213 protein-coding genes, 2 tRNA genes and 1 riboswitch (2 of these 216 only partly in view) are annotated in these 224,860 nt (G+C 64.9%); of the genes, 103 read left to right on the forward strand and 112 right to left on the reverse strand.

The window, feature by feature from the left end:
• On the reverse strand, nucleotides 1-724 hold the 5' portion of the coding sequence (locus D2N39_RS00750) for an FAD-dependent monooxygenase (RefSeq protein WP_119132905.1). 461 nt of this gene lie to the left of the window's left edge; 724 of the gene's 1,185 nt are visible here — the first part of the coding sequence; its start codon is at nucleotides 722-724; its stop codon lies off the left edge, out of view.
• Nucleotides 725-813: 89 nt separating this feature from the next.
• A complete protein-coding gene (dksA, locus tag D2N39_RS00755) occupies nucleotides 814-1,236 on the reverse strand; it encodes an RNA polymerase-binding protein DksA (protein WP_119132907.1) in 423 nt (140 codons plus the stop codon).
• A gap of 342 nt (nucleotides 1,237-1,578) precedes the next feature.
• Between dksA and D2N39_RS00760 the strand changes: the two genes are divergently transcribed.
• From D2N39_RS00760 to D2N39_RS00790, 8 genes are all read left to right on the forward strand, one after another.
• Nucleotides 1,579-2,100, forward strand: coding sequence for a hypothetical protein (locus D2N39_RS00760; protein ID WP_119132909.1), 522 nt, complete (start codon nucleotides 1,579-1,581; stop codon nucleotides 2,098-2,100).
• 79 nt (nucleotides 2,101-2,179) lie between these two features.
• Nucleotides 2,180-3,019, forward strand: a complete 840-nt coding sequence (locus tag D2N39_RS00765; protein ID WP_119132910.1) for an AAA family ATPase — start codon at nucleotides 2,180-2,182, stop codon at nucleotides 3,017-3,019.
• A gap of 817 nt (nucleotides 3,020-3,836) precedes the next feature.
• The gene (locus tag D2N39_RS00770) at nucleotides 3,837-5,231 is read left to right on the forward strand and encodes a DUF2927 domain-containing protein (RefSeq protein WP_119132911.1); all 1,395 of its coding nucleotides are present in this window, start codon (nucleotides 3,837-3,839) and stop codon (nucleotides 5,229-5,231) included.
• A 63-nt stretch (nucleotides 5,232-5,294) separates the two neighbouring features.
• On the forward strand, nucleotides 5,295-5,459 hold the full coding sequence (locus tag D2N39_RS23055) for a hypothetical protein (protein WP_199725170.1): 165 nt from the start codon (nucleotides 5,295-5,297) through the stop codon (nucleotides 5,457-5,459).
• Between the two features lie 4 nt (nucleotides 5,460-5,463).
• The gene (locus D2N39_RS00775; RefSeq protein WP_119132912.1) at nucleotides 5,464-6,645 is read left to right on the forward strand and encodes a vWA domain-containing protein; all 1,182 of its coding nucleotides are present in this window, start codon (nucleotides 5,464-5,466) and stop codon (nucleotides 6,643-6,645) included.
• Nucleotides 6,642-6,983 carry a hypothetical protein gene (locus D2N39_RS00780; protein ID WP_119132913.1) on the forward strand — a complete coding sequence of 114 codons (342 nt, stop codon included), beginning with the start codon at nucleotides 6,642-6,644 and terminating at the stop codon, nucleotides 6,981-6,983. The genes D2N39_RS00775 and D2N39_RS00780 overlap by 4 nt, the downstream gene beginning before the upstream one ends.
• Nucleotides 6,980-7,594 carry a DedA family protein gene (locus D2N39_RS00785; RefSeq protein WP_119132914.1) on the forward strand — a complete coding sequence of 205 codons (615 nt, stop codon included), beginning with the start codon at nucleotides 6,980-6,982 and terminating at the stop codon, nucleotides 7,592-7,594. Before D2N39_RS00780 ends, D2N39_RS00785 begins: the two co-directional genes overlap by 4 nt.
• A gap of 14 nt (nucleotides 7,595-7,608) precedes the next feature.
• Nucleotides 7,609-8,298 (forward strand): M48 family metallopeptidase, encoded by a 690-nt coding sequence (locus tag D2N39_RS00790; protein ID WP_119132915.1) that lies wholly within the window; start codon nucleotides 7,609-7,611, stop codon nucleotides 8,296-8,298.
• On the opposite strand, the gene D2N39_RS00795 is transcribed toward D2N39_RS00790, so the two are convergent.
• The 3 genes from D2N39_RS00795 to D2N39_RS00805 form a co-directional block, all read right to left on the reverse strand.
• Nucleotides 8,295-8,846 carry an RSP_2648 family PIN domain-containing protein gene (locus D2N39_RS00795; RefSeq protein ID WP_119132916.1) on the reverse strand — a complete coding sequence of 184 codons (552 nt, stop codon included), beginning with the start codon at nucleotides 8,844-8,846 and terminating at the stop codon, nucleotides 8,295-8,297. The genes D2N39_RS00790 and D2N39_RS00795 overlap by 4 nt on opposite strands.
• Nucleotides 8,846-10,039, reverse strand: a complete 1,194-nt coding sequence (locus tag D2N39_RS00800) for an RSP_2647 family RNA methyltransferase (RefSeq protein WP_119132917.1) — start codon at nucleotides 10,037-10,039, stop codon at nucleotides 8,846-8,848. The genes D2N39_RS00795 and D2N39_RS00800 overlap by 1 nt, the downstream gene beginning before the upstream one ends.
• Nucleotides 10,040-10,110: 71 nt before the next feature.
• Nucleotides 10,111-10,779, reverse strand: a complete 669-nt coding sequence (locus D2N39_RS00805; protein ID WP_119132918.1) for a DUF6778 family protein — start codon at nucleotides 10,777-10,779, stop codon at nucleotides 10,111-10,113.
• 270 nt (nucleotides 10,780-11,049) lie between these two features.
• Between D2N39_RS00805 and edd the strand changes: the two genes are divergently transcribed.
• Nucleotides 11,050-12,855 carry a phosphogluconate dehydratase gene (gene edd / locus D2N39_RS00810; RefSeq protein ID WP_119132919.1) on the forward strand — a complete coding sequence of 602 codons (1,806 nt, stop codon included), beginning with the start codon at nucleotides 11,050-11,052 and terminating at the stop codon, nucleotides 12,853-12,855.
• Between the two features lie 107 nt (nucleotides 12,856-12,962).
• Entirely contained in the window at nucleotides 12,963-13,604 is a 642-nt protein-coding gene (gene eda / locus D2N39_RS00815) for a bifunctional 4-hydroxy-2-oxoglutarate aldolase/2-dehydro-3-deoxy-phosphogluconate aldolase (protein WP_119132920.1), read from the forward strand.
• Between the two features lie 3 nt (nucleotides 13,605-13,607).
• Here the strand turns inward: eda and D2N39_RS00820 are convergent, their stop codons facing one another.
• The 4 genes from D2N39_RS00820 to D2N39_RS00835 form a co-directional block, all read right to left on the reverse strand.
• Entirely contained in the window at nucleotides 13,608-13,826 is a 219-nt protein-coding gene (locus D2N39_RS00820) for an RND transporter (protein WP_199725171.1), read from the reverse strand.
• Between the two features lie 110 nt (nucleotides 13,827-13,936).
• Nucleotides 13,937-14,013: transfer RNA gene (locus tag D2N39_RS00825), tRNA-Asp, on the reverse strand.
• 31 nt (nucleotides 14,014-14,044) lie between these two features.
• Nucleotides 14,045-14,121: transfer RNA gene (locus D2N39_RS00830), tRNA-Asp, on the reverse strand.
• 112 nt (nucleotides 14,122-14,233) lie between these two features.
• Nucleotides 14,234-15,172 carry a pirin family protein gene (locus tag D2N39_RS00835; protein ID WP_119132921.1) on the reverse strand — a complete coding sequence of 313 codons (939 nt, stop codon included), beginning with the start codon at nucleotides 15,170-15,172 and terminating at the stop codon, nucleotides 14,234-14,236.
• Between the two features lie 131 nt (nucleotides 15,173-15,303).
• Here D2N39_RS00835 and D2N39_RS00840 point away from each other — a divergent pair, with 131 nt between their 5' ends.
• The 15 genes from D2N39_RS00840 (at nucleotide 15,304) to D2N39_RS00910 (ending at nucleotide 31,656) form a co-directional block, all read left to right on the forward strand.
• A complete protein-coding gene (locus D2N39_RS00840) occupies nucleotides 15,304-15,504 on the forward strand; it encodes a hypothetical protein (protein ID WP_119133305.1) in 201 nt (66 codons plus the stop codon).
• Nucleotides 15,505-15,571: 67 nt separating this feature from the next.
• A complete protein-coding gene (locus D2N39_RS00845) occupies nucleotides 15,572-16,075 on the forward strand; it encodes a DUF4405 domain-containing protein (protein ID WP_119132922.1) in 504 nt (167 codons plus the stop codon).
• A gap of 125 nt (nucleotides 16,076-16,200) precedes the next feature.
• Complete coding sequence (locus D2N39_RS00850) at nucleotides 16,201-17,694, forward strand: 4-hydroxyphenylacetate 3-hydroxylase family protein (protein WP_119132923.1); 1,494 nt, start codon at nucleotides 16,201-16,203, stop codon at nucleotides 17,692-17,694.
• A 44-nt stretch (nucleotides 17,695-17,738) separates the two neighbouring features.
• On the forward strand, nucleotides 17,739-18,872 hold the full coding sequence (locus D2N39_RS00855) for an aromatic ring-hydroxylating oxygenase subunit alpha (protein ID WP_119132924.1): 1,134 nt from the start codon (nucleotides 17,739-17,741) through the stop codon (nucleotides 18,870-18,872).
• 28 nt (nucleotides 18,873-18,900) lie between these two features.
• Nucleotides 18,901-20,169 carry a flavin-containing monooxygenase gene (locus D2N39_RS00860; RefSeq protein WP_119132925.1) on the forward strand — a complete coding sequence of 423 codons (1,269 nt, stop codon included), beginning with the start codon at nucleotides 18,901-18,903 and terminating at the stop codon, nucleotides 20,167-20,169.
• A gap of 14 nt (nucleotides 20,170-20,183) precedes the next feature.
• Nucleotides 20,184-20,600 carry a RidA family protein gene (locus D2N39_RS00865; protein WP_054303431.1) on the forward strand — a complete coding sequence of 139 codons (417 nt, stop codon included), beginning with the start codon at nucleotides 20,184-20,186 and terminating at the stop codon, nucleotides 20,598-20,600.
• Nucleotides 20,601-20,755: 155 nt separating this feature from the next.
• Nucleotides 20,756-21,430: a DUF1028 domain-containing protein gene (locus D2N39_RS00870; RefSeq protein ID WP_119132926.1), complete on the forward strand. Its 675-nt coding sequence runs from the start codon at nucleotides 20,756-20,758 to the stop codon at nucleotides 21,428-21,430.
• A complete protein-coding gene (locus D2N39_RS00875) occupies nucleotides 21,423-22,919 on the forward strand; it encodes an aldehyde dehydrogenase (RefSeq protein WP_233557017.1) in 1,497 nt (498 codons plus the stop codon). The genes D2N39_RS00870 and D2N39_RS00875 overlap by 8 nt, the downstream gene beginning before the upstream one ends.
• A 44-nt stretch (nucleotides 22,920-22,963) precedes the next feature.
• Nucleotides 22,964-23,917: a LysR family transcriptional regulator gene (locus D2N39_RS00880; protein WP_119132927.1), complete on the forward strand. Its 954-nt coding sequence runs from the start codon at nucleotides 22,964-22,966 to the stop codon at nucleotides 23,915-23,917.
• A 188-nt stretch (nucleotides 23,918-24,105) separates the two neighbouring features.
• Nucleotides 24,106-26,187 carry an oxidoreductase gene (locus D2N39_RS00885; protein WP_119132928.1) on the forward strand — a complete coding sequence of 694 codons (2,082 nt, stop codon included), beginning with the start codon at nucleotides 24,106-24,108 and terminating at the stop codon, nucleotides 26,185-26,187.
• A 3-nt stretch (nucleotides 26,188-26,190) separates the two neighbouring features.
• Entirely contained in the window at nucleotides 26,191-27,261 is a 1,071-nt protein-coding gene (locus D2N39_RS00890; RefSeq protein WP_119132929.1) for an ABC transporter ATP-binding protein, read from the forward strand.
• A complete protein-coding gene (locus tag D2N39_RS00895; protein ID WP_119132930.1) occupies nucleotides 27,258-28,136 on the forward strand; it encodes an ABC transporter permease in 879 nt (292 codons plus the stop codon). Before D2N39_RS00890 ends, D2N39_RS00895 begins: the two co-directional genes overlap by 4 nt.
• The gene (locus D2N39_RS00900) at nucleotides 28,129-28,920 is read left to right on the forward strand and encodes an ABC transporter permease (RefSeq protein ID WP_119132931.1); all 792 of its coding nucleotides are present in this window, start codon (nucleotides 28,129-28,131) and stop codon (nucleotides 28,918-28,920) included. Before D2N39_RS00895 ends, D2N39_RS00900 begins: the two co-directional genes overlap by 8 nt.
• A gap of 29 nt (nucleotides 28,921-28,949) precedes the next feature.
• Nucleotides 28,950-29,978 carry an extracellular solute-binding protein gene (locus tag D2N39_RS00905; RefSeq protein ID WP_119132932.1) on the forward strand — a complete coding sequence of 343 codons (1,029 nt, stop codon included), beginning with the start codon at nucleotides 28,950-28,952 and terminating at the stop codon, nucleotides 29,976-29,978.
• A 55-nt stretch (nucleotides 29,979-30,033) separates the two neighbouring features.
• The gene (locus tag D2N39_RS00910) at nucleotides 30,034-31,656 is read left to right on the forward strand and encodes an amidohydrolase (RefSeq protein WP_119132933.1); all 1,623 of its coding nucleotides are present in this window, start codon (nucleotides 30,034-30,036) and stop codon (nucleotides 31,654-31,656) included.
• On the opposite strand, the gene D2N39_RS00915 is transcribed toward D2N39_RS00910, so the two are convergent.
• Nucleotides 31,640-32,383 carry a nitrilase-related carbon-nitrogen hydrolase gene (locus D2N39_RS00915; protein ID WP_119132934.1) on the reverse strand — a complete coding sequence of 248 codons (744 nt, stop codon included), beginning with the start codon at nucleotides 32,381-32,383 and terminating at the stop codon, nucleotides 31,640-31,642. The two genes, D2N39_RS00910 and D2N39_RS00915, sit on opposite strands and share 17 nt — an antisense overlap.
• Complete coding sequence (locus D2N39_RS00920; RefSeq protein WP_119132935.1) at nucleotides 32,380-33,048, reverse strand: NnrU family protein; 669 nt, start codon at nucleotides 33,046-33,048, stop codon at nucleotides 32,380-32,382. Before D2N39_RS00920 ends, D2N39_RS00915 begins: the two co-directional genes overlap by 4 nt.
• Nucleotides 33,049-33,123: 75 nt before the next feature.
• On the opposite strand from D2N39_RS00920, the gene D2N39_RS00925 reads away from it, so the two are divergent.
• Entirely contained in the window at nucleotides 33,124-33,870 is a 747-nt protein-coding gene (locus tag D2N39_RS00925) for a CbiX/SirB N-terminal domain-containing protein (protein WP_119133307.1), read from the forward strand.
• A 45-nt stretch (nucleotides 33,871-33,915) separates the two neighbouring features.
• On the opposite strand, the gene mog is transcribed toward D2N39_RS00925, so the two are convergent.
• From mog to D2N39_RS00965, 8 genes are all read right to left on the reverse strand, one after another.
• Nucleotides 33,916-34,443, reverse strand: a complete 528-nt coding sequence (mog, locus tag D2N39_RS00930) for a molybdopterin adenylyltransferase (protein ID WP_119132936.1) — start codon at nucleotides 34,441-34,443, stop codon at nucleotides 33,916-33,918.
• Nucleotides 34,440-34,940 carry a DUF2478 domain-containing protein gene (locus tag D2N39_RS00935; RefSeq protein ID WP_119132937.1) on the reverse strand — a complete coding sequence of 167 codons (501 nt, stop codon included), beginning with the start codon at nucleotides 34,938-34,940 and terminating at the stop codon, nucleotides 34,440-34,442. The genes mog and D2N39_RS00935 overlap by 4 nt, the downstream gene beginning before the upstream one ends.
• Nucleotides 34,941-35,001: 61 nt before the next feature.
• Nucleotides 35,002-36,051, reverse strand: coding sequence for an ABC transporter ATP-binding protein (locus tag D2N39_RS00940; RefSeq protein ID WP_119132938.1), 1,050 nt, complete (start codon nucleotides 36,049-36,051; stop codon nucleotides 35,002-35,004).
• Entirely contained in the window at nucleotides 36,051-36,842 is a 792-nt protein-coding gene (locus tag D2N39_RS00945) for an ABC transporter permease (protein WP_119132939.1), read from the reverse strand. Before D2N39_RS00945 ends, D2N39_RS00940 begins: the two co-directional genes overlap by 1 nt.
• Nucleotides 36,839-37,714 carry an ABC transporter permease gene (locus tag D2N39_RS00950; RefSeq protein ID WP_119132940.1) on the reverse strand — a complete coding sequence of 292 codons (876 nt, stop codon included), beginning with the start codon at nucleotides 37,712-37,714 and terminating at the stop codon, nucleotides 36,839-36,841. Before D2N39_RS00950 ends, D2N39_RS00945 begins: the two co-directional genes overlap by 4 nt.
• Before the next feature lie 98 nt (nucleotides 37,715-37,812).
• The gene (locus D2N39_RS00955) at nucleotides 37,813-38,919 is read right to left on the reverse strand and encodes an ABC transporter substrate-binding protein (protein ID WP_407645517.1); all 1,107 of its coding nucleotides are present in this window, start codon (nucleotides 38,917-38,919) and stop codon (nucleotides 37,813-37,815) included.
• Between the two features lie 268 nt (nucleotides 38,920-39,187).
• Nucleotides 39,188-40,585 (reverse strand): aspartate aminotransferase family protein, encoded by a 1,398-nt coding sequence (locus D2N39_RS00960; RefSeq protein ID WP_119132942.1) that lies wholly within the window; start codon nucleotides 40,583-40,585, stop codon nucleotides 39,188-39,190.
• Nucleotides 40,586-40,712: 127 nt separating this feature from the next.
• Nucleotides 40,713-40,982: an usg protein gene (locus D2N39_RS00965; RefSeq protein ID WP_054303412.1), complete on the reverse strand. Its 270-nt coding sequence runs from the start codon at nucleotides 40,980-40,982 to the stop codon at nucleotides 40,713-40,715.
• Between the two features lie 232 nt (nucleotides 40,983-41,214).
• Between D2N39_RS00965 and gyrA the strand changes: the two genes are divergently transcribed.
• From gyrA to D2N39_RS00995, 6 genes are all read left to right on the forward strand, one after another.
• On the forward strand, nucleotides 41,215-43,899 hold the full coding sequence (gyrA, locus tag D2N39_RS00970) for a DNA gyrase subunit A (RefSeq protein ID WP_119133308.1): 2,685 nt from the start codon (nucleotides 41,215-41,217) through the stop codon (nucleotides 43,897-43,899).
• 78 nt (nucleotides 43,900-43,977) lie between these two features.
• Nucleotides 43,978-44,328, forward strand: coding sequence for a DUF6614 family protein (locus tag D2N39_RS00975; protein WP_119132943.1), 351 nt, complete (start codon nucleotides 43,978-43,980; stop codon nucleotides 44,326-44,328).
• A 27-nt stretch (nucleotides 44,329-44,355) separates the two neighbouring features.
• Nucleotides 44,356-45,693: a methylenetetrahydrofolate--tRNA-(uracil(54)-C(5))-methyltransferase (FADH(2)-oxidizing) TrmFO gene (gene trmFO / locus D2N39_RS00980; protein WP_119132944.1), complete on the forward strand. Its 1,338-nt coding sequence runs from the start codon at nucleotides 44,356-44,358 to the stop codon at nucleotides 45,691-45,693.
• The gene (gene gluQRS / locus D2N39_RS00985; RefSeq protein ID WP_119132945.1) at nucleotides 45,675-46,520 is read left to right on the forward strand and encodes a tRNA glutamyl-Q(34) synthetase GluQRS; all 846 of its coding nucleotides are present in this window, start codon (nucleotides 45,675-45,677) and stop codon (nucleotides 46,518-46,520) included. The genes trmFO and gluQRS overlap by 19 nt, the downstream gene beginning before the upstream one ends.
• 128 nt (nucleotides 46,521-46,648) lie before the next feature.
• A complete protein-coding gene (locus tag D2N39_RS00990; RefSeq protein ID WP_119132946.1) occupies nucleotides 46,649-47,812 on the forward strand; it encodes an efflux RND transporter periplasmic adaptor subunit in 1,164 nt (387 codons plus the stop codon).
• Nucleotide 47,813: 1 nt separating this feature from the next.
• Nucleotides 47,814-50,918, forward strand: coding sequence for an efflux RND transporter permease subunit (locus tag D2N39_RS00995; protein ID WP_119132947.1), 3,105 nt, complete (start codon nucleotides 47,814-47,816; stop codon nucleotides 50,916-50,918).
• Nucleotides 50,919-50,973: 55 nt separating this feature from the next.
• On the opposite strand, the gene map is transcribed toward D2N39_RS00995, so the two are convergent.
• From map to yajC, 5 genes are read right to left on the reverse strand one after another with little or no spacing between them, the layout of a single operon-like run.
• Nucleotides 50,974-51,723, reverse strand: a complete 750-nt coding sequence (gene map / locus D2N39_RS01000; protein ID WP_119132948.1) for a type I methionyl aminopeptidase — start codon at nucleotides 51,721-51,723, stop codon at nucleotides 50,974-50,976.
• Nucleotides 51,720-52,085 carry an Mth938-like domain-containing protein gene (locus tag D2N39_RS01005; protein ID WP_119132949.1) on the reverse strand — a complete coding sequence of 122 codons (366 nt, stop codon included), beginning with the start codon at nucleotides 52,083-52,085 and terminating at the stop codon, nucleotides 51,720-51,722. The genes map and D2N39_RS01005 overlap by 4 nt, the downstream gene beginning before the upstream one ends.
• Before the next feature lie 10 nt (nucleotides 52,086-52,095).
• Complete coding sequence (gene secF, locus D2N39_RS01010; RefSeq protein ID WP_119132950.1) at nucleotides 52,096-53,076, reverse strand: protein translocase subunit SecF; 981 nt, start codon at nucleotides 53,074-53,076, stop codon at nucleotides 52,096-52,098.
• Nucleotides 53,077-53,088: 12 nt separating this feature from the next.
• Nucleotides 53,089-54,756, reverse strand: coding sequence for a protein translocase subunit SecD (gene secD, locus D2N39_RS01015; RefSeq protein ID WP_119132951.1), 1,668 nt, complete (start codon nucleotides 54,754-54,756; stop codon nucleotides 53,089-53,091).
• Between the two features lie 29 nt (nucleotides 54,757-54,785).
• Complete coding sequence (gene yajC, locus D2N39_RS01020) at nucleotides 54,786-55,115, reverse strand: preprotein translocase subunit YajC (protein ID WP_119132952.1); 330 nt, start codon at nucleotides 55,113-55,115, stop codon at nucleotides 54,786-54,788.
• A gap of 219 nt (nucleotides 55,116-55,334) precedes the next feature.
• On the opposite strand from yajC, the gene serS reads away from it, so the two are divergent.
• A complete protein-coding gene (gene serS, locus D2N39_RS01025; protein ID WP_119132953.1) occupies nucleotides 55,335-56,624 on the forward strand; it encodes a serine--tRNA ligase in 1,290 nt (429 codons plus the stop codon).
• A gap of 88 nt (nucleotides 56,625-56,712) precedes the next feature.
• Here serS and D2N39_RS01030 read toward each other — a convergent pair whose 3' ends face one another.
• From D2N39_RS01030 to D2N39_RS01045, 4 genes are all read right to left on the reverse strand, one after another.
• The gene (locus D2N39_RS01030; protein WP_119132954.1) at nucleotides 56,713-57,318 is read right to left on the reverse strand and encodes a lytic transglycosylase domain-containing protein; all 606 of its coding nucleotides are present in this window, start codon (nucleotides 57,316-57,318) and stop codon (nucleotides 56,713-56,715) included.
• A gap of 92 nt (nucleotides 57,319-57,410) precedes the next feature.
• Nucleotides 57,411-57,956 (reverse strand): helix-turn-helix transcriptional regulator, encoded by a 546-nt coding sequence (locus D2N39_RS01035; protein WP_119132955.1) that lies wholly within the window; start codon nucleotides 57,954-57,956, stop codon nucleotides 57,411-57,413.
• Between the two features lie 21 nt (nucleotides 57,957-57,977).
• The gene (locus D2N39_RS01040; RefSeq protein WP_119132956.1) at nucleotides 57,978-58,505 is read right to left on the reverse strand and encodes a cytochrome b/b6 domain-containing protein; all 528 of its coding nucleotides are present in this window, start codon (nucleotides 58,503-58,505) and stop codon (nucleotides 57,978-57,980) included.
• Between the two features lie 81 nt (nucleotides 58,506-58,586).
• Nucleotides 58,587-58,832, reverse strand: a complete 246-nt coding sequence (locus tag D2N39_RS01045) for a PepSY domain-containing protein (protein ID WP_119132957.1) — start codon at nucleotides 58,830-58,832, stop codon at nucleotides 58,587-58,589.
• 229 nt (nucleotides 58,833-59,061) lie between these two features.
• Between D2N39_RS01045 and ssb the strand changes: the two genes are divergently transcribed.
• The 7 genes from ssb to D2N39_RS01080 all read left to right on the forward strand — a co-directional run bounded on the left by ssb (nucleotide 59,062) and on the right by D2N39_RS01080 (nucleotide 64,432).
• Complete coding sequence (gene ssb, locus D2N39_RS01050) at nucleotides 59,062-59,631, forward strand: single-stranded DNA-binding protein (RefSeq protein WP_119132958.1); 570 nt, start codon at nucleotides 59,062-59,064, stop codon at nucleotides 59,629-59,631.
• Between the two features lie 26 nt (nucleotides 59,632-59,657).
• Entirely contained in the window at nucleotides 59,658-60,599 is a 942-nt protein-coding gene (locus tag D2N39_RS01055) for an acyltransferase family protein (protein WP_119132959.1), read from the forward strand.
• Nucleotides 60,600-60,663: 64 nt separating this feature from the next.
• Complete coding sequence (locus D2N39_RS01060) at nucleotides 60,664-61,026, forward strand: SUF system Fe-S cluster assembly protein (RefSeq protein WP_054303393.1); 363 nt, start codon at nucleotides 60,664-60,666, stop codon at nucleotides 61,024-61,026.
• A gap of 70 nt (nucleotides 61,027-61,096) precedes the next feature.
• Nucleotides 61,097-61,456 (forward strand): HesB/IscA family protein, encoded by a 360-nt coding sequence (locus D2N39_RS01065; protein ID WP_119132960.1) that lies wholly within the window; start codon nucleotides 61,097-61,099, stop codon nucleotides 61,454-61,456.
• A 62-nt stretch (nucleotides 61,457-61,518) separates the two neighbouring features.
• Complete coding sequence (tpiA, locus tag D2N39_RS01070; protein ID WP_119133309.1) at nucleotides 61,519-62,262, forward strand: triose-phosphate isomerase; 744 nt, start codon at nucleotides 61,519-61,521, stop codon at nucleotides 62,260-62,262.
• Nucleotides 62,263-62,340: 78 nt separating this feature from the next.
• A complete protein-coding gene (locus tag D2N39_RS01075; protein ID WP_158589755.1) occupies nucleotides 62,341-63,237 on the forward strand; it encodes a DMT family transporter in 897 nt (298 codons plus the stop codon).
• A gap of 10 nt (nucleotides 63,238-63,247) precedes the next feature.
• On the forward strand, nucleotides 63,248-64,432 hold the full coding sequence (locus D2N39_RS01080; protein ID WP_119132962.1) for a cytochrome P450: 1,185 nt from the start codon (nucleotides 63,248-63,250) through the stop codon (nucleotides 64,430-64,432).
• Nucleotides 64,433-64,493: 61 nt separating this feature from the next.
• Here the strand turns inward: D2N39_RS01080 and D2N39_RS01085 are convergent, their stop codons facing one another.
• Nucleotides 64,494-65,465 (reverse strand): DUF808 domain-containing protein, encoded by a 972-nt coding sequence (locus tag D2N39_RS01085; RefSeq protein ID WP_119132963.1) that lies wholly within the window; start codon nucleotides 65,463-65,465, stop codon nucleotides 64,494-64,496.
• 201 nt (nucleotides 65,466-65,666) lie between these two features.
• On the opposite strand from D2N39_RS01085, the gene gap (D2N39_RS01090) reads away from it, so the two are divergent.
• From gap (D2N39_RS01090) to D2N39_RS23065, 4 genes are all read left to right on the forward strand, one after another.
• On the forward strand, nucleotides 65,667-66,671 hold the full coding sequence (gap, locus tag D2N39_RS01090) for a type I glyceraldehyde-3-phosphate dehydrogenase (RefSeq protein WP_054303387.1): 1,005 nt from the start codon (nucleotides 65,667-65,669) through the stop codon (nucleotides 66,669-66,671).
• A gap of 10 nt (nucleotides 66,672-66,681) precedes the next feature.
• Nucleotides 66,682-66,825, forward strand: a complete 144-nt coding sequence (locus D2N39_RS23060) for a hypothetical protein (RefSeq protein WP_199725174.1) — start codon at nucleotides 66,682-66,684, stop codon at nucleotides 66,823-66,825.
• Nucleotides 66,826-66,939: 114 nt separating this feature from the next.
• The gene (gap, locus tag D2N39_RS01095) at nucleotides 66,940-67,941 is read left to right on the forward strand and encodes a type I glyceraldehyde-3-phosphate dehydrogenase (RefSeq protein WP_119132964.1); all 1,002 of its coding nucleotides are present in this window, start codon (nucleotides 66,940-66,942) and stop codon (nucleotides 67,939-67,941) included.
• Between the two features lie 214 nt (nucleotides 67,942-68,155).
• Nucleotides 68,156-68,323, forward strand: a complete 168-nt coding sequence (locus tag D2N39_RS23065; protein WP_199725175.1) for a hypothetical protein — start codon at nucleotides 68,156-68,158, stop codon at nucleotides 68,321-68,323.
• Nucleotides 68,324-68,337: 14 nt separating this feature from the next.
• Here D2N39_RS23065 and coaD read toward each other — a convergent pair whose 3' ends face one another.
• The 3 genes from coaD to D2N39_RS01110 form a co-directional block, all read right to left on the reverse strand.
• Complete coding sequence (gene coaD, locus D2N39_RS01100; RefSeq protein ID WP_119132965.1) at nucleotides 68,338-68,829, reverse strand: pantetheine-phosphate adenylyltransferase; 492 nt, start codon at nucleotides 68,827-68,829, stop codon at nucleotides 68,338-68,340.
• 85 nt (nucleotides 68,830-68,914) lie between these two features.
• A complete protein-coding gene (locus tag D2N39_RS01105) occupies nucleotides 68,915-69,349 on the reverse strand; it encodes a CBS domain-containing protein (protein WP_119132966.1) in 435 nt (144 codons plus the stop codon).
• A gap of 50 nt (nucleotides 69,350-69,399) precedes the next feature.
• A complete protein-coding gene (locus tag D2N39_RS01110; RefSeq protein ID WP_119132967.1) occupies nucleotides 69,400-70,284 on the reverse strand; it encodes a LysR family transcriptional regulator in 885 nt (294 codons plus the stop codon).
• A gap of 100 nt (nucleotides 70,285-70,384) precedes the next feature.
• On the opposite strand from D2N39_RS01110, the gene D2N39_RS01115 reads away from it, so the two are divergent.
• The 5 genes from D2N39_RS01115 (at nucleotide 70,385) to D2N39_RS01135 (ending at nucleotide 75,434) form a co-directional block, all read left to right on the forward strand.
• A complete protein-coding gene (locus tag D2N39_RS01115) occupies nucleotides 70,385-71,884 on the forward strand; it encodes a CoA-acylating methylmalonate-semialdehyde dehydrogenase (protein WP_119132968.1) in 1,500 nt (499 codons plus the stop codon).
• 186 nt (nucleotides 71,885-72,070) lie between these two features.
• Nucleotides 72,071-73,210, forward strand: coding sequence for an acyl-CoA dehydrogenase family protein (locus D2N39_RS01120; RefSeq protein ID WP_119132969.1), 1,140 nt, complete (start codon nucleotides 72,071-72,073; stop codon nucleotides 73,208-73,210).
• Nucleotides 73,207-74,244 carry an enoyl-CoA hydratase/isomerase family protein gene (locus D2N39_RS01125; RefSeq protein ID WP_119132970.1) on the forward strand — a complete coding sequence of 346 codons (1,038 nt, stop codon included), beginning with the start codon at nucleotides 73,207-73,209 and terminating at the stop codon, nucleotides 74,242-74,244. The genes D2N39_RS01120 and D2N39_RS01125 overlap by 4 nt, the downstream gene beginning before the upstream one ends.
• A gap of 4 nt (nucleotides 74,245-74,248) precedes the next feature.
• Nucleotides 74,249-75,121 (forward strand): 3-hydroxyisobutyrate dehydrogenase, encoded by an 873-nt coding sequence (gene mmsB / locus D2N39_RS01130; RefSeq protein WP_119132971.1) that lies wholly within the window; start codon nucleotides 74,249-74,251, stop codon nucleotides 75,119-75,121.
• A 106-nt stretch (nucleotides 75,122-75,227) separates the two neighbouring features.
• Nucleotides 75,228-75,434 (forward strand): YgaP family membrane protein, encoded by a 207-nt coding sequence (locus D2N39_RS01135; protein WP_119133310.1) that lies wholly within the window; start codon nucleotides 75,228-75,230, stop codon nucleotides 75,432-75,434.
• 16 nt (nucleotides 75,435-75,450) lie between these two features.
• Here D2N39_RS01135 and uvrA read toward each other — a convergent pair whose 3' ends face one another.
• Entirely contained in the window at nucleotides 75,451-78,303 is a 2,853-nt protein-coding gene (uvrA, locus tag D2N39_RS01140) for an excinuclease ABC subunit UvrA (RefSeq protein ID WP_119132972.1), read from the reverse strand.
• Between the two features lie 200 nt (nucleotides 78,304-78,503).
• On the opposite strand from uvrA, the gene D2N39_RS01145 reads away from it, so the two are divergent.
• Nucleotides 78,504-78,872, forward strand: coding sequence for a rhodanese-like domain-containing protein (locus D2N39_RS01145; protein WP_119132973.1), 369 nt, complete (start codon nucleotides 78,504-78,506; stop codon nucleotides 78,870-78,872).
• Here D2N39_RS01145 and D2N39_RS01150 read toward each other — a convergent pair.
• The 6 genes from D2N39_RS01150 to D2N39_RS01175 all read right to left on the reverse strand — a co-directional run bounded on the left by D2N39_RS01150 (nucleotide 78,833) and on the right by D2N39_RS01175 (nucleotide 87,975).
• Nucleotides 78,833-80,038 (reverse strand): MFS transporter, encoded by a 1,206-nt coding sequence (locus D2N39_RS01150; RefSeq protein ID WP_119132974.1) that lies wholly within the window; start codon nucleotides 80,036-80,038, stop codon nucleotides 78,833-78,835. The two genes, D2N39_RS01145 and D2N39_RS01150, sit on opposite strands and share 40 nt — an antisense overlap.
• A gap of 130 nt (nucleotides 80,039-80,168) precedes the next feature.
• Nucleotides 80,169-81,566: a dihydrolipoyl dehydrogenase gene (gene lpdA / locus D2N39_RS01155; RefSeq protein ID WP_119132975.1), complete on the reverse strand. Its 1,398-nt coding sequence runs from the start codon at nucleotides 81,564-81,566 to the stop codon at nucleotides 80,169-80,171.
• 96 nt (nucleotides 81,567-81,662) lie between these two features.
• Entirely contained in the window at nucleotides 81,663-82,232 is a 570-nt protein-coding gene (locus D2N39_RS01160; protein WP_119132976.1) for a DUF924 family protein, read from the reverse strand.
• A 62-nt stretch (nucleotides 82,233-82,294) separates the two neighbouring features.
• Entirely contained in the window at nucleotides 82,295-83,542 is a 1,248-nt protein-coding gene (locus tag D2N39_RS01165) for an MFS transporter (protein WP_119132977.1), read from the reverse strand.
• 90 nt (nucleotides 83,543-83,632) lie between these two features.
• Nucleotides 83,633-84,682 carry a tRNA preQ1(34) S-adenosylmethionine ribosyltransferase-isomerase QueA gene (queA, locus tag D2N39_RS01170; protein ID WP_119132978.1) on the reverse strand — a complete coding sequence of 350 codons (1,050 nt, stop codon included), beginning with the start codon at nucleotides 84,680-84,682 and terminating at the stop codon, nucleotides 83,633-83,635.
• Nucleotides 84,679-87,975, reverse strand: coding sequence for a YhdP family protein (locus D2N39_RS01175; RefSeq protein WP_233557018.1), 3,297 nt, complete (start codon nucleotides 87,973-87,975; stop codon nucleotides 84,679-84,681). The genes queA and D2N39_RS01175 overlap by 4 nt, the downstream gene beginning before the upstream one ends.
• Before the next feature lie 108 nt (nucleotides 87,976-88,083).
• Between D2N39_RS01175 and bcp the strand changes: the two genes are divergently transcribed.
• The 4 genes from bcp (at nucleotide 88,084) to D2N39_RS01195 (ending at nucleotide 91,367) form a co-directional block, all read left to right on the forward strand.
• Nucleotides 88,084-88,548: a thioredoxin-dependent thiol peroxidase gene (gene bcp, locus D2N39_RS01180; protein WP_119133312.1), complete on the forward strand. Its 465-nt coding sequence runs from the start codon at nucleotides 88,084-88,086 to the stop codon at nucleotides 88,546-88,548.
• Nucleotides 88,545-89,366, forward strand: a complete 822-nt coding sequence (locus D2N39_RS01185; RefSeq protein WP_119132979.1) for a ferritin-like domain-containing protein — start codon at nucleotides 88,545-88,547, stop codon at nucleotides 89,364-89,366. The genes bcp and D2N39_RS01185 overlap by 4 nt, the downstream gene beginning before the upstream one ends.
• A gap of 194 nt (nucleotides 89,367-89,560) precedes the next feature.
• Complete coding sequence (locus D2N39_RS01190; protein ID WP_119133313.1) at nucleotides 89,561-90,898, forward strand: M23 family metallopeptidase; 1,338 nt, start codon at nucleotides 89,561-89,563, stop codon at nucleotides 90,896-90,898.
• Nucleotides 90,888-91,367 (forward strand): bactofilin family protein, encoded by a 480-nt coding sequence (locus D2N39_RS01195; protein ID WP_119132980.1) that lies wholly within the window; start codon nucleotides 90,888-90,890, stop codon nucleotides 91,365-91,367. Before D2N39_RS01190 ends, D2N39_RS01195 begins: the two co-directional genes overlap by 11 nt.
• Before the next feature lie 112 nt (nucleotides 91,368-91,479).
• Here D2N39_RS01195 and D2N39_RS01200 read toward each other — a convergent pair whose 3' ends face one another.
• The 5 genes from D2N39_RS01200 to D2N39_RS01220 form a co-directional block, all read right to left on the reverse strand.
• Nucleotides 91,480-92,253 carry a DUF2189 domain-containing protein gene (locus D2N39_RS01200; RefSeq protein WP_119132981.1) on the reverse strand — a complete coding sequence of 258 codons (774 nt, stop codon included), beginning with the start codon at nucleotides 92,251-92,253 and terminating at the stop codon, nucleotides 91,480-91,482.
• A gap of 86 nt (nucleotides 92,254-92,339) precedes the next feature.
• Complete coding sequence (gene prfB / locus D2N39_RS01205; RefSeq protein WP_119132982.1) at nucleotides 92,340-93,467, reverse strand: peptide chain release factor 2; 1,128 nt, start codon at nucleotides 93,465-93,467, stop codon at nucleotides 92,340-92,342.
• Between the two features lie 105 nt (nucleotides 93,468-93,572).
• A complete protein-coding gene (locus D2N39_RS01210) occupies nucleotides 93,573-96,125 on the reverse strand; it encodes a penicillin-binding protein 1A (RefSeq protein WP_119132983.1) in 2,553 nt (850 codons plus the stop codon).
• A gap of 112 nt (nucleotides 96,126-96,237) precedes the next feature.
• Entirely contained in the window at nucleotides 96,238-97,434 is a 1,197-nt protein-coding gene (locus tag D2N39_RS01215) for an N-acetylmuramoyl-L-alanine amidase (protein WP_119133314.1), read from the reverse strand.
• Nucleotides 97,435-97,486: 52 nt separating this feature from the next.
• The gene (locus tag D2N39_RS01220) at nucleotides 97,487-98,632 is read right to left on the reverse strand and encodes a pyridoxal phosphate-dependent aminotransferase (protein WP_119133315.1); all 1,146 of its coding nucleotides are present in this window, start codon (nucleotides 98,630-98,632) and stop codon (nucleotides 97,487-97,489) included.
• Nucleotides 98,633-98,735: 103 nt separating this feature from the next.
• Between D2N39_RS01220 and D2N39_RS01225 the strand changes: the two genes are divergently transcribed.
• Entirely contained in the window at nucleotides 98,736-99,488 is a 753-nt protein-coding gene (locus D2N39_RS01225) for a DsbA family protein (protein ID WP_119132984.1), read from the forward strand.
• A 110-nt stretch (nucleotides 99,489-99,598) separates the two neighbouring features.
• Here D2N39_RS01225 and ispG read toward each other — a convergent pair whose 3' ends face one another.
• The 4 genes from ispG to D2N39_RS01245 all read right to left on the reverse strand — a co-directional run bounded on the left by ispG (nucleotide 99,599) and on the right by D2N39_RS01245 (nucleotide 104,131).
• On the reverse strand, nucleotides 99,599-100,729 hold the full coding sequence (gene ispG / locus D2N39_RS01230) for a flavodoxin-dependent (E)-4-hydroxy-3-methylbut-2-enyl-diphosphate synthase (protein WP_119132985.1): 1,131 nt from the start codon (nucleotides 100,727-100,729) through the stop codon (nucleotides 99,599-99,601).
• Between the two features lie 96 nt (nucleotides 100,730-100,825).
• Nucleotides 100,826-102,073 carry a helix-turn-helix domain-containing protein gene (locus tag D2N39_RS01235; protein ID WP_119132986.1) on the reverse strand — a complete coding sequence of 416 codons (1,248 nt, stop codon included), beginning with the start codon at nucleotides 102,071-102,073 and terminating at the stop codon, nucleotides 100,826-100,828.
• 120 nt (nucleotides 102,074-102,193) lie between these two features.
• The gene (gene hemA, locus D2N39_RS01240) at nucleotides 102,194-103,423 is read right to left on the reverse strand and encodes a 5-aminolevulinate synthase (protein WP_119132987.1); all 1,230 of its coding nucleotides are present in this window, start codon (nucleotides 103,421-103,423) and stop codon (nucleotides 102,194-102,196) included.
• A 141-nt stretch (nucleotides 103,424-103,564) separates the two neighbouring features.
• Nucleotides 103,565-104,131 (reverse strand): DUF4189 domain-containing protein, encoded by a 567-nt coding sequence (locus D2N39_RS01245; protein WP_233557019.1) that lies wholly within the window; start codon nucleotides 104,129-104,131, stop codon nucleotides 103,565-103,567.
• Nucleotides 104,132-104,240: 109 nt separating this feature from the next.
• Between D2N39_RS01245 and D2N39_RS01250 the strand changes: the two genes are divergently transcribed.
• The 8 genes from D2N39_RS01250 to D2N39_RS01285 all read left to right on the forward strand — a co-directional run bounded on the left by D2N39_RS01250 (nucleotide 104,241) and on the right by D2N39_RS01285 (nucleotide 114,336).
• A complete protein-coding gene (locus D2N39_RS01250) occupies nucleotides 104,241-105,611 on the forward strand; it encodes a M20/M25/M40 family metallo-hydrolase (protein WP_119132988.1) in 1,371 nt (456 codons plus the stop codon).
• Nucleotides 105,612-105,664: 53 nt separating this feature from the next.
• Nucleotides 105,665-106,108 carry a GNAT family N-acetyltransferase gene (locus D2N39_RS01255; protein WP_119132989.1) on the forward strand — a complete coding sequence of 148 codons (444 nt, stop codon included), beginning with the start codon at nucleotides 105,665-105,667 and terminating at the stop codon, nucleotides 106,106-106,108.
• 4 nt (nucleotides 106,109-106,112) lie between these two features.
• Nucleotides 106,113-106,988 carry a tRNA (adenosine(37)-N6)-dimethylallyltransferase MiaA gene (miaA, locus tag D2N39_RS01260; RefSeq protein WP_199725176.1) on the forward strand — a complete coding sequence of 292 codons (876 nt, stop codon included), beginning with the start codon at nucleotides 106,113-106,115 and terminating at the stop codon, nucleotides 106,986-106,988.
• A gap of 188 nt (nucleotides 106,989-107,176) precedes the next feature.
• Entirely contained in the window at nucleotides 107,177-107,974 is a 798-nt protein-coding gene (locus D2N39_RS01265; RefSeq protein WP_119132990.1) for an AraC family transcriptional regulator, read from the forward strand.
• 283 nt (nucleotides 107,975-108,257) lie between these two features.
• A complete protein-coding gene (locus D2N39_RS01270) occupies nucleotides 108,258-109,898 on the forward strand; it encodes an ABC transporter substrate-binding protein (protein ID WP_119132991.1) in 1,641 nt (546 codons plus the stop codon).
• A gap of 99 nt (nucleotides 109,899-109,997) precedes the next feature.
• Nucleotides 109,998-111,044, forward strand: coding sequence for an ABC transporter permease (locus D2N39_RS01275; protein WP_119132992.1), 1,047 nt, complete (start codon nucleotides 109,998-110,000; stop codon nucleotides 111,042-111,044).
• A gap of 12 nt (nucleotides 111,045-111,056) precedes the next feature.
• Nucleotides 111,057-112,247 (forward strand): ABC transporter permease, encoded by a 1,191-nt coding sequence (locus D2N39_RS01280; protein ID WP_119132993.1) that lies wholly within the window; start codon nucleotides 111,057-111,059, stop codon nucleotides 112,245-112,247.
• Between the two features lie 4 nt (nucleotides 112,248-112,251).
• Nucleotides 112,252-114,336: an ABC transporter ATP-binding protein gene (locus D2N39_RS01285; RefSeq protein WP_119132994.1), complete on the forward strand. Its 2,085-nt coding sequence runs from the start codon at nucleotides 112,252-112,254 to the stop codon at nucleotides 114,334-114,336.
• Nucleotides 114,337-114,354: 18 nt separating this feature from the next.
• Here D2N39_RS01285 and der read toward each other — a convergent pair whose 3' ends face one another.
• The 3 genes from der to D2N39_RS01300 all read right to left on the reverse strand — a co-directional run bounded on the left by der (nucleotide 114,355) and on the right by D2N39_RS01300 (nucleotide 117,925).
• Entirely contained in the window at nucleotides 114,355-115,824 is a 1,470-nt protein-coding gene (gene der / locus D2N39_RS01290; protein ID WP_119132995.1) for a ribosome biogenesis GTPase Der, read from the reverse strand.
• Nucleotides 115,825-115,896: 72 nt separating this feature from the next.
• Nucleotides 115,897-117,243, reverse strand: coding sequence for an outer membrane protein assembly factor BamB family protein (locus D2N39_RS01295; protein ID WP_233557020.1), 1,347 nt, complete (start codon nucleotides 117,241-117,243; stop codon nucleotides 115,897-115,899).
• 34 nt (nucleotides 117,244-117,277) lie between these two features.
• Complete coding sequence (locus D2N39_RS01300; RefSeq protein ID WP_119132996.1) at nucleotides 117,278-117,925, reverse strand: hypothetical protein; 648 nt, start codon at nucleotides 117,923-117,925, stop codon at nucleotides 117,278-117,280.
• A 200-nt stretch (nucleotides 117,926-118,125) separates the two neighbouring features.
• Here D2N39_RS01300 and D2N39_RS01305 point away from each other — a divergent pair, with 200 nt between their 5' ends.
• Nucleotides 118,126-119,052, forward strand: a complete 927-nt coding sequence (locus D2N39_RS01305) for a calcium-binding protein (protein WP_119132997.1) — start codon at nucleotides 118,126-118,128, stop codon at nucleotides 119,050-119,052.
• A gap of 3 nt (nucleotides 119,053-119,055) precedes the next feature.
• Here the strand turns inward: D2N39_RS01305 and D2N39_RS01310 are convergent, their stop codons facing one another.
• Nucleotides 119,056-120,891, reverse strand: coding sequence for an ABCB family ABC transporter ATP-binding protein/permease (locus D2N39_RS01310; protein ID WP_119132998.1), 1,836 nt, complete (start codon nucleotides 120,889-120,891; stop codon nucleotides 119,056-119,058).
• A 96-nt stretch (nucleotides 120,892-120,987) separates the two neighbouring features.
• Between D2N39_RS01310 and D2N39_RS01315 the strand changes: the two genes are divergently transcribed.
• Nucleotides 120,988-121,392: an ArsR/SmtB family transcription factor gene (locus D2N39_RS01315; protein ID WP_119132999.1), complete on the forward strand. Its 405-nt coding sequence runs from the start codon at nucleotides 120,988-120,990 to the stop codon at nucleotides 121,390-121,392.
• Here D2N39_RS01315 and D2N39_RS23230 read toward each other — a convergent pair.
• The gene (locus tag D2N39_RS23230) at nucleotides 121,352-122,803 is read right to left on the reverse strand and encodes a LysM peptidoglycan-binding domain-containing protein (protein ID WP_233557021.1); all 1,452 of its coding nucleotides are present in this window, start codon (nucleotides 122,801-122,803) and stop codon (nucleotides 121,352-121,354) included. The genes D2N39_RS01315 and D2N39_RS23230 overlap by 41 nt on opposite strands.
• A gap of 99 nt (nucleotides 122,804-122,902) precedes the next feature.
• On the opposite strand from D2N39_RS23230, the gene D2N39_RS01325 reads away from it, so the two are divergent.
• Nucleotides 122,903-123,457: an LOG family protein gene (locus tag D2N39_RS01325; RefSeq protein ID WP_119133000.1), complete on the forward strand. Its 555-nt coding sequence runs from the start codon at nucleotides 122,903-122,905 to the stop codon at nucleotides 123,455-123,457.
• Here the strand turns inward: D2N39_RS01325 and rarD are convergent.
• From rarD to D2N39_RS01365, 8 genes are all read right to left on the reverse strand, one after another.
• Nucleotides 123,394-124,326 (reverse strand): EamA family transporter RarD, encoded by a 933-nt coding sequence (rarD, locus tag D2N39_RS01330; RefSeq protein ID WP_119133001.1) that lies wholly within the window; start codon nucleotides 124,324-124,326, stop codon nucleotides 123,394-123,396. The genes D2N39_RS01325 and rarD overlap by 64 nt on opposite strands.
• A gap of 57 nt (nucleotides 124,327-124,383) precedes the next feature.
• The gene (locus tag D2N39_RS01335; RefSeq protein WP_233557022.1) at nucleotides 124,384-125,112 is read right to left on the reverse strand and encodes an RES family NAD+ phosphorylase; all 729 of its coding nucleotides are present in this window, start codon (nucleotides 125,110-125,112) and stop codon (nucleotides 124,384-124,386) included.
• A complete protein-coding gene (locus D2N39_RS01340) occupies nucleotides 125,082-125,495 on the reverse strand; it encodes an MbcA/ParS/Xre antitoxin family protein (protein ID WP_119133320.1) in 414 nt (137 codons plus the stop codon). The genes D2N39_RS01335 and D2N39_RS01340 overlap by 31 nt, the downstream gene beginning before the upstream one ends.
• Before the next feature lie 57 nt (nucleotides 125,496-125,552).
• Complete coding sequence (locus D2N39_RS01345) at nucleotides 125,553-125,804, reverse strand: hypothetical protein (RefSeq protein ID WP_054301684.1); 252 nt, start codon at nucleotides 125,802-125,804, stop codon at nucleotides 125,553-125,555.
• Nucleotides 125,805-125,943: 139 nt separating this feature from the next.
• On the reverse strand, nucleotides 125,944-126,561 hold the full coding sequence (locus D2N39_RS01350; protein ID WP_119133003.1) for an inner membrane-spanning protein YciB: 618 nt from the start codon (nucleotides 126,559-126,561) through the stop codon (nucleotides 125,944-125,946).
• Complete coding sequence (locus tag D2N39_RS01355; protein ID WP_119133004.1) at nucleotides 126,558-127,457, reverse strand: EamA family transporter; 900 nt, start codon at nucleotides 127,455-127,457, stop codon at nucleotides 126,558-126,560. The genes D2N39_RS01350 and D2N39_RS01355 overlap by 4 nt, the downstream gene beginning before the upstream one ends.
• A gap of 121 nt (nucleotides 127,458-127,578) precedes the next feature.
• Nucleotides 127,579-128,565: a signal recognition particle-docking protein FtsY gene (gene ftsY / locus D2N39_RS01360; RefSeq protein ID WP_119133005.1), complete on the reverse strand. Its 987-nt coding sequence runs from the start codon at nucleotides 128,563-128,565 to the stop codon at nucleotides 127,579-127,581.
• 68 nt (nucleotides 128,566-128,633) lie between these two features.
• Nucleotides 128,634-129,242 (reverse strand): lysoplasmalogenase, encoded by a 609-nt coding sequence (locus D2N39_RS01365; protein ID WP_119133006.1) that lies wholly within the window; start codon nucleotides 129,240-129,242, stop codon nucleotides 128,634-128,636.
• 171 nt (nucleotides 129,243-129,413) lie between these two features.
• On the opposite strand from D2N39_RS01365, the gene D2N39_RS01370 reads away from it, so the two are divergent.
• The 3 genes from D2N39_RS01370 to D2N39_RS01380 all read left to right on the forward strand — a co-directional run bounded on the left by D2N39_RS01370 (nucleotide 129,414) and on the right by D2N39_RS01380 (nucleotide 131,542).
• Nucleotides 129,414-129,857, forward strand: coding sequence for an Lrp/AsnC family transcriptional regulator (locus D2N39_RS01370; protein ID WP_233557023.1), 444 nt, complete (start codon nucleotides 129,414-129,416; stop codon nucleotides 129,855-129,857).
• A 160-nt stretch (nucleotides 129,858-130,017) separates the two neighbouring features.
• A complete protein-coding gene (locus D2N39_RS01375; protein ID WP_119133322.1) occupies nucleotides 130,018-131,076 on the forward strand; it encodes an alkane 1-monooxygenase in 1,059 nt (352 codons plus the stop codon).
• A 133-nt stretch (nucleotides 131,077-131,209) separates the two neighbouring features.
• Complete coding sequence (locus tag D2N39_RS01380; protein WP_233557040.1) at nucleotides 131,210-131,542, forward strand: hypothetical protein; 333 nt, start codon at nucleotides 131,210-131,212, stop codon at nucleotides 131,540-131,542.
• Nucleotides 131,543-131,651: 109 nt separating this feature from the next.
• On the opposite strand, the gene D2N39_RS01385 is transcribed toward D2N39_RS01380, so the two are convergent.
• Both D2N39_RS01385 and xseA read right to left on the reverse strand, forming a co-directional pair.
• Nucleotides 131,652-136,229 (reverse strand): beta strand repeat-containing protein, encoded by a 4,578-nt coding sequence (locus D2N39_RS01385; RefSeq protein ID WP_119133008.1) that lies wholly within the window; start codon nucleotides 136,227-136,229, stop codon nucleotides 131,652-131,654.
• 486 nt (nucleotides 136,230-136,715) lie between these two features.
• Nucleotides 136,716-138,305: an exodeoxyribonuclease VII large subunit gene (gene xseA, locus D2N39_RS01390; protein WP_119133009.1), complete on the reverse strand. Its 1,590-nt coding sequence runs from the start codon at nucleotides 138,303-138,305 to the stop codon at nucleotides 136,716-136,718.
• A gap of 111 nt (nucleotides 138,306-138,416) precedes the next feature.
• A riboswitch (cobalamin riboswitch) is annotated at nucleotides 138,417-138,634 on the forward strand.
• A gap of 36 nt (nucleotides 138,635-138,670) precedes the next feature.
• Here xseA and D2N39_RS01395 point away from each other — a divergent pair.
• Nucleotides 138,671-139,348: an energy-coupling factor ABC transporter permease gene (locus D2N39_RS01395; protein WP_119133010.1), complete on the forward strand. Its 678-nt coding sequence runs from the start codon at nucleotides 138,671-138,673 to the stop codon at nucleotides 139,346-139,348.
• Between the two features lie 51 nt (nucleotides 139,349-139,399).
• Nucleotides 139,400-140,167 (forward strand): precorrin-6A synthase (deacetylating), encoded by a 768-nt coding sequence (cobF, locus tag D2N39_RS01400; RefSeq protein WP_119133011.1) that lies wholly within the window; start codon nucleotides 139,400-139,402, stop codon nucleotides 140,165-140,167.
• Nucleotides 140,168-140,231: 64 nt separating this feature from the next.
• Here the strand turns inward: cobF and D2N39_RS01405 are convergent, their stop codons facing one another.
• The 5 genes from D2N39_RS01405 to D2N39_RS01425 all read right to left on the reverse strand — a co-directional run bounded on the left by D2N39_RS01405 (nucleotide 140,232) and on the right by D2N39_RS01425 (nucleotide 146,200).
• Nucleotides 140,232-140,798: a sarcosine oxidase subunit gamma gene (locus D2N39_RS01405; protein ID WP_119133012.1), complete on the reverse strand. Its 567-nt coding sequence runs from the start codon at nucleotides 140,796-140,798 to the stop codon at nucleotides 140,232-140,234.
• Nucleotides 140,791-143,700: a sarcosine oxidase subunit alpha family protein gene (locus tag D2N39_RS01410; protein ID WP_119133013.1), complete on the reverse strand. Its 2,910-nt coding sequence runs from the start codon at nucleotides 143,698-143,700 to the stop codon at nucleotides 140,791-140,793. Before D2N39_RS01410 ends, D2N39_RS01405 begins: the two co-directional genes overlap by 8 nt.
• Nucleotides 143,697-143,984, reverse strand: coding sequence for a sarcosine oxidase subunit delta (locus D2N39_RS01415; protein WP_054301019.1), 288 nt, complete (start codon nucleotides 143,982-143,984; stop codon nucleotides 143,697-143,699). The genes D2N39_RS01410 and D2N39_RS01415 overlap by 4 nt, the downstream gene beginning before the upstream one ends.
• A gap of 10 nt (nucleotides 143,985-143,994) precedes the next feature.
• On the reverse strand, nucleotides 143,995-145,257 hold the full coding sequence (locus tag D2N39_RS01420) for a sarcosine oxidase subunit beta family protein (RefSeq protein WP_119133323.1): 1,263 nt from the start codon (nucleotides 145,255-145,257) through the stop codon (nucleotides 143,995-143,997).
• Nucleotides 145,258-145,351: 94 nt separating this feature from the next.
• Nucleotides 145,352-146,200, reverse strand: a complete 849-nt coding sequence (locus tag D2N39_RS01425) for a DMT family transporter (protein WP_119133014.1) — start codon at nucleotides 146,198-146,200, stop codon at nucleotides 145,352-145,354.
• A gap of 121 nt (nucleotides 146,201-146,321) precedes the next feature.
• Here D2N39_RS01425 and D2N39_RS01430 point away from each other — a divergent pair, with 121 nt between their 5' ends.
• Nucleotides 146,322-148,688 (forward strand): DUF1989 domain-containing protein, encoded by a 2,367-nt coding sequence (locus D2N39_RS01430; RefSeq protein ID WP_119133015.1) that lies wholly within the window; start codon nucleotides 146,322-146,324, stop codon nucleotides 148,686-148,688.
• A 5-nt stretch (nucleotides 148,689-148,693) separates the two neighbouring features.
• Complete coding sequence (locus tag D2N39_RS01435; protein WP_119133016.1) at nucleotides 148,694-149,083, forward strand: globin domain-containing protein; 390 nt, start codon at nucleotides 148,694-148,696, stop codon at nucleotides 149,081-149,083.
• 117 nt (nucleotides 149,084-149,200) lie between these two features.
• On the opposite strand, the gene D2N39_RS01440 is transcribed toward D2N39_RS01435, so the two are convergent.
• A complete protein-coding gene (locus D2N39_RS01440) occupies nucleotides 149,201-150,208 on the reverse strand; it encodes a GlxA family transcriptional regulator (RefSeq protein ID WP_119133324.1) in 1,008 nt (335 codons plus the stop codon).
• 77 nt (nucleotides 150,209-150,285) lie between these two features.
• On the opposite strand from D2N39_RS01440, the gene D2N39_RS01445 reads away from it, so the two are divergent.
• A complete protein-coding gene (locus D2N39_RS01445; protein ID WP_119133017.1) occupies nucleotides 150,286-150,981 on the forward strand; it encodes a helix-turn-helix domain-containing protein in 696 nt (231 codons plus the stop codon).
• A 7-nt stretch (nucleotides 150,982-150,988) separates the two neighbouring features.
• On the opposite strand, the gene D2N39_RS01450 is transcribed toward D2N39_RS01445, so the two are convergent.
• From D2N39_RS01450 to D2N39_RS01495, 11 genes are all read right to left on the reverse strand, one after another.
• Complete coding sequence (locus D2N39_RS01450; RefSeq protein ID WP_119133018.1) at nucleotides 150,989-152,038, reverse strand: heme-dependent oxidative N-demethylase family protein; 1,050 nt, start codon at nucleotides 152,036-152,038, stop codon at nucleotides 150,989-150,991.
• 9 nt (nucleotides 152,039-152,047) lie between these two features.
• On the reverse strand, nucleotides 152,048-153,013 hold the full coding sequence (locus D2N39_RS01455; protein WP_119133019.1) for a PDR/VanB family oxidoreductase: 966 nt from the start codon (nucleotides 153,011-153,013) through the stop codon (nucleotides 152,048-152,050).
• Nucleotides 153,010-153,618 (reverse strand): dimethylamine monooxygenase subunit DmmA family protein, encoded by a 609-nt coding sequence (locus D2N39_RS01460; RefSeq protein ID WP_054301012.1) that lies wholly within the window; start codon nucleotides 153,616-153,618, stop codon nucleotides 153,010-153,012. Before D2N39_RS01460 ends, D2N39_RS01455 begins: the two co-directional genes overlap by 4 nt.
• Nucleotides 153,619-153,723: 105 nt before the next feature.
• The gene (locus D2N39_RS01465) at nucleotides 153,724-154,863 is read right to left on the reverse strand and encodes an aminomethyltransferase family protein (RefSeq protein ID WP_119133020.1); all 1,140 of its coding nucleotides are present in this window, start codon (nucleotides 154,861-154,863) and stop codon (nucleotides 153,724-153,726) included.
• Nucleotides 154,864-155,048: 185 nt separating this feature from the next.
• Entirely contained in the window at nucleotides 155,049-156,731 is a 1,683-nt protein-coding gene (locus tag D2N39_RS01470; protein ID WP_119133021.1) for an APC family permease, read from the reverse strand.
• A gap of 292 nt (nucleotides 156,732-157,023) precedes the next feature.
• On the reverse strand, nucleotides 157,024-157,329 hold the full coding sequence (locus D2N39_RS01475) for a hypothetical protein (protein WP_119133022.1): 306 nt from the start codon (nucleotides 157,327-157,329) through the stop codon (nucleotides 157,024-157,026).
• Complete coding sequence (locus D2N39_RS01480; RefSeq protein WP_119133023.1) at nucleotides 157,320-157,997, reverse strand: hypothetical protein; 678 nt, start codon at nucleotides 157,995-157,997, stop codon at nucleotides 157,320-157,322. The genes D2N39_RS01475 and D2N39_RS01480 overlap by 10 nt, the downstream gene beginning before the upstream one ends.
• Nucleotides 157,997-159,391, reverse strand: coding sequence for an APC family permease (locus D2N39_RS01485; protein ID WP_119133024.1), 1,395 nt, complete (start codon nucleotides 159,389-159,391; stop codon nucleotides 157,997-157,999). Before D2N39_RS01485 ends, D2N39_RS01480 begins: the two co-directional genes overlap by 1 nt.
• Before the next feature lies 1 nt (nucleotide 159,392).
• Nucleotides 159,393-159,563, reverse strand: coding sequence for a hypothetical protein (locus D2N39_RS23075; RefSeq protein ID WP_199725178.1), 171 nt, complete (start codon nucleotides 159,561-159,563; stop codon nucleotides 159,393-159,395).
• A 3-nt stretch (nucleotides 159,564-159,566) separates the two neighbouring features.
• Nucleotides 159,567-159,944, reverse strand: coding sequence for a hypothetical protein (locus D2N39_RS01490; RefSeq protein ID WP_119133025.1), 378 nt, complete (start codon nucleotides 159,942-159,944; stop codon nucleotides 159,567-159,569).
• A 3-nt stretch (nucleotides 159,945-159,947) separates the two neighbouring features.
• Nucleotides 159,948-160,238: a hypothetical protein gene (locus D2N39_RS01495; RefSeq protein ID WP_233557024.1), complete on the reverse strand. Its 291-nt coding sequence runs from the start codon at nucleotides 160,236-160,238 to the stop codon at nucleotides 159,948-159,950.
• A gap of 300 nt (nucleotides 160,239-160,538) precedes the next feature.
• Between D2N39_RS01495 and D2N39_RS01500 the strand changes: the two genes are divergently transcribed.
• The 4 genes from D2N39_RS01500 to glnT are packed head-to-tail and all read left to right on the forward strand — an operon-like array spanning nucleotide 160,539 to nucleotide 164,802.
• Complete coding sequence (locus D2N39_RS01500) at nucleotides 160,539-161,435, forward strand: class II glutamine amidotransferase (protein WP_119133027.1); 897 nt, start codon at nucleotides 160,539-160,541, stop codon at nucleotides 161,433-161,435.
• A 2-nt stretch (nucleotides 161,436-161,437) separates the two neighbouring features.
• A complete protein-coding gene (locus D2N39_RS01505; protein ID WP_119133028.1) occupies nucleotides 161,438-162,127 on the forward strand; it encodes a GltB/FmdC/FwdC-like GXGXG domain-containing protein in 690 nt (229 codons plus the stop codon).
• 9 nt (nucleotides 162,128-162,136) lie between these two features.
• Nucleotides 162,137-163,465: an FMN-binding glutamate synthase family protein gene (locus D2N39_RS01510; RefSeq protein WP_119133029.1), complete on the forward strand. Its 1,329-nt coding sequence runs from the start codon at nucleotides 162,137-162,139 to the stop codon at nucleotides 163,463-163,465.
• 29 nt (nucleotides 163,466-163,494) lie between these two features.
• Nucleotides 163,495-164,802 carry a type III glutamate--ammonia ligase gene (gene glnT, locus D2N39_RS01515; RefSeq protein WP_119133325.1) on the forward strand — a complete coding sequence of 436 codons (1,308 nt, stop codon included), beginning with the start codon at nucleotides 163,495-163,497 and terminating at the stop codon, nucleotides 164,800-164,802.
• 284 nt (nucleotides 164,803-165,086) lie between these two features.
• Here the strand turns inward: glnT and D2N39_RS01520 are convergent, their stop codons facing one another.
• From D2N39_RS01520 to D2N39_RS01540, 5 genes are all read right to left on the reverse strand, one after another.
• Nucleotides 165,087-166,430 carry an NAD(P)-binding domain-containing protein gene (locus tag D2N39_RS01520; protein ID WP_119133030.1) on the reverse strand — a complete coding sequence of 448 codons (1,344 nt, stop codon included), beginning with the start codon at nucleotides 166,428-166,430 and terminating at the stop codon, nucleotides 165,087-165,089.
• A gap of 300 nt (nucleotides 166,431-166,730) precedes the next feature.
• Complete coding sequence (locus tag D2N39_RS01525) at nucleotides 166,731-167,744, reverse strand: histone deacetylase family protein (protein ID WP_119133031.1); 1,014 nt, start codon at nucleotides 167,742-167,744, stop codon at nucleotides 166,731-166,733.
• The gene (locus tag D2N39_RS01530) at nucleotides 167,741-168,178 is read right to left on the reverse strand and encodes a GNAT family N-acetyltransferase (RefSeq protein WP_108128320.1); all 438 of its coding nucleotides are present in this window, start codon (nucleotides 168,176-168,178) and stop codon (nucleotides 167,741-167,743) included. The genes D2N39_RS01525 and D2N39_RS01530 overlap by 4 nt, the downstream gene beginning before the upstream one ends.
• Nucleotides 168,175-169,092 carry a BKACE family enzyme gene (locus D2N39_RS01535; RefSeq protein ID WP_119133032.1) on the reverse strand — a complete coding sequence of 306 codons (918 nt, stop codon included), beginning with the start codon at nucleotides 169,090-169,092 and terminating at the stop codon, nucleotides 168,175-168,177. Before D2N39_RS01535 ends, D2N39_RS01530 begins: the two co-directional genes overlap by 4 nt.
• On the reverse strand, nucleotides 169,089-170,420 hold the full coding sequence (locus D2N39_RS01540) for an aminotransferase family protein (protein ID WP_119133326.1): 1,332 nt from the start codon (nucleotides 170,418-170,420) through the stop codon (nucleotides 169,089-169,091). The genes D2N39_RS01535 and D2N39_RS01540 overlap by 4 nt, the downstream gene beginning before the upstream one ends.
• Before the next feature lie 97 nt (nucleotides 170,421-170,517).
• Here D2N39_RS01540 and D2N39_RS01545 point away from each other — a divergent pair, with 97 nt between their 5' ends.
• Nucleotides 170,518-171,474, forward strand: a complete 957-nt coding sequence (locus tag D2N39_RS01545) for a LysR family transcriptional regulator (RefSeq protein ID WP_119133327.1) — start codon at nucleotides 170,518-170,520, stop codon at nucleotides 171,472-171,474.
• A 12-nt stretch (nucleotides 171,475-171,486) separates the two neighbouring features.
• Here D2N39_RS01545 and D2N39_RS01550 read toward each other — a convergent pair whose 3' ends face one another.
• From D2N39_RS01550 to D2N39_RS01565, 4 genes are read right to left on the reverse strand one after another with little or no spacing between them, the layout of a single operon-like run.
• The gene (locus D2N39_RS01550) at nucleotides 171,487-172,590 is read right to left on the reverse strand and encodes an NUDIX domain-containing protein (RefSeq protein ID WP_119133033.1); all 1,104 of its coding nucleotides are present in this window, start codon (nucleotides 172,588-172,590) and stop codon (nucleotides 171,487-171,489) included.
• Nucleotides 172,590-173,033: a TrgA family protein gene (locus D2N39_RS01555; RefSeq protein WP_119133034.1), complete on the reverse strand. Its 444-nt coding sequence runs from the start codon at nucleotides 173,031-173,033 to the stop codon at nucleotides 172,590-172,592. The genes D2N39_RS01550 and D2N39_RS01555 overlap by 1 nt, the downstream gene beginning before the upstream one ends.
• Before the next feature lie 21 nt (nucleotides 173,034-173,054).
• Nucleotides 173,055-174,266 (reverse strand): SAM-dependent methyltransferase, encoded by a 1,212-nt coding sequence (locus D2N39_RS01560; RefSeq protein WP_119133035.1) that lies wholly within the window; start codon nucleotides 174,264-174,266, stop codon nucleotides 173,055-173,057.
• Between the two features lie 55 nt (nucleotides 174,267-174,321).
• Nucleotides 174,322-175,734 carry a cryptochrome/photolyase family protein gene (locus D2N39_RS01565; protein WP_119133036.1) on the reverse strand — a complete coding sequence of 471 codons (1,413 nt, stop codon included), beginning with the start codon at nucleotides 175,732-175,734 and terminating at the stop codon, nucleotides 174,322-174,324.
• A 143-nt stretch (nucleotides 175,735-175,877) separates the two neighbouring features.
• On the opposite strand from D2N39_RS01565, the gene hrpB reads away from it, so the two are divergent.
• Nucleotides 175,878-178,331, forward strand: a complete 2,454-nt coding sequence (hrpB, locus tag D2N39_RS01570) for an ATP-dependent helicase HrpB (protein ID WP_119133037.1) — start codon at nucleotides 175,878-175,880, stop codon at nucleotides 178,329-178,331.
• Nucleotides 178,332-178,334: 3 nt separating this feature from the next.
• On the opposite strand, the gene D2N39_RS01575 is transcribed toward hrpB, so the two are convergent.
• From D2N39_RS01575 to D2N39_RS01595, 5 genes are all read right to left on the reverse strand, one after another.
• Entirely contained in the window at nucleotides 178,335-179,606 is a 1,272-nt protein-coding gene (locus D2N39_RS01575; protein WP_119133038.1) for a Hint domain-containing protein, read from the reverse strand.
• 190 nt (nucleotides 179,607-179,796) lie between these two features.
• On the reverse strand, nucleotides 179,797-180,723 hold the full coding sequence (gene argF / locus D2N39_RS01580) for an ornithine carbamoyltransferase (RefSeq protein WP_119133039.1): 927 nt from the start codon (nucleotides 180,721-180,723) through the stop codon (nucleotides 179,797-179,799).
• Nucleotides 180,724-180,766: 43 nt separating this feature from the next.
• Complete coding sequence (locus tag D2N39_RS01585; RefSeq protein WP_119133040.1) at nucleotides 180,767-181,303, reverse strand: GNAT family N-acetyltransferase; 537 nt, start codon at nucleotides 181,301-181,303, stop codon at nucleotides 180,767-180,769.
• Entirely contained in the window at nucleotides 181,266-182,447 is a 1,182-nt protein-coding gene (locus D2N39_RS01590; RefSeq protein WP_119133041.1) for an aspartate aminotransferase family protein, read from the reverse strand. Before D2N39_RS01590 ends, D2N39_RS01585 begins: the two co-directional genes overlap by 38 nt.
• A 254-nt stretch (nucleotides 182,448-182,701) precedes the next feature.
• Entirely contained in the window at nucleotides 182,702-182,941 is a 240-nt protein-coding gene (locus tag D2N39_RS01595) for a hypothetical protein (protein WP_119133042.1), read from the reverse strand.
• Nucleotides 182,942-183,135: 194 nt separating this feature from the next.
• Here D2N39_RS01595 and D2N39_RS01600 point away from each other — a divergent pair, with 194 nt between their 5' ends.
• The 5 genes from D2N39_RS01600 to D2N39_RS01620 all read left to right on the forward strand — a co-directional run bounded on the left by D2N39_RS01600 (nucleotide 183,136) and on the right by D2N39_RS01620 (nucleotide 186,450).
• The gene (locus tag D2N39_RS01600; protein WP_119133043.1) at nucleotides 183,136-183,867 is read left to right on the forward strand and encodes a M48 family metallopeptidase; all 732 of its coding nucleotides are present in this window, start codon (nucleotides 183,136-183,138) and stop codon (nucleotides 183,865-183,867) included.
• A gap of 113 nt (nucleotides 183,868-183,980) precedes the next feature.
• On the forward strand, nucleotides 183,981-185,249 hold the full coding sequence (locus tag D2N39_RS01605) for a DUF2254 domain-containing protein (RefSeq protein ID WP_158589756.1): 1,269 nt from the start codon (nucleotides 183,981-183,983) through the stop codon (nucleotides 185,247-185,249).
• Between the two features lie 86 nt (nucleotides 185,250-185,335).
• Entirely contained in the window at nucleotides 185,336-185,587 is a 252-nt protein-coding gene (locus D2N39_RS01610) for a DUF6455 family protein (RefSeq protein ID WP_119133045.1), read from the forward strand.
• Between the two features lie 52 nt (nucleotides 185,588-185,639).
• The gene (locus D2N39_RS01615) at nucleotides 185,640-186,011 is read left to right on the forward strand and encodes a YigZ family protein (RefSeq protein ID WP_119133046.1); all 372 of its coding nucleotides are present in this window, start codon (nucleotides 185,640-185,642) and stop codon (nucleotides 186,009-186,011) included.
• A gap of 76 nt (nucleotides 186,012-186,087) precedes the next feature.
• Entirely contained in the window at nucleotides 186,088-186,450 is a 363-nt protein-coding gene (locus tag D2N39_RS01620) for a diacylglycerol kinase (protein WP_119133047.1), read from the forward strand.
• 5 nt (nucleotides 186,451-186,455) lie between these two features.
• Here D2N39_RS01620 and D2N39_RS01625 read toward each other — a convergent pair whose 3' ends face one another.
• Complete coding sequence (locus D2N39_RS01625) at nucleotides 186,456-186,698, reverse strand: CDGSH iron-sulfur domain-containing protein (protein WP_119133048.1); 243 nt, start codon at nucleotides 186,696-186,698, stop codon at nucleotides 186,456-186,458.
• Between the two features lie 125 nt (nucleotides 186,699-186,823).
• Here D2N39_RS01625 and D2N39_RS01630 point away from each other — a divergent pair, with 125 nt between their 5' ends.
• A complete protein-coding gene (locus tag D2N39_RS01630; protein WP_119133049.1) occupies nucleotides 186,824-187,108 on the forward strand; it encodes a hypothetical protein in 285 nt (94 codons plus the stop codon).
• 6 nt (nucleotides 187,109-187,114) lie between these two features.
• On the opposite strand, the gene D2N39_RS22645 is transcribed toward D2N39_RS01630, so the two are convergent.
• Together D2N39_RS22645 and rimO are read right to left on the reverse strand one after the other, a co-directional pair.
• Nucleotides 187,115-187,906, reverse strand: a complete 792-nt coding sequence (locus D2N39_RS22645; protein WP_147373422.1) for a hypothetical protein — start codon at nucleotides 187,904-187,906, stop codon at nucleotides 187,115-187,117.
• Nucleotides 187,903-189,291: a 30S ribosomal protein S12 methylthiotransferase RimO gene (rimO, locus tag D2N39_RS01635; protein ID WP_199725179.1), complete on the reverse strand. Its 1,389-nt coding sequence runs from the start codon at nucleotides 189,289-189,291 to the stop codon at nucleotides 187,903-187,905. Before rimO ends, D2N39_RS22645 begins: the two co-directional genes overlap by 4 nt.
• A 123-nt stretch (nucleotides 189,292-189,414) precedes the next feature.
• Here rimO and D2N39_RS01640 point away from each other — a divergent pair, with 123 nt between their 5' ends.
• Complete coding sequence (locus tag D2N39_RS01640; RefSeq protein WP_119133051.1) at nucleotides 189,415-191,358, forward strand: AsmA family protein; 1,944 nt, start codon at nucleotides 189,415-189,417, stop codon at nucleotides 191,356-191,358.
• 13 nt (nucleotides 191,359-191,371) lie between these two features.
• Here the strand turns inward: D2N39_RS01640 and D2N39_RS01645 are convergent, their stop codons facing one another.
• Complete coding sequence (locus D2N39_RS01645; RefSeq protein WP_119133052.1) at nucleotides 191,372-191,848, reverse strand: D-galactarate dehydratase; 477 nt, start codon at nucleotides 191,846-191,848, stop codon at nucleotides 191,372-191,374.
• A 121-nt stretch (nucleotides 191,849-191,969) separates the two neighbouring features.
• On the opposite strand from D2N39_RS01645, the gene moaA reads away from it, so the two are divergent.
• Nucleotides 191,970-192,974, forward strand: coding sequence for a GTP 3',8-cyclase MoaA (moaA, locus tag D2N39_RS01650; RefSeq protein ID WP_119133053.1), 1,005 nt, complete (start codon nucleotides 191,970-191,972; stop codon nucleotides 192,972-192,974).
• Complete coding sequence (locus tag D2N39_RS01655) at nucleotides 192,967-193,737, forward strand: HPP family protein (RefSeq protein ID WP_119133054.1); 771 nt, start codon at nucleotides 192,967-192,969, stop codon at nucleotides 193,735-193,737. The genes moaA and D2N39_RS01655 overlap by 8 nt, the downstream gene beginning before the upstream one ends.
• Here D2N39_RS01655 and D2N39_RS01660 read toward each other — a convergent pair.
• Nucleotides 193,694-194,038 carry a hypothetical protein gene (locus D2N39_RS01660; protein ID WP_119133055.1) on the reverse strand — a complete coding sequence of 115 codons (345 nt, stop codon included), beginning with the start codon at nucleotides 194,036-194,038 and terminating at the stop codon, nucleotides 193,694-193,696. The two genes, D2N39_RS01655 and D2N39_RS01660, sit on opposite strands and share 44 nt — an antisense overlap.
• 91 nt (nucleotides 194,039-194,129) lie before the next feature.
• Between D2N39_RS01660 and D2N39_RS01665 the strand changes: the two genes are divergently transcribed.
• Nucleotides 194,130-194,858, forward strand: a complete 729-nt coding sequence (locus D2N39_RS01665) for a Crp/Fnr family transcriptional regulator (protein ID WP_233557025.1) — start codon at nucleotides 194,130-194,132, stop codon at nucleotides 194,856-194,858.
• 3 nt (nucleotides 194,859-194,861) lie between these two features.
• Here the strand turns inward: D2N39_RS01665 and D2N39_RS01670 are convergent, their stop codons facing one another.
• The 3 genes from D2N39_RS01670 to argE all read right to left on the reverse strand — a co-directional run bounded on the left by D2N39_RS01670 (nucleotide 194,862) and on the right by argE (nucleotide 198,627).
• Complete coding sequence (locus D2N39_RS01670) at nucleotides 194,862-196,028, reverse strand: M20 aminoacylase family protein (protein ID WP_119133056.1); 1,167 nt, start codon at nucleotides 196,026-196,028, stop codon at nucleotides 194,862-194,864.
• 92 nt (nucleotides 196,029-196,120) lie between these two features.
• Nucleotides 196,121-197,464 (reverse strand): NAD(P)/FAD-dependent oxidoreductase, encoded by a 1,344-nt coding sequence (locus tag D2N39_RS01675; protein WP_199725187.1) that lies wholly within the window; start codon nucleotides 197,462-197,464, stop codon nucleotides 196,121-196,123.
• Complete coding sequence (gene argE, locus D2N39_RS01680; protein WP_119133329.1) at nucleotides 197,464-198,627, reverse strand: acetylornithine deacetylase; 1,164 nt, start codon at nucleotides 198,625-198,627, stop codon at nucleotides 197,464-197,466. The genes D2N39_RS01675 and argE overlap by 1 nt, the downstream gene beginning before the upstream one ends.
• Nucleotides 198,628-198,844: 217 nt before the next feature.
• Between argE and D2N39_RS01685 the strand changes: the two genes are divergently transcribed.
• The 5 genes from D2N39_RS01685 (at nucleotide 198,845) to D2N39_RS01705 (ending at nucleotide 204,657) form a co-directional block, all read left to right on the forward strand.
• Nucleotides 198,845-199,879 (forward strand): ABC transporter ATP-binding protein, encoded by a 1,035-nt coding sequence (locus D2N39_RS01685; protein ID WP_119133058.1) that lies wholly within the window; start codon nucleotides 198,845-198,847, stop codon nucleotides 199,877-199,879.
• Entirely contained in the window at nucleotides 199,872-200,930 is a 1,059-nt protein-coding gene (locus D2N39_RS01690; RefSeq protein WP_119133059.1) for an ABC transporter ATP-binding protein, read from the forward strand. The genes D2N39_RS01685 and D2N39_RS01690 overlap by 8 nt, the downstream gene beginning before the upstream one ends.
• A gap of 3 nt (nucleotides 200,931-200,933) precedes the next feature.
• Nucleotides 200,934-202,640 carry a peptide ABC transporter substrate-binding protein gene (locus D2N39_RS01695; protein ID WP_119133060.1) on the forward strand — a complete coding sequence of 569 codons (1,707 nt, stop codon included), beginning with the start codon at nucleotides 200,934-200,936 and terminating at the stop codon, nucleotides 202,638-202,640.
• Between the two features lie 96 nt (nucleotides 202,641-202,736).
• The gene (locus D2N39_RS01700) at nucleotides 202,737-203,744 is read left to right on the forward strand and encodes an ABC transporter permease (RefSeq protein ID WP_119133061.1); all 1,008 of its coding nucleotides are present in this window, start codon (nucleotides 202,737-202,739) and stop codon (nucleotides 203,742-203,744) included.
• Nucleotides 203,737-204,657, forward strand: coding sequence for an ABC transporter permease (locus tag D2N39_RS01705; protein WP_119133062.1), 921 nt, complete (start codon nucleotides 203,737-203,739; stop codon nucleotides 204,655-204,657). Before D2N39_RS01700 ends, D2N39_RS01705 begins: the two co-directional genes overlap by 8 nt.
• A gap of 42 nt (nucleotides 204,658-204,699) precedes the next feature.
• On the opposite strand, the gene D2N39_RS01710 is transcribed toward D2N39_RS01705, so the two are convergent.
• The 4 genes from D2N39_RS01710 to D2N39_RS01725 all read right to left on the reverse strand — a co-directional run bounded on the left by D2N39_RS01710 (nucleotide 204,700) and on the right by D2N39_RS01725 (nucleotide 209,721).
• On the reverse strand, nucleotides 204,700-205,983 hold the full coding sequence (locus tag D2N39_RS01710; protein WP_119133063.1) for a DUF3422 family protein: 1,284 nt from the start codon (nucleotides 205,981-205,983) through the stop codon (nucleotides 204,700-204,702).
• A 145-nt stretch (nucleotides 205,984-206,128) separates the two neighbouring features.
• A complete protein-coding gene (locus D2N39_RS01715; protein ID WP_054301637.1) occupies nucleotides 206,129-207,562 on the reverse strand; it encodes an NAD(P)(+) transhydrogenase (Re/Si-specific) subunit beta in 1,434 nt (477 codons plus the stop codon).
• A 15-nt stretch (nucleotides 207,563-207,577) separates the two neighbouring features.
• Complete coding sequence (locus D2N39_RS01720) at nucleotides 207,578-209,152, reverse strand: Re/Si-specific NAD(P)(+) transhydrogenase subunit alpha (protein WP_119133064.1); 1,575 nt, start codon at nucleotides 209,150-209,152, stop codon at nucleotides 207,578-207,580.
• Nucleotides 209,153-209,277: 125 nt separating this feature from the next.
• Nucleotides 209,278-209,721 carry a methyltransferase family protein gene (locus tag D2N39_RS01725; RefSeq protein WP_233557042.1) on the reverse strand — a complete coding sequence of 148 codons (444 nt, stop codon included), beginning with the start codon at nucleotides 209,719-209,721 and terminating at the stop codon, nucleotides 209,278-209,280.
• A 236-nt stretch (nucleotides 209,722-209,957) separates the two neighbouring features.
• On the opposite strand from D2N39_RS01725, the gene kynU reads away from it, so the two are divergent.
• The 3 genes from kynU to D2N39_RS01740 all read left to right on the forward strand — a co-directional run bounded on the left by kynU (nucleotide 209,958) and on the right by D2N39_RS01740 (nucleotide 213,311).
• On the forward strand, nucleotides 209,958-211,154 hold the full coding sequence (kynU, locus tag D2N39_RS01730) for a kynureninase (protein ID WP_119133330.1): 1,197 nt from the start codon (nucleotides 209,958-209,960) through the stop codon (nucleotides 211,152-211,154).
• A gap of 241 nt (nucleotides 211,155-211,395) precedes the next feature.
• Nucleotides 211,396-212,229, forward strand: coding sequence for a tryptophan 2,3-dioxygenase (gene kynA, locus D2N39_RS01735; protein ID WP_119133331.1), 834 nt, complete (start codon nucleotides 211,396-211,398; stop codon nucleotides 212,227-212,229).
• Nucleotides 212,230-212,327: 98 nt separating this feature from the next.
• A complete protein-coding gene (locus D2N39_RS01740) occupies nucleotides 212,328-213,311 on the forward strand; it encodes a L,D-transpeptidase (protein ID WP_233557026.1) in 984 nt (327 codons plus the stop codon).
• A 95-nt stretch (nucleotides 213,312-213,406) separates the two neighbouring features.
• On the opposite strand, the gene D2N39_RS01745 is transcribed toward D2N39_RS01740, so the two are convergent.
• Nucleotides 213,407-214,189 (reverse strand): gamma-glutamyl-gamma-aminobutyrate hydrolase family protein, encoded by a 783-nt coding sequence (locus D2N39_RS01745; protein WP_119133066.1) that lies wholly within the window; start codon nucleotides 214,187-214,189, stop codon nucleotides 213,407-213,409.
• Between the two features lie 279 nt (nucleotides 214,190-214,468).
• On the opposite strand from D2N39_RS01745, the gene D2N39_RS01750 reads away from it, so the two are divergent.
• Nucleotides 214,469-216,385 carry a calcium-binding protein gene (locus D2N39_RS01750; RefSeq protein ID WP_158589757.1) on the forward strand — a complete coding sequence of 639 codons (1,917 nt, stop codon included), beginning with the start codon at nucleotides 214,469-214,471 and terminating at the stop codon, nucleotides 216,383-216,385.
• 7 nt (nucleotides 216,386-216,392) lie between these two features.
• On the opposite strand, the gene D2N39_RS01755 is transcribed toward D2N39_RS01750, so the two are convergent.
• The gene (locus tag D2N39_RS01755; protein ID WP_119133068.1) at nucleotides 216,393-216,821 is read right to left on the reverse strand and encodes a GNAT family N-acetyltransferase; all 429 of its coding nucleotides are present in this window, start codon (nucleotides 216,819-216,821) and stop codon (nucleotides 216,393-216,395) included.
• Complete coding sequence (locus D2N39_RS01760; protein WP_119133069.1) at nucleotides 216,818-218,029, reverse strand: pyridoxal-phosphate-dependent aminotransferase family protein; 1,212 nt, start codon at nucleotides 218,027-218,029, stop codon at nucleotides 216,818-216,820. The genes D2N39_RS01755 and D2N39_RS01760 overlap by 4 nt, the downstream gene beginning before the upstream one ends.
• Before the next feature lie 123 nt (nucleotides 218,030-218,152).
• Here D2N39_RS01760 and D2N39_RS01765 point away from each other — a divergent pair, with 123 nt between their 5' ends.
• The 3 genes from D2N39_RS01765 (at nucleotide 218,153) to D2N39_RS01775 (ending at nucleotide 221,253) form a co-directional block, all read left to right on the forward strand.
• Entirely contained in the window at nucleotides 218,153-219,907 is a 1,755-nt protein-coding gene (locus tag D2N39_RS01765) for an ABC transporter ATP-binding protein (RefSeq protein ID WP_119133070.1), read from the forward strand.
• Nucleotides 219,908-219,910: 3 nt separating this feature from the next.
• On the forward strand, nucleotides 219,911-220,648 hold the full coding sequence (ygfZ, locus tag D2N39_RS01770; protein ID WP_119133071.1) for a CAF17-like 4Fe-4S cluster assembly/insertion protein YgfZ: 738 nt from the start codon (nucleotides 219,911-219,913) through the stop codon (nucleotides 220,646-220,648).
• Nucleotides 220,649-220,929: 281 nt separating this feature from the next.
• Nucleotides 220,930-221,253, forward strand: coding sequence for a DUF6280 family protein (locus D2N39_RS01775; protein ID WP_054300712.1), 324 nt, complete (start codon nucleotides 220,930-220,932; stop codon nucleotides 221,251-221,253).
• A 71-nt stretch (nucleotides 221,254-221,324) separates the two neighbouring features.
• Here D2N39_RS01775 and D2N39_RS01780 read toward each other — a convergent pair whose 3' ends face one another.
• The 3 genes from D2N39_RS01780 to D2N39_RS01790 form a co-directional block, all read right to left on the reverse strand.
• Nucleotides 221,325-222,107: a hypothetical protein gene (locus tag D2N39_RS01780; protein ID WP_147373426.1), complete on the reverse strand. Its 783-nt coding sequence runs from the start codon at nucleotides 222,105-222,107 to the stop codon at nucleotides 221,325-221,327.
• Nucleotides 222,108-222,217: 110 nt separating this feature from the next.
• Nucleotides 222,218-223,633: a TolC family outer membrane protein gene (locus D2N39_RS01785; protein WP_119133333.1), complete on the reverse strand. Its 1,416-nt coding sequence runs from the start codon at nucleotides 223,631-223,633 to the stop codon at nucleotides 222,218-222,220.
• Nucleotides 223,634-223,680: 47 nt separating this feature from the next.
• Entirely contained in the window at nucleotides 223,681-224,334 is a 654-nt protein-coding gene (locus D2N39_RS01790) for a protein-L-isoaspartate O-methyltransferase family protein (protein WP_119133073.1), read from the reverse strand.
• A gap of 170 nt (nucleotides 224,335-224,504) precedes the next feature.
• Here D2N39_RS01790 and arsC point away from each other — a divergent pair, with 170 nt between their 5' ends.
• Nucleotides 224,505-224,860 carry the 5' portion of an arsenate reductase (glutaredoxin) gene (arsC, locus tag D2N39_RS01795; protein ID WP_119133074.1) on the forward strand. Its footprint extends 4 nt past the window's final position, so 356 of the gene's 360 nt are visible here — the first part of the coding sequence; it begins with the start codon at nucleotides 224,505-224,507; the stop codon falls past the right edge of the window.

Raw genomic sequence — 224,860 nt, forward strand, 5'->3', positions numbered from 1 at the left:
GCGGGTCGTCGCGCAGGTTCCAGCCCTCATCGACCCAGCGGTTGCGTTCCTCCACCGCCACGATATTGCGCATTTGCCCCCCGCGCAGCGGATAGCTGACCACATGGCGGCCCGCCCCCATATGCACCTCAGCCACCGGCGCAATATCGGCAGTTTCGGGAATCACCGCACGCCATGCCACCTGACGGGTGAAGAACGGCGCCACCGCCCCGTTCAGCGCCGCGCGCAACCGCGAATGCAGCCCGTCCGCCCCGATCAGGATGGCGGGCCGCAACTCGGCCCCCTGCGCCGTCACAAGGCGCGGCGCATCGCCTGACAGGTCCACCGTCTCGATCTTCTGCAACAGACGGATCTGCACCCCGGCGGCGCGCGCCGCCTCGGCCAGAAGACCGATCAGATCGGCGCGGTGCATCAGATGCCATGACAGGCCCGGCCGCAGCTTCGCCAGATCCATCCGCAGCACGGTGCCCCCGGCATAGCCGTCACGCAGTTCCACCGCCTGTGCCTGCGGCCCGGCAACGGCCAGCGCCTCGGCCAGACCCAGCGCCCGCAGCACAGCGGCCCCGTTCGGGGTAATCTGCAACCCCGCGCCCACCTCGCGGATCGCCTCGGCCTGTTCCAGCACGGTGACCGCGGCCCCGCGCCGTGCCAGCGCAACCGCCAGCGCCAGCCCCGCGACACCCGCGCCCAGAACCGTGATCTCGGTGCCGTTCAGCCGTCCCATCCATCCCCCGAACATGCAAAAGCCGGGCGCAGCAGCCCGGCCTCACAGTGACCTTCCGTCACCGCCGCCGCAAGCGGCAGCATGTGCGTTCAGTCGTCGCGGTGCACCTTTTCACGGCGCTCGTGCTTTTCCTGAGCTTCCAGCGTCATGGTGGCGATCGGACGCGCATCCAGCCGTTTCAGGCTGATCGGCTCGCCCGTCATCTCGCAATAGCCGTATTCGCCATTGTCGATCCGGCGCAGCGCGGCGTCGATCTTGGAAATCAGCTTGCGCTGCCGGTCACGGGTCCGAAGTTCCAGCGCACGGTCGGTTTCCTCGCTGGCGCGGTCGGCCAGATCGGGCACATTGCGCGCGCTTTCCGTCAGGTTGTCCAGCGTCTCGGCACTCTGGTCCAGAAGCTCCTGTTTCCACACCAGCAGCTTGCGGCGGAAATATTCCAACTGCCGTTCATTCATGAACGGCTCGTCCTCCGCGGGGCGGTAATCGTCGGGGAGAAACATCTCTGCCTTCATCGCAGCACTCCACTTGGGCGATCTGCGCCGGATTCGGCCGACCAAGGCCGGGAGGCGCGTCGTGTGCGCCCTCGTAACGGAAGCGTCAGGGATTGTCACTAGCCGTTGCGCCGATTTGCTGACCTGTGCTGCACCCTTGTTAACGATTATGCCCACGTCTGGGGCAGCCCCGGCCGGAACCTGGCCCCTGCCCCGCCAGAAACACAAGAAATATGCAAGGAAGCGGCAAGATCTTCTGTCTGTTGTATCCCTCTGTGCTAAGCATCGGGCGTAGCGTATCGGGCAAGCCCGCAAGCATTTTCTCCGGGCCTTGCGAAACATCCTTCCCGCACTGGATCAGACATGACGACCAAACCGTTTTTCGCGCTCGCCGCCCTCGCCTTGCTGTCTGCACCCGCCCTTGCCGAAACTCCTGATTATTCCGCCGCAGGCGGCAAGGTCTACGCCTCGGTCCGGGGCTGGACTGTGGTGCAAAGCGACCGCTACGGATGTTCGGCCTATCCCGAGGCCATGCCCATCGTGTTCAACACCCCGCCCGCAGGCGGCTGGCAACTGATCTTCCCCTACAGCGCCTCGGGTGGCGAGGGCACGTTCGCGGGCTCCATCGACATCGACAAATCCAGCTTCACCGAAGATTACTACGGCGACGGCGCGTGGATGTATGCGTCCTTCCCGCTGAACATGCGCAAGGCAGTGGCCGCCGGGAACCGCATCTATGCCAATATCGGCCCGGCGGTCTGGGATGTCGATCTGGACGGGGCCACCGCTGCCATGCTGAAGGTCGAGGAATGCTGGCAGAACCTGACCGGCTGGTCCGCCGCCACCTCCGGCCGCGCCGGAACCTTCGCCCTGTCAGGCGACTGATCTGCCGCCCCTGCCCTTGCCCTTGCCGGTCCGACGGCTTACCCCTCGGTCCGGTATCCGCTTTACGAAGGACAGTCCCATGCGTTTCGACGGCACCGCCGATTATGTCGCGCCCCCCGATCTGGTCGTCGCGGTCAATGCGGCGGTGGCGCTGCAACGCCCGCTGCTTGTGAAGGGCGAACCCGGCACCGGCAAGACCGAACTGGCGCGGCAGGTGGCCACTGCGCTGGGCCTGCCCTTCATGGAATGGAACATCAAATCCACCACCAAGGCGCAGCAGGGGCTTTACGAATACGATGCCGTCTCGCGCCTGCGCGACAGCCAGTTGGGCGACGCGCGCGTCCATGACGTGAAGAACTACATCCGCAAGGGCAAGCTCTGGCAGGCGTTCGAGGCCGAGGGTCGCGTGGTGCTGCTGATCGACGAGATCGACAAGGCCGACATCGAATTTCCGAATGACCTGCTGCAAGAGCTCGACCGGATGGAGTTCCACGTCTACGAGACCGGAGAGACGATCCGCGCGCAGCATCGTCCGGTGGTCATCATCACCTCGAACAATGAAAAGGAACTGCCCGACGCCTTTCTGCGCCGCTGTTTCTTCCACTACATCCGCTTCCCCGAAATCGACACGCTGCGCGCCATCGTCAACGTGCATTTCCCCGGCATCAAGGAAGCGCTGCTGACCACGGCCTTGACGCAGTTTTACGAAATCCGCGAAACGCCGGGGCTGAAGAAGAAACCTTCCACCTCGGAAGTGCTGGACTGGCTGAAGCTCCTGCTGGCCGAGGATCTGGCCCCCGAGGATCTGAAGCGTGACGGCCGCAGCCTGCTGCCACGCCTGCATGGCGCGCTTCTGAAGAACGAGCAGGATGTGCACCTGTTCGAGCGACTCGCCTTTATGGCGAGGGGGCGGGGCTGATCCCTGCCGCAAATGCGAGGCATGTGGATACTGTCAACAATGCCTCGCAAGCCTTTGGCACCAAGTCAGAATCAGCGCCACAGAATCGCCGCCTATGCCTTGGTTTCGCCACAATTGAGCCCAATTGACCTCACATCTGCCGCAATTTCAGAAATAATTCGAAATATTCCGTGATAATGCTATCGCAAATCTGGACTGCCGATTGTTTCCAACCGCGATGGATTGTGGCGCGCCCTATGGCACCTCTGCCGCCGCATTTCCCGAGATTGACATAAATCGGCCGCGGTGCAGACACTCTGATCACGTTCTCTGACTGCAATGAAGAACGTGACAACCACAAGCACAGGTCGAGCGGAGAGATGACCCCTGCAAAGTGCAGCTCGCTGCGCCAGTCTATGGCGTATGCGCAAAACCCCGGTTCCGCTGCTGCGGCGGCACCGGGCGGCTGTGCCAAGACAGCGTCATTCCCTTCGCCGGGCACCTGTGACCGCCCGCCTCTGGCCCTGCCGGTCAGGACGCGGGTTTCGTTCCGGTCGGGGGACCGGGGCGATGCCGGACGGTCGGGCAGGAAGGCGGCGGGGGCCGCCATCCTGAACGGCAAGACGGCAAAGGGGGCCAGTGCCCTGCGATCCATCCTGTTTCGGGGGAGACAGGACGCAGGCACAGGCTTCCGGGGGACGGGTCTGGCGGGCGATGCGGGGGCATCGTCGTTAGGTCAGGCACGGCCCTGCACAACCGGGGCCATGATCCGGCGCATCTGTCTGCTCCGCCGGATCGCGGTCTCATACAACCACCGCATTCACGGGGCTGCCAACCCATGCGTTTCTCCGCCGTTATCGCGCTTGCCGCACTGACTGCCTGTGCCCAGACACCCGACTCCGGCCAGCGCGCCGAGGTGTCGATGAACCGTCTGGTCGATCAGACGGGCACCGCCTCCGCAAGCGCGGTGAACCTGTTCTCGGGCCAGCCCTCGCTGCGCGTCGGCCGATCGAATGCGGAACTCGCGCAGGATTTCCTCGATCTTGAATTCCGCATGGAAAGCGGACGCGCCCTGCCCGTTCTGACCCGGTTCGAGGGCGGACCGATCACCGTGTCGCTATCGGGCCAGGTGCCTGCCTCGGCCGAGGCTGACCTTGCACGCCTGATCGGCCGTTTCCGCAACGAAGCCGGGCTGGATGTGCGCCGCGCCTCGGGCCCGGCCAATATCAACGTGATTTTCGTGCCGCGCCGCACAATCAGTGCGACCTACAGCAACGTCGCCTGTTTCGTGGCGCCCCGCGTCGCCTCGTGGGAGGAATACAAGGCCGCACGCGGCACCGGCACGCTGGACTGGACCACGTTGCGCCAGCGCGAACGGCTGGCCATCTTCGCCCCCGCAGATTCCACCCCTCAGGAGGTGCGCGATTGTCTGCACGAGGAAATCGCGCAGGCGATGGGCCCGCTGAATGACCTGTATCAACTGCCCGACAGCGTGTTCAACGACGACAATTTCCACACCGTGCTGACCGGCTTCGACATGCTGATGCTGCGCGTTCACTATTCGCCCGAGCTGCGCAGCGGCATGACGCGCGATCAGGTGGCGGCGGTGCTGCCCGGCATTCTGGCGCGGCTGAACCCGACCGGCGCCACAGGCCGCACCCATCAGGGCGGCCAGACGCCCCACGCCTGGATCCGCGCGATGGAGGCCGCGCTGGGGCCGCGCGGCAGCGCCGCCAGCCGCAAGGCCGCCGCGCAACAGGCGCTGGCCATCGCCCATGCGCAGGGCTGGCAGGCCAGCCGGCTGGCGTTTTCCTGGTTCGCCGTGGGGCGGCTGAATGTCAGCGACGATCCGGTTGCCGCCGCCAATGCCTTCGCCAATGCCGAACGCATCTATCGCCGCCTGCCCGGCGCCCAGATTCAGGCCGCGCATGTGGATATGCAGCTTGCCGCGCTGGCGCTGAGCCAAGCCCGCCCCGATCAGGCCGTGGCCTTTGCGGACCGCGCGATGCCTGTCGCGCGTCAGGCCCAGAATGCCTCGCTGCTGGCGACGCTCATGCTGGTGAAGGCGCAGGCGCTTGAGGCGCAGGGCAATGTCGCCGCAGCGCGGGCGCTTCGGCTCGACAGTCAGGGCTGGTCGCGCTATGGCTTCGGCTCGGATGCGGCGACGAAGGCCCGGATGCGTGACATCGCATCGCTGGTGCCCTCGAAACTGCGCCAGTTGTTCAAGGGGTAAGGGGCCTGCCCCCTGCCCGTCCGGCGCGGCCCCGCCGCCCGGCAGCAGGAGAGAGGCTGAGCCATGATCGTCATCACCGCCGCGATTTTCGGGGCGCTTCTGGGGGCCGGACGTGCCCGCGCCCATGGCGGGCGGCTGGCCGACATGCTGCAATGGGGCGGCAGCTTTGCCATCCTGTTTGCGCTGATTGGCATGATCGTCACCATCGTCATCGAAAGGTCGATCTGAGCCGATGTTCCTGCCCTTCTTCGAAACCCTTCGCCGCACCGGCGTTCCGGTCTCGCTGCGCGAGTATCTGGGGTTTCTGGAAGGCATGGCTGCCGGGCTGGCCACCTATGATGCCGAGGCGTTCTATTACCTCGCCCGCACCGCCATGGTGAAGGACGAACGTCATCTGGATCGTTTCGACCGCGCCTTTGCCGAAAGTTTCAAAGGGCTGGACGCCATCACAGCCGATCAGGTGCTGGAGGCGATCGACCTGCCGCGTGACTGGCTGGCGAAGCTGGCCGAGAAGCACCTGACGGCCGAGGAAAAGGCCCAGATCGAAGCCTTGGGTGGCTTCGACAAGCTGATGGAAACGCTGAAGAAGCGGCTGGAGGAACAGAAGGGCCGTCATCAGGGTGGCAACAAATGGGTTGGCACCGCCGGCACCTCGCCTTTCGGGGCCTATGGCTACAACCCCGAAGGCGTGCGCATCGGGCAGGATCAAAGCCGCCACCAGCGCGCGGTGAAGGTCTGGGACAAGCGCGAGTTCCGCAATCTGGACGACAAGGTGGAACTGGGCACCCGCAACATCAAGGTCGCGCTGCGCCGTCTGCGCCGCTGGGCGCGCGACGGTGCGGCGGATGAACTGGATCTGGACGGCACCATTCGCGCCACCGCCGATCACGGCTATCTGGACGTGCAGACCCGGCCCGAACGGCGCAATGCGGTGAAGGTGCTGCTGTTTCTGGATGTCGGCGGCAGCATGGACCCCTATATCCGCGTGCTGGACGAATTGTTCAGCGCCGCCAAGGCAGAATTCAAGCATCTGCGACATTTCTACTTCCACAACTGCCTGTATGAGGGCGTGTGGACCGATAACATCCGCCGCTGGAACGAACAGACCCCGACATGGGAGGTGCTGCGCACCTATGGCGCCGATTACAAGGCGATCTTCGTGGGCGATGCCTCGATGTCGCCTTACGAGATCCTGCATCCCGGCGGCGCCAATGAACACTGGAATCCCGAGGCGGGTCAGGTCTGGCTGGAACGCGCCTGCGCGCAATGGCCGAACCATCTGTGGATCAACCCGGTCCGCGAGGAACACTGGGGCTATACCCAATCCATCCGGCTTATTCAGGGCATCTTCGCCAATCGCATGGTGCCGATGACGCTGGAGGGCATCTCGCGCGGGATCAAGGAACTGCGATGATCCTTCTTGCCCGCCGCCACCCGAAGCTGTTCGCGGCCTTCGTGCTGGCGCTGGTGCTGGCGCTGTTCTTCTCCGGGCGGATCGTGGTGCGGGCGGTCTACTGGTCACAGCACCGGGAAGAAGCCGTGGCAGCGTGGATGACGGTGGGCTACGTCGCGCGCAGCTGGCGGCTTGACCCGCGCGCCATTGATGCCGAGGCGGGGTTGCCGCCGCCGCAGGGGCATCCGCTGACGCTGGAACAGATCGCGGCGGACCGTGGCGTGCCGGTGGCAGAGGTCATCGCCGAGGTCGAGGCCGCCATTGCGACCCTTCGTGCCACGGCGCCGCAAAAGCCATGACCGACTGGCTGCTGGCACTTGTGCCCACATGGGGGCTCTGGCTGATCGGGCTTTGCACCTATGCCTCCTGCCTTGCCCTGCCCATTCCGGCCTCGGTGGTGATGCTGGCCGCCGGCGGGTTTGCTGCTTCAGGTGATCTGGTGCTGTGGCAGGTGATCGGCGCGGCGCTGGCCGGGGCCACGGCGGGTGACCAGACCGGCTATCTGGCAGGCCGCACCGGCGGGGTCGCGCTGGTGGAAAGGCTGGGCCACGACGGAACCCGTGCCGCCATCCTGACCCGCGCCCGTGTGCTGATGCAGCGGCGTGGCGGTATCGCGGTCTTTCTGTCGCGCTGGCTGTTTTCGCCGCTGGGGCCCTATGTCAACGTGATCGCGGGCGCCATGCGGCAGGGTTGGGCCGCCTTCACCCTGTGGGGTGTGGCGGGCGAGGCCGTCTGGTGCGGGCTTTACGTCCTGATGGGCCGCGCCTTCGCGGGCAACCTTGCGGCAGCCTCCGATCTGCTGGGGTCTGTGCTGGGTCTGGTCGCCAGCGGTGCGGCGGTGCTGGGACTGGGCTGGTGGCTGCTGATGCTGGCCCGGCGAGAGCGGGATTTGCCCCGCGCTCCTGACTGACCCATATCATCCCCATGTTGAAACTCGCCCCCGTTCTTCTGGCCCTTGCCTATGCGCTGCTGATGTATCGCTTTTCGGTCTGGCGCAGCGCGAAAGAGCTTGATGCCCGCTCGCATCCGCTGCGCGATGCCGGGCTGGAGCCGTTGATGCAGCGCATGGCCAAGGCGCTGGACCTGCCGCGCATCGCCGTGCATGTCTATGATGTTGCGCCGGTCAACGGCCTCGCGGCGGCAGACGGGCGTATCTTCCTCACCTCGGGGTTCATGCAGAAATACCGCGCGGGTTCGGTGACGGCAGAGGAACTCGCCAGCGTCATCGCGCATGAACTGGGCCATGTCGCGCTGGGCCATACCCGCCGACGGATGATCGACTTCACCGGCGCCAATGCGGTTTTCGTGATGCTGACCGCGCTGCTGTCTCGCTTCATCCCGGTCATCGGCATCTGGATTGCCAACCTGATTTCAACCGCCCTGATGGCCCGACTGTCACGGCGCGACGAGTTCGAGGCCGACGCCTATGCCTCTGCCCTGCTGGTCAAGGCCGGGATCGGCACCGCGCCGCAGAAATCTCTGTTCCGCAAACTCGCGGGCCTGACCGGGGACCGCCACAACGCCCTGCCCGCATGGCTGCTCAGCCATCCGGCCACCGAGGAACGCATCCATGCGATCGAAACCAACGAGGCGCGCTGGAAGGTAAACGGCTAGACGCCCTCGGCACCGAAAGCCTTGGCGAAGCGGTTCAGCTTCACCCGTTTCAGCAGCGCCTTCAGCGACACTGGCTGACCGGCGCGGCGTTCGGCCTCGGCATGAATTTTGGCGATGACCGCGCCCACCTCGGCCGGGCTGCGCGACCAGAGTTCCCAGACGAATCCGTCAGGGTCGCGGCGTTCGATCCCCTCGGCCGCCAGAACGTGACGCGGGAAATCGCTGGCGTTGAAGGTGAGGATGGCGTCGGCGCCAGAGGAAATCGCCACCGCCAGCACATGCAGGTCGTTTTCATCGGGCAGCACCAGCCGCGCCTCGATATTGGGCTGGGCACGCTGCATGGCGCGGGGGAAGGCCGTGCGCATCAGCAGCCCCTCGGCGCGCGCCTCGGCCTGCGCATCGGCGCCAAGACGGATCACCGCCCGCGCCCATTCTTCAAGGATGCGTTCGGACCAGACGGGTTCGTAAAGCCCGCGCGCCGCCATTCCCAGCAGGATGTCGCGCAACACGCTGGGAAACAGCACGCAGGCGTCCAGAACGACCCGCATCAATCCAGCCGGAAGAACACGGCCTTCAGATAGCCGCTTTCGGCAAGCTGCGGCAGCAGCGGGTGGTCCGGCCCGGCAAAGCCGGTATGGATCACCTGCGCCCGCCGCCCGCCGCGCCCGATGCCGCGCGCGCTGGCATTGCGGAAGGCGGTCAGATCGGCGGCATGGGAACAGGAACACAGCACCAGATAGCCCCCCGGCGCCACCAGCGGCGCGGCCAGACGCGCGATGCGTTCATAGGCGCGCAGGCCCGCCTCCAGCGCGGGCTTGGCGGGTGCAAAGGCGGGCGGGTCGCAGATCACCAGATCGAATTGCGCGCCCTCACGGCCAAGCGTTTCCAGAACGTCGAAGGCATCGCCCTGCCGGGTGCTGAAGCGGTCGGCGACGCCCGTCGCCTTTGCACCCTCTGCGGCCAGCGCCAGCGCGGGCGCACTGGCATCCACCGCCAGCGCGCTTTCGGCGCCGCCCGCCAGTGCCGCCAGCGCGAAGCCCCCGACATGGGTGAACACATCCAGAACTCGCGCGCCCTTGGCCAGACGCGCGGCAAAGGCATGGTTCGGCCGCTGGTCGAAGAACAGGCCGGTCTTCTGCCCGCCCAGCACATCGGCCATATAGGTGGCACCGTTCATCCGCACCGGCACCGGCGCATCGATCCCGCCTGAAAGCACCGCCGTCTCCTCGGCCAGCCCCTCCAGCCCGCGGGCGCGGCCGGTGCCGTTCTTGATGATCGTTCCCACCCCGGTCACGGCGCGCAACGCGGCGGCCAGCACGTCCAGATGCGCCTCCGCCCAGGCGGCATTGGGCTGGATCACCGCCACATCGCCGAAACGGTCGATCACCACACCGGGCAGCCCGTCGGCCTCGGCATGGACCAGCCGGTAGAAAGGCGCGTCGAACAGCCGTTCGCGCATGTCAAGCGCGCAGCGCAGACGGGTGGCAAACCAGGCCTCGTCGATCACCGCCTCGGGGTCGCGGTCCAGCATCCGGGCGATGATCTTCGATTTCACATTGACAGTGACCAGCCCCAGCGCCCGCCGCTCACCATCTTCCAGCACCGCCAAAGTGCCGGGCTCCAGCGCTTGGGTGCGCCGGTCGGTCACCAGTTCGTCGGCATAGACCCAAGGAAAGCCATGGCGGATCGCCCGCGCCTCGGCCTTGGGTTTCAGTCTTACGGTGCGGCGGGTCTCGGTCATCGGCTCACATGCGAAAAAGGGGGGCAATGCCCCCCCTCTAGCCTGTCGTGGCCCATAACGAAAGCCCGGCGTCAGTAAAGGGCGCCCACCGTCCCGGTTGCCAGCGCCCCGTTACGCGAGGTCGGCGTGGTGCTTTCCGGCATCGGAAGCGAAAGTTCCTGACGGATGACTTCGGCCAGATGCTCGACGATGACCACCTTCATGGTGCGCCCCATGGCCTCTTCGCCGATGGCGCGTGTTCCCCCCGACCCTTTGACATCGGCCCAGATCTTGCGCGGCTTCTCGATCACCGCGCCGGTCGCCGCATCCCGCACCGACAGGATGAAATGCACCGAATGCACCCCGCCCACGGTATAGCGGGTCTTTTCGGTCAGCGAATGGAAGCGCGTCAGCTCCACATCCAGCATCACCTTCGGGCCGTTGTTCATTGCGGCCGTGCCTCTGGCAAAGCCTTCCTCGAGGATGGCCTGAACCTGATTATAGCGATCGCCCAGCGGGTCGCCACGCCACACGATGTCCGCAATCGGGTAGAACATGTTGGCTTCCGACACTGCAAGGTCGCGCGGCACCGATACCCGGATGCCCTGCACGTCATATTTCGGCACCATCACCACCGGGTTCTTCGAGGCCACCGTCACGGCCCCCGGCGCTGACCCATTGCGCGAGACCATCCCCCCGCCGCAGGCCGACAGCCCGAAAACAAGCCCCAAGGCCATCACGATCCGAATCGCAGATTTCATTTCCAACCTCCGGCTTCTCCGGTTGCGCGTTCCTGATCCTTTTCGCGCCGGATCGCGGCGGAAATGCGTTGAACTCGGCGCATTGTTGCGGAAACGTCATGGAATTACTGTGCCAAGACACCGATACGGGCGATTGACGCGGGGGCAGTGACAGTCCAGACTTTTGGCCCATCCCTGTGTATCGCCCGTCTGTGGGTCTTTCGGGGATCATGGGTTGTTAGCGCTAACAAAATCTGCTACATCACCGGCACCGCAAGAACGGAGCCCGCCATGACGCTGAACGCCACCATCGCCCGCGTGACCGACCGGATCCGCGCCCGGTCCGAGGGGCCGCGCGGCGACTACCTTGACCGCATGCGCGCCGCTGCCAGCGCTGGCCCCGCCCGCGCGCATCTGACCTGCGGCAATCAGGCCCATGCCTATGCGGCGATGGAAACCGACAAGGCGACACTGGCCGCCGGTCGCCAGCCCAATCTGGGCATCGTCACCGCCTATAATGACATGCTTTCTGCCCATCAGCCCTACGAGGATTTCCCGAAGCTGATCCGCGAGGAAGCCCGCCGCAACGGCGCCACCGCGCAGGTCGCGGGCGGTGTGCCCGCCATGTGCGACGGCGTGACCCAGGGCCAGCCGGGCATGGAGTTGTCACTGTTTTCCCGCGACGTGATCGCACTGGCCTCGGGTGTGGCGCTTAGCCACAACACCTTTGATGCGGCGCTGTTTCTGGGCGTCTGCGACAAGATCGTGCCGGGCCTCATCATCGGCGCCGCCACCTTCTCGCATATCCCCGCGGTCTTTGTGCCCGCCGGCCCGATGACCAGCGGCCTGCCGAATGACGAAAAGGCCAAGGTGCGCCAGCAATTTGCCACCGGCGAAGTGGGGCGCGACAAGCTGATGGAGGCCGAGATGGCCTCCTATCACGGGCCTGGCACCTGCACCTTCTACGGCACCGCCAATACCAACCAGATGCTGATGGAGTTCATGGGCCTTCACCTGCCCGGCAGTTCCTTTGTCAACCCCGGCACGCCGCTGCGCGCGGCCCTCACCCGCGCCGCCGTGGCGCGTGCGACGCAGATCACCGCGCAGGGCAACGACTACCGCCCGGTCGGCGAGATCCTCGACGAACGCGCCTTCGTCAACGGGCTGGTCGGGCTGATGGCGACCGGCGGCTCGACCAATCTCGTGCTGCACCTGCCCGCCATGGCCCGCGCCGCCGGCATCCACCTCGATCTGGAAGATTTCGACGACATCTCCAACGTGGTGCCGCTGATGGCCAAGGTCTATCCGAACGGCCTTGCCGATGTGAACCATTTCCACGCCGCCGGGGGCCTTGGCTACATGATCGGCCAATTGCTCGACGCGGGGCTGCTGCACCCGGATGCCCGCACCATCATGGGCGACGGGATGCAGCCATACCGGACCGAGCCGCGCCTTGCGGGCGAAACCCTTGAATGGGTGCCTGCCGCCGCTGAGACGCTGAACGACCGCATCCTGCGCCCCGCAACGGCCCCCTTCGCCGCCACCGGCGGGCTGAAGCAACTCAGCGGCAATCTCGGTCGCGGGGTCATCAAGGTCTCGGCCGTCGCGCCCGAGCGCCATGTGATCGAGGCCCCCGCCCGCATCTTCCACGATCAGGAGGCGGTGAAGGCCGCCTTCAAGGCGGGCGAGTTCATCTCGGACACCGTCGTCGTCGTCCGCTTTCAGGGCCCGCGCGCCAACGGCATGCCGGAACTGCATTCGCTGACCCCCACGCTTTCGGTGCTTCAGGAACGCGGACTGAAAGTGGCGCTGGTCACCGATGGCCGGATGTCCGGCGCCTCGGGCAAGGTGCCCGCCGCCATCCATGTCAGCCCCGAAGCCGCCACCGGCGGCCCGCTGGCAAAGCTGCGTGATGGCGACATCGTGCGGCTGGACGCCACCGCCGGCACGCTGACCGTTCTGGCCGAGGATTTCGACAGCCGCACGCCGGTCACCGCCGACCTTTCCGCCAACAGCCACGGCATCGGCCGCGATCTGTTCGAGGCGTTCCGCCGCAATGTCGGCAACGCCACCGAAGGCGCCGCCGTCGTCGTCTGATCCTGCCCCGGCGGGGCATGGGCGCAAGATACCCCTTTATCTTGGCCCAAATATCCCCGCCGGAGGCATCCGCCCCATCCACCTGCCCCAACGCCCGGAACATCGCCATGACCCCCGCCGAAGCCTCTGCCCGCGCCGCCGAAATCTGCCGCCTTGCCCCGGTCATCCCGGTTCTGGTGATCGAGGAGGTCGCCCATGCCGCCCCGCTCGCTCGCGCGCTGGTCAAGGGCGGGCTGCCGGTGCTGGAGGTGACGCTGCGCACCCCGGCGGCGCTGGAGGTCATCCGCGCCATGGCGGAGGTCGAGGGCGGCGTGGTGGGGGCGGGCACCCTGCTGACGCCCGCCGATGTGAAAGCGGCCAAGGTCGCCGGCGCGACCTTCGGCGTCTCGCCCGGCGCCACTGACCGGCTGCTTGACGCCTGCGAGGACCACGACCTGCCGCTGCTCGCCGGGGCCGCCACCTGTTCCGAGGTCATGGCGCTGATGGAGCGCGGCTATACGGTGCAGAAATTCTTCCCGGCCGAGGCAAATGGCGGCGCTGCCGCGCTTGCCGCCATCGGTGCCCCGCTGCCGCAGGTAAGCTTCTGCCCGACCGGCGGCATCACGCTGGCCAAAGCTGCAGATTACCTGAAGCTGAAGACCGTGCTTTGCGTCGGCGGTAGTTGGGTTGCGCCCAAGGCAATGATGCAGGCGGGCGACTGGGCCGGGATCGAGGCGCTGGCCGCCGAGGCCGCCGCCCTGCCGCGCTGAGGCTTACTTCAGCGCCATCCGCAGCAGTTTCGCGCCCAGCAGGATGAAGGGCGCGGCATGCAGCAGCAGGTCGAAGATGTCGATCGGCTTCAGCAGCGTGCCCGAGGCCAGCATCTTCAGCTTTTCCCAAAGATGCGGCTCGGGCACGAAAGGCGCGAGCCCCAGCGTCAGCGCGGCGAGGATCAGCAGGTTCAACGGCATCTGGTCGAGAAGGTTCAGCATCTTCGGCCTCATTCATATTCACCCCCATGAATACGAAAACCGGCAGCGATGCAAGCCACAACGAAAAACCCGCCGGGCAGATGCCTCAGGCGGGTTGCTTTCGTGTGAAGTGGCGCGGTTGACGGGGCTCGAACCCGCGACCCCCGGCGTGACAGGCCGGTACTCTAACCGACTGAGCTACAACCGCGCGATCACACATCCGGGGCGCTGGCGGGCGGTGGCGCGGTTGACGGGGCTCGAACCCGCGACCCCCGGCGTGACAGGCCGGTACTCTAACCGACTGAGCTACAACCGCATTGCCGCCCGGGCCAGCGCCCGGATGTGGGGGTGTATTACGGGGCCACGCCGCCGCCGTCAAGCGCCCCAGATGCGATTTTTTCACATTCTCGCATCTTCCTGAAATCCGGTCACTTTTCCGGTGCCGGGATGAACTCGGCATCGTCGCCCGGCGGCAGGCGGAAGCGGCCATGCGCCCAGTCCCCCGCGCGCCAGGCCTCTTTCGCGGCCTCGATCCGTTCCTTGCTTGAGGCCACGAAATTCCACCAGATATGGCGCGATCCTTCCATGGTGGCGCCCCCCAGAACGATCAGCCGCGCACCGGAATCCCCGGCCTTCACGGCGATCCGGTCACCGGGGCGGAAGACCAGCATGCGCCCCGCCTCGAAGCTTTGCCCGGCCACCGTCACCTCCCCCGTCAGCACATAGACGCCACGATCCTCGTGATCGTCAGGCAGCGGCAGTATGGCGCCCGGCGCCAGCGTCGCATCGGCATAAAGCGTCTCGGATGCCAGCGGCACCGGCGCCCGTTCACCCCAGCCATGGCCGAGGATCAGCCGCAGATGCTTGCCCTCGCCCTCCAGCTCCGGCAGGTCACCCTTGGGCGTGTGATGGAAGGCAGCGGGATCGTCCTCATGCGCGACCGGCAGCGCCATCCAGCTTTGCAGCCCCAGCATGGCATGCGGCTTCTCGCGCAACTCGCCATCGGTGCGTTCGGAATGGGTGATCCCGATACCGGCGGTCATCAGGTTCACCGCGCCCGGTTCGATCCAGCGGTCGGTGCCAAGGCTGTCACGGTGATGCAGCTTGCCCTTCAGCAGATAGGTCACCGTCGCCAGCCCGATATGCGGATGCGGGCGCACGTCGATGCCCTGCCCGGTCAGAAACTCGGCCGGGCCCATCTGGTCGAAGAAGATGAAGGGGCCAACCATCTGGCGCTGTACGGCCGGAAGGGCGCGGCGCACTTCGAAACCGCCAAGGTCACGGGCGCGGGCAACGACAACGGTTTCAATGGCATCGACGGCATCGCCAACGGGGATGTCGGGGTCCAGTGCGGGGTTCCAGCTCATCTTGTCCTCCTGTGTGTTGAAGGAAAGATAGGCCAGATTTCGTGACCGTGCATCTGCCGGGATCGCCGAAGTCCTGTGCAAGGCTGCCCATGGGCTTGACCCCGGCCTGCGATTGGTCGAGATCACCCGCCATGAAGGCAGAACTTTCCGAAGACGGGCAAAGCTTCACACTGACGCGCGGCGCGTGGTCGAACAGCTATCCGCTGGCCGATCTGCCAAAATGGATGGCCTTCTATCGCAAGCAACCGCTGGACTTTCCGAAATCGGGCGATTCCTATGCCGCCTCGATTGCCGCGCTGGAGGCATTGGCCGCCCGGCTGGACCAAGGCTGATCCGCGACGGAAACCCGGCGGCGCGGCGTATCAGGGGAACTGACCCTGATGCACCGGAAGCCTCCTCATGAAATCCATGTTTCTTCGCTATGCGACCCCGTTCACCACCGGGCTGTTCCTCGTCTCGCTCGTCTCGGGGGTGGCCTTGTTCTTTCATATCGGCCCGATGGCCTTTCACGGCATGCATGAATGGCTCAGCATGGTGCTGATCCTGCCCTTCGTGCTGCATGTCTGGCGGAACTGGCGGCCGATGACAGCCTATTTCCGCCATGTTCCGATGATGGTGGCGCTGGCGGCATCGGTTCTGGCGGGGGCGGTGTTCTTCCTGCCGTCTGGCGGCACCGGCCAGGGCGGGCGTCCGCCGCAATTCGCAGTGGCGAACCGCCTTCTGGCGGCCACCCCCGCCCAAGTCGCCCCCGCGCTGGGCCTGAGCGAAACCGCGCTGCGTGAAAGCCTGACGTCGGCGGGCTTTGCGGTGCCGACCGGGGCTGAAAGCCTGCACGATCTGGCCACCGCCGCCGGACAGCAGGACAGCGCCATTCTGGCGGTTCTGGCCAGCACGGCGAACTGACCGCGCGCCGGGCCTTTCCGGGTCGGGCATCTTAGGAAAATCCTAAGCCAAGCTGAAAAACAGTTTGCTTTCGCCTGACCCGGCTCTGCGGCACTCTGGTTGCAATTCCAGAGGAACCCGCAGCCATGATCCGCACCGGCACAGAATACCGCGAGTCGATCCGTGACGGGCGTGAGGTTTACGTGAATGGCGAACGCGTGGCAGATGTCGGCAGCCACCCCGCCTTTCGCCCGCTGGTCGAGATGCGGGCCCGGATGCACGATATGGCGCATGACCCGGCCAGCCGCAAGGTGATGACCGTTACCCGCAACGGCGAGACGCAGGCCCTGTTGAACGCCCTGCCCTTCACACAGGCCGATTGGTGGGCCAAGCGCCGCGCCACCGATGCCGTGCTGGACATGGCAGGCGGCATCGTCACGCGGATCGGGGATGAAACCGTGGGCGAGATGTGGTCGCTGCACGATTGCGCAGACGCGCTGGCGGAACTGGACCCGCAATTCGCCCCGAACATCCGCAGGCATGTCGAACGGGTTCTGACCTGCGACCTGTTCCACGTCTCTGGCAATGCCGGGCCTACCCCGGACGGATCGGACATGGCGCTGCATGTGGTGCGCGAAACCGATGCCGGCGTGGTGGTGCGCGGTGCCAAGTATGAAACCGCCGCAGCCTATGCCAATCAGGCTTTCATCAAGCCGACCTTGAGCGGCTGGGGTGAGGCGGCACAATCCGACAGCGCCATCGGCTTCATCTGCGACATGGCTGCCCCCGGTCTGAAATTCCTGTGCCGCGACAGCTTTGCCCGCCCCGCAAGCGCCGAGGATTTCCCGCTATCCAGCCGGTGTGACGAGGTGGATACGCTTCTGATCTTCGATGATGTGCTGGTGCCCTGGGAAAATGTGATTTTCCACCGCCAGGCCCGCGCGGCCATGCAGGTCCGCGCGACACTGCACCGCTATTCCGCCTTCGCCTTCATGCAGCGCAGCCTGCGCATGGCCGACATGCTGATCGGCGTGGCCCTTCTGGCTGTGCGGCAGCGCGGGTTCGACCGTCAGCAGACCGTGCAGGAGAAGTTGACGCGGCTCGCGCTTTACCGCGAATCCATCCACGCCCATCTGACCGCAGCCATTGCCCTTGCCGAACGCTCGCCCGCCGGGCTGATGATGCCGAACCAGAGCCTGCTTTACGCAGGCCGGATGCATGCCACCGGGCAATTGCCCGCGATGATGCAGCACACGCGTGAACTTTGTGGCGCCCAGATTGCGCTGATGCCGGAGACCGCGGCCTTTCAGGCGCCCGACACCGCACCCTGGCTGGAACGCTGCTATGCGGATGACGACTGGACTGCCGAGGACCGTCGCCGCCTGATGGCCTTCGCGCGCGACCTTCTGAATTCGGACTACGCGGGCCACCGTCTTACCTTCCAGCTTTTCGCCGAAGGCCCGCCCTATGCGCAGCTTGCCACCGTCTATCGCAACTTCGACTGGGAAGGGCCGATGACGCTGGTGAAAGACTGCGCCGGGCTTTCCGACCGGGCGGCAGGCGCCGACAGGCTGGTGCCGGGCGACTCGGCCGTATCGAAATGGTTTGCCACCGAAACCCCGCGCGGCCCCGCGCATTGAAAGCCCGTGCATCGCAAGCCCATGCATCGAAAGAAGGACCGCAGATGAACCACCACGCGCCGCTCAGCCCCGCCGCCGAACTTCATGCCAATGTCTCGGTCCCGTTCGAACGCGCTTTCGCCATGCCGAAATCGGTTTATACCTCGCCCGAGTTTCTGGCGCTGGAACAAAGCCATGTCTTCGCGCAGGACTGGCTTTGCGCCGGTCGCGCCGAAAGCCTGCCCGATCCGGGCGATTATCTGACCATGGAAATCGCGGGCGAGCCGGTCGTGGTGCTGCGCGACCGTGACGGCGCCATCCGCGCCATGTCGAACGTCTGCCGTCACCGTATGTCCACCCTGCTGCAAGGGCGCGGCAAGGTGCGGGCCATCACCTGCCCCTACCATGCCTGGACCTACAACCTTGACGGCAGCTTGCGCGGCGCACCGGCGATGACGCTGAACGAAGGTTTCTGCAAAGAGGCGCTGGGCCTGCCCGCCATCCGCTGCGCGGTCTGGCAGGGCTGGATCATGGTCACGCTCAACCCCGAGGCCCCCGCCCCGGCCGAGGCATTGGCCGAAGTAACCGATCTTATCGCCCCCTTCGACATGACCGGCTACCGCGAGACCTTCCGCGAGAGTTTCCGCTGGGCGACCAACTGGAAGGTGCTGGCCGAGAATTTCATGGAAAGCTACCACCTGCCGATGTGCCACGCGGGCACCATTGGCGGCGCGTCGAAGCTGGAGGAAATGGTCTGCCCGACCGGCGGCGCGGGGTTCAACTACCACTGGATTCTGAAGAATGATTCCGTGCCGCTGGCACTGGCGCATCCGTCGAACACCACGCTGGAAGGCGATGACCGGCGCAAGACCTGGCTGCTGGCGATCTATCCCTCGCTGCTGATCACGCTGACGCCGGGCTATTTCTGGTATCTCTCGCTCACCCCCGACGGGCCGGGCCATGTGCAGGTGCTGTTCGGCGGCGGCATGTCGGAAGACTGGCTGGCCGACCCGGCCGCGGAGGCGCATCTGGCCTCGGTGCGGGCGCTGCTCGACGATGTGAATGTCGAGGACAAGGGCTGCACCGAGAAGGTCTATCGCGGGCTTTGTTCCGGCCTCGCGCAGCCCGGCCCGCTCAGCCATCTGGAGCGGCCAAATTTCGAATTCGCCCAATACCTTGCCCGCCGCATCCCGGCCTGAGGCATTCCGGACAACAAGGAAGAACCCCATGTCAGTCGAAAGAACCGAGGCGCTGGTGGTCGGCGCCGGACAGGCCGGCATCGCCGCCAGCGAACACCTGACCCGCGCGGGCATCCCGCATCTGGTGCTGGAAAAGGATCGCGTCGCCGAACGCTGGCGCAGTTGCCGCTGGGATTCGCTGGTGGCGAACGGCCCGGCCTGGCACGACCGCTTTCCGGGGCTGGAATTCGCGGGCGACCCCGATGCCTTTGTCGGCAAGGAAGGGGTGGCTGATTACCTTGCGGCTTACGCCCGCAAATATGACGCCCCGATCCGTTGCGGGGTCGAGGTGAAGGGCGCGACCCGACTGCCCGACCGCGCAGGTTTCCGCGTCGAAACCTCGCAAGGCGTGATCGAGACAACCTATCTGATCTCGGCCACCGGCGCGTTCCAGACCCCGGTCATTCCGCCGCTGGTGCCGGAAAGCGCAGGGATCACCCAGATCCATTCCAACAGCTACCGCAACCCCGCGCAATTGCCCGAGGGCGGCGTGCTGGTGGTGGGCGCCGGATCGTCCGGCGTGCAGATCGCGGACGAACTTCTGGCCTCGGGCCGCAAGGTCTGGCTCTCGGTCGGGCCGCATGACCGCCCTCCCCGCGCCTATCGCGGCCGCGATTTCGTCTGGTGGCTGGGCGTGCTGAACAAATGGGACGCCGACGCGCCGGAAGGCGCCGAACATACCACCATCGCCGTCAGCGGTGCCCATGGCGGCGCGACGGTCGATTTCCGCAAGCTCGCCGCGCGGGGCATGGTGCTGCTGGGCCGGACCGAAAGCTTCGAAGGCGGCAAGCTGCACTTCGCCGGTGACCTCGGCACCAATATCCGCCGGGGCGACGCCAATTACCTGTCGCTGCTGGACGAGGCCGATGCCTGGATCACCCGCAACGGCCTGTCCCTGCCCGAGGAACCGCAGGCGCGCGAGATCGGGCCCGACCCCGACTGCATGACGCAGCCGATCCACACGCTTGACCTGAAGGCTGCTGGCATCACCACGATCCTCTGGGCCACCGGCTTCAGCAATGATTTTGGCTGGCTTCAGGTCGATGCGCTGGATGACAAGGGCCGCCCCCGCCACCAGCGCGGCGTGTCGTCGGAACCCGGCGTCTACTTCCTCGGCCTACCCTATCAGTCGCGGCGCGGATCCTCCTTCATCTGGGGCGTCTGGCACGATGCGAAATTCGTGGCCGACCATATCGCCAAGCAACGCAGCTACCTTGCCTATCGCGCGCCCGGCGAAACCGCCGCCGCCGCAGAATGACCCGGAGAGACCCAATGGCCCATACCCGCTACCGCAAGTTCAACACCCGCGACACCTACCCCGAGCAGCGCCTCGACAATGACCTCTGTCAGGCGGTCGCCACCCGTGGCGGCACGACGCTCTGGATGCGCGGCCAATGCCCGCAGGATCTGGACACCGCGCAGAACATCGCCTCGCATGATCCGGTGGAACAGACCCACAAGGTCATGCAGAACATCCGCCAACTGGTCGAGGAAGCCGGCGGAAAGATGGAACATGTGGTGAAACTGGTGGTCTACCTCACCGATGTGCGCCACCGCGAGGCGGTCTACCGGACCATGGGCGAATATATCAAGGGTGTGCACCCGGTCTGCACCGGCCTGACCGTAGTGGCGCTCGCCCGCCCCGACTGGCTGGTGGAAATCGACGCCACCGCCGTCATCCCTGATTGATCCCACAGGACCGGGGGTTTCACACCCCCGGACCCCCGTGGGATATTTCTGGACAGAAAATGAGCCTGGAAAGCGCCCTTGCCATTTTCTGTCCGAAAATATCCTCGGGGGTCCGGGGGCAGACAGCCCCCGGCGTTTTCCGAAAGAGACCCGGCATGACCTTTTCCCTTGTTGCCCGCTGCGCGAAGACCGGCCAGTTCGGCATGGTGATCTCCTCCTCCTCCCCCGCCGTGGCGGCGCGCTGTGCGCATGTGCGGGCGGGCGTGGGCGTAGTGGCGAGCCAGAATGTCACCGATCCCACGCTGGGGCCGCTGGTGCTGGAGGCGCTGGCCTCGGGCCTTGGCGCGGAAGCGGCGCTTGCGAGGGTGACGACGGCGCGCGCGCATATTGACTATCGGCAATTGCTGGTCGTCGATGGCAGCGGTGCAACCGCGATCCATTCCGGGCAGCAGGTGCTGGGCATCTGGGCCGAAGCGCGGGGGCAGGATTGTGCCTCGGGCGGCAATCTGCTGGCAAATGATGGCGTGCCCGCTGCCATGGTGGCGGGGTTCGAGACGGCCACCGGCCATCTGGGTGACCGCCTGATCGCCGCCCTACGCGCCGGACTTGCGGCAGGTGGCGAGGCTGGCCCGGTGCATTCGGCGGGGCTGAAGATCGCCGACCGGCTGGACTGGCCGCTGGCCGATCTGCGCTGCGACTGGACGGAAACCTGCCCCATCGAGGCGGTAGCCGCCGCATGGGAGGTCTATAAACCGCAGATGGCCGCCTATGTGCAGCGCGCCGAAGATCCGACACAGGCGCCTTCCTACGGAGTTCCCGGCGATGAATGACATCTCGCAATTCACCCGTGCCGACTGGCAGGCGCGCGCCGCCGTGCTGCGCTTCCGCAACCAGATCTGGCTCGACGGGCGCGCCGTGCCCGCCGCCTCGGGCGCGCGGTTCGAAAGCGTCAACCCGGCCACCGGCGCCGTGCTGACCGATGTGGCGCGCGGTGGAGCCGAGGACATCGACCGCGCCGTCGCCTCGGCCCGCCGCGCCTTCGAGGATGGCCGCTGGAGCCGCAAGACCCCGGCTGAGCGCAAGGAGGTGCTGTTGCGTCTTGCTGCGCTGATCCGCGAGAATGTGCCGGAACTAGCGCTGCTGGACAGTCTGGACATGGGCAAGCTGGTGAAGGATGCCGCGACCATTGACGCCCCTGGCTCGGCGCATTTTTTCCAGTGGCATGCCGAGGCGATCGACAAGCTTTATGACGAGATCGCCCCGACCGGCGGTCGCGATCTGGCCATGGTGCGGCGGGTGCCGCTGGGGGTGGTCGGCGCGGTGGTGCCGTGGAACTTCCCGCTGGATATGGCGACGTGGAAGCTGGCGCCGGCACTGGCCACCGGCAATTCCGTCGTGCTGAAACCGGCTGAACAATCACCGCTGTCGGCGCTGCGCTTGGCCGAGCTGGCCGCCGAGGCCGGTCTGCCCGATGGCGTTCTGAACGTGGTGCCGGGCTTTGGCGAGGATGCCGGGCAGGCACTGGGTCGTCACGCGGATGTGGATTGCCTCGTCTTCACCGGCTCGACCGCCGTGGGCAAGCTGTTCCTGCGCTATGCCGGTGAATCGAACATGAAACAGGTCTGGCTGGAAACCGGCGGCAAGAGCCCGAATCTGATCTTCCCCGACGCCGATCTGGAGGCCGCCGCCGATATGGCCGCCTTTGGCATATTCTTCAATCAGGGTGAGGTCTGTTCGGCGAACAGCCGGATGCTGGTGCATGCCTCGATTGCCGAGGAAATGATCGAACGCATGGCCGCCCGCGCCGCGCAGGCGCAGCCGGGCGACCCGCTGGACCCGGCCTCGGCCATGGGGCCGCTGGTGGACCGCAAACATGCCGATACGGTGATGGGGTTCATCGCCAGCGGCAAACAGGCCGGGCGGCTGGTCTGTGGCGGCGAGCGGATCGCGCGCAACGGCTCCGATGCCTATGTGCAGCCCACCATCTTCACCGATCTGCGCCCCGATGCTCGCGTGGTGCGGGAGGAGATCTTTGGCCCGGTGCTGACCATCCAGACCTTCAAGACCGAGGACGAGGCGCTGACCATGGCCAATAACTCGCCCTATGCGCTTGCCGCCTCGGTCTGGACCCGCGATCTGGGGCGGGCGCTGTCGGTCTCGGACCGGCTGAATGCGGGGACGGTTTCGGTCAACACGGTCGATGCGCTGAGCGCGATGACCCCGTTCGGCGGCATGAAGCAATCGGGTTTCGGGCGTGACCTGTCGATCCACAGTTTCGACAAATATTCCGCGCTCAAGACGACTTGGATCAAATACTGATCCGGGTTAGGCTGTCCCTAATCTGAACGCGGCTGAGGTAAGCCATGCCCTTGCGATTCACCCTGCGGCAGTTGGAATACCTCGTCGCCGTGGGCGAATGCGGCTCGATTGCGCTGGCGTCGGAACGGGTGAATGTGTCTTCGCCCTCAATATCCGCAGCGATTTCGCAGCTGGAGCAGGAATTCGGCCTGCCGCTGTTCGTGCGGCGCCATGCACAAGGGCTGTCACTGACGCAGGGCGGCAAGCAGTTCGTGGAACAGGCGAAAGTGGTCCTGGCACAGGCGGCGCGGCTGAACGATCTGGCCAACAGCATCACCGGCAAGGTGCGCGGGCCGCTGAACGTGGGATGTCTGCTGACCTTCGCGCAGGTGGTTCTGCCGCAGCTTCGGCGCAGCTTCGTCGATGCCTGGCCCGAGGTCGATTTCCACCAGTTCGAGCGCAACCAGTCGGAAATCTTCGACGGGTTGCGCAATGCGACGCTGGATCTGGCGCTCAGCTATGATCTGAACATCCCCGCCGATCTGGAATTCGTGCCGCTGGCGACGCTGCCCCCTTACGCTGTCTTGCCCGATACGCATGAGCTTGCGCACCTGGCCGCAGTCTCGCCCGCCGAACTGGCGGATTATCCGATGGTGCTGCTCGACCTGCCGCTGAGCGCCGAATATTTCCTGTCCTTCTTCACCGAAATTGGCGTGCGGCCGCAGATTGCTGAACGCACCCGCGACATGGCGGTGATGCAGAGCCTTGTCGGTCAGGGCTTTGGCTATTCCATCGCCAATATCCGGCCCTGGTCGGACAACAGCCCCGACGGGCGGCGGCTGCGCTATGTGCCGCTGACCGGGCCGGTCCGGCCGATGCGGCTGGGGCTGGTTCTGTCAGAAGGGGCCAGCGCCTCGCAGACGGTGCGCGCTTTCGTCGATCATTGCCGCGCCAATGTCAACGCGGAACGCGCCGCCGGGCTGCGGCTGCGGCTGGACGGGCCACAGCGCGATTTCTAGGCTTCCCCGGTTGCACAAGGCCACGCCACTTCGCCCAAAGCGAAGGCACGGCCGCCTTGCGTTAGCCGTAGCCTAATTCCAGCTTCCGAAGGCGATTATTTACCCGAAGCCCCCTGCCGGGTTCTGCTGGGGCAACCCCGCGTCCTATCGACGCCCTTTCTCGCCCTTCCAAGACGGAGCCCGGAGCCTTGCGCGATCCCCGCTACGACATCCTGTTTCAGCCCATGGCCATTGGCCCGCTGACCGCGAAGAACCGTTTCTATCAGGTGCCGCATTGCAATGGCGGCGGCTATCGTGACCCTTCCGCCGCCGCTGCGATGCGCGGCATCAAGGCCGAAGGCGGCTGGGGCGTGATCTTCACCGAACAGACCGAGATGCACCAGACCTCGGAAATCACGCCCTTCATCGAGCTGCGGCTGTGGGAGGACAAGGATATTCCCGGCCTGCGCAAGATGTCGGAGGCGATGAAGACCCATGGCGCGCTGGCGGGCATCCAACTGGCCTATTCGGGCATCAACGGGCCGAACTTCTATACCAAGGAAGTGCCGCTGGCGCCGACCGCCCTGCCGATCCGCACCTTCACCAATGATCCGGTGCAGGCGCGAGCGATGGACAAAAGCGACATCCGCAACCTGCGCCGCTGGTTCGTGAACGCGGCGAAACGCTCGAAACTGGCGGGGTTTGACCTGATCTGCCTTTACGGCGCGCATGGGTTTGGCATCTTCCAGCATTTCCTCAGCCGCGCCACCAACCAGCGGTCGGACGAGTATGGCGGCAGTCTGGAAAACCGCTCGCGCTTTGCGCGCGAGGTGGTGGCGGATATGCGCGATGCCGTGGGCGATACGATGGCGCTGACGATGCGGGTCAGCCTTGACGAAAGCATCGGCGATCTGGGCTTTTCCAATGCCGAGGTGCGAGAGTTCATCGAGATGAACGCCGATCTGCCCGATCTGTGGGATCTGGCGCAGGGGACGTGGGAAGATTGCTCCGGTCCCTCGCGCTTCAAGGAGGAGGCGGCGCAAGAGGTGCTGGTGAAGGGCATCCGCGAACTTTCCTCGAAACCCGTGGTGGGCGTGGGCCGCTTCACCTCGCCCGATGTGATGGCGCGGATGATCCGGCAGGGCACGCTGGATTTCATCGGCTGCGCGCGACCGTCGATCGCCGATCCCTTCCTGCCGAAGAAGGTGGAGGAAGGCCGGATTGAGGATATCCGCGAATGTATCGGCTGCAATATCTGCATCACCGGCGACATGACGATGAGCATCAGCCGCTGCACCCAGAACCCCACCTTCATGGAAGAATGGCGCAAGGGCTGGCACCCGGAAAAGATCGCCGCACGGGGTGAAAGCGAGAATGTGCTGGTGATCGGTTCCGGCCCCGCCGGGCTGGAGGCGGCGCGGGCGCTCAGCTTGCGCGGCTATGACGTGGCGCTGGCCGAGGCCGGCGATGCGTTCGGCGGTCGTGTGGCGCGCGAACGCTTGCTGCCCGGCCTGTCGGCTTGGGGGCGGGTGATGGATTACCGGCTCTATCAGATCGGCCAACGGCCGAATGTGCAGATGTATCCGGGATCGGAACTCGGCGTGGAGGAGGTGCTGGACTTCGGTTTCCAGAACATCTGCGTGGCGACCGGCAGCCAGTGGCGCGCCGATGGCGTGGCGCGGCAGCATGTGGTGCCGATGCCGGGCTTGGGCGCCCTGCCCAGCTTCACGCCGGACGACCTGATGGCGGGGCGGATGCCCAAGGGTCGCGTCGTGGTCTATGATGACGATCATTATTACATGGGCGGCGTGCTGGCCGAGCTTTGCGCCAAGGCTGGCTGCGCCGTGACGCTGGTCACCCCCGCCGCCTTCGTGTCCGACTGGACGCGCAACACGCTGGAACAGGGCGCCATTCACCGCCGTCTGGTGGAGGCCGGGGTGCAGATCGTGCTCAACACCGGCGTCACCGCATTGCGTGCCGACGGGGTGGAGGCCAACTGCGCCTATACCGATGCCCGCCGGGTGATCGAGGCCGATGCGGTGGTGCTGGTCGCCTCGCGCGCCTCGAACGATGCGCTTTACCACGGGCTGAAGGCGCGGCAGGCCGATTGGGCCGATGCCGGCATCCGCAGCGTGCAGATCATCGGCGACGCCGCCGCCCCCGGTCCGATCGCCTGGGCGACCTATGCCGGGCACCGCTATGCCCGCGAACTCGATACCGGCGTCTGGGGCGAGGACTGGGGCGATACGCTGTCCTTCCGGCGCGAGATCACCGAACTGGCGGCGGATTGAGCCATGGAACGCAAGAAAGCCATCGAGGTTCAGAACGTCGCCAAATCCTTCGGCAGCTTTCAGGCGCTGAAGGGGGTCAGCTTCGACATCTACGATAACGAATTCTTCACCATGCTGGGGCCGTCGGGCTGCGGCAAGACTACGCTGCTGCGGATGATTGCCGGGTTTGAAAGCCCGACCTCCGGCACCATCCGCCTGCATGGCCGCGACATCCTTGACCAGCCGCCGCACAAGCGTCGGGTCAATACGGTGTTCCAAAGCTATGCGCTGTTCCCGCATATGACGCTGGAGGCCAATATCGCCTTCGCGCTGGAAAATCTGGGCTGGGAAAATGCGCGCATCCGCGACCGCGTGGCGCAGATGCTGGACCTCGTGCATATGACGCCGTTCGCCCGCCGCCGCCCGGCGCAGCTTTCGGGCGGGCAGCGGCAGCGCATCGCGCTGGCCCGGGCGCTGGCGTCCGAACCCGAGGTGCTGCTGCTGGACGAGCCGCTTTCCGCGCTGGACCTGAAACTCCGGCAGGCGATGCGAGACGAGTTGCGCGCCTTGCAACGCGCCACCGGCATCACCTTCATCTTCGTGACCCATGATCAGGAAGAGGCGCTGGACATGTCCGACCGCATCTGCGTGCTGGGCGCGGGCGAGGTGCAGCAGATCGGCGCCCCGAACGAGATCTACGAAGACCCCGAAAACCGCTTTGTCGCGGATTTCATCGGCGAGACGAATTTCCTGCCCGCCGAGGTGGTTTCGGTCGAAGGCGACCGGGCGACGGTGACAACCCCGCTGGGGCCGGTCACCACCTGGCACAAGGGCGCGGTGGCGGGGGCGCCGGCCATGCTGTCACTCCGCCCCGAAAAGATCGGGATGGAGGATCAGGCCCCGGGCGAGGCGCTGCATGGCACCATCACCGGGCGCAATTACATGGGCGGCTATACCCATTACACCGTCACGGTGAACGGCACCGAATTGCGGGTGTCGAAACGCAATGCGGTGTCGCATGGTGCGAGCCTTGCCGTCGGTGCCCCGGTGCAACTGGCATTCCGCCCCGACAGCGCGCGGGTGCTTGCACGATGAGCTGGCGCGATTTCCGCATCTGGGGCCTTGCCCCCGCATGGGTCATCATGGCGCTGACGCTGGTCTTGCCCATCGGCATCGTGGTGCTGGTCAGCCTTTCCATCCGCGGCGCCTATGGCGGGTTTGACTGGGGCCTGTCCTTCGACAGCTATGCGAAGATCCTGTTCGAGGAGGATTGGGACGGCAACCTTGCCTTCACCCCGCAATACCTTGCCATCATCGGGCGCACGCTGTGGCTTGCCGGGCTGACGACGCTGATCTGCGCGGTGCTTGCCCTGCCCGCCGCCTATGTCATCGCGCAGGCCCCGGCGCGCTGGAAGGCGGTGCTGGTCTATCTGGTCACGCTGCCCTTCTGGGTGTCGATGATCGTGCGGGTCTATGCCTGGATCATCATTCTGGGCAATGACGGGGTGATCGAGAAAACCCTGCGCGGGCTTGGCCTTGTCACCGATATGGACAGCCTTCTGTTCACCAATGGCGCCATGCTCACGGGGTTGGTCTACAGCTACATCCCGCTGATGATCCTGCCGGTTTTCGCCAGTATCGAGAAGCTGGACCCCGCCTTGATCGAGGCGAGCCATGATCTTTACGGCTCGCGCTGGGTCACCGCGCGGCGGGTGATCCTGCCCCTGACCCTGCCGGGGCTGATGGCCGGCGCGGTGCTGGTCTTCGTGCCCTGCCTTGGCGCGGTGCTGGAGCCGATCCTTCTGGGTGGCGGCAAGACCATGATGATGGGCAATCTGATCCAGACCCAGTTCGGCGGCGGGCGAAACTGGCCCTTCGGCGCGGCGATTGCCGTCACACTCATGGTGCTGGTGATGGTGTTCCTGATGCTGAACGCGCTGCGCGCGCGGCGGGAGGTGGGCCATGCGTGACGTGCGGCGCTATCCCGGCGCGCGGATCTTCACCGCGCTGTTCTTCGTCTGGCTTTATCTGCCGATCCTTGTGGTCATCGCCTACAGCTTCAACGAAAACCGCCTCGCCTCGGTCTGGACCGGGTTTTCCTGGCGCTGGTATGAAAGCGCGCTGCAAAACCGGGCACTGCTGGATGCGGTGAAAATCTCGCTGACCGTGGCCAGCATCGCCACGGCCATTGCGACCACGGTCGCCCTGATGGCGGCGCTGGTGCTGGTGCGGGGGCGCGACGTGAAACTGCGGCGCCTGTCGGAGACCGTGGTGAACCTGCCCCTGCTGCTGCCGGAAATCGTGCTGGCGGTGGCGGTGCTGATCCTGTTCTCGCAGATCGGGTTGCAGAACGGCCTTCTGAAACTGGTGATCGCGCATTCGGCCTTCTGCATCCCCTTTGCCTTCCTGCCGATCCGTGCCCGCCTGCAAGGGATGGAGGCCGATTTCGAGGAAGCCGCACAAGATCTTTACGCCTCGCCCTGGGTCACGTTCCGCCGTGTCACCCTGCCCTTGATCGCGCCGGGGGTCTTTGCCGGGGCGATGCTGGCCTTCGTGATCTCGATGGATGATTTCATCACCTCGAACCTGCTCAACTCCGGCGGCTCGACCACGCTGCCGGTCTATATCTTCGGCCTGATCAAGCAGGGCACCACGCCCGAACTGAACGCGATTTCCACGCTGATCGTGCTGGGCTCGCTGATCCTTGCCACCACCGCGCTTGTTCTGACCTTCCGCAACCCCGACCGGGCATGAAGACCCGACCATCCTGACAGGAGAGACATATGACCAGAACCACCCGCCTTCTTGGCCTGACCGCCGCGCTTGCCACCCTGCCGCTGGCCGCCATGGCCGAGGGAGAGCTGCATATCTACGCATGGTCCGACAGCATCGCCCCCGATCTGGTGGCGAAGTTCGAGGCCGAGACCGGCATCAAGGTCACCATGGACGGCTTCAACGCCAACGAAGACCTGCTGACCAAGTTGCAGGCCGGGGCCTCGGGCTATGATCTGGTGACGCCCTCGCAGCATTTCGTGCGGATCATGATCGACCAAGGACTGCTCGAGGACATCGACGCCCATGATCTTGCCGCCTATCAGGCGGTGGACGAAAAGTGGCGCGGCCAGTGGTGGGACGAGACCAACGAATATTCCATCCCGCTGGCCTATGGCACCGCTGGCTTCACCGTGAACCGCGATCAATACAAGAGGCCGGTGGATAGCTGGTCGGTGTTCTTCGAGCCGACGGAAGACCTGAAGGGCAAGATCGCGCAGCTTTCCTACCCTGACGAGATCGTGGGCGCCGCGCAGCTTTACCTTGGCGTGCCCTTCTGTTCCGAGGACTCGGCCGAAATGAAGCGCGTCTATGACCTGCTGGCCGCACAGAAACCCTTTGTCGCCGCCTATACCAGCGACAATATCGAAAACCGCATCGGCGGCGGTGAAGTGGCGATGCACTTCTGGTGGGACGGCAACTCGATGAAGACCCGCCTGAACGACAAGGCCCCCATCGAATATGCCATGCCGAAAGAGGGGCTGGTCGGCTGGCTTGACAGTTTCGTGGTGCCCAAGGGGGCTGCGAATGTCGAAAATGCCAAGAAGTTCATCGACTTCATGTCCACGGTGGAGAATGCGACGGCGCAGTATAACTACTACGGCCATTCCGCCCCGGTGAAGATCGACACCGCCACCGCGACCTATACGCCGGAAAACGCGCCGGAACTGTTCCCGACGGTGAAGGTGGAATTTTCACGCGCCTGCTCGCCCGCCGCGCAGGATCTGGTGACGAAGGTCTGGACCCAGCTTCTGCAATGATCCCCCTCGCCCGGCGGCGCGCTGCCGCCGGGCCTTTTTCCGGCCGGAGACCGCCATGGACCTCGTGATCCGCAATGCCCGCAGTTTTCCCGATGGTGCCGCCGTGGCACTGGCGGTGCAGGACGGCCTGATCGCCTGGATCGGGCCGGACGGCGAGGCGCCCGCCACTACGCAGATCATCGACGCGGGCGGCGCCACGCTGCTGCCGGCCTTCACCGAAAGCCATGTGCACCTGTTTCTGGGCGGCACCGCGCTGGGGCAATTGAACCTCGCCGCCATCGGTGACACCGCCAGCTTCCGGTCAGCCTTGCGCCACTTCGCGGACAGCCTGTCGCCGGGCGCGTTCCTTTGCGGCTATGCCGCGAATTACGAAATGCTCGGCCCCGGCACCCGGCCCGACCGGCATGCACTGGATGCGGCGGTGGCCGATCGGCCAGTGTTCATCACCTCCACCGACTATCACGCGGCTTGGGCCAATACGGCGGCGCTGCAACTGGCAGGTATCCTGCACGGTGCCGAAACCCCGCCGGGAGCGGAGGTGGTGATGGGGCCAGATGGCCTTGCCACCGGCGAATTGCGCGAAGGCGCGGCGATGGAGCTGATCCGCCGTCTGACGCCGACCGGCGGGCGCGACAGCACCGCCATGATCGGGCAAGAACCGCCCGGCACACCCGATGCCGCGATGCGCGCCCGCGACAAGGCCACCATCCTGCGCGCCTGCCATGAACTCGCCCGCCACGGCATCACCAACGCGGTGAACATGGATGGCAACCTTTATCAGGCCGGGTTGTTCACAGAACTGGCAGAGGAATTGCCGATCCGGGTCAAGCTGCCGATGAACCTGACCGAGGATCAGGACGATGCGCGCGTGGCCGCCCTGATCACGCAGGCGCAGGCAGCGCCGGTCGGGCGGCTGGAATTCGGCATGATCAAGATGTTCATGGATGGCGTTTATGACACATGGACTGCGCATGTCGTCGGCGGCTACCCGGACGACCCCGCCAATGACGGGCCGCGACTGATTTCCGCCCCCGCCTTCGCGCGGCTGTGCACGATGGCCGATGCGGCGGGATTGCAGATCGCGGTGCATGCCGTGGGTGATGGCGCGGTGCGCGCGGTGCTGGACGGCTACGAGGCCGCCCGCACCGCCAATGGCCCACGCGACAGCCGCCACCGCATCGAACATATCGACACCATCACCGAGGCGGACCTGCCGCGCCTGCGCACCCTTGGCGTCATGGCCTCGATGCAGCCGGTGCATCCACCGGGCAGCGCGGGCCTGCCGCTGGAGCCGACGATTTCCATCATGGGCCGCGCCCGTTGGCCCACCGCCTTCCCTTGGGCGCGGATCGCGTCGCAGGGCACGCCGCTGGCCTTCGGCACCGACTGGCCGGTCTCGCCGCTCGACCCGCTCTATTGCCTGCATTGCGCGCTGTCCCGCCGCCCCTGGGCCGCGGATATGCCCGACCAGCGGCTTGATCTCGCGGCTGCCCTTGCCGCCTATAGCGCTGGCGGCGCCTATGGCATGTTCGCCGAAGCCCGGCGCGGTGCGCTGCGCCCCGGCATGCAGGCGGATGTGATCCTCGTCGCGGGCGATCTGACGGCGCTGGCGGACTGTGCCGATGCCGCCCGTGTGACGCTGACCCTGCGCGAGGGCGAAATCATCTGGCAGGCGTGAAATCCACGCCTTGCGTCGAGGCCCGTGCGGGATCGCGTGCGGGCAGATCGGCGATCAGCAGCGCCTCGGTTGTGCCCGCCCGCGCCACCACCTCACCCTGCGGCCCCGCGATGACCGAGCCGCCGGCATAGGCCAGATCGCCCTCCGCGCCGCAATAATTGGCGTAAAGGATCGACAGCCCGTGATTGGCCGCCATGGCGGGCACCGTCACCTCGGCCACATGAGTGAAGGGCAGCATATTGGCGGTGGGCACGCAGATCACCTCGACCCCGCGTGCGGCCAGCGCCGCGACATGCGGGGCGAATTCGACGTCATAGCAGATGAGCAGCGCCGCCCGCACCCCGTGCAGATCGAACAGCACATATTCGGCACCCGGCGCGAACAGCCGCTTCTCGCGCGGGCCGTAAAGCTGGATCTTGCGATAGCGCGCCTCCTCGCCCGCCGGGCCAATGACGCTCGCGCTGTTCCACAAACGCCCACCGTCCCGCTCGGCCCAGCCGGTCACCAGCCGACAGCCGGGCGGTGCCATGGCCACCAGACGCGCCAGCCAGTCGGCATCGGCCAAAGCGCCCGGATCGGCACAGTTGTAGCCGGGCAGAAACAATTCCGGCACTACCAGAACACCCGCACCAGCCGCCTCTGCCGCCACCCATATGGATGCAAGCCGCGCAAAGCCCCTCTCCACCGCGCCCGCAACCGGCAGCGCCTGCCAGAGCGCAACCCTCATGGCAGCGGGCTCACGCCGATGACAGGTTCATGCAGATGCCAGAGCGCGGCCCAGATCACGACCGCCAGCAAGACCCGCCACCACGCAGGCCGCCAGCCACGCCAGTTCCCCGCGAAAGGCATATTGGACGTGCCCGTAGTCAGCGCCTGCCAGCGCGCAGCGCCCCACAGCCGCCGGTTCCTTCCATCAATCGCCCGCATCCCCAGCGCGGCGAAAACTGCGAACAAGCCAAAGAGGATGACATGCGCCAGATCACCATTGGCCACCAGATGCGCGCCGGACCACAGCAGAAGCGCCCAAAGCAGCGGATGCCGGACCAGCCCTGCAACTCCGGGCCGCGCGGGGTCAAACCCCTCTGCCCGCCCGCCAAAGCTCAGCGGATTGGGGGCACCGGCGGCAAGACAGGCCAGCAAGACCACAACCGGCATCACCAGATTGACCAGCCAGCGCATCCATGTCGCCTGATCCCAAAGCGGCACGAAAGGCGCCCGGCCAGCCGCAAAAATGACCCATGCCAACAGCAGCAGGGACAACAGCCCATAGGCCGCCCCATAGCCCGCCCTGCCCAGCCGCGCCACCAGCGCACCCCGCAATGCGGGGCGCGAGGGCACCATATGGCTGACCATGAAGGCCACCATCGCCAGGATGAATTCCGTCCAGCCCATCGCTCACCTCCAGCTTCAGGCTTACGCGCTCTGCGCGCGCTGGACAATCGCCGCGCGGCGCCTATGTTCTGCCCCATGCCCGACGCCCTTCTGATCGCCCATGGCTCCCCCGCCGACCCGGAACCGCAGGAACTCGCCCTTCAGGCGCTGGCCGCGCGGGTTCGGATGTGGTGCCCAGGCTGGCGCATCCACGGCACCACGCTGGCCCTGCCCGGCGCGTTGGAACGGGCTGTCGCCACCCTGCCCGAGGCGGTCATCTTCCCCTTTTTCATGGCCGAGGGCTGGTTCACCTGCAAACAACTGCCCAAACGGCTGGCCGAGGCCGGGATGCCAGCCCCCCGGCAACTTGCCGCTTTCGGCCATCTGCCGGACATGCCCGCCCTCGCGCGCCACCTCGCCCTGACCGCTGCCCGCAACCACGGCCTGCCCGATACCGCAACCCTGCTTCTCGCTGCCCATGGCAGTCAGGTCTCCCGCGCCTCCGCCACCCGGACCGAGGAAATCGCCGCGACCCTGCGCGCCACCACTCCGTTCCGCGTTGTCACCGGCTATGTCGAGGAAACCCCTTTCCTGCACGATGCCGCCCGGATTGACGGCCCTGCCCTGTGCCTGCCGCTGTTCGCCACCCGTGCGGGCCATGTCGCACAGGATGTGCCCGACGCGCTTGCCGCCGCCGGGTTTACCGGCCCGCTGCTCCCCGCCATCGGCGAAGCACCCGAGGCCGCCCGGCTCATCGCCACCGCGCTACAGGATTACCTGTCCGAAAATATCCCTGCCCGAGACACCCGCGCCGGTCCGGTGCAGCCGGCCGGCGCGACATAGCTTTGCGCGGCCCGCACGGGCCGTGCTCCGCCTGAAAAGCGCCGGTCACTTCGCGGGGCGAAAGGCCTTGCAGACATCGGGATCGGTCTCGATCCATCCTGCGCCCATCAGGTCAAGGCAATAGGGCACCGCCGGAAAGACCGCATCCAGACAGGTGGCGATGGCCGAGGGTTTGCCCGGCAGCGTGATGATCAGCGTCTTGCCCCGCGTCCCCGCGCCCTGCCGCGACAGGATGGCCGTCGGCACCTCGCGCAAGGACACCGCACGCATCAACTCGCCAAATCCGGGAAAAATGCGCTCCACCACATCTTCCATCGCCTCGGGCGTCAGGTCGCGCGGGCTGGGGCCGGTGCCGCCCGTGGCGAGGATCAGGTCCGCCCCGCCCTCATCGGCCCAGCGTCGGAAGGCGCTGGCCACCACATCGCGGCCGTCGGGCACGATCTCGCGGATGATCTCCACCTCCGAAATCACCGCCCGCTGTAGCCATGCCTCGATGGCCGGGCCCCCTCGATCCTCGTATTCCCCGCGCGAGGCGCGGTCGGAAACCGTCAGAACCGCAATCCGGGCCGTCATGCCGCACCCTCCGTCAGAACCTGTGACAGCCAGCCCGCCACCGCCTCGGGCGCCACGGGTTCGGCCCGATCGCCTGCAAATTCGTGGAACGCCGCCATATTGCCCCGATTAACCCCGATGAGCACCGGCAGACCGTCCGCCACGGCATCGGCGACCATCTGGCGAAAGCCACGACCCTCGGATTCATGCTTGCCGAACTTGTTGATGATCAGCAGCCGCGCGCCCTGCATCCGGCCCGCAACCTCGGCCACCGCGGTTTCCAGCGCGCCCGCGTCCAGCCGACAGCCCGAAGACCCCGCGCCAAGCTTCTGGCTGATGCGGATGACCGGCCCATCGGGCAGCACCTGCACATCCATCTCGCAATCGGCGCCGCAATCGACATTGTGCTGAACCGCGCCCGCCACAGCGACGCCCCCCGCCAGCAGCCCGCGCGCGAGATCAGCCAGCAGCCTGTCGGTCGCCCCGCGTTCTTCCAGCGTCACATATCCGATGCGCATTCCGCCACCCTTCCGTTGCTTCGCAAGGAATGCCTGCGCATGCGCATCAGCGCAAGGCGGTTCAGCCGCCCAGCACGATCAGATCGCGCGAGGACAGACTCAGCTCCACCACCGCGCCCGGTGCTGGCGGAGGCTGATCGGCACGGTTGAACGTGTCCAGCGCCACCTGCATGCCCGCGACATCGGCGCCAATACGGATAACCGATCCAAGGAAATGCACATCGCGCACCGTGGCGGGCAGGACGACATCATTGCCTTCACGGCGACCCAGATACAGCGCCTCGGGCCGTGCGGCCAGATCGACGCTGCCCCCCGAAACCGGCGCGGGCAGCGTGACCGGCACACCCGCCAGCCGCACACGACCGGCGGCGCCATCCTCGACAGTGGCGGTAAAGGCATTGAGCTGCCCGACAAAATTCGCCACGAACCGGGTGGTTGGCCGGTTGTAGATCTCGAACGGCGGGCCGACCTGATCGGCGATGCCGCCGTTCATCACCACGATGCGGTCAGAGATCGACAGCGCCTCTTCCTGATCATGGGTCACGAAGATCGTGGTGATTCCCAGTTCGCGCTGGATCTCGCGGATCTCGTTGCGCAAGGAGACGCGCACCTTGGCATCCAGCGCCGACAGAGGCTCGTCCAGCAGCAGCACCTCGGGTTTCGGCGCCAAAGCACGGGCCAGCGCGACGCGCTGCTGCTGGCCGCCGGAAAGCTGGAACGGATAGCGGCCACCCAGATCGGGAAGTCCGATCAGGCGCAGCATCTCGGTCACCCGCGCCGCGATCTCGTCGCGCCCCTTGCCCTTGATCTTCAGCCCGAAGCCCACATTCTCGGCCACGGTCATGTTGGGAAACAGCGCATAGGCCTGAAACACCATGCCGATATTGCGCTGGTTCGGCCGCTTGCCCACCACATCGGTGCCCCCGATACGGATCGCCCCCGAGGACGGCGTTTCAAACCCCGCCACCATGCGCAGCACTGTCGTCTTGCCGCAGCCCGAGGGACCGAGAAGCGAGATGAACTCGCCCTGCCCGACATCGAGGTTGAAATCCTTCACCACGCGGTTGGAGCCGAAGGATTTTTCCAGATGCGAAAGTTCGAGGAAGGCCATCAGCGCGCTACCTTGCTGTGCTTTGAGAAACGGGTGACAAGCTGGATCAGGCCCATGCAGGCCCAGGTGATGCCAAAGGCGATCACCGCCAGCGCGAAGGGCTCGTAAGGCTTGTTGGCGCCGATCCGTTGCAGATAGGGCCCGAAGGCCGGGCGGTCGAGCAGCGCCGCAAGGGTGAATTCGCCGATCACGATGGCGAAGGTCAGGAAGGCCCCCGACAGCACCGCCGGAATGACATTGGGCAGGATTACCCGGCCAAGGATGGTGACCCAGCCGGCGCCAAGGCTCTGCGCCGCTTCGGTCAGCGTTGCCACGTCGATGGTGCGCAGGCCGGTATCGACGGCGCGATACATATAGGGCAGCGCAAGGATCGTATAGCCGAAAGCCAGCAACAGGTTGGTGCCCATGATGCTGCCCGTCATCGGCAGCCAGCTGGAAGTATTGTAAAGCCGGATATAGCCGAAGACGATCACAATGGCCGGAATGACCAGCGGCATCAGCGTGATGAATTCGACATAGGGCCGTGCCCAGGGCATCTTCAGCCGCACCCAGAAAGCGGTTGGCACCACGATCAGGATGCCCAGCACGATGGTAACCAGCGCCATCATCACCGAATAGCCGAAGGTCGCCTGAAACTCCGGGTCGGCGATAACCTTGGCATAGGCATCAAGGCTGTAGACCCCGCGCCGCGCCTTGAGGCTGAATTCCGTCAGACCCAGCAGCGGCAGGGCAAAATAGGTCAGGCCGAAGATCAGGACGATCCAGCCGGTGAGGCGGCCCCAGAGGCTCATTTCATCCACCTTTCGGCGCGAATGCGCAGCCAGATGTAAACGATATTGGCGATGGCGGTGACCACGATCATGCCGAAGGCCATGGCATAGCCGAGATTCGGATTGCCCAGCACATCGCCCCGGATCTGCGCGAACAACTGGATCGGCACGATGTTCAGCGCCGAGCCGGTCAGTGCGATGGCGGTCGCCACGGCCCCGAAAGCATTGGCGAACAGCAGCGCGAAAGTGCCCAGCAGCGACGGGAACAGGATCGGAAAGGCCACCATGCGCCAGTATTGCGCGGTGGTGGCACCCAGAACCTCGGCCGCCTCTTTCCATTCACGCCGCAAACCTTCCAGCGCCGGGGTGATGATCAGGATCATCAAGGGGATCTGGAAAAACAGATAGGTGACCGTCAGGCCCCAGAAGCTGAGGATCGAGAAACCGAGGTCACGTTGCAGCACGATGCCGAAATTGTTGCGCAGAAACAGGGTGACAAGACCGACCGGCCCGAAGGTCGCCAGAAAGGCAAAGGCCAGCGGCACGCCCGCGAAGTTGGAGGCCACGCCCGAGAAGGTCATCAACGGCGCCTTGATCGTCTTGGGCACCGCGCCAAAGACCACCGCCGCCGCCATGCCGAACCCGATCAGACACCCCAGCGCCGAGGAGGCGACGGAGATCTTGATGGAAATCCAGTAGCTTGACGGGATGGTGCCGGTGTTCAGATCGCGCAGGTTTTGCAGCGTGAAACCGCCATCGCGGTCCTGAAAGGCGCCGATCACGATATACATGGTCGGCAAGACCAGAAACAGCGTGACAAAGATGACGAAGGGCAGCAGCCCCAGCCATGTCAACGGCAGGCGCCGCCGGGGCGCGGTGGATGCGGTGCTCATGCGGCGCGGGTCTCCGGCTGTGCGGGTTGGCGGCCTTGCGGACATCAGAAAGGGAAACCCGGCCTGCGCGTGGCAGGCCGGGCCGGAGGCGTCAGACCTTACTGGACGTTGGCGCCGACAACGGCATCCCAGCCGCCGGTCACGGCGGTCTTGTTGGCATTCACCTCGTCCAGCGTCGGGAAGTAGGCCGCCTCATAGGCCGCGGCCGGGGGCAGCTTGGCCATGGCGTCGGCATCCAGCTTGCCCGCAGCCGACATCGCGTTGAAGCGCGCCGGGTGGCAGTAGCCCTTCAGCCAGAGGTTCTGGCCTTCATCCGAATACAGGTATTCCATCCACAGCTTCGCGGCATTCGGATGCGGCGCATAGGCCGAGATGCCCTGCACATAGACACCGGCCAGAACGCCCGACTTCGGCACGACCACCTCGACCGGCGGGTTGCCGGCAAGCTCGTCTGCCCAGGCCAGGGCGTTATAGTCCCAGGCCACGACGATCGGCGTCGCGCCCTGCGCGATGGTGCCCGCCTTGCCGATGACCGGAACGAAGTTGCCCGCCTTGTTCAGCTCGGCGAAGTAGTCCAGCCCGGCCTTGCCCGCGGCCTCGCCCGCGGCGGCGCCGGTCGAAAGGCCAGCCGCCAGAACGCCCAGGATCGCCTGGTTCGAGGCACGCGGGTCGCCCGCCAGCGCCACCTGGCCGGCATAATCCGGCTTCAGCAGGTCAGACCAGTCGGACGGGGTTTCCGACACCAGATCCTTGTTCACGATGAAGGACATCACGCCGTAATAGTCGCCATACCAATGGCCTTCCGGGTCCTTGATGCTGTCCGGGATGTCATCCCAGGTCGAAACCTTGTAGGGCATCAGCAGCCCTTCTTCCTTCATCGACGGGCCATAGGCCAGACCCACATCGACAACGTCGGGCGCCTGCGGGCCCTTGTTGTCCTTGTTGGCCTTCACGGCTTCCACCTCGTCAGCCGAACCCGCGTCGGGGTTCAGTTCGTTCACCTGGATTTCCGGGTATTTGGCCTTGAAGCCTGCGATCACGTCGCCATAGCCACACCAGCTGTGCGGCAGGGCGATGGTGGTCAGCATGCCTTCGGCCTTGGCCGCGGCTTCCAGATCGGCCATCGCATCGGCCGAGACCAGGCCCGTGGATGCCATCAGCATCCCCACGGTCACGGCGGCGGTGAGTTTCATCTGCATTCGGATCACTCCCTTGGGGCGCGCATCGGCCCATTGCGTCTCAGTCGCGTCTTATTCTTGGCATGTGACAGTTTTGTTTCACCGCCCTGCCAGACGATCTAAGCGCGGAAGAAAGTCTCGCGCAATGAATCTGTTACGATCTTGTTACTTTTTCTTCACAGGGTGCGCGCGTGAACGATCATTTTCAGGGCCATATGCGCAAAAAAGCGAAAAGGGCGCCCCGAGGGGCGCCCTTTGTCATCTTCGTTTCACGGCGTTCAGGGCCGAATCGCCCTCAGGCTTCGGTAAACAGCCCCTCGGCCTTCACCTCGGCATAGGCTGCGTCCAGCGACTTTGTGGCGCGGTCGATCAGCACGTCGATTTCCTCGGTCGTGATGACCAGCGGCGGCGAGATGATCATGCGGTCATAAACATGGCGCATGATCAGGTTGTTGCGGAAGCAATGTTCGCGCGTGCGGAAACCGATGGTGCCGGGTTTGGCCGCGAACTTCGCCCGCGTGGCCTTGTTCGGCGTCAGCTGGAGCGAGCCCATAAGGCCGACAAGACTGGTCTGCCCCACCATCGGGTGATCGCCCAGCTTGTGCCATTTCTCGGCCAGATAGGGATGCGCCACGTCGCGCACATGGTCGATGATGCCGTCCTCTTCGATGATGCGCAGGTTTTCCAGCGCCACGGCCGAAGCGACGGGGTGCCCGGAATAGGTATAGCCGTGGTTGAAATCGTCATCGGCATTGCCGATCACATGCGCCACCTCGTCACAGACGATGGAGCCACCGATGGGCTGATAGCCCGAGGACAGGCCCTTGGCGATGGTGATGATATGCGGCTTGATCCCGAAGGTTTCGCAGGCGAACCAGTTGCCGGTGCGGCCAAAGCCGGTGATGACCTCGTCCACGATCAGAAGGATGCCGTATTTATCGCAGATGCGCTGGATTTCCGGCCAGTAGGTCGAGGGCGGCACGATGACGCCGCCGGCACCCTGGATCGGCTCGCCGATGAAGGCCGCCACCTTGTCGGCGCCGACTTCGAGGATCTTCTCCTCCAGTTCGCGGGCGCGCAGCAGGCCGAATTCCTCGGGCGTCATCTCGCCGCCCTCAGCCCACCAATGCGGCTGGCCGATATGTTCGATCCCGTCGATCTTGCCACCCGCCGCATGGATATAGGGCATACCGCCCAGGCTGCCGCCGCCCATGGTGGAGCCGTGATAGCCATTCTTGCGCGCGATGATCACCCGACGCTCGGGCTGGCCCTTGATGTCCCAGTAGCGGCGCACAAGGCGGATATTGGTGTCGTTGGCCTCGGACCCCGAAGAGGCGAAGAACACATGGTTCAGGTCGCCCGGCGCCAGTTCCGCCAGCTTCGCGGCCAGCGCGATGGCGGGCACATGGGTCGTCATGAAGAAAGTGTTGTAATAGCTCAACTCACGCATCTGGCGCGCGGCGGCATCGGCCAGTTCACCCCGGCCGTAGCCCACGTTCACGCACCACAGCCCGGCCATGCCGTCAATGATGCGGCTGCCCTCGCTGTCAGTCAGCCAGACGCCCTGCCCCGAGGTGATGACGCGCACGCCCTTCTTGGCCAGCGCCCCGTCCGAGGTGAAGGGATGCATGTGATGCGCCGCGTCCAGCGCCTGAAGCTCTGCCGTCGGCAGGTGGTTGGTGATCTTGTTCATTCTCGGCCTCGTCGTCAGAAGTGCGGAACCCGGATGCGGATTCGACGGATTGCCCCCACCTTACGGGCTTCGTGTGACAGGCGCAAGAATTTGATCAAATTAAACCTGCGGTCAGTGCAGCCGGATTTCAGTGCAGCCGGAATTCGCCGACCATGTTGCGCCACTCCCCCGGCCCGATCAGCTTGCGATGGGTAAAGCGAACGGAATGCAGCGGCCCCTCGATCTGTTCCTGCCAGAATTCGACAAAGCGAAAGAGGCGCGGGTAGTCGGGCGCCAGATCGTAGTCCTGCCAGATGAAGCTGTTCAGCACATGGCGGAAATCAGGCATCCGGTAATAGAATTCCGCGGTCGTCAGGCCATAGCCCTTCAGCATCAGTTCCGTCTCTTGATGGTCCATATCATGCCTCCACGTTTCTTCTTGTGGAATCATCCTGCCAAATCCGGGTTATTTTTCAATAAAAACAGTTTGTTGTCAGGCACCCCGCCCGGCTGCCAGATCGCGGCCAGATGCGCGGTTGCACCCCATATCTGCGATGGTCTATAGTGCCGCCAACTAGATCCGGGGCCTTGAAACCCCAAGTCAGAAGAAGGCGCCCCGCGTGTCCGATCAGCCGGAAGATATTGAAAACATGGAAGAACCGCCGCGTGGCACCTATGATGGCCCGCAGGTTTCCATCGAGAAAGAGATGAAGACGGCCTATCTCGATTACGCGATGAGCGTGATCGTGAGCCGTGCCATCCCCGATCTGCGCGACGGCCTGAAACCTGTGCATCGGCGCATTCTTTACGCGATGCACGAAACCGGCAACACGCATGACAAGCCCTATCGCAAGTCGGCGCGTCCGGTGGGCGACGTGATGGGGAAATATCACCCGCATGGCGATGGCGCGATCTATGACGCGCTGGTGCGGATGGCGCAGCCCTTCAGCATGTCGCTGAAATTGCTGGACGGTCAGGGTAACTTCGGCTCGATGGACGGCGATAACGCCGCCGCCATGCGCTATACCGAAGTGCGGATGGACAAGCCCGCCGCCTTCCTGCTGGCCGACATCGACAAGGATACGGTCGATTTTCAGGACAACTACGACGGCAAGGACAGAGAGCCGACCGTCCTTCCCGCCCGTTTTCCCAATATGCTGGTCAATGGCGCGGGCGGCATTGCCGTCGGCATGGCGACCAATATCCCGCCGCATAACCTTGGCGAGGTGATCGACGGCTGCCTTGCCATGATCGAGAACCCCGACCTTTCGACCGAGCGGCTGATGGAGCTGATCCCCGGCCCCGATTTCCCGACCGGCGGCCAGATCCTTGGCCGGGGCGGCATCCGCAAGGCTTACCTTGAGGGGCGTGGCTCGGTCATCATGCGGGCCAAGACGCGCGTGGAGGAAATCCGCAAGGACCGCTGGGCCATCGTCGTCGATGAGATCCCCTATCAGGTGAACAAGGCCACGATGATCGAAAAGATCGCCGAGCTTGTGCGCGAGAAACGGGTGGAGGGCATCGCCAATATCGCCGACGAATCCGACCGGATCGGCGTGCGTGTGGTGATCGAGCTGAAACGCGACGCGACGCCGGATGTGGTGCTGAACCAGCTGTTCCGCTTCTCGCCGCTGCAAGGCTCGTTCGGCTGCAACATGCTGGCGCTGAACGGCGGGCGTCCCGAAACGCTGGCGCTGCGGGATTTCATCAGCCATTTCCTGACCTTCCGCGAGGAAGTTGTTGCGCGCCGCACCGCTTATGAACTCCGCAAGGCGCGCGAACGCAGCCATATCCTCTGCGGTCTGGCAGTGGCCGTGTCCAACGTGGACGAGGTGGTCGCCACCATCCGGTCGTCGGCCGATCCGGCCGAGGCACGCGAGCGGCTGATGACGCGGCGCTGGCCCGCGCATGATATCGCGGCCTATATCCGGCTGATCGACGATCCGACCCACAAGATGAACGACGATGGCACCTATAACCTGTCGGAAACGCAGGCCCGCGCCATCCTCGACCTGCGCCTGCAACGCCTGACGGCGATGGGCGTCAAGGAAATCACCGACGAGCTGGAAGAGCTGGCCGCCAAGATCAAGGACTACCTTGATATCCTGTCGTCGCGCGACCGCATCATGGGCATCATCTCGGCCGAACTGACCGAGGTGAAAGACCTGTTCGCCATCCCCCGCCGCACCGAGATCATCGACTGGGCTGGCGACATGGATGACGAGGATCTGATCGAGCGCGAGGATATGGTCGTCACCATCACCTCGGGCGGCTATATCAAGCGCACGCCGCTGGCCGAATTCCGCAGCCAGAACCGGGGCGGCAAGGGTCTGGCCTCGATGCAGACCAAGGAAGATGATGTGGTGACCACGCTGTTCGTGGCCAACACCCATACGCATCTTCTGTTCTTCACGACCGACGGCATGGTCTACAAGCTGAAATGCTGGCGCCTGCCGCTTGCGGGGCGCACCGCGCGCGGCAAGGCCATCGTCAACATCCTGCCGATCGAAACCGGCATTTCCATCGCCGCGCTGATGCCGGTGGATGTGCCCGAGGCCGAATGGGACAGCCTGCAAATCGTCTTCGCCACCTCGGATGGGGATGTGCGGCAGAATGACCTCAGCGATTTCACCAATGTAAAGCGTAATGGCAAGATCGCCATGAACCTGCCCGAAGGCGTGTCGCTGGTGAATGCCGCGATTGCCGACGAAAATGACGATGTGATGCTGGTCACTTCGGGCGGGCGGGCGATCCGCTTCTCGACGACCGATATCCGGGTGTTCAAGTCGCGCGGCTCGACTGGCGTGCGCGGCATCCGTCTGGCCGAGGGCGACCGCGTGGTGTCGATGTCGATCATCCGCCATTTCGAGGCCGAACCGGCCGAACGCGCGGCCTATCTGAAACAGCGCCGCCTGATGGCGGGCACGGTAGAGGACGAGGTCGAGGCAGATGATGAGGAAGCCGTGGCCGAAGGGCAGCTTTCACCCGAACGCTATGCCGAAATGTCGGCGGCCGAGGATCTGATTCTGACCGTGACGGCCAAGGGTCTGGGCAAGCTGTCCTCCAGCCATGATTACCCCGTTCGCGGACGCGGCGGCATGGGCGTCACCGCCTTTGAAAAAACCATGCGCGGCGGGCAACTGGTGGCATCTTTCCCGGTCGATCCGTCGGATCAGATCATGCTGGCGACCTCCACCGGGCAGTCGATCCGGGTGCCGGTGGACCAGATCAGCTTCCGCTCGCGTTCTGCCGGGGGGGTGAAGGTGTTCAACACCGGCGGTGATGAAGAGGTGGTTTCGGTCGCCCGCGTGGCCGAAACCGGCGAGGAAGAGTGACAAAGGCCGGGGCAGCGCCCCGGCCTTAACCGTTTCGCAAGGCGACTCGGGGTCTGATGCGTCGAAAGGGAGACGCGGATGAACCTTTATCACTGCATGATCGAACTGAAGTCCGAGGCGCGGGCGCTGGCCTTCGCTGCGGCGGTGGATGGCTGGATGGCCTATCTGAAATCGGCGGGGCTGGTGCTGGACTGGCGGCTGATGCGTCGGAAACTGGGGCTGGCCTCAGGGCGGCACACCGATTTCCTGCTGGAAATTGCCCTGCCCGACATGGCCGCGCTGGATGCGGCCTTCACGCTGTTGGCCAATGCCGACGAGCAGGCGACCCGACGCTATGACCAGATGCACCAGATGATTGCCGAGGTGCAGGTGGGGCTATATCGCCCCTACCCTGATCCCGCGCAGCGGGAGCGCATTGCCTTGATCTGATCCGCGCATGGGTCTATCTGCGGGTCCATGCGCGAGACAATTCATATCATCGGCGGCGGAATGGCCGGATCGGAAGCGGCATGGCAGGCGGCTCAGGCCGGTGTGCCGGTGGTGCTGCACGAAATGCGGCCCGAAGTCGGCACCTTCGCCCATCGCACCGGCAGCTTTGCCGAAATGGTCTGTTCCAATTCCTTCCGCTCGGATGATGACGAGCGGAATGCCGTGGGCCTGCTGCATTGGGAAATGGGCGCCGCGAACGGGCTGATCATGGAAACCGCACGGGCGCATCGCCTGCCTGCGGGTGGCGCGCTGGCGGTGGACCGCGATCCCTTTGCCGAAGCGGTGACTGCGCGGCTGAAGGCGCATCCGCTGATTTCGGTGGAGTATGGCGAGATCACCGAACTTCCACGCGAGGGCCACTGGATCGTGGCAACCGGGCCGCTGACCTCCGGCGCGCTGGCGCAAAGCATCCGGGCGGAAACCGGGGCCGAAAGCCTCGCCTTCTTCGACGCCATCGCCCCCATCGTCTATGCCGAAAGCATCGACATGTCGGTGGCCTGGCGGCAAAGCCGCTATGACAAGGGCGAGACCGAGGAAGAGCGCACCGCCTATATCAACTGCCCGATGACCAAGCCGCAATATGAGGCGTTCATCGACGCGCTGCTGGCCGCCGACAAGACCGAGTTCCACGAAGGCGAGACGGCGGGTTACTTCGACGGCTGCCTGCCGATCGAGGTGATGGCGGAACGCGGGCGCGAAACCCTGCGCCACGGACCGATGAAGCCGGTCGGCCTGACCAATGCGCACAGGCCCGAGGAAAAGGCCTATGCGGTGGTGCAACTGCGCCGCGACAACCAGCTGGGGACGCTCTATAATATCGTGGGCTTCCAGACCAAGATGAAATACGGCGCGCAAACCGCTGTTTTCAAGATGATTCCGGGGCTGGAGAATGCGAGCTTCGCCCGCTTGGGCGGCATCCATCGAAACACCTTCATCAACTCGCCCCGTTTGCTGGACAATCAGATGCGCCTGCGCTCGCGCCCGAATGTCCGCTTTGCGGGTCAGGTGACAGGGGTGGAGGGCTATGTGGAAAGCGCCGCCATGGGCCTGCTTGCGGGCCGCATGGCCGCGGCGGAAATCAGGGGCGAGACCCTGCAGCCGCCACCGCCCGAAACCGCGATGGGCGCGCTGATCACCCATATCACCGGCGGAGCGGAGGCAAAGACCTTCCAGCCGATGAACGTGAATTTCGGGCTGTTCCCGCCGATTGACGCCAAGGGCGGGCGCCGGGGCCGGAAGGACCGCTACAAGGCCTATACCGACCGCGCCAAGGATGCCTTCGCGCAATGGCTGGCGGCGCAGTAACCCGTTTCGCCCCCTCGCCCACCGGGCCGCTGCATCTGGGCCATGCCTATGCGGCGATCGTCGCGCATGACATGGCGCGCGATCTGGGCGGGCGCTTCCTCCTCCGGATCGAGGACATCGACCGCGCCCGCTGCCGCCCGGAATGGGAGGCGCAGATTTACGATGATCTGCACTGGCTGGGCCTGGGCTGGGAACAGCCGGTGATGCGGCAATCCAACCGCCTGCCAGCCTATGCCGCCGCGCTCGACACCCTTGCCACGCGCGGATTGACCTATGCCTGCATCTGCACGCGTGGCGATATCCGTGCCGCGCTTTCCGCACCGCAGGAAGGCACGCCGATGATCGGGCCGGACGGGCCGGTCTATCCCGGCACCTGCCGCCATGCCGGGCATGAGCGCCGGGAGGCCGCCATCCGGCTGGACATGGCGCGTGCCATGGCTGCGGTCGGGCCGCTGGAGTTTATCGAAACCGGCCCCACCCATTCCGGCCAACACCGGATCGACGCGGCGCAGATGATTGCCGGTGTTGGCGACATCGTGCTGGCGCGGCGTGACATGGGCACCTCCTATCATCTGTCGGTGGTGCTGGATGACGCGGCAGAGGGTGTGACGCATGTGACGCGGGGCGAGGATTTGTTCGAGGCGACCGCCATCCATGTGCTGCTGCAACGCCTGCTGGACTTGCCGACGCCGCTTTACCACCATCACCGGCTGATCCGCGATGCCGCAGGCAAGCGGCTGGCCAAACGCGACGATGCGCGCGCGTTAGCGAAATACCGGGCCGAGGGCGTCACGCCGCAAGAAATTCGCGCCCTGATCGGATTGTGACGACGGAAAGTTCGGCGCCGCGCGTATCATCCGGCGGAACCGCATATGCATGGTTGCCGGAGGATGTCGCCAGACCTAGCTTCTGCGGGCGCCCATCCCCTGCGACCCCAGAAGAACAGGATCTACAGATGATTGCATCCCGCACAGCCAGCCTTGTTGCGCTGGCCGTCGCCCTGATGACAGGCATGGCCGGGGCACAGACCCCGCCCTCGGGAGCCGCGCGCGGGCCGACCAAAGTGGGCGTCATCGAGATGCAGCTACAGCCCGTGCGGCGCAGTTCCACCGTGCCCGGACGCGCGGTGGCCTTCGAGCAGGCCAATATCCGGCCCCGCGTGGGCGGTATCGTGACCGAAATCCTGTATACGCCGGGTGCCGAACTGGCCCCCGGCACCCCGATGTTCCGGCTGGACCGGACGCAATACGAGGCTGCGGTGGAAACCGCACGGGCTGCATTGGCGCGGGCACAGGCCACCCTGCCGGTTGCCGTCGCCACGCTGGAGCGGGCGCGCGCACTGGAGGGTTCGGGCAGCACCCGCGCGACGGTCGAAAGCGCCGAAGCCGCCGCCGCCTCGGCCCGCGCCGATGTGCAAAGCGCCGAAGCCGCGCTGAACGTGGCAGAGACCGAGTTGTCCTGGACCGTGGTCACCAGCCCGATCGAAGGCATCGCGGGCGTTCCCGAGGTTTCGGTCGGCGATCTGGTCACGGCGGGGCAAGGCGATGCGCTGGCGACCGTGACCCGGCTGGATCCGATCTATGTAGATATGTTCGAACCTTCGGCGCGTATTCTGTCGATTCAGGACCAGATCGCGCGGGGCGAGTTGAAGCCCGACGAAACGCTGGAGGTGAAGCTGACGCTGGAAAACGGCCAGACCCATGCCAGCGGCGGCACACTGGTCGCGCCCTCGGTCACGGTCTCGCCCACCACCGGCACGCAGGACATCCGTTTCCGCTTCGACAACCCCGATCACCGCATCCTGCCCGGCATGTTCCTGCGCGGCGAAGTGGTTCTGGGCACGGTCGAGGCATTTCTGGTGCCGCAGCGTGCCACGACACTGGGCCGTGACGGCACGCTGTCAGCCTGGGTTGCCACCGCCGAAGGCAAGGCCGAACAGCGCCGGTTCGAGGCGCGTGGCACGCATGAAAACGCGTGGATCGTGACCTCGGGCCTCACAGCGGGAGACCGGTTGATCATCGACGGGCTGAACGGGCTGCGCGATGGCGCGGCGGTGGAGCCGGTGCCGGTGACCATCGACGCCATGGGTGTCGTGCAGGATGTGAAGGCGGCGAACTGAAATGGCGGGCTTTTTCATCGACCGGCCGGTCTTTGCCTGGGTTCTGGCCATCATCACCATGCTGGCGGGCGCCTGGGGGCTGACCACCCTGCCCGTCTCGCAATATCCCGACATCGCGCCGACCACGATCCGCATTTCCGCAAGCTACCCCGGTGCCTCGGCGGAAACCATTGAAAACTCGGTCACTTCAGTGATGGAAGACGGGCTGACGGGGCTGGATGGCCTGCTTTACATGACCTCGTCCTCTTATGCCTCGGGACGGGCCACGGTCACGCTGACCTTCGGGGATTCAACCGACCCCGACATGGCGCAGATTCAGGTGCAGAACAAGTTGCAGCTGATCCAGAACGGCCTGCCCGAAACCGTGCGCCAGCGCGGCATCAGCGTCACGCGGTCCTCCTCGTCCATCCTGATGGTGGGGGCACTGGTGTCGCGTGACGGTCGCTTCACCTCGTTGCAACTGGGCGATCTGATGGGCCAGATCGTCGAGGATGCGGTCTTGCGGACGGAAGGTGTTGGCTCGATCAACTCTTTCGGATCAGGCTATGCCATGCGCATCTGGCTCGATCCCCTGAAGATGGCGCAGTATCGGGTCACGACCGCTGATGTGACCTCGGCCGTATCGGAACAGAACAGCACTGTCACCGTGGGCAGCCTTGGCAGCCAGCCGGTCGTGCCGGGGCAGCAGTTGAGCGTGGCACTGAACGCGCAGGCGCAGCTTGCCACGGTGGAGGAGTTTGAACGCATCATCCTGCGCACCACCGCCGACGGCTCGACCGTCTTTCTGGGCGATGTCGCGCGGGTAGAGATCGGGCAGGAAAGCTATGGTGCGAGTTCGCGTTACAACGGCATGCCGGCGGCCGGTTTCGGTATCAACCTGGCCACCGGCGCCAATGCGGTGGACACCGCCGAGCGGGTTCGGGAAACCCTGACGCGCGTCAGCGCCGCCCTGCCCGAAGGGGTGGAGGTGGTCTATCCCTACGACACCTCGCCCTTTGTGGAGGCCTCGATCGAAAAGGTCTATCACACGCTGGGCGAGGCGGTGGTGCTGGTGTTCCTTGTCATCCTCGTGTTCCTGCAAAGCTGGCGCGCGACGATCATCCCGACCATCGCCGTGCCGGTCGTGCTGCTGGGCACCTTCGGGATTCTGGCCGCGGCCGGGCTGACGATCAACACGCTCACCATGTTCGCGCTGGTGCTGGCCATCGGCCTCTTGGTCGATGACGCCATCGTGGTGGTGGAAAACGTCGAGCGGGTGATGGAGGAGGAAGGTCTGGAGGCTCGCGAGGCCACGCGCAAATCCATGCACCAGATCACCCCCGCGCTGGTCGGCATTGCGCTGGTGCTGTCGGCGGTGTTCCTGCCGATGGCCTTCATGTCGGGGTCGACCGGGGTGATCTACCGGCAGTTCAGCGTCACCATCATCTCGGCCATGATGCTGTCTCTGGCGGTGGCGCTGATTCTGACCCCGGCGATGTGCGCAAGCCTGTTGCGCCCGCGCCGCCATGGTGACGGGATTGCCCCGGCGCGCTGGTTCAACCGGGGGCTGGACGCCTCGACCAACGGCTATGTGCGGGTGGTGAAACATACCGTGCTGCGCCCCTTCCGCATGGTGATCCTGCTGGGTGCCATCGGCGGCGGCGCGTTCTGGCTGTATCAACACCTGCCCGGCTCGTTCCTGCCGCAGGAAGATCAGGGCGTGTTGATGGCGCAGGTCCGGCTGTCGGAAGGATCGACCACCGCTCAGACACAGGCGGTGCTGGAAGAGGTGGAAAACTGGCTGCTGACCCAACAGGATGGGGTGGTCGCCTCGGCCTATGGCGCGCTTGGCTTTTCGTTCGGCGGCGGCGGGCAGAATACCGCCATGCTGTTCGTGCGGTTGAAGGACTATGACGAACGCGCCGGCGGCGTGACGGCGGCGCAGTTTGCCCAGACCGCGAACCAGCGGTTTGGCGGGCATCGCGCGGGGCGCATCGTGTTCACCCAGCCCCCGGCCATTCAGGGTCTTGGCAATTCCTCGGGCTTCACCATGTATCTGCTGGATCAGGCCGGGAACGGGCAGGCCGCGCTTCAGGATGCTGCCACCGATCTGGTGGACCGCGCGACCGAGGACGGGCGCACCGGCTCGTTCCGGGGGTATGAGCAGACCTTCCGCCCGGCTCTGCGGCTGGACATCGACCAGCAGAAGGCCCGCGCCATGGGGCTGAGCCTCAGCGAGGTGAACAGCATGCTGGCGGTGATCTTCTCGGGGCGCGAGGTCAATGATTTCCCGCTTGGGACCGAGCTGAAGCCGGTGATCGTGCAGGGCGAGCCGGAATGGCGCATGCAGCCCGAGGATATCGACGGCTGGTTCGCCCGCAATTCCAGCGGCGAGATGGTGCCCTTCGCCGCCTTCATGACGCAGCGCTGGGATGAAACCTCGCCCTCGCTGGATCGCTACGGCGGCGCGCGCGCCATCGAGCTGTCGGGCGCACCGACCGAGGGCACCAGCTCCGGTCAGGCGATGGAGGTGGTGGAGCAACTGGTCGCCGACATGCCGGGCGGCTATGGCCTTGCCTGGACGGGGCTGTCCTATCAGGAACGGCTGTCGGGCAATCAGGCCCCCCTGCTGTTCGCCATGTCGGCGCTGGTGGTCTTCCTGTGCCTTGCCGCGCTTTACGAAAGCTGGACGGTGCCCTTCGCCGTCATGCTGTCGGTGCCGGTCGGCATTCTGGGGGCGCTGGGGTTTGCACTGCTGTTCGGCCAGTCGAATGACGTCTATTTCAAGGTGGGGTTGCTCACGACCATCGGCCTTGCAGCGCGCAACGCCATCCTGATCGTCGAATTCGCGCAAAGCCTGACAGAGCGTGGCTATACCCTTGTCGAAGCGGCCGCCATGGCCGCGAAACAACGGTTGCGCCCGATCCTGATGACCACCTTCGCCTTCATGCTGGGGGTGTTGCCGCTTGCCATTGCGACCGGCGCCGGGGCCATGGCACAGCGCGCCATCGGCATCGGGGTGCTGGGCGGCATGACCTCTTCTGCGGTCATCGGCATCTTCATGGTGCCCGCCTTCTTCGTAATCGTGCGCCGGATGTTTCCGTCGAAGAAGCCGGTGACGGCCTAAAGAAAACCGCCGCAGGGCTTTCCCCTGCGGCGGTTTTTCTTGGCGAACGGTGCTGTCAGCCCGGCAGCGTCACCACAATCGGCCCGCGATCCGTCGCGACCACAGTATGTTCATATTGCACCACCGGGGCCGAGGGCTCGGCATAGAGCGTCCAGCCATCGTCACCCTCCTCTGCCCAAAGCCCGCCGGTGGACAGGAAGGGCTCCACCGTCAGCACAAGTCCTTTGGAAATGCGCCGTCGGTCACCGCGGGTGGGCCAGGTGGCGATTTCCTCGGGCGCCTCGTGCAGGGCGCGACCGATGCCATGGCTGGCCAGATTGCGGATCAGCGTGTACCCCCGCGCCGAGGCAAAGCGCCCGACCGCCGCGCCGATGCCCGCAAGTGGCTTGCCGCTGCCGACCTGCGCCACACCGATCTCGGTCGCGCGCTTGCCGTCGCGGCAGAGCCGGTCCAGCACGGGCGAGACCTTGCCCAGCCGGAAGGTCGCGCCGGTATCGGCGAAGAAACCATCGCGCGCGGCGGACACGTCGATATTCACCAGATCCCCCAGCGTCAGTTCGCGTGGGCCGGGGATGCCATGGGCAATTTCCTCATTCACGCTGATGCAGGTCGCGCCGGGAAAGCCATAGGTGGACTCGGGCGCCGAAACGGCACCCTCGCGTTCCAGATGGGCGCGGCCGATGGCATCAAGCTCCAGCGTGGTCATTCCGGGCTGCATGGCGCGGGCCATGACCTGAACCGTATCGGCAACGATACGACCGATGCCGCGCAGCGCCTCCAGTTCGTCTTCCTGGGTGATCGTCATTCCGCGCCGCCGACCGGAAGCACCGCGATGGCGATGCGGCGGCCTTCGCTCAGCAGCACGTTGTAGGTGCGGCAGGCGGCGGGCGAGGACATGACCTCGACGCCAAGCCCTGCGGCCTCAAGTTCCGCGCGCAGGGATGCGGGGGCATGGGCGATGTCGGCCCCCATGCCGAGGAAGATCACATCCACCTCGCCCGCCAGCGCCAGCAGCGCGGCGGTATCCTCCAGCCCGCCCCAGGGGCCGGCGTCCCAAGGCGTGATGATGGCCGCGCCTTGCAGGACGCGGCCCCCGATGCGGAAGAAGCCGGGGCCATAGCCCTCGACCGGCTGCGCCTCGCCATAGCTGATCTCGGTCAGGCGCATCCCCACCTCCTCAGGCGTCGATATTGGCGAATTCGTGATCGCCTTTCGCACGCTCTTTCTTCTGCTTCTCGCTGCGGTCCACCCCCAGCATCAGCACGATGTTCTTGGCCACATAAAGCGTCGAATAGGTGCCGATGATGACGCCGAAGAACATGGCGAAGACGAAGCCCCGGATCACGTCGCCGCCGAAGATGATCAGCGCGGCCAGCGCCAGAAGCGTGGTCGTTGCCGTCATCACGGTGCGCGAAAGGGTTTCGTTGGTCGTCAGGTTCATCATGTCGCGCAGCGGCATGGCCTTGTATTTTGCAAGGTTTTCCCGAAGGCGGTCGAAGATGACCACCGTATCGTTGACCGAATAGCCCAAGATGGTCAGCAGCGCCGCCACGATGGTCAGGTCGAACTTGATCTGGAAGATGGCGAAAACCCCGATGGTGACCAGCACGTCATGCACCAGCGCCGCCACCGTCCCCAGCGCGAATTGCCATTCGAACCGCAGCCAGACGTAGAAGGCGATCCCCGCGGAGGCGGCGACCACCGCCATGATGGCCTTCCAGATCAGCTCTTGCGACACTTTCGGGCCTACGGATTCGACCGACGGAAAGGTGATCGCCGCATCAACCTTCTTCAGAGCCTGCTCCACCGCGTCGATGGATTCGGGCGTCACCGCCTCGTCCCCTTCCTGCGGTGCGATGCGCAGCATGGCGACATGCTGGTCCGCGCGGAAGGACGGGTCGAAGACCTGCGTGATCGACACATCCCCCAGCCCAAGGTCAGAGACGGCGGCCCGATAGACCCCCACATCCACCGCATTGGTGCTTTCAGTGCGGATCGTGGTGCCGCCCTTGAAGTCGATACCGAAGTTCAGCCCCATGATGACGACCGCAAGGATCGACACGATGGAGGCGATGATGGACCCCCCGAAGGTGATCCACTGCCAACGGAAAAAGTCGATGTTCGTCTTGGCGGGAACAAGTTTCAGACGGAACGCCATGGCTGCCCCTCCTCAGACGGTGATCGTTTTGGGGTGACGCCACCCCAGATACAGGTTGATGATCGCCCGCGTGACGTAAACGGCGGTGAACATCGAGGTCATGATGCCGATGCCGGTGGTGACGGCGAAGCCGCGCACGGGACCGGAGCCGACGATAAACATGATGACAGCAGTGATGATGCTGGTCAGGTTCGAGTCGACAATGGCCGACAGCGCCTTGCCAAAGCCGATCTCGATGGCCGCGCCCGGTGATTTGCCCTCGCGCAATTCCTCGCGCACGCGCTCATAGATCAGCACGTTGGCATCGACCGCGACGCCCATGGTCAGCACGATCCCCGCGATGCCCGGCAGGGTCAGCGTGGCGCCGATGATCGACAGCACGGCAAAGATCATGGCGATGTTGAAGGCCAGCGCGACAACGGCGAAGGTGCCGAAGATGCCGTAGCTGGCAATCATGTAAAGCGCGACCAGCGCGGCACCGACCAGCGCGGCCTTCTGGCCCGCGTCGATGCTGTCCTGCCCCAGTTCAGGGCCGATGGTGCGTTCTTCAAGGAAGGTCATCTCGGCCGGCAGGGCACCGGCGCGCAGCAGCACGGCCAGTTCGGTGCTTTGTTCCACCGTGAAGCTGCCGGTTATGATACCGCGTCCACCGGGGATGTGGCTCTGGATTACCGGGGCGGAAATCACCTCGTCATCCAGCACGATGGCGAAGGGCTTGCCGATATTGTTGGCGGTATAATCGCCGAACTTGCGCGCGCCGCCGGTGTTGAACTGGAACTCCACCGCGGGACGGCCGTTCTGGTCGAAGGCGGGCTGGGCGTTGGTCAGTTCCTCGCCGGTCACCACGGGGGTCTGTTCGACGATGTAATAGACGCCCTTTTCATCCATCGAGGGCAGAAGCTGATTGCGCGGGCCCGGATTGGCGCCCGCATCCTGCGTCACGCTGACGACCGGATGGAAGGTCAGTTTCGCCGTGGTGCCGATCAGGGATTTCAGTTCTGCCGCCGATCCGATGCCGGGCACCTGAATCAGGATGCGATCCTCGCCCTGACGCTGGATCGTCGGTTCGCGGGTTCCGACCTCGTCCACCCGGCGGCGGATGATCTCAAGACTTTGCTGAATGGTGCGCTGGTCGGTGGCCTGACGTTCGGCCTCTGACAATTGCACCACGATGTCGCTGCCTTCGGCGCTGACATCAATGTCGTTCGAGCCGATGCCCGTGAGGCTGACCACCGGGGTCGCCAGAGCGCGCACCTTTTCCAGTGCGACGGCCATGCCGTCGGGGTTGGAGATGGCGACGCGCAACACCCCGTCCACCGAGGGCTGGCGCCGCACATTGCCGACCTGATCACGCACATCGCGCAGCGCATCGCGCACATCGGGCCACATGGCGTCAATACGGGCGGCGTAGACATCCGCCACCTTCACCTCGGCCAGCAGATGCGCGCCGCCCCGCAGGTCAAGACCCAGCGGCACGACATAAGACGGCAGCCAGTCAGGCCAGAGACTGCGCGCGGCCTCCTGTTCGGGCGTGGCCGTTCCGCCCGCCGTGGCGATCGCGGCAACCGCGTCATTGTGCTTTTCGACCCTGTCATAAAACAGGTTCGGCACCGAAAACGCGATCCCGAGGAGCACGATGCCCCAGATCAGCAGGTTTTTCCACAGCGGGGTATGGGTCATGTCGGCCTTCCGTCCTCAGGTGCCGGGCCTCAGGCGGCCGTGGCGGGCTCGGTCTTGTTCATCACCTGGGCGATGGTCTGGCGCGGGGTCTTGACCACGACACCCTGCGCGATCTCGACATCCAGCATGCCGTCCTCGTGCACCTTCACCACCTTGGCGACGATGCCACCCTGGGTCAGCACCTGATCGCCACGGCGCAGTTGTTCGACCATGGCCTTGTGGTCTTTCATCTTCTTCTGCTGCGGGCGGATCAGCAGGAAATACATGATCCCGAAGATCAGGATCAGCGGCACGAAGCTGGTGAAGGCCGAGGCGGCGCCGGCTCCGGCGGCCTGCGCATAGGCGGGGGTTACGAACATGGGCTTTCGTCCTCTCGTTAGGCATGGGCCGGCGGGCCGGCTCTTTCGGTGGCGCAACCTATCCGCGCCCCGGCTGCAAGGCAAGGCACGCAGGTGCCTGCCCGCGCTGCACATAGGTGTGACCGCACAGGCAGCCAAGGGGCGCACCGCCTTTCCGCTTCACCACGGCGCGGCGATGTTGCATATGGAGGGCATCCATAGTCCTTGGAGATGAGAGAAATGCACGACATCCGCGCCATCCGCGAAAATCCCGCCGCTTTCGATGCCGCCCTGGCACGCCGGGGTCTTTCGCCGCTGTCGTCGGATGTGCTGGCGCTGGACGAGGCGCGGCGCGCGCTGATCCATGCGGCCGAAACCGCGCAGGCGGCGCAGAATGCTGCCTCCAAGCAGGTGGGCGCGGCCAAGGCCAAGGGCGACGATGCGGAATTCGAGCGTCTGCGCGCGCTGGTGGCCGAGAAGAAGGCCGAGATCGCCGCGATGACCGCCGAGGCCGACCAGAAGGATGCCGCGCTGCGCGACATGCTGATGCGCATCCCGAACAGCCCGCTGCCGGAGGTGCCGGAAGGCGCCGACGAGGCCGGCAATGTGGAGCTTCGCCGCTGGGGCACACCCCGCACCTTTGATTTCGCGCCGAAAGAGCATTTCGAGATTGCCGGTGTGAAACCGGGGATGGATTTCGCCACCGCCGCGAAACTGTCGGGCTCGCGCTTCGTGGTGCTGCGGGGCGCGGTGATCCGCGTGCATCGCGCACTGGCGCAACTGATGCTGGACACCCATGTCGGCGAGCACGGCCTGACCGAGACCTGGACCCCGGTTCTGGTCAAGGAAGAGGCGATGTATGGCACCAACCAGCTGCCGAAATTCGCGGAAGACAGCTATCAGACCACGAATGGCTGGTGGCTGGTGCCGACCTCGGAAGTGACGCTGACCAATACGGTGGCGGGCGATATTCTGGACGAGGCTGTCCTGCCGATCCGCATGACCGCCCATACCCAGTGCTTCCGGTCCGAGGCCGGCTCGGCGGGCAAGGACACGACGGGCATGCTGCGCCAGCACCAGTTCGAGAAGGTCGAGATGGTGTCGATCACCACGCCCGAGACCAGCCTTGCCGAGCATGAGCGCATGACCCGCTGCGCCGAGGCTATCCTTGAGAAACTGGACCTGCCCTACCGGACTATCGTGCTGTGCACCGGCGACATGGGCTTTGGCGCGACCAAGACCCATGACCTTGAGGTCTGGCTGCCGGGGCAGAACACCTACCGCGAGATCAGCTCGGTCTCCGTCTGCGGCGATTTTCAGGCGCGGCGGATGAATGCGCGCTATCGCCCCGCGGGCGGCAAGCCCGAATTCGTCCATACGCTGAACGGCTCGGGCCTTGCGGTCGGGCGTTGCCTGATCGCGGTGCTGGAAAACGGCCAGCAGGCCGATGGCTCGGTCGATCTGCCGGAGGCGCTGTGGCCCTATCTGGGCGGCAAGCGGCGCATCGCGGCGAACGGCGATCTGGTGTGATCTGACGAAAGGAGGGGGCTGTCTGCCCCCTCTTGCCTGCGGCAATTCACCCCCGAGGATATTTTCGCCAAGATGAAAACCCGTAGGGTCAGCTGCCGGCGATGACCTTCACGTAATTCTTGGTCTCGGCATAGGGCGGGATGCCGCCATGCTTTTCCACCGCCAGCGGGCCGGCATTATAGGCGGCGAGCGCATGGCGCCAGTTGCCAAATTTTCCATACATCATCGCAAGATAGCGCGCGCCACCCTCAAGGTTCTGATGCGGGTCATTGATATCGACACGCAGCAGGCGCGCGGTATCAGGCATCAGTTGTGCAAGCCCGGTCGCGCCCTTGGGCGAGACGGCATTGGGATTCCAGCCGCTTTCCTGCTGCACCAGCCGCAGGAACATGTCTTCCGGCACGCCATGCTTGCGCGCCATGGCCTTGGCGACCTCAAGATATTCGCCTTTGTAGCGCCCCGAATAGCGCGGCGTGGCGGCCGCGGCAGCATTCTCGATCTTGGGCTTGTTGGGTTTCAGGCGGTCGGAGCCTTCGTATTGCTTGGCCAGACGACCATCCAGAAGCGCCGTTTGCGACTTGAACAGCAGCCCGCGATTCTTGGTGGAGCCGGAAAGTTTCAGACCGTCCGCAAAAGCGGGAGCACAAAGCAGAACCCCCGCGACAAGGGCCAGCGAAACCACTTTCCGACGCATGTGCATACCTTCGGCAACTATTCCGTTGCGCAGGACTATACGAATTTTCGCCTCCGCTGCCAGCGGATTCGCCCGCCGGGGCTTGTGGCGGGTCAGCCCGGCGCAGAGGCGTTCGGCGGGTTCCCGCCATCTGCCCTGCCTTCGACCAGCGGCGCACGCAACAGATCCTCGATCAGGAGCGAGGTCAACTGCCCCCGCCCCGTCACCCCGGCCTTGCGATAGATTGCATTCAGGTGGGTCTTGACCGTCGCCTCGGCCGAGCCGCGAAAGCCCGCGATCTCGGCGATGGAATAGCCCTTGATGGTGAAGGCCGCGATATCCTGTTCGGATGGCGTCAATTTCCAGTCGCGGAAATAATTCTCCATCACTTCGTGCAGGGCACCGGCCGCGACACTCATCTGCCGTTCAAGCTGCGCCTGCCGCCGCAGCAGGCGCAACAGGTAGCGGATTTCAAAGGCGACGCCCAGAACCAGACCAATGGTTGCGCCCAGTTCCGGCATCGTGTGGGCGTCCCGCACGCTGGCCCAGCCTTCGGCCTGAATATCCTCGATCACGTCCGCGATGAAGAAAAGCACACAGATACTCTGGAACAGGATCAGCGCCGTAAGGCCGATCTGGCGCGAGGAAGGCGAAGTCATGGGCAGGCCGGTCCGTTGTCTTCAGTCGTTCGGGAAGTTCTTGTAACCCGTAACCATCGAGGCGGGAAGGTTGATCCGCAACCGGCGGCTTTCCAGCGCCACGGCGGCGATATGGGCGACCACCGAAATCTCGGCCCAGGTCACCGCGATCTCGTGCAGATCCTCGACCCATGCGCGCCCGAAAAACATGAGCGTGGTCTGCATGTAGCCGCTGATCCCGACGATGATCAGCGTAATCAGCAGGTTGTAGATCATCAGCGCGCCCAGCGGCGAATGGCCGTGATGCGGGCGGCGGCGCCAGGCGGCCATTTCAGCGGCCTGATCGAAGGCACCGGAAAGGCTGGGCGGGAAATCGCTGAACCGGGCGTGGCGGCTGCCGATCAGGCCCCAGACAATGCGCGCGGCAACGAGGGCCAGCACGAAATAGCCGATCCAGTGATGCAGATCGCGCTCGGGGTTGGTGAAGAGGGCATTGGCCGCGAATGCCAGCGCCAGCGACCAGTGGAACAGACGCACGAACACGTCCCAGACATAGGCTTTTTCCGTCATGCTTGGCATCCGGTTCTGAGGGGAAAGGTCACGGCCGGTCCGCGCGATGTGGCGAACCGGCCTGAGGGACCGGAGAAGGTCTTATTCGTTGTTCGACTTGACGATGTTCATGTCGGCGTCGAGATACAGTTCGAAAGTTTTGCCATCCTTCACGGCGTAGACTTCGATCATGCCATCTTCCATGTCCACCTTGCGGACCTCGTAGCCCTGCGCGGTCATGGCGGCTGTGGCCTTGTCACGGGTCGCGTCGTCGATCTTGTCGCCCGAGGCGAAAGCCGGAGCGGCAACGGCGAGGAAGGCAGCAGCGAGGAGGGAAAGGGATTTCATCTTGCGTCCTTTCGGGAGCGTTTCGGGGTGCGCCGTGCCATGATGGCAGGGCTGGGGCCGATTTGCCCGGTGATCTGCCGGGTCGCCATCCGCAGCGGGTCGCAGGAACCGGCCCTGCAACCCCGGTTGCAGGCGTTGAAGCCCGCCCCCCGGCCCGCTATAGGAGGAGCAACGGAATATTTACCAATGCGGGCCAGCCTTGCCCGCAGATGAGAATCGGGAGTGGCGCATGGCGGGTTCGGTCAACAAGGTCATCATCGTGGGCAACCTCGGCCGCGATCCCGAGGTGCGCAGCTTCCAGAACGGCGGCAAGGTGGTGAACCTGCGCATCGCCACCTCGGAAACCTGGCGCGACCGGAACTCGGGCGAGCGCAAGGAACGCACCGAATGGCATTCGGTCGCCATTTTCAGCGAGCCGCTGGCCAAGATCGCCGAGCAATATCTGCGCAAGGGCAGCAAGGTCTATATCGAGGGCCAGCTTGAAACCCGCAAATGGCAGGATCAGAGCGGGCAGGATCGCTATACGACCGAAATCGTGCTGCGCCCCTATCGTGGCGAACTGACGCTGCTGGATGGCCGTGGCGAGGGCGGCGGCTCGGGTGGCGGCGGCTATGACGATCAGGGCGGCGGCTATGGCGGCGGCAATGATTACGAAGGCGGCCGGGGCGGTGGCAGTTTCGGCGGCAGCTCGGGTGGCGGTTACAGCGGTGGCCGTTCGGGTGGTGGCGGTAGCCAGCAGGGCGGCTTTGGCGGTGGCGGTGGTGGCCGCAACGATATGGATGACGAAATCCCGTTCTGAGCCACCGGCAAACCTGACCGACCGCCATGCAGCGCCGCCGCACGCTTGACCTGTTGAAGCTGGCGCTGGCCGTCATGGTGGTCGGCATCCACGTCAACCCTTTCGGGATCGACAGCCGCGCGGTGGTGCTGATCACGGGCGACGGTCTGTTTCGGGTCGCCGTGCCCGCCTTTTTTGTCATCAACGGCTATTTCTTCCAGCCGCGCGTGGCTGCCGGGACCGTTGGCCCCTATCTGCGGCGGCTGGTCTGGCTGTATATGGTGTGGATGGCGCTTTACCTGCCGGTCTGGCAAAGCGCCTTCTTCGCCTCGGACTGGCTGACCATCGGCCGGGTCTGGGCGGTGGGGTGGTGGCATTTGTGGTATCTGATCGCCGCCGCGCTGGCCGCTGCCCTTGCGACGCTGGTTGCGCATTGGTCCACCCGCCGCCTGCTGGCACTGGCCGTTCTGGCCTTTACGGCCGGAGCGGCGGTGATGTGGGGCTTTGCCTGGCAGATCTGGCCACCAACGCCCTATTGGGTGGGCAGCCCGGTCTGGCTGCATCGGAACGGGCTGTTCCTCGGCCTGCCCTTCTTCCTGCTGGGTCTGCTGATCCGCCGCCACGACCTGCCTGCCCGGCTGGACCGGCACCCTGTCGGCATTGTCGCCCTGCTGGCCTGCGCCGCGCTGCCGCTGGAATCGCTGGCGCTGGAGGCCATCGCCCCGCAGGGCGTCAGCCATGACAATCTGCTGGGGCTGGCCCTCGCTGCACCTGCGCTGGTGCTCTGGGCGCTGATGGGCCGCAGCACGACCACCCGCGATTATGGCACCATGGCCAATGCGATCTACTTTTTGCACGTGTTCTTCGTGGCCTGGACGATCCGGTTGACCGACCTGCCCTACCCTCTGGTTTTCCTCTGGGCGCTGGCCGGGTCCGCCCTGCTGGGCTGGGGCATGATCCGTAGCGGGCTGGCACGACGGTTGCTGTAACGCCTGCTCTGGACCTTCGCCCGGTAATCCCTATATATTCGGTCAACTAAAGTGCGAGAGACCCATGACCGAGGCTCAGGACCAGATCGAGGGCGCCCCCCTCATCAAACCCTCCACCACCGACCATCCGCTTTACGACAATGTGGTAGAGGCCTGCCGCACCGTCTTTGACCCGGAAATTCCGGTGAACATCTTCGACCTTGGCCTTGTCTATACGGTCGAGATCGGCAGCGCGAACGAGGTGGAGATCGTGATGACCCTCACCGCTCCGGGCTGCCCGGTCGCGGGTGAGATGCCGGGTTGGGTGCAGGACGCTGTGGAGGCCGTGCCGGGCGTGCAATCGGTGCGTGTGCTGATGACCTTCGATCCGCCCTGGGGCATGGAAATGATGTCCGACGAGGCGCGGCTGGAACTGGGGTTCATGTAACCCCCGTGCCGCCCCTTGAGGTGGCAGGTGCAAAAACCTATGTTTGTGCCATAGCATAAGGACCAACCCGATGTTCGGCATCCCCGGCAAGCAAGCCGTGACCCTGACCCCCGCTGCGACGAAGCAGATCCTCCGCCTGATGGAAAAACAGGCGGCGCAGGGTCTGCGGATCGGCGTCAAGAAGGGCGGCTGTGCCGGGATGGAATACACCATGGATTACGTCTCAGAGGTGAATCCGCTGGACGAGGTGATCGAACAGGACGGCGCGCGGGTGCTGATCGCCCCGATGGCGCAGATGTTCCTGTTCGGGACCGAGATCGACTATCAGGTTTCGGCGCTGGAGGCGGGCTTCCGCTTCAACAATCCGAATGTGGTCGAGGCCTGCGGTTGCGGCGAATCCATCAAGTTCCGCGACGCGCCCGCAAGCTGAACCCTTCCCTCAGGCTGACAGGTTTGGCATAACCCTTTCCGAACTTTTCGAAAGGGATGGATATGCGCAGACTGGCCGCCGGAAACTGGAAGATGAACGGCACAGCCGCCGATCTGGCCGAAGTGGCGGCGCTGACAGCCGCACATCCGGCGCCCGGCTGCGAGATGTTGCTCTGCCCCCCCGCAACGCTGATCGACCGTATGGCGCGCGCCGCCCATGGCACTGCGCTGCGCATCGGCGGGCAGGATTGCCACGCCAGAGCCACCGGCGCCCATACCGGCGATGTTTCTGCACCGATGCTGGCCGAGGCCGGGGCGTCATACGTCATCCTTGGCCATTCTGAACGCCGCGCGGATCATGGCGAAACCGATGCTCAGGTCTGCGCCAAGGCCGAAGCCGCATGGGCCAGCGGGCTTGTCGCCGTGGTCTGCGTCGGAGAAACCGAGGCGGAACGCGATGCCGGTCAGGCGCTGGCCGTGGTCGGGCGGCAGGTCGAAGGCTCGGTGCCCGAGGGTGCCACGGCGGAAAATATCGTGATCGCCTATGAGCCGGTCTGGGCCATCGGCACCGGCCGCACCCCCACCCTGCACGAAATCGCCGAGGTCCACCGCTTCCTGCGCGCCGAACTGGTCAGCCGCTTCGGTGCGGCCGCCAAGGGCATCCGTCTGCTTTACGGCGGTTCGGTCAAACCCTCGAACGCGGCCGAAATCTTTGCCACCCCCGAGGTCAATGGCGCGCTGGTCGGCGGCGCGAGCCTCAAGGCCGCCGATTTCGGTGCCATCGTCGCGGCGCTGTCGGCAGCTTGATCCGCAGCGACATCCCCGGTCGCATATGGTCGCGCGGCTGCGCGCGGCCCGCGTCAGTCTGGCGTCATGCGCATCCCGATGACCCCGCTTCTGGCGAACCTTCTCTGCCTCGGCTCCATGCTGGTCTGGGCCATGGGCCTTCCGGCGGCCGAATATCTGATCGGGCCGATCCCGGCGCTGCCGCTGACCGCGCTGCGCATGTCCATCGCGGCGGCGGTGCTGCTGCCGGTCTGGCTGCTGATCGAAGGACCCGCCCGGCTTCGCACAGCGCCCTGGCGCCGGGGGCTGCTGCTCGGCGGGCTCAGCTTCGGGCTCAGCGGCGTGCTGCTGGTCATGGCGCAGGCGGCGACCGATCCGGTGACCGTGGCGGTGATTTCTTCCGCCATGCCGGTCATCGGTATCGCCATCGAATGCGCGGCCGACGGCCGACGCCTGACCCTGCCGCTGACGATTGGCCTTGCGCTATCAGTCGCGGGCGGCGTCGTCAGCCTTGGTGGCGCCCTCGGCGCGGTGGATCTTGGCTTTGGCGCCTTCTGCGCCGCCGCCTCGATCCTCGCCTATACGCTCGGCTCGCGGTTCAGCGTCACCGCCCTGCCGGGGCTGAGCGCCTGGGGCCGCACCACCGTCACCCTGGCGGGCGCGGGGCTTGCCACCGGCATCGGCGCGGGCATCGCCGCGCTTACCGGCGGGCCTGCGGTGCAATGGGCGGCCATCGGCCCGACCGAAATCGCGGCGCTCGCGGTATTTTCCATCTGCGGCATGGCCTTGTGCCAGATTCTATGGATCGCCTCGGTCTCGCATCTTGGCATCGGCCTCGCGGCGCTGCATATGAATGCGGCGCCCTTTTATGTGATGCTGTTCCTCAGCCTGCTGGGACAGCCCTGGAACTGGGTTCAGGCGCTTGGCGCCGCCATCGTTGGCGCGGGCGTGCTGATCGCACAGCACCGCCCCACGCCCACCCGGCAACCCACCTGACGGAACCAGAATGCAAAGCCTGAGCCAGTCGCCCACCGATCCCGATTTCGTGCAGAACCCCTATCCGTTCTACGAACGCGCCCGCGCCGCCGGGCCGTTCTTCCTGTGGCAGGATTACGGGCTGATCTCGACCGGCAATTACGCCGCCGCCAATGCGATCTACCGCGACCGCCGCTTCGGCCGTGAAATCCCGCCCGAGGCACGGCAGCCGAGCCCCGACCGGCTTGCCCCGTTCTACGCGGTCGAAGCGCATTCCATGCTGGAGCTGGAGCCGCCGCGCCACACCCGCCTGCGCAGCCTCGTGCTGCGCGCCTTCACCTCGCGCCGTATCGCCGCGCTGGCGCCGGAAATCACGGCGCTGTGCCACGATCTGATCGACCGCCTGCCCGAAGGCGAGTTCGACCTGCTGGCAGAGTTCGGCCAGCGCCTGCCGGTCATCGTCATCGCCCGCCTGCTGGGCGTGCCCGAAGAAATGGCACCGGACCTGCTGCGCTGGTCCAATGCCATGGTCGGCATGTATCAGGCCGGACGCGACCGCGCGCGCGAGGATGCGGCGGTGGCCGCGACCGAGGATTTCGTAGCCTTCATGCGCCGCTATGTGGAGGACCGCCGCAAGACCCCGCGCGACGATCTGATCACCGCGCTGATCGCGGCCGAGGAAGCAGGCGAGAAACTTTCGACCGACGAGTTGATCACCACCTGCATCCTGCTGCTGAACGCCGGGCACGAGGCCACGGTGCACAGCATCGGCAATGGTGTGAAACTGCTTCTGGAACATAAAACCCCGCGCAGCGCCCTCGCAGCCCAGGCCATCACCGGCACGGTCGAGGAAATCCTGCGCCTCGATCCACCGCTGCATGCCTTCACCCGCTGGGCCTATGAAGAGGTCGAGGTCATGGGCACCCGCATCCCGAAAGGCGCCGAGGTGCAGATCCTGCTTGCCGCCGCCAACCGAGACCCGGCCGCATTCGACACCCCTGCCCGCTTCGACCCGGCCCGCCCGGTGAAGCCGAACCTCAGCTTCGGCGCCGGCATCCATTTCTGCGTCGGCGCCCCGCTCGCGCGGCTGGAATTGCAGGTCGCGCTGCCGATTCTGCTCGACCGCCTGCCCGGCCTGCGCCTCGCCGCACCGCCACGTTACGGCGATGTCTACCATTTCCACGGGCTCGAAGCCCTCCGCGTCACCGCGACCTGAGCCTCTTGCTTCTTGCAAAAATACTCAAATTCCCCGGCGCGGCACCCGCGCCGGCCCAGAGTTAATGCGCCGCCGGCTTGCGCCCGGTCAGCGCCGCCACCACCGGCCCGATAACCCGCGTCACCACCGGAACCAGCAGCAATCCATAAAGCAGCCCCAGCACACCGTCGCAGAAAGCGGTCACCGCCCAGGCAACCAGCCCCGCCGCCATAGGCACGCCCCCGGCGGCCAGTTCGGCAAGATGATGGATGCTGGTGTAGGGCTCGTGCAGGCCCAGCTCATGCAGCCCGTGAATGACGATATTGCCACCGACCCACAGCATCGCCAGCGTGCCGACCGAGGACAGCACCGCCAGAAGCTTCGGCATCCCGCGCACCAGCCCGCGCCCGAGACCCCGGATCGCCCTGCCGCGCGCCGCGCGCGCAAGATGCAAGCCCACATCATCCATCTTCACGATCAGCGCCACCGCGCCATAGACCGCAACCGTGATCAGCACCCCCACCAGCGCCAGCGTGAACGCTTCCATCCATGGTCCACTTTCCGGGATGGCAGCCAGCGAGATGGTCATGATCTCGGCCGAGAGGATGAAATCGGTCTTGATCGCACCCGCGACCTTTTCCTCTTCCAGATGCGCCGGATCGCGGGTGTCGAAATCCCGCTCCACCGCCGCATCGGCATGGGGCGCGAACATGTGCAACACCTTCTCGGCGCCCTCGAAACACAGATAACTGCCGCCCAGCATCAGCAGCGGGGTGATCAGGCCCGGAGCGAAATGGTTCAGCGCCAGCAGCGCGGGAAGCAGGATCAGCAGCTTGTTGCGCACAGATCCCAGCGCGATGCGTCCGATGATCGGCAACTCCCGATCCGCCGAGAAACCATGCACATAGGCAGGCGTCACTGCGGTATCGTCGATCACGACGCCAGCCGCTTTGGCCCCCGCCTTGGCCGCCGCGGCCGCCACATCATCGACCGAAGCCGCCGCGACCTTGGCAATGGCCGCCACATCATCCAGCAGTGCCAGCAAACCACTCATGCCGTTCTCCACTTCGTTACCGGGTCAGACTAACGAAGCTGCATCGCGGCGAAAAGATGCCAATCGCTGCTTCTTGTTAGCGAAAACAGCCGATGTTTGCGCCAACATTATGAAAACATGTCGCTTTTCAGCTTCCCCGACTCCCCCGCTTCCGGTATGGCCTGCCGAAGTTGCGGGGCTGGAAACACGGAGACGCGAGACATGACCATCACCATCGGCATCAATGGCTTTGGCCGCATCGGGCGCTGCACGCTGGCGCATATCGCGGAATCGGCCCGCAACGATGTGCAGGTCGTGGCGATCAACGCCACCGGCCCCATCGAAACCAACGCCCACCTGCTGAAATATGACAGCGTGCATGGCCGCTTCCCCGGCAAGGTCTCGGTCGAGGGCGACACGCTGGATCTGGGCCGTGGCCCGATCCGGGTGATGTCAACCTACAACCCCGACGAGCTGGACTGGGAAGGTATCGACGTCGTGCTGGAATGCACCGGCAAGTTCAATGACCGCGACAAGGCCGCTGTCCACCTTGGTCGTGGCGCCAAGCGCGTGCTGGTCTCGGCTCCCGCCAAGAATGCCGACAAGACCATCGTTTATGGTGTGAACCACCGTTCGCTGCTGTCGGAACATCTGGTCGTTTCCAACGGTTCCTGCACCACCAACTGCCTCGCCCCGCTGGCCAAGGTGCTGAACGATGCGATCGGCATCGAAAGCGGCATCATGACCACGATCCATTCCTACACCGGCGACCAGCCGACGCTGGACCGCCGCCACAAGGATCTGTATCGCGCCCGTGCCGCCGCCATGGCGATGATCCCCACCTCCACCGGCGCGGCCAAGGCCATCGGCGAGGTGCTGCCGGAACTCAAGGGCAAGCTGGACGGCTCGGCCATCCGTGTGCCGACGCCGAATGTCTCGGCCGTCGATCTGACCTTTGTCGCGGGCAAGGACGTGACCGTCGCCGACGTGAACGAGATCGTGCGCGAGGCCGCCGCTGGCCATATGGGTGCGGTTCTGGCCTATGACCCGGAGCCCAAGGTCTCGATCGACTTCAATCACACCAGCCATTCGTCTATCTTCGCCCCTGACCAGACCAAGGTCGTGGGCGGCCGCACCGTCCGTGTGCTGGCCTGGTATGACAATGAATGGGGCTTCTCCTGCCGGATGGCCGATGTGGCCGGTGCGATGGGGCGGCTCCTCCAATAACGGAGGGGTCGTGACCGACCGCATCGCCTTGGTTCTCGGCCTGCTGATCGTGGGTCTTATCGGCCTCGACGTTTTTTTGAACGGCGGGGCCGCTTTGGTTTTTCTGGGCCGCAAGATGCTGACCCTGATGGATTATCTGCGCTTCTGGAAGTGACGGCGCTGCCACGCGCCCGAGTTTTTGGTTGATCTTTGGCCTTTTCTTGCCATGTTAGCGCTACCAAAACCGACCGATTCGTCGGCCGGGTCGCGCATTGGCAAGGAGGCAGCCATGACCGTCAAAGTCGCTATCAACGGATTCGGACGTATCGGGCGCAACGTGCTGCGCGCCATCATCGAATCGGGCCGCACCGATATCGAGGTGGTGGCGATCAATGATCTGGGTCCGGTGGAAACCAACGCGCATCTGCTGCGCTTCGATTCCGTTCATGGCCGCTTCCCGGTCGAAGTCACCACTGGAGACGACTGGATCGACGTCGGCCGCGGCCCGATCCGGGTGACCGCCCTGCGCAATCCGGCGGACCTGCCATGGTCGGATGTCGATGTGGTGATGGAATGCACCGGCATCTTCACCAGCAAGGAAAAATGCCTCGCGCATCTGGAAAACGGCTCGAAGCGCGTGCTGATCTCGGCCCCCGGCGAGGGCGCCGACAAGACCATCGTCTTCGGGGTGAACCACGACACGCTGACGGCGGATGACCTGATCGTCTCCAACGCCTCCTGCACCACCAACTGCCTCAGCCCGGTCGCCAAGGTGCTGAACGATGCCATCGGCATCGAAAAAGGCATGATGACCACGATCCACAGCTATACCGGCGACCAGCCGACGCTGGATACGATGCACAAGGATCTGTATCGCGCCCGCGCCGCCGCGCTGTCGATGATCCCCACCTCCACCGGCGCTGCCAAGGCGGTGGGTCTGGTGCTGCCCGATCTGAAGGGAAAGCTCGACGGTTTTGCCATCCGGGTGCCGACGCCGAACGTCTCAGTCGTGGATCTGAAGTTCCTCGCGAAGCGCGACACCTCGGTGGAAGAGGTGAATGCCGCAATCAAGGCGGCTGCCGATGGCCCGCTGAAGGGCATTCTGGGCTACACGCTGTTCAAGAATGTCTCGTCCGACTTCAACCATGACCCGCATTCCAGCATCTTCCACATGGACCAGACAAAGGTGATGGACGGCCGCTTTGTGTCGATCCTCAGCTGGTATGACAATGAATGGGGCTTCTCGAACCGCATGGCGGATACCGCCGTGGCCATGGGCAAGCTGATCTGAGGTCCGCGCAAGGATTTTCCTGAAATCGTGCAAATTTCTTGCAAGAAATCTGGGGCGCCTTCGGGCGCCCTTCGTCTTTGCCCAGCCATGCAGATGCTGCAACGCGGCATTGCCAGCCACCCACCTTGTTAGCGCTACCTTTCAGGCGCATCTAGGCGGGGTGACAGGCATCCGGCCTGACACATGGACTCCACGAGATGTGGAAGGAAAAGACATGACGAATATCTTCACCCGCCTGAAATCCGCCGCGGAAAAACGCGCGCGTTATATCGAAACCCGCAACGAGATCGCGCGGCTGCCGCAGGATGTGGCGCTGGATCTGGGGTTGTTTCCCGGTGACGCGCATCGCATCGCGCATCAGGCTGTTTACGGCCGGGGCTGAAAAGCCCCTGCCCTTCAGCCATATTTGCGGCGCAAGGCCGCCTGAACATCGGGCGTGACGAATTTCGACACGTCCCCACCCAGCCGGGCGATTTCTTTCACCAGTTTCGAGGCAATGGCCTGCCGACGGGCATCGGCCATCAGGAAGACCGTCTCGATACTGTTGTCCAGCGCCCGGTTCATCCCGACCATCTGGAATTCATATTCGAAATCGGCAACGGCGCGCAGACCGCGCACGATGACCTGCGCCCCCACGTCGCGGGCGCAATTGATCAGCAGGTTTTCGAACGGGTGCACCACGATCTCGCCTCCGCAGGCTTTGGCGATACCGGCGCATTCCGCCTCGACCATGGCGACCCGTTCCTCAAGCGAGAACAGCGGCCCCTTGTCGCGGTTGATGGCCACGCCGATGACCAGCCGGTCCACCAGTTGCATGGCGCGCTGGATGATATCGACATGGCCGAGCGTGATCGGGTCGAACGTGCCGGGATACAGGCCGATGCGCATGGGCTCCCCCCTCATTTGCTGACGCCACGCAACAATATTGCGCGGCGCTTTGCAAGCGCGAATTTGCCGCGGCGCGGCAAGAGGCTCAGAAGCCCTTGATCATCCCTTCCAGCGCATCTTTCTCGGCGGCCAGTTCCATCAGCCGCGATTGCACCACATCGCCGATGGAAATGAGGCCGATCATCTCGTCCCCTTCCATCACCGGCATGTGGCGGAAACGCCCCGCGCTCATCTTCTGCAACACGTCATGGGTGGTTTCATCCCGCGTGCAGGTGACGAGTTTCGTGGTCATCAGCCCGTCCACCGCCTCGGCCAGACAGGTCGGGCCGCGCTTGCCCAGTTCGCGCACGATGTCGCGTTCCGAGACGATGCCCGCCGGGTGCTTGCCGTCTGCCGACACGATCACCGCCCCGATGCGGCGCATCGAAAGAACATGCGCAACCTCGGCGACGCTGGTGCCGGGGGCGACGGTGACAACCCCATCATCCGACTTGGTCTTGAGAATCTGCGCGACATGCATGGCAACCTCCTTGGCTCATGTACAAAGCCTTGCGCCTGCGCAATTTTATGTCAAGAGACAGCTTCCAGGCGTAATACTTCTTTACGAATACCGTCCCCAAGGAGATCGGCAAAGCGGTTGAGTCGCTCTACACGCTGATCGTCGGCGTGACGGATCAGCCAGAACGCACGGGTCAAACGCAGATCCGGCAGGATGCGTTCCAGTTCCGGCGCCGCAGGGCGGGCAAAGTCATGCACCACACCGATTCCGGCGCCATGCCGCAGCCAGTTGAGTTGCACCGAAACCGAATTGGACGCCAGCGGCACTGCATCGAGACCAAGCTGGCTGAGGTAATCCAGTTCCTTGTCGAAGATCATGTCGGGGATATAGCCGACGATCCTGTGGCCGTGCAGCGAATCGGGGCCAGTGATCGGTGGATGCTTCGCAAGGTAATCGCGCGAGGCGGCAAGGCTCAGGCGATAATCGGTCAGCTTCTGCACCGTCAGCCGCCCGGTTTCAGGCCGCGACACCGCGATAGCCATGTCCGCCTCACGTTTCGACAGGTTGAAGACACGCGGCAGGGCGACGATCTGCACCTCCAGCCCCGGATTGGCATCGCAGATCGCGGCCAGAACCTGTGGCAGCAGATAATTGGCGCAACCATCCGGCGCGCCGATGCGGATCTGCCCGGTCAGACCTTGCGTCCCGCGCAATTCCTCGGTCACGCCGGTCACCGCCTGCTCGGCGCGTTCGGCATGGGCGAGGATGCGCGCGCCTTCGTCCGTCAGCGCATATCCCTGCGGGCTTTTCACAAAGAGCCGCGCGCCAAGCGCCTCTTCCAGCCGCGCGATGCGGCGGCCGACTGTCGCCGGATCCAGCCGCAGCGCCCTCCCGGCGCCCGACAGGCTTTCGCTGCGCGCCACCGCCAGAAACAGTTTCAGATCATCCCAGTCCATCGCGCGCCTTTGCAGAAATGCAAAACTGATTTGGAAACTTGCCGCTTTTGCCGTGAAATTTGCAAGCCTATTGTAGCACCAGCAGATCGGGAGGATTCCAATGCAAGAGATCGGACACTGGATCAACGGCAAGATGGTGGCGGGCAAGTCGGGCCGCTTTGCCGAAGTCTACAACCCCGCCACCGGCGAATTGCAGGCGCGCGTCGCGCTGGCCACAGCCGACGAACTGGCCCATGCCATCGCCGAGGCGGAAAAGGCGCAGCCCGCATGGGCCGCCACCAACCCGCAGCGCCGCGCGCGGGTGATGATGAAACTCGGCGACCTGATCAATCAGCACATGGATGAACTGGCCGAGCTGGTCGCCCGTGAACATGGCAAAACCATCCCCGATGCCAAGGGTGATGTGCAGCGCGGGCTTGAGGTGATCGAGGTCTGCATGGGCGCCCCGGCCCTTCTGAAAGGCGAATATACCGACAGCGCCGGTCCGGGAATCGACCTTTATTCGATGCGGCAGCCGCTCGGCGTGGTGGCCGCCATCACCCCCTTCAACTTCCCCGCCATGATCCCGCTGTGGAAGATGGGCCCTGCCCTGTCCTGCGGCAATGCGGTGATCCTGAAGCCGTCGGAGCGCGTGCCCTCCACCTCGCTGCGGCTGGCGCAACTGGCGCAGGAGGCCGGTATCCCTGACGGCGTGCTGCAGGTGGTGAATGGTGACAAGGAAGCCGTGGACGGGCTGATCGACAATCCGACGGTGCAGGCCATCGGCTTTGTCGGATCGACCCCGATCGCGCAATATATCTATGGCCGCGCCGCCACCAACGGCAAGCGCGCCCAGTGCTTCGGCGGCGCCAAGAACCACATGCTGATCATGCCCGACGCCGATCTGGACAAGGCGGCGGATGCGCTGGTCGGCGCGGGCTTCGGCGCGGCGGGCGAACGCTGCATGGCGATCTCGGTCGCGGTGCCGGTGGGCGACGAAACCGCCGACCGGCTGATCGAAAAGCTGGTGCCGCGCATCGAAAAACTGAAGGTCGGTCCCTATACTGCCGGCAATGACGTGGACTTTGGGCCGGTGATCACCCGTCAGGCGCAAGAACGTATCCTTGGCCTGATCGGTTCGGGTGTGGACCAGGGCGCGAAGATCGTGGTCGATGGTCGTGGCCTGAAGATCCAGGGCTACGAGAACGGCTTTTACGTCGGCCCGACCCTGTTCGATAACGTGACCCGCGACATGGACATCTACAAACAGGAGATCTTCGGCCCTGTGCTCTCGACCGTGCGGGCCAAGACCTATGAGGATGCGCTGAACCTTGTGATCGACAACGATTACGGCAATGGCACCGCGATCTTTACCGCCGATGGCGATACCGCGCGCGATTTTGCGAGCCGGGTGAATGTCGGCATGGTCGGCATCAATTTCCCGATCCCGGTGCCGCTGTCCTACTACACCTTCGGCGGCTGGAAGAAATCGGCCTTCGGCGATCTGAACCAGTATGGCCCGGATGCCTTCCGCTTCTACACCAAGACCAAAACGGTGACGGCGCGCTGGTTCTCGGGGATCAAGGAAGGGGCGGCGCTGAACTTCAAGGCGCTGGACTGATTTCGACGACAAGGGAGGGGGGCTGTCTGCCCCCCTCTGCGCCGGACGGCGCATTCACCCCCCGAGGATATTTTCAGACAGAAAATCGGGGCGGGCCGCGCGAGGCCCGGCAAGATCGACCCTTGCAAAACTCTCGCAACAATCCAGAAATAAACATGTGTTCAATTCCAGCGGAGGAGGCTCGGGATGGATTTTGCATTATCCGAGGAACAACAGGCCATTTTCGAAATGGCGCAGGCGTTCGGGCAGGAACAGATTGCCCCCTTCGCACGGGAATGGGAGGTGGCGGGCACCATCCCCCGTGACTTGTGGGCCAAGGTGGCCGAGCTGGGTCTGGGCGGGCTTTACGTCAGCGAGGAGTTTGGCGGCACCGGCCTTGGCCGTCTGGATGCAACGCTGGTCTTCGAGGCGCTGGCGATGGCCTGCCCGGCGGTTTCGGCCTTCCTGTCGATCCACAACATGTGTGGCGGCATGATCGACAAGTTCGGCAGCGCCGAGATGAAGGCGCGTTATCTCCCCGGCCTGTGCAGCATGGAAAAGGTGTTTTCCTACTGTCTGACCGAGCCGGGCTCAGGCTCCGATGCCGCAGCGCTGCGCACGAAAGCGGTGCGTGACGATCAGGGCTGGCGGCTGACCGGCACAAAGGCCTTCATCTCGGGCGGCGGCTATTCCGATGCCTATATCGTGATGGCGCGCAGCGGCGCCGAGGGGCCAAAGGGGATTTCGGCGCTGGTGATCGAGGATGGCGCGGCGGGGCTGAGCTTTGGCGGGCTGGAAGACAAGATGGGCTGGCGCGCGCAGCCGACCCGTCAGGTGCAGATGGATGATTGCGCGGTGCCTGCCGCGAACCTGTTGGGGGAAGAGGGCAAGGGCTTTGCCTATGCCATGGCCGGGCTGGATGGCGGGCGGCTGAACATCGCCGCTTCCGCCCTCGGCGGCGCGCAGGCGGCCTTTGACGCGACGCTGACCTATATGGCCGAGCGGCGGGCCTTCGGAAAGACGCTCGATCAGTTCCAGGCACTGCAATTCCGTCTGGCGGAGCTGGAAGTGAAGCTGCAATCGGCGCGCATCTTCCTGCGTCAGGCGGCGTGGAAGCTGGATACCGGCGCGCCGGATGCCACAAAGTTCTGCGCCATGGCCAAGCTTTACGTCACCGATGCGGCCTTTGATGTGGCGAACCAGTGCCTGCAACTGCATGGCGGCTATGGTTACCTCGCCGATTACGGGGTGGAAAAGATCGTGCGCGACCTCCGGGTGCATCAGATTCTGGAAGGCACCAACGAGATCATGCGCCTGATCATCTCGCGCGCACTGGTTTCGGCATGAGCGACATTTTCCTCCGTAAGGCGGGGCGCGCGGGCCGCGTGACCTTCACCCGCCCGAAGGCGCTGAACGCGCTGAGCTACGAGATGTGCAAGGCGCTGGATGCGGCGCTGGTGTCTTGGGCCGCTGACCCCGATGTGGCGCTGGTGGTCATTGATGCCGAAGGCGAGCGCGCCTTCTGTGCCGGGGGGGATATTGCCGAGCTTTACGCCGAAGGCACGGCGGGCAATGTCGCTTATGGGCAGGCATTCTGGCGCGACGAATACCGGATGAATGCCCGGATCGGCGCCTATCCCAAGCCGGTGGTCACGCTGGTGCAGGGCTTCTGCATGGGCGGCGGTGTGGGTGTAGCCTGTCACGCCAGCCACCGCATCGCCGGCGAAAGCGCACAGATCGCCATGCCGGAATGCGCCATCGGGCTGGTGCCGGATGTCGGAGGCTCGGCGCTGTTGCGACACGGGCCGGGGCGGCTCGGCTGCTATCTGGGGGCAACCGGCACGCGGATGGGGACGGCCGATGCGATATACGCCGGTTTCGCCGATCACTTCGTGCCCGAGGCCGATTGGCCCGCGCTGATCGCGGCGCTGGAACGCTCCGGCGAGATTGCCGTGCTGCCACCCTTCCTGAAAGCGCCCGAGCCGGGCACCCTGCCCGACCTGCAAGCCGACATCGACCGGCATTTTGCCCGCGCCGATCTGGCGGTGATCGAGGCAAGCCTTGCCGCCGAGGATAGCGCCTTCGCCCACGACACGCTGAAGGCACTGCGTCGGGGGGCTCCGCTCGCCGTGGCGACCACGCTGGCGATGCAGCACCGCCTGCCCGCCGATGTGGCCCTGCCCGTGGCGCTGGAGATGGAATATCGCGTCACCCATCGCGCGCAGGAAATGACCGATTTTCTCGAAGGCATCCGCGCCATGGTGATCGACAAGGATCGCAAGCCGCGCTGGCGCCATGGCTCGGGCGCCGAGGTCACGGCGGCCGAAGTCAATGCCCTGCTGGCGCCACTGGGCGCCGAAACCCTGACGTTTACGGAGTGACACCATGAAAATCGGATTCATCGGCCTTGGCAACATGGGCGGCCCGATGGCGGCCAATCTGGTGAAGGCGGGCCATGCGGTCACGGGCTTCGACCTGACCGCGCCCATGCCCGAGGGCGTGAGCAAGGCCGAAACGGCGGCCGAGGCGGCGGTGGGCGCCGAGGTCGTCATCACCATGCTGCCGAATGGCGCCATCCTGCGCAGCGTCGCGGCCGAGGTGATCCCCGCGATGTCGGCGGGTGCGGTGCTGTGCGACTGTTCGACCGTCGATGTGGACAGCGCCCGTGCCGTGGCGGGCGAGGCGCAGGCGGCGGGTCTGGGCGCGCTGGATGCGCCGGTGTCGGGCGGGGTTGGCGGCGCCACCAATGGCACGCTGACCTTCATGGCGGGCGGCGCGGATGCAGACTTTGCCAAGGTGAAGCCGCTTTTTGACATCATGGGCCAGAAGGCCGTGCATTGTGGCGCTTCGGGCGCAGGTCAGGCCGCGAAGATCTGCAACAACATGATCCTCGGCGTAACCATGATCGCCACCTGCGAAGCGTTCGCACTGGCAGACAAGCTGGGCCTCGACCGGCAGAAGATGTTCGATGTGGTTTCCACCTCCTCCGGCTATAGCTGGACCATGAACGCCTATTGCCCGGCGCCGGGTGTTGGCCCGACCTCGCCCGCCGATAATGGCTACAAGCCCGGTTTCGCGGCAGAACTGATGCTGAAAGACCTGAACCTCAGCCAGCAGGCGGCAGTTTCGGCCGATGCCGACACGCCGATGGGTCAGCTTGCAGCCGAGCTTTACCGCCGTTTCGTCGAGGACGAGGCCGGGCGCGGGATGGATTTCTCGGCCATGCTGCCGCGCTTTGAAAAGCGGGGCCGCGCCTGAAATCCACGCGGCGCCCGCGTCAAGGCGCCGCGTGACATTCGCCTCGTTTCATTCCATATTCTGAATATGGCAAATGTTCCCGCTGCGGAACGAAACGGAGGTTCCCATGCCCACCAATGTCGGCGGTATCGACCGCATCCTGCGCATCGTCATCGGAGCGGCGCTGCTGGTCTGGTTCTTCGTGGATCAGGGCAGCGGCTTCTGGCACTGGGCCAAGCTTATCGGCATCGTGCCGCTGCTGACGGGCCTGCTGTCCACCTGCCCGCTTTACTCGATCCTCGGGATGAATACCTGTCCGATGAAACGCGGCTGACCCTTGAGGCGGCGGATCATTCCGCCGCCACCTTTTTCGGCATCAGCATCGGGCCAAGGTAACGGCCCGTATGGCTTTCCGCGACCTGTGCCACATGTTCCGGTGTGCCGGTCGCCACGATCCGCCCGCCGCCATCACCACCCTCGGGGCCAATGTCGATGATCCAGTCGGCGGTCTTGATGACATCAAGGTTATGCTCGATCACCACCACCGTATTGCCTTGTTCGACCAGCTCGTGCAGCACTTCCAGCAGCTTGCGCACATCCTCGAAATGCAGGCCCGTAGTGGGTTCGTCGAGGATATAGAGCGTGCGCCCGGTCGCCCGACGGGACAACTCCTTTGACAGCTTCACCCGCTGCGCCTCGCCGCCTGACAGCGTTGTCGCCTGCTGGCCGACCTTGATATAGCCAAGGCCCACCTGACACAGCGCCTCCATCTTGTCGCGGATCGCCGGAACAGCGCTGAAAAATTCGCGCGCATCTTCGCACGTCATGTCAAGAACGTCGGCGATGCTTTTGCCTTTGAAGCGAATTTCCAACGTCTCGCGGTTATAGCGGTGGCCTTTGCAGGTCTCGCAGGTGACATAGACGTCGGGCAGGAAGTGCATCTCGATCTTGATGACGCCATCGCCCTGACAAGCCTCGCAGCGCCCGCCCTTGACGTTGAAGCTGAACCGACCGGGCTGGTAGCCGCGCGCCTTGGATTCCGGCAGACCCGCGAACCAGTCGCGGATCGGAGTGAAGGCGCCGGTATAGGTGGCGGGGTTCGACCGCGGTGTCCGGCCGATGGGCCGCTGGTCAATGTCGATCACCTTGTCCAGATGTTCGAACCCCTTGATCGTCTCGCAGGGCGCGGGCGTCTCATGCGCACCGTTGAGCCGCGTCGCGGCGGTCTTGAACAGCGTTTCAATGGTCAGTGTCGATTTGCCGCCGCCCGACACGCCGGTCACGCAGACGAATTTCCCCAGCGGGAAATCCACCGTCACATCCTTCAGGTTATTGCCCGAAGCCTTTACAACAGTTAGCTTTTTGTCGTTCCCGTCGCGCCGGTCCTTTGGCACCGCGATCTCGCGCTGGCCCGCCAGATACTGCCCGGTCAGGCTGGCGGGATCTGCGGCGATGGCCTCGGGCGTGCCATGCGCCACCACGCGGCCACCATGCACCCCGGCACCGGGGCCAATGTCAAAGACGTAATCCGCCTCGCGGATCGCATCCTCGTCATGCTCGACCACCAGCACGGTATTGCCCTGATCGCGCAGCCCCTTCAGCGTGCCCAGAAGCCGGTCGTTATCGCGCTGGTGGAGCCCGATGGAAGGCTCGTCCAGCACATAAAGCACGCCGGTCAGGCCCGAACCGATCTGGCTCGCCAGCCGGATACGTTGGCTTTCACCACCCGACAGCGTGCCCGCATTGCGCGAAAGAGTCAGGTAATCCAAACCGACATTCACAAGAAAACCAAGGCGTTCTCGGATTTCCTTCAGAATGGCGCGAGCGATTTCGTTCTTCTGGTTGGTCAGGTGATCCGGCACCGTGCCGATCCAGGCATGCGCCTCGCGGATCGACATCTGCACAACCTCGCCGACATGCAGACCGCCGATCTTCACAGCCAGCGCCTCGGGTTTCAGCCGGTAACCGTGACAGGTGCCGCAGGGGCGGTTGTTCTGGTAGCGCTCCATCTCCTCGCGCGACCAGGAACTGTCGGTCTCGCGGTAGCGGCGTTCCATATTGGGGATCACCCCCTCGAAGGTGCGTGTCACCTGATAGATGCGGCCACCCTCGTCATAGCGGAACTCGATCTCCTCGCCACCCGAGCCGTAAAGGAACACCTGCCGCACCTTTTCGGGCAGGTCTTTCCACTTTTTCTTGCGGTCGAAGTTGTAATGCTTCGCCAGTGATTCAATGGTTTGCAGGAAATACGGGCTTTTTGATTTCGACCAGGGCGCGATGGCGCCTTGCGCCAGCGTCAGGTTCTGGTCGGGCACCACCAGCCGTTCGTCGAAGAACAGCTCCACCCCCAGCCCATCACAGGCCGGGCAGGCCCCGAAGGGTGCGTTGAAGGAAAACAGCCGCGGCTCGATCTCGGGGATGGTGAAGCCCGAAACCGGACAGGCGAAATTTTCCGAAAACGTCTTGCGTTCCGGTGTGTCGGTCGCGGTTTCCAGCACGGCGATGCCATCCGCCAGATCCAGCGCGGTTCGGAAACTGTCGGCAAGCCGCGTCGCCAGATCGGGGCGCACCACGATGCGGTCGACCACCACGTCGATGTCATGGCGGAACTTCTTGTCCAGCGTCGGCGGCTCGTCCAGCTCATAGAACTGCCCGTCCACCTTGACCCGCTGGAAACCCTGCTTGCGAAGCTCAAGGAATTCCTTGCGGTATTCACCCTTGCGGTCGCGCACAATCGGGGCCAGCAGATAGGCGCGCGTGCCTTCCTCCATCGCCAGTACGGCATCCACCATGTCCTGCACCTGCATCGCCTCGATCGGCAGGCCGGTGGCGGGGCTGTAGGGGGTGCCGACGCGGGCGAATAGCAGACGCAGGTAATCGTAGATCTCGGTCACCGTGCCGACGGTCGAGCGCGGGTTTTTCGACGTGGTCTTCTGCTCGATGGAAATGGCCGGCGACAGACCCGAGATATGGTCCACATCCGGCTTGCCCATCATGTCAAGAAACTGCCGCGCATAGGCCGACAGACTTTCGACATAGCGGCGCTGGCCTTCGGCATAGATCGTGTCGAAGGCGAGGCTGGACTTGCCGGAACCCGACAGGCCGGTGATAACGACAAGCTGGTCGCGCGGGATGTCCAGATCCACGCCCTTCAGATTATGCTCGCGCGCGCCGCGCACCTCGATGAACTTCTGTTCCGCCATGACCGACCTCACTGAGACGGCCAAGATTTAAGGCATCGCCGGGGAATCGCCAACCGGAAAACGTGAACAATTAGTGAACTTTTATGATTTTCCGCAAAAGTCACGGTTTTGTGGGCAGAGAAAGATTTGATCCTCTTGCAAAGCAATCACATTCATTTATTTGAATACAAATAAGCCCAATTCCGAAGACGGAGCCGCGCATGTTTTCCTTCCTCAAACCCTCTGCCAATCGTTGCAAACCCATCAGCCCGGTCGATGCCGTGGCGCGCGCCGCCAAGGGCGATCTGGTGCTGATCGACGTGCGCGACATTTCCGAGCTGAAATCCAGCGGCAAGGCCAAGGGTGCAGTGCATGTGCCGCTGATGGCGCTGCAAAGCCGTATGGCACCGGGCGCCGCCGATCTGCCCAAGGGCGTGGCGCTGGACACCCCGATCTGCCTTTACTGCGCCTCGGGCGGCCGGTCGGGCATGGCCGCCGATACGCTCTTGGGCATGGGCTATACTGAGGTCTACAACCTTGGGGGCCTCGGTCACTGGCAGGCGGGTGGCGGCGTGGTCGAACGAGTCTGACGCGCCCGCCTTGCGCCCTGCACCAGATGCAAGGCGATCCCGGCGGCAGAACAGAGTGCGACGAAAGCAGGCACCGCCATCACGCCTTGCGCGAGGATCAGCGCCGACAGGATCGGTGTGCCCAGCGTAGTGCCCACATTGCCCAGTTGCGCAATAGCCCCTGCCGCCAGTGTGCGCTCGCCCGCGCTGGCGTTGAGCGCGGGCACGGCGGCAAAGCTCGCCCCCTGCACCAGACCCAGCGCCCCGCCGATCCAGAGACTTGCGATCAGCCGCAGCGGCTCGGACGGCCAGCCGAGCCAGAGCGCCCCCGCGCCCGCCACCGCCAGCGCAAAGCCCAGCATGACCACCCGCACAGCGCCGAAGCGTCCCATCAGCCAGACCCCCAGCGTCAGCGACCCGGCGATGGAAACGAGCGGTAAAAGGCTTGCCATCAGCGCATGCAGGCTGTCGCCCGCAAGCGGCGGCAGCAGGGTCAACAGTGCGACGTAAGTGGCTGTATAGCAAACGAAACCCGTGGCAGGCGCAGCAATGAACGGTGAGGCATAGATCGCCAGATGCGCCCGCAGCACCCCGCCGGGAAACAGCGGCGTGCGGGGTCGTGGCGGATCCTCGGGCAGCATCCGCCAAAGCAGCGCCGCGAAAGCCGCCATCCAGACGGCATGGGCCAGCAACAAGGCACCCGGCCCCGCCACCTCGGCCAAAGGTCGACCCAAAAGCGCCAGCGCGGTGAAGGTGAAGGCGAAGAAGGTGGACCACAGCGCCATCGCCAGTCCCAGCCGCGCCGGCGGCGCGGTCTGCGCGATCATCACCGGGGCAGCGATGACGATGGCCAGATGGCTCAGCCCTTCCAGCACACGCAGGGCGAGCATCACGGGCAGCGGCGGGAACAGGCTTTCCAGCAGCGACAGAACGGCGCCTGCCAGCAGCGCCGCCACCAGCACCCGCCGATAGCCGAGCCCCTGCACCAGCAGCCCCGCCGTGGTGCCGAAAATCAGCCCCGGCACGCCGACGATTGAAACGAAGAGCCCGAGCGCCAGCGGGCCCGCACCGGGATAAAGCGCGGGCGCCAGATCGAAGATCACCCCGATCTTGCCGAATTGCGCGGCGGCCCCCAGCCCCGCGCCCCAGAGCGCCAGAACCAGCCAGAAAGCGGAATGGGTTTTCATACCTCAGGCTTAGCCCGCACCTGCGTCCGAAGCCAGAGGCGACCGACAGGAAAAAGGGGGCTTTCCGCCCCCTCTTGCCTTCTGCAATTCACCCCGAGGATATTTGTGAACAGATGAAACCGGCGGCGGATCAGATATGCAGGGCGCGACCGTAGGCGTCCAGCACGGCCTCGTGCATCATCTCGCTGAGCGTGGGATGCGGGAAGACGGTGTTCATCAGGTCTTCCTCGGTGGTTTCGAGGCTGCGACCGACTACATAGCCCTGAATCAGCTCGGTCACTTCGGCGCCGACCATATGGGCGCCCAGCAGCTCGCCGGTTTTCGCGTCGAAGACGGTCTTGATCATGCCTTCCGCCTCGCCAAGGGCGATAGCCTTGCCGTTGCCGATGAAGGGGAAGCGGCCGACCTTCACGGTGTAGCCCGCGTCCTTCGCCTTTTGTTCAGTCAGGCCGACGCTGGCGACCTGCGGGTGGCAATAGGTGCAGCCGGCGATCGAATTGGGCTTGATCGCATGCGGATGCTGGCCCGCGATCAGTTCGGCCACCATGACGCCTTCGTGGCTGGCTTTGTGGGCAAGCCAGGGCGCGCCCGCGATGTCGCCGATGGCATAAAGGCCATCGACCCCGGTGCGGCAATATTCATCGGTCACCACATGGGTGCGGTCGATCTTGACGCCCAGAGCCTCCAGCCCGAGGTTTTCGACGTTGCCGACGATGCCCACGGCGGAAATCACTGTGTCGAACTCGGCCGTGGTTGTGCCCTTGGCATCTTCCAGATGCGCGGTGACGCCCACGCCCGGCTTGCGATCCAGCTTCTTCACCGTGGTCTTTTCGAGGATCTTCATGCCCTGTTTCACGAAGGCTTTCTTCGCAAAGGCGCTGATCTCGGCATCCTCCACCGGCAGCACACGGTCCATCACCTCGCAGACGGTCACCTCGGCGCCCAGCGTATTGAAGAAGCTGGCAAATTCGATGCCGATGGCGCCAGAACCGATGACCAGCAGTTTCTTCGGCATGCGTTTGGGTTGCAGGGCGTGTTTGTAGGTCCAGACCAGATCACCGTCGGCCTCCAGCCCCGGCAACTCGCGGGCACGCGCGCCAGTGGCGAGGATGATGGCGGGGGCGGTCAGGTCTTCGGTGCCCTTGTCGGTCTTGACCGAGACTTTGCCCTTGGCCGGCAGCGTGGCCGCGCCCATGAAGACGGTGATCTTGTTCTTCTTCATCAGATGGCCGATACCACCCGACAGTTGTTTGGCCACCCCGCGCGAGCGGGCGACAACGGCATCCAGATCGTAACCGATCCCGTCCGCCTTCAGACCGAATTCCTTGGCGCGGTGCATCAGATGGAACACTTCGGCCGAGCGCAGCAGGGCCTTGGTGGGGATGCAGCCCCAGTTAAGGCAGATGCCACCCAGATGTTCGCGTTCGACGATGGCGACATTCTTGCCCAGTTGCGCGGCACGGATTGCGGCGACGTAGCCCCCCGGACCGGCCCCGACCACGATGACATCAAAACTCTTGGCAGCCATATTTCCCCTCCTCTGGAAAAGTAGTTTGCCATTAAACTATCAGAAACAACCCAGCAATGCAGCGCAGCGCATGGGCCATTGCGCCTGACGCATGGCTCAACCCCGAAGATCGTTTACCGTTGAAGCATATCCGCCGCCCTCCATGAAGGCGATTTCCTCGGGGCTGGACTCCCGCCCCAGCGCCGCATTGCGGAAGGGAAAGCGGCCAAAGCGGGCAATGATCGCCTGATGGGCGCGGGCATGCAGCAGGGTTTCCGCCGCTTCGGGCATGCGCTCGGCGATCAGCCTGACCGCCAGCGCCTGATCCTCCGGATCCTCGCTATGCTCGAAAGGCAGATAGAAGAACTGCCGTTCCGGAGTCGGAACCTCCAGATCCCAACCTGCCGCCACGGCCTTGCGCGCCACGTCGCGGGCCAGCGGATCAGTAGCAAAGGCTGTGGCCTCGCCCCGGAACATGTTACGGGAAAACTGGTCGGTCAGCACCAGCAGCGCCAGCGCCCCGGCAGGGCCTGCGGCCCAATGATCCAGCCCGCCGTCACGGGCGGCCTGCCAAAGATCCAGCCAGCGGTCACGGATGTCGGCGTCCAGCGCCTCGCCCCCGGCATACCAGCCCTCGGGGCCGATCTCGCCCAGCCAGTAATCCAGAACCTGAACCGGATCAGACATCGCAACCTCCCCTGCCCTTGTCGCGTCCGGGCAGGGTGACAGGCTTTCCGGCGGGCCGCAAGTCAGGGTTGCGGCAACGACGGCTCGCCCGTGTCGGCCTCTTCCATCACCGCGCCGACCGCCAGGGCCGAAGCCGTGGGCGCCACCGCCGCATAGGCGCCGGTCACGCCGGGCGCCGCGCGGCGTGTCATGCGCCAGCCAGCATAGGCGGCAAGGCCGAAGAAGTTCAGCCCGATGAACAGGAAGAAGCCGCGCGGGCCGATCACCTCCATCATCCAGCCGGTCAGCAGCGGGCCGAAGATCGCGCCCAGACCGTTGAGGAACAGCAACCCGGACGATGCCGCCGCCATGTCATCCTTGGTCAGGAAGTCATTGGTATAGGCGATCAGCAGCGAATAAAGCGGGTTGGCAATCCCCCCAAGCACCATGGCCACAGCAATCAGGCCGACGAAAGGCAAAGCGAAAACCGCGGCCAGTGCCATGATTGCGGCGGCGGCGGCGGCAAGCCACAGGATCAGCCCGCGCCGGTCGCGCCGGTCCGACAGCCAGCCGATCGGGTATTGCAGGATCAGCCCGCCCACATACATGGCGCCGACGAAGATCGAGATTTCCTGAACACTCAGCCCGCTTTTCGCCCCCCAGACCGAGGCCATCCCGAACATGGCCGAGAAGATGCCGCCGGTCAGCATCATGCCAATGCAGCCCAAGGGCGAAATGCGCCAGAGTTTCGGGAAGCTGAGCCGCTTGTTGCTTTCGAAGGTCGGGGTCTGCGTCACCGTCAGCAGGATCGGCATGAAGGCGAGGCTCACCAGAACCGAGGGGATCACGAACAGGGTAAAGCTTTCGGGGCTGGCCACATTCATCAGGATCTGGGCCGAGATGATGCCGATCATCTGCACGATCATATAGGCCGACAGCGCCTGCCCCCGTGTCTCGTTCGTCGCGGTGTTGTTCAGCCAGCTTTCTGCGGTGATGTAGACGCCGCAGAAGCTGAACCCGATCAGCACGCGCAACAGCGCCCAGACGATCCAGTCGGGTGCCACGGGGTAAAGCACCAGCACCGCCGAAATCGCCGACCCGAGGGCCGCAAACACCCGCACATGACCGACGCGGCGGATCATGTCGGGCACGGTCAGCGAGCCGAACAGGAAACCCGCGAAATAGGCCGACATGACGATGGAGAGTTCATAGGTGCGGAACCCCTCCATCGTGCCGCGAATCCCCAGCAGCGTGCCCTGCATGCCATTGCCGACCATCAGCAGCATGACGCCCATCAGAAGGGGCCAGGACGAGGCGATGACATTGGGCATGGCGGACTCCGGTCAGGTAACAGCAGGCAGGTCTAGCAGGGGTTCAGGCACAGAAGTGTAACACGGGCGACGCCCTGACGGGCAGCCCCGTCACCCCGGCAACAGCAGCGAGGCATCGCCATAGGAAAAGAAGCGATAGCCCGAGGAGATGGCATGATCATAGATCCGCAGGATCCGGTCACGCCCCATCAGGGCCGACACGAGCATCATCAGTGTCGATTTCGGCAGGTGAAAATTGGTCATCAGCCCGTCGGCCACGCGGAAGGTGAAGCCAGGATAGATGAAGATGTCGGTCTCGCCGCGCCATGGCGCAAGCTTCCCGCCCTGCGCCGCGCTTTCGATCAGCCGCAGCGCCGTGGTGCCGACCGGGATCACCCGCCCCCCCGCGGCCTTGGTGGCCGTGATCTCGGCAACCGCAGCGTCAGACACCTCGCCCCATTCCGCGTGCATGCGATGGGTGGTCACGTCCTCGACCTTCACCGGCAGGAAGGTGCCGGCGCCGACATGCAGCGTGACTTCGGTGAAATCGACCCCGCGCGCGCGCAAGGCCGCCAGAAGATCGGCATCGAAATGCAGGCTGGCGGTCGGCGCCGCGACCGCGCCGGAATGGCGGGCGAAGACGGTCTGGTAATCCTGATGGTCTTGCGCATCAGGGGCGCGTTTCGCGGCGATGTAGGGCGGCAGCGGCATCTGTCCCGCCGCCGCAAGGGCGGCATCGAAATCCGGGCCTGTCAGGTTGAATTCCAGCACCACATCCGTGTCACCCTTGGTGGCAACCGATGCCGCAAGCCGATCGGAAAACACGATCTCCTCGCCCTCTGCCAGCTTGCGCAGGGGTTTGGCCAGCGCCCGCCAGCCGCCCGAAGCGACGGGTTCCAGCAGGGTGATTTCCACCTTCGCCGAAACCCTGCCCTGCGCAGACTCGCGCCATCGCGTGCCGCTCAGCCGGGCGGGAATGACCTTGGTGTTGTTCAGCACCAGCCGGTCGCCGGGTTTCAGCAGCGTCACCAGATCGCGCACATGCAAATCACGGATCGCATCGCCCTCGGCCAGCAACAACCGCGCGGCGGGGCGCGGTTTCACCGGGCGCGTGGCGATCAGATGCTCTGGCAGGTCGAAATCGAAATCGGAAAGTTTCATTGGTCCTGTCTCAGCTTCGGCACCGGGCGGCGGAAAATTTCACGGAACATCCCCGGCGTCAGGATCGACAGCGGATTGACCGAAATCGCCGGGCGGTCCGAGGTGCCGCGGATATGGTAGTTGAAGCCGAACAAGCCTTCGCCCTTGCGTGTCAGAACCGAACCGATGCCATTGAGCAGATAGATGGGCGAGATCACGCCTTGCAGGTTCAACCGCTTGTTGCGGCTGTCGAACGTGCCAGCGGCAGAGACGCCCATGGATGCGCCCACGGCGGCGCCCCTGCTGACCTCGACCCCTGCCGGTGTCAAGCGGAACTGCGCATCTGCCTCGGCAAAGACCAGCCCGGCGCCGTTCAATTGTTCGAGAATACCGACGACCGAGATGGCCGACAGCAATTCGGCCAGAACCGGGGCATTGGTCACGCGGAAGTTGCGGGCGGTGGCGATGCCGTCATAGCTGTTGGCCCCGACGGGCACCAGTTGCAGGTCAAGTGCCCCGCCCCGCGCATTTTCAAAGATCCCGGCCGAAGCGATCACTCCCCCGGCATCGTCCGAGGTGATGCGGATGCCGCTGCCGCCCTTCATCGGCGCGACCGTGCCACGCACCGCTGCCCCGCCATTCACCCGTCCGGTGAAGGTGCCGCCAAAGCCACCGCGTGAGGTGAACTCTCCGCGCAGCCCGGTCAGCGCGATGCCGTCCGTCACCTGCACCCGGTCCAAGGTGGCGCGCATGGGCGCGCCATCCGCCGCCGCGCCGCCGCCTGCGCGCGCGGGCAGCCGGCGCAGGTCGATGCGGCCCCCCGTGACCTCGACCCCGACGGCGCGGCCCTTGCCCCGCCCGTTCAGCGTCACCGGGGCATCCAGCCAGTCGCCAGCCTTGACACTGGTGAAGCGCGCGCGGTCCAGCCCGCCGCCGCTGCGCAAAGCGACATCGCCCTTCACGCTCAGCCCCGGCGCTTGCAGGGACAGCGCCTGCACCTGCGGCGGCTGGCCCAAAGTCGCGGCAACTTCCAGCTTGCCCCCCGCACCGGGCGCCTTGCGCCAGCCGATTTCCGGCACCGCCAGCCCCAGCCCCCGCAGGTCGGAACTCAGTGACAACCGCCCCGCGCCGCCCTTCGGCAGATCCAGCGTGAAGCGCCCGCTGCCCTGGCCCGAGATCATGCCCTCCGGCAGACCCAGCGAGAATTCGGACACCGTGCGCGGCGATAGCTCCACAGTTCCGGCGATGGAGGACCGCCCGCCCGCCTCAGGCCCGAAGGGCAGCTTGTAGGTGGCATCGAAAGGCACTGCCCCGACGCGCCCCTTGCCGCTGATTTCCAGCCCCGAAGGCCCGGCCGTCAGGCGCAGCGCATCCGCCGTCAGTTGCTTGCCCGGCACAAGCACGGCAGAACGCACATCGGTCAGATCGCCTTCCACCCGATAGGACACATCCTCCAGCAGGATATGCGGCACCAGCGGCAGGCGCAGAACGGCCGAAACCTCGGCCCGCCCTTCCCCCAAGGCAACCGGCCGCCCGGCCTTGGTCAGAAAACGGAACGGCTCCTGATCCAGCAGTGACAGGGCTGCGGTAAGGCTGGACTTCGTGCGCAGCTGGATTTCGGCCTGTGCGGGCTTTTGCAGGATGTCCAGAACCGAGAAGATCGAGCCGTCCATCTGGATGCGCCCACCCTCGGGCGGCGTTACCTGCCCGCGATCCAGCACCATGGTATAGCTGTTACCCTCAATCGTGGCATAGCCATCGCCCTGCCGGATCGGTGGCAGGGTCTTGAGGAAACGCACGTCGCCCCCGGCGAAATCATATCCCAGCGAAAGGCGCGGCTCGGCCCCCGGTTCCAGCCGCAAGGCGACCTTCACATTGCGCAGCAACCCCTCCTGCACATTCTCGACCAGCCATTCGCGGGTCTTGGGCACCGCCGACACCGGCCAGAGCGCCAGCAGCCGGTCATGCCGGATCGCATCCAGCGCCAGATCCAGCGCCAGATGCCAGCCCGTCGCATCGGCGCGGGCCGAGCCCTTCGCCTCAAGCCGCCGTCCTTCCTCCAGCAGGGTCAGTTGCCCGACCTCCAGCCGGAAGGGATCGGGTTGCAGGCGCAGGTCCAGTGCCCCCTTGCTGAAGGTGACAGGTTCGACGAACAGGCCCTCGGGATCCACTTTCACCTCGGAAAAGGCGATCTGCGCCAGAAATGCCGATGGGCGGCCCGTCGTCACCCCCGGCGCATAGACATGCCCCGTCGCGCCCAGCCGCAGCGACCGGCTTTGCACCGCGATTTCCGTCAGGTCGATGCGTTCACGCGCCGGATCAAAGGACAAGGCCAGTCGCGCGGACTCGAACCCCACGGGCTTGCTTTCCGGGCTGGGCTGCAAGGCTCCGGGGCCAAGCGCAAGTTCCGCTTCCAGCCCGGCAACCTGCCCGTCCGCCCCGACCGATCCGTTCAGCCGCCCGGAGATCGGCGCGTCAAGCGCAGAGAGGAACCCCAGAACCGGCGCCTGCACCGCCAGATCGCGCGCGGCGATGCCTTCGACCGTGGCACGCAGCCTGGCCCCTGCCGCGCCACGGTCGGTCTGCACCTGAACCTGCGCCTGTGCCAGATCGGCACCGCTGCCCAGACTGAAGCTCATCTCCGCGGCCAGCCCCTCGGCCGCGTTGACCAGCACCGCCCGCCCGTCGCCCAGTTGCCAGACCCGGCCCGCGCGGGCATCATCCAACCGCAGCGACAGCGCCTCGACCGTGACCTCCTGCAAGGCCGCCATCTGCGGGCGGGCGAAAACGGCATCCAGCGCCGCCATCACCTCGGCAAGGCTGCCCAGTTGCGGCCCGGCCCCTGCCTCGCCCAGATCAAGGTCGAACCGGCCCTGCACATCGCGGCGCAGCCGCACGGAAGCCCCTGACAGCACGACCGAGGCCGGACGCAGCCGGAATTCCGCAATCCCCAGCGGATCAAAGGCCACGCGCGCCTCGGGCAGCCGCAACAATGGCCGCCCGCCCGCACGGGTCAGGCGCAGATCCTCCAGCCGCAGGCGTGGCACCCAGTCGCGGCCGACGGCGATCTCGACCCCGCCGATGGACAGGTTGTTGTCGCCCATCGGCAGCGCATCGTTCAACCGCGCCTCAGCCTCCGCCACCGCCCACACCGGCAGGCGGATCGGCTTGCCGGTCAGCGCCAGCACACCAAACCCGGCCAGCGCCAGCACGAAGGCAAGACTCAGCAGCATCCAGAGGCCGAACCGCATGGCGCGGCGCGGCGCGCGCGATGGCGCGCGGGTCTCTTCCTCTGGCTTGGTCTCGTCGGTCATGCCTGCGTCTTTTCCGGCATTCGGCCTTTTTCGCCGGGGTTGCCTTTATCTTTGCCCGAAGGCAACTAAAACCCCAAGCATCTTCACAGCATTGGCATGGAGCCGCCCATGACACTTACCCCCGGAACACAAGCCCCCGATTTCACTCTGCCCCGTGATGGCGGCGGCGAGATCAGCCTTTCCGCCCTGAAGGGGCGCAAGGTCGTCTTGTATTTCTACCCCAAGGACGACACGCCCGGCTGCACGACCGAGGCACTGGATTTCACCGCCCGCGCCGGTGATTTCGACGCCGCCGGAGCCATGGTCATCGGAATTTCCAAGGACAGCGTCAAGAAACACGACAAATTTGTCGCCAAGCACGGGCTGGGGATCGCGCTGGCCTCGGATGAAAACGGCACGACCTGCGAGGACTATGGCGTCTGGGTCGAGAAAAGCATGTATGGCAAAACCTATATGGGGATCGAGCGCACCACCGTCCTGATCGACACAGAAGGGCGCGTGGCGCAGGTCTGGCCCAAGGTGAAGGTCGCGGGTCACGCTGACGAAGTGCTGGAGGCGGCACGCGCGCTATGACCACGCTTGCCGAAATGGCGGTCGAGGTGCTGACCACCGCCGACGGCCGTGCCAAATGCGCGCTGTCCCGGCGCCATGCCGAGACGTGGTTCGCCGCCCGTGCCGCCGGAACGCCGATTCCGGTTGGCACGGCCATACCGCCGCCGCATCCCGCCCGCCCCGCACAACCAGACCTGCTGGACCCGCGCGACGTGCCACGCCGCCGCCCCGGCAGCCCGCAGGGCCGCATCGCGCTGCTGCATGCGGTGGCGCATATCGAGCTGAACGCGGTGGACCTGCACTGGGACATCATCGCCCGCTTCGGCCATATCGCCATGCCCCCCGGATTCTATGATGACTGGGTAAAGGCTGCGGCAGAGGAATCCAATCATTTCAACCTGATATGCGACTGCCTTGAGGCGATGGGCAGCCATTACGGCGCGCTGCCCGCCCATGCCGGCATGTGGCGCGCGGCCTCTGACACGGCGGAAGACCTGTTCGGCCGCCTCGCCGTGGTGCCCATGGTGCTGGAGGCGCGCGGCCTCGACGTCACGCCCGGCATGATCGACATCTTCCGCCGCGCCGGGGAGGAACAGACCGTCACCGCGCTGGAAGTGATCTATGCCGAAGAAGTGGGCCATGTCGCCTATGGCTCCAAATGGTTCAACTGGCTTTGTGGCCGCGACGGGCTGGACCCGAAGGATGTCTTCCACGCCCTTGTGCGCCAGTATTTCCATGGCGCGCTGAAGCCGCCCTTCAACGAGGAAAAGCGCGCCGAAGCGGGTCTGCCGCCCGACTTCTACTGGCCACTGACCGGGAAGGACGAACCCGTCGATTGATCGGCGGGATATTGCCGATTTTCGCACAGCAATGGCTGGCTATCGCCGCTCGCGGTTCAAATTTGTTGCGACCGCACCGGCCCCGCCTTAATCACTTCGGCGGGGATCAACGGTGCCATAGTGTGCCGATGGCCGGGAAACCGGGGACAAGACTTGTATCCGGTTCCATTGCCGCAACAAAAATGGAAAACCGTGTGCTGACGCGTCTCGCCTACCGGATCAACGCAACGCTCGACCGCTATCTGCCCGAGCAGCGCCTGTTCCTGAAATCGGATACCGCCACCCGCTTCATACGCCTGCGTCCCGCCACACAGGCCATCGCCCTTGCGGGCGGTGGGCTTCTGGTGGCCTGGACCTTCATCGCAACCTCGATCCTGCTGATGGACAGCATTTCAGCCGGGTCCGACCGCGACCAGTCGCTGCGCCAGCAAGCGCTGTTCGAGGAACGCCTGACCATGCTGTCGAATGACCGCGACCGTCGCGCCGAAGAAGCCGTCAATGCACAGGACCGCTTCAACCTCGCCCTGGCCGAGGTCAGCGACATGCAGGCCCGGCTTCTCGCCTCCGAAGATCGCCGGAAAGAGCTGGAAACCGGCATCGACGTGATCCAGAACACGCTCCGCCGCACTATCAAGGAACGCGACGAGGCCCGCGCCGCCACCGAAAAGGCGCGCAGCGAACTGGCCAGCGCCGGTGGCACCCATACCGAGGCCGGTCGCGCCCGCGACGCGCTGGCGACACTCGACATCATGTCCGGCGCGCTTGGGGATACCGCGAAGCAGCGTGACGAGATGGCCCGCGTGGCCGAAGCCGCCCGCGACGAAACCGCCGCCATCACCCGGTCGAAGGAAGAGCTGGAGCTGCGCAACGACGCCATCTTCGCCCGGCTGGAAGAGGCAGTGACCGTCTCGATGGGGCCGCTGGACAAGATGTTCCGCGCCGCAGGCATGTCGCCCGATGATCTGCTGAAACAGGTGAAACGCGGCTATTCCGGTCAGGGCGGCCCGCTGATGCCCTTCGTTTCCACCAAGGGCACCACACTCAGCCCCGATGAACAGCGCGCCAACGCGATTCTTCAGGGGCTGGACCGGATGAACCTCTATCGGCTGGCGGCGGTAAAATCGCCTTTCGCCAACCCGATTCCCTCGGGCAACTACCGCTTCACCTCGGGCTTCGGATATCGCCGCGATCCAAAGGGTGCGGGCACCCGGATGCACGCGGGCCTCGATTTCGCAGGCCCCTACGGCACACCGATCCGCGCCACCGCCGATGGCGTGGTGGTTCATGCCGGGTGGAGCAACGGTTACGGCCGCATGGTGAAGATCCGCCATGACTTCGGGCTGGAAACGCTTTATGGTCATATGTCGCAAATCCGCGTCAGCGTGGGCCAAAGGGTATCGCGCGGCGACCGGATCGGTGATATGGGCAATTCAGGCCGGTCCACCGGCACACATCTTCACTACGAGGTCCATGTCGGGGGCCGTCCGGTCAACCCGATGACCTTCATCAAGGCAGCGAGCGATGTTTTCTAAAAGCAGAATCAACGAACCCGGTCCGAAACAGGTTGAAGGCGAAAAGGCCAAGCCCGCGGATCTGCCTGCCACCAAGCCTGCGATGGATTTCTCCGCCTCGGCGGTGAAGGCCAAGCCCAATGCTTCGGTGCTGTCCTCCGATCTGACGGTGGTCGGCAATCTGCGCACCACCGGCGACATTCAGGTGGAAGGCACGGTCGAGGGCGACATCCGCGCCCATCTGCTGACCGTGGGCGAAACCGCCACCATCCGCGGCGAGATCGTGGCCGATGACATCGTGGTCAACGGCCGCGTCATCGGCCGCGTGCGTGGCCTGAAAGTCCGCCTCACCTCCACCGCACGGGTTGAAGGCGACATCATCCACAAGACCATCGCCATCGAATCGGGCGCGCATTTCGAAGGCTCGGTGCAGCGGCAGGACGATCCGCTGAACGGCGTGAAGGCCATCACCGGCCCGAAAGAAGACTGATCGGGCCATATCCCGAGAAACCATCAGGGGCGCCAGCGGGCGCCCCTGATGGTTTGCCGTCCTGCTTCTTGCCCAAATACTCAAAATGCCGTCCGCACCGCCCGGCACGCGGTCAGCTCAGCGCTCGCCGATACAGATGCCACGAGGCATGACCCAGCACCGGCAGCGCGACCAGAAGCCCCAGAAAGGCCGGGATCATCGCCACGAACAGCGTGACCGCGATGAAGGCACCCCAGCCCAGCATGACCACCGGATTTTCCCGCACCAGCGCAAGGCTCGTCAGCATGGCGGTGACGAAATCCACCTCACGCTCCAGCAACAGCGGCAGGCTCACCACCGTCAGTGAAAACAGCAGCGTGGCAAAGACCGCGCCGATGGCCGTGCCCACTGCCAGCATCATCAGCCCCTGCGCGGTCAGGAACAGGCCCAGCGAGCTGGACACATTGGTCAGTGTCGCCGTGCCCAGAAACAGTGCGAAAATCATGTGGGCGAGGAAGTTCCAGAACAGGAAGAACACCACGATCACCGCCGCGATCGACGGGATCTGCCGGTCCTTCTGGCGAAAGATCACCCCGGCGATGCCACTCCAGTCCAGCGCCTCGCCCGTCTCCAGCCGCCGCGAGATTTCATAGAAACCGCAGGCAATGAAGGGCCCGAGGATCGGGAAACCGGCACTGGCGGGCAGCGTCCACCACAATTGACCCCGCGCCGTCAGCGCCCAGGCCACCAGCCAGCCGCCTAGCACATAGACCGAAGCGAAGGCCAGGCCATAGACCGGCGCCGCGCGAAAATCGCGCCAGCCCGCGCGCAGGCTCGCGCCCAGATCGGCGAAGCTCACCTCGTTGATTTCGGGCACATGCGGCGGCCCGGTCTCGACATGCGTCATAATGTCCTCCCTCTTGGGGGAACCTTACGCGCGGGTCGTCGCAATCGAAAAGATGTAATTACAGCACGAGTTTACCGAGCGCCGCCTCAATCCTCGGCGGTCGCCTCGGCGCGGCTCTTGCCCGCCACATCCATGGCCAGCGTCGCCTGCATGAAGCGGTCCAGATCGCCGTTCAGCACCCCGTCGGTATCCGAGGTTTCCACTCCGGTCCGCAGATCCTTGACCATCTGATAGGGTTGCAGAACATAGGACCGGATCTGGTTGCCCCAGCCCGCATCTCCCTTCGCCTCATGCGCGGCATTGATCGCGGCGTTCCGCTTGTCCAGCTCCATCTGGTACAGCCGCGATTTCAGCGCCTTCATGGCGATGTCGCGGTTCTGGTGCTGCGATTTTTCGGAACTGGTCACCACGATGCCGGTGGCAAGGTGGGTGATCCGCACCGCCGAGTCTGTGGTATTGACGTGCTGGCCGCCCGCGCCCGACGACCGATAGGTGTCGATACGAATCTCGTTCGGCAGAACCTCGATTTCAATATTGTCGTCCACCACCGGATAGACCCAGACCGAGGAAAACGAGGTATGCCGCCGTGCCGCCGAGTCGTAAGGCGAAATCCGAACCAGCCGGTGCACGCCGCTTTCCGATTTCAGCCAGCCATAGGCGTTATGGCCGGAAATCTTGTAGGCGACCGATTTGATGCCCGCTTCCTCGCCTTCGGAGATCGACTGAAGCTCGACCTTGTAGCCCTTCTTTTCCGCCCAACGGGTATACATCCGCGCCAGCATGCTGGCCCAGTCGCAGCTTTCGGTGCCTCCCGCGCCCGCGTTGATTTCAAGGAAGGTATCGTTGCTGTCGGCTTCGCCATCCAGCAGCGCCTCAAGCTCTTTCTCGCGCGCGGTCTGCACCAGCGCCTTGATGCCCGCCTCGGCCTCGGCGACGATTTCGGCATCGCCCTCCAGTTCGCCCAGTTCGATCAGTTCCAGATTGTCGTTCAACCCGCTGTCGATCATCCGGTAGGTGCCGATGGCATCCATCAGCATCTGGCGTTCCCGCATCAGCTTTTGCGCCTTGGCCGGATCGTTCCAGAGGTTCGGGTCCTCGATCATGGCGTTGAATTCTTCCAGCCGGTGCGGCGCCGTCTCGTAATCCATCCGTTGCGCCAGCAGCGCCAGCGACTTGCGGATGGTTTCGGCCTGGGTCTGGGTTTCGGCGCGCATGGCGGGATCTCTCGTATCGGATGGACAGCGGGACGCGCGATGCGTCCGGCGCCGGGTAATAACGCCTTGCCCCCCGCCCGGCAAGGGCGGGGTCACGGCAGCAGATCAGTAAAGTCCGCCGGAGGACAGCGTGCCGAAATCGGCCTTCTTGGGAATGACCTTTTTCTTGCCTGTGGCGGTGGTGACAGTGGCAGAGCCGGATTCCACCTCGCCCTGCGCAAAGAGCGGCAGATTGGCCCCCATCGCAAAGCCGCCGTCCACCATGGCACCAATGCCGAAGATCGGATCTTCGCCCTCGCGGAAATACTCCGACACCACATTGTCGCCGGTAGCGCTGTCCGGCAGCCGGGCGCCGGTGAAACGGTCGATCTTCACGAAATAGCCGCCCGGCGGCACGGCGAACTTGCCGCCACCGTATTTCTTGATGGCGCTGCGCATGAAGCTTTCAAAGACCGGACCACACAGTCCACCGCCCGAGGCGCGACCGCCCAGCGTGCGCGGGTTGTCGTAACCGATATAACAGCCCGCCGCGATGTTCGAGGTATAGCCGATGAACCACACATCCTTGGCATCGTTGGTGGTGCCGGTCTTGCCCGCCACCGGCACCGGCAGGTTGATACCGCGCGCCGTGCCGCGCTGCACCACACCCTGCATCATCGAGGTCAGCTGATAGGCAGTGATCGGGTCCATCACCTGATCACGGGTGGAGCTGACATGCGGAGCCTCGCCAGCAGGCAGCGCCGGGGCGCTGCAATCCTCGCATTTGCGCGGATCATGCTTGTAGATCGTCTTGCCATAGCGATCCTGAACGCGGTCCACCAGCGTCGGCTCCACCCGCTCGCCGCCATTGGCAAACATGGAATAGGCCGCGACCATCTTGAACAGCGTGGTCTCCTGCGAGCCCAGTGCGTTCGACAGGAAGGGTTGCATCCGGTCATAAACGCCGAAGCGTTCGGCATAGCCCGCAACCGTCTCCATCCCGATTTCCTGCGCGATCCGCACGGTCATCAGGTTCCGCGACTGTTCGATCCCGGTGCGCAGGGGCGTGGGACCATAGAATTTGTTCGAGGCGTTCTTCGGCCGCCACAGGCCCTGCGGCGTGTTCAGCTCGATCGGCGCATCGACCACGATGGTCGCGGGCGTGAAGCCCGAGTCCAGCGCGGCGGCATAGACGAAGGGCTTGAAGCTGGACCCCGGCTGACGGGTGGCCTGCGTGGCGCGGTTGAAGACCGAGTCCTGATAGGAAAAGCCACCCTGCATTGCCAGCACACGGCCTGAGAACACATCCATCGCCATGAAGGCGCCCTGCACCTGCGGCACCTGCCGCAGCGTCCAGCGCTTGAAGCTGCCATCGCCGTCGTTGGTCATGGCGCGCACCAGCACCACATCGCCCACGTCCAGCAGATCCGAGGCCACCTTGGCCTTTGGACCCAGCTTGCCGCCGGGCAGGCGCTTGCGCGCCCAGGTCACATCCTCGGCGGGGATGAAATGGCCGTCCTCATCTTCATCCACGCCCTCGATGCCAATGCGCGCCGATTTCTCACCCAGCGACAGCACCACCGCCGGATGCCAGCCCTCGATGTCACGCGAGACCTTGGCCTCGGAAAGCGCGGCGCGCCAGTCGGCTTCGGAGGTCAGATGCTCCGGCCCGATCTTCTCGCCCGTGCCGCGCCACACGCCCTGCGCCCGGTCATAGCGTTCCAGCCCGTTGCGAAGCGCCTTGGCCGCGACCCCCTGCAAATCGGGATCGACCGTCGCCTTGATCGCCAGACCGCCGCCAAAGAATTCGTCATGGCCAAAGCTGCCCGAAAGCTGGCGCCGGATTTCATCGGTGAAATAGTCACGCGGCGGCAACGCGGTGCGGAAGGCCGGATAATCGCCGTTCTGCACCGATTTCAGCGGCATGTCCTTTTCGCGCAGGTAGGTCGCCTCGTCGATATAGCCGTTCTGCCACATCTCGCGCAGCACATAGTTGCGCCGCTCGGTCACCCGCTTCTTGGCGCGCACCGGGTGATATTCGCCCGGCGCCTGCGGCATCGAGGCCAGCATGGCCGCCTCATGCGGCGCAAGCTCGGCCAGCGACTTGTTGAAATAGGTCTGCGCCGCCGCCGCCACGCCGTAAGAGTTCTGCCCGAGGAAAATCTCGTTCAGGTAAAGCTCAAGGATCTTGTCTTTCGACAGCGTCTCCTCCAGCCGGGTGGCGAGGATGATTTCCTTGATCTTGCGTTCGGCCTTGCGCTCACCGCCCAGCAGGAAGTTCTTCATCACCTGCTGGGTGATGGTGGACGCACCACGCACATTCTGGCCACGCGACTTCACCGCCTCGATGGCGGCGGCCAGAATACCGCGCGCATCATAGCCCTTGTGGGTATAGAAATTCTTGTCCTCGGCCGAGATGAAGGCGTGTTTCACCAGATCGGGTACATCCTCGATCGGCACGAACAGCCGCCGTTCCTCGGCGAATTCGTCGATCATACGGCCTTCGCCGTCATAAATCCGGCTGATGGTGGGGGGCGTATACTGCGCAAGGCTCTCGTGGCTCGGCAGGTCGCGCGAATACATATAGAAGACCGCACCAATGGACAGGGCCACGAACAACAGGCCCAGCGTCACCAGTGTGAAGATCGCACCGAAAAAGGATCCGACAAATCGCAGCACGTCTTACCCCCGTCCGAGCCGTGGCCCCCATATAGGCGCTGCGCGGGTCAAGGTCAAAACCTTGCACCGCCCGCACCGGCACAATCTCGCCGCCTGCCCGGTCACGTCTGGCTTACTGGCCCGTCATCCCCGACAGAACCGCATCCTTCGCCGCCCAGTCCTTCAGCCCGGCCACGATGGCCCCCGCCATTTTGGCCCGCCACTCGGCATCCTGCAACCGTGCCAGATCGCGGGCCGAGGACAGGAAGCCCAGTTCGATCAATGCCGAAGGAATGTCGGGCGATTTCAGCACCGAAAACCCTGCTTCCTGCTTCGGATGGCGGTGCATCCGCAGCCCCGCCGCCTTGATCGCCGTGACCAGCGCATCACTCAGCCGCTCGACCCGCGGCATGGTCTCGGTCCGTGCCATATCCATCAGCACACCCGCCACCAGATCGTCCTGTTCGGTCAGATCGATGCCGGCCAGCAGGTCCGCCCGGTCATGCCGTTCCGCCAGCGTCTGCGCCGCCCGGTCCGAGGCATCGTCGGACAGCGTATAGACTGTGGCCCCCACCGCCTCGCCCTCGGCCAGCGCATCGGCATGAAGCGACAGGAAGACATGCGCCCCGGCGGCCCGCGCGATGGAAATGCGGGTTTCCAACGGCACGAAGACATCTTCTTCGCGCGTCATCACCACGATGAACCCGCCCTGCCGCAGCAGCGCTTCTTTCAGTTCACGCGCAAACCGCAGCACCAGCGCGGCCTCGGTCGCGTCGTCCCGCTCGGCCCCCGGATCAATGCCGCCATGGCCGGGGTCCAGCACCACGACCAGCGCCCCGCTGCCCGGTGCGGGGGGCTTGGGCACATCCGCAGGCGGCGGCAGTGCCCAACCCGGCGGCTCTGGGGCGGCGGCCTTTTCCGCGAAGACCACCGCATCTGCGGGATGCAGCTCCACCTCGACCCGCGTGGCACCTTCCGTGGTCATTCCCGCTTCGGCCACCAGCATCGGCCCCGGCAGTTCCGCCACCAGCCGCGACCAGCCGGGCCGGAACACGCCGGCCCGCAGGTCCGTCAAACCGGGATGCGCAACACCGCCAATCCCCTGCCAGTCCACCTCGCGGAAATCCATCACCAGCCGCGGCGGATCGGCCATCACCCGCACCCGCCACGGCACCGGCTGGCTCAGGCCCAGCGACAGCCGCACCGTTCCATCCGGCGTGGTCTCGATGCGCGAGTCCTCCGGCACCAGCCGCGCCAGCGCAGAAAGTTCCTGCGCCACTGCGCCGAATCCCGCCCAGATCATCGCCAGCGCCAGCACCAGAACGCGCATCAGGCCCCCATTCATATTGGTCCAAATATCCTCGCCTGAAGCAGCCGACAGATCAGCCGCGCCGCGCCATATACTCTTCCAGTCGCCGCAACCCTTCGGCAATATCCGCCGTCGCCCGCGCATAGGAAAACCGCAAGGTCTGCCCGCCCCGCACGGGGTCGAAATCCAGCCCCGGCGTCACCGCCACCCCGGCATGTTCCAGAAGCTCCGCCGCGAAAGCCAGTGAATTGTCGGTGAGATGGCTGACATCGGCATAGATATAAAACGCGCCGTCCGGTGGCGCGATGCGGTCAAACCCCGCACGCGGCAGGTGCTCCAGCATCAGGCGGCGGTTTTCGGCATAGACCGCGCGATTGGCCTCCAGCTCGTCAATGCAGTCGAGCGCGGCCAGCGCCGCAATCTGGCTCGCATGCGGCGGGCAGATGAACATGTTCTGGGCCAGACGTTCCACCACCCTGACATGATCCTCAGGCACCACCATCCAGCCGATGCGCCAGCCCGTCATGCTGAAATATTTGGAGAACGAGTTAATGACATAGATATCATCGCTGATTTCCAGCGCACTGACCGCGCGGTCGCCATAATGCAGCCCGTGATAGATCTCGTCCGAGACAAAGCTGATCCCGCGCTGATCGCAATATCCGATCAAGGACGCCAGCGCCTCATGCGACAGCATGGTCCCGGAAGGATTACCGGGGCTGGCGACAATCATCCCCGCCATATCGACCCCGTCCAGATCGGCAGCGACCGGCTGAAGCCGGTTTTCCGATGCCGCAGGAATGCCCACCGGCGTCAGGCTCAGCGCGCGCAGGATCTGCCGGTAGCTCGGATATCCCGGCTCACCCAGCCCCACGCGGTCGCCCGCATCGAAGAGCGCAGTGAAGGCCAGCAGGAAGGCGGCGGAAGACCCCGCCGTCACCACCACCCGTTCAGGGTTCAGATCAACGCCATACCAGCGCTTGTAAAGCCCGGCGATCCCGGCCCGCAGTTCCGGCAGACCCAGCGCCACGGTGTAGCCAAGCGCACCTGCCTCCATCGCCTGCGCCAGCGCGGCGCGGGCCCCGGCGGGCGCGGGTGTGCCCGGCTGTCCCACCTCCATATGAATGATGCTGCGCCCCGCCGCCTCGGCGGCGCGCGCCTTTTCCATCACATCCATCACAATGAAGGGATCGACCAGAGCGCGTCTTGAAACCTGCATGTAAGCCCCCGTAAACTCGGGCCGACACTGGCCCGGCGGGTCGCGCGCGTCAAGCAGGGCCGGCCCTGTTCCGTCATGCGCGCCCCGCCCATCGGAGAGACGCATGACCAAGACCTTCCTCGCCTCCACCGCGCTTGCGCTGACGCTGGGGCTGCCCGCTGCCGCGCTGGACCTCGGCGCGATGACCGACGCCGAGCGCGCCGCCTTCGGCGAGGCCGTGCGCGCTTATCTGATCGAGAATCCCGAAGTCATCATGGAAGCCGTCTCGGTGCTGGAACAGCGCCAGCAGCAGCAGGCCGAGGCCGATGACCTGAAGCTTCTGGCCGACAACTCGGACGCCCTGTTCAACGACCAGAATTCCTGGCTGGGCGGCAACCCGGATGGTGATATCACCGTCGTCGAATTCCTCGACTACCGCTGCGGCTATTGCCGAAAGGCATGGGAGGAGGTCGAGGAACTGGTGAAAACGGATGGCAACATCCGCTTCGTCATCAAGGAGTTCCCGATTCTGGGTGAACAGTCGCTGATCTCGTCGAAATTCGCCATCGCTACCCGGATGGTGGCCGGCGACGAGGCCTACAAGAAGGTCCATGATGCGCTGATCACCCTGCGCGGCGATGCAACGCCTGAAAGCCTGACCGCACTTGCGGTCGATCTGGGTCTCGACGGCGCGGCCATCGTGGCGAAGATGGAGACGCCCGAGGTCAAGGCGATCATCGACGCGAACCACGCGCTTGGCACCACCATGCAGATCAATGGCACACCCAGTTTCGTGATTGATCAGACCATGGTGCGCGGCTACGTCCCGCTGGACGGCATGCGCCAGATCGTCGAGGGGCAACGTCAGGACGGGTGAGTTCAGGCGCGACCACCAAGAACAAGGAAAGGCCGCTGCGCGCAGCGGCCTTTTGCATGTGCCGCGGTCGGCAAACCCGCAATCGGCCAACAGCGCCGGTTTCGGAGCCCCTACTCCGCCGCTTCGGCCTTCGCCTTCGCCGCCTCGATCTGCGCGGCGCGGTCTTCGACGAGGCCGACGATGTGGTCGATCATCTGGTCGTTGGTCATCTTGTGGCTTTGCTTGCCCGCCAGATAGACCATGCCCGCGCCTGCCCCGCCGCCGGTAAAGCCGATGTCGGTCATCAGCGCCTCGCCCGGCCCGTTCACCACGCAGCCGATGATCGACAGGCTCATGCTGGTGGTCACATGGGCCAGCCGGTCCTCCAGCGCCGCCACGGTCTTGATTACGTCGAACCCCTGCCGCGCGCAGGAGGGGCAGGAGATGATGGTGACGCCCCGGTGCCGCAGGCCCAGTGATTTCAGGATCTCGAACCCGACCTTCACCTCTTCCACCGGATCGGCTGACAGGCTGACGCGGATCGTATCGCCAATGCCCATCCACAACAGATTGCCCAGCCCGATGGCCGATTTCACCGTGCCCGACATCAGGCCCCCGGCCTCGGTGATGCCCAGATGGATCGGCGCATCTGTGGCCTCGGCCAGTTGCTGATAGGCGGCGGCGGCAAGGAAGACATCGGACGCTTTCACCGAGATCTTGAATTCGTGGAAATCGTTGTCCTGCAACAGCTTGATATGGTCGAGCCCGCTTTCCACCATCGCCTCGGGGCAGGGTTCGCCGTATTTGTCCAGCAGATGCTTTTCAAGGCTGCCGGCATTCACCCCGATGCGGATGGAACAGCCATGGTCCTTCGCCGCCCGCACCACCTCGGCCACGCGCTTGGCGTCGCCGATATTGCCGGGATTGATGCGCAGGCAGGCCGCGCCCGCCTCGGCGGCCTCGATGGCGCGTTTGTAATGGAAATGGATGTCCGCCACGATCGGCACCGGGCTTTCGGCCACGATTTCACGCAGGGCGCGGGTGCTGTCTTCGTCGGGTGTCGAAATCCGCACGATGTCTGCCCCGGCCACCGCGCAACGCTGCACCTGCTCGATCGTCGCTTTCGCATCCGAGGTGATCGTGTTGGTCATGGTCTGCACCGAGATCGGCGCATCGCCCCCCACCAGCACCTTGCCCACGCGGATCTGCCGCGACTTGCGTCGGTCGATGTTGCGCCAGGGACGGACGGGATTGTGCGACATGATCACGCCTTTCGGTGGTTTGAGCGCAGGCATAATGGCAAGACGGCTCCGGGGCAATGCCACCGGAGCCGTCCAAAGATCACGTCTTGCCGAGGGTCACTCTTGCGGGGCAGCAATCTGCGTCGCTTCGGCCACATTGACGATGCGCGCCAGATCGGCGTCATCCGTCAGATCGGCCTCGGCGTATTTCTGGGTCAGCGCCTCTTCCGTCAGGGCGATGTTCTTCACCACCTGAGGGCCGGGTGCGGCAGGACCGAAAGCCTTGCCGCCCATCACGAAATAGACCGAGCCGGAATTGCCGGACCGCAACACCGGCGCCGCGTCAAGCTGCGGCACCTTGTAGCGTTCACCGGCGTTCAGGATTTTTTCGAACAGCGTCGTGCCATCGGCCGAGGATACCCGCACCCAGGACGGACGCACGGCAAGGATTTCGACACCGGGTTCTGCCTGCGCCACGACCTGCACCTGATCCTGCGCCGGATCGGCAGGGGTAGCGGCAGCAGCCACGCCACCGGCCTGCGGAAGGTTGGCAGCGGCCAGAGTGCCGTTCTGACGCGGATCAATCGAGGAGATAGGTCCGTCACGCGACACCAGCACCGGCACATCCAGCGCTTGCGGGCGATAAAGACGGTTCAGCAGATCGGGCGAGGCATCTGCAACCTGCTGCGCGGCGGGATCGTCGGTCACGCCGGTTTCCGCTTGAGCGGTTGCACGGCCCATTGCCGAAACACCGTCCAGCCGCTCCAGCGGGTCAATCTCTGCCACGACGACTGGCGCCTGATCCACCGGCGCAAGCTGCACGCGCTGCACCTCTTGCAGCACGGACCAGCCGCCATATCCCAGCGCGCCGATCAGCGCCGCCAGAACCAGAACCGAACCGATTGCACCGGGCTCGACCCGGTGGATCCAGCTTTCACTGCGCGGCACGAAAAGGGCATTGGGATTGCCCAGCGGATCGCGCGATTCCGCTTGCGTCGCGGCGCGCGTGCGGGCCGCGGTGATGGTGGCAGGCGCGGCGGCGGCCGACATGCCATGCGCCACCTCGAAATTCGCCTCGCCGCAGAAGCGCTTGAACGCCCAGTCCGGGTCCATGCCCAGATAGCGGGCGTAAGAGCGGACATAACCCGCCACAAAGCCCTGCGTTTCGAAAGCGGAAATATCGCAGTTCTCGATCGCGGCGATATAGGTCGCCTTGATCTTGAGCTCGCGCTGCACATCCAGAAGGGATTTGCCTAGCGTGGCGCGCTCACCGCGCATCACGTCGCCGAGCCGCAATTCGAAGTCGTCAAAGCCCTTGGGCTTGTCGGCCTCAGCCGTCGAAGGTTGGTTCCTCCGCCAGATCATACGTCGCCTGCCCCGTTTCTGTCCCGCCTGTGCCCGAGTCGCCTGTTGCACGACTCGGTGCCAATCTCATTGCGCTAACCCTAGCACAGCACAAGCGGCATTTGCAGCCGCAGAACTGTTTCAGGCGGAAACCTCGGCACGATTCAGCGCACAGTGCTGCCAGAGCCCGTCCATCGCCTTCACAACCGCGTCAATCTGGCTTGACTCGTGCACTGGCGAGGGCGTGAAGCGCAGCCGTTCGGTACCGCGCGGCACGGTCGGGAAGTTGATCGGCTGGACGTAGATGCCGAACTGATCCAGCAGCATGTCGGACAGCATCTTGCAATGGATCGGGTCTCCGACGTGGACAGGCACAATATGGCTGCCGTGGTCGATGATCGGCAGGCCCAGCCCCTTGAGCCGCATCTTCAGGATCTGCGCATGCAACTGCTGCTTGTCACGCAGCGCCTGCCCTTCTGCCGACTTGAGAAAGGCGATCGAGGCGGCGGCCCCGGCAGCCACCACCGGCGGCAGCGAGGTGGTGAAGATGAAGCCCGGCGCGTAAGAGCGGATGGCGTCCACCATCTTCGCACTTGCAGCAATATAGCCGCCAAACACGCCGAAAGCCTTGCCCAGCGTCGCGTTGATGATGTCCACCCGCGCCATCTGGCCATCGCGTTCCGCCACACCGGCGCCGCGCGGGCCATACATGCCGACGGCATGCACCTCGTCCAGATAGGTCAGCGCGCCGACCTCCTCGGCCAGATCACAGATCTCGCGGATCGGGCCGAAATCGCCGTCCATCGAATAGATCGATTCGAAGGCGATCAGCTTGGGCGCAGCCGGATCGTCGGCCGCGATCAACTCGCGCAGATGGGCGACATCGTTGTGCCGGAAGATGCGCTTGGCGCCGCCGTTGCGGCGCACGCCCTCGATCATCGAGGCATGGTTCAGCGCATCGGAATAGATGATCAGCCCCGGAAACAGCTTGGGCAGCGTCGAAAGCGTCGCGTCATTGGCGACATAGGCACTGGAAAATACCAGCGCCGCCTCCTTGGCGTGCAGATCGGCGATCTCGGCCTCCAGACGCCGGTGATAGAGCGTCGTGCCAGAGATATTGCGCGTCCCGCCCGAGCCTGCGCCGGTGGCATCCAGTGCCTCGTGCATCGCGGACAGAACCGCCGGATGCTGGCCCATTCCCAGATAGTCATTACCGCACCAGACGGTGATATCCTTCTCCGTCCCGTCGGGCTTGCGCCAGATCGCATGGGGGAACTGGCCCTTGCGACGCTCGATGTCGATGAAGGTGCGATAGCGCCCTTCGTCATGCAGCCGCGCGATCGCGCTGTCGAGTGCCTTGTCGTAGTCCATATCCCGTCTCCTGGCTGCGGCTGGTCTGCCGTGCTGGGCCCTTTCTGGGCGGCCTTTGTTCGCGCCGCCTTGATATTGGTCAAATCCTGTATCGCAAAGGGGACATTTTGTCCCCCCCTTTGCGCCAGCCCGACCTTTCGGTCAGTCCTGCACCGCCAAGATACAATCCTTTGCACCGGCCTTTTCATTGCAGGTCTGCACGGCAAGGTCACCCGCAGCCTCGCCCTTCGTCAATGCGAAACTGCCGGTGGTGGGCGAAATCGCCAGCGCACCGGGCGTTTTGTAATCCTTTCGCAGTGCCGCAGTGGCGTCCTGCGACAGCGTCAGATCGGCGGGCTTCCAGCCCTTTGGCAGCAGATGCGCCACCACCACACAGGCGGCCTTGCCCTTGCGCTTCGCCTCGCAGCCCTTGCGCGCCGCCGTTTCGGCCGCCGCGACGGTATGGTGATTCACCGCCGCCACCGTCGCCTCGACCATCAACCCCTCATCCGGGGAAATCGCGATGGCGCCATACCAGGGCTGGCCGGTGCCCACCATGGTCAGGGCCGTTGCATCTGCCTGCGACAGGCCCGCGCCATCCAGCATCTGCACCACTGCGCCCTCGCCGCGATACATCTGCTTTGCTGCGGCCTTGCCGGTCATCGGGTCGGCCATCACGGGGGCCGCCGTCAATGACAGGCACAAAATGCAACCCGGAACCTTCATCATCACACTCCCGTCAGATAGGAACGGCCCCTGAATACCCCGGCGCGGCCGCTCTGGACAGTGCAAAGCCACCTGCTAGGCTTCGCGCCGAAGTCACGAAAAGGAGACCCCCATGTCGCTCGATGCCGTGCTGAAGCGGATTGATGACGAGATTCCGGCCGCGCTCGACCGCCTGTTCGATCTGCTGCGCATCCCCTCGATCTCGACCGATCCGGCCTTCAAGGCCGATTGCGCCCGCGCCGCCGACTGGCTGGTGGACGACCTGCGCAGCCTCGGTTTTGCCGCCGCCGCCCATGCGACGCCGGGTCATCCGATGGTAGTGGCGCAGGGTGGCGAGGGTGGCCCGCATCTGCTGTTCTACGGGCATTATGACGTGCAGCCCGTCGATCCGCTGAGCCTGTGGGACCGCGATCCCTTCGACCCCGAGCTTCAGGACGGCGCGCGCGGCAAGGTGATCCGGGCGCGTGGCGCCTCGGATGACAAGGGACAACTGATGACCTTCCTGGAGGCGCTGCGGGCCTGGAAGGCCGTGCATGGCACCCTGCCCTGTCGCCTGACGATCTTTCTGGAAGGCGAAGAGGAATCGGGTTCCCCTTCGCTTATCCCCTTCATGCGCGAACATGCCGATGCGCTGCGCTCGGACCTTGCGCTGATCTGCGATACCGGCCTGTTTCAGGACACCGCCCCCGCCATCGTCACCATGCTGCGCGGACTTCTGGGCGAGGAGATCGTGATCCGCGCCGCCAGCAAAGATCTGCATTCCGGCATGTTCGGGGGGCTGGCCCGCAACCCGATCCATGTGCTGTCAAAGATCCTTGCCGACATGCATGACGAGACCGGCCGCATCACCATTCCTGGCTTCTACGATGGCGTCAGCGAATTGCCCGAGGCGATCCGCGCGCAATGGCAGAACCTTGCCTTCGACCATGCGAAATTCCTCGGCGATGTCGGCCTGTCAATCCCGGCGGGCGAGGAGGACCGCACGCCGCTGGAAATGATCTGGTCGCGCCCGACGGCCGAGGTGAACGGCGTGACCGGCGGCTATACCGGCGACGGGTTCAAGACCGTGCTGCCCGGCGAAGCGCGCGCCAAGGTCAGCTTCCGTCTGGTGGGGCAACAAGACCCGCAGGCGATCCGCGAAGCCTTCCGCGACTGGGTGCGTGCCCGCGTGCCCGCCGATTGCGAGGTGACCTTCGAGGGCCACGGCGCCTCGCCCGCCGGAACGATGGGCATCGACCACCCGGCCTTCGAGGCCGCGCGCGCCGCGCTGGTCGCCGAATGGGGGCGCCCGGCGTCTTATGTCGGCTGTGGTGGCTCGATCCCGATCGCCGGTTATTTCAAGACCGAACTGGGCATGGATGCCATGTTGCTGGGCTTCGGCCGCGACGATGACCAGATCCACAGCCCAAACGAGAAATACGATCTGGAATGCTTCCACAAGGGCATCCGCAGCTGGGCGCGCCTGCTGGCACGTCTGGCGTGATGCCGCCGCCGGGGCCTGACCGCCCCGGCTACCCCAACAGAACGGACATTCACATGACCCTGACGATCCGCGACATCGCCCCCGCCGACCGCGCGGGATGGGAGGCCCTCTGGTCTGCCTATCTCGCCTTCTACAAGGTCGATCTTTCCCCCGACATCACCAACCATACCTGGACCCGGATGATGGACCCCGCCAGCCCGCTCAAGGGGCGTCTGGCAGTCGAGGACGATCAGCCGCTCGGCTTTGCGCTGCATCATCATCACTGCTCAACCTGGGTGATGGGCGAGGATTGCTATCTCGAAGACCTGTTCGTCGCCCCCGAGGCGCGCGGCAAGGGGGTCGGCCGCGCCCTGATCGACGATCTGCGCGATCTGGCCAAGGCGCGCGGCTGGCACCGGCTTTACTGGCACACCGATGAAGGCAATGCCCGCGCCCGCGCGCTGTACGACAGCTACGCACCCTATGATGGCCATGTCCGCTACCGGCTGAAGCTGTAAGCCCGTGCACGATCTGCTCGCCTCGCTGCCCGCCGACCGGCCGGTGCTGATCGCCGGGCCGACCGCCAGCGGCAAATCCGCGCTGGCGCTGGAAATCGCGCGGGTGCAGGGCGGCGTGGTGGTGAACGCCGATGCGCTTCAGGTCTATGATTGCTGGCGGCTGCTGACCGCCCGCCCCAGCCCCGAGGAAGAAGCGCAGGCGCCGCATGCGCTTTACGGCCATATCGGCCGCGACACACCCTATTCCGTCGGCCACTGGCTGCGCGAAGTGGCAGGAGTGCTGCACAGCCGCCAGCGCCCCATCATCGTTGGCGGCACCGGGCTTTATTTCATGGCGCTGACCGAGGGGCTGGCGGAGATCCCGCCGATCCCGCCCAAGGTGCGGGCCGAAGCGGATGCCCTGCGCACGACCGATCCCGCCGCCATGATCGCGGCGCTTGACTCCGACACTGCCGCCAAGACCGACCTTGCGAACCTCGCCCGTGTCCAGCGCGCGTGGGAGGTGCTGCGCACCACAGGGCGGGGGCTTGCCGACTGGCAGCGCGACACCCCGCCGCCGCTGCTGCCCCGTGCAGGCTGTGCGGCTTTCGTGTTCCGCCCCGACCCAGACTGGCTGAATGCCCGCATCGACCTGCGCTTTGACCGGATGATGGCCGCAGGCGCGCTGGGGGAAGCCCGCGCCGAACTGCCGTTCTGGGACCCCGCGCGCCCTTCGGCCCGCGCCATCGGCGCCCCCGAGCTTGTGGCTCATCTGCGGGGGGAAATGCCGCTGGAACAGGCGGTTGCGGCAGCGAAGCTGGCTTCGCGCCAATATGCCAAGCGTCAGCGCACCTGGTTCCGAGCCCGGATGTCGGACTGGACGACGATCCGTCTGCCCTGACACGTTAAGAACGTCGGTTATCCACAGGGCATTGCTGACTTTTCGTCACATATAACCGGCCAGCGGCGCAAATCGGCCGCTGCTGCCATCTTTTTGCTTGGGTCTTGCGGCACAGACTGCTTATCTGGGCCGGTCATTGAGTGTTCCGTTGCCCGTGCCTGCCACCCGAACCCGAAAGACCCTGCGGAATGGACTATCTGAGCGCGCTGAAATCCCTTCGCCTTGTCGCGATTCCCCGTCTGGCCGCCGGTGGCCGCTGGCGGGTCGAGGCGATGCGCGCCTATTCCGAAGCCTGCCTTCTGTGGTTCACCAAGGGCCAGGGCCGCATCACCATTGCCGGGGTAACGCGCGGCTACACCGCCCATAACGCCATCTTCATTCCGCCCGGCGTCATGCACGGCTTCGAGGTCGGCCCGCAGGTCTTTGGCACAGCGGTCTTCTTTGGCCGCGACTGCCCTGTTCCCCTGCCAAAAGAACCGCAGCACCTGCGCATCCGCGAAACCTTTGCCGCGCAAGAGTTGAACGTCACGCTGGATGCGATCCTGCGCGAGATGAGCGCCGACACACCTGCGCATGACCGCGCGACGCTGGCGCATCTGGGGCTTCTGGGGGTCTGGCTGGAACGCCAGATCGCCCGCGCCGCCCCCGAACAGCAGAAGCCCGATGCCGCCAAGCGTCTGGTCGCGCGCTACACCGCGCTGCTGGAGCGTGAATTCAGGTCCGGAATGGGTGTTGCCGATTTCGCCAACAGCCTTGGCGTGACGCCAACCCACCTGACCCGCTGCTGCAAACTGGCCTGCGGCCGCCCGGCCTCGGCCCTGCTGCACGACCGGCTGATTTTCGAGGCGCGGCGTCTGCTGTCTGAAACTGACCTGCCGGTGAACCTGATCGCGGGCAGCCTTGGCTTCACCTCGGCGGCCTATTTCACCCGCGCCTTCCAGCACCAGACCGGAAAATCCCCCACTGCCTTCCGCCGCGCGGGCTGATCCGTTTCCGTCCCCCCGGCCTGACGATTTCCGCTTTAACGGAATCGTCACGCAATTTTAAATCGCTTTCTGCGACTGTTTTCCGGGATTCCGTCCATTCCCGGTGGAATTATGTCGCAAAATTGCTTTGCCTTGCCGAAAGCGGGCGTTGACGTCAGGGCCAAAAAAGGCACGATAGGTCTCGTGAAACTCCGATGTGGCCGGTTCAGGCGCCCGAGGGTGCGACCAGCCGCATGGCGATCGCCGCATAAAGACAACCAAAAGACCTGTCAGGGAGTAGAGAATGATCCATACCAAACCTATCGCCGTTCACCCCGCCGCCCCGGCCTACGCCGAGGAAGTGCGCGCGGGCAGCCTGAGCCGGCGCGAATTCCTGACCCGCACCACCGCTTTGGGGGTTTCCGCGACCGCGGCCTATGGCTTGCTGGGTCTCGCGGCACCCACCCCGGCGCTGGCGCAGGAAACCCCGGTCATGGGCGGCACGCTGCGCATGAACATGGAAACCCGCGCGATGAAAGACCCCCGCACCTGGGACTGGTCGGAACTGGCGAACTTCGGGCGCGGCTGGCTGGAATATCTGGTCCAGTACAACAGCGACGGCACCTTCGAAGGGCGTCTGCTGGAAAGCTGGGCCGCCAATGACGATGCCACCGAATACACGCTGAACGTCCGCAAGGGCGTCACCTGGAACAACGGCGATGAATTCACCGCCGAGGATGTTGTGCATAATATCGACCGCTGGTGCGATGCCGGGGTCGAGGGCAATTCGATGGCCGCGCGCATGGGCGGGCTGGTTGACGAAGCCACCAAGAAGATGCGCGACGGCGCGGTGACGGCGGTGGACAGCCATACCGTCAAACTGATGCTGCCTGCGCCCGACATCTCGATCATCGCGGGCTTCGCCGACTACCCGGCCGCCGTCGTGCACAAATCCTATGACAACGGCGACCCGACCGCCAACCCGATCGGCACCGGCCCCTACAAGCCCGAAGCCAACGAGGTCGGCGTCAAGCAGATCCTCGTCAAGAACACCGATCACAAATGGTGGGGTGAAGGCGCCTATCTGGACCGGATCGAATATATCGACTACGGCACCGACCCGGCCGCCGTCGTGGCCGCGGCCGAGGCGGGCGAAATCGACGCGACCTATCGCACCGAGGGCGATTTCGTCGCCGTGTTCGACGGCCTTGGCTTCGCGAAATCCGAGGCACTGACCGCCGGCACGCTGGCGATCCGCTTCCACCATGCCGCCGCACCTTATGACAATGTGGCGGTACGCAAGGCGCTGCAACTCGCTGTCGATAACGCGGTTGTTCTGGAACTCGGCTATGCCGGTCTGGGCCAGGTGGCGGAAAACCACCATGTCTGCCCGATCCACCCGGAATATGCCGAACTTCCGCCGCTGACCGTTGATCCGGCCAAGGCAAAAGAAGATCTCGCCGCCGCAGGCCATGCCGATACGGAATTCGAGCTGATCTCGCTGGATGACAACTGGCAATCCGCCTCCTGTGACGCGGTGGCCGCGCAATTGCGCGATGCCGGGATCAACGTGAAGCGGACCATCCTGCCCGGCTCGACCTTCTGGAACGACTGGCTGAAATACCCGTTCTCGGCAACTGAATGGAACATGCGTCCGCTCGGTGTGCAGATCCTGCAACTCGCCTACAAGACGGGCGTGGCCTGGAACGAGACCGCCTTCTCCAACGCCGAGTTCGACGAAAAGCTGGGCGAGGCGCTGGCCATCGCCGATGCCGACAAGCGGCGTGAGGTGATGAAGCGGCTGGAAGAGATCATGCAGGAACAGGGTGTGCTGATCCAGCCCTACTGGCGTTCTCTATTCCGTCACATGACCGACAAGGTGCGTGGCTGCGAAATGCACCCGACCTTCGAACACCACCACTACAAGTGGTGGTTGACGGCCTGATCGCCGATCGGGGCGCGCCCGCGCGGCGCGCCCTCTCCTTGCCATACGGGCCACGCGCCCGCGCCCTGAAGCCTGCCGCCCGGAAAGGCCCGTGCCGCCATGGCCAAATTCCTGTTTCGACGCCTGTTCACGATGATCGCCACGGCCCTGTGCCTGACCTTCATCGTGTTCTACCTGACCAACCTGCCCCCGAACCTTGAGAAGATCGCCAAATCCGAGGCCGGATCGCGGATTTCCGATGCCGAGGTGGAAAGCTGGCTGCAAAAGAACGGCTATGCGCAGCCGCTTCTGGGCCGCTATGGCGAATGGCTGGGCGTGCTGCCCGGCTGGACCGCGACCGCCGACGACGGCAAGGTCACCGGCCGCTGCATCCCCAAGGGCAGTGACCCGGCCGCCGCGCCGCGTTTCTGCGGTGTGCTGCAAGGCAACTGGGGCTGGTCCAACGTGTTCAAGGAACCGGTGTCGCAGATCATTGCCACCCGCCTGTCGCTGACCGGCTGGCTGATGCTGTCGGTCATGGCGCTGATGGTGCCGGTCGCGCTGTTGATCGGGGTGCTGGCGGGGATGCGCGAGGGGTCGAAGCTTGACCGCACGCTGTCCACCTTCTCCATCGCCACCACGGCCACGCCGGAATATGTGTCGGGCGTGCTGTTCATCACCATCTTCGCCTCGTCCATGACCGGGCTGAAATGGTTCAAGGGTTCGGCCACCTCGGCCATGGATGACATCACCTTTGAAAACTTCTTCCTGCCGGTGCTGACCATCGCGCTTTATGGCATCGGCTATATCGCCCGCATGACCCGCGCCAGCATGACCGAGGTGATGACCGCGCAATATATCCGCACCGCGTTGCTGAAGGGCGTCAGCTTCCGTCAGGTGGTGATGCGCCACGCGCTGCGCAATGCGCTGATTGCGCCCTTCACCGTCATCATGTTGCAATTCCCCTGGCTCCTGAACGGCGTGGTGATCGTGGAAACGCTTTTCAACTACAAGGGCTTCGGCTGGACACTGGTGCAGGCCGCCGGCAACAACGACATCGACCTGCTGCTGGGCTGTTCCGTGGTCGCCGTCGCCGTCGTGCTGATCACCCAGCTCATTTCCGATGTCGGCTATGCCTGGCTCAACCCCCGCATCCGGCTGTCGTGAGGAGCTGATCTGATGGACGCACTCGGCTTCACCCAGATCCTCGTGACCATGATCGGCCGCTTCTGGCCGGTCTGGATCGCGCTGGCCCTGACCTTCGCGCTTTCGATCACCTACAAACGGCGGCTCGGCCTTTACGGCCGGCTGTTCGACAGCCCCATCGGCATGACCGGCTTCGCGCTGGTGATGTTCTGGGTCTTCACCGCGCTTTTCGCCAATATCGTGGCCACCCATGACCCGCTGGCGCAGATTTCCGGCATGAAGAACGCGCTGCCCGGCAGCCCGCTGAAAAACCCGGTCGAGGGCATCTATGCCCATTACCTGCTGGGCGGCGACAACCTTGCCCGCGACGTGTTTTCACGCATGGTGGTCGGCGCGCGCTCGGTGCTGACCATCGCCCCCGCGGCCACCGCCTTCGCCTTCATGGCCGGGATCACGCTGGGCCTGCCTGCCGGCTATTTCGGCGGCCGGCTTGATACCGGGCTCAGCTTCGTGGCGAACCTTGTTCTGGCCTTCCCGGTGATCCTGATGTTCTACCTGCTGGTCACCCCGGAAATCCGCGAGACCGGACCGCTGCTGCTGGGCTGGCGCGCCTCGATCCCTAATGTGATGGCGGCAATCCTGTTCGCCTTCCCCATCCTGTTCCTCTGCATCCTGTGGAACGCGCGCTTCTTCACCACCCCGGCGCGGCGCAACCTCTATGTCGGAGTGACGCTGGTGCTGGGTCTGTGGATCTACGCGGGCCTTGCCTTCCGGGCCGATCCCTTCGGCCTCTGGATCATGGAGCCGAACCTGCTGAACGTCTTCGTCTCGGTGGTTTTCGTCAACGCCCCCACCGTGTTCCGCATCGTGCGCGGCATCACCATGGACCTGAAATCCCGCGATTACGTCGCCGCTGCCCAGACCCGCGGCGAAGGCCCGTGGTATATCATGCTGTGGGAGGTGCTGCCCAATGCGCGCGGGCCGCTGATCGTCGATTTCTGCCTGCGGATCGGCTATACCACCATCCTGCTCGGCACGCTGGGCTTCTTCGGCCTTGGCGTCAGCCCGGAAAGCCCGGACTGGGGGTCCACCATCAATGCGGGCCGGAAGCTTCTGTCGATCTTCCCGGTCCCCGCGCTGGTCCCCGCCATTGCGCTGATGAGCCTTGTGCTGGGCCTGAACCTGCTGGCTGACGGCCTGCGCGAAGAAAGCCTGAAGGATTGATGCGATGACAAGTTCAGACTGGACCCCGGATCAACCCATCCTTGAAATCGAGAACCTCTCGATCTCCTTCTTCACGCGGCTGCGCGAAATCCCGGCGGTGATGGATTTCTCCTGCACCGTCCTGCCGGGCGAGGCGATGGGGCTGGTGGGGGAAAGCGGGTGTGGCAAATCCACCGTGGCGCTGGCCGTCATGCGCTATCTGGGCAAGAATGGCCGCATCACCGGCGGGTCGATCCGCTTCAAGGGCCGCGACCTGACGCAGATGTCGGATGACGAACTGCGCCGCATCCGTGGCTCGGAAATCGCGATGATCTATCAGGAGCCGATGGCCTCGCTGAACCCCGCGATGCGGATCGGCGCACAACTGGCCGAGGTTCCGATGATCCATCGCGGCATGGCCAGGGCCGAGGCCTGGGCGCTGGCCCGCCAGATCGTCGCCGACGTGCGCCTGCCCGACCCCGACCGCATCCTGCAAGCCTATCCGCATCAGCTTTCGGGCGGGCAGCAGCAGCGCATCGTCATCGCCATGGCGCTGATGTCGAAACCCGCGCTGCTGATCCTTGACGAGCCGACCACGGCGCTGGATGTGACGGTGGAGGCCGGGATTGTCGATCTGGTCAAGGAACTGGCCGAGAAATACGGCACCTCGATGCTGTTCATCAGCCACAACCTTGGGCTGGTGATGGAGGTCTGCGACCGTCTGACCGTGATGTATTCCGGCGAGGCGGTGGAAACGGGCAGCGTGGCCGAGGTCTTTGACCGCATGCGCCACCCCTATACACAGGCGCTGTTCCGCTCGATCCCGCTGCCCGGCGCCGACAAGAACAGCCGTCCGCTGGTCGCCATCCCCGGCAACTTCCCCTTGCCGCATGAGCGACCCAACGGCTGTAACTTCGGGCCGCGCTGCGATTACTTCGCGGAAGGCCGCTGCAATGCGGGCGACATTACCATGACCGAGGTCGGGCCCCGCCATGAAAGCCGCTGCCTGCGGGTGGACGAAATTGACTGGTCCGCCCCGCCGGTCGCCAAGGCGACGCAGGGCAAGGCCGAGATCGGCGAAGTGGTGCTGCGCATGGAAGACCTGCGCAAATATTACGAGGTCACCGGCGGCGGCGTCTTCGGTGGCGGCCCGGCCAAGGTGGTGAAGGCCAATGAAACGCTCAGCTTCGAGGCCCGCGCGGGCGAAACGCTGGCCATCGTGGGCGAATCCGGCTGCGGCAAATCCACCTTCGCCAAGGTGCTGATGGGGCTGGAAACCGCGACCAGCGGCAAGATCATGCTTTATGACCGTGACATCCAGAACACCCCCATCGAAAAGCGCAACACCGATACCGTCTCGGGCGTGCAGATGGTGTTCCAGAACCCGTTCGACACGCTCAACCCCTCGATGACCGTCGGCCGTCAGATCATCCGCGCGCTGGAGATCTTCGGTCAGGGTGCCTCCGACGAGGACCGCCGCGCGCGCATGCTGGAACTGCTGGATCTGGTGAAGCTGCCGCGTGCCTTTGCCGACCGCATGCCGCGCCAGTTGTCGGGCGGACAGAAACAGCGCGTCGGCATCGCCCGCGCCTTCGCGGGCGGCGCCAAGGTTGTGGTGGCGGACGAGCCCGTCTCGGCGCTGGATGTCTCGGTGCAGGCCGCTGTCACCGACCTTCTCATGGACATTCAGCGCGAAAACGGCACGACGCTTCTGTTCATCAGCCATGACCTGTCGATCGTGCGTTACCTGTCGGACCGGGTGATGGTGATGTATCTGGGGCATGTGGTGGAGTTGGGCACCACCGATCAGGTGTTCCAGCCGCCCTACCACCCCTATACCGAGGCATTGCTGTCGGCTGTGCCCATCGCCGACACCCATGTGCAGAAGAAACGCATCGTGCTGGAGGGCGATATTCCTTCCGCGATGAATCCGCCACCGGGATGCCCGTTCCAGACGCGCTGCCGCTGGAAATCGCAGGTGCCGGGGGGCCTCTGTGAACGCGAGGTGCCGCCGGTGCAGCATCTGGCGGGTGGGCATCAGATCAAGTGCCACCTGTCGGACGAAGCCCTGACTACCATGGAGCCGGTCATCAAGATCGCCGCCGAATAGGCGGCGATCAGGGGCGTCTCAGTCCTTCTTCTTGTCCAGATGCTTGCGCAGGCGCGAGGGCGCCCCCCAGTTCTTCTTGTCACGGTAGGGGTTCTTGTCGCCCTGACCGCGGAAAGTGACCCGGATCGGCGTGCCCGGCATGTCGAAATGGTCACGCAGGCCATTGACCAGATAACGGCGATAGCTTTCGGGCATGAGATCGGGGTGTGAACACATCACCACGAAGCCCGGTGGCCGGGTTTTCACCTGCGTCATGTAGCGCAGCTTGATGCGCTTGCCACCCGGTGCCGGCGGCGGATGCGCCTCGGTCATCGCGCCCAGCCACGAGTTCAGCCGCGCGGTGGTGATCCGGCGGTTCCAGACATCATGCGCCTTCAGAATTGCATCATGCAGCCGGTCGAGGCCCCGGCCGGTCTTGGCAGAAACCGTGATCAGCGGCGCACCGCGCAATTGCGGCAGCAGGCGCTCGAACATCTCTTTCAGCTCGGCCAGCTTTTCCTGCTTCTCGCCTTCCAGATCCCATTTGTTGACTGCCACCACCACGGCGCGGCCCTCGGTTTCCGCGAAATCGGCGATGCGCAGATCCTGTTGCTCGAACGGGATTTCCACGTCCAGCAGCACCACCACGACCTCGGCAAAGCGCACCGCGCGCAGCCCGTCGGCCACCGACAGCTTTTCCAGCTTGTCGTTGATCTTCGCCTTCTTGCGCATCCCTGCTGTATCGAAGATGCGGGTGGGCGTGCCCATCCATTCGGTCCGCACCGAAATCGCGTCGCGGGTGATCCCCGCCTCGGGGCCGGTCAGCAGTCGGTCCTCGCCGATGATCTTGTTGATCAGCGTCGATTTGCCCGCATTCGGGCGGCCGATGACCGCGATCTGAAGCGGGCGGCGCGCAGTGGGCTTGTGCGCGTCTTCATCCGCCTCAAGCTCGGCCTCCTCCTCCGACACGTCCACATCGACGATGGGCGCATCCAGCGCCCCGCGTTCCTCGAACTCTTCGCGGACCGGGCGCAGGATGTGATAAAGATCCTCCATCCCCTCGCCATGTTCGGCCGAAAGCCGCACCGGCTCGCCCAGACCAAGGCTGAAGGCCTCCAGCGCTCCGGCGTCGCCCGCCTTGCCCTCGGCCTTGTTCACGCCAAGGATGACGCGGGCGTTCTTACGGCGCAGGATGTCAGCGAACACTTCGTCGGACGGGGTGACCCCCACCCGCCCGTCGATCAGGAACAGGCAGACATCGGCCAGTTCGACCGCACGTTCGGTCAGCCGCCGCATGCGGCCTTGCAGGCTGTCGTCCGTCACCTCCTCCAGACCCGCCGTGTCGATCACGGTAAAGCGCATGTCAAACAGCCGCGCATCGCCTTCGCGCAGGTCACGGGTGACGCCGGGCTGGTCATCGACCAGCGCCAGCTTTTTGCCGACGAGGCGGTTGAACAGGGTCGATTTGCCCACATTCGGGCGGCCGACTATCGCGAGCGTAAAGGTCATCCTGCCCTCCGGGGGCGTGTCACGGGCAAGGCCCGGTTGAAACCGAAGAGGGGCGGATACACCGGATCGGCGTCAACGGAAAGCGTGAAGTTGCCCGTTTGCCCCGACGACGAACAGCATTCCCCCCGCAAGCGCAGGCTGCGTGGCTGCCCCGCCGGGGATCGGCGCAGAGAAAACCAGCGTGCCGTCAGTGGGGGAAAACAGCCGCAGCAGCCCGTCGCCCGAGACGACCGCGATGCGCCCGCCTGCCAGAACCGGCCCGAAATGGGCTGTGATCGCCTTGTGCTTGCGCGGGTTTTCCTTCTCGAAATAAGGCATCGGCACAGACCACAGGATTTCTCCGGTGGCTGCGTCCAGCCGCACCAGATGTGCCTCGTCATTCACGAGGAACAGTGAACCGCCCGCCACGACCACCGGCCCCAGCGCGCCTTCCGGCGCCGTCCATTTCGTTTCGCCCGACGCGGCATCCAGCGCATAGGTCCGCCCGGCGGCATTGCCGACATAGACGGTCTGCCCCGAAACCACCGGATCGCCGGTGATGTCGGTCACAATGCCATAGGCCCGGCCAAGGCGTTGCCCCACCACCGCGGCGCCCCAGGTCTTGACCCCGGCATCCTTCAGCACCGCGATCATCTCGCCCGAGACGGTCGGCACCAGAACGGTGCGGTCGGCAATGGCCGGGCCTGCGGTGCCTGTCATCCCGGTCACACCCGGCGTGCCCGGCACTTCCCAGCGCACCTTGCCATCCGCGGCCGAAACCGCCCAGGCGGCGCTGTCGCGGCCCGCGACATAGACGGTATCGCCTTCCACGGCCGGGGCCCCTGCCACAGCCGCCCCAAGACGCTGACGCCAGATCACCCCGCCGGACCCGGCATCGACGGCAATCAGCTCACCATAGCTGGTGGCGATGAAGACCCGGCCATTGCCATAGGCCAGACCGCCGCCCGAAATATCGCTGGCACGGTCGCCTTCCGGAGTCAGATCGGTGGTCCAGACCGGCGCCCCGCCCAGCGAGGTCGCTTGCAGACCCATCTGCGCATCCAGCGTATAGACCTTGCCCCCGCCGATCACCGGCGCGGCCGAAATGCGGTTGCGACGGCTGCTTGCCTTGCCGATATTGGCCGACCATACCAGTTGCGGCGCGGCGCTCAGCGCGCCGTGCGGCGCCAGATGGCGGGCATTGCCCCCCCGATGCGTCCATTCCGCATTGGCCTGCGCGGCGGGCAATGCGATCGGCACCGAGCGGTTAACCATCTTGCCCGAGGTATCGACAGGATTGGGGCTTTCGGCCGTCGGAATGCTGGCCTCCAGATCGGCGCGGGTGCCGAACCGTTCACCGGGCAGGATCACCTCTTTCTCGCAGGCGGCAAGCAGCGCGACGAGGGCAAGGCCGGAGACGGCGGGTCTGATGAAGGTCACGGATATCTCCCGTTGCAAGCGTCGGCGGCGGAGGTCAGCCCTGCGCCGGATCGCCCCCGAGGGCCACAATCATCTGCGCGGCGCGGTTGCGCAAGCCCCCCGGCGATTCCTGATCGGTGGTCAGCGCACGCAGGGCAGTGATCGCCTCGTCCTTGCGGCCTTCCTCGACCAGCAGATAGGCAAGCTGTTCCAGCGCCATGGTGCGATAGGGGCGGCCCGGCTGCGCCAGCGGTTCAAGTGCAAGGCGGCGGTCCGCCACAGGCGCCTCAGCGCCTTGCAGGATCACCCGGCGCAACACCGCCAGATCGCGCCAGACCGGCGGCAGGGTCGCATCCGCCTCGACTGCGGCGAGCGCCTGAAGCGCGCCTGTGCGATCCGAAACCGGATCGGAGGACAGCAAAAGCCCTTTCAGCGCGGCCCGGTCGCCCTTCGCCTCTACGGCCGAAAGCGCGGCAATCCGTGCTTCCGGCGTATCGGCATCCAGCGCGCCCAGCAAGGCATCGCCAAAGGCGCGCGCCTCTGACTGCGCGCGGGCCTTCTGCCATTCGGTCCAGGCTGCACCGCCAACAATCAGCAGAACCAACAATACGCCGATCCAGCCGTATTTGCGGAACATGGCGAACAGCTTGTCGCGGCGAACCTCTTCGGTCACCTCGTCGATGAAGCTTTCGGGGTTGCTCAATGGGTCTCTCCCGGAATTTTCCCTGTCTTACACGCAAGGCAGCGGATTTGCCAAGCCCCGCGCCGGTTTCGCCATCGGCCACAAACCCGCGCTCTCGGTCCCGGTCCTGACCGCAAACCGTGCCGCTTTTGCCCATAATTGACCACAATCCCCGGCGATTGTCAGCGCAAGTGAAACTGCCGGGTCAGCGGAGTACGGCCATGGATATGTATATGGCAATGTATGTCGGTCTCTTCATGCTCTTTCTGGGCTATGAAGCCGACTGGTTTGGCGGCTCCAGCAGTTCGGACGACGAGGCACCGGAACCCGAAACCGATACCGATACCGAAAATCCGCTGTATCTCGCGGATGACTATACCGACGAAGTTCAGGGCACCGAAGGCAATGACGATCTGACTGCGGATGAACAGGAATCGCTGGCATGGTTTCTGGATGCGGGGCAGGACACGCTCGATGCCTCGACCGGCAATGATTATGTCAATGCCGGCACGGGCGACGATCAACTGATGATGCGCGCGGGCGATGACATTGCCGTCGGCGGCGAGGGCAATGACACGATCGACGCCGGGGTCGGGCATGACATCGTTCTGGGCGGTCTGGGCGACGATGACATCCACGGAAACGGCGGGCAGGATTCGCTGGCCGGTCAGGAAGGCAATGATACCGTGCTGGGCGGCACCGGCTCGGACGAGCTTTATGGTGGCGAGGGTGACGACTATCTGTCCGGCAAGGATCTGGACCACAGCCAGAACGGCACCGCCACCATGATTGACGGGTTCGATTCGCTGTTTGGCGGCGCGGGCAACGACACCCTGCTGATGGGTGCGGGCGATCAGGGCACCGGCGGCGACGGCAACGACCTGTTCCAGCTCGACAATCGCGAGGATGGATTCGGGCAGATTTCGCAGGTGCATGATTACGGCGAGGGCGATCAGATCGAACTGCTCTATCGCCCCGAATATGACAGTGACGGCAACGAGATTGCCCCGAACATCACCGTCAGCGCGAATGACGAGGGCACCTCGGGTGTGATCCGCTTCAATGACGTGGTGGTGGCCGAGGTGATCGGCGGCCAGAATCTGACCACCGATGACCTTGTGCTGAAACCGGACTCCGAAGACGCCTGAGCCTCAGGCGGCTTCGGCCTCGTCCTCGGCAGCCTGCCGCGCCCACATGGCGGCATAGCGGCCCCCCCGCGCCAGCAGCGTCTCATGCGTGCCTTCCTCGATCACCCGGCCCGCCTCCAGCACCACGATGCGGTCGCTGTCGGCGATGGTGGACAGCCGGTGTGCGATGGTGATGACCGTGCGGCCCTGCCCCATCTCGTGCAGGCTTTGCTGGATGTCGCTTTCGGTCTGGGTATCCAGCGCCGAGGTCGCCTCGTCCAACAGCAGGATCGGCGGGTTCTTCAGCAGGGTGCGGGCGATGCCCACGCGCTGCTTTTCGCCGCCTGACAGTTTCAGCCCGCGTTCCCCCACCGTCGTGTCATAGCCATCGGGCAGCGAAAGGATGAAATCGTGGATTTTCGCGGCCTTGGCGGCGGCTTCCACCTCGGCCCGGCTGGCCTCGGGGCGGCCATAGGCGATGTTGTAATAGATCGTATCGTTGAACAGCACGGTATCCTGCGGCACAACACCAATGGCGGCGTGCAGGCTGTCCTGCGTGATGTCGCGCAAGTCCTGCCCGTCAATCGTCACCCGCCCGCCAGTCACGTCGTAGAAGCGGAACAGCAGCCGCCCGATGGTGGACTTGCCTGACCCCGACGGCCCGACCAGCGCGATGGTCTGCCCGGCCGGAATGTCGATATCGACGCCCTTCAGGATCGGACGTTCGCTGTCATAGGCGAAATGCACGCCCTCAAGGCGCACATGCCCCCCCGCGACGGCCAGCGGCGTCGCCTGCGGCGCATCCACGATCTCGGCCGGTTGCGACAGCAGGCCGAACATCTGCCCCATATCCACCAGCGCCTGCCGGATCTCGCGGTAGACCGTGCCAAGGAAGTTCAGCGGCATGGTGATCTGGATCATATAGGCGTTGACCATGACAAAATCGCCCACCGTCAGCAGCTTGGCCTGCACCCCCATCGCCGCCATCACCATCACCGCCACAAGCCCGGTGGTGATGATCAGCGACTGCCCGGCATTCAGGAAGCTGAGCGATTGCCCGGTCTTCACCGCCGCCGATTCATACCCCTCCATCGCGCGGTCATAGCGTTCCGCCTCGCGCTTCGCGGCCCCGAAATAGCGCACCGTCTCGAAGTTCAGAAGCGAGTCGATGGCCTTCTGGTTGGCGTCATTGTCCTGATCGTTCATCTTGCGACGGATCTGCACCCGCCATTCGGTGACCTTGAAGGTAAAGGCGACGTAAAGCGCCACCGTCACGATAACCACGGCCATATATTGCCAGCCGAAGGCGACCCAGAAGATCACTGCCACCATGCTGAGTTCAAGGATCAGCGGCCCGATGGAAAACAGCATGAAGCGCAGCAGGAAATCGACGCCCTTCACCCCGCGCTCGATGATCCGGCTCAGACCGCCGGTCTTGCGGGTAATGTGATAGCGCAGCGACAGCGCGTGGATATGGGTAAAGGTCTCCAGCGCGAGCTTACGCAGCGCACGCTGGCCGACCTTCACGAACACCGCGTCACGCAATTCGCCAAAGACCACGGCGCCAAAGCGGGCAAGGCCATAGGCCACCGTCATCCCCACCGCTGTCAGCCCGACCAGCAGCGCGGGCGGCGGCGCGTCACCTGCCAGCGCATCCACAGCCGCCTTGTAGAAGAACGGGGTCGAGACGGAGATGATCTTGGCGACAAACAGCATCACCATTGCGATGACCACGCGCTGTTTCACCCAAGGCTCGTTGTCGGGCCAAAGGTAGGGCGCCACGCGGCGCAGGGTGGTCCAGCCCGAAGTCGAGGGCGTCTCGGCATCGCTGGAGGTCAGGGAATCGGAGGGTCGGCGCATCGTAAATCCTTGCCCGTGCGGCCTGCCCTGACGGTTGATCGGGCGGCCCTGACGGGCTATGCAGGGTGAATTCAACGTTTCACGAGTAGTTGAAGGATGGAGCGAAGTAAAGTCCTCTCGGCCCTGTCGGCGCTGGCGCATGTAAGCCGGCTGGACCTCGTGCGCCTTCTGGTGCCACGCGGCGACGAGGGCATGGCAGCGGGTGACATCGCACGCACACTGGGGCTTTCGGCCTCGCGCCTGTCCTTCCATCTGTCAGCGCTGGAACAGGCCGGGCTGATCCGCTCGCGCCGGGTGTCGCGCAATGTGATCTACAGCGCCGACCTGTCAGGGATCGGCGGGGCGATTTCCTATCTGCTGGCCGATTGCTGCATGGATCATCCGCAGGTTCTGGCCTGCTGCGGCGCCTCGGCCCGCCATGCGCTGCATCGCGTGGCCGAGGGGGACGCCGCGCCCCGGATCACTGATCCGGAATCAGGAACACCTGACCGGGATAGATAAGGTCCGGGTTGCGGATCTGATCCTTGTTGGCGTCGAAAACCTTCACATACATCACGCCATCGCCAAAGTTTTCGCGCGCGATGCGCCACAGCGTGAAGCCCGGCTGCACCGTCACGCTGACCGGCCGCAGCGGCGCGGCCTCGGCCCCCGTAGCCACCGGGGCCTCGGGCGTAGCAGTGGCCTCGGGTTCGGCCACGGGTTGCGGCGCGGCGGCTTCATTCCCGTCGGGCACCGGAGTTTCCAGTTGCGCCAGCGCGGTCACCGCTGCCGGAACCTTTGCCGGTCCCTGTGCCTCGGGTACGGGGCTGCCTGCGCCAAGCGGGACCGTGCGAACAGCGCGGGGCTTCATCGCGGCGGCCAGTGCCGCAGGCGCTTCGCGCAAGAAGGGGGTTTCCGACCGGGCCGTCACCTTGCCATCGCCGCCAATCTGATCGGCGCGCAGCGTATAAAGCCGGGGCGCCACGTCACGCAGCTTGGTAACCCAGCCGCCAGAGGCATTGACCGGCGCCTCTGCCGCCAGCGCATTGTCAAGATAAAGCCGAATCAGCGCCCCCGGCGTGCCGGACCCTGCAAGCTGCACCGCGCCATCCGGCGTATAGGTGATGGCTGCGATGGACACCCCGACACCGGCGCCTGCCCCCTGCAAGACCTGCGCCCCGCTGTCATCCACAAGAATGGCGGTCGGCGCGGCTTCGGCTACCGTTTCGGCCACTACCGTCTCGTTCGGGGGCGCCTCGCTCGGGGGTGCCTCAGGTGCGCTTGCCTCAGACGCGGCTTGCGCCGTCGCCTCGGGCGTTTCGGGCGTGGCCTCGGCCACCGCTTCCGATGACTGGACCGGTGCGATCGCCACCGATTGCTCCGACGGCATCTCGCCTTCTGCGCTCAGGGCGACCAGCGTCATCAGCCGCGCATCCGCGGAAGGTGGCAGATCGAACAGCGCCACGAAACTCCCCGTAGCATCCGCATCGGCCCGCGCCACCTCGATGCCATCCACCAGAATGACGACTGTTGACCCTGCCCCTGCGCGCCCTGCCACCACCGCAGCCCCATCCGGTGCGATGCGCACGGTGTCGAATCCCGGCGGCGTGGACGTGGGTGTTGCGGCTGTTTCCGGCTCCGCCGTCGCAACCGGCTCGATGGCCAGTTCTTCGGGGGCCAGTTCTTCGGGGGCCAGTTCTTCGGGGGCCGACCCGGCTGTCGCCAGCGCCTCGGGGGCAGCGGCGGTCTCCGGGCCAGTGCCTTCCGGGCCAGCGCCTTCCGGGATGGCAGCCCCGGGCGCCTCGCTTACCAGCGCAGCCGGTTCAACCGGCGCCGCCGGGCGCTGCGCATACCACAGGATCGCCACCACGGCGACCACACCCGCAGCGAGCCCCGCCATGATGGCCGGGTTCGGCCCCTGCTTGTCGGACATCCCTCATCCCCTTCCCGGCGCGCGTTTTCCCGGCACCGCTTCCTTTCGCTCAGGAACCCCGATACAGGATCAAAAGGCAATAGCTTTCCGAGGTCCGCCATGCCCAGAACCCCCTCTGTCTGTGTCTTTTGCGGCTCACGCCCCGGCCGGAACCCCGCCCATGCCGAAGCCGCGCGCGCCACCGGCGCCATGCTCGCGGCCGAGGGCTGGCGGCTGGTCTATGGCGCGGGGGATGTGGGCCTGATGGGCGAGGTGGCCCGCGCCGCACAGGCGGCTGGCGCCACGACGCTGGGCGTGATCCCGACCCACCTTATGAAACGGGAGGTCGGCAAGCACGATCTGACGCAGCTTGTGATCACCGAGAACATGCATGAACGTAAGAAGGTCATGTTCATGAACTCCGATGCCATCGTGGTGCTGCCGGGTGGCGCCGGATCGCTGGACGAGTTCTTCGAGGTGCTGACCTGGGCGCAGATCGGGTTGCACCGCAAACCGATCTTCCTGCTGGATGTGGCGGGCTACTGGCAGCCGCTGGTGGCGCTTGTCGATCACACCATTGCCGAAGGTTTTGCCGATCCGGGCCTGCGCGATCACTTTGCCGCGGTGGCCGATGTGCCCGCGCTGACCGCCGCCCTGCGCGCCGCCCTGTCCTGACGGAACCCCTCCAGCGTATAAAGCGCAAGGCCCGCCCAGATCAGCCCGAAGGCGATGGCATGCCAGCGGCCGAAAGGTTCGGCGAAGATCAGCGTCGCGGTCAGGAATTGCAGCGTGGGGTTGATATACTGGATCAGCCCCACCGTCGCCAGCCGCACCCGTGCCGTCGCATAGGTGAACAGCATCAGAGGACTGGCGGTCAGCGCGCCAGAAAGCACCAGAAGCCCCGCCGTTCCGGTTGAGTCGAGGAAATGGCCACGCCCCGCCTCCGGCCCGTTTCCGGTGGCGATTAGCCCCAGCCAGATCAGCGACAGCGGCACCAGCACCAGAACCTCTGCCGTGACCGAAGGCACCGGCGGCGCGGCCAGCCGCTTCTTCAGCAAGCCGTAAAGCCCGAAGCTACAGGCGATGGCCAGCGCGATCCAGGGCGCGACGCCAAGTCCCAAGGTCAGCACCACCACTGCCCCCCCGGCCAGCGCCACTGCCACGCCCTGCCCGCGCGTCAGCCGTTCGCCAAAGGCCAACACGCCCAGAGCGACCGAAACCAGGGGGAAGATATAATAGCCCAGTGCCGCCTCGATCACATGGCCCGCCTGCACCGAGAAGATGAACAGGAACCAGTTGAACGAGATCAGCCCCGCCGCCAGCGTGATCGCCGCCAGCCGCCGCCCGCGCAACAGCGGCCGCAGCGCACCCATGCGCCCGGTCGCCGCCAGCACCACGAGGAAGATCACCGCCGACCAGAGGGTGCGATGAGCCAGCACCTCAAGCGGCGGCACCTGCACCAGCAGCTTGTAGTAAAGCGGTGCCGTGCCCCACAGCAGACAGGCCATCACCATGGCCAGAATGCCCTTGCTTCGTTCCTTCATGGCGCCCCCCTGTGTTCGGGCCCCTTTCTGGCGCAAGGCGCGGGCGGGCGGAAGGGGCTATGCGGGGTCGGAGACCGCCAGAACGGTGTCGCCGTCAAGCCGGTGAACGTAATCCACCCGCGCGCCGTTCCAGTGATAACGGTAATGCGACCCCTGCACCGGGATCGGCACCACATCGGGCCAGAACAGCCCGATGCACGCGCCCTCGGGGTGGCGCACACTGGTCCAGACCAGCCCGTCGCTCCCCGCCGCCCGCAGGCTGCCTCCCGCCTGTTGCGAGGCGCCATAATCCGAAGGATGCCGGGCGCCCGGCACAGCATCCATATCGTGCAAGCTGCGGTCGATCCGGCCGATCAGTGCGCGGAAATCAGCAGTCCAGCCCGCCGGTTCCTCGGTCGCCGCCATGAAACGAGTGTGGTGATGGATGGTTTCAGCCAGCGCCACTGCCTCGCGGTCGCCGGCATAGTAGATGCCATAGCTGCCATCGGTGAACCGCCCCGGCCGCGCGGTGGAGCAATGCACGAAGGGCGCCATGACAAGGCTCGCCCCCGGCCCCGCCACCCGGCGCGCGGGCGGCACCTTGCCCAGATCGCCGATTTCATTGCGGATGCGCGGGTTGGTCTTGGCCTCCACCGCCGCCAACGCCTCCCAGTCGCGGGGGTCGGCGATGTCCTCGAACAGATCGACGGGCGGATAGATCGAGCGGATGATGCGCCATGTCTGCGGCCAGTCCACCCGCCGCAGAACCGCGCCGCTCACCATGCGCCACGCTCGGCGTCCAGCCATTCGCGCATCAGCGCCAGATCCGACAATTCACCGCGCAGCATGAGGTCAAGCGCCGAAAGCCCATCGAAAACCGCATTCGGCTTGCGCAGCCAGACGTAGCCGCGCGCGGGATCGCGGAACAGATAGCGCAGCCCTTTGTGAATACCCATCAGATGCGCCATCCGCATCCGCAGGTCGCGGTCGATCCGCCCGGCCTCGCCCTCTTTCCAGCGCGCCCAGGTGCGGGCCGCCATGCCGCCCAGCAGCACCCGCGCCTCGGCATCCGAAAGGTTCCATGCCCGGAACAGGTTGACCGTCGCGCGGGCCAGCGCACCGGCCTCCGCTTCGGTAATGACCGGCAAGTCGCTCCGCGCCGGGGTCGCGGTGATCGGTTGAAGCTGCATCGCATCCTCCATCTGGCATAGATATAGCATCTATTTGCCAAATGGCAAAGGTCGCGATCAGGCCAGCATCGGCGCCGGGCCGCGGCACAGCAGCGTCACGCAGGTTTCCGCGCCGCGCATCTCGATCCGCGCCAGTTCCAGCGGGCGACGATCCAGCGTGCCGCCGTAAACCTCGATGGTGCCCGCGCCATGGAAGGCCGCGTCCAGCAGCGACAGCATCGCCTCCCCCTGCAACACCGCCTCCACGCCACCCGCCACCGCCTTCATGCGCAGCGGATTGACCTGACGGTTGCCGATGATGAGCTGCATAAGCGAATCCCCCTGCCTGCCGCGCCCGGTTTTTCCGGGCCGTTGACAAAGGCTTAGGCGGATTCGGGGGGCTGAGTCCGGCCAGTTGTCCACAGGGCGGGGCGGATTCCTGTGGGCGGAATCGGTATGTCGGGCGGGATTAATCCTCGCCCTTCTCCTCAATAGCGTAGGTCTGGAACAACCGCGCCTGAGTCATGAAAAAGGCAAACAGCGCCAGCGGCAGGCCGAAGGTCTTGAACTGCACCCAATGTTCGGTGCTGGTCAGCCGCCAGACCGCCTCATTCGCGGCCGCCAGTGCAAGGAAGAACCACATCACCCGCTTGGTGAGGATCATCCAGCCCTCGGGGCGCATTGGCAGCGCATCGCCCATCACCGCGCCCAGCCAGCTTTGCCCGCGCAAGAGGCCCAGACCCAGCGCGCCCGCGAACAGCAGGTAAATCATCGTGGGTTTCATCTTGAAAAAGCGTTCGTCCTGCAACCAGACCGACAGGCCACCGAACACCACCACCAGAACCAGCGTCACGATCTGCATCTTCGACAGCTTGCCGGTCAGCCACCATGCGGCCGCGGTGGACAGGATCATCAGCGGGATGAAAGCGGCGGTGACGACAAGAAAGCCGGAATATTCAGCCCCGCCGATCAGGAAGGTCTGATCCTTCAGCCGCATATAGGCGACAAAGAACACCAGCAGAGGCCCGTATTCCAGAACGGGCTTCAGCCAACCAGGGGCTTTCTTGCCGTTTCGCGTTTCGGTCATCCGGTAAACTCCACCATGACGGCCCCGGCGGCGATCACCGCCATGAGCAGGAATTGCATGCGTCCGACCTTTTCACCCAGCACGAGCCAGCCGATCAGTGCGGCGAAAACGGTCGAGGTTTCACGCAGCACCGCCGCCTCGCCCACCTTGTCGAGCCGTGTGGCCAGCATGATGGCGCCGAAGCTGAAATAGGCGACAATGGCGCCCATGACACCCCGTTTCAGCAGAGGCAGAACCTCGGCCCGCGCCAGCCCCCGCCAGCGACGGAAGGTCAGAACCGGCATCAGAAAACTGTCGATCAGGAAGAACCACGCGAGAAAGGTGAACGGGTCGGCGGTGGCGCGGATGCCATAGGCATCATAGGTCGTATAGGCCGCGACGAAGCCGCCTGTGGCGAAGGCGAGCCACAGCGCCGGGATCATCGTCGCGCGTTGGGTGGCGACATGGGCGAGGTTCCACAGTGCCAGCCCGAAGATCCCACCCGACAGCATCAGCACGCCCAGCCACTGCCCCGGCGCGAAATGCTCGCCAAAGACCAGGCCCGCGCCGATGACGGTGAACAGCGGCCCGGTGCCGCGCACCACCGGATAGACCACGGTATAGGCGCCGCGCGAATAGGTCATTGCCTGCAAGAGCTTGTAGCCCGCATGGATGACGAAGGCGCCCGCGAAGATCGGCCACATATGCGGCTCGGGCCATGGCACGACGAACAGTGCGAAGGGCAGCGCGATAATGCCATAGCTGGCGTCGATGGCGGCGCGGGCAAGCCAGGGATCGTGCCGTCCCTTCTGCAAGGCGCCGAACAGCGCATGCAGGACAGCGGCCATCAGCGCCAGCGCCAGCGCAAGGTCATGCCCGGCTTCGGTGCCTTCAAGGCTGAGGAGCCAGTCGCTCATGCCCATCGCCCGCGCGGGGTACCAGGGGTACCAGCCGTGACGGGGGACTGCCTGCCCCCCGCGCCGCCACCTGCGGGGCGGCCCCCCCGAGGGTATTTGCAAACAGATGAGGGCAAGAGGTTTACTCGGGCAGGCCCACAAGGGCGCGGGCGAAATCTTCGGGATCAAACGGGGCGAGGTCGTCGATCTGTTCGCCGACCCCGATGGCATGGATCGGCAGGCCGAACTTGTCGGCAAGGCTGACCAGCACGCCACCCTTGGCGGTGCCGTCGAGTTTCGTCATGACGAGGCCCGAGACATCGGCGATCTTGCGGAAGATCTCCACCTGCATCACCGCGTTCTGGCCGGTGGTGGCGTCCAGCACCAGCAGTGTGTTGTGGGGCGCAGTTTCGTCCTTCTTGCGGATGACGCGGACGATCTTGGCCAATTCCTCCATCAGGTCGGCGCGGTTTTGCAGGCGGCCCGCAGTGTCGATCAGCAGCAGGTCGGCGCCATCAGCCTGCGCGCGGGCCAGCGCGTCGAAGGCGAGGCTGGCCGGGTCGGAGCCTTCGGGCGCGGTCAGCACCGGAACACCGGCACGGGTGCCCCAGATCTGCAACTGTTCCACCGCCGCGGCACGGAACGTATCGCCCGCCGCGATAACCACCGATTTTCCGGCGGCCTTGAATTGCGAGGCGAGCTTGCCAATAGTCGTGGTCTTGCCCGAACCATTGACGCCGACCACCAGCACCACCTGCGGGCGTTTGGCATAGACCGGCAGCGGGCGGGCGACGGGCTCCATGATGCGCGCCACTTCGGCGGCGAGGGCGCGTTTCAGCTCCGTCGCACCGATCTTGCGGCCCATCCGCCCCTCGGCGATATTGGCGGCGACGCGGGTCGCGGTATCGACGCCCATATCGGCCTCGATCAACAGTTCCTCAAGGCTTTCCAGCATCGCGTCATCCATGACGCGGCGCGGTTCTTCCGGCTCGCGGCCGGTCAGGCGGTCCAGCAGGCCGGGTTTCGCCGCGACCGGAGCCTCATCCTCAGTCACCAGCGCATCAAGGCTGCCCGCGATCTTGTCGGAGGACCGGAACATCCGGTCTTTGAGTTTCTTGAAGAAGGACATGGCCGCTCCGGGCTGGTTGCCTGTTTCACCTAGTCAATTCAGGCGCCGGATGGAAGGGGCGTGGCGCCTCAGGGCAGCATCGCGGCTAGGATCAGCGCCTGACCACCCCAATAGGCCGGCCAGAGCGCACGGGCCAATATACGTCGGCGGGCGGGATCGCGGATCACGAACATTTCCAGCGCCAGCATCAGGTCGGAGGCTACGAACAGCGCGGCGCCAAGGCGCAACAGAGGTTCAGACCGGGCAGCGGCCAGCGCGGCCATGGCGCAGATCACCAGCACATAGCCGCGCACCGGCCAGCGCAGCGCACCTGTGCGCGGGGCCAGCCACGCTTCGGTCGAAACAGCAAGCAGGCCAAGGCCCATCAGCACAGGCCAGCCCGGCATCCCCGCCCCGAAGGCCAGCGCATAAGCCAGATGGCCGGCGGCGAAGGCCGCCATGCCGCCCAGAAAGGCATGTTCTCCCGGCCGCGACAAAAGAAAGTCCCCCGCCGCCCCAAGGGCCAGACCCGCCACGATGGCCCACGGCGCCCCACCCGCCAAAGCAGCCAGAGCCAGAAGTGCCACCGAGGCCGTCTTGACCAGCGAGCGGGACAACGAGGATGCGGGCGCGGCCGACCAGCGCAAGCCATAAAGCAGCGCACAAGCGGCCGCGGGGATCAGGAACAGCCATGTCATGCCGTCAACATGCCGTGCCGACGGGCGCGGGCCAAGCCTGACGTCGCGGCGCCGGCGACGGGCAGTCTACTCTGCCGGAGCAAGCCCACGGCTTCATTGACAAAACATGAAAATCAGGATAATATTTCACTTATCATCACAACAATCGAATATCGTTCGACCATGGACGACATGGACCGCAGGATCATCGGGCTGCTGGCGGAAGATTCTCGCCGTGCCCTTGCCGATATCGGCGGCCTCGTCGGTCTGGCACCGTCGAGTGTGAATGAACGCATCCGCAGGATGGTGGCAGCCGGTGTGATCCGCCGCTTCACGGTCGAGACAGACCCCTCCGCACTGGATCTGCCCCTGCTGGTCTTTCTGCGGCTTGTCCTGCGCCCGGAGGCCGACGCAACCGCCTTCCGGCAGGCCATCGCGGGGCATCCGCGCATTCTGGAATGCCATCATGTCACGGGTGCATGGCCATGGCTGATCAAGCTGCGGGTAGAAACCGTGGCCGAAATCGAGGTGGCGCTGGACCAGATCAGGGCCAGCGGCTTTCTGGGGCAGCACGAAACAACAATCGCCCTGTCCTCTGCCGTGGCCGGGGTCTTCGTCCCGGCTACGATGCCCTGAAGACCCTGCACAAGCCGGGGTCAGGACGGCGGTTCTCACGGGGCGGAACGGTCTTTGGCCCGGCCGTGCCAATCGCGGCGCGGGGGCTTTGCCCCGCCTGCGCGCGTGATAGAGTGCCGCCATGAACCCGTCGCCGCCCCGTTTTCTGCCGATCCCCCGCATGGCCCTTTTTGCCGTGGCCGCAACCACACCTTTCGTTCTGCTGGGGCTTGGGGTCTGGGCGGGCGGTGGCTGGGTCTGGCTGGGGTTGGTGTATATGGCCGTCCTGACGGCAGTGCTGGACCGGCTGATCCCCTGGGTGGCGCCCGACGCGCCTGAAGGGGCCGAGTTTCCCGCCGCCGACCTGCTTCTGGCGCTGATCGGCGCGGCGCATCTTCTGGCCTTTCCGCTGGCGGTCTGGGCCATCGCAGGCGGCAGCGATCTGCCGATCTGGGCGCGGATCGTGCTGTTTCTGGGCTTTGGCCAGATGTTCGGTCAGGTGTCGAACCCCGCCGCACACGAGCTGATCCACCGGGGCAACCGCGGGCTGTTCCGGCTTGGGATGGCAGTCTATGTCACCTTGCTGAACGGGCATCACACTTCGGCGCACCGTCTGGTGCATCACCGCCATGTCGCCACCGCTGGCGATCCCAATTCCGCACGGAATGGCGAAAGCTTCTATCACTTCCTGCCGCGTGCCTATTTCGGCAGTTTCCGCGCAGGCCTGCGTGCCGAAAACACCCGGCACAAACACACCTTTTTCCGACATCCCTATATCCTTTATGTGACGGGCGGTCTGGGCTGTCTGGGGCTGGGATATGCGCTGGCGGGCTGGGCGGGGCTGGCGGTCTGGCTGCTGCTGGCTGCCTATTCGACCGCGCAACTCATGCTGTCAGATTACGTCCAGCACTACGGGCTGACCCGCCGCCTACTGCCTGATGGCCGGCCGGAGCCGGTGGGGCCGCGTCATAGCTGGAATGCGCCGCAGTGGTTTTCCTCTGGCGTCATGCTGAACGCGCCGCGCCATTCCGACCACCACGCCCATCCGTCGCGCCCCTATCCCGCGCTGCGCCTGCCCGACCGGGACGAGGCGCCTTGGCTGCCCCATTCGCTGCCGGTCTGTGGCGCCATCGCGCTGCTGCCACGCCGCTGGCGGCGGATGATGCGCCCGCATCTGGCCCACTGGCAGGAGACGACCGCGCCCTCGGGTCAGGCAGGTGTGCCGATCAAGCGGGCGTGACTGGCGCCTGACGCGCCGGTCTGTCACCCTGCCCCCCATGCGTCCTGAGGAGAAGCCGATGCCCCCGCTGTTTCGCCACACCGCGCTTCTTGCGCTGATCCTGTCCCCGATCACGGCATGGGCACAATCCCCGATGACGGCGGCAGAGTTCGAAGCCTATGCCACCGGCAAGACCCTGACTTATGCGCAGGACGGCGCGATCTTCGGAACCGAGCAATATCTGCCCAACCGTCGCGTCCGCTGGGCCTTTACCGCACAAGAATGTCAGGAAGGACACTGGTATGAGGCGGATGGCCAGATCTGTTTCGTCTATGAGAGCGAGGCCGACCCGCAATGCTGGGCCTTCTGGCAGGAAGGTGGCCGCCTGAGGGCCCGGTTCGCCGGGGACCCGGAGGGCACCGAACTGGCCGAGGTCGAACAAAGCAGGGCTCCGCTCGCCTGCGCCGGTCCCGACGTCGGGGTCTGAGGCGTAACGGGCAACAGGCGTGCCGGAAGCCGGACTTCCGGAACTCTTGCAACAAAACGGGCGGTCGCCATGGACCGCCCGTTTTTCCGTTTAGCTCAGGGTGCCGAAATCAGAGAATGATATCGCTCGCGAGGATAGAGGTAACACCCAGCAGACCGATGTTCAGATCGGCGGCCCCGTTACCGTCGATGTCGCCCAGCAGGAAGCTGTTGGCACCGAAGACGGCGACCCGCAGTTGCCCCGCCTCGCCCGTGAAGGCGCCCGTGCCAAGGAAGGTGAACTCCTGGTTCCCGGCGAGGCCGCTGATGGCGTCGATCTGTTCGAGGTTGATCTTGTCGGTGCCGCTGACGAAATCGGTGATCGTATCACGGCCCGAAGTCAGGTTGCTGTCGGCGACGCGGGTGAAGAAGAACACATCCTCCCCGGCGCCACCGGTCAGCGTATCCTGCCCCAGCCCGCCAACCAGCCGGTCAATGCCATCCCCGCCCGAAAGCAGGTCATTGCCAGCATTGCCATACAGCACGTTATCCGCGCTATTGCCGGTCAGCGTGTCGCCGAGGGCCGAGCCGTTCACGTTCTCGATATTCACCAGTGTGTCGGCCCCTTCAGTCGCCGAGACGAACTGCATCCCGGTGATCGACAGGTTGACATTGACACCCGTGCCGGTGGCCGAGCCGTAATCGACGAAATCGATGCCCGCACCGCCGTCCATCGTGTCATTGCCCTCACCGCCGAACAGCCGGTCATTGTCATTCATGCCGAAGATCTGGTCGTTGCCGTCTCCGCCATAAAGGCCGTCATTGCCGTCCCCGCCGTAAAGCGTGTCGATGCCACTCAGACCGAACAGGTTGTCATCGCCGGCATTGCCAGTCAGCACGTTATGCGTGGCATTGCCGACAAGACGGTCGCCGCCTGCACCGCCCCGGACATTCTCGATGTCGGTCAGCGTATCAATCCCCTCGCTGGCCGAGATCCGCTGTGCCACGCCCGAGAGGCTCAGATCGACCACCACCCGCTGCGTCGCCGCCGAATAATCCACGAGGTCATTGGCCGCGCCGCCGTCCATCGTGTCATTGCCCGCGCCGCCCACCAGCGTATCGGCCATGAGGCCGCCCTGAAGGTTGTCATCGCCGCCGGTGCCGGTCAGCAGGTCGCGGTTATCGACACCATTGATCGTCAGCGTCACGGTCGCGGTCGGGCCGCCGTTCAGCTCGTAAGTGAAGCTGTCGCCGGTCTGGCTGCCCAGCGGCAGATGCTCAAACGCACCATTCGTGTCGTAATCGAAGGTGCCATCCGCCCGCACGGTCAGCAGCGCGCCGCTGGCCAGCGTGATCTGTGTGCCCACATCCCCGGCCACACCGTTCACCGCCGTGATCGCCGGCGCGGTATCCACATCCACATCAACCCCGTTGCCATTGTCGGCAAAGAGATCGGTCGCGACCAGCGTGCCCGTATCCACAAGGGTAAAGGCATCGTCCTGCGCCAGCGGCGTATCGGGCACAGCGGTGATGTCGATATTCACCGTGCCCAGCGGCGTGGTATCGGTGCCATCGCCGACCGAAACCGACAGGGTTGCCGCATCGTTGCCATTCGCATTCAGCGCGCCGGTATACTGGATCTTGGTCGCATCGGCGAGATAGGCGTTCAGATCGGCCGCCGTGCCGGTGAGCGTCAGCGTGCCGGTGCCCGAACCGGAGACGGTGACCGTGGTGGTGATGGACGGCATCGGCATCGGCGGGCCGGGCATCCAGATCATCAAGACAGGATCGAAATAGCCGGGGCCGGGGACCATGATAATGGTAGTGGTCGTGCCATTGCTGGCCGTCATCGTGCCTTCCGAAGCGGTCAGCGTCAGCGTCAGGTTGCCCGCGCTGTCCACATCCGCGACGCTTAGTGCCGACAGGTCCAGATTGCTGGCCACATCCTCGGTCACCGTCACATCCGTCGGCAGGCCGCTGCCGGTGGGGGCATCGTTCACCGCGGTGATGTCAATGTTCACATTGCCCAGCGGGGTCGTGTCGGTGCCATCGCCGACCGAAACCGCAACGCTTGCCGCATTGTCGCCATTGGCATTCAGCGCGCCGGTATACTGGATACTTGCCGCATCGGTGAGATAGCTGTTCAGATCGGCGGCAAGGCCGGTCAGGGTCAGCGTGCCGCTGCCCGAGCCGGAAACGGTGACACCACCGCCGTCGCTGGCCGTCATGGTCCCGGCCGAGGCTGTCAGGGTCAGCGTCAGGTTGCCCGCGCTGTCCAGATCCGCCACTGTCAGGCCCGACAGATCGAGATTGCCCGCCGTATCTTCCGTCACCGTCAAATCTGACGGCAGGCCGCTGCCGGTGGGGGCATCGTTCACCGCGGTCACGTCCAGCGTGACAGTGGTGCTGTCGGTCTGGGCACCACCTGTGCCGCTGTTACCACCGTCGTCAATGCTGGCGGTCAGGGTCACCGCATCCGTCGCATTGGCGGCGGTGGTGAAGCTGACACCACTGGCCGCGATGAAGGCATTGATATCGGCGATGGTGCCGGTCAGCGTCAGCGCGCTGGCGGTGCCGCCGACAGTGACGCCACTGCCCGAGCTGGCCGTCAGGCTGCCCAATGGCACCGAAAGCGTGGCAGTGACCGAGGAGCCGCCCGCATCCACATCGGCAAAGCTGATCCCGGTCAGCGCGGTCGAAACATCTTCCGTCACCGCGATACTGGCGGGGGCAGTAACTTCGGGCGCGTCATTCACCGCGGTGATGTCGATATTCACGCTGCCCAGCGGGGTTGTGTCGGTGCCATCGCCGACCGAAACCGAAACCGTCGCGGCATCATTGCCGCTGGCATTGGCCGCGCCGGTGTATTGCACGTTCGAGACGGTATCGAGGTAGGTTTGCAGGTCAGCCACCGTGCCGCTGAGTGTCAGCGTGCCGGTGCCCGAACCGGCGACCGTGACCCCGCCGCCATCGCTGGCCGCCATGGTTCCGGCCGAAGCTGTCAGCGTCAGCGTCAGATTCGTGCTGTCCACATCCGCCAGCGTGACGCCCGACAGATCCAGATTGCCCGCCACATCCTCGGTCACCATCACATCCGTCGGCAGGCCGCTGCCGGTGGGCGCGTCGTTCACGGCGGTGATGTCAATGCTCACGCTGCCCAGCGGGGTCGTATCCGTGCCGTCGCCGACCGAGACCGACACGCTTGCGGCATTGCTGCCGCTGGCATTAGCCGCGCCGGTGTATTGCACATTCGAGACGGTATCGAGATAGGTTTGCAGGTCAGCCGCCGTGCCGCTGAGTGTCAGCGTGCCGGTGCCCGAACCGGCGACCGTGACCCCGCCGCCATCGCTGGCCGCCATGGTTCCGGCCGAAGCGGTCAGCGTCAGCGTCAGATTCGTGCTGTCCACATCCGCCAGCGTGACGCCCGACAGGTCCAGATTGCCCGCCAGATCCTCGGTCACCATCACATCCGTCGGCAGGCCGCTGCCGGTGGGTGCGTCATTCACGGCGGTGATGTCGATGTTCACGCTGCCCAGCGGGGTCGTATCCGTGCCGTCGCCGACCGAGACCGAAACCGTCGCGGCATCATTGCCGCTGGCATTGGCGGCGCCGGTGTATTGCACATTCGAGACGGTATCGAGGTAGGTTTGCAGGTCAGCCGCCGTGCCGCTGAGTGTCAGCGTGCCGGTGCCCGAACCGGCGACCGTGACCCCGCCGCCATCGCTGGCCGCCATGGTTCCGGCCGAAGCGGTCAGCGTCAGCGTCAGATTCGTGCTGTCCACATCCGCCAGCGTGACACCCGACAGATCCAGATTGCCCGCCAGATCCTCAGTCACCGTCACATCCGTCGGCAGGCCGCTGCCGGTGGGCGCGTCATTCACCGGGGTTATGGACAGGCTGAACGTATTGCCGGTCACGGTGTCATGGCCATCCGTCACGCTGAAGCCGAAGCTGGCCGAGGTGGTTTCGCCGCCGTTGTGCAGATACTTGATCCGCCCGGCATCAATGTCGGCCTGGGTGAAGGTATTGTTCAGCCCGCGCGTCTCGCCCGCATCCACCACATTGTCACCGTCCAGATCGCGGAACAGGATGCCGTTGGTGGCGACCGAGGTGACCCGATAGGTCAGGCTGGTGGTCACGGTATCGGAATCCGTGGTCTGCAACTGGGTATTGGCGATGGTCAGCAGCCCGCCTTCCAGCACCGTGGCGCCGGTATTGGTGGTGACGGCCGGGGGAACGGTCGGATCGGCCAGAGTAAAAGCGACGGTCTGGCTGAGACTGACCCCCGGCTGATAGCCATAGGGGAAGAACCCGGCTGTGACCGAACCGCCATTGGCCGTGCTGAAGCTCGGGGCAAGGGTCTGGTTCACGCCCGCCATGATGCCGGAAGAGGCGGTTTCGGTCGCGGCAGTAACCGCCCCGGCCGATTCATCCGCGACGCTGGACAGAATGAAGCTCAACTGGCCACCTTGCTGGGTGCCCGAGAAGCTGACTGTGTAACCCGAAGCCGTCACATCGACCGAGATCGAACCTGTCAGCGTCTGGGGATAGCCACCGCTGGTGAACGTATAAGAAACCGGCACATTGGTCAGTTCGACACCAGCGCCCACAGTGAAGGTCTGGGTGACCAGATCAACATTGTTTAACGTGTCAGCAAAATTCGAGAAATTCACGACAAGCGTGACGCTTTCACCAATCAAGGACGGCATGAGAAATTACTCCCTTCAAGTGGGCTGCTCGGCTTTATCTGCACGGAAGTGCGCACGGCGGCGGATGAGTGCAGCTTGTTGGTTATTGGCCGAAATTGTCAAAAAATGGGCGATACTCGTATAATAGATTACGAAACAAGCAATTATTGAATCATCTTTCAACCAAGGTCAAGAAAATCACCCGCACAGCTAATCTGGCATTTGCGCCGCTCTGCCACAGGCTGTTTCGTGTGTGTCATCCAAACAGCCAGACCAGACATCAGGAAAGGGTTCGCAAGGGGCAGCCCGGACTGCGGAATGCCGGGATCACCGCACAACAGCGATGCGCCGCGTATCGCGGCGAAAAAGACGCATATCCGGGGCACGAATATCATGTCCCAAATGCAACTTATCACCATCGGCACAGGGCGGAAAAAGCTCTGCCAACCGCGGGTCCGCCGGAAAATCTGGTGATTGGTGCGAAGATGCCTGACCTTTCAGGACAGGTCAGAACAGGCTGCCCTGATCCGGACCTTCCTCGCGCGGGCGGGCCTTTCGACCGGGGCGGACTGCGGAATCGGCTGCGGTGGCCCCTCCGGTCAGCACTTTTCCGTCGCGGAATTCGATTTCCAGCACCGGGATGGTGCGGGCCTGTTCGGCACTGGTGACCACTGCGCCTTCGGCCCGCACTACGGCATAGCCGCGCGCCAGTGTTGCATGATAGCCCAGCGTGCGCCGCATCCGCTCCAGCACCTCCAGCCGTTCCGTAGCACGCGCCAGCCGCTGCGCAGGCGCGGTTTCAAGCCGGGATGCAAGCACACCAAGGCGGTCGCGGTCGCGGGCAACCTCGCTTGCCGCACCGGACAGCAGACGCGCGAGAGCGGGCGCAAGGCGCGAGGCCCATTTGTCCAGCCCCGCATGGCCGCGTTCCTGCCGCCGTTCCATCGCGGCACCGGCGCGGGCGGTCAAAACCTGTGCCCGTTCGGCCCGGCCCGCAATAAGCGCACGCAGCGCCTCGGGGCGCAGGCGCCCGGCACGCGCCTCATAGGCGCCGCGCTTGCGGGTGACCATCAGCCCCAGCGCCCCGCCCAGCCGCTGCACTGCCGCATCGAATCGCTGCCCCGGCCCGCCCAGCAGCATGTCGAGCCGCGGCAGCGCCCGGCCCAGATCGGACAGCCGCACCCGCCGCCGCTCGGCCCCCTGCGCCATCGCCCGGCTGAGCCGGGCGCCGAAGCCATCCACTGCCGCCAGCAGGTCAAGCCGCACCGGCACCGCTATCTCGGCGGCGGCAGTGGGCGTTGGCGCCCGGCGGTCCGACGCAAAGTCGATCAGCGTCGTATCGGTTTCATGCCCCACAGCGGAAATCAGCGGAATGCGGCTGGCCGCCGCCGCCCGCACCACGATTTCTTCATTGAAGCCCCACAGATCCTCCAGCGAGCCGCCACCCCGCGCCACGATCAGCAGATCAGGGCGCGGCACCGGGCCATCGGGTTCGATGGCGTTGAAGCCACGAATGGCCGCCGCCACCTCGGCTGCGCATTTCTCGCCCTGGACCGCCACCGGCCAGATCAGCACATGGCGGGGAAAGCGGTCGCGCAGCCGGTGCAGGATGTCGCGGATCACCGCACCCGAGGGCGAGGTGACCACCCCGATCACGCCGGGCAGATAAGGGACAGGCTTTTTGCGCGCGGGGTCAAACAGCCCCTCGGCCTGCAAGGCGGCGCGGCGCTTTTCCAGCATGGCCATCAGGGCACCGGCCCCTGCGGGGGCCACATCCTCGACAATCAGCTGGTATTTCGACTGGCCCGGAAAGGTGGTCATCCGGCCGGTGGCCACGACCTCCATCCCCTCTTCGGGGCGCACCTGCATCCGTGCCACCTGCCCCTTCCACGAGACGGCGGCAATGACCGAACGGTCATCCTTCAGGTCGAAATACATATGCCCCGAGGACGGGCGCGAGACACGCCCGATCTCGCCCCGCACGCGGACAAGGCCGAATTCGCCTTCAATCATGCGTTTCACCGCGCCGGAAAGCTCTGACACGGTATATTCGGGCTGGTTGCCCTGCTGGGGCTGGGGGTCTTCGAACAGGTCCATGCCCCCGTTTTGCCCCAAGCCCGCGCGGCCCGCAACCGTCCCGGCCCCGCCCGACCGTCGCAAAGCGCGCCAGACCGTCGCAAAGCCCGCTTGACGCAAGCGCCCTTTCGCCACAGAACGAGGCGGCAAGGTGTCCATCAGGTGCCAAGCACCGGACTCAATCGGGAACGGGGAAGGGCGAACCCAGTCAGGCGCCCGAAGCCCCGGCCGCCCCCGCGACTGTGAGCGGAGAGCGCCCCCATCCGCCACTGGTGCCCCAAAGGCACCGGGAAGGCCGGGACGCGCCACGACCCGCAAGCCAGGAGACCGGCCTTGCATGAACCGAAACCACGGCCGTCGGGTGTGACGGCCAGAGGAGACAGATCATGCATATCGAACCGGGCCTCGTTTCCGGGGCCAAGCTGATGCTTGGTGCCGCCACCGCCGCCACCGCCGGGCTTTACACGCTGAAAATTGCCTTTGCCGCGATCCGCGAACAGGGCGCGGTCTCGCTGCTGGCGCGCAGCGTACTGGCCACCGCCGCCACCTTCACCTTCTTCGAGGTGCTTCCCCATGTGCCCGTCGGCGTGTCCGAGGTGCATCTCATCCTTGGCTCGACCCTGTTCCTGCTGTTCGGTGCCGCTCCGGCGGCCATCGGGTTGGCGCTTGGCCTGCTGATCCAGGGGATGTTCTTCGCCCCCTTCGACCTGCCGCAATACGGGATGAACGTCACCACCCTGCTGGTGCCACTGTTCGGCCTTCAGGCACTGGCGCGGCGCGTCATCGCCCCCGGCACCGCCTATGTCGATCTGCGCTACGGGCAGGCGCTGGCGCTGTCCACCGCCTATCAGGCGGGCATCGTCGCATGGGTTGCCTTCTGGGCTTTCTACGGCATGGGCTTCAGCGCCGAGGCCATGGCGCAGGTCTCGACCTTCGGCGCGGCCTACATGCTGGTCGTCGCGGTGGAACCGCTGGTGGATCTGGCCGTTCTGGCAGCCGCCAAGGCCATCAAGGGCCTTGCGGGTTCCGGCCTCGTGACCCCGCGCCTGCACGCCGCCGCCTGATCCCTCTGCCGCCGCCCCAGTCCGGGCGGCGGCCCTTTCGACCGAGTAGCCATGACCCTTCACCTCAGCCTCGTCGGGATTGGCAGCGGCAATCCCGACCACCTGACGCGCCAAGCCATCCGCGCGCTGAACCGCGCCGATCTGATCCTCTTGCCGCGTAAGGGCAGCGCGAAGGCCGATCTGGCCGATCTGCGGCGCGAGATCCTCGCCGAGGTGTTGGAAAACCCCGCAACCCGCATTGCCGAATTCGACTATCCGACGCGAGACGCCGCAACTGCCGATTACCGCCAAAGGGTCGAAGACTGGCATGATGCCATCGCTGCCCGCTGGGTGGACAGCATCGCCGCCCACCCCGGTGCGACGCGCGTCGCGCTGCTGGTCTGGGGTGACCCCTCGCTTTACGACAGCACCCTGCGCATCGCCACGCGCCTGACCCCACGTCCGGACATCAAGGTCATCCCCGGAATCACCTCCATTCAGGCCCTGACCGCCGCCCATGCCATCCCGCTGAACGAGATCGACGGCCCGGTCACCATCACAACCGGGCGCCAATTGCGTGAAACCGGCTTTCCGGCTGGCGTCGATACCTGTGTGGTGATGCTGGACGGCGAATGTTCATTCCAGAGCCTGCCACCGGAAGGCATACAGATCTGGTGGGCGGGTTATGCCGGCATGCGCCTTCAGATTACCGACCATGGCCTGCTGATTGACGCCGGCCCACGCATCATTGCCGCCCGCGCCGCGGCCCGCGCCGCCCATGGCTGGATCATGGATATTTACCTGCTGCGCCGCCAGGGCGAGGCGCAAATTTCTTCCTGAAGAAATTTGCAAATCTTTTCCTCAAAAGATTTGCACGCGGCCCCCGGAGGGGCCGCGGCGGCGATCAGAACACCGAATGCGCGGCGGTTTCCAGCGCGTGCCACAGGGCGGCGGCCGAAGACCGCGCCCCGATCACGCTGACCTGCGCGGCGCCCCGCTTCACCACATAGACGCCCATATGCTCCAGAATGGTGCGGGTCGCGGCACCTTCCGGCGCGGTGGCCAGATCGACGTTGCACAGCCGCTCGAACAGCGCGGGCAGCCCTTCACCCGTGACGTCGATCCGCACCCAGGCGTCGGTCTGTTCGGTGATCGAGGCCGCATCGCCGAATACCGGCAGCAGCGCCGCGCGACTGTCCTCATGCGTGGCAAAGGGTGCCTCGACCATCCAGCTTTCGGGCGACAGCCAGAAGGCCGCGAAAGGCGCGCGGGCCTCGAACCGGCCGGGACCGGGCAGCGGGATACCGGCCGCTGCGGCAGACGCCGCCACTTCCGCCGTGCGCCCAAGACGGGCCGAGACGGAGGCCAGCGCCACATCGACAACCTCGGTCAGCGTGACCGGGCCGATGCTGGCCCGCGCCGGGCTGGTGCCCCCCAGCGGGCAGAGGGGTTTCAGACGATGCTCAGCCACGGAGACGCTCTCCTTCCGGGTCAAAGAAATGCGGGCTCACGATTTCGACCTCGACCTCGGCCCCCGCCAGCAGGTTGGCCGCGCGCAGCCGCTGACCGCGCCGCTCGTCACCCTTCTTCAGGTAGCCAAGTGCGATGGAACAGCCCAGATGCGGCGAATAGACCACCGAGGTGAGCCAGCCCAGATCATTGGCAATCACCGGCGCGGCGCCTTTTTCAAGGAAATGGCTGCCAGCGGTCAGCTTCTGCGCCGGATCGACGGGCTTCACACCCACCAGACGGTAGCCGTTCGGGTCATTCATGCCCTCGCGCTGGCTCAGCACCATGCCGATGCTGTCTTTCTTCTTCGACACCATCTTGCCCAGACCCATGTTCAGCGCGGTGGACTGGCCGTTCAGCTCGTTCCCTGCGACGTGGCCCTTTTCGACCCGCATGACGCCGAGCGCCTCGGTGCCATAGACCACGGCGTCGAATTCGCGGCCCTGTTCCACCAGCTCGCGGATCAGCGCATCGCCATAACGGGTCGGCACCGCGATTTCATAGGCCAGTTCGCCGGAGAAGCTGATGCGGAAGATCCGTGCCCGCAGCCCGCCGCAGACGGTGATCTCGCGGCAGCCCATGTAGGGCAGTTCCGCATCCGAGATGTCCTGATCCACCAGCTTTTGCAGCAACTTGCGCGCATTCGGCCCGGCGACCGAGAACTGCGCCCAGGCCTCGGTGGTGGAAATCAGCTGCACGTCCATATCGGGATAGAGGCACTGCCGGGCATATTCGAGATTGCGGAACACCAGAACCGCATTGGCGGTGGTGGTGGTCATCACATATTCGTTCTGCCCCAGCCGCGCCGTGGTGCCGTCGTCATAGACGATGCCATCCTCCCGCAGCATCAGCCCGTAGCGACATTTGCCGACAGCCAGCGTGCTGAAGGTATTGGCATAGACCTTGTCAAGGAACGCCCCGGCATCGGTGCCCTGAATGTCGATCTTGCCGAGCGTTGTCACGTCGCAGATGCCGACCGATTTGCGCGTTGCCAGAACCTCGCGGTCCACGCTTTCGCGCCATTGGGTTTCGCCTGCGCGCGGCAGCCATTGCGCGCGCAGCCATTGGCCGACCTCGACAAAGACCGCGCCCTGTTCGCTGGCCCATTTGTGGCTGGGGGTCAGGCGCTTGGGCTTGAACTCCTGCCCGCGCGAGCGGCCCGCCAGCGTGCCCATGGCAACCGGCGTATAGGGCGGGCGGTAGACCGTGGTCCCGGTCTGCGGGATCGACTTGCCGGTCAGGCTCGCCATCACCGCAAGGCCCAGCACATTGCCGGTCTTGCCCTGATCGGTCGCCATGCCCAGCGTGGTATAGCGCTTCAGATGCTCGACCGAAGTGTAGTTTTCCTGATGCGCGAGCTTCACATCTTTCAGCGTCACATCGTTCTGCTGGTCGATCCAGGCCCGGCCCTTGCCGCCGCCGACATACCATTTCGGCGTGATGGCATAGGGGCCGTCCTCGGCCGTCGGCAAATCACGGGCGGGGGCGCTGCGGCCCAGATCGGCCAGCGCGCCTTCGGCCGCCGCTGCGCCGGTTTCCAGCGCCGCGCGGGTCGAGAAGCGACCTGCGGCAGCACCTGCCGCCTCCAGCCCCGGAATATCGCCCTGCCCCGGCACGAAGGCCGCGATGGCGTCATTCCAGACCGGGCGACCGCGATGATGCGAGGCGATGTTGACGTTGGGGTTCCAGCCGCCGGAAACGGCGAGCGCCTCGCAGGCGAAGGTTTCGGTCCGGCCACCGCTGCGGATGGTGACCGAGGAAAGCCCCAGACGCCCGGCGGTATCGACCACCTCTTCGCCCTTGCGGGCGTCGATCACACGGACCTCCAGCCCCTTGGCCTTGAGGTCCGAGGCCGTGCGCAGCCCGTCATCATTGTTGGTGAAGACGGCGACCCGGCGCCCGACGGCGACACCCCAGCGGTTCGCATAAGCGCGCAGCGATCCGGCCAGCAGGATGCCGGGGCGGTCGTTGTTTTCAAACGCGATGGGGCGTTCGGTGGCGCCGCCCGCAAGGATGGCGCGACGCGAATAGATCCGCCACAGGATCTGGCGCGGCTTGCCCGGCAGCGGCACGGGAAGGTGATCAGACACGCGCTCCACCGCCGCATAGATGCCGTGGTCCATCGCGCCGATGATCGTGGTGCGCGGCATCAGCCGCACATTCGCCATGCTGCGCAGTTCCGCCACCGCCTGCGCGGCCCAGTCGGCACCTGCCAGCCCGCCAACCTCATGCGTTTCGGCATTCAGGCGGCCGCCCATACGGAAATCCTCATCCGCGAGGATGACCCGCGCCCCTGCACGACCTGCGGTCAGCGCGGCCATCAGACCGGCAGGCCCCGCGCCGATGATCAGCAGATCGCAATGCAGGAAGCCCTTGTCATATTGATCGGGGTCTTCTTCGCGCGACAGGCTGCCCAGACCGGCGGCACGGCGGATGATCGGCTCGTAAAGCTTTTCCCAGAACGCCTTGGGCCACATGAAGGTCTTGTAGTAGAACCCGGCAGCAAAGAAATTCGACAGCCGGTCGTTCACCGCCATGGCGTCGAATTTCAGGCTGGGCCAGCGGTTCTGGCTTTCAGCGCTCAGCCCATCGAACAGTTCCACCACCGTGGCGCGGGTGTTTGGCTCACGCCGGGCACCGCCGCGCAGTTCCACCAGTGCATTGGGTTCTTCCGACCCGGCCGAGATGGGCCCGCGCGGACGGTGATATTTGAAGCTGCGCCCCATCAGGCGCTGCCCATTGGCCAGCAGCGCCGAGGCCAGCGTGTCGCCGGGGTGGCCCTGATAGGTCACGCCGTCGAAGGTGAAGCTCAGGCTGCGCGCGCGGTCGATCTGACCGCCGGGAATGCGGTTCGATTGGGTCATTTGCTGCGCCCCCGCGCGCGGGCCACATCGCGGGCCAGTTCCACTTGCGTAATCTCATGCGTCAGCGTGTTGCGCGTGACCACAAGCCACGAACGGTCGCCCTGTTCGTGATACCAGAGCTCACGATGCAGCCCCGCCGGATTGTCGCGCAGGTAAAGATAGTCGTGGAAGGTATCCAGCGCGCCTTCGGCCAGCCCGTCGGGCCGGTCGATCAGAGCCGCATCCCCCAGATAGACGAATTCCTGCGAGTCGCGTGGCCCGAGGATCGGATGGTTGATGATCATGGATCGGTCCTCAGTGCAGGTTCGGCTGGGCGCCCTGGCCCTTTTCGTCGATCATCAGCCCCTTGCGGAAGCGATCAAACCGATAGGCCGTGGCGGTTTCATGCGGGCGGTCGGTTGCCAGAAGATGCGCGAAGCACCAGCCCGAGGCCGGGGTGGCCTTGAAGCCGCCATAGCACCAGCCGCCGTTGAAATAGAGCCCCTCGATGTCGGTCTTGTCTATGATGGGCGAGCCGTCCATCGACATGTCCATGATGCCGCCCCAGCTGCGCAGCAGACGCGCCCGGCCGATCATGGGGATCAGGCTCATGCCGCCTTCGGCCACATCCTCGACCACCGGCATGTTGCCGCGTTGCGCATAGGTGTTGTAGCCGTCGATGTCGCCGCCAAAGACCAGACCGCCCTTGTCGGACTGGCTGACATAGAAATGGCCGGCGCCATAGGTCATCACCCCGTCGATGAGCGGCTTCAGCCCCTCGGACACGAAGGCTTGCAGCACATGACTTTCCATCGGCAGCCGCATCCCCACATGCGCCATCACGCGCGAGGAATTGCCGGCGACCGCGACGCCCACCTTTTTCGCGCCGATGAAGCCGCGCGTGGTGTCAACGCCCGTCACGCGGCCCTGTTCGGTGCGGATGCCGGTGACCTCGCAGTTCTGGATGAGGTCGACGCCGCGGGAATCTGCCCCGCGGGCATAGCCCCAGGCCACCGCGTCATGGCGCACCGTGCCGCCCCGGCGCTGCATCAGCGCGCCCTTGATCGGGAAGCGGGCATTGTTGAAGTTCAGGAACGGATACATGGCGCGAACCTGTTCGCGGTCCAGCAGTTCGGCATCTGCGCCGTTCAGGATCATGGCATTGCCGCGCCGGGTAAAGGCGTCGCGCTGCGCGTCGGTGTGGATCAGGTTGATGATCCCGCGCTGGCTGACCATGGCGTTGAAGTTGAAGTCCTGCTCCAGCCCCTCCCACAGTTTCAGGCTGAATTCGTAGAAGGGTTCGTTGCCGTCCAGCAGATAGTTCGACCGGATGATCGTGGTGTTCCGCCCGACATTGCCACCGCCGAGATAGCCCTTTTCCAGCACGGCAATGCGCGCCTGCCGGAATTCCTTGGCCAGATAATAGGCCGTGGCAAGGCCATGCCCGCCGCCGCCGATGATGATGTAGTCATATGAAGCTTGCGGTTCCGGGTCGCGCCATGCCGGCCCCCAACCCTTGTGACCCGTCAAGGCTTCTTTCACCACGCGCCAGCCCGAATAGCGCCCTGTTCCAAACATTGGGATCTCCTTGGTGCCTGCAGCAACTATCGCGCCGCGCGCGGTGAATGCCTCATCCGTTTCCGACATCGGCCCTTTCGGAATGGACAGCAGCTCAGGCTGTCCCCAGAAGGGCAATTCCGGCAAAGACCACCGCCACCCCTGCGCCTTGCACCGGGCCGAGCCTTTCCCCGAGGAAGCGCCAGGCCAGCAGAATGGTGACCACCCCGAACAGGGACGAGGATACCGCCGCATATTCAGGATGTGACAGGCCGCCCGAGGCCAGCACCAGCCCCAGCGCCGCGACATCAAGTGCGCCCATCAGGGCAAGGATACGCCATCTGGGCAGCGCGGGCGCGAGGCTTTGCCGCTGCACGACCAGCGCCCCTGCCACCAGCGCCAGCGCGGCGACACGGGCGATCAGCGTCGCGCTCAGTTCCCCCATCGCGCGCGCGGCGGTCTGCCCCAGATGAAAGGTCAGCGCGAATCCGGCAGCCCCCATCAGCGCCCAGAGAATCGCTGCGCGCCGACCGCCCGCCGCAGCCGCGCCGTGCCCGCCGCCCCGCCCTGCCACCAGTGCGATTCCCGCCACCACCAGCACAACAGCCAGCCATTCCGCCCCCGAAACCGCGCGACCGCCCGCCATGGCCAGCGCCAGACTGCCCAAAGGATAGGCACCGCAGATCGGCGCCACCAGACCGACCGGCCCGATGGCAAAGGCGCGATAGAGCCCGAAAGAGGCCATGACGAAAGCCGCGCCGGATCCCAGCGCGAAGCCCATACCGCGCAGCCCCCCTGCCTGATGCGACTCGATCATGGCGAAAGGCGCCAGAAACAGCGTGCCGAACAACAGGACCAGCGCCAGAAGCGTCGTGGCCGGGGCGGTCTGGCTGACCTTGCGGACCAGAAAATCATGCAGCCCCCAGCACAAGGCGGCAACCAGTCCGAACAGAAGTGACGCCATCCCCGCCTCCGGCTATGATGGAAAAAACTGCGAACCGGCAGATGCAGGCTTGCGAAAAGATTTCCTCAGGATAAACTTATTTTCCAGAACGGCAATCGCCCCCGCGAGACAGGAGGCTCTCATGCTCGACACCTATCCGCAAGTCCACCCCGGCCCGCCGCGCCCCTCGCGCATCCTGACACCCCTGAACGTGCGGGCGCAAAGCGGCGAGGAACGGCACGAGATTCCGGGCATGGGCGCATGGCTCATCCCCGTCGCCACCGGCGACCGGATCACGGTGCAGAACCCCGAGGGCGGTCAGGTCGCCGAACTGGTGGCCGCCGACAGCCGGGGCCGCATAGACGCTGGCCTGATCGGCGCCACCGCCAATTCTGATGCACGCGGGCTGAAGGCGCTGCTGACTGGCGGCGGCTCGGGCATGGGCGGGCTGCGGCTGGGGATCGAACGCCGTGGCATCGACCTGACGAAAGCCGGTGCCGTGCAGCTTTTCGGCACCGACACCCCGGCAGGAACCGAGGAAAGCTTTACGGCACAGGCCGACGGTGTGCTGATCGTTGCCGCCCCCGGCACCGCGATGGTTCCGGGCGAACAGGATACCGCGACGCCCATTGTCGTCACCCTGCGCCGCAGCAACCTGAAACGCGCACCGGGATTTGACCTGCCCGACCCGCTGGCCGATCCGGTGCTGGACCTTCGGGTGAAATCCGCCACCGCGCAGGCCTATTTCGTGAAAGCGGGCGACTATATCCAGATTCTTGATGTGGATGGTCGCCAATGCACGGATTTCCAGTGCTTTTCAGCCCGCAAGCTCGACAAGGGGCTGGAACATGCGCTGGACGTGACCACCTCGCGCACCCTGATGGGCCACGCCTATTCGATGCCCGGCCTGCACGCCAAATACTACGATCAGGACTGGCTGCCGCTGATCGAGGTGGTGCAGGACACCTGCGGCCGCCACGATGCCTTTGCCATGGCCTGCGCCTCGAAATACTATGACGACATCGGCTATCCGGGCCATGTGAACTGCTCTGACAATTTCAACGGCGCGCTTTCGCCCTATGGCGTGACGGCGCGCCCCGGCTGGATGGCCGTGAACCTGTTCTTCAACACCGCGATCGACGCCCATGGCGTGCTGATCTCGGACGAACCGTGGAGCCGTCCGGGCGATTACGTCCTGTTCCGGGCGCTGACCGATATCGTCTGCGTGTCGTCCGCCTGCCCGGATGACACCTCTCCCGCGAATGGCTGGAACCTGACCGACATCCATGTCCGCACCTATGACGGCAAGGAAAAGTTCAGCCGCGCCATCGCCTATCGACCGACCCCCGACGCGGAGCCGCGCATGACCAAGGAAACTGCCTTCCACGCCCGCACCGAGGCGAAAACCCGGCATATGATCGAATACAAGGGCTACTGGCTGCCGCAGGTATTCTCGTCCAACGGCACTCTGGAAGAATACTGGGCCTGCCGCGAAAAGGCGGTGGTGCTGGATCTGTCGCCCTTGCGCAAGTTCGAGGTCACCGGCCCCGATGCCGAGGCGCTGATGCAGTGGACGCTGACGCGCGACGTGAAGAAACTCAGCGTCGGTCAGGTGGTCTATTCCGCCATGTGCTATGAACACGGCGGCATGATCGACGACGGCACCCTGTTCCGTCTGGGCCGTGACCAGTTCCGCTGGATCGGCGGCGATGATTACGGCGGCGTCTGGCTGCGCGAACAGGCCGAAAAGCTGGGGCTTCAGGTCATGGTGCGGTCCTCGACCGACCAGCTTCACAACCTCGCCGTTCAGGGCCCGAACAGCCGCGAAATCCTCGGCCGCTTCATCTGGACCCCGCCGCATCAGCCGACAGTGCAGGAACTTGGCTGGTTCCGCTTCACCGTCGCCCGGATCGGCGGCCCCGATGGCGCCCCGGTCGTGGTTTCGCGCACCGGCTATACCGGCGAGCTCGGCTTTGAAATCTTCTGCCACCCGAAAGACGGCGCCGCGGTCTGGGATGCGGTCTGGGAACATGGCGCCGACCTTGGCCTGCGCCCGATGGGGCTTGGCGCGCTGGATATGGTGCGCATCGAAGCCGGGCTGATCTTCGCCGGCTATGATTTCAGCGACCAGACCGACCCGTTCGAGGCCGGGATCGGCTTCACCGTGCCGCTGAAATCCAAGCAGGATGATTTCATCGGCCGCGAGGCGCTCATCCGCCGCAAGGAGCACCCGATCCATAAATTCGTCGGTCTCGACATCGACTCGAATGTTGATGTCGGCCATGGCGACTGCATCCATATCGGCCGCGCGCAGATCGGTGTCGTCACCTCGTCCATGCGCTCGCCACTCCTGGGCAAGAACATCGCCCTCGCCCGCGTCGATGTCGCCCATGCGGCGGTCGGCACCGAGGTCGAGGTCGGCAAGCTCGACGGGCAGCAGAAGCGCCTGCCCGCGGTGATCGTGCCGCTGAGCCATTACGACCCCAAGAAAACCCGCCCGCAAAGCTGACGGCCATGCGCACGCCCCTGGCTGATCTTGGCGGAGAGGAGGCGCTCAAGCGCCTCGTCAACCGCTTCTACGATCTGATCGAAACCGATCCGCAAGGCGCACGCATCATGTCTATGCACTTTCAGGGCCATGGCCTTGCCCATGTGCGCGAGGAACAGGTGAACTTCCTGTCCGGCTTCCTCGGAGGCCGGAAACATTACATGGAAAAGCACGGCCACATGAACCTGCGGCTTTTGCACGACCATGTACCGATCACCGCCGGCGATGCCGAAGACTGGCTGGCACTGATGGACCGCGCCCTTGCCGATTGCGGCCATAGCGGCGCAGGCGTGGACCGCATCCGTGCAGCCTTGCGCCGCGCGGCCACGGCGCTGGTCAACCGCACCCCACAGTGATCTTTATCTTGGCATAAATATCCCCGCCGGAGGCACAGCCGAGCCGATCCGGGCGCAGCCCGGTCGGCGAGACACAGGCACGCGCGGCCCACTGGGCCGCGCTCCATGTCACAACACTCAGTCGCGGGGCGGCATGGCCCCGGCCAGACCGCGCAGCCCGTTCAGCCGCCGCCGCTCGTCGTGCGGGTTCACCCCGAAAGCCTCGGCATAATGCCGCGCCATGGGGGTGGAGCTGGCATAGCCCACGCTCTGCGCAATCTCGGTGATCGTATCCGTCGAATAAAGCACCCGCTGCCGCGCCTTCTTCAGCCGCATCAGGCGATAGTATTTCAGGGGGCTCTGCCCCGTCGCCTGCTTGAAGCAACGTTCCAGATGCCGTTCCGACAGATCCACCGCCGAGGCCACATCGGAAATCTGGATCGGATCCTCGATATGTTCGGCGAAGATGCGGATCGCCTCGCGGATCGGGCCGGGCAGCATGTCATCGGTGCCGCCAAGCTTCGCCACCGGCACCTTCTGGCTTGCGTCCTCGTCCCGCACGAAGGGATGCTGGAACCAGCAGGCCACCTCGGTCATCGCATCGCGGCCCAGCCGTTCCTCGATCAGCCGCAGCATCAGGTCGAACACCGCCCCCGCGCCCGATACGGTATAGCGGCGCCGGTCGCGCAGGATGGCGCTGCCGCTGGCCGTGATCTCGGGGAATTCTGCCTTGAAGGCCGCCTCGTAGCACCAGTGCACCGAACAGCGATAGCCCTCCATCAATCCCGACCGGGCCAGCGGAAAGATCCCGCCGGAAAACGCGCCCAGCACGATCCCCGAGCGATCCAGCCAGCGCAACTGCCCGTAGGCCCGGCGCGGGTTTTCAAACCGCGAGGTCGGGCTGGCCAGCACCATCAGGTAATCCAGCCCCTCGGCATCGGCCAGCGCCATGTCGGGATCAAACCGCACCTCGGCCGAAGACCGGACCGGCGTGCCATCCTCGCCCACCAGCCGCCACTGAAACTCGCGCCGCCCGGTGATTTCATTCGCCGCGCGCAGGGGTTCGATGGCCGAGGTCAGGCAGGCCATCGGAAAGCCTTCCATCAGCAGAAAGCCCAGTCGGGCCGGAACCGCAGCTTGTGCCATCATGCCCTCATTATTTTCGTTGAACCCATGTTTTTTTCACTATAGTGAAACCAGCCGTTATTCGTAGAAGGTGCCTGATGACTGACAGTTCCACGGAAATCCCTGGCGATCCCGCCCCGCCTGACAGCAATGCCGCGGCGCTGGCAAGGCTGAAGCCCGCCTTCGAACAGGACCCGCACCGCCTGCGCGAAGTGGCCGACCGCAACCTCGAGGCCGCCATCGGCCGCGAGGTCCGCGCCTTCCGCCGCCAACAGGGCATGACCGTCGCCGATCTGGCTCAGGTCACCGGCCTGTCCATCGGGATGCTGTCGAAGATCGAGAATGGCATCACCTCGCCCTCTCTGACCACGCTGCAAATCCTCAGCCACGCCTTTTCCACCCCGATCACCAGCTTCTTCCGCCGGTTCGAGGAACGCCGCGAGGTCCAGCATGTGAAGGCCGGCGATCATATCGAGATCGAGCGGCGTGGCACCCGTGCGGGGCATCAATACAATCTCCTCGGTCATATCGGCTCCAACTCCTCGGGTGTTCTGGTCGAACCCTATCTGATCACGCTGACCGAGGAATCCGACACTTTCCCCACCTTCCAGCATGACGGCGTCGAACTGCTTTACATGCTGGAGGGCGAGGTGATGTATCGCCACGGGGACCAGCTGTTCCACATGCAGCCCGGTGACAGCCTGTTCTTCGATGCAGATGCCCCGCACGGGCCGGAGGTTCTGGTGAAACTGCCGGCCCGCTATCTGTCGGTCATCTCTTACCCGCAGCCCTGAACCTGACTTACTCGTCGGGCCACCAGCCCGGCGAGGTCGGTGCGCCGTCGTCGAACTGCGACAGGTAGTCTACCATGAGCGGCCGATTGCGAATGAAGCCCTTGTAGGTCGCAAGCTCGTCCGGCAGGTCACGCACCACCCGGTGCAGGCGGCGCGCCCATTTCGGCTGCGTCACCAGATCCTCGAAGCTGCACAGATAGCAGCGGATCGGGAAGGCAATCGCGTTCGAGCGCGGCAGCCGGAACAGCGTCTGCAATTCCACCCGCAGATGCTGACGCTGGCCGATGTTTTCCTTCGTCAGCGTCGTCTTGCCCGGCCCCCATTTGGGATAGTTCTCGGGGCTGGTATCCAGCAGTGGATCGACAGTCATGGTCCAGTTGAAGCGCCGCACAGGCGCGCCATGCTGAAGTTGCAGCAGGAATTTCAGCGCCCGGTCGAACACACCCATCTCATGCGCCTTCGGAACCGGCGCGTGCCATTCGTGAAAGCTCATCCCGATGTCGAAATCCAGGCTCCAGTCGGCCTGGGTCGTCACCATGCCCGCCTCGATCCACAGATTGTCGTTGCGCTGGTCCTGAAGCGTGAAATCGCCCTGCGCCTGCCGGGTAATGTATTCCATCGGCCCGCAAGGCAGCGTGGATTCGTCGAGGAAGGTGAACTTCTGGTCGATGTTCAGCGGCCGGTTGATCCAGTGCCATTGATTGCCGCTCTTCGTCAGTGAAAACCACTGCGGATAATCCCGCGCGAAGCTTTCCATGATCAGTTCCAGCAGATCCCAGCCCGCCAGCGTCATATGCGGCAGCGACTGGCAGCGCAGCGGATCATCGCGCAACACGCGGGCGCGGTCGCGCATCTCGGCCACGTAATGCTCGTCCACGTCGAACGTGTGTTCGAAGACCGAGCCGGGACGGCCCGGCACATGCGGCTCCATGTTCACCGAATACATGTAGTCGTCTTCGGGGAACGGAAAGGGAAAGCGCTTGATGGCGCGCGGCGAGTTCTTGAAGGTGTAATCGCCGAAGAAGGTCTCATCGTGGAAGAAATCGTCGAGGCTCATCGCGGTCTCCTAGCGTTCCAGCACAAGCTTCGCGCCCTTGAAGCGCGAGACGCAGGGCATGATATGGCGGCAGCCCGCCTTCTGGTCATCGGTCAGCCAATGGTCGTTGTGCTCGATCTCGCCCTCGCAGGCGATGACATGGGTTTCGCACTGGCCGCAGGCGCCGCCCCGGCACAGATAGGGCGCATCGACCCCGGCCGCCTCGATGGCTTCCAGCAGCGACTGCGCGGCGCCGACGGTGATGGTCTTGCCGCTGACCGCCAGTTCTACGGTGAAGGGCTGCCCCACCGGCGGGGCGAGGAATTCCTCGGAATGCACGGCCCCGGCAGGCCAGCCCAGATCGGCGGCGGTTTTCAGAACCCAGCCGATCATGCCCTTCGGGCCACAGACGTAGAGATGCGTGCCCAGCGGTTGACCGGCCAGCAATGTGGTCAGGTCAATCGCCTGCCCCTCGGCATCGTAATAGCGGTGCACCCGGTCGCCATAGCGCGCCGAAAGCTCCGGCATATAGGCGCCCAGCTCACGGTCACGGGCAGCGTAATGCAGTTCGAACCGCGCGCCCATCGCATCAAGCTGCGCCATCTGCGCAAGGAAAGGCGTGATACCGATGCCGCCCGCGATCATCAGATGTTTCTTCGCCCGCAGGTCCAGCCCGAACAGGTTCACCGGCGGGGAAATCAGCATCTTCATCCCCGGCCGCACCTCGCGGTGCATATAGGCCGAACCACCCCGCCCCGTATCGTCCCGCCGGACCGAGATTTCATAGCCCGAACGGTCGCCCGGATCGGACATCAGCGAATAGGGGTTCAGACGCCGGGTTCCGGCATCGTCCATTTCCACTACCGTATGCGCGCCGCCGGAAAAACCGGGCATCTGCCCGCCATCCTCGCGCACGAAGCGGAAACGCTTGATCAGGCTGTTGACCTCGACCGCCTCGGTCACGACGACCGGAATTTTCGCTGCCCCCACACTCATTTGAAACGCTCCTCGGCAGGCGGAACCTCACCGGGGTCTTCCGCGTCGATGTTCACGCCCTGAAAGGCGGCCAGACGGCGCGAGTAATGGTCGCGCACGAACAGATTCAGCCCGCAATGCGAACAGACGAAGGGATCGGTCGTCACATTCTCGGTGATGCCCTTGCAATGCACGCATTGCACCCGCCGCGCCAGCGAGCCGCGATGTTCGGTCTGCACCGCGTCATGCGGCAGCCCGGCCTCCATCGCGTCGCGCTGCACCTGCCCCATCAGGCTTTCGGTGCCGGTCGCATAGACCTGCAAGCCCATATGGCCATCGCCCAGCACCTTGACGATGCGTGACCGGACCGAGGCATAGGTGGGCGCGCGGTTATACTGGCCAGCACCAAGGGCGGCCATTGCCGTGCTCATGTCGGTGCCATTGGCGCCGGGAATATAGATCAGATGCGCTTTCGCTTTCATCTCGGGCGCCTGCGCGAACAGCGCCTCCACCGCCGCACCGCCCTCGCCATCCGCAACAATCAGATGGCTGGAGCCGGGACGCGGCGACAGCACGCCATAAACGGGGCGTGACTTGATCGAAGGTCCAAAATCGGTCTTGCTCATGGGTGTCTTCACCTGCTGCTTTCATCTTGGCCCAACTATCCCCGCCGAAGGCTCCGCCAGCGCCCATCGCGCCTGACGCCGGAGGAGCCGGGGGGATGCCGGGGTTCAGCCCTTGGCGGTGCGGCGCTTCTTGTCGGGATCGAAGAAGGGCATCGAATGGGTCGTCGCCCCGATCTCGCCATGGGTGGCGCAGTTGACGGTCAGCTTCGTGCCCTCGTTGGCGCAATCGACCGGCAGGCGGGCGATGGCCACCGTCCAGTCGTTCAGCGGCGAATACATCGCCTGCGTCACGACGCCGACCTTTTCGCTGCCACGATAGACCGGCGCACCGTTGCCGGGGACATTCTTGCCCTCCAGCTTCAGGCCCCAGATCTTGAAGCGTTCCTTGCCCTTCAGCCGGTAATGCTCTTCCGCGCCCCGGAAGCCCTGCTTGCCCGGCGAGACGGTGAAGTCCAGCCCCAGTTCCCACAGCGTATCGCCGCCCGGCTGGTCGTCGAACGGATACATCTCGGAATTGTCATAGGGGAAGAACAGCAGGTAGCTTTCGGTCCGCAGCATATCCAGCGTGGTGAAGCGGCAGGGGATGATCCCCATGTCCGCACCCTCTTCCAGAATGCGGTCCCAGACCATCGGCGCATCCTGGCCGCGCACGAACAGCTCATACCCCCGCTCGCCGGTATAGCCGGTGCGCGAGATCATCGCGGGCTTGCCGAACAGCGAGGTTTGCAGATGGCTGAAATAGCCAAGCTGGCGAATGCCCGGCACATGCTTTTCCAGATAGTCCACCGCCAGCGGGCCTTGCAGCGACAGGTCGTGCAGGTTGTCATCAAAGCGGATGGCGACATCGCGGCCGGTGGCGGCCATGGTCAGTTGTTCATGCCCCTGACCGGAGCCATGCACCACCATGAAGGCATTCGGGCCGGTGCGGTAGATCACGCAGTCGTCGATGAACTTGCCACCGTCGTTCAGCATGGTCGCATAGACCGACCGGCCGGGCATGATCTTTTCGACATTGCGGGTGGTTGCGCGTTCGATGACATGGCTGGCACCGGAGCCGGTGATATGGACCTTCTTCAGGCCCGACACATCCATCAGCCCGGCCTTGGTGCGGATGGCCATGTATTCGGCATCCGGGTCGCCCTTTTCATAGGACCAAGCGGTTCCCATCCCGCTCCAGTCTTCGAGGTTGGAGCCAAGCGCGCGGTGACGGTCGGCCAGCGTCGAGAAACGCCAGGAATTGGTCATACAGTCCTCCTGTCAGATCCTGTTCTTTGTGGTTGGACACAGTTGAAACCGACTCGGCATCAAAATCAACAATCTTGTGCAAAAAACTTTCCTGATAGGTAATTTTCTTGTCGGCTGCCCTTGGATGCGTCGGAAATGGAAAAGGCGGGGCATCAGCCCCGCCTTCCCCTGCATATGGCTGCCTGTTATTCGGGCAACTGGAAGAACCAGTTGGCCCAAAGTACAACCGCAACCCCGGCGATCAGCGCGATATAGGGCAGCATACCCGCCTTGCGCTCGCCCAGATCGCCCTCGGCCAGACCCAGATCCTCATAGGCTTCCTTCGGGAACTTGCCGCCGTCCTGAACATAGTGACGGAACCAGAACACCGGCAGGATCAGCGCCGCAAAGATCGCACCCGAAACCAGAGCGTTGGAATAGCCCCAGACCTTCGCGCCGGCGCCAAGGAACAGCGCGTTCACGAAGGCAAGGCAGGTGTTCACCCCGATGAGCAGGGTCGGCGCTTTCCACGGGCGTTCCATGTGGCCCGAGTCGATCCGGTGAATCCAGCCCGCGTTCAGGTTGAGGAAGTTGAAGGTGATATAGCCCACGTTCGAGATGGCAAGGACGTAGAAATAGCCCGTCGCATCCGAGGCCAGCGCCAGCAGGAAGACGTTGAAGCCAAGGTCGGTCCACATCGCGCTGGTCGGTGCGCCATGCTCGTTCACATGGCCCAGATAACGCGGCAGCCAGCCATCACGCGAGCCCTGATAGAGCGTCCGCGACGACCCCGCCATGGCGGTCATGATGGCCAGGAACAGCGCGAGGATCATCAGGATCACGAAGATCTGGGTGATGACCGGGCCACCGCCGACCATGCTGCCAAGCGCCTCGCCGATGCCCGTGCCATCGACGATCCCCGGTGCCAGCATGCCACTGGTGCCCAGCACGCCCTGGAAGGCGAAGGGGATCATGAAGAAGAACACGATGCACAGCAGGCCCGAATAGAAGATCGCGCGGAAGGTATCGGTGCGCGGGTCCTTGAACTCGGCCGTGTAGCAGACCGCGGTTTCAAAACCGTAGGTGGACCAGGCGGCGATATACATTGCGCCAAGGAACAGCGTCCAGCCGCCAATGTCCCAAGTGCCATCCTCGCCCGAATAGGCGGCGGTCGGCGGCACGATGTTGGTGACATTCATGCTGTCGATCGCGCCGGTCAGGATCGGCACAAGGCCCACCAGCAAGAGCGGGATCAGCACGACCAGCGCCATCACCTTCTGCGATTTCGCGGTCGAGGCGATGCCCTTGTGCTGGATCGCGAAGATGATCAGCATCAGGATCACGCCGATCACGAAGGTCGAGTTGAAGTGCAGGTTGCCCAGACCCGGAATGCCGATGCTGAAGGCTTCCCAGTTGCGGATGACCGGGGTCAGAGCCGCCACGGCGTCCTCGGTCGTCTTGCCCGCATTGGCGGCCATCCAGTCCAGCACGGCCGGGCTGTCGGCCAGCGGGATCGGGAACAGCGCGTTCAGGATATAGCCTGCCGCGATCGCACAGCCCAGTGACAGCACCGGCGACCATGCGAACCAGTTGCACCAGACCGACAGGGGCGCGATCAGCTTGGAATAGCGCAGCCATGCCGTCGCGCCATAGACCGAGGCGCCACCCGATTTGTTGCCGAACATGCCGGCCATTTCCGCATAGGTAAAGCTTTGCAGAAAGCCCATCACCATCGAGATCATCCAGACCACGAAAGCCGCCTTCCCGGCCACGCCCGCGATCCCGCCGATGGAAAACAGCACCAGCGGCGGCACACCCGCCGCCACCCAGAAGGCGCCTTTCCAGTCAAGTGCCCGAACGAGTTCGCCCGAGCCTTTCTCCTGAGCCATGAGAATACTCCCTGTTCCCTGTTTCGCCCCGGCGCATCGCATCTTCCGTGCGATCTTTGGCCGGTTCCTGTAAGCACGCGCGCCTTTCGCGGGTGCGTTTCGACTTTCGTCCGAACGTGCGGGGCGTCTCGGCGCCCGGCCACGCGGTTTGCACAGATTGTCGCAGCCTGACCGCCGGACAAAGTGTTTTTTGCTTTAGATGAAACTTTTTTTCTTTGAATCGCCGCGCGCGTGCCGGGGGCAGCGAATGCTCGCCCGAAAAAAGGGCAGCGCCCCTGTCCCGTCGCCCGGTTCAGGGGCGGGTGCGGTCTGCGGCGGCCCGGCGCGCGGCATGGTGCCAGATCTCGAATCGCACACGCGCCCGGCGATAGGCGTCAAAGGCTGCCATCGCCCAGACAAAGAAGCCGCCCGCATAGCGCCCGACGAAGGAAATCTCGGGTCCGGCGGTCAGGGCTGTGAAGCCGCCCAGCAGGAAGATGAAGAACAGGAAGATCAGCCCGCGCTGCGGCTCGCCATTCCAGACCTGTCCCGATCCGGGCAGGATCAGGGCCGCCGCCATCACAAGCCGAGGGTCCGGTGGTTCCTGCCTCAGGCGCATTTCCGCATCCCCTCGCGCAGGACGTCGGACCGGATCGCCCGCAACCGTGCCACCAGCGGCACCAGCGCGTCCGGTGCCAGCGGATCACGGCCCAGTTCCGCCTCGCGGAACAGCAGATAGCGGCCACGCTCGGCCTCGTCTGCCAGCCAGACGATGCGCAGCCCTTCGGGCGCCAGCACCAGTTCCTTGACGCGGGGGTCGTCGAACAGGTCCAGATGACGGCGCAGCAATGCCGCCTCTGCCCCCGACAGCGGCGCCTCGCTTTTCAGCATCGCGTCGGCCGGAAACCCCGGTGGAAGCGTGGTCTGCACCGGCAATTGCGCGATATTGGAAAACGGCTCCACCCCGCGCGGGCGGATCATCAGATGGATGCGCTGCGGGATCGGCAGCGGCTCCAGCGCGGTGACCAGCAGCCAGAGCGCAGGCAACTTGCGGAAGGTCAGGCTGTCGGGCACGGCTTGCAGGTCCAGCGCTATCCCGCCCATACGGCCCGCAACACGGGGAAAGCCGGTCGGCGCCCTGCCCCGACGCGCATCTTCCAGTTCCGGCAGGATCGCATCGAGATACCCGGCCCGCGCCGTGGCGCGGACAGCGGCGGCGGCGCGCAGGCGGAGGGCCAGCCAGACCAGCCCCCCACCCAGTGCCAGAACCAGAAGTCCCAGCGCCATCAATACCCCCGCGGCTTCGGCCAGGGCATGGTGAACTGCGCCCCCCGGTTGACGAAGCGGTAGCGCCAGAAGTGGAACCACAGCGACACGACGATATAGAACACGATCATCGCCACCAGCTGCGTGCCATAGCCAAGGAACACCGCGAAGAAGGCCAGACCGCACAGCCCCAGCAGCACCATGGCGGGCAGCGGGTGGAACGGATGTTCATAGCCCCGCTTGATGGTGTCGAGCGGCCATTTGCGCCGGAACAGGATGATGTTCAGCGGCATGAAAGTGTATTCCAGCAGCCCCGACAGGATCGAGAAGGTGATCACCTGATCCAGCGGCGCCCCCAGCGCGAAGATCAGCGCGATTGGCACGAGGAAGATGATCGCGCGATACGGCGTGCGGTATTTCGGATGCACCGCACCGAACCAGCCCGGCAGATACTTGTCGCGTCCCATGGCGAACCATGCGCGGCTGGCATCATTGATGCAGCCGTTGGCCGAGGCCAGCGTGGCAAACAGCGTGCCAATGCCCAGAAGCACCATCAGGAAGGTCGAACCCGACAGCCGCGCCGCGTCGAACAGCGGCACACCCGACTGGCCAAGGTATTCCCACGGCATCAGGCCCGCGCAGACATACCATGTCAGCGTCGCGGCAATGGCCAGCGTCATCACCCCCGCCAGCGTGCCGAAAGGCAGCGCGCGCGCGGGGCTGCGCACTTCCTCGGCCGCCTGTGTGGTGCCCTCGATCCCGAGGTAATACCACAGGCCGAAGTGCATCGCCGCCAGCACACCCAGCCAGCCATAGGGCATGGCCGCCTGCCCCGACATCAGCGCCGCGTGGTTCATCTCGCCCATCCCGAGAATCCCCGAGGTGCTGAGGAACAGGATGATGATGGCGGTGAAGGCAATGGCGGTGATGACAAGGTTGAAGGTCAGCGTCGCCAGCACGCCGCGATAGTTCAGCCATGCAAGGAACATGATCGACAGGATGATGAAGGGCCGCTGGTCCAGCCCGCCCTCATGCCCGCTCATCGTGGCGACGGTATCGACAAGGAAACCCACGGTGATCGCATTCGCGGCTTCCAGCATCGTATAGGCGAAGACGAGGTAAAGCCCGACGTTGAAGGCCATCAGCGGCCCGACGATGTGCTTCGCCTGGGTATATTGCCCGCCGGCGGCGGCGACGGTCGATGTCACCTCCGAATCGATCATGGCAACGCAGGTATAAAGAATGCCCGCAAACCAGCAGGCCATCAGCGCCGCATAGGCCCCGCCTTTGCCGACGGCAAAGTTCCAGCCCATGTATTCGCCGACCAGCACGATGCCGACCCCAAGCGCCCAGACATGGGCAGGGCCCAGCACGCGGGCAAGGCCGACGTGTTCGGTTGTATCCGTCTGTGCCATGTTACCCTCGGTGGCTTTCTTCGGTCATGGCTTCCAGCTCGCCTTCACGCGAGGACATCAGAATCTCCTCCGAATAGGTGCTGTCGGTCCTGATCCAGTCGATGACGATGAACAGCCCGAACAACGCCGAAGCGCCCCAGGCCGCAAGTTCAAGCAGGTTCCACATATCCATGGCTCAATCCTCGAACTTCTCGGCGATCACGTCGCGGTATTCCTTTTCGGAAAAGCGCAGCAGGATCGCGTAATAACCCACGATGACCACGATCATCGCCAACAGCGCCCCGATGGAGAAGCTGTAGTCGAATCGCGCGGTGATCATCTCGGCGGCAGAGGCGGCATCGGCAAAGCCGAGCTTTTCCCATTGTGCCACCATGGTTTCATTCTGCCCGAGGCTTTCCCATGTCGGGTTCTCGACAGCGGCCGAGGTCACGGCCGATCCGGCCAGCCCCATCCACAGCGGGATGTAAAGCGCACCGATGGCCATGATCAGCAGCACGATCACGTCGATGATCTGGCCAAGCTTGCCCTGTGTCGGGGGGGTATAACGCGCCATGTCCTAGCGCCCCTTCGCATCGCGGGCGGCATCGAGGAACTTGATGTCCAGCCCATACATGAAATCGCGGTCTTCGCGGTAATGCCGCAGCATGGCGAGGATCGCGGCGGTGTTGAACAGCAGCACGATGGCGCCGCCGATCAACAGGGTGATACGCGCACCGCCAGTGGGTGCGAGAGACCATGTGGCCAGTGCCACGAAGATGATGGAGAACCAAAGCCCCAGAACGAAAGCCCATGCCACCGTCACGTCACGGCGGTGCATGGCCTCGATCCGTCTTGTCAGATCAGACACGTCACTTCCTCCCTATTGTCCCCTTTCAAGGCCGGTTTGCGCGGGGTGCACTTTTTCTGTCCGGCAATTATTTTTTCCATCAGGAAACACGCGCTGCGACATTCTGTCAAGAAAACCATCGAAGCCGGGTACAAGTGATCAAAAAACGCGCAGTTTTGTGATTCACGCCTGAAAAATGCGACGCCAATCTTGTCATTCCCGCCTTCCATTCCCCCGGATGAAAATTTGTTTCTTACCAGTTGAAAGGTGAAAAATCCGGTGCTAGCGTGATGGAAATTCGCCCATCAAGGAGTCGACACCATGTGCGGTATTGTCGGACTGTTCCTGAAGGATCCCAAGCTGGAGCCCCGGCTTGGCGAGCTTCTGACGGATATGCTCATCACCATGACCGATCGCGGGCCTGACAGCGCCGGGATCGCCATCTATTCGCGTGGCAAGGACGGCCACGCCAAGCTGACGGTCCAATCGGCCGATCCTGACCGCGATTTCGCGGATCTGCCCGAAAAGCTGGGCAAGGCCATCGGTGCCTCGGTGAAACTGGCGCAGAAGGACACCCATGCGGTGCTGGATCTGCCCTCTGACCGGCTGGAGGCCGCTCGCCACGCCATGCGCGAGATCGCGCCCACCGTGAAGGTGATGAGCGCGGGTGAAGGCATTGAAATTTACAAGGAAGTCGGTCTGCCCAAGGACGTGGCCGCCCGGTTTGACGTGGCACACATGCAGGGCACCCATGGTATCGGGCACACCCGCATGGCAACCGAATCTGCCGTGACCACCATGGGCGCGCACCCGTTCTCGACCGGGTCCGACCAGTGCCTCGTGCACAATGGATCGCTGTCGAACCACAACGGCCTGCGCCGCGAGCTGATCCGTCAGGGCATGACCTTCGAGACCCAGAACGACACCGAAGTCGCCGCCGCCTATGTCAGCCACAAGCTGCAAGAGGGCCAGAACCTCGGTCAGGCGCTGGAATCGGGGCTGGACGATCTGGACGGCTTCTTCACCTTCGTCGTGGGCACCAAGGATGGCTTCGGCGTCGTGCGCGACCCGATCGCCTGCAAGCCCGCCGTCATGGCCGAAACCGACCAGTATGTCGCCTTCGGTTCGGAATATCGCGCACTGGTCAACCTGCCGGGCATCGACAATGCCCGCGTCTGGGAACCGGAGCCCGCCACCGTCTACTTCTGGGAACGCTGAACATGCAGACATTCGACCTCGCCGCGCAGGGCCTGCGCGCGCTGAACCAGACGCTTCACGGCCTGAACGGCACCACCAACCAGACCGCCTGGGAAGTGGTGAACCCCAAGGGTTCGCATGCCATAGCGGTGGGCCTTGATGCGCCCATCGACGTGACGGTGAAAGGTTCGACCGGCTACTATTGCGCCGGGATGAACAAGCAGGCGACCGTGCGGGTGAAAGGCTCTGTCGGCCCCGGCGTTGCCGAAAACATGATGTCGGGCACCGTCATCGTGGATGGCGACGCCTCGCAATATGCCGGAGCCACCGGCCGCGGCGGTCTGCTGGTCATCAAGGGCAATGCGGCCTCGCGCTGCGGCATCTCGATGAAGGGCATAGACATCGTGGTGCATGGCAATATCGGCCACATGTCCTGCTTCATGGCGCAATCGGGCAATCTGGTTGTGCTGGGTGACGCCGGGGATGCTCTGGGCGATTCGCTTTATGAGGCGCGGCTTTTCGTGCGCGGCAGCGTGAAATCGCTGGGCGCCGACTGCATCGAGAAAGAGATGCGCCCCGAACATCTGGAGCTTCTGGCCGACCTGCTGAAGCGTGGCGAGGCCGATCATCTGGCCAAGCCGGAGGAGTTCAAGCGCTACGGCTCTGCACGCAAGCTCTACAATTTCAACGTCGACAATGCGTCGGCCTACTGAGGCGCCAGAATGACCGATTTCCCGCATACCCCGCCCAAGCAGAGCTGGACCTTCTCCAACGATGTGAACGCCGAAATCCGCCGCGCCGCAGCCACCGGCATCTATGACATCCGCGGTGGCGGCTCCAAGCGGCACCTGCCGCATTTCGACGACCTGCTGTTCCTCGGTGCCTCGATCTCGCGCTATCCGCTGGAAGGCTACCGCGAGAAATGCGCCACCGACGTCTGGCTGGGCACCCGCTTTGCCAAGAAGCCGATCCATCTGGACATCCCGGTGACCATCGCGGGCATGAGCTTCGGCGCCCTTTCGGGCCCGGCGAAAGAGGCGCTTGGCCGTGGCGCCAGCGAGGCAGGCACCTCGACCACCACCGGCGACGGCGGCATGACCGAAGAAGAGCGCGGGCATTCTAAAACGCTGGTCTATCAATACCTGCCCTCGCGCTATGGCATGAACCCCGATGACCTGCGCCGCGCCGATGCGATCGAGGTCGTGGTGGGTCAGGGTGCAAAGCCCGGCGGCGGCGGCATGCTGCTGGGTCAGAAGATCTCTGACCGCGTGGCCATGATGCGCAACCTGCCCAAGGGCATCGACCAGCGCTCGGCCTGCCGTCACCCCGACTGGACCGGGCCGGACGATCTGGAAATCAAGATCCTTGAAATCCGCGAGATCACCGAATGGGAAAAACCGATCTATGTGAAGATCGGCGGCGCCCGCCCCTATTATGACACCGCGCTCGCGGTGAAGGCCGGGGCCGATGTGGTGGTGCTGGACGGCATGCAGGGCGGCACGGCGGCCACGCAGGACGTATTCATCGAAAACGTCGGCATGCCGATCCTCGCCTGCATCCCGCAGGCGGTGAAGGCCCTGCAAGACCTCGGGATGCACCGCAAGGTCCAGCTCATCGTCTCGGGCGGTATCCGCACCGGCGCCGATGTGGCCAAGGCCATGGCGCTTGGCGCCGATGCTGTGGCCATCGGCACGGCAGCCCTTGTCGCACTGGGCGACAACGATCCGGCGCTGGAAGCCGAATACCAGAAGCTCGGCACCACCGCCGGTGCCTATGACGACTGGCACGAGGGCAAGGACCCTGCCGGGATCACCACCCAGGACCCGGACCTGTTCAAACGGTTCGACCCGATCCTCGGCGGTCGCCGGTTGAAAAACTATCTCAAGGTGATGACGCTGGAAGCCCAGACCATCGCCCGCGCCTGCGGCAAGAATCATCTGCACAACCTCGAACCCGAGGATCTCTGTGCGCTGACGATCGAATCCGCCGCCATGGCAGGCGTGCCGCTGGCCGGGACCAGCTGGATCCCCGGCCGTAACGGCGGCTTCTGAGAAAAAAAGATAGAACAGGGAGTTAGATGATGGTGAAAGACCTTGCCAAATGGGCAAAGGACAAGGGTGTCAAGTATTTCATGATCTCCTACACCGACCTCTTCGGGGGTCAGCGGGCCAAACTGGTTCCGGCGCAGGCGATCAATGACATGGCGGTGGACGGGGCCGGTTTTGCCGGCTTCGCTACCTGGCTGGACCTGACGCCTGCCCATCCCGACATGATGGCCGTCCCGGACCCCGAGGCGGTCATCCAGTTGCCCTGGCGGCGCGAAGTCGCCTGGGTGCCTGCGAATTGCGTCATGGAAGAAAAGCCGCTGGCACAGGCCCCGCGCAACGTGCTGCGTCGTCTGGTCGATGAGGCCGCCAAAGAAGGCCTTCGCGTCAAGACAGGGGTGGAACCGGAATTCTTTCTGCTGACCCCGGAAGGTGACCAGATCTCCGATCCGTGGGACACGGCGGAAAAGCCCTGCTACGACCAGCAGGCGGTCATGCGCCGCTACGATGTGATCGCCGAAGTCTGCGACTACATGCTGGAGCTTGGCTGGGAAGCCTACCAGAACGACCACGAGGATGCGATCGGCCAGTTCGAGATGAACTGGAAATACGATGACGTGCTCGCCACCGCCGACAAGCACAGCTTCTTCAAGTTCATGCTGAAATCGGTGGCCGAAAAGCACGGCCTGCGCGCCACTTTCATGCCGAAACCTTTCAAGGGCCTGACCGGCTCGGGCTGTCACGCCCATATCTCGGTCTGGAGCCTCGACGGCAAGACCAACGCCTTCGCGGATGACAGCAAGGAACTGGGCCTCAGCGATCAGGGCCGCCACTTCCTTGGCGGCATCATGAAACACGCCTCGGCACTCGCCGCGATCTGCAACCCGACGGTCAACAGCTACAAGCGCATAAATGCCCCGCGCACCTCCTCGGGGGCAACCTGGGCACCGAATACCGTCACCTGGACCGGCAACAACCGCACCCATATGGTGCGCGTCCCCGGCCCCGGCCGGTTCGAGTTGCGCCTGCCCGACGGCGCCGCCAACCCCTATCTGATGCAGGCAATCATCCTCGCCGCCGGTCTTGACGGCGTGCGCACCAAGGCCGACCCCGGCCGGCGCTATGACATCGACATGTATCAGCAGGGCCATACCGTGAAAGGCGCGCCGAAACTGCCGCTGAACCTGCTCGATGCGCTGCGTGAATACGACAAGGACAAGACGCTGAAAGCGATGATGGGAGAAGAGTTCTCCTCCGCCTACCTGAAGCTGAAGAACCAGGAATGGAACAGCTTCGTGTCGCATTTCTCGCGTTGGGAACACGAAAACACACTGGACGTCTGATACCGCCCAGACACACACACCGGCCCCGGCTCCCCGCCGGGGCCGGTGTCTTTTGCGCAAGCCCGATCCCGACGCTCCCCCTGCCCCTTGCTTCTTGCCAAAATACTCAAAACGCGCCCTTCCCGCCGCCCTGCGGGCCGCCCCCCGCACCGTCTGCCCCGCATCCCATGGCAATGCCGGGCCGAGGGGCTCGATGCCCCGAGGACCGGCCCCCCTTTTCAGGACCGCGAAAAAAGAAAACCCCGGAGCTGCCTCCGGGGTCCAGTGCTGCGGTGAAAGGGGGTTCAGTTCCGCAGATAGCTTTCCATGCTGTCCTCCAGCGCGTCCTTCCACGGCGTGTGGTGGACAGGTGCCATGGTCCCGGTGATGACCGAGCGATAGGCGTGGTTGCGGAAGCCCATGATGTCGTCCTTCTTGTGGTCCTTCCACTCGAAGAAGGCCTCGCAGGCACCATCCACGTCGAAGGACGGGTAATCGGTCTCGGCGATCAGTTCCTTCACATAATCGGCCTGATAATGGATCGCGTCATGCGCATCCTGACCGGCATCCTCGCCCGCCACGCGCGCCTCGACATCCTTCAGCATCGTGGCCTTGTCGCTCGGCACCGCGATGCGGCCCATGATGGCGTCGCGCACCCACCAAGCTTGCGCATCGAACATGTTGAAGGTGAACCACTGGTCCTGCATGCCGATGTAGAACATCTTCGGATTATGCGCCCAGACCACACCCTTGTAGAGATCGGCGGCCGCCAGACGGTTGGCGGTCTTCAGGCGCAGATCGTCCGGGAGGAAGGGGAAGTGGTGCTTGTAGCCGGTGCAGAGGATGATCGCATCGACCTTCTTCGAGGTGCCATCGGCGAAATAGGCGGTGGTTTCATCCACCCGCTCCAGCTTCGGCACTTCCTTCCAGTTGTCGGGCCATTTGAAGCCCATCGGCGCATTGCGATAGGCAACGGTGATCGACTTCGCACCATATTTCCAGCATTGCGAACCGATATCCTCGGCCGAATAGCTCGACCCCAGCAACAGCAGATCCTTGCCCGCGAATTCGCGCGCGTCGCGGAAGTCATGCGCATGCAGCACGCGGCCGTTGAACTTGTCGAATCCCGGATATTCCGGCACGTTCGGCACCGAGAAATGCCCCGAGGCGACGACGACATTGTCGAATTCCTCGTCATACATCCGGTCGTTTTCCAGATCATGCGCGGTGACGGTGAAGGTGCCCTTCGCCTCGTCATAACGCACCATGCGGATCGTGGTGTTGAAGCGGATCCAGTCGCGCACACCGGCCTTCTTCACCCGGCCCTCGATATAGTCGAACAGCACAGCGCGCGGCGGGTAGCTGGCGATCTGCTTGCCGAAATGTTCTTCAAACGAATAATCGGCGAATTCCAGACCCTCTTTCGGGCCATTCGACCAGAGATAACGGTACATCGAGCAATGCACCGGCTCGCCATGTTCGTCGAGACCCGTGCGCCAGGTGTAGTTCCACAGACCGCCCCAGTTGCCCTGTTTCTCGAAACAGACGACGTCGGGGATGTCTGCCCCCTTGGCCTTGGCGGACTGGAAGGCGCGAAGCATGGCAAGGCCCGAGGGCCCGGCTCCGATCACGGCGACACGTTTGGTCATATGGCTCTCCTTGCTGGTGCGCGGGGCCGCTCTGGCCCTCGTTGCCTGATAGCTAAAGAGATTCTGCCCTATGTGTCAAATATTCTTCCTGTCAGGAAATTCAAATCTGTCGCATCGCCCAAGTTTTCGGCAATTTTTGACCGCTGCCAGAGCAGGGCCGGCCCTCGGGGGCATCGAGCCCCCTCGTGCCGGCTGCCGCGGATCTGACCCAGCCGCCCGCAGGAAGCTGGCAGAGGGGGCTGTCTGCCCCCTCGCCCCTGCGGGGCTCACCCCCGAGGATATTTTTGCCAAGATAAAGGCTCAGGCAAGGCCCTTGAGGAAGGCCGTGAGGTTGGTGCCCAGTTTCGGTTGCAGGTAGCCGCCTTCCTGCACCACCAGCAGGCGCAGGCCGGTGGCGGCGATATCGGCGGCAATCCGGGTGAAGCCTTCGGTGGTGATCTTCAGGCCCTGAAACGGGTCGTCCTCATGCGCGTCGAGGCCAAGGGCCACAACGATGACATCGGCACCAAAGGCCCGGATGCGGGCCAGCGCAATGGCGAGGGCCGCGCGATAGTCGGCATCGCCGGTGCCGCGTTGCAGGGGAAGGTTGAGGTTGTAACCCAAGCCCTCGCCCTCCCCACGTTCCTGCGCCGCCCCCCAGAAGAATGGATAGAAGCGGTCGGGGTCAGCATGCAGGCTGACGGTCAGCACGTCGCGGCGGTGGTAGAACATGCCTTGTGTGCCATTGCCGTGATGCACATCCACATCAAGGATGGCCGGGCGCAGGCCCTTGCGCAGCAGCCATTCGGCGGCGATGCCGGAATTGTTGAGGAAACAGAATCCCCCCGCCAGATCGGCAAAGGCGTGATGCCCCGGCGGGCGGCAAAGCGCATAGGCGGTTTCGCCTGCGAGCATGGATTCAGCGGCGCTCAGCGCAGTCTGGGCCGACCAATAGGCCGCCTCCCATGTGCCAGCGGCAATGGGACAGGCGGTATCGGCCTGATGCCATCCAGCTTGCCCCACAGCGGATTTCGGATAATTGGCGCTGCGGCGGTCGGGGTGAATATTGGGTATCACCTCGTCCGCCGCACCCTCGATCCGTTTCCAGCGCGGGTGGATGGTTTGCAGGAAGGCGAGGTATTCGGCCGTATGCACCGCAGCCAGCGGCCCCATTCCGAAATCGCGCGGGCGCTCAAAACAGGCGCCTGCCGCCTCGGCCCCCGCTTGCAACACCGAGATGCGTTCGGGCTTTTCCGGGTTCGGCAGCCGGGTGCCGTTTGCCATGAACATCTGTGGGTCATGTCCGGCCTGCCGGTCATCGAGAAATGCTTTCATACTGCCTCCAGGGCCGCGCCTTCCAGCGTCAGCCAGATTTCATCGGCTTTCGGGGTGAACCCCAGCCGGTCATAGAAGACCCGTGCGCGCGGATTGTCATCATAGACGGCAAGGCGCAGGAAGCTGGCACCGAATTCTGCCTCGGCCCGGTTGCGCACGGCGGCAAGGAGCTGGCGGCCCAGCCCTTGCCCGCGCGCCTCTGCCCCGACCCAGAGGTCTGAGACATAGGCCCCGATCCGCCCCCGCGTGGTGGAAAGGAACGGCGACCAGAGCGCTAGGCCGTGATCGGCCAGTTCGGCACGGATCGCACCGCTGGCAAGGGCGGTAGCCACCTGCGCCCCGGTCGTGCGGAACGGATCACCCATGTCGGCGGCCAGGGCTTGCAGACCCGCCATGACCCTTGCGGCATCTTCAACCGTCGCGGCGCGGATCATGCGTAGACCTGCCGCCCCTTGAGGCCCAGCAGCGCGCGCGCCTCGTCAGCCGTAGCGGGGCTGCGACCCAGAGCCTCGACAATGCCGCGCACCTTTTCAACCTGTTCGGCGTTGGATTTCGCCAGCACGCCTTTCGAGAGGTAAAGGTTGTCTTCCAGCCCGACGCGGACATGCCCGCCCATGGCCGCCGCGATGGCGGCGAATTCCATTTGGCGCCGCCCCGCCGCCAGCACCGACCATTCGAACTTCGGAAACAGTTTCTGCGCCGTCTGGTGCAGGTGGATCAGATGCTCCGGTTCTGCCGCGATACCGCCCAGCACGCCCATGACGAACTGCAGGAAGATCGGCCCGTCAACCAGCCCGCGGTCAACGAAGTGGCGCAGCATGTGAAGGTGGCTTACGTCATAGCATTCAAACTCGAACCGCGCACCGCGTTCGGTACCCATGCGCTGCAAGACGCCTGCGATGTCGCGCGGGGTGTTTTTGAACACTAGATCGTCGGAGGTGCGCAGGAACGGCTCTTCCCAGTCGAACCGCCAGTCCCTCGGCTTCATGGCCATCGGATAGAGCGCGAAATTCATCGACCCCATGTTGAGACTGCACATTTCCGGCGCGAAAGTCAGTGGCGCTTCCAGCCGCTGATCCAGCGTCATGACTGCCGAGCCGCCGGTGGTCATGTTGAGGACTGCATCGCAGGAACTTGAAATCGCGGGCAGAAAGCCCTTCCAATGCGCCGGGGAGGCAGAGGGGCGGCCCGTCTCCGGGTCACGGGCATGCAGGTGCAGGATCGCAGCACCCGCCTCGGCCGCGCCGATCGCCTGGGCGGCGATATCCTCGGGCCGGAACGGCAGATAGGGCGACATGCTGGGCGTGTGGATCGAGCCGGTGATGGCGCAGGAGATGACGATCTTCATGCCAATGCCCCCGTATGAGCATCCGCAAACCCATCCAGCGCGCGGGTCAGTTTCTCCATGATCTCGTCCACTTGCGCCTCGGTGGTGATCATCGGCGGGCAGACAAGGAAATGGTCCCCCTCATATCCGCCACGAGTGCGGCGGGAATAGATGATCAGCCCCTCGGCATAAGCGCGCTCGACCAGATCGTCGAAAGCCTTCATCTCGCGCGGCAGCGGCGCCATCGTTTCGCGGCTGGCAACGAACTCAAAGGCCAACAGCAGCCCTTCACCCCGCACATCGCCAATGAAACCATAGCGTTGCATCAGGTTCTTCAGGCGTTGCTTCAGCACAGCGCCCACCTTGCGCGCGTTGCCCATCATACCCTGCCGCTCGATCTCGGTCAGCACGGCAAGGCCCGCCGTGCAGGCCAGCGGATTGCCCGCATAGGTATGGCCGTGCAGGAAACCGCCCGCATCCTGCACCGCCTGCACGATGCGATCCTGCGCGATCATGGCACCAAGCGGCGCATAGCCCGCACCGAAACCCTTTGAAATCGCAATAATGTCTGGGGCCACGCCCCAAAGGTCGCCGCCAAGGAAGGTGCCGACGCGACCGCCGCCGCTCATCACCTCGTCATGGATCAGCAGCACCCCGTATTTGTCGCAGATCGCGCGCACCGCCTGCATATAGCCCGTGGGCGGCACCAGCGCCCCGGTCGAGGCGCCGCCGACGGGTTCGTGGATAAAGGCCAGCACTGTCTCTGGCCCCTCGGCCAGAATGCGGTCCTCCAGCATGGCTGCGTAATGCGCGCCGGTGGCGGCGTTATCCATGTCCAGCCCATCAAGATAGGCGCGTGGCGCGGGGATCTTCGGCATCTCCACCATCATCGGGCGGAACGGATCGGTCAGCGGATCGTAACCCGTCACCGACAGCGCCCCCAGCGTCGATCCGTGATAGGACGGGAAGCGCGAGATCACCTTCCAGCGCCCAGCCTGCCCGGTCACCACCGCATATTGCCGGGCAAGCTTCATGGCGCTTTCCACCGCCTCCGACCCGCCGGAGACGAAGAATACTTTCTCCATCCCCTCCGGGCTGAGCGCGGCAACCTTGGCCGCCAGCTGCTCACCCGGTTCGGTTTCGAAATGCAGCCGGTAGCCAAAGGTGGATTTGTCCATCTGCGCCCGCATCGCGGCCAGAACGGCGGGGTTGGAATGGCCGATATTGCTGACCATCGCGCCCGACGATCCGTCAATGAACCGCCGCCCCGAAGTATCCCACATGTAGATGCCTTCGGCACGGTCCAGCACGGGCCGCGCAGCGGTGGACAGGTAGAACAGGTGGCTCATCATCAGTCTCCGGGCGAGGTTCGCCCTGAGGATGGCGCATGGCACTGCATTCTCCAAATGGATTGTTTTAATCCCCATCATTGATACAGTGAATGTCATGCGCCTCAGCCCCGCCGAAAAACTCGCCCGCGATCTGGATTGGAACCTGCTGCGCGTCTTTCTCGCGCTGGCAGAGGCCGGGTCGGTGACGCGCGCGGGCGAAAGGTTGGGGCTGAAGCAACCCTCGGTCAGTCAGGCGCTGAAACGGCTGGAGGATCGCACCGGCCACCGGCTGATCGACCGCAGCGCAGGCAGTTTCGCGCTGACACCCGAGGGCATCGCCCTGCTGGCCGAAGCCCGCACGGTGCGCGCCGCCATCCTGCGCGGGGCCGAGGCAATGGCCGAAGCGGCGGGCGCAGTCGCGGGCGAAGTCACGCTGGCGCTGGCCTCGCATGTCGTCTCGCCCGTGCTGGACGAAGCCTTGCGCCGGTTTCACGCCACCCACCCGAAGGCCACGCTGTCCATTGACATCCTGCCCTCGCGCGAGGCGCTGACGCGGCTGTCCGAGGGACGAGCCAGCCTTGCCATCTGTCTGATGACCGATCCGCGCGGCGACCTGCAAACCGAGATGTTCTATCGGGAATTCTTCGGCCTGTTCTGCGGCCCGCCACATCCGCTGCATGGCCGGGCGGGTCTTTCGCTGGAAGATCTGGTCGGCCACACTGCCGTCAGCTTCCAGACAGACCGCATGGGCGATGCGCTGGCCGCCGTCACCGAATTGCGCCTGCGCGCGGGTCTCACCGGCCCGGTCGGCCAGTCCACCCATCTGGAGGAAGTGCGACGCATGATCGTCGCGGGCCTCGGCATAGGGCCGCTGCCGCTGCATGTGGTGGTGGAGGACCTGCGCGCGGGGCGTCTGTGGCGCCTGCCACCGCAGAACGACCCGCCCGCCATCGACGTCTATCTGGCACGCAACCCGCGTGCGCGCCTGAACCGGGCGGAAACCGCCTTTCTGGCCATTCTCGATGCGCTTTTGCACGAGAACCCGCCCGAACGGCGCATCTACGGCCCCTGATCCGCCACCGGGCTACGCTCTGCGCAGACGCGCCCTTTCGCGCTGCAACCAAAGCGCCGTCACCAGCAGCGGCCCGTTGTCCACCTCACCCGATGCGACCAGCGCCATGAATTCCGCAAAGCTGACAAGGTGGCCGCGAATATCTTCCGCCTCGCCTTCCACGCCAAACACGCCCTCCACCCCGTCGGGCAGATCGCAAAGCGCAACATAGGAATAGAGGTATTCGCTTTTTGCCCCCGGCGAAGGGTAATAGGCGCCCACTTTCTCCAGCGCGCCCAGTTGCAGGCCCGCCTCCTCCACCGCCTCGCGTCGGGCGGCTTGTTCCGGCGTCTCGTCCGGGTCGATACGTCCCGCGATGGCCTCCAGCAACCACGGCTGCGGATCACCCCGCCCATAGGGCCCGGCGCGGAACTGTTCGATCAGCAGCACCCGGTCGCGCACGGGATCATAGGGCAGCACCGTCACCGCATCGCCCGAGACAAAAACCGCGCGGTTGATCCGTTCACTCATGCGACCGTCAAACCGGCGATAGCGCAGATCATATTCCTCGATGGCGAAGAAATTAGCATAGGGCTGGCGAAAACGGTCCACCGCCACATCGCCCGGCTCCGCCCGGTGCCGCCGCGTGACCGGCGGGGCCTCGGCGGCCCGCAACCGGCTGGCGCCGCGCACCAGCATCAGCCGGTAGCGCCGCACAACCTCGGCCGCCTCGCGCTGCCCCATCAGCGCCATGACGTCGCGCGCGGTCGCCACCGCGACCGGCCCCCAGTCGCGTACCCAGTCGGCCAGCGCCCACGGCCCCGCCACCGGCGCGGCCTCAGGCGGCAGATAGACCAGCGCGGTGGTAGCCCCCGCCGCCTCGACCGGCAGCGCGGCGGTGCGATAGCCAAAGCCGCCCTCGTAGAAATCCAGCCGCGCCACATCTTCGGCCGTGGCATCACGCATCAGCCGCCCCTGCGCCGCGCCCGCACCGGGCCGGATCACCGGCCACGCGCCCTCGGCGGACCAGAGCACTTCATACCCCGGCAAGGCGGCGGGTTCGGTGACTGACGCACGACCCAGCACCGCCTCCAGCAACGGGGGGTGGCACAAGGTGCCATAGAAGAACAGATCCATCAGCGCCGCCGCACCAGCTTGTGCACCGCGATCCCGCACAGCGGACCGCCGATCAGCAGCGCCGCCAGAAGCTGCGGCGAGGCGATCACCAGAAACAGGTTTTCGATCATCAGCTGAAAGACCCCGGTGATCGCCTCGAACGGGCCTTTGTACATCTTGCGCAGCGCCTTGCCGAGCATGAGGTAGATACCGAACCCCAGAAGCGCGAAAAAGGCCGTCATCAACGCAGTCTGCAATCCGGCGCTGATCGCCTGCGCCATGCCACCTTCCGGCGCACGCGGCCCCATCACGAACCAGCCGCAGCCAAGACCGATGGCCGCGACATAGAAGCTGAAATTTCCGAAAGAGGTGCCCTCGGGCACCAGCGGCTTGAACAGTTCGGCAGCCAGATAGGCCAGCGCCGCAAAGAATATCGCGCCCAGAAGCTTGCCCGCCGTCGGCATCTGTCCCTTTCCGCGCGCCCCTTAACCGGGTCGCGTCACCGTGATCTGCGTCACGTCGCAGTTTCCGCCGTGAAAGGCGCCAGCGCAAGAGGTGAGGTAGAAGTTCCACATGCGGCGAAAGCGGTCGTCAAAGCCCAGCGCCCGCACCTCGGGCCAACGGGCATTGAATGTGTCATGCCAGCGCCGCAGCGTCTGGCTGTAGCTTTCGCCAAATTCGATATGGCCCTTCAAGGCCAGCCCCGCCGCTGCGATTTCCTGTGCCAGCGCGGCGGGCGACGGCAGCATGCCACCGGGGAAAATGTATTTCTGGATGAAATCCACGGTCTTGCGATAGGTCACGAAGCGGTCATCGGGCACGGTGATGATTTGCAACGTGGCGTTGCACCCCGGTTTCAGCCGGTCGCGCACTGCGCCGAAATAGACCGGCCAGTATTTCTCGCCCACCGCCTCGAACATCTCGATCGAAGCAATGCCGTCATATTGGCCGCGCTCGTCCCGGTAATCCTGAAGCCGGATCTCCACCCGGTCGGAGAGGCCCGCGCGGGCGATGCGCGCCTTTGCGAAATCATGCTGTTCCTTCGAGATGGTCAGGCAGGTCAGCCGCATCCCTGCCCGCGCGGCATGTTCGGCAAACCCGCCCCAGCCGCAGCCGATTTCCAGCAGGTGATCGCCGGGCCGCGCGCCCATCTGCTGCAACATCGAGGCGTATTTGGCCTCTTGCGCCGCCTCAAGGCTTTCCTGCCCGCTGCGGAACAGGGCGCTTGAATAAGTCATCGTATCGTCGAGCCACAGGCGGTAGAAATCATTCCCCAGATCGTAGTGATAGGCGATGTTGCGTTTGGCCTGCCGCCGGGAATTGCCGCGCAGCCAGTGCCGCATCCGTTCATAGGACCGCACGAGGCCCATGCCCGGAAAACCGTCATTCACCCCGTTGTTCGGTGGCGCCTGCACCAGATCCATGAACGCTTGCAGGTCGGGCGTATCCCAGTCGCCATCCAGATAGGCGTCACAGAAGCCCAGATCGCCCTCTCGGATCAGCCGGGCAAACACATCCGGGTTCTTCACCTCCACCTCGGCCACCGGGCCGGGCGCGGCGCCTTCGGCCCGAAAGCGACGGCCATCGGGCAGGACGAATTCCATCCGCCCCAGACGCAGCTTTTCCAGCACCTTCATCACCTGCGCGAAATAGCGCGGCAGGTCGTTCTGGCCTTCGGTCGTCAGCAAGGTGGTCATCCTTACATCTCCCCGGATCATGCGGTTCCGATGATTCCCCAAGCGCGGCCGTCACTCAAGCCTTTCGTGCGGCATAGGCATCCAGCGCGCGCTGACGGCCTTTGTCCAGCGCGATCAAGGGCTTCGGATAGGCGGCATCGGGTAAAATCGCCCATGCGCGCGGCACGGCATCGAAATAGGACAACGCCTCGGCCGGCGGGGTGCGGCTCAGTTCGGCGATGAACCGGCGGCGATAGACGGCATTCGGGTCGAACTTTTCCGCCTGCGTCGCCGGGTTGAAGATACGGAAATACGGCGCGGCATCCGGCCCTGACCCTGCCACCCATTGCCAGCCCATTGCATTGGAGGCCGGGTCCCAGTCGGTCAGGCAATCGGCAAACCACGCCAGCCCCACCCGCCAGTCGGTCATCAGATGCTTGGTAAGGTAAGAGGCCGCGATCATCCGCGCGCGGTTGTGCATGGTGCCGGTCACATACATCTCGCGCATCGCGGCATCGACGAAGGGCTCGCCGGTCAGGCCCCGGCGCCAGCGTTCCGCATCGGCACTGTCGCCGCGCCAGGGGAAGCCATCCCAATCCTCACGCCAGTTCTCGGTCGCAAGCGCTGGGAAGTGATAGATCAGATGCCAGGCAAAATCGCGCCACCCGAGTTCCGACAGGAACTTGCCCGCGCCACTGTCGCCCGCGTCCTGCCGGTGCATGGCGGCATGCCAGATGCGGGCAGGTGCAATTTCGCCATAGGTCAGGTTTTCCGACAGGCGCGAGGTGGCGGGCGTGGCCGGAAAATCCCGCGCCTCGGCATAACGGGCAAGGCGCTGATCCAGAAAGGCGTCCAACCGGGTCAGAGCTGCCGCCTCCCCCACGGCCTGATGGGGCAGGCAGACTGCCGCGCCGCGCCGCATGGCGGCCCCCATCTGCCAATCCTCCAGCCGGTCCGAAACGGGCCAGCTTTCGGGCAGCGGCAGTTGCTTCGGCGCGGGCAGCAGGGGTGCGATGTCGCGCTGGCGCAGCGCCTTCCAGAACGGCGTGTAGACCCGGTAAGGGCCACCCTGCCCGGTTTCCACCTGCCACGGCTCGGCCAGCAGGAAGCCCGGATGGCTTTCGGCCACCTGCCCCGCCGTCTTCAGCATCGCCTTCACCGCCGTATCGCGGGCGATGGAGGCCGGGTCATAGGCGCGGCTCCACATCACCCCCGCCGCGCCGGTTTCCGCGATCAGCCGCGCCAGCGATTCGGGCGCCGCGCCGCGCCGCAGGATCAACCGGCTGCCCATGCCCTCCAGCCGCGCCGCGAAATCGGCGACCGACAGTCCCAGCCGCCATTTCGCCGCGGCACCAATGGCCTCTGTCTCGGGGTCCAGCAGGAAGACCGGGATCAGCGGCCGCCCGGTGGCCAGCGCGGCGGTCAGCATCGGGTGATCGGCCAGCCGCAGGTCGCGGCGGAACCACAGGATCAGGGGGGCGTCAGTCATGGCAGGTCAGGTTACTCCGTTTCCATTGTCATACGGTATGACCTAGGGCAGCGGATCACCCTTGCCCAGTCCTTACGCCCCCGGCCCTGACGCCCCCCCCTGACGCCCCTTGCATCGCACGCGGTGATCTGGTCCTTGGGCCCATGCCCGTTCTGCCGCCCCCCGCCCTGCCGATTGATGCCGTCCTGCCCGATCTGGTGGCGGCGCTGGCCGCGCGCGGCATGGCTGTGGTGCAGGCCCCGCCCGGTGCGGGCAAGACCACGCGGGTGCCGCTGGCCATGCTGGCCTCCGGCCTTTGCCCCGGCCGCATCGTCATGCTGGAACCCCGCCGCCTCGCCGCTCGCGCAGCCGCTGAACGCATGGCCGAGACGCTGGGCGAGCCGGTAGGCCAGACCGTCGGCTACCGCATCCGGGGCGAGGCGAAAGTGTCGAAAGCCACCCGCATCGAGGTGGTGACCGAGGGCATCCTGACCCGGATGCTGCAAACCGATCCGGGGCTTGAGGGTATCGGCGCCATCGTTTTCGACGAATTCCACGAACGCAGCCTGAACGCCGATCTTGGCCTTGCGCTGGTGCTGGAGGTGCGGGGCGCGCTGCGCGATGACCTGCATCTGGTGGTGATGTCGGCGACGCTGGATGCCGCTCCTGTGGCCGCCCTGATGGGCGATGCGCCGATGATCACCAGCGCGGGCCGCGCTTTTCCGGTGGAAACCCGCTGGCTGCCCCGGCCGCTGGAGGCCCGCGCGCGCTTCGATCAGGCGCTGGCGGCGCTGGTCGTGCAGGCGGTGGAGGAATGCCCCGAGGGCGGTGTGCTGGTCTTTCTGCCCGGCGAGGGCGAAATCCGCCGGGTCGAGGCGCTGTTGAAGGGCCTGAAGGGCTGCGACATCCGCCCGCTGTTCGGCGCGATGGAGTTCGCGGCCCAGCGCGCGGCACTGGCCCCGGCCGCACCGGGACTGCGCAAGGTGGTGCTGGCGACCTCCATCGCGGAAACCTCGCTGACCATTCCCGACATCCGTGTGGTGGTCGATGGCGGCCGGGCGCGGCGAGCGCGGTTCGATGCGCCTTCTGGCATGGCGCGGCTGGTCACCGAACGGGTGACCCGGGCCGAGGCCGAACAGCGCCGCGGCCGCGCCGGCCGGGTGGCGGAGGGGGTCTGCTACCGCCTGTGGTCGAAGGGCGAGGAAGGCGGGCTTGCCGCCTTTCCCCCGCCCGAAATCGCGGCGGGCGATCTGACCGGACTTGCGCTGGAACTCGCGGTCTGGGGTTCGGCCGACCTGCCCTTCCTGACGCCACCGCATCCCGGCGTGCTGGGCGAGGCGCAGACGCTGCTGACCGGGTTGGAGGCGCTAAAGGACGGGCGCATCACCGATCACGGCCGCCAGATCGCGGCGCTGCCCTTGCACCCGCGTCTGGCGCATATGTTGATCCGCGCGGGCGGCGGGATTGAAGCCGCGACACTGGCCGCCCTGCTGGCCGAGCGCGACCCGCTGCGCGATGCCGCCGCCGATCTGGCCTTGCGCATGGCGGCGGTGAAAGACCCCGGCCGCGTCGAGCGTGAGGGCCGCGCCGTTCATCGCGGCACGGTCGAACGTATCCGGGCCGAGGCAAAGCGGCTGGCCCGCGCCGTCCCCGAGGCGCCGCGCGGCCTGAGCCTTGGCCAGATGGCATCGCTGGCCTATCCCGACCGCGTGGGCCTGCGCCGCAAGGGCGAGGCGCCGCGCTGGGTGCTGTCAGGTGGCAAGGGCGCGGCGATGGCCGCCGGTCAGCCGCTGTCGGGCGCACGGCTTCTGGTCGCCACCGATCTGGATGGCGACCTGCGCGAGGCGACAATCCGGCAGGCGGTCGCGTTGACCGAGGCCGAATTGCGCGCGGTGCATGGCGATCAGATCGTGTGGCGCGACATCTGCGAATGGTCCAAACGCGAGGGCCGCGTGGTGGCGCGGCGGCAGGAATGTTTCGGCGCCTGTGTGCTGGACGACCGCCATTGGACCGACGCGCCGCCCGAGGCGCTGGCCCGCGCCGCGCTGGACGGGCTGCGGCTGATCGGCCTGACGCCCTCGCCCGCCGCGCGGCGGCTGATGGTGCGGGCGGCACTCTGCCGCCGCGACGGGGCAGACCTGCCCGATGTCTCGGAACCCGCACTGCTGGCGGGCGAGGCGCTGCTGCCCTACCTGACGGCCAAGCGCACCGAGGCCGATCTGCGCGGGCTCGATCTGGTGGAGCCGATCCGCAGCGCGCTGGGATGGGAGGGGGTGCAGATGCTCGACCGCCTCGCCCCGCCGCATTTCGAGACGCCCCTCGGGCGGCGGGTGCCCATCGACTATGACGGCGAAACACCGGGGATCGAGGTGCGACTGCAAGAGTTGTTCGGGGTGACGGTGCATCCGACAGTGGGGCCGAAGCGGCTGCCGCTGAAGATCACGCTCTTGTCGCCCGGCGGCAAGCCGGTGCAGGTGACAGCCGATTTGCCGGGGTTCTGGACCAATTCCTACGCCGATGTGCGGCGCGACATGCGCGGGCGCTATCCGCGCCATCCCTGGCCCGAAGACCCGCGCGAGGCCGATCCGACCATGCGGGCAAAGCCGCGCGGCACCTGACACTCAGGCCAGCAGCCGCGCGGGTGTAGCGTCGGGACGCGGCAGGAAGCCGCGCTGACGCTGCGCCACCACCAGCCGCGCCTCGTGCCGGCGCAGCACACGGCGGGCGGAGGGCTGGCTGGCCAAGCGCTCCAGTTCCCATGGCAGGAAAGTGTCGCACAGGGCCGCCCGCGCCCGCACCGGCAGCGCCGCCATGGCCTGCGGACCCGGATGCAGGCTTTCTGCCCCCGTGCCTTCCGCCAGCAGCACATGATGCCGGTCCAGCAGCAGATGGCAATAGCGCAACCGGCGTGGTGTGGTTTCGCGGCTGATCCCCGGCAGGCCGACCAGATCGCGCGCCGAGGCCAGAACCTCGTATTCACCGAACAGCAATTCGCAATCCGCCCCGTGCAGCAACAGCAGATGCTGACCCGAGACACTCAGGTCGCCGTCATTGTCCAGCGCCCCCGCCTCGATACGCACCGGCAGTGCCTCCCCCTCGGCACAGACCATGCCGCCCCCGGCCCAGCGCAAGACCTGCGCGCCCGCGTCCAGCGTCATCACCGCATCGCCCGCGCGCAGATGCTCCACCCGGCGCGGCCCGTCGGGTGTCTGGATCAGGGTGCCCGCCTCGAAACACACCGGATTGCCGTTCAGGAACCGGGTGGACCAGACACCGTTCGGCTCGCCGGGGTCGAGGCCCGCATTGGGATAGTTGGACAGCGCAGTGGAATTTCCCGAGCCCGGCACGATGAGATCATTCGCGCCACCGTCCGTCATGCCCACCTGCGCGACGCCGGTATAGCCATTGGTCCACTGAACCTTTTCATAGATCATGTCGATCTCGAAATTGCCGTCGTGGGTGTGTTGCAAGACAACCTGAAAGGTGTTCCGCGCCGAACTGGAGCCGCTATAGGCCCGCACGTCCAGCCATGTGATCGTGACCCGTCCATTCGTCGGGTCCAGATCCCAGTAGATGTTGTTGGTGCCCGTCGCCGTGCCGCTGGTGATGTTCACATCGCTCCAGAACGGGGCAATGGCCGGATAGGACAACGAGGAAAGCGCGGAAGGCGTATAGGCGGTGACCGGGCCCTGAAAGGTGATCAGCCCGTTGGTATTGATGTAGATCGAGGTATAGTTGGTGCCGAAGTAATTGATGCCGGAAGGTCCGAAAACCGAACTGATGTTCACCCGGATCGAACCGTCGTCATAATTGCCCGCCGTCAGCGCGCTGCCGCGAAAGCTGCCTTCGCCGACGCCCTGTGGCCCGCCGAGCCCGGTGTTGATCGTGGCCATTTTCGGCCTCCGCCTGTTTCTGCCTCGGAAACGACAGAACAGGGGAAATCAGGCAGGCCCGCGGATGGATCGCGGAGAGATCGGGGCAATTTCACGGCTTTAAGCCACAATCCTTACCAATTGACAGAATTGTCGCCAGGCAGAAACAATTTCCCCGGCCACTGATGCGACCGGGGAGACAATCTTGCAATCAGACGCCGAGGCACCAGCGCATCACCGCCTTCTGTGCATGCAGCCGGTTTTCCGCCTCGTCGAAGATCACCGAATGTGGGCCGTCCATCACGGCGCTGGTGGCTTCGTCGTTGCGATGCGCGGGCAGGCAATGCATGAACAGCGCATCGGGCTTGGCCTGCGCCATCAGATCCTCGTTCACCTGATAGGCGCGAAGCTGGTTGTGGCGACGCTCTTTCGCGGATTCCGGATCATGCATGCTGACCCAGGTATCGGTCACCACCAGATCGGCGCCCGCCACCGCCTTGTAGGGGTCGCGCTCCACCGTCACAGGGTGGCCTTTGGAGGCCGCGAAATCCAGCCAGACCCGCTCGGGGTCGAGCGTTTCCGGCCCGGTGAAGGCCAGATCGAAGCCGAACTGCCCGGCGGCATGGGCAAAGCTGGCGAAGACATTGTTGCCGTCGCCACACCAGACCACCTTCTTGCCCGCGATCGGGCCGCGATGTTCCTCGTAGGTCATCACGTCGGCCATGATCTGACAGGGGTGCGTGCGGTTGGTCAGCCCGTTGATGACCGGAACCGTGGCATGTTCCGCCATCTCTTGCAGCGTCGCCTCTTCAAAGGTGCGGATCATGATGAGATCGACATAGCGCGACAGCACCCGCGCGGTATCGGCAATGGTCTCGCCATGCCCAAGCTGCATTTCCTTGCCAGACAGCACCATCGTCTCGCCACCCATCTGGCGCACACCGACGTCAAAGCTGACACGGGTGCGGGTCGAGGGCTTTTCGAAGATCAGCGCGACCATACGGCCCTTCAGCGGCTGGTCATCGTCGGGCGTGCCCTTGGGGCGCCCGGCACGGGCGATCTTCATGGCGCGGGCATTGTCGATCATGGCGCGCAGATCGGTCGAGGATGTGGTGTGAATATCAAGGAAGTGGTTCATCTGTCGGTCTTTCTGACGGGCGTCCGCCCGCTTGCGTATCTTGTCAAAGGGAAAGGGATGTCGGATCGAACTCCATGACGAGCACGGGCTTTCCCGTCTCGCCGGTGGCTTCGTGCAAGGCGCGGAAGCCGGCTCGTCGATACGCCCGCACGGCGCGTTCGTTCGACGGGTCGGGGTCGATCACCACCGCCGGATAGCGACGCCGCAGGTCAGCCGCGCGCAGGTTCAGATAGCGCGCCGCATGGCCCTGCCCCAGCATGTCGGGCTCCCCCAGAAAGGTATCCATCGCGCGGGTGCCCGTGGGGAAATCCGCATATTGTGGCATGGGCTCGTGATGGGCGGGATAATCCTGCACATAGGCGAAGGGCCTGCCCTGATAGGCCACCAGCCGCAGATCAGCGGTCGTGCCGTCGATGTCGGCGTCGATCAGCGCGATTTCAGTGTCGGGGTCGCCCCACCATGCGCGGACATGCGGCTGGGCCAGCCAGCCACGCATCCGCGCGTAATCCGTCCGCGTGAGCGGCGGAAAGCTGTAATCCGCCTCAGCCGGCATGACCAGACAGCGCGGCCGCGGCCGCATCCAGCCGCTTCAGCGCCTCGGCAATATCGGCGTCGGGGATGTTCAGCGCAGGCAGCAGCCGCACCACATTATCCGAGGCGGCAACGGTCAGCACATGCTCGGCCATCCCCGCCTTCACCAGATCGGCGGCCGGAGCCTTGCATTTCAGCCCCAGCATCAGCCCCTGCCCGCGCACGCTTTCAAACACCTCGGGATGCGCCGCCACCAGCGCCTCCAGCCCCTGCCGGAACAGGCCCGCCTTGCGGTTGACCTCGGCGAGGAAGGCGGGGTCCGAGACGATGCGCATCACCGCACCGCCCACCGCGCAGGCCAGCGGGTTGCCGCCATAGGTGGACCCGTGGGTGCCCGCGACCATGCCGGAGGCAGCATTCTCGGTGGCCAGCACCGCGCCCAGCGGGAAGCCGCCGCCGATGCCCTTGGCGACCATCATGATGTCGGGGGTGACGCCGGCCCATTCATGGGCGAACAGCTTGCCCGTCCGCCCCATGCCGCATTGCACCTCGTCGAAGATCAGAAGCGCGCCAGTCTCGTCGCACAGGTCGCGCAGGCCCTTCAGGCAACTGTCGGGCAGCGTGCGGATGCCGCCCTCGCCCTGCACCGGCTCTATCAGCACCGCCGCCGTCCGGTCGGAAATCGCCGCCCGCAGCGCCTCGTGATCGCCGAAGGGCAGTTGCCGGAACCCCGGCATCAGCGGGCCGAAGCCCTTGACCATCTTTTCCGACCCCGCTGCCGCGATGGCGCCGGTGGACCGGCCATGGAAGGCGCCCTCGAAGGTCAGGATCTCGATCCGCTCCGGCTCGCCATTCTCATACCAGTATTTGCGGGCCATCTTGATCGCCAGTTCCGCCGCCTCGGTGCCGGAATTGGTGAAGAACACGGTATCGGCGAAAGTGTGCTCGACCAGTTGATCGGCCAGCGCCTCCTGCTCCGGGATGCGATAGACGTTCGACACATGCCAGAGCTTCGCCGCCTGTTCGCTGATGGTTTTCACCAGTTCTGGATGGGCATGGCCCAGCGCATTCACGGCGATCCCCGAACCCAGATCGAGGTAACGGCCCCCGTCCTCGGTGAAAAGCCAGCTTCCCTCGCCCTTCACAAAGGCAAGCGGCGCGCGGTTGTAGGTCGGCAGGACGGAGGTAATCATGGATAATCCTCAGGCGGATGCGAGGCCATAGGGGTGCCAAAGGCGCATGCCCATGTCAACGCAAGGGTGTCATGACGGAGAGCTCGGGAACGGTTTTTCCGGCGGGATCGGGCCGGAAGCGGAACGTGCGGAAGAGACGTCAGACGCGGGTGCGTCGGCGTCGGGGCAGCTGGAAGGGGCGAATCCGGGCGTTCATGCGACCTGCGATAGCGCAGGGCGGCTGGTCTGGCAAGCGTCAATCGCTGGCGTGTGGGTCACGCCTTCCGCGTCTCGATCCGGTAGCTGCCTTCCGGCAGGTCCAGCGCAGCGGCGAGGTCGCGCAATTGCACCATGGAGAGGGTGATGACCATGGGTTCCTGCGTGATCGGATGCACCTGTTCCAGCGTGATGCAATCGTCGAAAGCCGAGATGGTGATGTCTTCCTGCAATCCCTCATGCCCCTCGTCGATGAGGGTGATGACGGTCGCGTCGAATTCGTGCTCGATGGTGAACATGGCATCAGGTTAGCAGGCCGGGCACGGTGCGCAACGGGAAAACGCGGGCCGACAAAATGCCGTGACATCGGGGGCGACACAGCCGCGGGGCCTTTCCGCCGCCGGGCGTTTTGTTAATCTGCGCAAAACGGCAGACAGGCACGGCAATGGCAGCACGATCTTTCAGGGCAGGATTTCCGGTGCGGGGGCGGGCCATGGCTCTGCTTGCCGCGGCGCTTGCGCTTGCGGGATGTGTGACAACCGGTCAGCCGGTGCCCGCACCTGCCCCTTTGCCGGCAACCACCGCCGCCCAGACCTTCGGCGACCGCCTTGCACCGCAGGAAGCTGCGCGCAATTTCGTCTCGGTGGTCGAAAAGGTGGAACCCGTGGCCGAACGCTTCTGCCGCCAGCATCAGGTGGCCGGTCAAAGCTGCGACCTGCAAATCGTTGTGGACCGGCGCCGCGACCTGCCGCCCAATGCCTTCCAGACCGTTGACGAGAAGGGCCGCCCGGTGGTGGGCTTCACGCTCGCGCTGATCGCCGATGCGCGAAATGCCGACGAGATTGCCTTCGTGCTGGGGCATGAGGCGTCGCATCACATCCTTGGCCATATCGGGCGCAAGCAGCAGGGCGCCGAGGCGGGTGCGGTTCTGGGAACCATGCTCGGGCAGGCCACCGGCGCCGATGCCGCGACGATGAAGCAATGGCAGAGTTTCGGCGCCAGCATCGGGGCGCGCCGCTATTCAAAGGAATATGAGCTGGAGGCCGATGCGCTGGGGGCCCGGATTGCCTGGTATGCGGGGTATGATCCGGTGCGCGGCGCGGGCTTCTTCAGCCGGTTACCCGATCCGGGCGACCAGTTCCTCGGCTCGCACCCGCCAAACGCGCAGCGCCTGCAACAGGTGGCAACGGTGGTTGCCGGGCTGGAACGGCAGGCAGGGTATTGAGAAGGTCAGGCCAGATCCGCGCAGGGGGAAACCTTCACTTCGCGTCCCGCTGAGCGGCAGCCCTTGACCTGCCGCGCGCAAGGCCGCAGCCTGCCCGAAAACGGGAGACAGGCGTGATCAGCAAGGCGCGATGGATCTGGCGGCAGCTCAGCCGCAAGCTGTGGGTGACTTCGGTGGTCTATGCGCTGGCGGCGCTGGCCACGGCAGGCGCGGCTTCGTGGATCGGGCCCATGCTGCCCGAGGGGATCGTTTACGGCATCGGCACCGACGCGGTGGAGGCGGTGCTGACCATCATCGCCTCGTCCATGCTGACGGTCACCACCTTCGCCTTCGGCACCATGCTGGGCGCCTTCAACGCCGCCGCCACCAATATCACCCCGCGCGCCACCAACCTTCTGCAACATGACAGGACCACACAAAAGGTGCTGTCCACCTTTCTGGGCAGCTTCATCTTTTCACTGGTCTCGGTGATCGGTCTGAAAGCGGGGGCCTATGGGCCGAACGGCAAATTCGTCCTGTTCGTCGTCACGCTGGCGCTGGTGGCGCTGATCGTCATCGGCATGCTGCGCTGGATCGCGCATCTGACGGCCTATGGCCGCCGGGATGATACCCATGACCGCGTGGAACAGGCCGTAGCCGGGGCCTTGCGGGCCCGGACGGACGAGCCGTGGCTGGGCGCACATCCGATGACCGGCCCGGCACCCTTCGATGCCCGCGCCGTCATGGCCGACCGGATCGGCTATGTCCGCCATGTTGACCTTGCGGCGCTACAGGCGGTGGCCGAGGCGGCGGGATGCGCCATCTGGGTTGCGGCCCTGCCCGGCAGCTTTGTCCATCCCGGTGCGCCGCTGTTGTGGATCGGCACCCCGGCGAGCGAGGCCGAGGGCGCCACCTGCCTTGATGCCTTTGACATCGGCGCCACGCGCTCTTTCGACCAGGACCCGCGCTTCGGCCTGTCGGTGCTGACCGAAATTGCCGAGCGTGCCCTGTCGCCCGCCGTCAATGACCCCGGATCGGCCATCGACATTCTGGGCCGCGCGGTGCGGCTTCTGGCGATCTGCACCGAAACCCGCAGCCCCGAGGTGCGCTACAACCGGCTCTGGGTGCCGCCGCTGACCGTGGCCGAGATGATGGAGGATGTGTTTCCGCCCATCGCGCGCGACGGGGCGAGCATCTTCGCCGTGCAGATCCGGCTGCAAAAGGCACTGCTGGCGCTGTGCGAGATCGACGCCGCCCTGTTTGGCCGGGCCGCTTCGGAACAGGCCCGCGCGGCGTTGACACGGGCCGAGCCGCAGATGCTTCCCGATGAACTCGCGCGTTTGCGCGACGTTGCGGGCCGGATCGAGGCGCTGTCGGGCAATCGCCGCCCGCCGGGAATCTGACACGATCCCCCGCGCCTTGACCTGCATCAAGGCGCGTCTGCCCGTCCCGCGCGACCCTTCCGTCAGGATTGCAGGGGAGACGGGCAATGCTGGGATATGTCGAGGCGCCGCGCGCATGGTGGTTGACACACGGCATGGCACGCGCGGTCGGGGTGGACCTGCCGCGCGCGGTGACCGAGGGCTGGCTGAAACGCAGCGAACTGGCGCAGATCGTCACGCGCTGTCAGGGCTGCGGCTGTTCGGCCGATTGCACGGGCTGGCTGGCCGATCCGACGCATGCCGCCGCCCTGCCCGGCTATTGCCGGAACAAGGCGGCCATCGAATCCCTCGCGCCCTGAGTGCTGGCCCTTTCCGGCGCCCGCCGCTAACCTGCCCCAAAGCGGAGGCAGGATGCGTCAGATTGAAAATGTGGTTTCGGATCGGGGGTCGAAATATGCCGTCTCCGGCGGCAAGGTCACGGACCGCAAGGGCTGTGACGCTTTCATCTCCGATCTGAAGCGGGTGAAGAAATACGCCAAGGCCACGCATAATTCCTGGGCCTGCATCCTGTCGGACGGCGGCCCGCTGAAGAACGACGATGGCGAAAGCGGCGCGGGGGCGGTGATCCTGCGCATGCTGGAACGGGCCGAGCTGACGGATACCATTGTTGTCGTCACCCGCTGGTATGGCGGTGTCCACCTTGGCGGCGACCGTTTCGCCCATGTCGTGACCTGCGTGCGCGCCTTTCTGGCCGGGGAAACCGCATCTCCACCCAAAGGTTGACGGTTCCAGCGTGGACAGCTTCGGGTTTTTTGCGATATGCGGCTGCATTCGACCTAACGTCAGTCGGGGAACAGGCATGATCGGACGGCTGCTGGCGGAACTCGCGCGGCTCAGGAATACCGCAACCTGGTCATGGGAGGGCTGGGCCGCCTCATGGCGCAACGAGAAATCGCTGCGGCAATGGTTCGCCGTCAACATCGCCTCGGCCGCGCTGGCCTTCACGCTGGACCTGACGCCGGGCGAACGCGGGCTGATCCTCGCGCTTGGTGTGCTGCTGCTGGCGGCAGAGTTGATGAACACGGCGGTGGAGGAGGTGGTAGATTATATCTCCACCGACCATGACCCCCGCGCCAAACGCGCCAAGGATGCCGCCTCGGCCGCTGTCGCGGTGACCGCCATCGCGGGCGGTCTGGCCTGGCTGATGATCCTGCTGGGGTAAGCGGATCAGAGCGTCTTGTGCGTGCCGTCGCAGAACGGCGCCTTGGCCGAATGCTTGCAGCCGCACAGAAAGGCGGGCTTTGTCGCCTCGGCGGTGAATTTTACCGGGGTAAAGCCGGTTTCCTTGTGGCTGCCATCGCAGAAGGGCTGTTTCTGCGACCGCCCGCAGGCGCACCAGAAATAGGTTTTCCCTTCGGTCAGTTCGACCCTGTAAGGCGCTTTCTGCGGGCATTCCGGGCTGTCGGTCATCAGGCTCTCCGCTGGCGGTTGGCTGCGGGAATGCTAGCGCGCGCGCCCCGAACCGCCAAGCGGGCATTTCCGACCTGACGGAACCGGCAGGGTGTGGCATCCTGCGGGGAAAGACGGAGGTTCCCATGCGTGCCCTATCCTTGCTTGTCGCCCTGCTGCCGCTGGCGGCCTGTGGGCAGCCTGCCCCGCCCGGCCCAACCAGCCTGCCGCTGATGGGTGGCTACCGCGACCCGGCCGATCCCTGCCGCCGGGTGGGTGAGGATGCCTTTACCAACCAGTTCCTCGACGATGCCGCCGATCTGGTCGCCTGCCCCGCCGGGATGGAAAACATGGGCGTCTTCGTCACCGAAACCGGCGCCCGCCGCCTGACAGACGCGGCAGGATACACGCTGTTCAGCGTGCCCCGGTGATGAGGGTCAGCGAATTTTCCAATTCCTGCAGGCAAACGAAGCGCAGCCGCGCTCACGTATTTTGCTCATCATTTTTCTGAACGTCGGGTCGTTCTGCAAAAGCCAGCCATCAAGGTTTAACCAATCAAGCCTTTCAATCAAGCACGCACCGACTGAATCACGGTCAACCGTGACTGAAGTTCCTCTTGCGTATCCAAATAAAGCCATACTCAAGCAAATCAGCGCCTGCCAATCTACAACTGCAGAAATCCTAATGAACTTAATACCTTCTCCGATCTCCGGGTGGTTAATCGGGATGGCTCCGCTGCCCGCTTCTATATGACAAGACATATCTCGAGAAATCAAAATTTGATACACAAGAATTACTTCAGAGATTGCATCTTGAATGTTTAAATCTGAAAACTCAATACACTCCCTTAATATCTGGATGCTATTCCCCGAAAGCGATGGCGGCCGGTTAGAAATATCACATGTGAGCGTGAACTTGGTCCTCGCCTCACACACATCTATTAACTCTGAGAGAGCAAGTGGGAGTGACGCTCTTGAAGCTGCCAGCTTTCTATTCCGTGCATCTTCCGCAATACGGCGTGTATTCTCGATTGTTGCCAAAACACCCGCCATGGCAAATGACGCGGCAAGTATGCTGACGAAGGCAGTGGCAAGATAGGTCCAGTTCTTTATTGCCTGATCCGCTACGGCAGAATCAATCACCCAGCACAGTGTGAATGTGGAGATTGCGCCACAGCAAAACCCGAGCGGAAAGTTTCTTAGAAACTTCACCAGCTTGGACAATTTCACACCACCCGTCCCCACAGATCATATTCGCTGGCTTCCTCGACCTCGACCGTCACCATGTCGCCGGGCGACAGGGTTTCGAAATTCTCGTCGATGAACAGGTTGCCGTCGATTTCCGGCGCGTCGGCCTTGGTGCGGCAGGTGGCGCCCTCTTCGTCCACCTCGTCCACCAGAACCTGCATCACCTGCCCCACCTTGGCGGCGAGCTTGGCTTCGGAAATCGCCTGCGCCTTTTCCATGAAGCGTTCCCAGCGGTCCTGCTTCACCTCGGCCGGCACATGGTCGGGCAGATCGTTCGAGCGCGCCCCGGCGACGTTTTCATACTGGAAGCAGCCCACGCGATCCAGTTGCGCCTCATCTAGCCAGTCCAGCAGGGTCTGGAATTCCGCCTCCGTTTCACCGGGATAGCCCACGATGAAAGTCGAGCGCAGCGTGATGTCCGGGCAGGCCGCGCGCCAGGCGGCAATCTCGTCCAGCGTCTTTGCCGCCGCCGCAGGGCGGGCCATGCGTTTCAGCGTCTCCGGGTGGGCATGCTGGAACGGGATGTCGAGGTAAGGCAACACCAGCCCCTCGGCCATCAACGGGATCAGGTCGCGCACATGCGGATAAGGATAGACGTAATGCAGCCGCACCCAGGCGCCCAGCTTGCCCATCTCGCGCGCCAGATCGGTGATATGCGCCCGCACCTCGCCGCCCTTCCAGGGCGACAGGTCATGCTTGCGGTCCACCCCATAGGCCGAGGTATCCTGCGAGATGACCAGCAGTTCCTTCACCCCGGCCTCGACCAGCTTCTCCGCCTCGCGCAGCACGGCATGGGCCGGGCGGCTGACCAGACGGCCGCGCATGTCGGGGATGATGCAGAACCTGCACTTGTGATTGCAGCCTTCCGAGATCTTCAGATAGCTGTAATGGCGCGGCGTCAGCTTCACCCCGCTGGCGGGCAGCAGATCGACGAACGGATCGGGCTGCGGTGGCACCGCCTTGTGCACCGCATCCAGCACGGCCTCATACTGATGCGGGCCGGTGACGGCCAGAACCTTGGGATGCGCGCCGGTGATGTATTCGGGTTCCGCCCCCAGACAGCCGGTGACCAGCACGCGGCCATTCTCGCGCAGCGCCTCGCCGATGGCATCAAGGCTTTCGGCCTTGGCACTGTCCAGAAAACCGCAGGTGTTCACGATCACCGCATCGGCGCCCTTGTAGTCAGGGCTGATCGCATAACCCTCGGCGCGCAGGCGCGTCAGGATACGTTCACTGTCGACCAGCGCCTTGGGGCAGCCAAGCGAGACCATGCCGATGGTCGGCTGGCCGGGGCGTGCCACGTCGGGGATCATGGCACGGGCGAGATCGGGGCGGAGGTTCGGCGGGTTCTGCGACATTGGCCCCATATAGCGGTGAAGCGGGCCGCCGCAAAGGGGCCACGCGCAGCGCCCCGCCGACCGCGCCTGCACGGGATTGTTGCCCGCCGCCCCCGGCGTTAGGCTGTGGGCCAGACTGTTACGGAGGGCCGGATGCGCTGGTTGATGCGGATCGTCTCGTCATTGCTGGTTCTGGTGCTGTTGCTGGCGCTGATGGTGTTCCTGATGCCGAAGGACAGGATTGCCCGGCTGGCCGAAAGCCAGTTCGCACAGGCGACCGGACGGGTGATCGAGATCGGCGATCAGATCCGCCCGACGATCTGGCCCGTGCTGGGTGTCACCGCCGGGCCGGTGCGCATTGCCAATCCCGACTGGGCCGCCGGGCCGGACCTGCTGCGCGCGGGGCGCATCGCCATCGGGCTGGAACTGGGGCCGCTGTTCGATGGGCAGATCCGAATGACGGAGGTCGAGATCGACAAGCCCGAACTGCTGCTGGAACGGCGCAAGGACGGCAGCACAACCTGGGCCATGGGCGGGGCCAGCGGTTCGGGCGCAAGTGACGGCCCGTCCGGCAGCGGCGGCATGGCACTGGGGCGCGGCACGATCCGCGATGGCAGCCTGCGGTTCATCGACCATGCCAGCGGCACGGATATCGAAATGACGCAGGTGGACATTGACGCAGCCATCCCCGATTTCGACGGCCCGGCCAAGATTGATCTGCGCGGTCTGGTGCGCGGGCAACCCGTCACACTCAGCGCCTCGGTCGAGGCGCTGGGGCCGCTGCTGGCCGGCAAGCTCGGCCCCATTGCGCTGGAGGCAGGCGCGGGCAAGGCAAGGCTGACCTTCAAGGGCAAGGTCAGCCTCGCGCGGGCCGAGGCAGAGGGCCAACTGACCGCCGATCTCGCCGACCGACCGGCACTGGCCGCCGTGCTGGGCCGCCCCCTGCCCGATCTGCCCGAAGGTCTGGGCGCGCGCAAGATCGGGCTGAGCGCCGATCTGACCCGCACGGCCAAGGGCGCACTGCATCTGCGCAAAGCCGAAATCCTGCTGGACGATACGGTGATCAGGGGCGAAGCCGACCTGTTGCCCGGCGCGGACCGGCCGCGCCTTCAGGGGCGGTTCACCGCTGACAGCCTGAACCTGACGGGCAGCGCCGGAACCGGCGGCACGAGTTCGGGAGATGAAGGCTGGTCCACCGCCCCCATCGACATCTCGGGCCTGTCGGCGCTGGATGCCGAGATCACCCTGTCCGCCGGGGCCATTGCAGCCGGTCCGCTGAAGCTTGGCCAGACACAGGCGGGCGTCACGCTGGACCGTGCGCGCGCCGTGGTGAAACTGACCGAAGCTGCGGCCTATGGCGGCGGGATCACCGGGCAATTCGTGCTGAACGGGCGTCAGGGCCTGTCTGTGGGCGGCGATCTGTCACTGAAGGGGCTGAACCTGCAACCCCTGCTGCAAGACCTGACCGGAACCGACCGGCTGCTGGGTCGCGGGAATGTGAAGCTGAGCTTCCTCGGCTCCGGCGCCTCGGTCGATGCGATCCTGCGCAGCCTGTCGGGGGACATTGCCCTGAAGATGGGCAAGGGCGAAATCCTTGGTCTCGACATCGTGGGGATGCTGCGCACCATGGACCCCGGCTATGTCGGCGAAGGCAAGCGGACGATCTTCGACACCGCCGGAATGACCGCGAAAATCACCAATGGCATCGCGGTTTCGGATGACCTGAACATCGCCGCCAACCTGTTCACCGCAGGCGGCGCCGGGCAGATCGACCTTGGCGCACGCAGTCTCGACTACCGGCTGCTGCCACGACTGGGCGGTGGCGACGGGGTGGAAATTCCGGTGCTGATCAAGGGGCCATGGGCCTCGCCCAAGATACGGCTGGATCTGGAATGGCTGACGCAAAAGCGGCTGGACGCCGAAAAGGCGCGCGCGGAAGAACGCGCCAAGGCCCGCCTGGAGGAATTGGCGAAAGACAAGCTGGGCGTCACCCCCCAAGAGGGTGAAAGCCTTGAAACCGCCGCCAAACGCCGCGCGCAAGAGGCGCTGGAGGCGGAAACCGGCCGCATCCTAGACAAAATCCTGAACGGAAACTGAGGCTTGCGCGGCCTTACCGCTTAAGAACCTCGACAGTGGGCAGATCGGTCAGCGACAGGCCCGCCGCGCGGAAGGCCGCCAGCGACAGTTGCGCCGCCCCCTCGCCCGGCATCAGATCGACCTGCACGGTCACCCCGCCCGCCGTCTTGATCATCCCCGGCTCCGGCGCCGATACCAGCGACGACCGCAGCCAGAATCCCGGTGTTGTCGGATCGCCCAAGGTCACGACCACTGTGCCAAGGCTGCCTCCGGCGGCAGCCGGGGCGGCCGTCACGGCGGCGCGCTGTTCGGGGGTGGTGGTATCCAGCGCCTCGGCCGTTGTCGCGCCGGGTTTCGGCGGCGGCGCCGAAAGCTCGGGCGTGGGCAGCGGCAGCGGGTCGGAAATCGCGCTTTGTGGTGCGGCACTGCGCTTGCCGAACTGCGGCATCTTCAAATCGGCGCATCCTGCCAGCAGCAGGCACCCGCCCAGAATCGTCAGACCACGCAACATCCCGCACTCTCCCCTTCACCTAGCCATATCGGACCGATTGCCACGATAGTCGGGGGGGAACGGCGCTTCAACTGTCGGATTCGCGCTTGCTGGCGGTTCGTCGAATGCCTACCTTTCAGGCATGAGCGCGCCCCTGATCGACCCTTTCGTCCGTGCCATCCGATACCTGCGGGTTTCGGTGACGGATCGCTGCGACTTTCGTTGCACCTATTGCATGGCCGAACACATGACCTTCCTGCCGAAAGCAGACCTGCTGACGCTTGAGGAACTTGACCGCCTGTGCACGACCTTCGTGCACATGGGCGTGGAAAAGCTGCGCATCACAGGGGGTGAGCCTTTGGTGCGCAAGGGCATCATGACCTTCTTCCGCGCCATGTCGCGCCATCTGGACAGCGGCGCGCTGAAGGAACTGACGCTGACAACCAACGGCAGCCAGCTTGCCCGTTTCGCACAGGAACTGGCCGATTGCGGGATCCGCCGGATCAACGTGTCGCTGGATACGCTGGATCCCGCGAAATTCGCCGAAATCACCCGATGGGGCCGCCTGCCGCAAGTGCTGGAAGGGATCGAGGCGGCCAAGGCCGCGGGGCTGCGCGTGAAGATCAACGCCGTCGCGCTGAAGGGCTTCAACGAGGACGAGCTGTTCCCGTTGGTGGACTGGTGCGCAAGGGAAGATCACGACCTGACCTTCATCGAGGTCATGCCGATGGGCGATCTGGGCGGCGAGGACCGGCTGTCGCAATACTGGTCGCTGAACGATCTGCGGGCCCGGCTGGCGGAACGCTTCACCCTCACCGATCTGGCCGAACGCACCGGCGGCCCGGCACGCTATGTGCGGCTTCAGGAAACCGGACAGAAGATCGGCTTCATCACGCCGCTGACGCATAATTTCTGCGAAAGCTGCAACCGGGTGCGGCTGACCTGCACGGGCGAGCTTTACATGTGCCTCGGGCAGGAAGACATGGCAGACCTGCGCGCGCCGCTGCGCGCCAGCCCCGATGACGCCGGGCTGGAACAGGCGATCCGCGCCGCCATCGCCCGCAAGCCGAAGGGCCATGACTTCGACTATTCGCGTCAGGCCATCGCCGGGCAGATGACCCGCCACATGAGCCATACGGGTGGCTGAACTCGTGAGCGACCGGCGGAAATGGCTGGCTGCCGCCGCAGAACATCTGCTGCCTGCCATGGTGCTGCCCCGCGGCACCGAAATGCTGCGCGCGGCGGGGGCCATTGGCATGACACTGGGACTGGCGGCGCTGATGCAGATGCTGCTCGGCGCCAATGATGCGCGGTTCTCGCTGATCGCCCCGCTGGCGGCCACCACCTTCCTGCTGATCTCGGTTCCCAACAGCCCTCTGACCCAGCCCTGGTCGGTGGTGATCGGCAATGGCGCGAGTGCTGCGGTGGCGGTGACCGTCCTGCAGCTTGGCCTGCCGCTTCCGCTGACCATCGCGCTGGCGGTGGGCGGGGCGGCGCTGGCGATGATGCTGCTGCGCGCCATGCACCCGCCCGGTGCCGCCGTGGCCATGGCGGCCGTTCTGTCGGCCCCGGTGACGATGAAGCTGGGCTACCAGTTCGCGCTGACGCCGGTGATGCTGGACAGCGCCATTCTGGTGCTGGCGGCCATCGCGGTGAACCGGCTGACCGGCCGGGTCTATCCCTTCCGCCTGCCACATGACGCCACCGCGACGCCGCGCCGCGCCGACCGTCCTTCGCCCGAGGTGCTGGAGCGTATTCTGGGCGACCTGCGCCTGTCGGCCAATATAGGGGTCGAAGACCTGCGTCGCGTGCTGGACGAAATTGAAAAGCGTGAAAAACCGCCCGCATCGCAGCGCAGGCCGCGCTTCAGCGGAGCTGTCGGAGCATTCCGGCCACGCTCTCGCCGCTGAACGGCAGGTCCAGCACCAGCGGCGGCGGATGGCCCGGCAGCGCTTCGACCGTCGCACGCAGGCTGACATATAAGCCACCAAGCACTGCCACCCGCTCCAGCAGGCCGCTGTCACGCGCGGTGGCGAAGGGCAGGTTCAGAAAGGCCGCCCGCAGATCGGGCATCTCGTCAAGCAGCGCCAGCGCAGCCATTGCATCGGTCGCAACGACGACCGTCGCCCCCTGATCGGCCTCGCCGATCAGAAGCGCCAGATCCTCGGCCACCAACCAGACCGGATCGACCACCAGATACCGCCGCCGCAAACCGCCCTCCTGCCATCACTCTTTCGCGCAGCATGGAACCATTGCACCAGACGCGCATTAAACTGTGACATAGCTGGAGAGGATTTATCCTGTGACCACCGCCTGCACCGACTGTCCGCTGCGCTGCCAGCCGATGTTTCAGCCGATGAACGCCGAAGAAATCACCTTCATGCAGGCATTCAAATCCGCCGAGGTCGAGGTGCCCGCAGGTCAGGTGCTGTTGTGGGAAGGACAGCCGAGCCCCTGGCTCTTTACCGTTCTGAGGGGTCAGGGCCTGCGCAGCAAGATGCTGCCCGACGGCGACCGGCAAGTGGTGAACTTCGTTTTCCCCGGTGATTTCCTTGGCTTGCAGTCAGGGGTTATGGGCGAGATGAAGCATTCCGTCGAAGCCACAACCGACATGACCCTGTGCCGGTTCGCGCGGGCCGATCTGTGGCGGGTGTTCCGCGACCAGCCCGCACGCGCTTTCGACCTGACCTATCTGGCCGCAACCGAAGAACATTTTCTGGGTGAGGCGTTGCTGACCCTCGGCCAGCGCGATGCGACCAGCCGTCTGGCCTGGGCGCTGCTGCGCCTGTGGCGCCGGGCGGTGGCGACCGGGATGCAGGGGCCCCGCGGTGTGCCACTGCCCTGGCGTCAGCGCGATCTGGCCGATGCACTGGGTCTGTCACTGGTTCACACCAACAAGACGCTGGCCCGGCTGCGCATCCTTGGCGCCGCGCATTGGTCAGGCGGCTATCTGGCGGTGCCCGATCCGGCTGTGCTTGCCGAACTCGCGCAGGAGGAGGACGGGGCCGCGACGCCCCGCCCGCTGTTCTAGCCGTCAGGCCGCCGGCATCCGCGTCTCGACCATACCAGCATACCAACTGGAACCGAAGGGAATGGCGTTGTCGTCGAAGTTATAGGCCGGGTGGTGCACCATGGCAGTATCGCCATTACCAAGGAAAATATAGGCGCCGGGGCGTTCGTTCAGCATGAAGCTGAAATCCTCGGCCCCCATCAGCGGCGCGGTATTGGTATCGACATGGCCGGACACCGCCTGCGCCACCTCGGCCGCGAAGCCGGTATTTTCCTCGGCATTCATCGTGACCGGATAGCCGCGCTGATAGTTCAGCTCGGCCTTGGCGCCCAAAGCCAGCGCCGTGCCCTCAACGATTTCCTTCAACCGCTGTTCCACCTGATCCTGCACCGCCGGGTCCATGGTGCGCACGGTGCCTTTCATCTTTACCACCTGCGGAATGACGTTATGCGCGGTGGAATCGGTGGCGACAGTGCAGATCGACACGACCACCTGTTTCAGCGGGTCAACCGTGCGGCTGGCGATGGTCTGCGCCGCGACAATGATATGGGCGGCAACCACGGTGGTGTCGATGCAGTCATGCGGCTTGGCGGCATGGCCGCCCTTGCCGGTCACGGTGATGTCGAACTGATCCGCCGCCGCCATCATGGCACCGGGGCGGATGGCGAAATGGCCGACCGGGATGCCGGGCATGTTGTGCATGCCATAAACTTCCTGAATGCCGAAGCGGTCCATCATGCCATCGGCGCACATCTCGCGCCCGCCGCCGCCGCCCTCTTCCGCCGGCTGGAAGATCACCACGGCGGTGCCGTCGAAATTGCGGGTCTCCGCCAGATATTTCGCCGCGCCCAGCAGCATGGCGGTATGGCCGTCATGGCCGCAGGCATGCATCTTGCCGGGCGTCCTGGAGGCATAGGCGACCCCGGTCTGTTCGATGATCGGCAGCGCATCCATATCGGCGCGCAACCCGATGACGCGACCCGCGCTGTCGGTGCGGCCCTTGATCACACCGACAACGCCTGTGCGGCCAATGCCTTCCACCACCTCGTCACAGCCGAAGCCGCGCAGCAGCTCGGCCACCTTGCCCGCCGTGCGATGCACCTCGAACAGCAGTTCGGGGTTTTCGTGGAAATCGCGCCGCCAGGCAGTGATCTCGGGCAGCAGTTCGGCAAATCGGTTCTTCGGGGGCATGGCGTTCCTCGTGTCCTGGCCGCGCGTGCGGACTCAGGCGCAAGCCTGTTACAATCGCCCGGCGGCTTCAACCCCGGCGTGTCAGGATTTGATCACAATGACGGGCCGGGTGCGATTTTGCTGCCGTCGGTGAAACGCGACAGCCGGAAGCGGTGCAGATCGTGGCCCGTATCATTCCCGGCCACCAGATCGGCAATGACCCGGCCGAAACCGGGGCCGATGCCGAAGCCATGGCCGCTCATCCCCGTTGCCAGCACCAGACCGGGCAGCGCCGCCACCCGGTCCACCACCGGCACGACATCGGGCATGGTGTCGATCATCCCGGCCCATGCCGCCTTGAGCTTCGGCACGCCAAGATGCGGGAAGCAGGCGGCGAAGCTTTGGCGCACATCCGCAACGATCCGGGCAGATGGGTCGGGGTTCAGCACGCGCATCCGTTCAAACGGGCTGATGGAATCCGGCGCCCAGCGGCGTGGGGTGCCCCAGGCATCGGGGTAATGGGCAGGTGCCTTGGGATGGAATCTCGTAGACCGGAAATCCTTTTTCAGCACAGGCAGATAGAGACCGAAGTTACGAAAGGCATCCGGCCCGATGAAGAAGTCATGCGCCGCACCGGGGGCGAGCGTGTAGCCACCATCGGCACGTCGGCGGAAGGCAAAGGCATCATCTGCCGCATTGCCGGCAAAGACCTGCGGCAAGGGTTCGGTCGCCATCACGGTCGCCCGCACCGCAAGCTGCGGGATCGCCACGCCATGCGCGCGGGCAAACAGCGCCGACCATGCGCCACCCGCCAGCACCACCTGATCGCAGGCGATGCGGCCCTGTTCGGTGATGACCCCCGCCACACGCCCACCCGCGATGTCCAGCGCCCGCACCGCGCAGTTTTCCACGATCACCGCGCCGCGCGCCTGCGCCCCTTGGGCCAGCAGCGGCACCGCGACCCAAGGTTCGGCCCGTGCGTCGGAGGCGGTGAACAGCCCGCCCTTCCACGGCGTCGCCGCACCTTCGATCTGCGCGGCCACCTGCCCCGCGCTTTGCATCTCGGGTTCAACGCCGTAGGTGCGCGCCTCGGCACGCCATGCCTCGAACCCCGCCATCTCGGCGTCGGTCCGGGCAAGATACATCACGCCTTCCTGCCGGAACCCCAACGCCTCGCCAAATTCCTGAGACAGCGATTTCCAGTGGCGCAGCGATTCCACCATGATCGGCAGCTCACCGAAATCGCGGCCCTGCTGGCGGATCCAGCCCCAGTTGCGGCTGGATTGTTCGCCCGCGATGCGGCCCTTTTCGCACAGCGTGACGCGCAGCCCGCGCTCGGCGAGGTTCCACGCGGTCATCACCCCGATCACGCCGCCGCCGATCACCACAACGTCGCAGGCGTCGGGCAGCGGGCCGACAAACCGGACCGGCGTTGCCTCGGAAATCGGGAAGGCCATCATTGCGCCAGATCCTCGACCAGAGCCTGCATGAAGCGCCAGCCGGCCTCGAATTCGCTGACCTCCAGATACTCGTCGGGCTGATGCGCCTGCGCGATGTCGCCGGGGCCGCAGACCACGGCGGAATAGCCCCCGGCCTGAAACTGCCCGGCCTCGGTGCCGTAGCTGACAACCATGGTGCCATTGTCGCCGGTCAGGCGGCGCACCAGCGCCTCGGCCGCGCCATTGGTTTCCGGGGTCAGTGCGGGCACCACGAAGATGCGGTCCAGCAACACCGCCGCCTCGGGGCGCACGACTTTCATCGCAGCCTCCAGTCGCGCGCATTCAGCCTCGAACCGCGCGGCCCAGTCTTCGACGCTTTCGCCCGGCACCACGCGGAATTCCATGACGAACCGGCAATCGGCGGCGGTGATGTTATGCGCCGTCCCGCCCGAGATCTGGCCGGAATGCAGCGTGGTGAAGGGCGGGCGGAACAGGCCCGCAATCTCGGTGACCGGCTTTGCCCGGTTCTCGTCGTTGCGGTCATTCATCCACTGGATCAGCCGCGCACCTTCCATGATGGCGCTGACACCTTCGGGCAGAAGCGAGGAATGCACCTCGAACCCCTTCACATGCACCCAGAAGCCGGTGCCACCCTTGTGGCCGTTCACCAGCTTCATCCGCGACGGCTCGCCGATCACCGCCGCAGATGCGCGCGGCAGGGTGCGGGCCATTTCAGCGATCATCGGGGGGGCGCCGGTGCAGCCCAGTTCCTCGTCGTAAGACAGCGCGAATTGCAGCGGCCGCTTCACCCCGCGCTGCACCGCCAGCGGCACGGCGGCCAGTGCCAGCGCGACGAAGCCCTTCATGTCGCAGGTGCCGCGCCCGTAAAGCCGACCGTCACGTTCGGTCACCGTCCACGGGTCTGAGGTCCAGTCCTGGCCATCCACCGGCACCACGTCGCTGTGCCCCGACAGGATCACGCCTCCCTCCACCGCCGGGCCCGCACTGGCATAAAGCGCCGCCTTGTCGCCCGTTTCATTATAGACGCGATGCGACGCGATCCCCCACGAGGCCAGATAGCTCTCTACCCAGTCGATCAGATCAAGGTTGCTGCCCCGGCTGACCGACGGGAAGGCGACAAGCCGGTCCAGAATCTGACGTGGCGTAAGCTGTTCGGGCATCGGAAACTCCATTCTTCCGCGCGAGCCTGCCCAGTGGCTTTGCAATTTGCAAGGGCCGCAGCGTAAGGCACAGGCAGAGCGCCATCTCCTGCCGTCAATGTGACAAAACTGCCTTGCGAGGTGGCGAAAAATGTCTAACACTCGACCCAAAGATGGCGGCGACCTGCAAACAAGACCGTCCAAACAAGAATAAAAACAAAAACTTGGGGAGTGACATATGCCCGATGGGGCGATGCCCGTGCTTGAGGTTCGCGGCCTGAAAACCGTTTTCCACACCCGTGGTGGATCGGTTCACGCGGTCAATGATGTCAGCTTTCATCTGATGCCGGGCGAGTTGCTGGGCGTTGTTGGCGAAAGCGGTTCGGGCAAGTCGGTGACGATGATGTCGCTGATCGGCCTGCTGCCATCGCCCCCGGCAGATGTGCAATCCGGGCAGGTGCTTCTGGGTGGTCAGGACCTGCTGAAAGCCACGCCGGAGGAATTGCGCAAGGTGCGCGGCGCCCGCATCGGTTTTGTGTTTCAGGACCCGATGACATCGCTCAACCCGGTGTTCACGGTGGGCAGTCAGATCATGGCGCCGCTGCGCAAGCACATGGGCCTGTCGAAGGCACAGGCCGAGGCGCGCGCGGTGGAACTTCTGGAACTGGTGGGCATCCCCGATGCGCGGCGGCGGCTGAAAAGCTATCCGCACCAGTTTTCCGGCGGCATGCGGCAGCGCGTGATGATCGCCATCGCCTTGGCCTGTGACCCCGAGGTTCTGATCGCCGATGAACCGACGACGGCGCTGGACGTGACGATTCAGGCGCAGATCCTCGAACTGGTGAAAGAGCTGCGGCAGAAGCTGGGCATGGCGATTGTCTGGATCACCCATGACCTTGGCGTGGTGGCCGAAATCGCCGACCGGGTGATGGTGATGTACGGCGGTCAGGTGGTGGAACAGGCCCCGGTGAAGGAACTGTTCCGCAATCCGCGCCACCCCTATACGCGCGCGCTGCTGAAAACGATCCCGAAACTGGGTGGCCAGCGTGGCGAACGCTTGCAGGTCATCGAGGGGCAGCCGCCGATCCTCGGCTTCCCCCCCACCGCCTGTCCGTTCCGCGCCCGCTGCGCCCATGCCTTCGCGCGCTGCGAGGCGGAAAACCCGGCCCGCCGCCCGGTTGACGGGCTACCCCTGAGTCAGGGGCATGACGTGGCCTGCCACTGGTCGCCCGAAGGCGCCGAAGACCCGTCGCAGGAGGCCGCCCATGCGTGACACCACGACGCGCCCTCTGGTCGAGGTGCGCAATCTGAAAATGTATTTCCCGATCTACAGCGGCGTGATGCGCAAGCATACCGGCGATGTGAAGGCGGTGGATGACATCAGCTTTGACATCTATGAGGGCGAGACGCTGGGCCTTGTGGGCGAAAGCGGCTGCGGCAAATCGACGGTAGGCCGCGCGCTGCTGCGGCTTTACGAACCGACGGCGGGGCGCATCACCATTGCGGGGGACGATGTGGCGAGCCTCTCGCCCGAGGCGCTGCGCCGCAAGCGGCCCACCATGCAGATGGTGTTTCAGGACCCGCAGGCCAGCCTCAACCCCCGCATGACGGTGGCTGACATCATCGGCGAACCGCTGGACGAACACAGCGGGTTGTCAAAAGCGGAAAAGCTGGCCCGCATCTACGAGCTGATGGATGCCGTGGGCCTGAACCGCACCTTCGCCAACCGCTATCCGCATGCCTTTTCCGGCGGTCAGCGTCAGCGCATCGGCATCGCCCGGGCGCTGGCCCTGAACCCGAAATTCATCGTCTGCGACGAACCCATCGCGGCGCTGGACGTCTCGATTCAGGCGCAGGTGGTGAACCTGCTGGAGGATTTGCAGGACAAGCTGGGCCTGACCTATCTGTTCATCAGCCATGACCTGAGCATGGTGCGCCATATCGCCGACCGTGTAGCGGTGATGTATCTGGGACAAATCGCCGAAATCTCGCCGGTGGACGCGCTTTATGCCCGGCCGCTGCATCCTTACGCCGAGGCGCTGCTGTCGGCGGTGCCCGAACCCGATCCGGGCCGCGACGGCGCGCGCCAGCGCATCATCCTGAAGGGCGATGTGCCCTCGCCCGCCAATCCCCCCAAGGGTTGCAACTTCTGCACCCGCTGCCCGAAGGTCATACCGGTCTGCCACGAGGTAGAGCCGCGCCTGCAAGAGGCTGCGCCGGGCCGCATGGTCGCCTGCCACCTCATTCATCCGATAGACGCCACGAGAGCCGGGGAAACCGGCCGCACCGGGGCACAAGAGCACAGCCAACAACAAGGAGTTTAACCCATGAAGATGAAAGCCGCCCTGCTGGGCGCCGTCGCACTGGTCGGGCTTGCCCCGGCCGCCTTCGCGGAACGCGGGGCCGACGGTCATGTGAATATCCTCTATTCCCAGGCCCCTTCGACGCTGAACCCCTATCTGTCCTCGGGCACCAAGGACATCGAGAACGCCTCGCTGGTGATCGAGCCGCTGGCCGGCTATGACGAGAAGGGCGTGATGTTCCCGCGTCTGGCGGTCGAAATCCCGACGCTGGAAAACGGCGGCGTGGCTGAAGACCAGAAGTCGATCACCTGGAAGATCAAGCCCGAGGCCAAATGGTCGGACGGCTCGCCCGTGACCGCCGATGATGTGGTCTTTACCGCCGAATACTGCATGCATCCCGAAGGCGGCTGCGCCCAGCTTGCCAAGTTCGAGGGCGTGGAAAAGGTCGAAGCCGTCGATCCGCAGACCGTGAAGATCAGCTTCAAGGAAGCGAAGCCCAACCCCTATCTGGCCTTCGTGGGTTCAACGACGCCGGTGCTTCAGAAGGCGCAATTTGCCAATTGCCTTGGCGCTGCCGCCTCGACCTGCACCGACCAGAATTTCATGCCCATCGGCACCGGCCCCTTCCGCGTGGTCGAGTTCAAGACCAATGACGTGATCCAGCTTGAGGCCAACCCCGAATACCGCGATCCGGCCAAGCCCGCCTTCGCCACGGTGACCGTGAAAGGCGGCGGCGATGCCGCCTCGGCCGCGCGCGCCGTAATGGAAACCGGCGAATTCGACTATGCCTGGAACACCCAGATCCCGCCGGAACTGCAACAGGCGATGGAACAGGGCGGCAAGGGCGAATTCGTCAGCGGCTTTGGCACGCTGGTCGAACGGATCGAGATGAACATGACCGATCCCTCGCCCGATCTGCCGGAGGGCGAACGCTCCACCGCCAAGCATCCGCATCCGATCCTGTCGGATCTGAAGGTGCGTCAGGCGCTGTCGATGGCGATCGACCGCAACCTGCTGGTGGAAATCGGCTATGGCAATGCTGGCCGCCCGACCTGCAATCTGGTGCCCGCACCCGAAATGTATGCCTCGACCGACAATACCGGCTGTCTGACGCAGGACATCGAAGGCGCCAAGGCACTGCTGGACGAGGCCGGGTGGACCGACAGCGACGGCGACGGCATCCGTGACAAGGATGGCAAGAAGTTCAGCCTGCTGTATCAGACCTCGGTCAATCCGGTGCGTCAGGACTTCCAGGCGCTGATCAAGGGCTGGTGGAACGAGATCGGCGTTGAAGTGGAGCTGAAGGCCGTGGACGGTTCGGTGTTCTTCGGCGGTGACGCCGGTTCGCCGGATACCTTCCAGAAGTTCTATGCCGATGTCGAGATGTATGCCAACAACTTCGATGGCACCGACCCGGAGGCCTATCTGGCGGAACATACCTGCGCCAAGGCACCGCGCCCGGAAACCCAGTGGCAGGGCGAGAACATCAACCGCTACTGCGACCCCGCCTATGACGCGATGATCGCGGAACTGGGCAAGACCGGCGATTTGGAAAAGCGGGCCGAGCTTGCGAAGAAGCTGAACGACATGCTGACCAAGGAAAGCATGACCATCGTGCCGCTGGTGGATCGTGGCCGTCTGTCGGCGCGGTCGAAGACCCTGGGCGGCGTCGTTCTGAACACCTGGGATTCCGAACTGTGGAACGCCTCGGACTGGTATCGCATGAAGTGATGCGGACCTGAGCGTCCGGGCCGGTGCGGCACTCCTGCACCGGCCCCCTTCCGACAAGACCAAGAGGCCAAGACCCATGACCCGAGGTGTCGCGCCATGCTGACCTTCACGATCCGCCGCCTGTTGCTGGCCATTCCGACACTTCTGTTCATCAGTCTCGTGATTTTCCTGCTGCTGGAACTCGCCCCCGGCGATCCGATGTCGCAGGTGCCGCTGACGGTGCCCCCCGAGGTGAAACAGAAGATGCGCGAGGCGCTTGGCGCCGATCAGCCCATGTTCTTCCGCTACATGCTGTGGCTGAAACAGTTCTTCATCATCGAGCCGCTGCATATCCTTGGCGCCATCACCGGGATCGACCTTGCAGGTGACGCGCAGCGCATCATCTCATGGCAGAGCCGCAGCCCGGTGGCCGACATCATCGCGCAGCGCATTCCGCAAACCCTGACCGTGATCGGGGCGGCCTATGTGATCGGTGTGCTGATCGCCCTGCCCATCGGCATCTATTCGGCCTATCGGCAGTATAGCTGGTTCGACCAGTTGGGCACCTTCATCTCGATGATCGGGTTTTCGGTGCCGACCTTCTTTACCGGCGTGCTGCTGATCGTGATCTTCTCGGTCAACCTCGGCTGGTTTCCGTCGATCTACGACACCACACTGAAGGTGACGGACTGGGCGAGTTTCCTCAAGCAGGTCAAGCAGATGGTGCTGCCGGTTTCCGTGCTGGCCCTTTACAATGCGGCGCAGATCAGCCGTTATATGCGATCCTCGATGCTGGACAATCTGGGGCAGGATTATGTGCGGACCGCTCGGTCGGTCGGGATGACCGAACGGGTGGTGGTGCTGCGCGACGTGCTGCGCAATTCGATGATCCCGGTGGTCACCGTGATCGCGCTTGGCATCCCCACCATTTTCGGCGGCGCCATCATCACCGAACAGGTGTTCAAGGTGAACGGATTGGGTCAGCTGCTGATTTCGGCCATCCATGCCAATGACCTGCCGATGGTGCAGACGCTGACCTTCATCTTCGCCATCCTGATCGTGCTGTTCAACCTGATCGCCGATGTCCTCTATGGCATTCTGGACCCGAGGATCCGCTATGACTGAGACCTCCGCCTCCCCCGCCGCGTTGAAGCCGCCGCGCAGCCAGTGGCGCGATGTCTGGGATCAGTTCCGCACCCACAAGGGCGCCATGCTTGGGCTGATCGTGCTGGTCTCGCTGGTGCTGTTCGTCACCATCGGCCCGTTCTTCCGTGACGCACCCGAGTTGACCATCGCGCAGCAGATCAAGCTGCGCAACAAGCCACCAAGCTTCGAGTTTCCCTTCGGCACCGACCAGCTTGGCCGCGACATGCTGGTGCGGATGATGGAAGGCGGCAAGGTCTCGATCTCGGTCGGGCTGGTCGCCATGCTGATCTCGATCACGCTGGGATCGACGGTCGGAGTGCTGGCGGGCTATTTCAAGCGGCTGGACGGGCCGCTGATGCGGATGACAGACCTGTTCCTTGCCCTGCCCCTGCTGCCCTTGCTGCTGGTCATGGTGATGCTGTTCCGCGAAAAGCTGTCCGGTGCACTGGGACCGGAAGCGGGCACCTTCCTGCTGATCGTCTCCGCCATCGGCGTGACAAGCTGGATGCAGGCGGCGCGCATCGTGCGGGGCGAGGTTCTGGCGCTGAAGGAACGCGAATTCGTGCTGGCCGCGCGATCCATCGGCACGCCGCCGCGCCGGGTAATCCTGCGCCATGTGCTGCCCAACGTGATGTCGCCTATCATGGTGGCCGCGACCTTGGGCATCGCCAGCGCCATCATCACCGAAAGCGCGCTGAGCTTTCTGGGCCTCGGCTTCCCGCCGGATTTCCCGACCTGGGGGCGACTTCTGTATGACGGGGTGGAGCAGATGCAGCTGTTCCCTGCCCGCGTGATCTGGCCCGGCCTTGCCATTTCGCTGACGGTGCTGAGCGTCAACTACATCGGCGACGGGTTGCGAGACGCTCTGGACCCGCGCATCCGCGGGCGCTGAAACACCAACCGGGGGCCTTGCGCCCCCGGTTTCCATTTTCGGTCAGTGCATCGCCTTTCGGATGCGGCGGATCATCAGCCAGACTCCAAGGATGACCGGCAGCACCAGAACGGCCGTCAGCATTTCCTTCGACAGATGCGCCAGCTTTCCCAAGGGATACAGCAGATAGGATGCAAGGCTAACCGCGTAATAGCTGATCGCCACCACCGACAGACCTTCGACCGTATGTTGCAGCCGCAGTTGCAGATCAGCGCGGCGGTCCATGCTTTCCAGGAGGCGCTGGTTCTGCGCGCTACGGTCCACATCGACGCGGGTGCGCAGCAGTTCAGCCGCGCGGGCCGTCCGTTCCGACATGGTGGCCAGCCGCGTTTCGGTCGATTTCACCGTGCGCATCGCCGGATCGTAGCGGCGCATCATGAATTCACCGAAGGTCTGCCGCCCATCCAGCCGGGTTTCGCGCAACACCGCGATGCGCTGCGACACGATGGCCTCATAGGCCCCTGTCGCGCCGAAGCGGAAGGCGTAACGCACGGCAAGCGATTCCAGCTCGGCCGAGATCGACAGCAGGTCATGCAGCACCGCCTCCGGCCCGCGATCCATCGCGTCGAGGCTGGTGACCAGCGCCGACAGCCGCGGATCAAGCGCATTCAGCCGCGATGACAGTTCGCGCCCCCGGCTGAGGCCCAGCATCGACATGGCGCGGTAGGTTTCGATCTCGCACAGGCGCTGCACGATCCGGCCCACGCGCCGCGTGCCGACGCCCGGCGCCACGAAAACCGCAAAGCGCATGTGCCCCGCCGCGTCGATGCGGAAATCGCCCGCGATGATCGCCGCGCCATCGACCACGCGGGACACCGCAAGGCTTTCAGAGACAAACCAGTCGTCGATCCGGGTCAGAACCTCGTCCTCGGTCTCTGGCATCGGCTCCACCCGGATCAGGATGGAGGCGAGCCGCTTCCCCGGTGCCGCAGCCAGCCATTCGGTCGGAAAGACCTTGGCCTCCACCGCATCGAACGGGCGCTCCGACAGGCCGGGGGTAAAGGCGGAGTAGGTGACGAATTCGGTATGGCTTTCCCATTTCAGCGTCGCGCGCCCGATTTCGCCCGAGAAATGCGTGGCATCGGGCTGTGGATGGGCCGAGCCATGCCGGTCCAGCAACGCCAGCAGATGCGCCCGGTCGGCGTTCCGCTCACGGTTATGGGCGTCCACCGGCTCCTTGATCGCCACATAGGCAGCCATGCAGGGCACTTCCAGCGACGGGAAGGGCCGGGCGTGAAGTTCGTTCACCAGCGGATAGCGCAGGGGATGGTCGGGGATCTTGGGCATTTCGGTCTCGGGCTTTTGCCCCTTGATGGGTCGGCCGCCCCCGGATTTGGAAGCGGAATCGAGGCATACCGGCGTATGCATCGCCCCTGTTGCCGAAATGCAAAAGGCCCCGGCGTTGCCGGGGCCTTCCGCTCAGTCGGAATGTTCACTCGATCATCGGCAGCAGGGCGTCGATGCTCTTTTTCGCGTCACCGTAGAACATGCGCGTGTTCTCTTTGTAGAACAGCGGGTTTTCGATGCCGGAATAGCCGGTGCCCTGCCCGCGCTTGGACACGAAGACCTGTTTCGCCTTCCAGCATTCCAGCACCGGCATGCCGGCGATGGGGCTGTTGGGGTCTTCCTGCGCCGCCGGGTTCACGATGTCGTTCGAGCCGATGACGATGGCGACATCCGTTTCGGGGAAGTCCTCATTGATCTCGTCCATCTCCAGCACGATGTCATAGGGCACCTTCGCCTCGGCCAAGAGCACGTTCATATGCCCCGGCAGACGGCCCGCGACCGGGTGAATGGCGAAGCGGACGTTCTTGCCCTTGGCGCGCAGCTTGCGGGTCAGTTCGCTGACCGATTGCTGCGCCTGCGCCACTGCCATGCCGTAGCCCGGAATGATGATGACCGAGTCAGCATCGTTCAGTGCCGCCGCCACGCCTTCGGCGTCAATGGCGATCTGCTCACCCGTGACTTCCATCGCCGGGCCGGTGGTGCCGCCGAAGCCGCCGAGGATCACGCTGACGAACGAACGGTTCATCGCCTTGCACATGATGTAGCTGAGGATGGCACCGGAAGAGCCCACCAGCGCGCCCACCACAATCAAGAGGTCATTCGACAGCGAGAAGCCGATGGCCGCCGCAGCCCAGCCGGAATAGCTGTTCAGCATCGACACCACGACCGGCATGTCGGCGCCGCCGATCCCCATGATCAGGTGATAGCCGATGAAGAAGGCCGCCAGCGTCATCACGATCAGCGCCAGCGTCGAGCCCGATTGCAGATAGACCAGCAGCAGCGCCAGCGACAGCACCGCCGCACCCGCGTTCAGCATGTGACCGCCCGGCAGCTTTTTCGCCTTGCCGTCCACACGCCCCGCCAGCTTGCCGAAGGCGATGACCGAACCGGTGAAGGTGACCGCCCCGATGAACACGCCGAGGAAGGTCTCGACCCGCAGGATCGACACTTCAACCGGCGTCTTGTGCGCCACCACGGCGGCGAAGCCGTGCAGCGCGGCGCGGGCCGCTTCGTCCATGCCTGCCACACGGGCAAGCTCGATATGGGTGTTGTAGCCGATGAACACCGCCGCCAGACCGACGAGGCTGTGCATCGCCGCCACCAGTTGCGGCATTTCGGTCATCTGCACGCGCTTGGCGACGACCCAGCCGATCGCGCCGCCCGCTGCCACCATGACAACCGAGATCAGCCAGTTGCCCGCACCGGGGCCGACCAGCGTGGCCGCCACGGCCAGCGCCATGCCGACGATGCCATACCAGACCGCGCGTTTCGCGCTTTCCTGCCCCGAAAGGCCGCCCAGCGACTGAATGAACAGAACCGCCGCAACGACATAGGCGGCCGTGGTGAATCCGTATTCCATTTCCCGGCCTCCCCCTTACGACTTCTGGAACATGGCGAGCATCCGCCGGGTGACCATGAAACCACCGAAGATGTTGATCCCGGCCATGAAGACCGAGGCCGCCGCGAGAATGACAACCAACCAGTTGCCCGAGCCGATCTGCATCAGCGCGCCCAGAATGATGATCGACGAGATCGCGTTGGTCACCGCCATCAGCGGTGTGTGCAGGCTGTGGCTGACGTTCCAGATGACCTGAACGCCGACATAGACCGACAGCACAAAGACGATGAAGTGCGCCATGAAGCTTGCGGGGGCGAACAGCCCCGCCAGCAGGATCAGCCCGCCGCCGATGGCCAGCATCAGCACCTGATCACGGGTCTGTTTCTTGAAGGCCGCGACTTCCTGCGCGCGCTTCTCTTCCGGAGTCAGCTCTTTCGCCTTTTCCTTCGGCTTCTGCGCGGCGATGGCCTGCACCTTCGGCGGCGGCGGCGGATACGTGATGGCACCATCCTTGGTCACCGTCGCGCCACGGATCACGTCATCTTCCATGTTGTGATCGACCACACCGTCTTTCTTCGGTGTAAGATCGGACATCATGTGACGGATATTATTGGCATAAAGCGTAGACGCCTGCGCCGCCATCCGGCTGGGGAAATCGGTGTAGCCGACAATGGTCACGCCGTTTTCAGTGACGATCTTTTCGTCCGGCACGGTCAGGTCACAGTTGCCGCCGCGTTCCGCCGCAAGATCGACGATGACCGAGCCCGGCTTCATCATCTGCACCATATCCTCGGTCCACAGCTTCGGCGCGGGCCGGCCGGGGATGAGGGCGGTGGTGATGACGATGTCGATGTCAGGCGCCAGTTCGCGGAATTTCTTCAGCTGCGCTTCGCGGAACTCCGGGCTGGACGGGGCGGCATAGCCCCCGGTCGCCGCGCCATCGGTCTGGGCTTCGCTGAAATCAAGGTAGACGAATTCCGCGCCCATGGATTCGATCTGCTCGGCCACTTCGGGCCGCACGTCGAAAGCAAGCGTGATGGCACCGAGGCTGGTCGAGGTGCCAATGGCCGCAAGACCCGCCACCCCGGCGCCGACGATCAGCACCTTGGCCGGGGGAACCTTGCCCGCCGCCGTCACCTGGCCGGTGAAGAAGCGGCCGAAGTTGTTGCCCGCCTCGATCACCGCGCGATAACCCGCGATATTCGCCATTGAGGACAGCGCGTCCATCTTCTGCGCCCGGCTGATGCGCGGCACCATGTCCATGGCGACGACCGTGGCACCACGTTCCTTCGCAGCTTCCAGCAGTTCGGGGTTCTGCGCCGGCCAGAAGAAGCTGATCAGCGTCTGCCCCTGCCGCAGCATGGCGACTTCCGAGGGTTCGGGCCCGCGCACCTTCACCACCACGTCGGCGGCGGCATAAAGCTCGGCCGCAGTAGTGACGATCTCGACGCCCGCCTTGCGATAAGTCTCGTCCGAAAAGCCCGCCTTCGCCCCGGCGCCCGCTTCCAGAACGCAGGTGTGACCCAGTTTCTGCAACTGCACAGCCGAGTCGGGGGTCAGCGCCACCCGGTTCTCGCCTTCGAATATCTCTCTCGGTGCCCCGATCTTCACTGTTTCTCCCCCGTTCTATGGCGCTTTTGGGCGCGTCAGGTTTCTAGTCGATAACGGCCGCGCAAGAAAATTTCAAAAAGAAAGTTCTGCCCTGCGGCAAAATTGCGTCGCTACGCTGCGGCATATCAGATCCATCGCCGCACCCGCGCCGTCCATTGGTCGTAGGGCGCACCAAACCTGCTGCGCAAAGTGGCTTCTTCGGGCAGAATGAACCGCTTCTGGATCACCGCGATGAACAGAAACAGCACCGGAAGGGCCAACGGCACATCCCACCACAGAATCGCCGCTGCCAGAATCAGCGCATCGCCCAGATAGATCGGATTGCGGGACAGTCGGAACACGCCCCCGGTGACCATGGCCTGTGGCATCCGGCGCGGAATGACTGTGGTGCGCGCCGCCCACATCTGCACCGCCGCCACCCCCATGAGCAAGAGGCCCGCCCCTGCCAGCACAGCCGCCACTGCGGCCCCCGCTGCACCGAAAACACCGAAAACACCGAAAGGAACAACGCGGTCCATCGCCCAGACAAGGGCAATGGCACATGCAAGCCAGAGCGGCGGCCAGTCCATCGACAGCAAGGCGCGTCTCTCCCGTTACGTCAATACCGGCTTATTCCCGCTCATTTGCGACTTTGCAACCCTGTTCGGACAAGCGACGGCACAACCGGAACAAGGCGTGCAGAAATTTCAAGCTTGAAATTTCTGCACGTTGCCGTGATACACATATAAGTTGCCCGTGCCAGCAGGACGCATCAATCTGCTGCGCAATGGCGCCTTCCGCCAGTGACCTGACCGCAAGGATGACGATGACCCGCGATTTTTCTGACACCCGCGCCCTGTTCGATCTGCCTGAAGGGGTGATCTATCTTGACGGAAATTCGCTGGGCCCGCTGCCGAAGGCCGCCGCCGCCCGCGTTGCCCGCACCGTGACCGAGGAATGGGGGCAGATGCTGATCACTGGCTGGAACAAGGCTGGTTGGATGGAACAGCCTTCGAAAACCGGCGACAGGATCGGGCGGCTGATCGGCGCAGAACCCGGCCATGTGGTGATGGGCGACACGCTGTCGATCAAGGTCTATCAGGCGCTGGCCTCAGCGCTGGAAATGAACCCGACCCGCCGGGTGATCTTGTCGGACAGCGGCAACTTTCCTTCGGACCTTTACATGGCCGAGGGGCTGTGCCGCACGCTGGGCCCGGATTACAGCCTGAAGACCGTGGCGCCGGAACAGGTGCTGGAGGCATTGGACGACACGGTTGCGGTGATGATGATCACCGAGGTCGATTACCGCACCGGCCGCCGGCATGACATGGCGGCACTGACGGCGCGGGCGCATGAGGTGGGCGCGCTGGCGGTCTGGGATCTGGCGCATAGCGCCGGGGCGCTGCCGGTCGAGGTGGCGAAGGGCGGCGCCGATTTCGCGGTGGGCTGCACCTATAAATACCTGAACTCCGGCCCCGGTGGCCCGGCCTTCATCTATGTTGCGCCGCGCCACGCCGAAACCGCCCGTCCGGCCCTGTCCGGCTGGCTGGGCCACGAGGCGCCCTTTGCCTTCGATCTGGACTATCGCCCCGGACACGGGATCGAGCGGATGCGGGTGGGCACCCCGCCGGTGCTGCAACTCGCGGCCCTCGATGCCTCGCTCGACATCTGGGACAAGGTGGAGATGGCGAACATCCGTGAAGCCTCGCTGGCGCTGACCGACCGCTTCATCGCAGGGGTGGAAGCCGCCTGCCCCGGTCTGGAACTCGCCACCCCACGCGATCATGCGATGCGCGGCAGCCAGGTCAGCTTCCGCCACCCGGAAGGCTATGCCATCATGCAGGCGCTGATCGCGCGCGGCGTCATCGGCGATTTCCGCGCCCCCGACATTTTGCGCTTCGGCTTCACGCCGCTGTTCATCAATGGGGAAGATGTGGACAAGGCCATCGCCATCATCAAGGATGTGATGGATGGCGCCCTGTGGGACCGCCCGGAATACAAGACCCGCGCCCGCGTGACCTGAACCTTCTGAAAGCCCGCATTGTGGTTTACCTTGGCCATAATATCCCCGCCGGAGGCTCCCGGCCCCACCGGAGACGCCTCCGGCGGGAGTATTTTGCCAAGGAGCAGGGGCAAACCGTGCCGCCCCTGTGCCGACCCGCGGGATGGGTCTGTCTCTGGCGGCGGATCGGCAATGTCTCGGTATTGAACCGGCAGGTGCGCGGCTGACTGCCGCCCTGCCCTTTCAGATACCGGAGCTTGCCATGACCACCTACGACCCCGCCCGCGACGGCGCGCAGATGTCTTTCGACGGCCGCATGTCCTATGGCGATTACCTGCATATCGACACAATCCTGAACGCCCAGCAATTGCTGACCGGCGCGCATGACGAGATGCTGTTCATCATTCAGCACCAGACATCCGAACTGTGGATGCGGCTGGCGCTGCACGAGCTGGATGCCGCGCGCCGCGCGATTGCGGCGGACGAGGCGCGCTCTGCCTTCAAGATGCTGACCCGCGTGGCGCGGATCTTCGAGCAGCTCAATTCCGCATGGGATGTGCTGCGCACCATGACGCCCAGCGAATATACCCGGTTCCGCGACGGGCTGGGCCAAAGCTCGGGCTTCCAGTCCTGGCAATACCGGCTGATCGAATATGCGGTGGGCAACCGCAATCTGGCCATGCTGCGCCCGCATGCGCATCGTCCCGATCTGACGGCGAAGCTGGAGGCGGAACTGGCGCGTCCCTCGCTTTATGACGAGGCGCTGCGGCTGCTGGCGCGGAAGGGTCTGCCGGTGCCGGAGGCTGTGCTGGCCCGCGACCTGCGTGCGCCCTGGGTGGCAGATCCGGCGGTGCAGGCGGTCTGGGAGATCGTTTACCGCGATCCACAGGCGCATTGGGAAGCCTATGAAATGGCCGAGAAGCTGGTGGATTTCGAGGATTACTTCCGGCGCTGGCGCTTCAATCATGTGACCACGGTCGAACGCGTAATCGGCTTCAAGCGCGGCACCGGCGGCACGGCGGGTGTCAGCTATCTGCGCCGCATGCTGGAGGTCGAATTGTTTCCCGAATTGTGGCACCTGCGCACGTCTCTGTGAACAATCCGTGATGGACCGCGACGGAACCCTGCAATATCAGTGGAAGTTGTATATCGGGTTAACGGGTTCCGTCCGTTCGGATTCGCTGGGAGAAATTGATGCTGCGTAATGTTCTGGCTCTGGTTCTTGGCGGGATGCTTGTGGGCTCCCTCGGGGCCTGCGTGCAGCCAGCCGTCACCGAGGCGACCAAGTCGCCCGAGCCGGTGGTGAAACAGCCTGTTCCCGAAGACTTCGTGAACAGCTATGTCGCGCGGCAGGACGGCGCTTTTACCGTGCCCGCCGTGCCGGAAGACAAGATCCCCGCGCAGTTCAAGCGGCAGCTGGTGGATTTCCCGACCAATGATCCGGTCGGCACGATCATCATCAACCCGACGAACAAGACACTGCATCTGGTGACCGCGCCGGGCAAGGCGATGCGCTATGGCATCGCGGTCGGTGCCGACGGGTTCCAGTGGGCGGGCGAGGCGCTGGTGACCAATCGTAAGCACTGGCCGACATGGACCCCGCCGAAAGAGATGATCGAGCGCAAGCCGCAGCTTGAGAAATGGAAGGATGGCCAGCCGGGTGGTCCGACCAACCCGCTGGGCGCCCGCGCGCTGTATCTGACCACCAACGGCGTCGATTACGGATTCCGCATCCACGGCACGCCGGAATGGAAGTCGATCGGACGCAATGCCTCGTCCGGCTGTTTCCGCATGATCAATCAGGATGTGATCGACCTTTACGACCGTGTCCCGAATGGTGTGAAGGTCGTGGTGCTGAACGCAGATGGCTCGCGCCCGACCGCGCTGAAACTGCCGCCGCCGCAACCGAAGAAAGCCGCAGTGAAACCGAAGCAGACACCGAAACCCGCGGCAACGCAGGTCAAGGCACCGGGGGCACCGGCTCCGGGCTTCCCGACCATGACGGCACCGGCGCTGAACCCGCCTGCCCTTGGTGGAGTGCCCGCCGCACTGGTGGCACCCGCGCAACCTGCGGTGCCTGCCCCGGCGCCGGCGGCCGTTGTCGTCACGCCGCCCGCAGAACCCGCGCAGGAACCGGCCGCGACCTGTATGCCGACACCGGAAAAGCCCTGCCCGTAACCGGGCTACTGCGAGAAACGGAAAAAGGCGCGGCGATTGCCGCGCCTTCTGCTTTCAGGGCTGGATTACAGAGCGCTGGCCCCGCTCCCGCGTGGTCAGGCCGCCCCTGCAAGCCGCCCCGCCCAATCCGCCGCCGCGCGCCCGAAAGCCGCGAACAGCGGCCGCGAGACCGGATCAGCCACGGCATTCCATTCCGGGTGCCATTGCACAGACAGGGTGAAGCCCGGCGCGTCTTTCACATAAAGCGCCTCGGGCGTGCCATCGGGCGCCTGCCCGTCGATCACGATGCGCGGGCCGGGACGGTTGATCCCCTGCCCGTGCAGCGTGTTGGTCATCACCTCCTCCGCGCCCATCAGCCGGGCGAACACCCCGCCGGGGGTAAAACGCACCAGATGGCGCAGGGCGAATTTCTCCTCCAGCGTGCCGTCAGGCGGCATGCGGTGGTTCATGCGCCCCGGCAGGTCACGGATTTCCGGGTAAAGCGTGCCGCCCATGGCCACGTTCACCTCCTGAAAGCCGCGACAGATACCCAGAAAGGGCTGACCCCGGTCCACACAGGCCCGGATCAGCGGCAGGGTGATCGCGTCGCGCGCGCGTTCAAAGGTGCCATGCGCAGGGGTTTCCGCCTCGCCATATTCGCTGGGATGGACATTTGGCCGCCCGCCGGTCAGCAGGAAGCCATCGCAGAGATTCAGCAGTTCTTCGACGCAGACAAGGCGCGGGTCTGACGGGATGATCAGCGGCAGGCATCCGGCCACCTGCGCCACCGCCTCGGAATTCATGGTGCCCCCGGCATGGACCGGATAGCTTTCATTCAGCAGGCTCATGTTTCCGATGATCCCGACGACGGGGCGGCGGCTGGCGGCGTGAACTGGCATGATCTGGCGGCGTGTCCCTGAAATTTCCCCAAGTCTAGGCCCCTGCTGCCCGGTTTTGAAGCACGAAACCCGGCGATTTCGGTGCAGCAGCGCAGAGCCTGCCGTCATTTCATGCAGGCTTTGCGCCCGGTGCACAGGGCAAATGCGCCGCAAAATCCGGCAAAACGCACAACGCTCCCCCGTTCGGGGGATAGGCCGAACCGGCATCACGCCGTTAGAACTGCCCGGACCCATCGGGGGATAATCCCTTGTAGCAACAGAAATTTGTGGAGTGCGCTTATGGCCAAGGCCCGTGAGAAGGTGAAAACCTGGTTCTCGAATCCCGATGATCTTGACCTGCTGGCCTTTGATGCAACGCAATTGTCGAACGGCAAGATTCTGTTCGCATTCGGCGGCTCCGCCCTGATCGATTCAGGCATCTACGCCAATTCGGTGGTTTATACCGCGACACTGAACCTGAAGACCGACAAGCTGGGTTCGATCACGACATCCTCGGTCGAAACCACGCCGGGCGGCTTTGCCCCGATCAGCACCTTTCAATATGTCGATCTGGTCGCGGGCACCAAGGGCCGTGCCCTGTTGACAGGGATGTTCTACAACAACCGTATCGACGGCGATGATGGCAACTGGTCGCTGGCAACGCAGGCCTATCGTGGCCCCTCGCCGGTTGGCGGCACACGGCTGGAGCCTAATTCGGTGACACCCGGCCAACCCGAGATCAACCCGGCGACCGACTGGTCCGGGCTGAAGCTGAAGGATGGCAGCTATGCCGTCTTCCACACCCAGCCGGGCGCCAGCATCACCGACATCTCGACCGGCATCCTGATGACGAAGTTCAAGGCCAGCGGCGCGCCGGCCGGCAAGGCGAAGCTGGTGGTCGAGGATCACTCGGTCGGCACCAGCCCCTGGGTCGCGGAGGCAAGCCCCGTCGCCCCTTCGGCTGTGCTGCTGGGCAACGGACGCATCGGGCTGTTCTACAAGGAGGTCGGCTTCGAAACGGTCAACGGCATCAATTACGCCGACAAGCAGATCACCTATCAGCAGGTCACCGCCACCGGCAAACGCGTCGGCAAGGCCATTGCCATCGACGATACGCTGGCCACCGGCGTCCTGCTGCCCGAAGCGGTGGGGCTGGATAATGGCCGGGCCGTCGTGACGTGGTATGACGGGGCCGATGGCGGGGCGCACAAGGCGCGGATCATTGCCGCGAATGGTAAGCTGGCCAGCAAGACCATCGTGCTGAACGAGGACGGCCAAAACAGCTGGACCGATCTCAAGGCCGTCGCGCTGGCACAGAATACCTTCGCACTGAGCTGGTTCGACAGTGACAACAAGCTGTGGCTGGGTCAGGTATTCGACGGCGACGGCTCGGCCCGCACCGGGCGCTTCCTGCTGACCGACAATGGCGCCGATCTTTCGGTGGTCGATGGCGAAAAGAACGAGGGTGGCATCATCCGGCAGGGCCAGGGATTCCTTGGCTGGACCATCGGACGGGAAACCGAACTGACAAAGGAGCATCTGGACGGGCAGGCCTTCAAGCTGGATGCCACCATCGGCACCGAGCGCGCGGGCAACGGGCGTGGCAACACGCTGAACGGCACCACCAAGGATGACATCCTGGATGGGCGCGGCGGCAAGGACAAGCTGGATGGACGCGCGGGCAACGACCTTCTCACCGGCGGCGATGGCAACGACAGGCTCAAGGGGGGCGCGGGTTTCGACTGGCTCACCGGCGATGCGGGCAATGACACGCTGGACGGTGGCAGCGGCACCGATGTGCTTTATGGCGGTGCGGGCCGCGACCGCATGATCGGCGGCACAGGGAATGACCGGATTCATGGCGGTGAAGGGGCTGATAGCTTGTCTGGCGGCAAGGGTGCGGATCACTTCATCTTTACCTCACGCCTTGAAAGCTTTCGCTTCGTCTTTGACGAGGGCGGCGACACGATCACCGATTTCCGTTCGGGCCAGGGCGACAGGCTGGTCTTTTCGGGCTTCGGCGGCGCGAGTGTGTTCAGCCCGCTGCCCAATGGAACCGCAGCCAACCCCACCGAGATCGGGTTCTATTTCAACACGAAAACCCATGTGCTCAGCTATGACCGCGACGGCGCCGGCACCTTCTACGAGCGCCAGACCGTCGCCAAGCTAGTCGGGGTCGACTCGCTGTCCTGGGATGACATGATCCTGCTGGCCTGAGCGAACGTCACAACGCCTTGCGGAAGAACACGCGGGAAAATCCCTGATCCACCCGCCGCCCCGTCTCGGTATACCCGAGGCGGGGATAAAGACGCAGCGCGCCTTCCATCACGGCATTGGTGTAGAGGGTGACGGCGGGCAACCCCGCCGCATGCGCCTCGGCCTCGCAATGCACGACCAGCCGGGCACCAAGACCGCGGCCCTGCGCCTCGGGAGCCACGGCCAGCACATCCAGCAGCATCGCGCCATCCTCGGGCCAGCAGGCCATGACGGCGTGCTCCATCAGCCAGACATGCCCGGCGGAAATCAGCGTCGCATAATCAGCATCCATCGGCGCCGGGCGGCGGCCGATGACGGCAACATAAGGGGCAAAGGCGGCCGCGACCACCGCCTGCACCTGTGCCAGATCAGCAGGCATGGCGCGGCGCGGGGTCATGCGCCCGCCGCCCCGGCCACCACCCGCGCCGCCGCCGTCAGCGCACCAGACCCGTGCGGAATGTCCAGCGCGATCATCCCCGCCTCCATCGCCGCCAGCACACCCAGCGTCATATGCGCGTTCACATGGCCCATATGCGCCACGCGCAAAAAGCCGTGATAGGCAGGCTCTGACGGCAGCGCCATGCCCAGCCCGATGCCCAGCGTGACACCCGCACGCTGTTCCAGCCAGTCACGCAGGCGGGTGGCGTTGGGCGCAGGGCCAAGGCGCGCCGCCGTCACCGAATGACCGCGATGCGCCGGGTCGGCCACGTTCAGCGCGATCTCGGGATGCCCTGCGCCCCAGGCGTCAAACGCGGCCCAGACTGTGCGGGCCAGCGCGGCATGACGTGCCCAGACCGCCTCCAGCCCTTCTTCGGCGATCATGTTCAGGCTTTCGCGCAGACCGAACAGGTGATGCGTCGGCGCGGTGCCCGCCCAGTATTGCCAGAACTCGGCCGCAGTGGCGCGCGACGTCCAGTTCCAGTAAGGAGTGCGCAGGTCGCTGCCCCGGCACCGCTCCATCGCGCGATCCGAAAACCACAGCAGCCCCAGCCCCGGCGGCACCATGAGGCCCTTCTGGCTGGCCGCCACCGCCACATCCACACCCCAATCATCCATGAAGAACGCATCACAGCCCATCGAGGCGATGCAATCCACCGCGAGCAGCGCCGGATGTCCGGCGGCATCAATGGCACGGCGGATGGCGGGGATGTCGTTTTTGACCGAGCTGGCGGTATCGACATGAGTGACAAGAACCGTCTTGATGCCGTGCCCGGTATCGGCCCGCAGTGCGGCTTCGATCCGGGCCGGATCGGCGGGGGCGGACTTTCCAAAATCCAACAATTCAGCCTGAACGCCCCGCGCCGCGGCACTTTCTTTCCACCCAATACCGAAAGTTCCGGTAGCTATGACCAATGCGCGATCCCCGCGTGAGAACAGGTTGGCATTCGCCGCCTCCCATGCGCCATGGCCATTGGCGATGTAGATCGCCACATGCGCCTTGGTGCCCGCCAGCCGCCGCAGATCGGGCCAGAGGCTTTCCACCATCTCGGGCAGCGCCCCGGCATAGATATTGGGCGCCGCACGGTGCATCGCATTGAGCACACGATCCGGCATGGTCGAAGGGCCGGGAATGGCAAGGTAGGGGCGTCCGTTGGCGAGGGTCATCTGCTTCTCCGCGTGTCCTGCCGAATGGCTACGCCCGCGCAGGGGCGCCGTCAACGCGGGCGCGCGCTTGCCCTGCCCTTCCGCGCGGGCTATCCCAAGGGCCAGCCGTGACAGGAGCCGCCCTTGGCCAGACCGCCGCAAGACCCGCGTTACACCTCGCGCCGCCTGTTCGGCAGGCTCTGGTCGGGCTACCTGCGCCCCCATGCGGGGCTGATGGCGCTGGCCTTCGGGCTGATGGTGATTGAAGGATCGACGCTCGGCGCGCTGTCCTGGCTGCTGGAGCCGCTTTTCGACAAGGTTTTCGCCCCCGGCGGGCAAGGCGCGCTGATCTGGGTCGGCCTTGCCATCCTTGGCCTGTTCCTTGTCCGCGCCGTCACCTCGGTCGCATCGAAAACCACGCTGACGGCGGTGGCGCAGAAAAGCTCTACCGCCATGCAGGTGGATCTTCTGGCGCATGTGCTGCGGCTTGGGGGCCGGTTCTTTCAGGACAACCCGCCCGGCGCGCTGATGGAGCGGGTGGTGGGCGATACTGCCGCCGTGCAGGGGGTGTGGTCCTCCATCATCATCGGGGTTGGACGCGACACCATTGCGCTGGTTTCACTGTTCGCCGTGGCGCTGTCGATCGACGTGCACTGGACGCTGGCGGCGCTGGTGGGGGCGCCGCTACTGATCGGCCCGGCGGTGGTGGTGCAGCGCTACATCCGCCGCAAGACCATGCTGATGCGCGAACAGGCGGGCAGCCGCGCCACCCGTCTGGACGAGATCTTTCACGGCATACAGGCGATCAAGCTGAACCGGATGGAGGAATACCAGACCGGCCGCTTCCGCCGCATCGTCGGCACCATCGTCCGGGCCGAGGTGCGCACCGCCTTTGGCCGCTCCACCATCCCGGCGCTGATCGACGTGGTGACCGGCATCGGCTTCTTTACCGTGCTGATGCTGGGTGGCGCTGAAATCGCCGAGGGCGAGCGCACGACGGGCGAATTCATGTCCTTCTTCACCGCCATGGCGCTGACCTTCCAGCCAATCCGCCGCATCGGTGATCAGGCCGGGGTGTGGCAGGTGGCCTCTGCCTCGCTGGAGCGTATCTTCCGCCTGTTCGACACCGCGCCGCCCGAACGCCCCCGCGCGGGCGAGGTGGAACCCGGCCGCCCGCCGGTGGGCATCGCCTTGACCGACGTCAGCTTCGGCTATGGCGAAACGCCGGTGCTGCGCAGGCTGAGCTTCACGGCCGAACCGGGCCAGATGACCGCCCTTGTCGGTGCCTCAGGGGCAGGGAAATCCACGGTTTTTCATCTGCTGACCGGCATGGCCGAGCCGCAATCGGGCAGCATCACGCTGAACGGGCGTGACATCGCGGGGATGCGCCTGTCCGATCTGCGCGCACAATTCGCCGTGGTTTCGCAGGATGCCATGCTGTTCGACGAAACCATCCGCGAGAATGTGACGCTGGGCCGCGACATCGCGCCCGACCGGCTGGAGCGCGCCTTCGAGGCCGCACATGTCGCCGATTTCCTGCGCGCCCTGCCGGAAGGCGCCGATACCCATGCCGGGCCGCGCGGCTCGGCCCTGTCGGGCGGGCAACGGCAGCGCGTGGCCATTGCGCGGGCACTGGTGGCCGACGCGCCGGTGCTGCTGCTGGACGAGGCGACCTCGGCGCTGGATGCGGCGTCCGAGGCCATCGTGTCAGAGGCGCTGAGCCGTCTGGGCAGCGGCCGCACCACGCTGGTCATCGCGCATCGTCTGGCCACCGTCCGCGCGGCTGACAAGATCGTGGTGATGGATCGCGGCCGGGTCGTCGAGGAAGGCACGCATGACAGCCTGCTTGAAAAAGGCGGGCTTTATGCCGATCTCTACCGTCTGCAATTTCAGGAGTGAGCCATGCGCCGCCTCATCCGTCTGACCGGCCCCGATACCCTGAGTTTCCTGCAAGGGCTGGTCAGCAATGATGTGCTGGGGCTGAAGGCGCGCGGCATCGTCTATGCGGCACTGCTGACGCCGCAGGGGCGGTATCTGGCGGATTTCTTCGTGGTCAACACCGGGTCGGAGCTACTGCTGGACCTGCCGGAAAGCCTTGCTGACGGGGTGATGCGGCGGCTGGCCATGTATCGGCTGCGCGCCGATGTGGCCTTCGCGGCGCCAGATCTGTCCATCAGCCGCGGCATCGGCGACGCGCCCGAAGGCGCCCTGCCCGATCCGCGCCACCCCGCGCTCGGCTGGCGCTTCTATGGTTCGCCCTTGCCCGACGCCGCGGTGGACTGGGATGCCATTCGCGTGGCGCATATCATTCCCGAAACCGGGATCGAGTTGATCCCCGACGAGACGCTGATCCTCGAAGCCGGTTTCGAGCGGCTGCATGGCGTCGATTTCCGCAAGGGATGTTATGTCGGGCAAGAAGTGACCGCACGGATGAAGCACAAGACCGAGCTGCGCAAGGGCTTGGTTCGCCTGCATATCTCGGGCACTGCCCCCGTTGGAACGCCGATCCTGATGCCCGACGGGCGCGAGGCCGGGCGGCTGTTTACGCAATCCGGTGGTCAGGCGCTGGCCCAGATGCGGCTGGACCGTCTGGCAGGCCCCTTGCAGGCCGGAGACGCCATTTTGCGGGCGGACGCATAAAACGCGAAAATTGACAAGCTTTGCCGCAACATGATTTCGGCGCGGGATCGCGCAGCGACCCTTCAAAATCGGCGAAAGTTTGACCAGTTCTTGAACGCGGGTCGGGGCATCCTATATCTCGTCTGCAAACGCCCGGATTGACCCCAAAACCTAGTGGTATGCGCATCCAGCCATGACGTAGACGCATGGCAGCCATATCAAACCCGAGATACCGAATCGTCTCGAAAACGTCATATTCCCCGAGCGCCGGAATACGCAAGAGCAAGAACAGGAAAACGGACATGGCTGATTTCATCGACGGCACCGCGTTCAACTATGAGCAGGGGCAACGCGCCCGCAAGCTCTTTGCGGCTGTCGTGCTGGCTGCCCTCGACGATGCGATCGCCGATGACAAGAAATATGGCAACGGGCCGGAACAGATCGCCCGCTGGGCGCGTTCGCGCGACGGGCGCGAGGTTCTGTCCTGCGCCGGCATCGACCCGAACGAACGTGTCGTGAAGGGCCTCATGGAATTCGTGGCGAAAGGTGTGCGCACCTCTGTCGCGCTGTCGCGCGAGGAAAGCGAACGCCGTCACGCCGCCGAGCTGGAGGCTGAGGCGGCCTGAGCCGCCCACACCCCGCGAAACACAAACGCGCGCCCGCTGGCGCGCGTTTTGCTTTTTACGTCTGTCCGGTTTCAGGAAAGATCGCGGCTGGCAATCGCGCGGCTGATCTCGGCCCGCACCAGCTTGCGCACGTTGCGCGTGATGCGTTCCCCCAAGGCGCCCTGAAGCTCTTCTCGGATGATGTCGCGCACCACTTCGCGCAGCGCCTCTTCGTCGAAATCATCGGCATCGCCGGGGGCAAAAAGACCGGGTTCGGCGGCTGTCTTTTCCGCAACCTCATCCTCGACCGCACGGCTGAGTTCCGCCACCACCTCAGCCTCGGCCAGATCGGCGGCAGCGGGATCGCTTTCGATGGCCGTTTCCGCATCGTCCAAGGCGGAAGGCTCCTCCAGCTCCTCGGGATGGGGTCCATCCGGCCATGCGCCATCGCGCCAGGCCTCTTCCAGACGCGCCTGATCGGCTGATACGAAATCCAGCACCTCGGCCTCGGCCACGCTGTCCAGATCGACCTCGACCACCTCAGGCAGGCTCGGCCAGGCGGCATCGCCCCATTCGGGCGCGGCAGCTTCGGCCTCCCATGCGGAATCGGGTTCTACGGCAGCCCCAAGCGAGGCAACCACATCCTCGATCCGGCGAGAGGCCGAAGTGTCACCGTCAGGGCTGGTGACCGCAGCTTCCGGCACCACAACCTCTTCGGCTTCCATCCGGGGGACGACACGCAGCGCCGGGGTCAACAGAAGTTTGCTGGCGGTGGTGGGCGGTTGCGGTGTGGCAGGGCGTGCGGTCGGCCGAAGATCGTCGGAGACAAGCCGACGAATCGACGAAAGCACATCCTCGATTTCGCGGGAACTCATCGGTTCGTTCATGCCTGCCCCGTTACTCGTCTTTCCCCACAGACTACCCGCAGGCACGCCCGCTTACAAGCGGGCGGCGTTATTGCGGTTAACTTCCGTTTCCGGGGCGGTCACGGCTTCTTGCCGATGGCTTGCAGCACGCGATCCAGTTTCTTGCCCTGGAACGAGGTTGCCGGCGCATCCTTGACGGCATTGTAATAGCCGGTCACGTCATAGGTCGGGATGCCAAGGTTCAGGTCGGTCACGGTCAGACGCCCCATGGCCGACAGCACATTATAGACAGCGAAATACCGCTCCGCCTCGGATTGCACGCGGGAGGCGCGGGCATCCAGCAGTTCCTGTTCGGCGTCCAGCACTTCCAGCGTGGTGCGCGCGCCCAGCTTTGCCTCTTCGCGCAGGCCATCGAAGGCGATCTGGGCCGCCTCGATCTGGCGGTTATTGGCCATGATCTGCGCGGCGGCCACATCCAGCCCGGACCAGGCATTGCCAAGGTTCTGCTCGATGCTCACCCCGGTATTGTGCAGCGATGCCCGCTGCGCCTCGCGCTGTGCCATGGCCTTGCGATAGAGCGCCGAAAGCTTGCCGCCCGCGTAAAGCGTCTGCCTTCCGGTGATGCCCACGGTCGCAAGGTTATAATCGCTGCTGGCCGAGGCGGTGCCCTCATACATCCCGGCGGTGGCATCCAGTGTCACCGTGGGTTTCATGTTGGCCTTCGCGATTTCCACCCCCAGATCGGCGCCTTTCACAAGGTGCTGCGCGCGGATCATGTCGGGGTGATTGCGGCGTGCAATGACAAGGGCCGCATCTTTGGAACCCGGCAGTTTCGGCGTCTTGGGCAGCGCCGAAAGACGACCCGGATAGGCGCCGGTCATGGCCTTGTAAGCTTCGCGCGCAACCATCAGGTCACCTTCGGCCGCCGTCAGGGCAGCACGGGCCTGAGCAAGTCGCGATTCCGCCAGCGCCACATCGGTCCGCGTCACCTCGCCCACATCGAAACGGTCTTGCGAGGCGCGCAGTTCCTGCGTGATGACGCGGCTGTTGTTCTGCCGAAGCTCGACAATCTCTTGTGCCAGACGCACGTTCACATAGGCATTGACGGTATTGAGCAAAACCTGCTGTTCCACCGAGACCAGACCGGCGCGGGTCGCAAGAACCGCCTCTTTCGCCGCTTCGATGGCGAAATGCGTGCGACCAAAATCAACCAGCAGCAACTGGAACGACAGTTCCAGCGAATTGGTGGTCGAGGTGGACTCGTCGGGAACCGTTGTGAACAGCCCGCTGGACTGGCCCGCGTTTTCGTAGAACTGCCGCGAGCGGCGGAAATTCGCGGTGAACTCCACCACCGGGCGTAGCGCGGAAACCGCCGTTGCCACATCCTCGTCAGCCGCCCGCAGGACCGCGCGGTTCTGATCCAGAAGGTGCGAGTTGCGGTAGGCTGCGATCAGCGCATCCGCCAGCGTCTCGGACTGAGCCGCGGGGGCCATCACCATCACGGCCACCGCCGCCGTCGCAAGAATCCGCCTCATACCGAACATCGCCTGCTCCTGTTCTATTGCCCGTCTGCCGGGGTCGTTCAGAGTGTGAAGGCTCTCCGCGCTGCGAAGCCCGGTAGAACAGGGGCCGAAGCGTTGAAAGCATAGCGCCAGGTGATCTGGCCATCGATCTTGTAGCCGATCCGGGCAACGCCCAGCGCGCCCTCCATGAACAGGCAGCCGATGCGCCCGCCCTCTTTCAGCTGCGCCAGCAGCGCGGCGGGGACCACCTCGGCGGCGCCCTGCACGGTAATCACGTCATAGGGGCCCGCCTTGGGCGCGCCATCGGCCAGCTTGCCTGCCATCACGGCGGCATTGTCCACGCCATGCGACGACAGCGTGCGCTGCGCCTCGGCGACCAGCGTCTCATCCTCTTCCACCGCGATCACGGCTTCGGCCATACGGGCGATGACGGCGGTCGAATAGCCAAGGCCGCAGCCAATATCCAGCACCGTCTCGGTCGGCTGAATATCCAGCGCATCCAGCAGCTTGGCTAGGGTGCGCGGCTCCATCAGCACGCGGCCACCGCCCATGGCGACATGCTCGCCCACATAAGCGGCCTCGCGGCGGTCCTGCGGCACATAGGCTTCGCGCGGGACGGTCAGCATGGCCTCGATAATCGGGAATTTCGTGACATCCGAGGGGCGGATCTGCGTGTCCACCATCATGGTGCGGCGCGTGGCGAAATCGGTCATGCTAAACTCGTCGGTCTAGTTTCGGCTCACAAGGTGATGCCACAGAAAACCGGCAACGGCAACAAGCCATCTTCGCCTTCCCGCAGAGACATATTCGATTCACTGAATGCAAATCGCAACCCCCTTTTGCGCAGCTTGACGGCAGGTCCGTCTGCCCACAGGATCGGCGCATGACAAAGACCGATTTTCCCGTGACGATCTGGCACAATCCCGGCTGTTCGACCTCGCGCAAGGCGTTGCAGGCAATCCGTGACGCGGGGGTGGAGCCGCGCGTGATCCGCTATCTTGAAACCGGCTGGGCGGAGGCGGAGCTGCACACGCTGCTGGAGGCTGCCGGGCTGACGCCCGCGCAGGCCCTGCGCCGCAAGGGTGATCTGGTGGCGGAGCTTGGACTGACAGAGGCCGACGATGCGATGATCTTCGCCGCCATGCTGGTCCATCCGGTGCTTGTGGAACGGCCCTTCGTGCAAAGCCCGAAAGGAACTGCCCTGTGCCGCCCGCTGGACAGGCTGACCGCGCTGCTGCC

Origin of the sequence: Gemmobacter lutimaris (assembly GCF_003570715.1) — a bacterium.
Taxonomy (GTDB): Bacteria; Pseudomonadota; Alphaproteobacteria; order Rhodobacterales; family Rhodobacteraceae; genus Gemmobacter; species Gemmobacter lutimaris.

Bases quoted from the DNA above. Each gene is read 5' to 3' on its own strand.
- D2N39_RS01150 (WP_119132974.1), bottom strand. From the start codon at position 80,038: ATGAAAACCCATTCCGCTTTCTGGCTGGTTCTGGCGCTCTGGGGCGCG.
- D2N39_RS01780 (WP_147373426.1), bottom strand. From the start codon at position 222,107: ATGAGTTCCCGCGAAATCGAGGATGTGCTTTCGTCGATTCGTCGGCTT.
- D2N39_RS01410 (WP_119133013.1), bottom strand. From the start codon at position 143,700: ATGACCCAATCGAACCGCATTCCCGGCGGTCAGATCGACCGCGCGCGC.
- D2N39_RS23075 (WP_199725178.1), bottom strand. From the start codon at position 159,563: ATGGATATGTGGAACCTGCTTGAACTTGCGGCCTGGGGCGCTTCGGCG.
- D2N39_RS01375 (WP_119133322.1), top strand. From the start codon at position 130,018: ATGGCCCTTTTTGCCGTGGCCGCAACCACACCTTTCGTTCTGCTGGGG.
- D2N39_RS01600 (WP_119133043.1), top strand. From the start codon at position 183,136: ATGGCTCTGCTTGCCGCGGCGCTTGCGCTTGCGGGATGTGTGACAACC.
- D2N39_RS01585 (WP_119133040.1), bottom strand. From the start codon at position 181,303: ATGCGGCCGCGGCCGCGCTGTCTGGTCATGCCGGCTGAGGCGGATTAC.
- D2N39_RS01055 (WP_119132959.1), top strand. From the start codon at position 59,658: ATGCAGCGCCGCCGCACGCTTGACCTGTTGAAGCTGGCGCTGGCCGTC.
- D2N39_RS00945 (WP_119132939.1), bottom strand. From the start codon at position 36,842: ATGAGCCTCTGGGGCCGCCTCACCGGCTGGATCGTCCTGATCTTCGGC.
- D2N39_RS00820 (WP_199725171.1), bottom strand. From the start codon at position 13,826: ATGCTGAACCTTCTCGACCAGATGCCGTTGAACCTGCTGATCCTCGCC.
- D2N39_RS01065 (WP_119132960.1), top strand. From the start codon at position 61,097: ATGTTCGGCATCCCCGGCAAGCAAGCCGTGACCCTGACCCCCGCTGCG.
- D2N39_RS01490 (WP_119133025.1), bottom strand. From the start codon at position 159,944: ATGGCGCGTTATACCCCCCCGACACAGGGCAAGCTTGGCCAGATCATC.
- D2N39_RS00910 (WP_119132933.1), top strand. From the start codon at position 30,034: ATGGACCTCGTGATCCGCAATGCCCGCAGTTTTCCCGATGGTGCCGCC.
- D2N39_RS01615 (WP_119133046.1), top strand. From the start codon at position 185,640: ATGCGTCAGATTGAAAATGTGGTTTCGGATCGGGGGTCGAAATATGCC.
- D2N39_RS01555 (WP_119133034.1), bottom strand. From the start codon at position 173,033: ATGCCGACGGCGGGCAAGCTTCTGGGCGCGATATTCTTTGCGGCGCTG.
- D2N39_RS01510 (WP_119133029.1), top strand. From the start codon at position 162,137: ATGACCGATTTCCCGCATACCCCGCCCAAGCAGAGCTGGACCTTCTCC.
- D2N39_RS01760 (WP_119133069.1), bottom strand. From the start codon at position 218,029: ATGACCCTCGCCAACGGACGCCCCTACCTTGCCATTCCCGGCCCTTCG.
- D2N39_RS01215 (WP_119133314.1), bottom strand. From the start codon at position 97,434: ATGCGCGTTCTGGTGCTGGCGCTGGCGATGATCTGGGCGGGATTCGGC.
- D2N39_RS00940 (WP_119132938.1), bottom strand. From the start codon at position 36,051: ATGGCCTTCCTCGAACTTTCGCATCTGGAAAAATCCTTCGGCTCCAAC.
- D2N39_RS00880 (WP_119132927.1), top strand. From the start codon at position 22,964: ATGCCCTTGCGATTCACCCTGCGGCAGTTGGAATACCTCGTCGCCGTG.
- D2N39_RS01745 (WP_119133066.1), bottom strand. From the start codon at position 214,189: ATGCCAGTTCACGCCGCCAGCCGCCGCCCCGTCGTCGGGATCATCGGA.
- D2N39_RS01040 (WP_119132956.1), bottom strand. From the start codon at position 58,505: ATGACGGAAAAAGCCTATGTCTGGGACGTGTTCGTGCGTCTGTTCCAC.
- D2N39_RS00975 (WP_119132943.1), top strand. From the start codon at position 43,978: ATGAACCTTTATCACTGCATGATCGAACTGAAGTCCGAGGCGCGGGCG.
- D2N39_RS01105 (WP_119132966.1), bottom strand. From the start codon at position 69,349: ATGCATGTCGCGCAGATTCTCAAGACCAAGTCGGATGATGGGGTTGTC.
- D2N39_RS00775 (WP_119132912.1), top strand. From the start codon at position 5,464: ATGTTCCTGCCCTTCTTCGAAACCCTTCGCCGCACCGGCGTTCCGGTC.
- D2N39_RS00840 (WP_119133305.1), top strand. From the start codon at position 15,304: ATGAAGGCAGAACTTTCCGAAGACGGGCAAAGCTTCACACTGACGCGC.
- D2N39_RS00900 (WP_119132931.1), top strand. From the start codon at position 28,129: ATGCGTGACGTGCGGCGCTATCCCGGCGCGCGGATCTTCACCGCGCTG.
- D2N39_RS01370 (WP_233557023.1), top strand. From the start codon at position 129,414: ATGGACCGCAGGATCATCGGGCTGCTGGCGGAAGATTCTCGCCGTGCC.
- D2N39_RS00865 (WP_054303431.1), top strand. From the start codon at position 20,184: ATGGCCCATACCCGCTACCGCAAGTTCAACACCCGCGACACCTACCCC.
- D2N39_RS01080 (WP_119132962.1), top strand. From the start codon at position 63,248: ATGCAAAGCCTGAGCCAGTCGCCCACCGATCCCGATTTCGTGCAGAAC.
- D2N39_RS00920 (WP_119132935.1), bottom strand. From the start codon at position 33,048: ATGGGCTGGACGGAATTCATCCTGGCGATGGTGGCCTTCATGGTCAGC.
- hemA (WP_119132987.1), bottom strand. From the start codon at position 103,423: ATGGACTACGACAAGGCACTCGACAGCGCGATCGCGCGGCTGCATGAC.
- D2N39_RS00870 (WP_119132926.1), top strand. From the start codon at position 20,756: ATGACCTTTTCCCTTGTTGCCCGCTGCGCGAAGACCGGCCAGTTCGGC.
- D2N39_RS01245 (WP_233557019.1), bottom strand. From the start codon at position 104,131: ATGATGAAGGTTCCGGGTTGCATTTTGTGCCTGTCATTGACGGCGGCC.
- map (WP_119132948.1), bottom strand. From the start codon at position 51,723: ATGACGATCACCCAGGAAGACGAACTGGAGGCGCTGCGCGGCATCGGT.
- D2N39_RS01420 (WP_119133323.1), bottom strand. From the start codon at position 145,257: ATGTTTGGAACAGGGCGCTATTCGGGCTGGCGCGTGGTGAAAGAAGCC.
- D2N39_RS00965 (WP_054303412.1), bottom strand. From the start codon at position 40,982: ATGGACCATCAAGAGACGGAACTGATGCTGAAGGGCTATGGCCTGACG.
- D2N39_RS01115 (WP_119132968.1), top strand. From the start codon at position 70,385: ATGCAAGAGATCGGACACTGGATCAACGGCAAGATGGTGGCGGGCAAG.
- tpiA (WP_119133309.1), top strand. From the start codon at position 61,519: ATGCGCAGACTGGCCGCCGGAAACTGGAAGATGAACGGCACAGCCGCC.
- D2N39_RS01640 (WP_119133051.1), top strand. From the start codon at position 189,415: ATGCGCTGGTTGATGCGGATCGTCTCGTCATTGCTGGTTCTGGTGCTG.
- secF (WP_119132950.1), bottom strand. From the start codon at position 53,076: ATGGCGTTCCGTCTGAAACTTGTTCCCGCCAAGACGAACATCGACTTT.
- xseA (WP_119133009.1), bottom strand. From the start codon at position 138,305: ATGGACCTGTTCGAAGACCCCCAGCCCCAGCAGGGCAACCAGCCCGAA.
- coaD (WP_119132965.1), bottom strand. From the start codon at position 68,829: ATGCGCATCGGCCTGTATCCCGGCACGTTCGACCCGATCACGCTCGGC.
- D2N39_RS01625 (WP_119133048.1), bottom strand. From the start codon at position 186,698: ATGACCGACAGCCCGGAATGCCCGCAGAAAGCGCCTTACAGGGTCGAA.
- ftsY (WP_119133005.1), bottom strand. From the start codon at position 128,565: ATGTCCTTCTTCAAGAAACTCAAAGACCGGATGTTCCGGTCCTCCGAC.
- D2N39_RS00795 (WP_119132916.1), bottom strand. From the start codon at position 8,846: ATGCGGGTCGTTCTGGACGCCTGCGTGCTGTTTCCCAGCGTGTTGCGC.
- gap (WP_054303387.1), top strand. From the start codon at position 65,667: ATGACCATCACCATCGGCATCAATGGCTTTGGCCGCATCGGGCGCTGC.
- D2N39_RS01165 (WP_119132977.1), bottom strand. From the start codon at position 83,542: ATGCCCAATGTCATCGCCTCGTCCTGGCCCCTTCTGATGGGCGTCATG.
- secD (WP_119132951.1), bottom strand. From the start codon at position 54,756: ATGACCCATACCCCGCTGTGGAAAAACCTGCTGATCTGGGGCATCGTG.
- D2N39_RS01695 (WP_119133060.1), top strand. From the start codon at position 200,934: ATGAAGATGAAAGCCGCCCTGCTGGGCGCCGTCGCACTGGTCGGGCTT.
- D2N39_RS01705 (WP_119133062.1), top strand. From the start codon at position 203,737: ATGACTGAGACCTCCGCCTCCCCCGCCGCGTTGAAGCCGCCGCGCAGC.
- serS (WP_119132953.1), top strand. From the start codon at position 55,335: ATGCACGACATCCGCGCCATCCGCGAAAATCCCGCCGCTTTCGATGCC.
- D2N39_RS00890 (WP_119132929.1), top strand. From the start codon at position 26,191: ATGGAACGCAAGAAAGCCATCGAGGTTCAGAACGTCGCCAAATCCTTC.
- D2N39_RS01790 (WP_119133073.1), bottom strand. From the start codon at position 224,334: ATGACCGATTTCGCCACGCGCCGCACCATGATGGTGGACACGCAGATC.
- D2N39_RS01285 (WP_119132994.1), top strand. From the start codon at position 112,252: ATGACAAGTTCAGACTGGACCCCGGATCAACCCATCCTTGAAATCGAG.
- D2N39_RS01310 (WP_119132998.1), bottom strand. From the start codon at position 120,891: ATGCGCCGACCCTCCGATTCCCTGACCTCCAGCGATGCCGAGACGCCC.
- D2N39_RS01350 (WP_119133003.1), bottom strand. From the start codon at position 126,561: ATGACCGAAACGCGAAACGGCAAGAAAGCCCCTGGTTGGCTGAAGCCC.
- D2N39_RS01740 (WP_233557026.1), top strand. From the start codon at position 212,328: ATGCTGCGTAATGTTCTGGCTCTGGTTCTTGGCGGGATGCTTGTGGGC.
- D2N39_RS01380 (WP_233557040.1), top strand. From the start codon at position 131,210: ATGACGGCGGCAGAGTTCGAAGCCTATGCCACCGGCAAGACCCTGACT.
- D2N39_RS01685 (WP_119133058.1), top strand. From the start codon at position 198,845: ATGCCCGATGGGGCGATGCCCGTGCTTGAGGTTCGCGGCCTGAAAACC.
- D2N39_RS00995 (WP_119132947.1), top strand. From the start codon at position 47,814: ATGGCGGGCTTTTTCATCGACCGGCCGGTCTTTGCCTGGGTTCTGGCC.
- D2N39_RS23230 (WP_233557021.1), bottom strand. From the start codon at position 122,803: ATGTCCGACAAGCAGGGGCCGAACCCGGCCATCATGGCGGGGCTCGCT.
- D2N39_RS01430 (WP_119133015.1), top strand. From the start codon at position 146,322: ATGCTCGACACCTATCCGCAAGTCCACCCCGGCCCGCCGCGCCCCTCG.
- D2N39_RS00950 (WP_119132940.1), bottom strand. From the start codon at position 37,714: ATGAGCACCGCATCCACCGCGCCCCGGCGGCGCCTGCCGTTGACATGG.
- D2N39_RS01590 (WP_119133041.1), bottom strand. From the start codon at position 182,447: ATGATTACCTCCGTCCTGCCGACCTACAACCGCGCGCCGCTTGCCTTT.
- D2N39_RS01535 (WP_119133032.1), bottom strand. From the start codon at position 169,092: ATGAAGATCGTCATCTCCTGCGCCATCACCGGCTCGATCCACACGCCC.
- D2N39_RS01500 (WP_119133027.1), top strand. From the start codon at position 160,539: ATGTGCGGTATTGTCGGACTGTTCCTGAAGGATCCCAAGCTGGAGCCC.
- D2N39_RS01440 (WP_119133324.1), bottom strand. From the start codon at position 150,208: ATGGCACAAGCTGCGGTTCCGGCCCGACTGGGCTTTCTGCTGATGGAA.
- D2N39_RS01415 (WP_054301019.1), bottom strand. From the start codon at position 143,984: ATGATCATCAACCATCCGATCCTCGGGCCACGCGACTCGCAGGAATTC.
- D2N39_RS00990 (WP_119132946.1), top strand. From the start codon at position 46,649: ATGATTGCATCCCGCACAGCCAGCCTTGTTGCGCTGGCCGTCGCCCTG.
- D2N39_RS01325 (WP_119133000.1), top strand. From the start codon at position 122,903: ATGCCCAGAACCCCCTCTGTCTGTGTCTTTTGCGGCTCACGCCCCGGC.
- D2N39_RS00905 (WP_119132932.1), top strand. From the start codon at position 28,950: ATGACCAGAACCACCCGCCTTCTTGGCCTGACCGCCGCGCTTGCCACC.
- D2N39_RS00925 (WP_119133307.1), top strand. From the start codon at position 33,124: ATGCCCGACGCCCTTCTGATCGCCCATGGCTCCCCCGCCGACCCGGAA.
- eda (WP_119132920.1), top strand. From the start codon at position 12,963: ATGACCCCCGCCGAAGCCTCTGCCCGCGCCGCCGAAATCTGCCGCCTT.
- bcp (WP_119133312.1), top strand. From the start codon at position 88,084: ATGACACTTACCCCCGGAACACAAGCCCCCGATTTCACTCTGCCCCGT.
- D2N39_RS01250 (WP_119132988.1), top strand. From the start codon at position 104,241: ATGTCGCTCGATGCCGTGCTGAAGCGGATTGATGACGAGATTCCGGCC.
- D2N39_RS01135 (WP_119133310.1), top strand. From the start codon at position 75,228: ATGCCCACCAATGTCGGCGGTATCGACCGCATCCTGCGCATCGTCATC.
- D2N39_RS01505 (WP_119133028.1), top strand. From the start codon at position 161,438: ATGCAGACATTCGACCTCGCCGCGCAGGGCCTGCGCGCGCTGAACCAG.
- D2N39_RS01060 (WP_054303393.1), top strand. From the start codon at position 60,664: ATGACCGAGGCTCAGGACCAGATCGAGGGCGCCCCCCTCATCAAACCC.
- uvrA (WP_119132972.1), bottom strand. From the start codon at position 78,303: ATGGCGGAACAGAAGTTCATCGAGGTGCGCGGCGCGCGCGAGCATAAT.
- D2N39_RS01305 (WP_119132997.1), top strand. From the start codon at position 118,126: ATGGATATGTATATGGCAATGTATGTCGGTCTCTTCATGCTCTTTCTG.
- rarD (WP_119133001.1), bottom strand. From the start codon at position 124,326: ATGAAGGAACGAAGCAAGGGCATTCTGGCCATGGTGATGGCCTGTCTG.
- dksA (WP_119132907.1), bottom strand. From the start codon at position 1,236: ATGAAGGCAGAGATGTTTCTCCCCGACGATTACCGCCCCGCGGAGGAC.
- D2N39_RS01595 (WP_119133042.1), bottom strand. From the start codon at position 182,941: ATGTTCACCATCGAGCACGAATTCGACGCGACCGTCATCACCCTCATC.
- D2N39_RS01645 (WP_119133052.1), bottom strand. From the start codon at position 191,848: ATGTTGCGTGGTCTGACGATTCTGGGCGGGTGCCTGCTGCTGGCAGGA.
- D2N39_RS01265 (WP_119132990.1), top strand. From the start codon at position 107,177: ATGGACTATCTGAGCGCGCTGAAATCCCTTCGCCTTGTCGCGATTCCC.
- D2N39_RS00785 (WP_119132914.1), top strand. From the start codon at position 6,980: ATGACCGACTGGCTGCTGGCACTTGTGCCCACATGGGGGCTCTGGCTG.
- trmFO (WP_119132944.1), top strand. From the start codon at position 44,356: ATGCGCGAGACAATTCATATCATCGGCGGCGGAATGGCCGGATCGGAA.
- D2N39_RS01455 (WP_119133019.1), bottom strand. From the start codon at position 153,013: ATGAGTGTGGGGGCAGCGAAAATTCCGGTCGTCGTGACCGAGGCGGTC.
- D2N39_RS01125 (WP_119132970.1), top strand. From the start codon at position 73,207: ATGAGCGACATTTTCCTCCGTAAGGCGGGGCGCGCGGGCCGCGTGACC.
- D2N39_RS01545 (WP_119133327.1), top strand. From the start codon at position 170,518: ATGCGCCTCAGCCCCGCCGAAAAACTCGCCCGCGATCTGGATTGGAAC.
- D2N39_RS01775 (WP_054300712.1), top strand. From the start codon at position 220,930: ATGGCTGATTTCATCGACGGCACCGCGTTCAACTATGAGCAGGGGCAA.
- D2N39_RS01565 (WP_119133036.1), bottom strand. From the start codon at position 175,734: ATGACTGACGCCCCCCTGATCCTGTGGTTCCGCCGCGACCTGCGGCTG.
- D2N39_RS01160 (WP_119132976.1), bottom strand. From the start codon at position 82,232: ATGTCTGATCCGGTTCAGGTTCTGGATTACTGGCTGGGCGAGATCGGC.
- D2N39_RS01035 (WP_119132955.1), bottom strand. From the start codon at position 57,956: ATGACTTCGCCTTCCTCGCGCCAGATCGGCCTTACGGCGCTGATCCTG.
- D2N39_RS00780 (WP_119132913.1), top strand. From the start codon at position 6,642: ATGATCCTTCTTGCCCGCCGCCACCCGAAGCTGTTCGCGGCCTTCGTG.
- D2N39_RS01485 (WP_119133024.1), bottom strand. From the start codon at position 159,391: ATGGCACAGACGGATACAACCGAACACGTCGGCCTTGCCCGCGTGCTG.
- D2N39_RS01575 (WP_119133038.1), bottom strand. From the start codon at position 179,606: ATGGCCACGATCAACACCGGGCTCGGCGGGCCACAGGGCGTCGGCGAA.
- D2N39_RS01345 (WP_054301684.1), bottom strand. From the start codon at position 125,804: ATGCAGCTCATCATCGGCAACCGTCAGGTCAATCCGCTGCGCATGAAG.
- argF (WP_119133039.1), bottom strand. From the start codon at position 180,723: ATGAACCACTTCCTTGATATTCACACCACATCCTCGACCGATCTGCGC.
- D2N39_RS01715 (WP_054301637.1), bottom strand. From the start codon at position 207,562: ATGGAATACGGATTCACCACGGCCGCCTATGTCGTTGCGGCGGTTCTG.
- D2N39_RS01385 (WP_119133008.1), bottom strand. From the start codon at position 136,229: ATGCCGTCCTTGATTGGTGAAAGCGTCACGCTTGTCGTGAATTTCTCG.
- D2N39_RS01520 (WP_119133030.1), bottom strand. From the start codon at position 166,430: ATGACCAAACGTGTCGCCGTGATCGGAGCCGGGCCCTCGGGCCTTGCC.
- D2N39_RS00915 (WP_119132934.1), bottom strand. From the start codon at position 32,383: ATGAGGGTTGCGCTCTGGCAGGCGCTGCCGGTTGCGGGCGCGGTGGAG.
- D2N39_RS01630 (WP_119133049.1), top strand. From the start codon at position 186,824: ATGCGTGCCCTATCCTTGCTTGTCGCCCTGCTGCCGCTGGCGGCCTGT.
- D2N39_RS01225 (WP_119132984.1), top strand. From the start codon at position 98,736: ATGACCAAGACCTTCCTCGCCTCCACCGCGCTTGCGCTGACGCTGGGG.
- D2N39_RS23065 (WP_199725175.1), top strand. From the start codon at position 68,156: ATGACGAATATCTTCACCCGCCTGAAATCCGCCGCGGAAAAACGCGCG.
- queA (WP_119132978.1), bottom strand. From the start codon at position 84,682: ATGAAACTTTCCGATTTCGATTTCGACCTGCCAGAGCATCTGATCGCC.
- D2N39_RS01185 (WP_119132979.1), top strand. From the start codon at position 88,545: ATGACCACGCTTGCCGAAATGGCGGTCGAGGTGCTGACCACCGCCGAC.
- D2N39_RS01110 (WP_119132967.1), bottom strand. From the start codon at position 70,284: ATGGACTGGGATGATCTGAAACTGTTTCTGGCGGTGGCGCGCAGCGAA.
- D2N39_RS01175 (WP_233557018.1), bottom strand. From the start codon at position 87,975: ATGACCGACGAGACCAAGCCAGAGGAAGAGACCCGCGCGCCATCGCGC.
- gyrA (WP_119133308.1), top strand. From the start codon at position 41,215: ATGGAAGAACCGCCGCGTGGCACCTATGATGGCCCGCAGGTTTCCATC.
- D2N39_RS00800 (WP_119132917.1), bottom strand. From the start codon at position 10,039: ATGACCGAGACCCGCCGCACCGTAAGACTGAAACCCAAGGCCGAGGCG.
- D2N39_RS01465 (WP_119133020.1), bottom strand. From the start codon at position 154,863: ATGACCAATTCCTGGCGTTTCTCGACGCTGGCCGACCGTCACCGCGCG.
- D2N39_RS00935 (WP_119132937.1), bottom strand. From the start codon at position 34,940: ATGCGCATCGGATATGTGACGCTGGAAGAACGCGGGGCGACCGACAGG.
- D2N39_RS01365 (WP_119133006.1), bottom strand. From the start codon at position 129,242: ATGACATGGCTGTTCCTGATCCCCGCGGCCGCTTGTGCGCTGCTTTAT.
- D2N39_RS01435 (WP_119133016.1), top strand. From the start codon at position 148,694: ATGCGCACGCCCCTGGCTGATCTTGGCGGAGAGGAGGCGCTCAAGCGC.
- gluQRS (WP_119132945.1), top strand. From the start codon at position 45,675: ATGGCTGGCGGCGCAGTAACCCGTTTCGCCCCCTCGCCCACCGGGCCG.
- D2N39_RS00850 (WP_119132923.1), top strand. From the start codon at position 16,201: ATGATCCGCACCGGCACAGAATACCGCGAGTCGATCCGTGACGGGCGT.
- D2N39_RS00895 (WP_119132930.1), top strand. From the start codon at position 27,258: ATGAGCTGGCGCGATTTCCGCATCTGGGGCCTTGCCCCCGCATGGGTC.
- D2N39_RS01005 (WP_119132949.1), bottom strand. From the start codon at position 52,085: ATGCGCCTGACCGAGATCAGCTATGGCGAGGCGCAGCCGGTCGAGGGC.
- D2N39_RS01355 (WP_119133004.1), bottom strand. From the start codon at position 127,457: ATGAGCGACTGGCTCCTCAGCCTTGAAGGCACCGAAGCCGGGCATGAC.
- mog (WP_119132936.1), bottom strand. From the start codon at position 34,443: ATGACGGCCCGGATTGCGGTTCTGACGGTTTCCGACCGCGCCTCGCGC.
- argE (WP_119133329.1), bottom strand. From the start codon at position 198,627: ATGCCCGAACAGCTTACGCCACGTCAGATTCTGGACCGGCTTGTCGCC.
- D2N39_RS00875 (WP_233557017.1), top strand. From the start codon at position 21,423: ATGAATGACATCTCGCAATTCACCCGTGCCGACTGGCAGGCGCGCGCC.
- D2N39_RS01675 (WP_199725187.1), bottom strand. From the start codon at position 197,464: ATGGCCTTCCCGATTTCCGAGGCAACGCCGGTCCGGTTTGTCGGCCCG.
- D2N39_RS23055 (WP_199725170.1), top strand. From the start codon at position 5,295: ATGATCGTCATCACCGCCGCGATTTTCGGGGCGCTTCTGGGGGCCGGA.
- D2N39_RS01530 (WP_108128320.1), bottom strand. From the start codon at position 168,178: ATGATCCGCGCCGCGACGGTTGAAGATGCCGCAAGGGTCATGGCGGGT.
- D2N39_RS01475 (WP_119133022.1), bottom strand. From the start codon at position 157,329: ATGCGCCTGAGGCAGGAACCACCGGACCCTCGGCTTGTGATGGCGGCG.
- D2N39_RS00960 (WP_119132942.1), bottom strand. From the start codon at position 40,585: ATGAACAAGATCACCAACCACCTGCCGACGGCAGAGCTTCAGGCGCTG.
- D2N39_RS01755 (WP_119133068.1), bottom strand. From the start codon at position 216,821: ATGACCCCGCGCCGCGCCATGCCTGCTGATCTGGCACAGGTGCAGGCG.
- gap (WP_119132964.1), top strand. From the start codon at position 66,940: ATGACCGTCAAAGTCGCTATCAACGGATTCGGACGTATCGGGCGCAAC.
- mmsB (WP_119132971.1), top strand. From the start codon at position 74,249: ATGAAAATCGGATTCATCGGCCTTGGCAACATGGGCGGCCCGATGGCG.
- D2N39_RS01315 (WP_119132999.1), top strand. From the start codon at position 120,988: ATGGAGCGAAGTAAAGTCCTCTCGGCCCTGTCGGCGCTGGCGCATGTA.
- D2N39_RS01280 (WP_119132993.1), top strand. From the start codon at position 111,057: ATGGACGCACTCGGCTTCACCCAGATCCTCGTGACCATGATCGGCCGC.
- ssb (WP_119132958.1), top strand. From the start codon at position 59,062: ATGGCGGGTTCGGTCAACAAGGTCATCATCGTGGGCAACCTCGGCCGC.
- edd (WP_119132919.1), top strand. From the start codon at position 11,050: ATGACGCTGAACGCCACCATCGCCCGCGTGACCGACCGGATCCGCGCC.
- D2N39_RS01395 (WP_119133010.1), top strand. From the start codon at position 138,671: ATGCATATCGAACCGGGCCTCGTTTCCGGGGCCAAGCTGATGCTTGGT.
- D2N39_RS00855 (WP_119132924.1), top strand. From the start codon at position 17,739: ATGAACCACCACGCGCCGCTCAGCCCCGCCGCCGAACTTCATGCCAAT.
- D2N39_RS01540 (WP_119133326.1), bottom strand. From the start codon at position 170,420: ATGAGCCACCTGTTCTACCTGTCCACCGCTGCGCGGCCCGTGCTGGAC.
- glnT (WP_119133325.1), top strand. From the start codon at position 163,495: ATGGTGAAAGACCTTGCCAAATGGGCAAAGGACAAGGGTGTCAAGTAT.
- D2N39_RS01220 (WP_119133315.1), bottom strand. From the start codon at position 98,632: ATGCAGGTTTCAAGACGCGCTCTGGTCGATCCCTTCATTGTGATGGAT.
- D2N39_RS01445 (WP_119133017.1), top strand. From the start codon at position 150,286: ATGACTGACAGTTCCACGGAAATCCCTGGCGATCCCGCCCCGCCTGAC.
- D2N39_RS01195 (WP_119132980.1), top strand. From the start codon at position 90,888: ATGTTTTCTAAAAGCAGAATCAACGAACCCGGTCCGAAACAGGTTGAA.
- D2N39_RS01120 (WP_119132969.1), top strand. From the start codon at position 72,071: ATGGATTTTGCATTATCCGAGGAACAACAGGCCATTTTCGAAATGGCG.
- D2N39_RS01045 (WP_119132957.1), bottom strand. From the start codon at position 58,832: ATGAAATCCCTTTCCCTCCTCGCTGCTGCCTTCCTCGCCGTTGCCGCT.
- D2N39_RS01200 (WP_119132981.1), bottom strand. From the start codon at position 92,253: ATGACGCATGTCGAGACCGGGCCGCCGCATGTGCCCGAAATCAACGAG.
- D2N39_RS00770 (WP_119132911.1), top strand. From the start codon at position 3,837: ATGCGTTTCTCCGCCGTTATCGCGCTTGCCGCACTGACTGCCTGTGCC.
- D2N39_RS01550 (WP_119133033.1), bottom strand. From the start codon at position 172,590: ATGGATCTGTTCTTCTATGGCACCTTGTGCCACCCCCCGTTGCTGGAG.
- hrpB (WP_119133037.1), top strand. From the start codon at position 175,878: ATGCCCGTTCTGCCGCCCCCCGCCCTGCCGATTGATGCCGTCCTGCCC.
- D2N39_RS01690 (WP_119133059.1), top strand. From the start codon at position 199,872: ATGCGTGACACCACGACGCGCCCTCTGGTCGAGGTGCGCAATCTGAAA.
- ygfZ (WP_119133071.1), top strand. From the start codon at position 219,911: ATGCGCCGCCTCATCCGTCTGACCGGCCCCGATACCCTGAGTTTCCTG.
- D2N39_RS00860 (WP_119132925.1), top strand. From the start codon at position 18,901: ATGTCAGTCGAAAGAACCGAGGCGCTGGTGGTCGGCGCCGGACAGGCC.
- D2N39_RS01710 (WP_119133063.1), bottom strand. From the start codon at position 205,983: ATGCCCAAGATCCCCGACCATCCCCTGCGCTATCCGCTGGTGAACGAA.
- D2N39_RS01340 (WP_119133320.1), bottom strand. From the start codon at position 125,495: ATGCAGCTTCAACCGATCACCGCGACCCCGGCGCGGAGCGACTTGCCG.
- kynU (WP_119133330.1), top strand. From the start codon at position 209,958: ATGACCCGCGATTTTTCTGACACCCGCGCCCTGTTCGATCTGCCTGAA.
- D2N39_RS01075 (WP_158589755.1), top strand. From the start codon at position 62,341: ATGACCCCGCTTCTGGCGAACCTTCTCTGCCTCGGCTCCATGCTGGTC.
- prfB (WP_119132982.1), bottom strand. From the start codon at position 93,467: ATGCGCGCCGAAACCCAGACCCAGGCCGAAACCATCCGCAAGTCGCTG.
- rimO (WP_199725179.1), bottom strand. From the start codon at position 189,291: ATGGGGCCAATGTCGCAGAACCCGCCGAACCTCCGCCCCGATCTCGCC.
- D2N39_RS00760 (WP_119132909.1), top strand. From the start codon at position 1,579: ATGACGACCAAACCGTTTTTCGCGCTCGCCGCCCTCGCCTTGCTGTCT.
- D2N39_RS00845 (WP_119132922.1), top strand. From the start codon at position 15,572: ATGAAATCCATGTTTCTTCGCTATGCGACCCCGTTCACCACCGGGCTG.
- moaA (WP_119133053.1), top strand. From the start codon at position 191,970: ATGAGCGCGCCCCTGATCGACCCTTTCGTCCGTGCCATCCGATACCTG.
- D2N39_RS01525 (WP_119133031.1), bottom strand. From the start codon at position 167,744: ATGAAAGCATTTCTCGATGACCGGCAGGCCGGACATGACCCACAGATG.
- D2N39_RS01145 (WP_119132973.1), top strand. From the start codon at position 78,504: ATGTTTTCCTTCCTCAAACCCTCTGCCAATCGTTGCAAACCCATCAGC.
- D2N39_RS01670 (WP_119133056.1), bottom strand. From the start codon at position 196,028: ATGCCCCCGAAGAACCGATTTGCCGAACTGCTGCCCGAGATCACTGCC.
- D2N39_RS01335 (WP_233557022.1), bottom strand. From the start codon at position 125,112: ATGGCTGGACGCCGAGCGTGGCGCATGGTGAGCGGCGCGGTTCTGCGG.
- D2N39_RS00835 (WP_119132921.1), bottom strand. From the start codon at position 15,172: ATGAGCTGGAACCCCGCACTGGACCCCGACATCCCCGTTGGCGATGCC.
- der (WP_119132995.1), bottom strand. From the start codon at position 115,824: ATGACCTTTACGCTCGCGATAGTCGGCCGCCCGAATGTGGGCAAATCG.
- cobF (WP_119133011.1), top strand. From the start codon at position 139,400: ATGACCCTTCACCTCAGCCTCGTCGGGATTGGCAGCGGCAATCCCGAC.
- D2N39_RS01620 (WP_119133047.1), top strand. From the start codon at position 186,088: ATGATCGGACGGCTGCTGGCGGAACTCGCGCGGCTCAGGAATACCGCA.
- D2N39_RS01725 (WP_233557042.1), bottom strand. From the start codon at position 209,721: ATGGACTGGCCGCCGCTCTGGCTTGCATGTGCCATTGCCCTTGTCTGG.
- yajC (WP_119132952.1), bottom strand. From the start codon at position 55,115: ATGTTCGTAACCCCCGCCTATGCGCAGGCCGCCGGAGCCGGCGCCGCC.
- lpdA (WP_119132975.1), bottom strand. From the start codon at position 81,566: ATGGCTGCCAAGAGTTTTGATGTCATCGTGGTCGGGGCCGGTCCGGGG.
- D2N39_RS01470 (WP_119133021.1), bottom strand. From the start codon at position 156,731: ATGGCTCAGGAGAAAGGCTCGGGCGAACTCGTTCGGGCACTTGACTGG.
- D2N39_RS01785 (WP_119133333.1), bottom strand. From the start codon at position 223,633: ATGAGGCGGATTCTTGCGACGGCGGCGGTGGCCGTGATGGTGATGGCC.
- D2N39_RS01275 (WP_119132992.1), top strand. From the start codon at position 109,998: ATGGCCAAATTCCTGTTTCGACGCCTGTTCACGATGATCGCCACGGCC.
- D2N39_RS01480 (WP_119133023.1), bottom strand. From the start codon at position 157,997: ATGGCGCTGGGACTTCTGGTTCTGGCACTGGGTGGGGGGCTGGTCTGG.
- D2N39_RS01560 (WP_119133035.1), bottom strand. From the start codon at position 174,266: ATGACCACCTTGCTGACGACCGAAGGCCAGAACGACCTGCCGCGCTAT.
- D2N39_RS00805 (WP_119132918.1), bottom strand. From the start codon at position 10,779: ATGAAATCTGCGATTCGGATCGTGATGGCCTTGGGGCTTGTTTTCGGG.
- ispG (WP_119132985.1), bottom strand. From the start codon at position 100,729: ATGTCGCACAATCCCGTCCGTCCCTGGCGCAACATCGACCGACGCAAG.
- D2N39_RS01750 (WP_158589757.1), top strand. From the start codon at position 214,469: ATGGCCAAGGCCCGTGAGAAGGTGAAAACCTGGTTCTCGAATCCCGAT.
- D2N39_RS01700 (WP_119133061.1), top strand. From the start codon at position 202,737: ATGCTGACCTTCACGATCCGCCGCCTGTTGCTGGCCATTCCGACACTT.
- D2N39_RS01610 (WP_119133045.1), top strand. From the start codon at position 185,336: ATGCTGGGATATGTCGAGGCGCCGCGCGCATGGTGGTTGACACACGGC.
- D2N39_RS01460 (WP_054301012.1), bottom strand. From the start codon at position 153,618: ATGAGCAAGACCGATTTTGGACCTTCGATCAAGTCACGCCCCGTTTAT.
- D2N39_RS01235 (WP_119132986.1), bottom strand. From the start codon at position 102,073: ATGATCTGGCGGAGGAACCAACCTTCGACGGCTGAGGCCGACAAGCCC.
- D2N39_RS01255 (WP_119132989.1), top strand. From the start codon at position 105,665: ATGACCCTGACGATCCGCGACATCGCCCCCGCCGACCGCGCGGGATGG.
- D2N39_RS00765 (WP_119132910.1), top strand. From the start codon at position 2,180: ATGCGTTTCGACGGCACCGCCGATTATGTCGCGCCCCCCGATCTGGTC.
- D2N39_RS01085 (WP_119132963.1), bottom strand. From the start codon at position 65,465: ATGAGTGGTTTGCTGGCACTGCTGGATGATGTGGCGGCCATTGCCAAG.
- D2N39_RS01425 (WP_119133014.1), bottom strand. From the start codon at position 146,200: ATGGCGTCACTTCTGTTCGGACTGGTTGCCGCCTTGTGCTGGGGGCTG.
- kynA (WP_119133331.1), top strand. From the start codon at position 211,396: ATGACCACCTACGACCCCGCCCGCGACGGCGCGCAGATGTCTTTCGAC.
- D2N39_RS01030 (WP_119132954.1), bottom strand. From the start codon at position 57,318: ATGCGTCGGAAAGTGGTTTCGCTGGCCCTTGTCGCGGGGGTTCTGCTT.
- D2N39_RS01450 (WP_119133018.1), bottom strand. From the start codon at position 152,038: ATGAGCCTCGACGATTTCTTCCACGATGAGACCTTCTTCGGCGATTAC.
- D2N39_RS00790 (WP_119132915.1), top strand. From the start codon at position 7,609: ATGTTGAAACTCGCCCCCGTTCTTCTGGCCCTTGCCTATGCGCTGCTG.
- D2N39_RS01270 (WP_119132991.1), top strand. From the start codon at position 108,258: ATGATCCATACCAAACCTATCGCCGTTCACCCCGCCGCCCCGGCCTAC.